The organism is Roseibium sp. SCP15 (assembly GCF_040329435.1).
Classification (GTDB): domain Bacteria; phylum Pseudomonadota; class Alphaproteobacteria; order Rhizobiales; family Stappiaceae; genus Roseibium.
Genome location: NZ_JBDZYI010000003.1, coordinates 284,248 through 511,487 on the forward strand (window position 1 = coordinate 284,248; position 227,240 = coordinate 511,487).

The window sequence follows — 227,240 nt, forward strand, 5'->3', positions numbered from 1 at the left end:
CCTTCTGGCAGCACGTGAGGAAATCGCCACCTGTGCCATCTCCGGCGCAGTCGGCACGTTTGCCAATATCGACCCGCGTGTGGAAGAACATGTCGCCAAGGCCATGGGACTTCAGGCAGAACCTGTCTCGACGCAGGTGATCCCGCGTGACCGCCATGCCATGTATTTTGCAACACTCGGCGTCATTGCGTCATCGATCGAGCGCGTCGCGACCGAAGTCCGTCACCTGCAGCGCACCGAAGTTCTTGAAGCCGAGGAGTTCTTCTCCAAGGGCCAGAAGGGGTCTTCTGCAATGCCGCACAAGCGCAACCCGGTGCTGACGGAAAATCTGACCGGTCTTGCCCGTATCGTTCGCGGCTATTCCATCCCGGCAATGGAAAACGTCGCCCTGTGGCACGAGCGGGATATCTCCCACTCGTCCGTGGAACGCATGATCGGACCGGACGCCACAGTGACGCTCGACTTTGCGCTTGCGCGTCTTACAAACGTTGTCGACAAGCTGATGGTTTACCCGGAGCGGATGATCGGCAACATGGACCGTCTCGGTGGTCTGGTGCATTCACAGCGCATCCTGCTCGCCCTGACACAGGCAGGTTCCTCCCGCGAAGATGCCTATCGTCTGGTTCAGCGCAACGCCATGAAGGTTTGGGACAGCTATCAGGTTGCCGGCTCAGCCTCCGTCGACTTCCTAACCGAGCTGCTGGGTGATGAAGACGTTCGCAAGTATCTCTCCGAAGAAGAGATCCGCGACCGCTTCGACCTTGGCTACCACACCAAGAATGTCGATGTGATCTTCCAGCGGGTGTTCGGCGAAAGCTGACCCTCGGCACATAGCCTTGCAGAGGATCGGGACATAGACCACACGGTCATTCCCTGTCCCTGCTCGGCGTTAGCACAGATCTGTTGCTCGCGGTCTCCCGGGAGCAATCAACCCGTTTCATTCAGATATGCGTCCCGGCTTTGCGTCCCACTGGGTGTCAGCAGGAACGACACCCCAAGGCCTGAAAACATCGGAGACGATCCGTGAAAATTGCTGTTGTATCCGATATTCACGGAAATCTGCTGGCACTGGAAGCAGTGCTGAAGGATATCAAGCAGGAAGCCCCGGACGTTGTTGTCAATCTGGGCGATTGTGTTTCAGGTCCCCTCTGGCCGGAGGAAACAGCGGCACTCCTGCGGGAAACGAACTGGCCGACCGTCCGCGGCAATCACGACCGCTTTCTGATCGAGGATCCGATTGACAAGATGAGCTGGTCGGATGCCTTCACCGCTCGTTCCCTGTCACCGGAGAGCCACGAATGGCTCAAGACCATGCAGACGGATATCCGGCTGACCGATGAGATTTTCCTGTGCCACGGAACACCGGACAATGACGATCGCTACCTGACCGAAAAGGTGGACGGGCCCAAAGGTCACCTGCCTGACGAGGAAACCCTGATTGCGGAGCTCAAGGGAGAGAAAGCCGCGATCGTCTGCTGCGGACACACACACATTCCGCGTGTCGTGAAACTGAACTCCACAGGACAGACCATTCTCAACCCTGGAAGTGTCGGCTTCCCTTCTTATGACGAAAACCATCCGTTGCGGAATGAGATGGCAGCTGGCAGCCCGCACGCCCGCTATGCGATCATGACCAAGGCAGATGGAAACTGGACATTTGAAGACAAGATCATTGAATATGACTGGAACGCCGCAAGCTGCGAAGCGGAAAAACACGACCGAACAATGTGGGCTACAGGACTGAAACTCGGGTTTTTCGGCCCCCTCTCCTGATTGCGTCAACGAGAAAGTCTAAGGTTCCTTCATGAAGATTTCCGAAACCGATATTCTGCTCATACCAGGTTACGGCCAGATCCTTCCGGGACACTGGCTGTTGCGCTGGCGGGACAAGATGGCGACCGCACGTGTGGTCAAGCAGGCCGAATTGCATGCCCCTTCGAAAAAGGAATGGCTGGAAACACTTGTTGTCGAAATCGAAGCAGCAAAACGTCCCGTTGTCCTAGTGGCACATTCGCTCGGGTGCATCCTGGTTTCGCATGGCGCACACGCCCTCAAGGACAAGGTCAAGGGCGCTTACCTCGTCGCTCCATCAGACTGGGACCGTGAAGGCCTGGTCGAGGAATTTGACGGTGGCGACTTCAAGCCGGTCCCGACGGATCCGCTCCCCTTCCCGACCCACGTTGTGGCCAGCCGGAACGACCCGTACTGCACGTATGAGCGCTCGGAACATCTCGCCAAAGCCTGGGGAGCCACCTTCCAGGATGCAGGTGAAGCCGGACACATCAACCTGGAAAGCGGACACGGCCCCTGGCCGGAAGGCCTGATGTCCTTCGCTCACTTCATGAAGCGGTTGGGATAACCCGGAAACCGCCTACCACTAGTGTTGGGCAGACGGGTTCGGCCCCATCAAGGCTCCGATCTTGGTCGCGATGTAATAGCTTACCGGCAAGGCAACCAAGGCACCGGCAGCGGCACAGCCGACCAGCAGGAGCGCATCGATATCACCTGCTCCAAACATGGTGAGCGGCACGAGAGCGCCTATTCCGGCAAGCGTCGGTCCGACGATAATGAACAGGATAGTCGCCAATTTCCACATAAGGTCCCCCATCAGGAAGCGGCGGCCTTCCGTCCGGATACCGAGTTGCCTTCTCGGCTCCAAAACCGTCGCAATTGCAATGGGTTGTTAGTTGCAACTTTTTGAAACTTGGTGCATTGACCAAAGTCAACATTTTGCGATTTCAGCAAGGAAGTTGCGTGATGGTCTCTGATCGCACGCTTCCAGCTACCGGCCAATCGTTGAAGAGCTATTCAGCGCTGCTGCGATGCTCGCTTCTCTTGTTGGCAAGTGCCATGCCTGCAAATAGCAGGATAATGGAAATGACAAACAGTCCGCTTATTTTTTCGCCAAAAAACAATGCGCCAGCCCCTACTCCTGACAGTGTCGCGAAGTAGCCGACCTGGCTGAAACCGACGCCGTCAGTATGACGGTATAGCTCGAACGTCAGAATGTAGCTGAGTGCGGTGATCATCATCAGCGCAACGAGATAGGGACCCAGCGAGAATATCGTACTGAGGTCCAGCTCAAATGCACCTGCGGCATAGGCAATCGGGATCAACAGGACGGCTTGAGACGCCAATGTGCCCGCGGCAAGTACCATGGGTTGCCCTCCTGCCGGATAGGCCTTGTCCCTGAACACATTCGTGATCGCAAGGAACACCGGGACGCTCATGGCCAGCCCCCATGCCGACCAGGAGAACGACGTACTATTGAAACCCTGCAATGTGGCAAGAAGCACTCCTGCGAGCCCGGCGCACAATCCGATCACACGACGGCGCGGCAACAATCGGCGCTCATAGGCTGAGGCGGCAAAAAACGTCATCAAGGGAGACAGCGTCACGACCATGGTGAACAACCCGGCGGGCATTTCTCTCAAGGCAAAGTAGCCGAGAGATTGCGGCACACTGATACCCAGAAGCCCGCCGATCACGTAATAGCGCCCATGAGCTGCGGAGAACTGCCTGGAAAGCTGGGTGCCGGACCGGAAAAACACAAGCGCGGACAAAAGAACGGCAGCACCGGCAATCTGCCAGTAGAAAGTAACAAAGGGGGGAACTCCCTCCAGAACAAGGAACTTCGCCAAAGCGAAATTGCCACCGACCATTGCCCCGATACCAACCGTGAGCACCCCTGCCCGGACAACATGATTACCGCGGCCGGTCTGGCCAAATTCTCGTGTGGGATTCTGCATCTGAGGCTCCTGATGGCTGTCAGAACGATTGCCTGAACCCTCAGATATGCCTATTCATTCAGCGCAACAATTATGCAATTATGCAATTTTTTGTTGCAGGATTATCAACAATATGGTTTCACCTTCTGCTGCCGAAGTGTTCGCGATCGTTGCTGAAACAGGTAGTTTTTCAAAAGCTGCCGAGCGCCTGGGCCTTTCCAAATCTGCAGTCAGCAGACGGGTCAGCGCACTTGAGCACCAACTGTCGGTGCGTCTTCTGGAGCGCACGACCCGGCACCTGCGGGTAACCGATGCCGGCGAGCGTTATCTGGTCCATGCCATGCTGGCGCTGGAACACATGAAGGAAGCGGAAGCATCCGCACGCCTGCACAGTGACCAGGTCATCGGAAAGCTGAAGGTGCTGGCGCCGATGTCGTTCGGAAAGCTGCATGTCACACCACATGTGTCAGGGTTTCTGGCAGCCTATCCTGGACTGTCGGTAGACCTGCATCTGGACGACCGCAAACTGAACCCGCATGATTTGGGTTGCGATCTGGCGTTTCAAGTCGGAGACCTGCCGGAATCAAGCCTCATCTGCCGGAAGCTGGCGCAACTCAACAGTGTTGTTTGTGCCGCCCCTGCCTATCTGGATCAGGCACCACCAATAACCGTCCCCGCTGATCTGATCGACCACAATTGCATCCTGTTCTCCTATTCGGACAACAAAGACGATTGGGTATTCAAATCAGAATTCGGTCAGGAGACGGTTGCTGTTGCCGGCAACTTCCAGGTCAACAACAGCGAGGCACTTTGCGATGCCGCCCTTCACGGTCTTGGGGTGGTTCGCCTTCCATCCTTTGTCGCCGGCCGCTACATCGCCGTTGGCAAACTGCAGCAGCTACTTTCACAGCATGAGATGCCGTCCAAGACACTCTATGCGGTGCATGGCGCACGAAAACTGGTTCCAAGGAAGGTTAGGGTCTTTATCGATCATTTTGCGACCCTGTACGATCCTCAGCCGCCATACTGGGAACAGCCGGGAGAACCGAACAACGAACGAGACACTTGATGAAAGGTCAGTATCCCGCCTTGGACCCTGTTTCAGACGGCGCGACTGCTTCGACTTCCTTCAAAGCCGCGCGGGCCGCATGGTCGAGGAAGATCGTGTCGATACCGTGGGACATCAGCTGGTATCCCTGTTGAACGGCCTCTTCGACTTTCTCGCCGCTCAGGCAGAAAATTCCCGCAAGCTTTCCAGCTGCACGGGCTTTTTCGGCAATTTGAGCACAGACCTCAGCCGTGCCAGCCCCGTTCGGATCAAGGGCACTCCCTTTGGAGAGCGACAATGATAGATCGCTCGGCCCGACAAAAATCCCGTCGAGTTCGGATACGGACAGGATGTCGTCCAGCGCGTCGATTGCCTCTTGTGTTTCAATCATGGCCAGGGACAACGTCTGGGAATTGGCATTCTTCAGATACTGGTCGCTGGTCTGGCCGTTCAGCATCGCGGCCCGGAATGGCGACCAGCTGCGCTCCCCGACCGGCGGGTACTTGATGGCACGCGCAAATTCTTCCGCTTCCCTTTTTGAGTTGATCATCGGCGCGATGATGCACTCGGCCCCCATATCAACCAGTCGACCGGCCAGTGCGTTGTCACCCACCGGGATGCGCGCAATTCGATGAGATCCCGCGAGCGCGATCAGCGCGAAAGTGTTTACCGCGGTGTCAAAATCAATCATGCCGTGCTGAAGGTCCAGCGTGACCGCTTCATAGCCCGCACGTGCAAGCAGTTCGGGCACCATCGGAACCGAAAGCAATGACCATGCTGTAACCACCGGCTTCCCGGAACGAAGTTTGTCGGCAAGAAAGGAATTCTGTGTCACGGGCGTTCTCCTGATTGGACGTCATCAAATCCGCGCCGCCTGACTTCCGCAAGCCTTGATTTCAGAAAAAGTGTTCTGCAACGATTGCTTCAAGGCTTTCTTCCAAAAACAAAAAAACGCCCGCCGTTTCCGGCGGGCGCTCTTCAGCTTTCACGAACTCGGCCGGGATCAGCCTTCGTTCTGCAACTGCTCGATTGCTGTATGCATCAGTTCATCCATGGTGCGGCGAATCTGATGATCGGACTGGTCAACATTGTTGGCGTCGAAGTCTTCACGGATCTTGCGGAAGACGTCTTCGTCACCCGGCTCTTCGAAATCGGCGCGGACAACTTCCTTGGCGTATTCTTCAGCCTTGTCCCCTTCGAAGCCCAGGTGTTCGGCAGCCCAAAGTCCCAGCAATTTGTTGCGCCGTGCGGTTGCCTTGAACCGCAGCTCCTCGTCATGCGCGAATTTGTTTTCAAATCCCTGTTCGCGCTTGTCGAATGTGCTCATACTTATCGTCTCCTGAACTGCGCTAATGCACTTCTCCCCATATGGGGCTTATTTGGTCTCTTGCATATCCCCGCCGGCTCGGCAAATCAACGCAGTACATGCTTCCTTGCTCCAAAAGCATAACAGGTCTGCAAATAACAGAGAAAACATAAGATTGTACTTTTCTCTCTCTTCGGGTAAGTTCCGCGCCGCAAAAGAGGGTTTGCAGCCTGAAGGCGCCCGCCGGTCGATACAACAGTCCCGGTGGAAATCAGACAAGGTGAGCAAGAACCCTCCCGAAGGATTCTCTCAAAAACGACACGGTATAGCCCATGAACCGCCGCCGGCGAATTTATGAAGGTAAAGCAAAGATTCTTTACGAAGGTCCGGAACCGGGAACCCTGGTTCAGCACTTCAAGGATGATGCGACAGCCTTCAACAACAAGAAACACGAGATTGTTGACGGCAAAGGTGTGCTCAACAACCGTATTTCGGAATTCATCTTCAACAACCTGAATGCAATCGGCATCCCGACCCACTTCATTCGTCGCATGAACATGCGCGAACAGCTGATCCGCGAAGTTGAGATCATTCCGCTGGAAATCGTGGTTCGCAACGTCGCCGCTGGCTCCATTGCCAAGCGTTTGGGTCTTGAAGAAGGCACCCAGCTGCCGCGCTCCATCATCGAGTTCTATTACAAGAATGACGAACTCGACGATCCCATGGTCGCTGAAGAACACGTCACCGCTTTCGGTTGGGCAACACCGCAGGAACTGGATGACATGATGGCGCTGGCCATCCGCGTCAACGACTTCCTGTCGGGCCTGTTCCTGGGTGTCGGTATCCGCCTAGTCGATTTCAAGATCGAGTGCGGCCGTCTGTTCGAGGGTGACCTGATGCGCATCGTGGTTGCCGATGAAATCTCCCCGGACAGCTGCCGCCTGTGGGATATCGAGACCAACGACAAGATGGACAAGGACCGCTTCCGCCGCGATATGGGTGGTATGCTGGAAGCCTATCAGGAAGTCGCCAAGCGCCTCGGCATCATGTCCGCCAATGAGCGCCCGGCCGGGACCGGCCCGACACTGGTGCAGTAAAGACACAGGCAGGACGCAATCAACCCCGGCTAACCTCGCGGAATGATTGCAAAGCCATTTCTCTGCCATTAGGACGCCCCCTTATACGACAAGGGGGCGTTTTTTTTATGATTTCACGTAGCTTTGCAAAAACGGTGCTGCTGGTTCTGATCTGCGGACTGTTGGCAGCCTGTCAGACGACCGGCCTTAAACCCGGCAGTGTTGAAACGCGATTTCCAGTTGATGGGTGGATAAAGGCCCAAAAGGGCAATTCGACCATTTATGCGTGCGTAAAATGCAAAACGCCGCAGATCATCTTAACTGGGCCGTCAAAGGTCACCGGCGATGTGGAAAGCGCTATCCGCGCCGATGTTTTGAGCACGGGCCTTTTGTCCGAGATTGACAAGACTGTTACCAAATTGAGCAGCGGTGCGATCAGATCACTGTCCCGTCGCAAAATCACGACCAAGAATTACAGCGGCTTTGAGTTTGTTTACCGTATCCAGGAACCGGGAAAGAAACCGATATACCTGGCTGGCCGGTCAATCGTTCAAAACGACAAGGGCATGCAGATCAGTTCCTATGCCGCTTCCGCAAATGTGGCAAAGGCCAACTTGAGGAAGTACCTTGCGAACACAACCATCCGACGCCTCCCTTAATTCGCGTCTTTTCCCCTCTGACCTCTTTCACTTCCGGGGCTCCTCGTGTATGGGGAGCCCCAAACTGTTTGATGAGGCAGAATCTCCTGCCTTTAGCGGGGACCCTATTATGAAAGCACGCGTGATCGTCACCCTGAAAAACGGCGTTCTCGATCCTCAGGGAAAAGCCATTGAAGGTGCTCTGGACGGCCTTGGCTTCGGTGATGTCGGCTCGGTCCGTCAGGGCAAGGTGTTCGACGTCGAGCTCAATGGTTCCAACCAGGATGCCGCGAAAGCCGAGCTTGAGCAGATGTGCGAAAAACTGCTCGCCAATACGGTTATCGAGAACTACGCGATCGAAATCGTCTAATTCGGATCACCGGCGATGGATGAAGATACCCGCAAAGCCATAACCTTCATGGCGATCAAGGCGGCCATTTTCATTCTGGTGCCAGCTCTTGCGGCAGCAATTGCCGTTTTTACTCTGCTTTGAACCAACGGAACCAGCCCCATGAAAACCGCCGTCATCGTTTTCCCAGGCTCCAATCGCGATCGTGACATGTTCCACGCGTTGGAACAGATAACCGGCGCCCGTCCTCAAAGTGTCTGGCACACGGAAAGCACATTGCCGGACGTGGACCTTGTTGTTGTCCCTGGCGGTTTTTCCTACGGCGACTATTTGCGCGCCGGCGCGATCGCTGCCCGCTCTCCCATTCTCAAGGACCTGGTTGCCAAGGCCGAAAGCGGCGTGTCCGTTCTCGGCGTCTGCAACGGCTTTCAGATCCTGACGGAAGCCGGTCTCCTTCCCGGTGCCCTGATGCGGAATGCGGATCTTCACTTTGTCTGCAAGGAAGTGAAGATGGAAACGGTCAACAACGCGACACGCTTTTCCTCGAAATTCGAAAAAGGACAGGTCTGGCGGTGTCCGGTCGCCCATCACGACGGCAACTACTTCGCCGATGCCGACACACTGAAGCGGATCGAGGACAACGGGCAGGTTGTGTTCCGTTATGCAGACGGCACCAACCCGAACGGCTCGATCAATGACATTGCCGGCATCATGAACGACAAGGGCAATGTCCTCGGCATGATGCCGCATCCTGAGAACCTGGTGGAACCGCTGCACGGCGGTCTGGATGGCCGCCTCCTGTTCGAAAGCGTTGTCGAACAGGCAGCCTGAGACTAGGCTCTCGCCATTTTCAGCAATGCGGCAGTCGGCTCTTCACCGCTGCCGGATTGGATCAAGAGGTTGAAATGGCGGACATTGAACTTTCCCATCAGGACCGTGCAGCGCTTGGACGCCAGGTCCAGAGGTTCGTACAAGACGAGCTGGATCTCGAGATCGGCAACATGGACGCCGAACAACTGGTGGAGTTCCTCGTCAAGACTGCCGGCAATCATTGCTACAATCTGGGCCTTCAGGACGCGCAAATTCTGATTGAGCGCAAGGCCGAGGACATTAGCAGCGAACTCTCCGCCATGGAAAAGCTCGTTTCGGGCGAGTAACCCCACCCGAAACACCTTGTTTTCCTGCAACTTTACGCGCGCTTCCCGACCGACGCCGGAAACGGCTGGGACGACCTACTTGTTTCTCAGAAGCGTTGCCAGGTCCGAAACATCCGAGAGTTTCAAGATGTTCCAGGCCGTTTCGATCAGTCGGTCCTGACCTGACTGATCTATCAGGCCCTCGCAACACGAACGCACCTTGGCTTCAAGTTCCTCATCACTCATCGGGTTTTCCGGGCCGCCACGGTAGCGCTCGTCCGCCCAACCGGCGACTTCGCTACCATCCTTCAGCTGGATGGCAATCCGCGAACGCATGACATCGAAGCCCTGCGCCTCGATCTCCTGGTCAAGTTCCGTACGAATGCGGCGCTGCATCGCCTGCATGGCTTCGCTTTGAACGAACTCATCCGAGAACTCGCGTTTGCCCGCCTTGCGTGCCAGCGCGATCATCGCCAGGGCAGCCGGAAGCGAGAACTTTGCCTGCAGGTGGTTGGTGGCAATCGGATAACGGATCGGCTTGAGAATGTTGGTGCCTGCATGCACCTTGACACTCTCGATCGCGTCCGGAGAAATGTCCGCATCCGTAACCAGACGCAGCATCAGATCGATGGTTGGATGGGTCAGGACGCCACACGGATAAGGCTTGATGGAGACGCCCGGCTCCAGGATCGTCCAGGTCCTTCCAAAACCATCATTCATTTTCTCCGGACTGACGCCACCGCCCTGCACCGCAAAGAACCCCCAGGGACCATCAAGCGCATTCGGGTCCGCTGTGTAGCCACGGCTCGCCAGCAAGGCGGCGGTGATCCCGTTCTCACAGGCACGGCCGACATGAAGCGGCTTGGTCATTGTGCCGAAATTGCAGCGAATACCTGCAGCGAAGCTGGCAGCAATACCGAAACCCCAGCGCAACCGGTCACCTTTCAAACCGAGCAGCTTGGCAGCCGCAGCATAGGCGCCGAACGTTCCAACCGTGCCGCTCGAATGCATGCCACTCATGTAATGTTGCGGCAGCATCCACTCCGAAATTTTGCACTCAACCTCAAACCCGGTGAGAAACGCGAGCATGAACTGTTTGCCGTCAACATTGCCGAGCTTCTGGGCCATGATCAAAGAGGCCGTCAGCGGCGGGATCGTCGGATGGGTAAGAAGTCCGTAGATGTGAGCCGGATCGACGCTGACCTGACTGTCGTCCCAGTCATGGGCATGGCCCGAAGTTCCAAGAACACGTGCGGCCATTGGGGCCGGCACTTGATCCGGCAGGTTCAGCAGCTGCGCATCCGGCCGCCCGCCGATTTCAAGAGCCTCCTCCACGAGTATCTGGACCATTTCGTGGTCCGATCCGGCAACAAACAGCCCGAGCCCGTCCAGTATGCAGCGGGTCCCGATCCGAATGGCTTCCTCAGGCAGATCCTCGTAGCGAACAGCCTCTACAAAACTGGCAGCAGCCGCGGTCGCATCGGATTGCTCAGGCACTTCGGCGTAGATATTTCGGGCGACGGACATGAAAAACATTCCTTCTCTTGTGTCCTTGCGGACGGAATTGGGGATTGACTGCGGCGTGATCTGGTCACTCGTTGCCATGAGCAAGACGATCTGCATCTTTGCGCGGACGGGTTTTGATCAACCGGCCGATCGGCGTCGATAGAATGCTGACCGCTGCAAGTACGAAGAACAGGACGGCGATCGGTCTGGTCAGGAACTTCCAGGCATCCTGATCAAAAAGGATCATCGACTGAACGAGCGAATTTTCCACCAGATGCCCGAGAACCAGCCCCATGATGATCGGTGCTGGCGAGAAGCCGGCTCTGTTCAGAAAGTAACCTGCAAATCCGGCAATAAGCATGATGTAGACATCATTCAGCGATTGCCCGACGCCGTAGGCTCCGACGACGCAGAGACAGAACACGGCAGGCCAAAGGAACTGACGCGGGATCAGCGAAATACGCGAAAAGTAGCGTGCGCCAAACAGTCCGAAACCAAGGAAGACGAAGTTGGCCAGAAGCATGGCGAAGAAGATCGCATAGAGCAGATTCGGCTGGTTTTCGAACAGGTAAGGACCTGGGCGCAAGCCATGGATCTGCAGGCCACCGAGAATGACGGCTGCGGTTGCCGAACCGGGGATGCCAAGTGCGAGTGTCGGGACCATGGCACCACCAGTGGCGGCGTTGTTTGCGGCCTCGGGACCGGCGACGCCCTCAATTTCACCTTTGCCGAAATTGTCCTTGTTCTTGGACCAGCGCTTGGCTTCGTTATAGCCGATCATCGCAGCCACCGTGCTGCCTTCAGCCGGCAGAATGCCGACAAAGGTGCCGATGCCAGAGGATCTCAGGATGGTCTTCCAGACACGCCGGAAGTCATCCAACGTCGGCAGTTTGAGCGCCGACATGGCAAAACGTTCCAGCGGCCGATCCTTCTGACCTGCCTGATCGAGCAGCTCCGCCATCGCGAACAGGCCGATCAAAACCGGAATGAAACTGATGCCTTCATAGAGTTCCGGTACTCCGAAGGTGAAACGCTCTACCCCTGTTGTCAGATCGACACCGACCGTTGCCAACAGCACACCGAAAGCGCCACCGATGAGGTTCTTGACCGCCGATTTGCCGCTGATCGATGCAAGCATCGAAAGTCCGAACACGGTCAGGGCGAAATACTCCGGTGGCCCGAACTTGTAAGCGATAGTCGCCAGGAAAGGGGCAGCAAAGATCAGGACGAACAGACTGAAGATACCGCCGGCAACGCTAGCTGCCGCTGCCATGCCGAGCGCGCGTCCCGCCTGACCGTTTTTTGCCAGCGGATAGCCATCAAATGCTGTTGCCGCGGCCGGTGGTGCACCCGGAGCGTTGATCAGAATGGCTGTGATGGACCCACCAAAGGTCCCGGCGCAGTAAAGGGCCGCCAACATGGCGATTGCCGGAATGGGATCGAGGTAGATCGTGAATGGCAGCAGCAGAGCGACAGCCATTGAGCTTGAAAGACCAGGCAGCGCACCGACCAGAACACCGACAAGAGTACCGGCGCAGATTAACAGCAAGGTTTGTGGTTGCAGGATTTCAAACAGGCCACCGATAAGAACTTCCATGTTCGGCCTCCATCAGCTCAGGACTGTCAGCGGTCCAAGCGGCAGGCGCAGACCGAGCAGGACTTGAAACACGACGTAAATCGCAAAGGGAACAGCGATGGCGAACGGGAGGACGATCTTCACCTCCCGCGCGCCCCACAGCAGCGGCAACGCAATGCAAACGGCAAAGAACGCGAGTGGGACGCCAATGATGGGAAACGAAATCGCGGTCAGCGCAAGCAATCCGGCTGTGCCCCACATCCGCCATGGCGGGTTCTCGTGAGCACTCCTTTCCCCCGAACGAACCCCTTGCGCGATCATGATGAGCGTAAGCATTGCGATCACGGTCAGCACCAAACGTGGCATGTGGGTCGCCGGCATTCCTTGTGCGGCCCCAAGGGGATCGCTGTCGAATGTTGTGGTAACGAAAAACAGTATCGCGCACAGGATCAGAATAACGCTGCCTGGCACAAGATCTTTGGGTAACCTCATGACGGCTCCTCCTTGTGAGGAAGGCGCAAATTTGGAAATGTGCGCCATTCCAAAGATTGTGTGATTATTCGCGCAGACCCAACTCTCCGAGCGTGTCGTAGATGCTGGCGTACATTGAGCGGATTTGAGCGTCCCACTCCTCGGCATTGCCGATCGAAGTTGCATCGAGACCGATACCTTCCAGGTAGGCCTGGTAGGTTCCATGCTCCATGGCCTTCAGCAGCTTGCCTTCGAGCGCGGCGACGCGCTCAGCATCCGTGTCTGCCATGACGACAATGCCGCGAACCGTCGAGAAGTTGACACCCTCGACGCCAAGTTCTGCCAGTGTCGGCGTATCAGGCAGGGCGTTCAGACGCTTGTCAGCCATGACCGCTAGTGGAAGAAAGTCTCCGGAATCAATGCCGTCGACTGCCTCACCATAGTTCAGTCCGGCCGCCTGAATGTTTCCCCCCATCAGGTTGGTGACCATGGCGCCTCCCCCGTCGAATGGGACATACGCCACTTTCACGCCGGAGTTCTTGGAGAAAGTTATGGCAGCGATGTGATCAATACCGCCGGCCTGGGTTCCGCCCCATTTGATCGGAGCCAGCTCGGCCGCTCCCTTGAGATCTTCGAACGAATTGATACCCGCGCTCTTGGCGACAACCAGAATGATGGGGTCGTCGGTTGAGCGCACCACACCCTTGATGTCGTTAATGGTGATCGGCGCTCGGCCACGCGCCATGGTAATCAGGTGAGTTGGAGTGATTGCCATCACTGTGTGGCCATCAGCCGGTTTACCGGCAACATAGGACATGGCGACAGTGCCTCCGCCTCCTTTCTTGATCTGAACGAAAGCATCAACACCCAATTCGCGACGAGCCCGGATCAGCATGGTGCGTGCGGTCGTATCCGTGCCTCCGCCTGCGGAAGCGTGCGTTACGACCTCAACAGGCTGCGAGGGAAAGTCGCTTGCGAAGGCCAGGTTGGCCGAGAGCGTGAGCGCTGTTGCAGCAATCGCTGCCGTCTTCAGAAATGTCATTTGGTCCTCCCATTAACTCCCGAACGACAAGATCGTCGTCGTGTTAATGAGCCCAAACGGTAAATTGCCGACTGTAAACTGTCAACAGTTTTCATTTTGAGAAAACGCGAACACGTGCTTTCGCCGGACCTACGTAGGTCCGGTCTAACCTTGCATCAATGCTTGCAGGAGATCAGGAAGGTGCAGACAAACGAGCCCAGCCACCGGCGACATGCCGGCGCATGGCATCGTCAGCCGCCTGGGTGTCGCGCGCCAGCAATGCGTCTGTTATTGCGCGGTGTTCCTGGTTGGAAACAACAAGGTTTCCTTTTTGAACAAGTCCTCGCCGGCGAAACAAATGAAGTTGGTTTACGATCCAACGATAACTTTGCTGCAGGGCAGGATTCTCCGCAGCCTCGACCAACAATCCGTGAAAATCGAGGTTGAGCGCATAATAACGTGACAGGTTCTCTTCTCCCGCCGCAACGTCCATTTTCTCGACCAAATCAGCCAGTTTTCCGAGAGTTTCGTCGCTTGCCCGTTCAACGATGAGGCGGCCCGTAAGACCCGCCAGAGCTCCGCGAACCTCATACAGATCACGGGCTTCGTCCAATGTCATTTCCCGCACGTACATGCCGTGATTGGTCGCACTGACCAAGAGCCCGGCCTGCTCCAGCGATCTGCAGGCTTCCCTGATCGGTCCCCTGCTCACTCCGAGACGAGCCGCAAGCGCGCTTTCGTTTATTCTGTCTCCAGCCTCGAGTTCACCGGAAATGATCATTTCCTCGATCGCTTCACAAACAATCGTGCTCAGTGTCTTCGACCGGCGCTGACTAATCTGCTCAAGTGCAGAGTTTTTCGATGTTTCCTTGGACATAACCCGAAAATAACCTGCCCTTGAAAACTGTCAACAATATTGGCAACACGAAAGCCCCGGCAAACCGGACCAGGACCTCAACCCCAGGACTTGATTTTGCCAGGACCGGTCTTCCCGAGCCGAGGTGTTTCATTTGCGCAGCCCTTCGACAACAAAACCCGCTTGAATGTCTGCAAGCGTGGTTAGCGATACAAACAATGGTTGCACAAGGTTCGTATCCAGCCCTGTTTCGACGGCTTGACCGCAAGTCCCTGCCCGAGGCAGATTGCTTCTTCTCTGCGACGGGTGCGCCATTCGGCAAATGTGAACACCAAGTCACGGCAACACTCATGAATATGACGGTATTTCTGCCTTCAATAAATTCATACAATAATTCATATGTTTTAATCTGTTCTTCATACCTCCTGTCAAAAATTACCATAATTGACCCGGCTTGTTCCAAACGATGGGGGTAGTTATGGACAAGGTGAAGGTACTCGATCGCACGCCGCTAAAGCTCAGGGTTGTTGTCCTGGCTCTGGGCGCCGTTGCCGGTCTTTCCTTTGTCGGCATCGCAAACCTTGTTTCGGACAAGATGATCGAAGCAGCGACGGCGAAGTACCAGACGATCAACGAAACTTACGCCGATCTTGCCGGTTTCCAGCGCCAGATGCTGGCGTTGCGCGTTGCCGAGCAAACCATGCGGGCCGATCGTGAAGCAGACACCCTCCCCCCCTTGGACAAAAGACTGTCGATGACGGAGACAAGCTTCTCCGATGCCGATGTTGCCCCTCCGGTGGCACTTGCTTTCGATCACTATCTCAAGGCCATCGAGGGCTATCGCAGCGCGCTGAAGGAAATCGGTTACCGGGATCGGCTGTCGGTTGAAGTCGGCGAAGAAGGTCAGGCTGGCATCGACAGTCCCACCGGTCACCTCGTTGACGTGAGCAATGCCATTACCAGAACGTCATCGCGAATTTCCGAGGAACTTGAGTTTGACGACCAGCCGGCTGTGTTCCAGGCAGCTCTCGCCTTTGAGGCTGCGCGGCGGGATATTCAGAAACTTCTTTCGCTTTCCGACACGTCCTACCTGCCTGCAATCAACAGCGGCCTCTCGCAGCTCACCGGGCTTCTAGAGGACCCGGACCTCGATCCGGATTTCGCCGAAGCTCTGACCGGCCTTCTGCAGGATTTGAACGGCGGGATCGGCACGCTGGCGGGATCAGAAACGACGTTGACGGGATTTGAGGATGCGGTGAATGCCAGTTACACCCAGCTGGACACCGCCCTGACAACACAATTGCAAGCGACCACGGAGCAGGCCGACATTGTCAGGACCGAATTGGCAAGCACCAAATCTCTGATTTCCGGCCTCATCCTCGCGGCCATTCTGGTCACTTTTCTCGTCCTCGCAATTGCCAGCTTCGTGATCACTCGCAGCATTTCCCGCAATCTGGGAGCCATAACCAGCGCGACCAACGACCTTGCTCGCGGCGAAATTGATCATGAGATCCCTCTGACCGATGTGAAGACAGAAGTGGGTGAACTGGCGCGCGCCCTTCTGATTTTCCAGGACAATGCGCGAGCGCGTCGTCAACTTGAAACGGAAATCGAAACGGAAAACACGGTCAAGGCAGAGCGTCAGGAACATATTGAACAAACCATTGCGGCCTTCCGCCAGGATATTGTCGGTCTTCTGGACACCGCGGACGGAACAATTACCCGGGCCCGGGGCACAGCTGAAAAGCTGCAGGACGTCAACAGCCGCAACACGGAACAGGCCGTTTCTGCTGACGACGCCTCCAGGCTGTCCTCCGAGAACGTTCAGACCGTCGCTTCCGCGACCCAGCAACTGAGCAGCTCGATCAATGAGATTTCCGAACAGGTGAACATGACCTCCGACCAGATCAGTCTGGTCAATGAAAGCGCACGCACGACCAATGAAGATGTTGATCAGCTGGCGAAAGCGAGCGCAAAGATCGACGAAATCATCGCCCTCATCCAGGCGATTGCGGAACAGACCAACCTGCTCGCCCTGAACGCGACCATCGAAGCGGCTCGCGCAGGTGAACACGGCCGCGGTTTCTCGGTCGTTGCCAGCGAGGTGAAATCACTCGCCAACCAGACTGCGACAGCCACAGAAGAAATTTCCGCGCAGATCAAGGCGATTCAGTCTTCCAGCCGTGCAACTGTGGATGCCATGGCCAATATCTCCCGGATCATTACCGATGTTCAAACCAGTACATCCATGATTGCCGGAGCCGTGGAGGAACAGACCGCGGCAACCAATGAAATCAGCCACAACATCAACGAGGCGGCCAACCGCACCCAACAGATGGCAGAAAACGTTTCCGAACTGCTGTCCACCGCTTCGGAAGCCCGCCGCTCGGCTGAAGACATTCATGAAGCCTCGGATGAAATCAACGATATCAATGCAAGGATGAACCAGCGCATTGACGATTTCCTCCAGGAAGTCTCCGCAGCATAAGGCCTCAAAAGAGTGTTTGCCGGGAGTGCATGAAGGTCACCCGGCAGACGCGCGGCAGCGGCACCCCGCGTTGACCGAGTACCCCCGATCAAACAACGAGCTCATAGTGTGCTAGGATTTGCCGAGCTACTCCAAAGAGAGAGGCAAACCGATGCAACCTATTCCCTACATCTTCTTCAACGGCAATTGTGCGCAGGCCATGGCCAGATATGCCGAGATATTCGGCGGCACGCCTGAGATGATGCCCGCCTCCCAGATGCCGCCGGAATTTCCGGTTCCCGAAGACCGCAAGACCTGGATAATGCACAGCTCGCTGAAGATCGGCGACGGATTGCTGATGGCTTCGGACAACATCATGGGTGACGCAGTCGCTATGTCCGGTTGCGCCGTCACGCTCAGTCTTCCAGCTCTGGAAGATGCCCGTTCGGTATTTGAGAAGCTCGCCGAGGGCGGCGAGATAACAATGGCCTTCGCGCCGACATTCTGGAGTACCGGTTTCGGGACGCTGACCGATCGTTTCGGCATTCACTGGATGGTGGGATGCGACGAGCAGCCTGCTGGGAGCTGACAGTCCGTTCAAAAGCAGCCTGGATTGGCATATCCAATCTCTTGTCCGGCCACAAAGACACCTAACAGCCGGGCAAGTGGTTCAACTTGCGCCATATTTCTTACTGTTGTGTCGAATACCTGCAACCGAGGCAAGATAACCCGCCCTGATCATTCCATCAGGTTACGCCGAAACTCACTTTACGGTAGAATTCTCCCGTTCACACACAGGATGTCGGGGGCTTGCTGCATTTATGAGGTGAGAACAAATGGCCAGTTTTCTTTCAAACTCAGCGGTTGCCATTACTCTTGCGCTTCCGATCACGCTTGTTTCGATTGACCAGACCCGCGCCAGCGGCCTGATGACGGCCTGCTCAACCGATATCGCGTCGCTTTGCAATGGTGTTCGCGAAGGACGTGGCCGCATTTCCGCCTGCTTGTTTGCCCACGACAACAAGATATCGACCTCGTGCAGACCCGAACTGACAAAAGTTACAACCAGCCGGATGTTCGAAAAGATGATCCCGCCTGATGTCCTCAAGATGAGAAACACACCTGGCGAAGCCAAGCTCAGGCAGGTCTGCGCGGCCGATATCAATTCCCGCTGCAAAGGCGTTCCACCGGGCAAGGGCCGCCTGCTGGCCTGCCTCTATGCCTGGTCGAACAAAGTCAGCCAACCGTGTCACGCTGAAGCCAAATCCGTTCTGGAGCACCTGAAATAGCCCAGGCTAAGTCTGTAAGGACTTGCCTTTCATTTCCGGCATCTTCCACGTGGCGATCAAGGCGATCAACGCAATCGCCATGACGTAATAGACCGGCGCGTAGTCATCAGAAGTTCGCGCGATCAGGTAAGTTGCGACCCAAGGCGTTGTCCCTCCAAAGAAACCCAGACAGATGTTGTAGCTTATGCCCGCACCACTGCAACGCACCCGCGCAGGCAGAAGTTCAACCATCAAGGGGACAGTCATTGCCCACCCGATGCCGTTGATAAGCGCAAAACTCAACTGGGCAAAGAGGATCCAGGCCAATGCTGGCTGATGCAATGCAAACCAGAGCGGCCAAGTCAGGCACAGGCTCGCAATGGAAACGAAGAACATCACCGGGCGGCGTCCGTACCTGTCAGCCAAAAGGCCGACAACAGGTGTGACGGCGACCAGAACAACCAGCGCAAGTGTGGTTATGTCCAGCGCCTTGGCAGTCGAAAAATGCATCTGGTCCGTGAGGTAGGAAACGGCATAAACAAACACCAGGAAATAGGTCACTCCGGTCGGCAGTATCAGGCAGATGATGCGCAGGATCGTTCGCCAATGGTCCTTCAATACCTCAAGAACCGGCATTCTCGGCAAAATGGCATCACTCCCCATGGCTGGAGACTCGGACATGTTTCGGCGAAGCAACAGCGCGTAGGCCGCTATGGCAGCACCAAGAAGGAAGGGTATGCGCCATCCCCAGGCCAACATGGCAGCATCGCCGATCAGATTGCTGACAAGAGCGGCAACAGCGGAGCCCATCAGAAAACCGAGATTGCAGCCCATGACCACCCAACTTGCCACCAGCCCCCTCCTCTCGGCAGGAGCCTGCTCGACCAGCAACGTTGCGGAACTTGCATATTCTCCGGCAACGGACAGGCCCTGCACAGTGCGCAGAACGATCAGGAGAACACTGGCAGCAACCCCGATTTCCGCATGGCCGGGCAGAAGGCCGATCGCCAATGTGGCACAGCCCATGACGGCGACAGAGAGCATCAGCGCCGGTTTGCGTCCGTACCGGTCACCGATATGACCAAAGATGACACTTCCAATCGGCCGGGAGGCATAGCCGACCGCCAATGCTCCATAGGCCGCCAGCAAAGATGCCAGGTGATCTTCGGAAGGAAAAAAGACCTTGCCGATAATGGGAGCCAGAAAGCCGTAGATCGCAAAATCATACCATTCAAGCGTGTTGCCGACAGCACCGGCAAGGATCTGTTTGCGCTTCAAACGGGCGGTCATCTGGCTTGTCGCATCACCTTGGTTTCTTCGCTCGACAAAGGCAGGCGGGCCTTCGGCCTGCAGAATTCGTCGGTTCATTTTGAAGTGTATATTATGTTCCGGATGCGGGCGAATTGCTCCAATTTGCAACCGCAGTTGACCTGATCTCCCGAACCCGTCTTCCGGCGCTCGCTGAAGGGAAGATCCGCTGTTGCAAGCAAATGTCTCTGGTTTGCACCCGAGCAGACAATCTCAGCGGAAATCTGCCTCGCATTCTCGGATTTTGGAGGTCGCAAACTCCAGAAACGCATGGACCTTGGCGTTCCGGCGCATATCGGGATGCGCAAGCAGCCAGAGTTCCGAGTTGAACCGAGACGGCGCGTCACGGACGCGGACCAGGTCGGCGCATGAAGCACAGACATAGCAGGGCATCACCGCCAGCCCGAGACCGGACCTGACAAGGTTGAACACACTCATCATCGTGTTTGTGGTGGTGACAGCGGCTTCCTTGGCTCTGTGAAGCTCCATGATCTGTCCCATGGACGTCCGATTGAGCTTGTCGCTCAATACCACCCAGCGCTGGTCTTCTGCGGGTTTCTCGCCAACCGCATGCCAATAATCTTTATGAGCATATGTGGCAAAGGCGATTGGCAGCAGGTTACGCCCCAGCCAGTGTTCGGGTGGATGGCTGGTCGGCCTGAGAGCAACATCGGCGTCTCGCTGCATCAGATCGAATGGCCGGGTATCACAGATCAGATCCAGCTCGATTTCGGGATATTTCTGCTGAAACTCAACAACGACAGCCGACAATCGGTAGATCAGGGAGTCGGTCGTGGTGACTCTCAGCGGACCTTCCAAGCGCAGATCCCGGCCGCCCAGTTCGCGTTGAATGGCGTTCATACCGTCCCGGAGTTGAAGAGCGTTGCGGTAAAAGTGCTCTCCCGCAGCCGTCATGACGTAGCCTTGACTGAGCCGCTCGAACAGCTTCACGCCAACTCTTGCTTCAACTGCCTCAATGCGCCGAAACACCGTTGAATGGTTGACGCCAAGCTTGCGTGCAGCACCTGAAAGGCTTCCCTGTTCGCAAACGGCCAGAACAAAGGGTATGTCAGCCCACTCCAACGCCTGTGCATTCATGCAAGCACCTTTTGCGAAAATAGAGAATTACCTTGCGCAAGCTATCACCCTATCTGTGAACCGACAATCGGATCGGCTGCAGGCAACATCGCGAACTCTTTCGCAAGATCGCACGCAACGCAGGAGCAGGCAGCCCGAGAAGGTGTCCTTCGAACACATCGAGACACAGAAAGTTGGAGACCCCCATGAAAATTCTCATCGTTGGCGCAACCGGCACCATAGGCAAGGCTGTCGCAACCGCACTTTCATCACAGCATGAGGTCATTAGCGCCGGGTTTAGCGATGGTGACGTCAAGGTCGATCTGGGCTCAAAGGCTTCAATCGAAGCCATGTTCAAGTCTGTCGGACAGGTTGATGCGGTCATCAGCACCGCCGGCCTTGCCGGTTTTGCCCCATTCAATGAGCTGGATGATGCGGCCTATGACCTGGCGCTGAGCAACAAGCTGATGGGACAGGTCAATCTGGTACGACTGGGACGGAACCATGTGAGCGACGGTGGTTCGTTCACGCTGACCGCAGGCATCCTGTCCCGAAACCCAATGCCGGGCTCCGTGGTCATCAGCATGGCCAACGGTGCGCTTGAGTCCTTTGCGCGGTCTGCTGCGCTTGAACTGGATCGCGGTCACCGCGTGAATACGGTCAGTCCGGTTTTCGTCAAAGAGACCATGGAAATGATGGGAATGGACTCATCAACCGGTCTCTCGGCTGCGGACACTGCCAAAGCCTACATCGCCGCAGTTGAGGGAGGCATGACAGGCCAGACACTGGACGCGCCAGACTACGCCTAAGGCGCTCGGAAGGCATCTACCTCAAGGTCTTACCGAGAAGGCCTAAAATTCCCGATATTGCGGTCACGCGTGATCGCAATATCCGGCCGGCACACACCAAAGTGCTACAATTCGGAGCGGACGGGTTCCGCCCTCGCCTCCCTCGGCGAAGCGCCGAACCGTTTGGAGAACGCCCTTGAAAACGCCGCGGGGCTTGAGAACCCGCACAAAGTCGCAACCGACTTGACCTGCCTGCCCGCTTCCAGCTCCGCTCGTGCGATGTCCAGCCGCCAGTTGGACAGGTACCCCATGGGCGTCGCACCGACGAGTTCCTTGAAAGTCACGGCAAACTGCGTGCGAGACATACCTGCCGTATCGGCCAGCTTTTCCAGCGTCCAGACTTCACCGGGAGCTTCGTGAATAGCCACGAGCGCAGCGGCGATGCGTGGATGTGCCAGGCCATTCAAAAGGCCGGTATCAGCCTTGCCCTGTTCCATCGCATGGCGCAGCAGTCGGATGACCACCACTTCGCAAAGTCGCTGGAAAGCCGCTTGCCCACCACAACGCGGCAACGTCACTTCCTCAATCAGGGGCATGACAACGGCAGTAAGATAAGGCTCTTCGGCCAGCTGAACCGAGATGCATTCCGGCAGAGCGTTGATCAGCTGCTTTCCGACGCCCGAGATCGTAATGCGCGCCGCAACGAGCGCGGTTTCGTCGCTACGCGGCTGAAGTTCTCTATTGGCATCTATCAGATTGGCATCGAGTGGGCAGAAGACCAGGCGCATTGCACCGGATGTGTCGGTCAGCACCTGCAGGTTCGCCATGTCCGGGTCGGTGTCTTTGGAACGTGCATTTTCGACTTGAACCCGCAACCGGTCGATCAGGGAAGACAGGCGGTCCAGTTTTCCGTTGAAGGACACGCGATAAGGAACAGACACTTCCGTACTCCTGATCATCTTTTTAGTACATTTCCTCTTTGAACGTTCACTATCTTAAGGTCACATGCAAGGAAATATGTACCCTTGCGCCTAGTGAATGAGGAAAACGATGCTTGTCCCACGTCAATCTGTCCCCGGTCTGACTGTAGAAACCCTGTCTACCGGAACGTTCGACCTTGCCAAGGATGGTGCGGAATTCGCGACGCTAGTCGTCTTCTATCGTGGCCTCCACTGCCCGATTTGCGCCACCTACCTCAAGGAGCTTGGCCGCCTGACCGCCGATTTCGCTGAAAAAGGCGTCAAGACCATTGCCATTTCCTCCGATGACCAGGACCGCGCGCAGCAAATGGCTGACAAGGTAGGTCATGAAGGTCTGCGCTTCGGTTATGGTCTGCCGCTTTCCGTTGCGAAGGAATGGGGCCTCTACATTTCCACGAGCCGTGGAACCACGTCCATTGGCATCGAGGAACCGGCTCTCTTCTCCGAGCCGGGTGTATTCCTGGTCCGTCCGGACGGCACACTCTACTTCGCTTCCGTGCAGACCATGCCGTTCGTTCGCCCGCATTTCCAGGAAATGATCGGTGCGCTCGATTTCGTTCAAAAGAACGACTATCCCGCACGCGGCGAATATACCGGCGCAGTCTGAGGACCAGCGCCCTGAACAGGTTTTGACCCGGACACCACCCCTTCGGCGTCCCGAGGTCAAAAGGAGATGCCGGACACGGGCTGCATTGTGTCCGGCATCTCGAAAAGGGTACGGAACCTGAAGCCCGGAACTTTGATATTGGGCGAGGTCCCCGGACCTCAGGCCGTACCCGTCTCGTCATGAGGTTTGCCTAACCACCAAGGTTGCCGCTTTTCACGGCTCAGGTGAACGATCGAAACCTCAGATCCAGCTACGATGCGTCAGCTTGGTATCCCAAAACGGCCTGCGCGCTTCTTCCCGCGCAGCTTCACGCGTCAGATTCAGGTCTTCCAACTCCGCATCCGTCAGGTCGCGCAATTGTCTGCGCGTCTGTGACACCTGCCACCAGGACATCGTTTGTTGCCAAAGCCGCTTCGCGAAGAAGCGTGGTCCCCGCAATTGCGGTACGGAATGCTGGAGGATTGTCTCCATTGTGCTCATATTCGCACCTCCAAAGGGTTACAATTTCAAGATTGGACGCATTGTTGCGCTACAATCATATGAATTGACTCCTTCAAGGATGCAATATAGAAAATTGTCACCATGACAAATTGGCACCCTGAAATTCCTGAAGGACAAGGTCCTCTCTACATTCGCCTGGCTGACAAGATCGCGGAGGACATCGCAACCGGAGCCCTTGCGGCCGGTGCGAAACTGCCTCCCCAGCGTGATCTTGCCTACGATCTCGGCGTGACAGTCGGCACCATCGGACGGGCTTATGCGGTTGTGAGACAACGAGGCCTGGTCAGCGGAGAGGTCGGTCGTGGCACCTATGTGCTCGGCAGCCCGGTAGCTCCTGCCCTGCTCGAAGACACAATGCCCCATCTCGATCAGGCCTCGGCGGCAGGCAATGGTGCGAGACAGCCAGCACAGCAAGTGACATCCTGGGTTCAGGGAGCCATGGCAACGCCGAAGGACATTGCTTTCTCGGGGACAAGGATCACGGTTCCGGCCCCTGAATCCATCCGGTTCGACAGCACCTCGGCCCCGGAAATCGGCCAGGCTGAAGCGATCCGTGACCTGACGGCGCAGATTACCCGTGACGCCCCTTACGAGATTGCCAGCTACACCCGTTCGGTTCCGGAAAGTTGGCGTGAAGCCGGTAAAATCTGGCTATCCAGAAAGAACTGGGAACCATCTGCGGGCAGTATTGTTCCGACGACAGGTGCGCAGGCAGCCATCATGGCGGCAATTGCCGCCACCACTGCCCCGGGAGACCAGATTGCCTTCGAGGATTTGACCTACAGCTCGATTGCGCGTGGCGCGTCTCTGTCGGGTCGCCGTCCCGTTCAGGTCGCAAGCGACGATCAGGGCCCTCTTCCGGAGGACCTCGCCCGCATTTGCGCACAGAAGCACCCGAAGGTTCTGTTTCTGATGCCGACCATGCACAACCCGACCACCGGGACCATGGGTGCCAACCGGCGTGAGCAAATTGTCACCATTGCACGCCAATACAATCTCTGGATCATCGAGGACGAAGTCTACGGGTCGCTTCGCAGCACCGATGTGCTGCCTTTTGCAGCACTGGCACCGGAAAGAACATTTCACGTAGGGTCGCTTTCCAAGGCAGTCACTGCCGGCGTTCGCGGGGGCTGGGTTTCCAGCCCGGTTTCACATGCCCAGCGCATTTACACCGCTCACAAGATGCTGACGGGCGGTATTTCCTTTCTGCTGTCCGAGCTTTCCGCCCGCCTTGTTCTCTCAGGGGCTGCGGATACCTTCCGCGAAAATGTTCTGGCTGAAATCGCCGCCCGCCACGAACTGGTGCAACAATATCTCGGAAACTTTGATCTGGTTTCAGCACCGGATGCACCATTCCTGTGGCTGAAAGTTCCTGAGCCCTGGCTCTCCGGCACTTTCAAGGCGGCGGCCGCAACCTCCAACGTCCTCATCGATGATGAAGACGAGTTCAAGTCCGGTCGTTCCGGCAAGGTTTATCATCGTGTGCGCATCGGCATCACCAATCCCCACACACACGATGAAACCGCCAAGGGTTTGATGATATTGCGCAATCTGCTCGATGACAGCGGAGCAGGTTACGACAGTTTTGAATGAACCTGACGCCGCTTCAGCCAGAAGCGGAGTTGAACCGGAACGAAAGAGTGACGAGCAGTCCAGATGGACTGACAGCTCGAAAGACCGTTTTTCAGCAGCGGCCAGTTGATTGCTTATCACGCATTATGTGAATGCGTAGACCTTCCCTCCTGAAAATTACAAATGAGAAAGATCACGGCTAGTTAATTCAAACAATTGCCCAACATTACTTTTGCTCTAAAAATAATTCTTCCGGTACATCAGTGATATCCATCACACAATTTAAGCGGGTTGCAACCCATATAAGTTGGGCGGAAAGCCGGAGGAAAGTCCTATGTTTGGAACTTATTATTCCATCGCGGCCCTGCCGATCATCCTATTGGTGATTATTGTCATACTTGTGGCTCTCGTTTTCTGATTGAAAGCAAAGAATTTCAGGCACTTATTAGCCTTTTTTTTCCGAAGCAATCGACAGAAAAAATCTCCCAAGTGATTGGGTCCGCACCTACAAAAAGACTTGGATCAGGTACCGGAAACCTGGCGATCGGCTCTTTGATTTGGGCCTACAACCTGAATCGCTACAACCGGAAAAAGGACTGAGGTGTCGGGGGGCACCTCCCTTTTTCATCTCCGTAAATATCATTGTTTAATCTGGATTTGGAGAAAGTCGTCTTTTTTTTTGAAAGGCGCCCCTATCTGCCTGGCTAATTTTACTTTCAACGGTTCAAAATTTACTTTTGACTACGAAATAAATCTTCCCTCATTTTTGTGATCTCCATCACGCGCAATTTACAAATTGTTCACCACATTTTTTACGTCGAAACCCGAAAGGATAGACCTATGTTGGGAACAATATATTCAATCGCAGCCCTTCCCGCGGTGACATTGGCGATCATGACCATTGCCGCCGCTGCTGCCTGATTTGAGTGTTTAAGCTGGGCCACGGCAGCCTCGGCCACTGAAGCGAAAAAGCGCAGTTCTCCAAACATACAGACATGCAATGGAAGGTCGGACAATCGAACACGATGAGGTCGATCAACGAATTGACCAAAAGGTCCGGCCAACACCCCCTCTTTGAGGAAAATGACCTGCTCGACTCAACCGGGCCGCACAGGATCAACGGCCCCGTTACAGTGAAACTGACAGGCGACGAACCGTCGCCCCTTCACAAAATTTCTATCTCGCAGCCAAAGCGCAAAACGCAGGCATTTTCCCGAACTTTTTCTCGTACACATCCACGTCACGAAACTCTGCTCGGCAAAGGTCCTCGGCAAACTGACCAATCCAGCGACGCCCCTCCTCTGCTGTCGCACATTGGCCGCGCGGCTGATAGGTCGTTGCAAACACCCCAGCAACCTTCAAATGTTCCGAGACAAGCGCCAGTGCATTTGGCCGGTCATTAACAAACTGCATAACGTTGCAGCTGAAGATCGCGTCAAACAGATGGCCTTTTTCCAGATTTTGCAGCTCGGTTTTCAGCAGCTGCAAGCAACCTGATTCTATCGCTGCCGCATGACGTCTTGCCGCCATCGCAATCATCTGTTCAGAGTGGTCCAGAGCTGTGATCCGCGTGGATCTGGCTGCCTGCAAAACCGCTTCAATGCCAATCCCGGGACCGCACCCTATTTCAAGGACCTCTGCCCCTTCAGGCAGAGAGAGCAAGCTAACGGTCCAATGATTGCGCGCAACGTTGGAACTCCGATTGGCCATGATCCAACCGGCAACCGTTCCCAAAACACCGGTCGGTTTTCTGAACTGATCGACAATTCGGGACCTTACGTCGAAGCCGGCATCACCTGGACCTGTCGATTGCATAGCTCGATCATCAGGCATGACAACGCTGCCTTGAAGATTCCCTCGCGTCTAAAGGTGACGTTGACCACCGCAAGCGCACCGGCAGATGATCAGGGCTGGGTGTCAATGTCTGTTTCATTTTCATCTCTCCCCAAACGGCTCAACTGACGACGAAATTCCTTGAGTGTTTGACTTGCAAGCTCAGCGTCCCCTCCCGCCCATCTCGCGGCAACCTGCTCCAGCAACAGCGTTTCTTCGGTGCGAATCGACCGAAATTCCGCTGCTCCCTTTTCAGTCAGAGCAATGAGGACAGACCTCTTGTGAGCGGGATTGGGAGCGGTTTCGACCAATCCCATCACCAGCAACCTGTCTACGAAAGCCTGAATGGATTGCCTTTTCATGGACTTGGCGGCAGCCATCTGCGGCACCGTGCTCGGGCCGTTGTCAGCGATGAATTCCAGTATGGCCCGCAAGGATGCCGTCAGCCCACGGCCTTCGAGCATCGTATCGGAAATCCCGGCAAGGAGCCGGAAGGTTTTGCGAACCTCCCTCATCAACTCCACCAGGTCCTCGGATTTCATTCCTGCTCCGTGTTTCATCTTGAAGCTCCAATTGACAGCTCACCTGTCATACTAGTTTTGACAGTCAAACTGTCAAGATCAAAGTCAATCCACAAAGTTTTGTCAGAACTCTCCCCATTTCGAAGACAATCTGTTAAACGGCGGCATCATTGCCTGCCCGCGCCTGCGCGGCCCAGCCACAGCGGCCCTAAAATACTGGAACGTCATGATCCCGAACGACATCAAGATCACGCCCGACCTGATTGCTTCTCACGGCCTGAAACCGGATGAGTATGAGCGCATTCTGGAACTGATCGGCCGGGAGCCGACCTTCACCGAGCTCGGCATCTTCTCCGCCATGTGGAACGAGCACTGCTCGTACAAGTCTTCCAAAAAGTGGCTGAAGACCTTGCCGACCAAGGGGCCGCGTGTTCTGCAGGGCCCTGGCGAGAACGCCGGTGTCGTGGACATTGGCGACGGCCAGGCTGTTGTCTTCAAGATGGAAAGCCACAACCACCCGTCCTACATCGAGCCTTACCAGGGTGCGGCAACAGGTGTCGGCGGTATCTTGCGCGACGTTTTCACCATGGGTGCACGCCCGGTCGCTGCAATGAATGCCCTGCGTTTCGGTGAACCGGATCATCCACGCACAAAGCACCTCGTTTCCGGAGTGGTTTCCGGTGTCGGCGGATACGGCAACTCCTTCGGTGTTCCGACCGTTGGCGGCGAAGTCGAGTTCCACGCACGTTACAACGGCAATTGCCTGGTCAACGCCTTTGCTGCCGGCCTTGCAAAGTCCGATGCGATTTTCCTGTCTGAAGCAAAAGGTGTCGGCCTTCCGGTCGTCTACCTCGGAGCCAAGACCGGACGTGACGGTGTCGGCGGAGCGACCATGGCATCCGCAGAATTCGACGATACGATCGAAGAGAAGCGGCCCACTGTTCAGGTCGGTGACCCCTTCACCGAAAAATGCCTACTCGAAGCCTGCCTGGAATTGATGGAAACCGGAGCGGTTATCGCCATTCAGGACATGGGTGCTGCAGGTCTGACTTGTTCGGCAGTCGAAATGGGCGCCAAAGGCGACCTCGGCATCGAACTCGACCTCGACAAGGTGCCGGTGCGCGAAGAGATGATGAGCGCGTACGAGATGATGCTTTCCGAGAGCCAGGAACGCATGCTGATGGTGCTGCGTCCGGAGAAGGAACACGAAGCGGAAGCCATCTTCAAGAAGTGGGGGCTGGATTTCGCAATCGTCGGAGTAACCACCGACACGCTGCGCTTTGTGGTCAAGCATCAGGGCGACGTGGTTGCCGATCTGCCGATCAAGAAACTTGGCGATGAGGCACCCGAATATGACCGCCCCTGGGTCGAGCCGAAGAAACTTGACCTTCTGCTGGCGGCAGACATCGAGGAGCCGGCAGATTACGCCGAAGCTCTGAAGACGCTCGTCGGCAATGCCAACGGGTCTTCCCGCCGCTGGGTTTATGAGCAGTACGACACTCTGATTCAGGGCAATTCGGCAGCAACACCGGGCGGCGATGCTGGTGTCATCCGCGTGGAAGGCACGCGCAAGGGCCTGGCGTTCTCGGTCGACGTGACGCCACGCTACTGCGAAGCTGATCCGTTCGAGGGCGGCAAGCAGGCTGTCGCGGAAGTCTGGCGCAATCTGAGCGCGGTCGGGTCAGAGCCGTTGGCAGCAACCGACAACCTCAATTTCGGCAACCCGGAAAAGCCGGAAATCATGGGGCAGTTCGTCGGCTGCATCAAGGGAATCGGTGAAGCCTGCCGTGAACTGGAATTCCCGATCGTGTCGGGCAACGTGTCTCTCTACAACGAAACCCACGGAGAGGCCATTCTGCCGACCCCGGCGATTGGCGGCGTCGGTCTGCTGCCCGACGTGACGGTCCGTGCCGGAGCTGCCTTTGTGCAGGAAGGCGATGCGATTCTCCTCATTGGTGGATACGGCACCCATCTGGGCGCTTCCCAATACCTTGCTGACATTCTCGGCCGTGAGGAAGGTGCGCCTCCCTCCGTCGACCTTGCTGCTGAAAAACGGCGTGGCAACATCGTTCGCCAGATGATCGGGGCCGCACGGGTGACCGGCGTCCATGACGTATCGTCCGGTGGACTGGGTGTTGCGCTTGCGGAAATGGCCATTTCAGGAGGCATTGGCGCGACGGTGAAGGTGAACGGCCCGGCCCATGCTGCGCTCTTCGGCGAAGACCAGGGCCGCTACGTTCTCACTGTTGCCGCGGATCGCGTGGAAGCTGTCCTGGAAGACATTCTGGACGCAGGAATCGACGTTCAACAAATCGGCACCACGGGTGGCGAAGATTTGACTGTTGAAGGCATCCTCACCATATCCGTTGCAAACTTGAAAAAAGCACACGAAGATTGGTTCCCGAACTACATGGCAACCGCTTAAGACGGTTTGCTCTCAGGAACTTAAGAACGAAGGACTGACGTACCATGCCGATGAACGCAAACGAGATCGAAACCCTGATCAAAGAGGCTCTGCCCGATGCTCAGGTCGAGATCCGGGATTTGGCTGGCGACGGCGACCACTACGCGGCAAATGTTGTTTCCGAATCCTTTCGGGGCAAGAGCCGCGTGCAGCAGCATCAGATGGTTTACGAGGCTCTGAAGGGGAACATGGGCGGCGAACTTCACGCTCTCGCCCTTCAGACCAAGGCTCCGGACTGAGGACCGCACAGGTTTGACAGATTGCCGCGCAGGACGCGCGAGCACTTGATTCCTCCGCCAGTCTTCGCCAGATAGGCGGCACGAGACAAAGGACACAACAACATGAGCATCCAGGACTGGATTAAGAACGAAGTCGACAGCAACGATGTGGTGCTGTTCATGAAGGGCACCCCGAATTTTCCGCAATGCGGCTTTTCCGGGCAGGTCGTGCAGATTCTCGACTATGTCGGCGCCCCGTACAAAGGGATCAATGTTCTGGAAGACGATGACCTGCGTCAGGGCATCAAGGAGTTCACCAACTGGCCGACCATTCCTCAGCTCTATGTGAAGGGCGAGTTTGTCGGCGGTTGCGACATCATCCGCGAAATGTTCCAGAATCAGGAGCTACAGGGTCTTCTTTCCGACAAAGGCATCGAGACCGCTCAGCAGTCAGCCTGAGCGTGACTCAATTTCTGAAGTTTCAGCACTAAGGGGCGGAAATTCCGCCCCTTTTTGATTTTCATCGTGTGCCGCGCCATGCCGCAGCCATCAGTTGCTGATTAATCGACAGACGGTCGACCATCTGCCAGTGTCCGCACGAAGAACTTTCCCGAAAATAGTACAGCGTCATGCTGCTCATCGTCGGTCTTTGCCCAGTCGCCTTGAAGCAGCTGAAGCCTTGTTGGTGATGCGATGTTGTGGCACGCGGCCAACGTTCTGAATTCCAGACCTTGTCCAGAAACTCCCTAAGCCGCCTCTTCCGTTCCTCTATCAAATGACGAAGGTGATCTGCATCCAGCCGTTGAGACGCATTGATGTCCTGATTTGACATGAAACGTCCACTGTCATGCCGGATCGATGACAGGTCCCCCGTCGCCGCCTTCCAGCAATGCCAGAGACGAAAAAAGATGTGCAGAATTCACCTGGCAATGCCACTTGCGGGAAGCTGGTATCTGCTGACCGAAGATTGGACCACAAGGAGACATGGTTGCGGTCAACCCGCCGTTTTTGTGGCAAAACCTCAATCCGGAGACACAACCGCGGCACACCCAAAAGATGTCAAGACCCACAACACACCCCTGCCCCAATTGAGCCTCAATTCGATTAAATGCGCCGAATCAACTAAACTGAACGCAAGGTGAATGCGGATTTCAGAGTGAGTACAGGTGCGTTCCGCCATTCTCCGACCATATCGCAAGGCCTCGACAAGCAATGGGCCTGGAAATGGGACCGGGGACTATGAACAAGTATGCAGTCGTTACCACCTCTGTTTTCGCACTGGCAATCGCCGGGCTCGGGATGTCCTTGTCCGGCAGCCCGACCACGGATCGCGAACTGCGCCGTGTCGATTGCGAAGCCATCACCATGTTCACCCCGGCACACAGCAAGAGCGCTGAAGAACTATGCGCCAACTATGGCGGCGTCGCTCATCAGGATGCTGAACCCAGCAAGAACGGGCTCGTAATCCTTGTAAGAAACCAGCCTGTTGGCGGCTTTGCCGGTGAAAACACGTTGCGATGACCGCTCACGCGTCTCCGGACGAGATTGCGTTTGCCTCGACCGGATTTGCAACATTGTGGAGTTCGACCTTTCCCAGCTGAAGATAGGGATAGCCCGCCGCTTGCGTGACATCGGCGGAAGCAACGATCGCGTGCCCCTTCACCTTTCCATGGTCGCCGAGCCGGGCGGCGATGTTCGCGGCGCTGCCGATCACCGTGAAGTCCAGTCGTTCCTTTGAGCCGACATTGCCGTAAGTCACGTCGCCGTAGGCGATACCGATGGCACAATCCATCGCCATGCCAGCTTCCTCGTCTTCTGGTTCTGCCAGCGCTCGCACGATTTCCGCAGCACTTGCGACCGCCTGGCGGCAGGCATGGTCATGGCCGGCGCTGGCCGGAAAAATGGCCAGAATGGCATCGCCGATGAACTTCAACACTTCGCCGTCCCTGGCATTGACGATATCTGTTGTCGTCTCGAAAAACCGGTTCAACAGCCCGACATAGGCCTCCCGGCCCAACTCGGTTTCCAGCCGTGTGGAATGCCTGAGGTCGCAAAAAAGGATGGCAGCATCAATCACGTCACCGTCACCACGACGGATTTCGCCACCGAGCACACGCGCACCAGTTCGCTTGCCAAGATAGGTTTCAAGCAGAGACGTGGCATTGGAAGTGAGCGCAAAGACCTCGAACAACCGGCTGATCAACGCCGAACACTCGAAAATCAAACCCAGATTCGCCGTTGTGAAGCCCTTGGGATGGTCCGACGCCAGTGTCATGACATTGATCCGCCCATCCGAGAACGGCAACGGCATCGCGACGTAGTCGGTCACGCCCTGCTGCTTCAAATCCTCCATGATCGGAAAATTGAACTCATCCGGATTGGTATCAAGCTTTTGACGCACACCACCCAGGCCGTCGGCAACATGCTGCAAGGGGCTTTGCCGGAAAGCCGGACTCTCCAGATTTTCATAAGACGGGGCATAGCTTTTTACCTCGTCGTCGTCCCGCGTCCAGATATAGTTGCGCCCGGCGATCATCGGATGCAGCGACCAGATCAGGATGCTGATACGACTGACAGCGACACCATCTTCAACAAGCTTTCGGCCAAGAGCAGCGGTCAGCTCTTCCGGCGTCCTGGAGAGCCAGGCTTCCCGCAAAAGCCAGTTGACCGTTGGTCCGGTTATATTGCCGATAGGCGGCCTTTCGATTTCAGCTCCTTCATGTTCGATACGCGTGACCGCATCGGGCATGAAGGCCACATGACCGTCCACCGCCTGCCCCTCGGGCAAGGCATTCAGGTAACTCCAGGCGCCGTTCTGAATGGTCTCGTCGCCGGTCCGCACATGATGATACGTCGCGGTGCCCTTGAAAGGACAAAAGGTGTTGTAGCCGGGAGCGGTCTCCAACTCGGCCAGAATGTCCGTTTTCGGGAAATAGACAACCGGAGGCAAGCGGGTCTCATACATGACACGGGCATTGGTCGATCGCGCCACAAGGAGCTCCCCCCGCCATGCCGTCACTTCGCCGGAGAGCGGTTCGACCACGATCCCGTAGTCATTCGATGTCTGCTGCACACGTACGGTCATGGAAAACACATAGGATCGGCCATGGAATGTGTCCAGCCATCTCGGCAATCAAGTGAACATCGATACCGAAATCTCACTCGTCCTTAATTCCAAGTTGGCGCAGGAACACGGCAAGGCGTTCCATCGCTTCGTCCGAAAAGACCATTGCCTGCTTGAATTGAGAGATCGTGAAATCCGGATACTCAGCAAAAAGGATCTTGGCGGATGCCTCCGCCTCTGACTTGCGGCCGGCAGCCAGAAGGACCGGCGCCAGGTTTCTATGGATCCAGTAGGCCGTGGGACGTTCAGTCACGGCCTTGCTGTAAAGGTCGGCTGCACGGTCATATCTTTCCAGAACCTGGTTGGCACTTCCCATACCGACATAATTGTTGAAGTTCATTGGGTCCATCGGGCTCAGCCTGATAGCGCGTTCGAAATAGGGGATCGCCTGTTCCGGTCGGTCAGAATAGACCTCCAGCCAGCCTAACCTGCTATGTGCCCAGGCTGCATTCTCATCCAGCGAGATCGCCCGCTCCAACAGGACACGCGCAGCGCCGAAGTTACGGGCGAAAGTATGAGCAGCGCCCAGGACAGCGAGGATAAGCGGATCGTCTGAAGACAGACTGGCTGCGCGCTCCGCGTAGCCAAGCGAGCGAACCTTGGCTTCTGCGATATCGTCCACCCAGTTGTAAACCGAGCGCTGCGCCCAGCACCAGGCAACCAGAGCCAGCGCCAGCGGATAGTCGCCATCAATGTCAATCGCCTTGTTCAACAGCTCGATTGCACGCCCGGTTTCTTCCTTGTCCAGTTTCCAAACATGGCGCATGGCCCGCATGGTGTAGTCATAGGCTCCAAGGTCCTCCGGACGCTTGCGGCTGATCCGCTCGATTTCCGCTTTCTGGATTGACGGGTGGATCGCTCCGGCCACTTGCTCGGTGATCCTGTCCTGAAGGTCAAATATGTCATCATCGCTGCCATCGTAACGCTCCGCCCACAGATGAGCGCCCGTGTGCGTTTCGATCAGCTGAACGGTGATGCGCAACTTGCCCGGCGCCCGCTGGACCGAGCCCTCAATCAGATACGCAACGCCGAGTTCACGTCCGATCTGACCGACATTCTTGGGTGTGCCCTTGTATTCAAAGGCTGAGTTGCGCGCGATCACGAAGAACGAACGAATACGAGACAGTGCAGCGGTCAGGGCTTCGACGACGCCATCTGCAAAATATGCCTGTTCTGGATCCTTCGACATGTTGTCAAAGGGTAGAACGGCAATCGACGGTTTGTCGGGCAGGCTTGGAAAGCCCGAAGAAACTGCGTTCGCGTCCATTCCAGCCTGCGTTTCCGAAGGCCACTGATAGATATGGACCGGCTGCGCGATGTTCTTCAGTTCGCGCAACCCTTCGTCCGAAAAGGCCTTGCCGATCTTGCCCCTCACCTGCTCATAGGCACTGGCGCTCAGGACGATACCTCCCGGCCGGCAGATTTCCTGCAGACGTGCCGTGATGTTGACCCCGTCGCCGTAAATGTCCGTGCCTTCCCGGATGACATCGCAAAGGTTCAGCCCGATCCGAAGACGCATTGGCTGGTCAGCGTCCCCGCTTTCAAACCGATCCATGGCTTCCTGGATGCAAACCGCCGCGTTGACGGCATCGACAACGCTGGAAAACAGGATGATGGCGCCATCGCCCATCAACTTGACAATTCGGCCACGGTAAGCGGCCAGCTGCGGACCGACAATGTTGCGACGCAATCGCTTGAGTACATCCAGCGTGTGCTCTTCATTGTCGCCCATGAGGCGGGAGTACCCGACAACGTCGACGACCATGATGGCGACGAGTTGCCTGTCAGCTTTTCCATCAGTCATGGTGACCTCCTCAGGTCACAAGCCCTTGGCTTCAGCCAGGTCTGCCCAGACGGATTCTATCACGTCGGCAACAGGATCGGCATCTGCCTGTTGGGTCGCGTTGCAAGTAACGGACAAACGCATGATCCATTCGCCCCGCCAGCGTCCGCCGGAAACAAACATCGTTCCGCTTTCCTGAAGTCTTTCAATGACTTCCACCGTCATTTCTTGGCGGATATCCGCTGGTAACCCCGGATTTCCGAAAGCAACAACGACCTGATTGAGAACCACATCGTTGAGAATTCGGATACCCTTTACCCGCTGAAGACGGTTGGCGATCTGCCGCGCGACACTGCAGTGACGACCGACCAGCTCGCGCACGCCATCGCGTCCCAGGTGCTTGAGCATTGCCCATGTCGGAATTCCGCGCGCTCGGCGTGAAAGTTCAGGCACAAGGAATGCCGGAATCCGGTCTCCTTCGTTGCGAGGAGGCAGATAACTGGCGTCTATTCCCATGGCCGTTTCGAGAGCCGTGCCGTCCCGCACGATCGAATAGCCGCTGTCAAACGGTGTCTGCAGCCACTTATGGCCATCCACGGACCATGAATCGGCGTTTTCCACGCCCTCGGTCAGATGACGATAGGCCGGATGCGCTCGCGACCACATTCCGAACGCCCCATCGACATGCACCCAGGCGCCAGCACTGCGCGCCACTTTGATCAGTTGATCGAACGGATCGAATGCTCCGGTGTTGATTTGACCGGCTTGTGCGATGACGATCTTGGGACCGCTTGAAGCTGAGATCTTTCTCTGAAGATCTTCCGCATTCATTCGTCCCTGCAGGTCCGTTGCGATCCGGCAAACCCGTTCACGGCCAAACCCCAGATAACCAAGCACGGAAAAAACCGACGTGTGCGCGTCATCGCCAACAAATATCCGGACAGGCGGTGCGCCGAACAATCCATCCCGATCCGAATTCCAGCCGTGCTTTTTCAGGACCGCGCTTCTGGCCGCCGCCAGAGCGGTGAAATTGCCGACCGTTCCGCCCGTTACAAACCCGACCGCCGCCTCTCGTGGCAGATCAAGAATGTCGAGAAGCCATTCACCCGCGATTTCCTCAACGGCGGCAGCCGTGGGTGACGAAGCGTGAAAAGCGGCATTTTGCCCCCAGGCGCTGACCAGCCAGTCAGCCGCTACGCCGACCGGAGCCGAGCCGCCGAGCACCCAGCCGAAGAACCGCGGATGCGTCATGCCGGTCAAACCGTCGGCACCCTTTTGTGCAAGACCCCGGATCACCTCTGTCCCCTCACATCCGGTTTCAGGCAAGGGTTCACGGAAAAGCTCTCGCATTTCCCGATAGGTGCGATCCGGGGCGCAATCGCGCCCCGACTGATCGAGCCTGTAGGAAAGGGCTTCGAAATACGCACGTTCCAGTTCGGGGAGTTGGTCAGCCATGTCAGCCCATGTGGTATCCGGGCGTCGACATTGAGATGGTGATTTCCTCATCGGTCATCTCCTCCGGAATGTCTTCGAACATTGGCGTCGACAGGTATCGTTCGCCGGTGTCTGGCAGCATGCACAGGATCGTTGACCCGGGAGCCGCATTTTCAGCGACCTGCATCGCAATCGCAAAGCTGGCACCACCGGAAATACCGGTCAGGATTCCTTCCTTGCTCGCCAGTTTCTGCGCCCATTTGACCCCAACGGGACCGGGTACGGGAATAAGCTCGTCGTAGTAGCTGTTGTCGACCGCCTCCTGCAGCACCGCCGGAATGAAATCCGGAGTCCAGCCCTGAATGGGATGTGGTTCAAATGCCGGATGACTGGCTGCAGGCGCACCGTCAGCCATACGCTCCTGGACATGACCACTGCCCAGCAGTTGTGCGTTGGCCGGTTCCGACAGAACAATCCGCGTTTCCGGCCTTTCCTTGCGCAGAACCCGGCCGACACCGGTCAGCGTCCCGCCGGTTCCGTAACCGGTCACGAAATAGTCCAGCCGCCGGCCTGCAAAATCGTTGATGATTTCGCGCGCCGTGGTCGCTTCGTGGATCTCCGCATTGGCTTCCGTTTCAAACTGCCGCGCCAGCAGCCAGCCATGCGCTTCGGCAAGTTCGACAGCCTTGCGGTACATGCCGAACCCCTTTTCCGCGCGCGGTGTCAGCACGACCTTGGCCCCAAGCATCCGCATCAGCTTGCGTCTTTCGACCGAAAAACTGTCGGCCATTGTCACCACAAGCGGATAGCCTTTTTGGGCGCAGACCATAGCGAGCCCGATCCCCGTATTGCCGCTCGTCGCTTCGACGACCGTCTGCCCGGGCTTGAGGGCTCCACTTCGCTCGGCTGCTTCAATGATGTTCACCGCAAGCCGATCCTTCACAGATCCGGCCGGGTTGGCAGCTTCGAACTTCACAAACATGTCGACGTTATCTGGACCCAGGTTGTTCACCCGGATTGCCGGCGTATTGCCAATCGTATCCAGAACGCTGTCATAGAGACGCCCGTTGCCTTCGGTTGTCCGTAGTGTCGTACCGCTCATGTCATTGCTCCTTCGCCATTGACGAACGGGTCACCCGATTGCACCGGTTTTCGGTTTCAGGCAGCCGTTCACGCCAGACCACATTGCCCCGCCTGCAACAGGGAGTCTTGAGCAGGGTCTGGGGAAACTATGAGGATTTCTGATCAGATGAGGGTTTCAGGAACGGTCAGGAAAAGCCTTGTCGGCTCAGGGCACCGGAAAACCGTGCCCGAACGCTTTCGTCCGCAAATGGAAACGAACGGAAGAAGTGCTCCTGGGAGATGTCCCTTCGATGTTGCCAGACCCTTTGCGCCCAGTTGGTGGCTGTTTCACGATTTCCCGCGAGGTCATTTGCGATCGCGGCGATCAGCCAGATCAGGACATGGGCACCTGGAGCATTTGCAGCGCGATCCGCCCACACCGCCGCCTCCTCGTTCCGGTCCTCCATCATCAGACACAGGGCACGAGTTCCGAGCATCCCATAAAGCAATGGATCAAGGGGGCTGAGGTTCCTTGCCTGATCGGAGAGCTTCCGCCCAGTTTCGCTGCAACAGGAGACCATCTCGGTCCAGGCTCGGGCGTAGAGCCCTTGCGCAAAACTCGGACTGAGCGACGTTGAACGCTTCAACCATCCTTGAGCCCCGTTCAGGTCGCCAGTCAGCCAGAGCGACCGGCCCATGCTGAAATTGGCGAAGGGATCCATTGGATCAAGTTCGATCGCCCTCTCCGCTGCAAGCCGTGCCGTCGTCACCGCTGTTTCGCGATCGGCGGAATAGTTCATGAATGCGGTCTTGAAATGAGCGAAGGATCGAGCAGCATGCGCCCGGGCAAAACCGGGTTCAAGGGCGATGGCCTTGTCGAACATCGCAATTGCCCTGTCATTTTCATTCTTGTCGAAATGATAGAGGGACTGCAGTCCCAGGTGATACGCCGCCCAAACATCGATATTGTCCGGGGACCGCAAGCGCGCCTTTGCAGCTTCACTTAGCGGTATCTGAACCTCGATTGCAAAGATCACCTGCGCCACGATTGTCTCGCGCACCTCGTGTACGCGTTCAATCGGAGCTTTGTAGAAATCTGCCCAGATCACATCACCGTCTGCGGTTTCCGACAGCTCCACGCTGATGTTGGCCTGCTGACCTGCCATCTCGACACATCCCGTCAGGCAATAACGCGTCCCGAGTTTCTCGCGTATTTCCGCAAGGTTTGCCTGCGCCGAGCTGAACCGGAACGTCGAACCGCGCGCAATAACCGCAATCCAGCGCAATCGCGATATTTCCGCGATCAACTCATGGGGAATGGCCTGCGCCAGCGTGGCAGCTGCCGGGTCGTTTCCCAGGATATCAAACGGCAAAATGGCAACTGTCGGTCGACGGGAAGCTTCGATCCATCTTCCATCCTTCTCGTCAAGGTCGTCGAGAATGGTGTGTGAGGCTTCGGCCCGAGCTCCGTCTGCCCGAACCGGCGCCGCCCAACGGAAACCCTTGCCATGCACGGTTTTGATGACGGTTTGCCTGCTCCCGGTGTCATCAACGGCACGGCGCGCCGATTTGATGCAGGTGGAAAGCGCCGATTCCGATACGACCCGGTCATTCCAGACCTCTTCGAAAATCTCGTCCTTGGTGACAAGTCTGGATCGATTTTCTATCAGCAGCTTCAGGAGACTGAGGGCAAGTGGTTCGACATCAACCGGCTCCGTCTCGCGGAAGAGCTCTTCGCGCGAGGTATCCAGCCTGAACTCGCCAAAATAATAAATCATCGAAGCATGGCGCCAACCGCCTGATTTTCCGACAGGTATTTGTTAAAACAAACTGTGCAGTGAAACTGATTTCGATGGACAAAAGCCATTCAAACAAAAAGTTTACCTTACGTAATATACGTGAAAAGGGACGCGAGTTCTACGACATGTTTGTCGTCAGTCTCGATATGGAGCGGATCAAGCGCCAAACAGCCTAACCGCATACCAGGTACTCGGGATTTTTGGCTTCTGTCAGGAGAAAGCCAACATGCTTGAACACGGACAGGATTGTTGATGGTCAAACCAGTCGTTTTTCGAAATAAACCCGGTTAAAACCATCTTCCGACCTGCGCTCCGTTTCCACAAAACCGAGATGCGGATAGATGGCGAGATTCTCGATCATCTTTTCGTTGGTATAAAGCCTGACGCTTCCAAGCCCCTCGCGTCGCGCAGTTTCTTCGCAATATCTGATCAGCGCTTTCCCGACACCGGCACCTGCAGCTGACGGATCGACGGCAACATTTTCCAGAAACATGTGATTGTCTTTTGGCAAGAAAACGATGAACCCGAGCAGCAACCCGTTCGCGTCGAATGCCGCATGGATCAGTCCGGCTTCGATCTGCGTTTCGAAGTCTGCGACCATGGGGGCCGGTTTCCGGCCAATTGCAGCGATGTAGCGCTCATAAGCTCTTTCAGCGCAACGCCTGACCGCCGGTTCGTCCGATTTGTTCGCTGTTCTGATGATTGCTCCACCTCCGGAATGCCCAGAACAGGAAACCATATTGCCCGCTGCAGGTGAAGGTCCGGTGCGTATCTTATGGTCTATCCCCTACGAGCTGAGCGCATACCTGAAACTGTATCGAACAGGAGCGCGCACAAGACCGTTGCCCCTCCCACGAGCGTCAACAATCCCACATGTTCACCGAACACCAGCCAGACCCAGATCGGCGCCAATATGATCTCGACCAATCCAAGCAGTGCAATTTCAGCAGCCGGCACTGACGTTGACCCGGCGGTGATCAACAAAAGGGCACACCCGAGTTGAAAAGCTCCCATGGCCAGACTGATGACAAGATCCTGCACGGAGACTGAAAACCCGGCGCCGCTCACGGCTGTCGCTGTTGCGGCAACAACAAATGTCAGCCCTCCTCCCGCAAGCGCCAATACCAGCAAATCAGTTGAGCGGCTCCAGCGGAGTGACACGGCAAACAAAGCCAGCCCGAACGCCGCGATCAAACCTGCAACGTTGCCCCAAATGTCACCGCGGGACAGTCCGTCGCCTACCATGATCGTCACGCCTATGAGGCCAAGCCCAATGGCTCCCCAGGCCTCCAGCCGAACCTTTTCGGCAAGAAACGCAGCTCCCATCAGCGCGGCAAACAAGGGTGCTGTCGCAACCAGGAAAAAAGCGTTGGCGACTGTGGTGTGGTGGAACGCAATGATCACGCCACAGGACGCAAGCATCAGTCCCGTTCCTCCCACGATGGCCGGTAACCGGAATTGCCTGATCGAAGCCGAAAACTCGGCTGCATTCTTGAAAATCAAGACGGCAGCAATGAAACCGACTGTTCCGAGAGAACGATACATCAGGATCTGCCAGGGAGTTGCTTGATCGATTGACCGGACGCCAAGACCGATTGTTGACGACACGGCCATTCCAAGCGCCACCAGCACAACGCCGCGTGCATAGCTTTTGGTGGGTTGAACCGACTTCCGAAATGCTGGCACCACCGGTCTCCCATGCTGCTGAGGGAAATCTTCGCCAATCAATGAAAACAGAGCAAAGCAACGCCTGACTGTCTGAACTGCAACCCCGGTATTGTGCTCCCTTTTTGGGTGTTGCACAGCCCTCACGCGGAGTTCTGCTTCACAAGGAATTTCTTCGGCAGGCTACAAGAGGCTGGAAGCCAGCGTTTCAAGTCTGCTTTATTTGATGAAGTGCAAATGCACGACTCGGTTGCGTGCCTGAAACGGGAGTCCTCATGCGTGATTTGCGAATTTGCTTCGTCGGCGACAGCTACATCAACGGATCAGGCGATGAACGCTGCCTCGGTTGGATCGGGCGTCTGTGCGAAAAGAGGTTCTCCAGAGATTTCAGATTGACGTTCTATGACCTCGGTATTCGCGGAGCGACAACAGACGAAATCAAGGAAAGATGGCACCAGGAGTGCCGCACGCGCTTTCCGGACGGCGCAGACAACCGCATCGTTTTTCAATTCGGCATCAATGACGTGGCAGAGATCAAGGGGGAGGGTCGCCGGGTGGAAGAAAAGGCCTCGGTCCGCAACGCGGTTCAGATGATAAGCGAGGCCGCGCAATCCTTTCCTGTTCTGTGGGTAGGTGTTCCGCCCGCAAATGTTGCCTGTTCACCGATGCGCCCGAGCGAAGGACTGGAGATCGAATTTCAGCAAGAGACGGCCATTTCCCTCAATCAGCGCTATGCCGAGGCGGCCTCGTCCCTCGGCGTCCCATATCTCGACATCCAGTCGCCTCTCCTATCCAGTCAGGACTACATGCACAGTCTGACGCGCGGCGACCAAATGCATTGCGACGGGCACGGTTACGCGATGATCGCAGATCTCGTTGATTCATGGACCGCCTGGTCAGACTGGTTCGGTCGGTGACCAGCCTGGAAACCTGGGATCGCACTTATCCGGTGATCGACTTCAGCTCCAGAAAGTCCTCCAGGCCGAATTCGCCGTATTCGCGGCCATTGCCTGACTGCTTGTAGCCGCCGAAGGGCACGTCCCAGTCCGGACCTGCGCCATTGATATAGACGCTGCCGGCACGCAGTCTTCTGGAAACACGTTTGGCGCGTTCAGAATCACCGGTCTGGATGTAGGCAGCAAGGCCGTAGGGTGTGTCGTTGGCGATCTCGACCGCTTCTTCCTCTGTGTCAAACGGAATGATCGCCAGAACCGGTCCAAAGATCTCGTTGCGTGCAACATGCATTTCGTTGGTGACATCGGAAAAAATCGTCGGCTTGACGAAATAGCCCGTTTCCAGACCTTCAGGCTTTCCGGTACCGCCAATGACCAGTCGGGCACCATCGGCAATGCCGCGCTCGATATGCCCCTGGATGCGCTCATATTGCAGCTTGCTGATCACCGGGCCGATATGGTCGCCCTCTTCCCTTGGGTCACCGGCTCTGACCTCGGCTGCAATCCTGCCCGCCAACTCGACCACCTCATCATAGACGCCTCGTTCAACCAGCAGGCGCGTCGGCGCGTCACAGGACTGACCCGAGTTGGAAAAGCAGCTTTCCACGGAAAAACGAACCGCCGTATCCAGGTCGGCATCGGCAAATAGCAGGTTCGGTGACTTGCCGCCCAGCTCCAACGCAACCCTTTTGACTGTTTCAGCCGCGTTCCGGCTGACCGATACCCCGGCACGAGTGGAACCGGTGAACGACATCATGTCGATACCCGGATGCTGCGACATCGCCTCCCCGACGCCCGGGCCGTCGCCGTTTACAAGATTGAAAACACCGGCAGGGCAACCGGCTTCATCAAGAATTTCAGCAAAGAGAAGAGCAGAAAGCGGCGCGATTTCACTCGGTTTCAACACCATGGTGCAACCGGCAGCCAACGCGGGAGCCACCTTGGCCGCGATCTGGTTGATCGGCCAGTTCCAGGGGGTGATGAGACCACACACTCCGATCGGCTCATCGCGCAGCAGGCTGCCGCCACGAGGGCTCGGCCGTTCGAATTCATGCGCCTTCAGCGCTTCAAGCGTCGCCTGCAGGTGACCGGTTCCCGATGGCGTCTGCTCTTCCCGAGCGAACTTGATCGGCGCCCCCATTTCCATACTGATGACTTCGTCCATTTCACCGGACCGGCGTTCATAAATGCTGATGATCCGCTCAAGCAGCGCAACGCGCTCCTCGATGGTCGTCTGCGACCATATCGCAAAAGCTTTTGTCGCAGAGAGGACCGCACGTTCCACGTCGGCGGGACCGCCAAGTGATATCACTGCAACAGTTTTTTCAGTTGCCGGATTGATGACGGCAAGATCCTTGGCTTCTGCCGGTTCGACCCATTCACCACCGATATAGAACGCGCGCTTTTCAATCATCAGCCTGTCACCTTCACTCAGCAGCCGCTTCGAAACGCTGTTTCGGCACAACTTCATATCCGGGCTCTTCTGGCTCATCGTCGAGCATCTCGGGCGGAAATCCGGGAGCGCGAATGTCCAGCCCGGTCGCTTCTTCAAGCCGTTTGATAATGTTGGGCGAGAGTTCGCGCGGACCGTAGCGTCCAACAGCGTCCTCAAAAATCCGGTTGAGCAACGGCGACAGTTCGAGTGGCACCTCGTGTGCCTCCGCAATACTCTGGAACAGCCCGATGTCCTTTGCAACAAGATCCATGGTGAAGGATATGTCTCGTGACCCGTTCAGGATCACCTGGCTTTCCGTTTCGTGAACAAAGGAATTGCCCGAGGAAATGCGGATCGCTTCGTAGGAGGTGTTCAGGTCTATTCCGGCTGCCTTGCAGGTCACCAAAGCCTCGGCCAGCGAAACCAGATTGGCAGTTGCCAGGTAATTGGTCACCACTTTCAGCACTGCGGCAGAACCGATATCCCCGGTGTGCAGAACCCTTCGACCCAGCACTGTCAGGAACGGCAGTGCTCTTTCGAATGTTTCCCGGGTACAGCCGGCGAAAATCGAGATGTTGCCGGTCGCGGCCCGGTGACACCCACCGGAAACCGGGCATTCAATCGCCTCTGCCCCCTTGGCAAGAACCAAGTCTGCCAGACGCCGGGTCTCGCCGGCATCGGTTGTCGACATTTCCGCCCAGATCTTGCCTGGCCCGATGCCTTCCAGAACACCGCCTGGTCCTTCAACGACTGCGGCACACGCGGCCGGACTCGGCAGGCAGGTGATGACGACATCACAGGTTTCTGCAAGCTGCTTCGGGCTTTCGCCACGCGCCGCGCCCTTTGCAACGAAGCTGTCCACAAGACCCTGATCCAGATCGTGAACTGATAGCTCATAGCCATTTCGCAAAATGCTGCCGGCGAGTTTGCCGCCGACATTTCCCAGCCCGATAAATCCGACACGCATGGTGAACGCCTCCCTGAAGCGGATTGCAATCTCCCTTCACTGTGCGCCTGAAAAAAACGAAAGAGAAACGATATAATCTATGGACATTACCTCATTTTTTTTATGAATTGGATGCCATGAAATCGCTCCCAAATCTTCTTTGGCTCAGAAGCTTTGAAGCCGCGAGCCGCCTCGGCAGTTTCACCGCAGCCGGAGCCGAGCTCGGCCTGACTCAGGCGGCAGTCAGCAATCACATCAGCGCGCTGGAGACCCGGCTTGGCCATGTTCTTTTCGAACGCACCACCCGCAAGGTGGGGCTGACAGAAAGCGGCCGGGCCTACCTGCAACCGGTCCGCAAGGCGTTGCAGGATCTTGCGGTATCGACGGAGGGCCTGTTCGGCAGCAGAAGCTCGGGAACAGTCACCATTCGAGCTCCGATTTCAGAAGCCGTTCTGATCATCGCACCCGCCTTGGCAGAATTTCAGAAGGTTCAGCCCGATCTGGACATCCGGCTGTTGTCAGCGATCTGGGCGGACACGGTACTTGAGACGGGTATCGACATAGAAATTCGCTTGGGCGCAGGAACCTGGCCCGGGTGCCAGGCCGAACCGTTCGGGACTGAGTTTATCGTACCGGTCTGTCATCCAGAACTTGCAAAATCCCTGAATTCCCCGAATGAACTGTCCGAACTGCCTCTCATTCACATTCTTGGATTTGATGATCACTGGCCGCATTTCTTTGAGGCCCTGGAACAGGAAAGACCGGACAACACCAAGGGTGTAACCGTTGATACCACCCTGGCAGCTGTTGAGTGGGCGGCAGCAAAAGGGGGTGTCGCCTTGGTGTTGGAACGCATTGCGTTGCGGCTTGCAGAGGCAGGACGATTGGAAATCCCGTTCGGGACACGAATACCGTCCGGTCAAAACCACTACCTCATCCATCGCGACAGAACCCCTTCGCGAAGCCCGGCAGTGCAAACCGTCGAGAATTGGCTGAGAGGACTATTCGGCGGCAACTGAATGCGATGACCAATCTCGCATTTCCGCTTGTTGGCCCTCTGCCCGGATCCGGATTGACTACTCCGCCACAAACAGCTTCGCCGTCATCGCGAGGCTTGCACCGCAAGGCTCCTCGGCTTCGCCACCTTCGGAGTTCCCTGCCCCATCCGCAGGCCGCAGATTGACAAAGTCGTAGAGCGAGCGGTCAAGCAGATGCGACGGCCGGGCGTGGCCCAGCGCGCGAGCCATGACACCAAGGCGTCCGGGCGCTTCCCGTTCCCAGCCCTGCAGCATGCGTTTGACTTCTTCACGCTGAAGACCATCCTGCGATCCGCACAGATTGCAGGGAATGATCGGGAATTGCATGCCGGTCGAGAATTTTTCGATATCGCTCTCCGACGAATAGGCCAGAGGCCTCAGCACCAGAAGGTCGCCCTCATCGTTGATCAGCTTTGGCGGCATGGAGGCAAGACGGCCGCCATGGAAGAGGTTCATGAAAAAGGTTTCCAGGATATCGTCCCGGTGGTGCCCCAGCACAATCGCCTCGCAGCCCTGCTCCCGCGCAACCCGGTACAGAATGCCCCGGCGCAGGCGTGAGCACAGTGAACAGTAGGTACGATTTTCAGGAATCTTGTCAGTGACGATCGAATAGGTGTCCTCACGGATAATGAGGTGTTCGATGCCGTTTTCTTCAAAGAACTTTGGCAGCACATCCGTCGGGAAACCCGGCTGCGCCTGATCCAGGTTGCAGGCGACCAGGTCGACGGGCAAAAGCCCACGCCATTTCAGTTCGATCAGCACAGCCAGCAAAGTATAGCTGTCTTTTCCGCCGGAAAGGCAGACCAGCCATTTCGGTCTGTTTTCCTGTGATGCCCCTTCCGGCAACATCCCGAAGTCGCTTATTGCCTCACGCGCTTGCCTCAGCAGCCGCTTGCGCAGCTTCTTGAACTCGACGCTCGACGGCGCGTTGCGCAAAAGCGCCGGAACGTCGATGTCGTTACTGTCGGCAATGTCATTCATGCAGCAGGCCTCGGAACTTTCCTGGGAGATGCGATCTTGGCGCTGACATAGCGGATTGTCAGGTAGAGGCCAAGAAGAAAGGCTGGAAGTCCAGATATTCTGCGCGTTTTACGAAGAATGGATTTTTTTTGCCGTTCCGCGTAGGGGCCGGTCATCGGCATCGTTAAAGATGTGTCCCGGTCAGCTTCGGGACGAATGAAAATTCTACAGAAAGACCCATAACAATGCTCCGTCTCCCACTTCTGGCCGCCACTGTCCTGTCACTTGCGCTTCCCGCTTCGGCGTTCGCCGACAGCTCCTATTACCGCTATGGCCCTCACGGCGGATACGTGCAAGGAAGCACCCATGCATCACCCGGTCACGCTTCGCGCTCGTTTGGTGCACAAGGGGTATATGGCGGCAGCGCGACGCTGAACGGCAGCTGCACTCAAGGCGCCGGATGTTCCCGGGACTGGAGCCGCACACTGCGCAATGGCGCAACCGCTTCCGGCACCATAACCGCACAGCGCGGACAGGGTGTCAGCCGTAGCGGAACCGGTTTCCGCGGACGCACCTGGTAACCGCCGACCGGCTGTCTATTCCCATAGCCTGCCCCAGCAATCGCAATAAATCATCTACACAGTCCCCTCAGCACTACTTTGAAGGCAATTCCAGATGAAACAGACATTCGGCATCGCAGCTCTCGCCCTCACGCTCGTTTTCACAGCTGTTCCCTCAGTTTCCGCCCAGCAGTTCGATCAGGCGCAGTTGCAGGAAACCGTCGCTCGCCTCAACCTGACCGAAGCACAGAAACAGGCCGTACGCCCTGTCATAGAAGCAGGTGTTCGCGAACGCCTGCAGATACTGAAGGACGCCGGATTTGAGCGGGGCAAAAAACCAACGCTCTCGCAACTGATGAAGGTCCGTGGTCCGATAAATGAATCTCGCGCCAGAACCGAAGCTCAGCTGAGCACCATTCTGGATCCTGCGCAGTTGGCTGAGTACAGGAAGATTACCGATGAACATCGACAGCAGCTGCGCGCGCAGTTTCAGTGATGCGGGAGCCGCGGTAAGCTTCTCGCAATGGCCCGGATCGACCCTGAAGATGACGATGCCTTGCTCAAGGCGGCCGGAGAAGGCAGTCAGTCTGCCTTCAACCGTCTGGTGCAGCGCCATGCGCCGCGTCTTCATGCCGTCGCGCAGCGGTATGGTTGCACCAGCGCCGATGCGGACGAAATCGTTCAAGACGTTTTCTGGCGTGTCTGGAAACACGCCTCGAGGTGGCAACCGGGCGCGGCAAAAGCTTCCACATGGCTTTATCGCCTGGCGGTCAATCGCACCATCGACAATAGGCGGGTCACCGGGCGCCGCCCGGAAGAACCGATCGAAGAAGGTCAGGACTTTCAGGACAACACCGCGACGGTGGAACAGGTCCTCGACGACCGGCAACAGCTTCAGGTCCTGCGCTCGGCCATCTCCCGTCTACCCGACAGGCAGCGCATGGCAATCATCCTGTCCACCCAGCAGGAAAAATCCAACCTCGAGATTGCTGACATCCTCGGCATCTCGGAAGGCGCAGTCGAGCAGCTCATGGTACGGGCCCGCAGAACCCTGCGCGAAAATTACAGGAGCCTCACATGACGCTTCAGGAATTCGATGAAGGGCTTCTGACATGGGGAGCAAACCTCGACCGATGGCCAGAAGACACCCGCAGCGCCGCAAGGCAACTGCTTGAAAGTGATCCGGAAGCCCGCTCGCTGTGGCAGGAGGCCACTCATTTCGAAGCCCTCCTTGGAACCGCCAGTGCGGTCCAGATGAGCGAAGGTGCCGTGGCAGCGAAAGTCCAAACCAACCTGCAGTCCCGCCGTGAAAGCTCCGGTCTCTGGCAACTGCTGCCGATCAGGCAGCTGATCGGTTTTGGTACGCTTGCCGGTGCCGGCGGAGTGGTCGCCGCATTTCTGGTGCCTGCCGGTGCAAATACCGGCGCCTTGCTGTCTCTAGCCTTGGGAGGAGGTTTGCAATGACCTCGCAACCTCTGCGTCTTGCCATTTTGCTATTGAGCGTATCACTGGTCCTGAATTTCGCTCTCGGGGCCTTTGTTTTCACAAGTTATGTTCGCGATCGCGTTTTCGACCGGATCACCCAGTTGAGCGATACGGAACCATCCCCTGCGTTAAAAGCTGCATTCAGACAGACACTGAGAGAAGACCGGCGCGCCATATTGCAGTCTGCCCGCCAATTGCGTCAGGCACGCGAGCACCAGCACGAAGTTCTGACTGCTCCAGACCTGGACCTTTCTGCCCTTGATGAGGCGCAGGCCGAAGTTCGCGAGGCTGCTGCTGCACTCATTTCAGTTCTGCAAAAGGCTTTACGGCAGACAGCTGAAAATCTCCCCGAGAGCGAACGCCGGAACATCCCCAAGATCGGCTTTGGCTCCTTGGAACCACTCCTGAGAAAAGAGACAGAACCCGGCAACTGATGCTTGCTCTCCTCGAAAGGTGCCAGGCGTGCGGGCGCGCAAGTCATACCCTGGATTAAGGCTGGGGATCGAGGCTACCGTTTCAGAGCCTGCCTGAGCGCCGATACAACTTCCTTCACCTGGCGCGGAGGCGTCGTCCCGTGTTGATGCACGGCATAGATCGGGGAGATGGACACCGGTGCAATACGCACCAGTTTATCGCTCTTCTCCGCCAGCAGGTCGGGAAGCAACCCGACACCGGCACCAGCGTCCAGAAAATCGCGCACGCCCAAGACGGTGTTACTCCGCACACGGGGTGACACACGCAGCTGCGGACCGGCATCCGTCCTGTAAGTAATGGGATCGCCTTGCCAGTCATTGGCGACATGCGGCCAATGCTTAAGATCATCGAGCTTTGCAGGCAGGCCGCCCCTCTCCTCGATCAGCCTTCGGCTGGCAAATATGCTCTCATGAAGTGAACCAATTTTGGAAATACGGGCTGACTGCGATGCCGTGCCTCCCACTCGGATTGCCAGATCAATCTGATGTTCAACAAGATTGATCGGCACGTCTTCAGCCACCAGCCTTACGCACCCTCTGCCCTCCTCGAGAAACCTTGATAGAACCGGCACCAGCAAGGACTGGCAAAGCGCATGAGGAGCTGTCACGGTAAGTGTGCGCTGCAAATCTCTCCCCGATTGAGTCAGCGCCTCCTGCAGGTCCTGCTGCACCTGGCGCAAGGAATTGCAGTGCGGCAGCAAACGCGCTCCGGTATCGGTCAGGGACATTGAACGGGTTGTCCTAAATAGAACCTTTGCTCCGACAGCATCTTCAATACGTTTCAGCGCCTGGCTGACTGCGGATTTGGTCAATCCGCTCTGCCGGGCTGCTGCCGTGATACTGCGCGCCTCGACAACACACAGAAAAATCAGAAGGTCATTCGTATTTGGCGTCATTGTGTAGGAACACTAAACAGTATTTCGAAACAATCAACCTTGTTCTAAATGCTGTTTTCTCAAAAAATGTATTTATCGAAAACGCACTGAACGAGTTGAACATGACATCGAAGATCGAAACCGCAGCTCTTGAAAAACTGGCGCAATGGAAGGCCGCGTTCAATGCAGGCGATGCCGCCGGGTGCGCTGCCTGTTACGAAGAAAATGCGCTTATGGTTGCAACACCTTTCGGCGAATTCCGAGGCCGTGATGCCATTCAAGCCTTCTGGGCCAACCTTATTGATCAAGGTTTTACCGACGTGGCTTATCGCGACGCCAAAGTTGACAAGCTGAATGAAAATGAGGTGGTTGTTTCCGCGTCCTGGAGCATGAACAAGGCCCATGGCATCATCACCAAGGAACATTGGGTTCTTCAAGAAGACGGCTCGGCCCTTTTGCGCGAAGACCGGTTTGAAGCTCAAGGATAACCGGCATGACAAAAGCACGCCTGACTGCTCTGTCCCTGAAGGTCCGCGACCCGGAGAAACTTGCTGATTTCTACTGCAACATTCTGGGAATGCACCGGATCGAGTTTGATGGCGCAACAGCAGTCGGGTTCGGCGATCCTGGTGCCTGCCTTGTTCTGGAGCCGTCCAATAAAGCCGGCGTCTACCATCACAGGCAAAACGACCGTTATTGGAAGATCGCACTCACCGTTCCGGATCTGGATATCGCTTACACCCAACTCTCCGATTTGGGGCTGTCGGTAACTACACCGAATCAGTTTCGTGACATTGCCTATATGAGCCATCTGGCGGACCCGGAAGGCCATGTAATTGAGCTGATTCAACACAGCTTCCAGGGAAAGCCACTGACACGCGCTGGCGACCCGAAGCTCCCACTTGGCGGCGGCGCGCGGATCGGCCTGATCACGCTTAGAACCGACGATATCGAAATGGAGCTGAAACGCTGCCGCGAGGAACTCGGCATGCGCTACCTGTCCCGGCAGGCTGTTTCCGATCGCGGCTTTGATCTCTATTTCTTCGGTCTAACCGATGATGAATTGCCAGAGGCCAACGTCAACTCGGTCGAAAACCGGGAATGGCTCTGGCAACGGCCCTTTACAGTGCTTGAATTTCAGCACCTTTTGAACGGACCTGTTGCGACCTGTTCCGACGATGCTCCTGGGGCCGCTTGTGTGCTTGTACAGCAGGAAGACGGCACGATGACCGTTTTCGGGTGACGGCGCACAGGCGCTCACAACTCGCAGAAGCCCAATTTCATTCATGAGTGTCTCAATATTTGAAACTTCTCCTCATTAATTGAAACAGATCTTGCGCTGGTCCTGTACCATGACTAGTCATAGCAGGTGTTCGCACTTCCAAAGCTTTCTTCGCGTTTTGCGATTTCCAAGAACCTGTTTCCTGTCTGGAGCAGCAATCGTTATTGCCTGCCTTTGCACCTTCTCGGCAACGCTGAACTTGTCTGCAAGAGCTAGCGCGTCAGAGGTTTGAGAGGTCTTTGGCTGCGGTGCGAATTTTGGTTGTCTTTCCGCTTGAGTGAAACGGAAAGCGCCTGTCACCAGGACGAGGTGAAACTCCCCCGTTCCTGGCGCCTTCACTGCAAACATCGGACCCAGTCACATGAAGATCACCAAATTGACCACCTACATCGTTCCGCCACGCTGGTGCTTTTTGAAAATTGAAACCGATGAAGGAATTACAGGTTGGGGCGAACCGGTTCTTGAGGGCAAGGCACTCGCGGTTGAGGCTATGGTTCACGAACTGAGCGACTATCTGATCGGCAAGGATCCGCGACTGATCGAAGATCATTGGAATGTCATGTATCGCGGCGGGTTTTACCGTGGCGGCGGCGTCCATATGTCGGCGATCTCCGGCATTGACCAGGCTCTTTGGGACATCAAGGGCAAAGCAGCTAGTTTGCCGGTTCATGCGCTGCTTGGTGGCAAGTGCCGTGACAAGATAAAAGTCTACTCCTGGATCGGAGGTGATCGCCCTTCTGATGTTGCCGACAATGCCAGGGATGTCATGAAGCGCGGCTTCAAGGCCATCAAGCTGAATGGCTGCGAGGAAATGCAGATCGTCGACAGCAACGCAAAGATTGATGCGGCCGTCGCCACGATTGCGACCATTCGCGAAGCCGTCGGTTACGAACTCGGCATTGGTGTTGATTTTCACGGCCGCGTTCAAAAGCCAATGGCAAAGGTTCTGGCCAAGGAACTCGAGCAATACCGGCTAATGTTCATCGAAGAACCGGTTCTGTCGGAGAACAAGGAAGCGCTAAGGGATATTGTCAATCACACTGCAACACCGATTGCCCTTGGTGAGCGCCTGTACTCCCGTTGGGATTTCAAGTCCGTGCTGCAGGACGGCTACGTCGACATCATCCAGCCTGACCTTTCCCACGCCGGTGGCATCACCGAGTGCCGCAAGATTGCGACCATGGCTGAAGCTTATGACGTGGCCCTTGCCCCCCACTGCCCTCTCGGCCCGATCGCCCTTGCTGCCTGCCTTCAGGTCGACGCTGTGTCACACAACGCCTTCATTCAGGAGCAGTCCCTGGGCATTCACTACAATTCTTCCAACGACATTCTCGACTACATCTCGAACAAGGATGTTTTCGGTTACGAGGACGGCTTTGTCAGCATTCCAGACGGCCCGGGTCTCGGGGTCGAGATCGACGAAGAATACATGAAAGAGCGGGCAAAGACCGGCCACCGCTGGCGCAATCCGGTCTGGCGCCACGAGGACGGCTCGGTCGCCGAGTGGTAAAACTGAATGACTGCGGGATCGATTTTGTCTGAAGCCTTTTGATCCCGCTGGCTTCGACGTTTTGACAAAAAGAAAAGGCCCGCCAAAAGGCGGGCCCTTCCGAGAACTGTATTCGGCGGAAAATTACCGCGAATAGAACTCGACCACCAGGTTCGGTTCCATCTGTACCGGGTACGGTACGTCGGAGAAGCCCGGAATGCGGGAGTAAGTTGCGGTCATTTTTCCGTGGTCGACATCGACGTAGTCCGGCACTTCACGCTCGGCGGACTGGACAGCTTCCAGAACCAGAGCGAGCTGCTTGGACTTTTCACGAACTTCGATGACATCGCCCGGGCGCAGCTGATAGCTCGGGATGTTCACGCGCTTGCCGTTGACCTTGATGTGGCCGTGGTTGATGAACTGACGAGCAGCAAACACGGTCGGGACAAATTTGGCGCGGTAGATGATCGCGTCGAGGCGGCGCTCCAGCAGGCCGATCAGGTTTTCAGAAGTATCGCCTTTCAGACGAGAAGCTTCTGCATAGACCTTGCGGAACTGCTTTTCGGAAATGTTACCGTAGTAGCCTTTCAGCTTCTGCTTAGCGCGGAGCTGAATGCCGAAGTCGGACAGTTTGCCTTTACGGCGCTGACCGTGCTGGCCAGGACCGTATTCACGCTTGTTGGCCGGGCTCTTCGGACGACCCCAGATGTTTTCGCCCATCCGGCGGTCGATTTTATACTTAACGCTATGGCGCTTTGACATCGCGGTTTCCTTTGAATTCGCGTTGTTTTTCTAAAAAGGAAACGCGCCCTCCTTTATCGTCACCGTTCGACTAAGCGAACAGATCGGATCGACAGGGACCCAGCTAGACGGCGCCGGCTGAATGCCCACGGGTGCGTACATCCGGAAGACGAAATGCCCGCCGGACCGCGCGGACATACCGTTTGCCTCCTCAAAAGTCAACGCCGGACGTAGCTGAAACGCCGGAAACCCGCATTTGCCAATGGTATATCAACCGTACAGCCTGCAAGTTGCCGGGCGAGACGGTCCGCAAGGAAGTGTCCCCCCACCCCGGGTTGGAGTTACATCCGCAGTTGCCGATGCTCAAAGACCTCGTGATTCGTCATTTTTGTTCAAAAGTCGCTTCCTTTTTCCTCCATCGGGATAATCAAATGAGTCTCTACGGCAACTTCAAGGAGAACCAAAGGAAACAAGCAGCTTATTGTTTAACTTTGGAGCCGATTGCATAAAACGATAAAGTACACACCAAAAAAACAAGGAAAAACACTGCATCGCAAAACATTGTTGAAGGAATGCACTGACTGACTACGAATTATTTAGTCGGAATTTGCATTGAGACAACAGCAGTTTTGGGTAAGGGGAAATACCTACATCTCAGGGTTTCTCTTGCCTATTCTTTCGTTCTCCTTACACAAATCGCCGCACAAGATGACCTTGCGTTCACAAAGCGCGGAAAATAATGCATACATTTAGAAATTTTTAATTGCAGGTTTTCACTATGCAATCGCCGTTACAACCATAGCGAAAAATAGCAGTGACGGCTGTGACCATGAGACCCCATCACAAACCAGACGTTCGGAAGCCGCAAGCGGTGAATAGGATCAGGCATGTCAGCAAATTGTACTGCAGCTTTGGGGAGTGACGTGGACGCCACCGACATACGATGGCACTCGCCTGATCATATTCTTGAATTGCTCGACTACGCTCTCCAGCCAATCGTGGATATTGGAACGGGTGTTGTCTATGGCTATGAGGCCACGATCCGCACCACTGAAACGGTCGCCGAATACTCGCCGGAAAGATTGGTGGATGCCGCGTATGAAAAGGGATTTCTGCCGGAACTTGAATGCAGTCTTCTGCGCAAGGCACTTCATAGGTTCAACGACCTGAGGATTGCCCAGGGCACCAAGCTCTACTTCAAGCTGGATGGCAGGGACCTTGGCCAGGAAAACGATCCACGCATGGGACTGAGTGCCCTGGTTCTAGAAACCGGATTGCAGGTCAATCAGATTTGCCTGGAGTTTTCCGAGCGCCACCGGCAAACCTTCACTGACGTCACTCATCATGCAATCAACGACCTCAGGCAATTCGGTTTTCTTGTCGCTTTGGATGATTTTGGCCGAGGCTCATCCGAACTGAAACTTCTGCACGATGTCTCTCCGGACTACGTCAAGATCGACCGGTTTTTCCTCAACGGGGTCGACTGCGACCCCAGACGCAAACTGTTCGTGACCACGGTTGCGAACCTCGCGCACGTTCTTGGCGCACGGGTCGTTGCCGAAGGCGTGGAAACCGAGCGAGAATTCAAGGCGTGCCGGGAAGCAGGCTGTGACCTTATCCAGGGATTCTTCATTGCGCAGCCGTTCCAGAAAGCGACCAGTGCCAAACTCTTTTACGATCATGTCCGAGCACCTGGAACCGGTCGGAAGCGACGCGAGGAACAGGATCGTATCCGCAACGAACTCGTGGATCTGCCGACCATTCGTTTCGACGCGTCCATGAACGAACTGCTGGACATGGTCGTGCACAATCAGGACGGCAATGTCATCCCGGTTCTGGACGCCAATCGCGAGCCGCGCGGCCTGATCCACGAGCGCGACCTGAAGGCTTATCTCTACGCTGGCGGCTCGGACGAAGCCGACGCAAAAGCGGCCCTTGATTTCCCCCTGCGGTCCTTCGTACGCGCGTGTCCGATCGCCGACATCGATTCCAACGCCGACATGTTGCTGGTGACTTTCGCTTCGTCGATCAATTCCGACGGCATCATCATCACAGAGAATTTCCGCTATGCCGGCTTCCTGTCCGCAACTTCTCTTTTGAAGATCATTCACGAGAAAAGACTGCAGGAAGCACAGGACCAGAACCCGCTCACCCGATTACCCGGCAACGGTGCGATAACACGCTTTATCTCCGACATGGCGAAGAAGAGCTCGCAGGACCGCCACCTGTGTTACCTGGATTTCGATAACTTCAAGCCCTTCAACGATACCTATGGTTTCCGTCAGGGTGACCGCGCGATCATTCTATTCAGCGAACTGCTGCAGCGGCACATTTCCGGCACCGGCACGTTTTTCGGCCATATCGGCGGCGATGACTTCTTCGCCGGTTTCCACAACACGGACCAGACGGACGCTGCCGCCCGAATGCTGGCACTGAAACGGGCGTTCCGGCTGGATGTGGAGAGCTTCTACGAACCGGAGCACCGGGAGCGCGGCTATATCGAGGCCCAGGACCGTTTCGGCACGACAAGACAATTTCCGCTTTTGCAGTGCTCCATATCCATTCTGAGCCTGCCCAAGGGAATGACAATTCATCCTGACACACTCAATGACGAGATCATGCAGCTGAAACTTGCTGCCAAGAGATCGGATGATGGTCTGGTGGTGAAAAGCCTGGCCGCCTAGCGCTTGATCAAGTGCAAGCCGAACCCGGCGAGAAGCCTTTCCAGCCCGCGGTCTTGCGGATTGGACGTAAACAGCGCGTCATCCCGGGTTTCCGTCGGAGCCCCTGCCTCCTTGTTTTCCAGGACCCGCACCAGCTGACGGGCAATCGCCTCGGCCGGATCCAGCCAGTCGACCGGCCAGGGAGCGATCTTGCGGAAGCGATTGGCCAGAAACGGATAATGTGTGCAGGCGAGCACAACTATGTCCGTACGCCTGCCATCCTGTTCCAGAAAGCATCCTGCGATTTCCTGACCCAACTCCTCGTCGGAAACCATTTCTCCCCGAAGGTGTTTTTCGGCAAGCTCGGCCAGTGCATCGGACCCAACAAGTCGCACATGGCATTGGCTGGCAAAACTGTCGATGAGGCTGCGGGTATAGGTTCGTCGGACGGTTCCAGGTGTCGCCAGCACCGAAATCAAACCGGAAGACGTCTGCTCCGCAGCCGGTTTGATGGCCGGAACGGTGCCGACGAACGGCACATCCGGATGAGCGGCACGCAATGCTTCGCCGGCCAGGGTAAAGGCGGTGTTGCAGGCAATCACAACCGCCTTCGGCTGATAGGCTCCGATCAGCTCCTCAAAGAGTGTCAGCAGGCGGGATCTAAGTTCACCTTCCTGCCAACGGCCGATTGGAAATGCTGCGTCATCCGCAACATAGAGCAACGGCTCATAAGGCAGCAGATAGCGGGCCTCGCGCAGAACCGTCAGCCCACCCAGACCAGAATCGAAAATCAGAACCGGTCTTGATGGGCTCATCATGTCACCTCATTCCTGATTGTCAGGTGCACCACGCTCCTTGCGTGGGCGGGTTTCACGTTTTTCCAGTGATGCAACGACACCTCGCAGCGCCCGCACTTCCTGCTCGGTAAGCTCCGCCTTCTGAAAAATATTGCGAAGCGTCCGGACCATATGCGGCCGCCGCTCCGGTGGCCGGAAAAATGTTGCCTTGTCCAGCGCATTTTCAAGATGCTCGAAGAAACGCAACAGGTCATCTTTTTGCGCAGGCGGGTGCTCTTCCTCTGACAAGATGAACGGCAAAGCCCCTGATGACGCAGTCTTGCGCCATTCGTAGGAGCAGACAAGCACTGCCTGTGCGATATTGAGCGATGCAAAATCGGGATCAACAGGCAAAGTCACGATCTCGTCGGCAAGCGCGACTTCCTCGTTGTTGAGCCCCCAGCGTTCCCGCCCGAAGAGATAGCCGGTCGCGCTTCCCTTCTCCCCAAGTTCAACAGCTTTCCTGGCAGCTTCATCCGGCCCTCGAACCGGCTTCGGCACTTCGCGGGAGCGCGCCGTGGTCGCATAGACGAATTGCAGGTCTGCGATTGCGTCTTCAACGCTCTCGAATACCTGTACCTTGTCGATAACGTGATCGGCCCGGCTGGCAGCTGCACGCGCCTTCTCGCTTGGCCAGCCATCGCGCGGATTGACGATCCTGAGATCCACCAGACCGAAATTGGCCATGGCCCGGGCCGCGGTGCCGATATTCTCGCCAAGCTGAGGCTCGCACAGGATCACCGCAGGCGGCTTTGCCGTGATAGCGCGGGCTTCTTCTCTGATTTTTGCATTCTTGCTCATGAAGCCGGGGTGTAGCTGTTTCTAACGGGATTGAAAAGTTGCTTGGAGCGGATTTCCTTGTTCACCGCACCCTCCGATCAGGCCTTTGGCATTTCCCGCACGGGAATGATGGCCTGGGTTCGGTCAAACCCCTTGAGTTCAAACAGTGTTCCCTTGTCTCTGGAAACTCCAACAAGATCGGCGACCTTTTCGGACACGACGGTTTGGCCATTGACCAGCACCGCGGAGGACAGCAGCCTGGCCGCCAGATTGACCGTCGGCCCAATTGCGGTGAAGTCCAGTCGATCGGATGCCCCGATGTTCCCATATTGCAGCGGCCCGATATGGACAGCCGCGCGGAACGGCGGCGAACTATCGGAAAAGACCGGTTTATCCACCCCTCCGGAAGCTTTCGCCAAGGCACTTAGTGCATGGTCGCAAGCAGCCTTCTCGCCATTCTCTTCGGTGATCGGGAAGATGGCGAGAAGTCCGTCTCCCATGAACTTCAGTATCTCACCGCCTTCTTCAACAATGGGAGGCACAAGACTGTCATAGAACCTGTTGAGACGCGCAAGAACCTGTTCGGCAGTCGCCGAGTTGGAAAAGCGCGTGAACGCGACCAGGTCCGCAAAAACAACGCAGGCGGAAATTTCCTCAATATCGCCACGGTGAACCCGTCCGGACAGAATGCGATAACCGCTGTCGCGACCGACATAGGCGGACAGCAGATTGGCTGCATTCAGCCGCAACATATAAGTTTCGGTCAGTCGGGCGAGTGGCAACCGGATACGCTCCAGCGCAGACATCATCTCATCATCAAAACCTCCATCCGCCCTGGTGGCCCAGCTGACGAGATGGGTTTCTCCGGTAGTAAAGAAGAGCGGTTGGACCAAATAATCTGTGACGCCCTCCTCCCGAAACTGCTTGAGAATGAGGAAATCGTCTGGACAGTCAGGGTCACACAACCTGCGCCGCAGATCCTGCCGGTTTTCAGAACCGTCGGCAGCGGATTGTCGTGGTATTCGGCACCGTCAAATGCAGCCATATCCGCGTCCGACATGTCGACGCCCTCACCTGCCAACCAGCGTATCCGCCGGCCCTGCAGGTTGGGATGGAGCGTATAGATGAAAAGCGCAAACCTCTCGACCGGCACGCCGGCAGCTTCAAGCCGGTCGCAGATCCCTGTCACAATCTCCCGCGCATCCGCACTCGGCCGCGCCCCGTCGAGCATCCACCAGAACAGGTCGTCCAGTTTTTGGGTGTCGATCAAGTCAGGTCTCCGTGCCTGGCAAGCAGAGGGTTTCACACCCATTCTAGCCAGTCTTGCAATCCGAGTGAAATCAGGCTTGGAACAATCGGAACATCTGAGACCCGGTCCGATGGGTAGCCGATTGCTGGATCCCGGATCTCCGCTTCGCTGCGTCCGGGATGACAATCTATGTGAACACCAACACCACTTGAACTTTTCAATCAGAATCTCGGTCTCGCAATATCAACGAAATGATGCCCAATACTTCTGCCTTGCCATCCCTGCGCAGGCAGGGATCCAGTAGTCACTGAACACAGAAGCCTGGTTCGAAACTCAACCGCATACTGGATCCCGGACCTTCGCTTCGCTGCGTCCGGGATGACAATTCAAGCTAAGTAAGCTTTGAATAGAGATCGTCCCAATCGGGATTGCGCTTTTCGATCAGGCTGACCTTCCAGGCTCGTTTCCAACGCTTGTCCTCCCCGTCCCCAATTGCCTTTTCCCCCGCGTTTGCTAAAACGCCCTCAACTTCCTGCCGATACGTCCTTTGAAGGGCTGGCAATTGATTGCGTACAATTGTATACGCATCACGAAATCCCGTCCGGGGGCACCTCCCTGCCCTCACCGACCACACTTCGAACGCTAGGAAATGTGAGAGTTATGGCCGATATCATCTACACCAAGGTCGACGAAGCACCGGAACTGGCAAGCGCCTCGTTCCTGCCGATCATCCGCTCCTTCACCAAGGCAGCCGGGCTGACCATCGGAACAAGGGACATTTCTCTCGCAGGCCGCATTCTGGCGAATTTCCCGGAATACCTGACCGACGAGCAGAAACAGTCCGACGACCTGGCCGAACTCGGTCAGATGGTGAAGCAGCCGGACGCAAACGTCATCAAGCTGCCGAACATTTCCGCATCCCAGCCGCAGCTGAACGCGGCCATCAAGGAACTGCAATCCCAGGGCTACAAGCTTCCCGACTATCCGGCAGAGCCGAAGACGGATGAAGAAAAGACCGTCAAAGCGAAATACGACGCCATCAAGGGGTCTGCGGTGAACCCGGTTCTGCGTGAGGGCAACTCCGACCGCCGCGCGCCGAAAGCCGTCAAGGAATACGCCAAGAAGAACCCGCACCGCATGGGTGAATGGGTGTCTTCCTCAAAGACCCATGTTGCCACCATGGGCGAGAACGACTTCCGCTCCAACGAGAAGTCACTGACCGTTCCGGCTGAATCCACCGGAACCGCCAAGATTGAATTCGACGCCAAAGGCGGCGACCTAACCGTCCTCAAGTCTGACTGGCCGCTGGAAGAAGGCGACGTCATCGACGCCACCTACATGAGCGCGAAGGCCCTTTCCGCGTTCCTGGAAAAGGAAATCCAGGACGCCAAGGATCAAGGCATCCTGTTTTCGCTGCATATGAAGGCGACCATGATGAAGGTCTCCGACCCGATCATCTTCGGTCACTGCGTCAGGGTATTCCTGAAGGATGTCTTCGAAAAGCATGCAGCCACGTTTGCGGAGCTGGGTGTCAATCCGGATCTCGGCATCGGTGATCTGGAAGCGAAAGTCGCAACCCTGCCCGCCGGCAAGAAAGAAGAAGTCGAAGCCGACATCAAGGCAGCGCTGGACAATGGCCCGGCCATGTACATGGTGAACTCCGACAAGGGCATCACCAACCTGCATGTCTCTTCCGACGTCATCATTGACGCCTCCATGCCTGCGCTGATCCGTGCCGGCGGCAAGGGCTGGGGCCCGGACGGCAAGGAAGCCGACGCAAAATGCGTCATTCCGGACAGTTCCTATGCTGGTGTGTACTCCGCCGTCATCGACTTCTGCCGCGAAAATGGCGCTCTCGATCCGGCAAAGATGGGCACCGTGCCGAATGTCGGCCTGATGGCTCAAAAGGCCGAGGAATACGGCTCGCATCCGCAGACCTTCAAGGCACCTGCCGACGGCACAATCCGCATCGTTGATGAGGCCGGCAACACTCTGCTTGAGCACGAAGTGGAAGAAGGCGACATCTGGCGTGCATGCCGCACCAAGGACGCACCGATCCGCGACTGGGTCAAGCTCGGCGTCACCCGTTCGCGCCTGTCAGGCATGCCGGGCGTCTTCTGGCTCAACGAAGACCGTGCGCATGACGCGGAACTCATCAAGAAGGTCAAGGCTTACCTACCGGAGCACGACACATCCGGTCTCGATCTGCAGATCATGGCTCCTACAGATGCTGCCAAATACTCCACCGAGCGCATCGCACGTGGCGAAGACACAATCTCCATCACCGGTAACGTTCTGCGTGACTACCTGACTGACCTCTATCCGATCCTGGAAGTCGGCACGTCTGCGAAGATGCTTTCCATCGTGCCGCTGATGAACGGTGGCGGTCTGTTCGAAACAGGTGCCGGCGGTTCTGCGCCGAAGCACGTGCAGCAGCTGCAGGAAGAAAACTACCTGCGTTGGGACTCGCTCGGCGAGTTCTGCGCCCTCGGCGCATCGCTGGAGCATCTTGCCAACGTCAAGGGCAACAAGAAGGCACAGGTACTTGCCGACGCACTCGACAAGGCCATCGAAGGTCTGCTCGACAATGACAAGTCCCCGGCCCGCAAGGTCGGCGGCCTGGATAACCGCGGCAGCCACTTCTATATCGCCCTTTACTGGGCACAGGCGCTGGCGGCACAGGATGATGACGCGGATCTGAAAGCCCAGTTCGCACCAATCGCCGAAGCCCTGTCCTCCAACGAAGACAAAATCGTCGGCGAACTCAACGGTGTTCAAGGCTCCCCGGCCGATACTGGTGGCTACTATCACGCCCCGCAGGCCAAGGTCGATGCCGTCATGCGCCCAAGTGATACGCTGAACGGCATCATCGGATAAGACTGACGAACATACGATCTGAAAAGGGCGGCATTGGCCGCCCTTTTTTGTGCAACAACGAACGCAGTAAGAGAGTGTCGAGCATCGGCACGCACTCAGCGAAGCTCGACAGACACCAAATCTGACTGGACAAATTGCGTCACTGTTCAGCCGGTAAACCTGCTCCGGTACGTCTCAACTGCCCGGGTGTCAGATTGAACTGACGCTTGAACGCCCGGTTGAAGGCGGCTTCCGAGTTGTAGCCGATGTTCTCGGCGATATCGATCAGCGGCAGATCCGTATCCCTGATTTCCCTCCGCGCCTGTTCCATTCGCCAATGGGTGACGTAGGCAAGTGGTGTCATGCCGACGAGATCCGTGAAACGTTCGGCAAAGACCGTGCGGGACATGCCTGCCTCACGCGCGAGCGTTTCAACAGTCCAGGGTTTTTCCGGCGCCAGGTGGATCTGGGACATGCTGCGTCCCAGCTTCGGATTGAGGACCGCTGCCAGACATCCGGCCTTGTCGCCTTCCTGATCCACGAACGTGCGCACCACCTGAATGAAGATGATCTCTGTCAGCCGGTGAATGATCGCATCGGATCCCGGCATGGTCGCGCGTACCTCGCTGGCCACAAAGCGCATCACCGCCTCCAGCCAGAACGCATTCATGGTCTGGGTGTTCGGAACATGAATGACGTTTGGCAAAGCCTTGAGGATTGGATGCACGGATCCGTCTTCAAACTCGAAATGGCCACAGAACAACTTGCAACTCTGTTCCTCTTCCGGACCTCCGAAAAAGAGAGCGCCTTCGCCGTTGTAACCGGTCTGCTGCAACACCTGGTCCACGGAGGTCGCCTCGCGCCCAAGTTCGTCACACAGAACATGCGCAGCGCCATGCGGAATGACGACCAAATCACCTGTGGCGAGGTAGATGGGTTTCGCATGTCCCTCAACCGCCAACCAGCAGGAACCGCGCATGGCCATGTGAAATCGGGCCACGTTCCCGAAGGCCGGCACCTGTACAGCCCAGGGCGGCGAGAAGTTGGTGTGAAAATAGATCGATCCGCGCAGTTTCAGCGCATCCAGGATCTGACTCAGTGCGTCGTGTTTCATGCTGTTCCATCAATACCAAGGCGGATAGCAGAGTTTTGTAGGTGAAATCCCCAACACGCAAGCCTCCCGGACGATCAGTCAATTTTCGGGGACTTTCGTGCATAGATCAAACGGAGTGATCGGAACATCTTTCTCCTCGAGAGGCAACGGCCTCCTGTTACTCAAACCCGAGGAGTTAAGAAATGAACATCCGCTTCGTCACCAAAACCATTCATGCCTATTTGGACTACCCCGTCGCCCTGGGCCTGATTGCACTTCCCATGCTGCTTAATCTTGGTCAGTCGAACTCTCTGGCCTTCTGGCTGTCGGTCACCACCGGGATCGCAGCCTTGATCCTGACCGTGTTGACCGATCATGAAACAGGTCTCATTCGCGTAGTGCCTTATTCGTTCCATCTGATTGTCGACTTCGCAGTCGGTGTCGTTTTCCTGGCAGCTCCCTTTGTTCTCGGTTTTTCGGGAATTGATTTTGCCTACTACATCGTGAATGCCCTCGCGGTCCTGACCGTGGTTTCGCTTCACAAACCGGAAATGGCTGAAGCACAGGCAGCCTGATTCAACTTCAGCCAGTCGCATCGCCGTAGATCATCTGCGAGCACTCAAAAAAACACCGGTCATTGGCCGGTGTTTTTCTTTGCGCACCCATCCGGACGATCTGCAAAGTCTGGAGGGGTTTCGCGCATGGAGAAAACGGATGTTCGGACGCAAAGTGTCTGCAGCTGGTCAGCAGGCCAGCAGCTTTCACCAAGTCCCGAACAAGGAGAATTTCAATGCCCCTGACCAAAACCCTCGTAGCTGCCGCTCTCTTGAGCATGGCGAGCATGTCCAGCCCGGCTTTCTCTGCAGACGAGTACAACACCTCAAGCGGCCTCACCGCTGCCGGTGCCCCGCTCGGCCTGCATGGGGTTGATCCCGTTGCCTTTGTCAATTTGGGCAACCGCATCGATGGCACGGCCCGTCACACGGCCGTTCACGATGGTGTCGCCTATTACTTTGCCTCCAAGGAAACGATGGACAAGTTCTCTGCCAATCCGGCGGCCTATCTGCCGCAAAATGGCGGCTTCTGCACATTCGGAGTTTCCGTCGGCAAGAAATTTGACGGCGACCCGCAATACGCAGCGATCGTTGATGACAAGCTGTACCTCTTTCTGAACGAAGAGATCTTCCGTGAATTCCAGAAGGATGAAGCCGGGACCATCGCAAAGGCAGCAGAGAACTGGAAGCAGATCCGCACCACCGCCGCCAAGGATCTATAAGGCTTCCGGTCAGAGGTCAGTCTCGCTTTCAATCCGCCCCCCATGAAACCGAGCTGATCCGGACTTGCTGCACCGGGCGCGCACGAGTTGCGCGCCCGTCTTAGCTTGAAAGAGCCGAAGCCTCTGCCCCTTCGTCTTGCTGTCTCGCTCTTCCCCTCTAGGTACTTGTTTCTGGACAGGTCTTGTCCACCCGAGGTCGGCACATGTCACAGGGAGGAATGATTTATGAAATCCGCAGAATTGCACATCACGAATTCATTTCCGGTCATCTTCTGGGCGAAAAACGAAGACGGCGTTTACATATTTGGCAACAACACAATCAACGAATTTGCCGGAGGCTCCGTTGTCGGCAAGAAAGACAGTGAACTCCCCTGGGCCGACACCGCTGAAGTGCTTGTGGCACACGACAACAAGGTGCTCGCCTCGGGCAAGCCAGGATACATGCACGAACTGGTTCACAAGTCCTCCAAGGGCGAAGCCACTTTGAATGTCACCAAATGGCCGGGCGAACTTGATGGCGTGAAATGCACATTCGGCATTTCGTTTGTCATTGAGGAATAAGAGCCCAGCGCTTCTATAGAGCCGTTGCCGAGCAGCAACACTTTCCAGCAACCACAGTCTGGTTGCCTGGTTAAGCTTGCGAATGTGGCTGAAACACCCTACTTGGCTGGCAGTTGCTCCAGAAGCAGCAAACAATTTTTTGAAAACGGGATCCCGGACATGACGATCATGCACCGCACGCCCCAAGAGGCGGCACCCCTTCGCTAACCCGCATGTGCGGTGCGGCTGAGGAAAACCAGGGCAAGTCTGGCTTGCACCTGATGCCTTACCCGTTTTCAAAAAGGTACCCAACATGGGCACTTCCAGTTTGGAAGGCGACGCGCTGCCGAGCGGCACCGCGCCTATCCGAAAATTCTACTCCGACCGCTCCTGGATCGAAGGAGCAGCAGAAGATCAGCTTGAATTTGCAGCAGCATTAAACGGTGTTATCAGCATCGCTGCTTTCCCTGATCTGCATCCGGGAAAATACGGTCCTGTCGGCAGCGCTGTCCTGGCCGATCGCATCTATCCGCAGCTTATCGGCAACGATATCGGCTGCGGCATGTCGCTATTTGCTCTGAGCCTAAAGTCCCGAAAATTAAGACTGGACAAGGCAGCAAGGAGATTGCGCGCGCTCGAGGGGCCATGGGACGGCGATCCTCAAGCGAGGTTGCGCAACGCTGGACTTCCGGACAACCTGCATCCGCAGGCATTGGGGTCCATCGGCGGCGGAAATCACTTCTGCGAACTGCAAACTGTTGAGACGATCACGGATGCAGAGGCCCTGTCCAAGGCTGATCTTTCGCCTGGAGATCTGGTCCTGCTAGTGCACTCCGGCTCCCGTTCCCTCGGCATGTCGGTGTTTTCGTCGGTTCAGGATCACTTTTCCGGACTGAGCGATAAGAGTGACATTGGCCTGACCTATCTCGAAGCTCACAATCTGGCTGTTCGATGGGCATGTCTCAACCGGGTGCTCATTGCTGAGCGTGCGGCAGAGCAACTGCGTTGTGAGGTCCGTCTGATATCAGACGCTCCACACAACCTGATCGAACGCGTTTCCGGCGCATATCTGCACAGGAAAGGCGCGGCGAAGGCTGACCTTCCACTCGTCCCCCTCGCAGGTTCCCGCGCTGCCTTGAGCTCTCTCTTGAAACCCGCCAGGGACAAACCGGAAGCCCTTGCCTCCCTTGCCCATGGCAGCGGACGAAAATACGATCGCCGATCCATGACCGGGCGCGTTGGTGTTACGAAGTCCGAACGGGAAAATCTCACCCGCACCTCCTTTGGCGGCATGGTGATCTGCGAGGACCGTCAGCTTCTGATCGAAGAAGCTCCCGGTGCCTACAAGGACCCTGCAACCGTGCTGAAAGAGCTGCAAATCGCGGGTCTGGCGACACCGGTCGCAAGCCTGAAACCACTGTTGACCTTCAAGAAGGCAGTTCCAGACGATCTTGAAAATGCCCGGCAGAACAAGCGTCGCCGGTTGGCTGACCGGAGGGCAATGCGATGAGCCAGAATGAGAGATCTCGTCTGTTGGTGACAAGCGGTGACGGACCTCGCGAATGCAGGCGTGCCGTTGCGCTTGTTTTGCAGCGTCTGGAGCGAGAAGCCCTCGAATCCGGATTGCGGTTTACCGTCACCTTTCCCGAAAACGAGTGCGGGAAAGAGCCCGCTTCAGCACTTGTAATCCTGATGGGAAACTGCGCGGAGCAGTTCGCCAGACGCTGGATGGGAACTGTTCAATGGATCTGCGCCAGCCCCTTCCGGCCGAACCACAAAAGACAGAACTGGTTTATCGGCGTTTATGCGGTCGCCACAGTGGAGGCGCCTGAAGAAAATCTGCAAAGGAGCGATCTCAGGATCGAGACCTTTCGATCCGGCGGCCCCGGTGGGCAACATCAGAACACGACGGATAGCGGTGTCCGGATAACCCATCTTCCATCCGGGATTTCAGCAGTGTCCACCGACGAACGCTCGCAGCACCGAAACCGCCAGGTGGCCATGGAACGTCTCAATGCCAGATTTCTCCTCAAGAAGCAGGAGACACAGGCCAGAGATAAGGCTGCCCGGAACATGATGCACAAGCAGCTTGAACGCGGAAATCCGGTACGTGTCTTCAAAGGTCCCAGATTCACTGAACGGGCCAAATGAGGAATTTCCTCGAGGGAGAACGCATCGCGTGCTGGCCGTGCAAACACATCTTCAAACTGAAAGGGCGGCATCGGACCGCCCTTTCTGCTGCCACAACGGCATGAACCAATCGCTCCGGGCCTTCCGACACGCATAGCGCGTGGTCCAGATTGCATCGCACTGCCCGAAATTTCACAAAGGTGCGATTGATCAACAAGCAAATCCGGGAAATGTTAACGCATCTCAAGTGTAATTCTAACGAAATATCAATCACTCATCGAAAATTGCAATGAAACCGACTTTTATTAAAGTTTTCGATATTTAGGGTATTCAGATTAAACTCTTGCACAACTTAAACTACTGAGTAATCATCAAATAATATCGAAACACTTCGAGAGACTTCGCAATGCCATATACGAAATTGGGAACGTTAATCGCCGGAATTGTATTTGCTCTGGGCTGTATTCAAATCGCACTCGGATTTGGTGTTTCTACCGGCTTCGTAACGGAGCCCAGACCCGGACTGTTTCTGGGTACTTCAACAAGTGCCGAGGCAATTGACAGCGGTATTTTGAAAGTTCTGGCGGCAGTTGCCTTCGGAATTATTACGGAAATCAGCCAATCGGTTGCCAAGTAGGAACTGGAAGTCCCCCATTCCAAAAGGATTTGCCCCGCGGTACCGTCCGCCCGGCAGCAACCTTTGCCCCGCGGTCTTCTCGCTCCTGGAGCCGCGGGTGCCATCTTCCGCTCTGACTCAAGGTGCACTCCTGCCGGGATTTTCATGCAGACATTCCGTGTGCTGCCAGTCGAACAGGTCGCTGCGAGGCGCAGCGCCAGGTCACACACCCCATGAAATTCAAAAACAAGTTTTTCTGACAGTTCCCGATTGAAACGCGGAAAACGCTGCGACTTGACCAGAGGCAAGTTTCAGGCCGGTTTTCTCTGATACCAGTCCCATACTGAACTGACATTTTTCTGAAGCAATCAAGCGCTTCATTCTTGGCCCTACTCAATCTGTTTCCAAAACCCGGGCGATAAATTGACTGCAATTGGTTCCAACTTTGCCTCGCGCCTCGTTCTGGCTGCCATATTTGGCCTATCGCTTCTGTTTCATCAGAGCAAGATCGCTCTTGCCGGGCCCGATCAGCTAATCATTACCGGTTTTGAAGCCCCACCCTACTTTTACTCCGACGAAACCGGGAACCCGACCGGACTGCTGGTGGAACTGGTCAGGGATGCCTCCAGAAAGTCTGGCGTACCGGTCAATTTTGTGGTCACGAACTGGCCCCGCGCTCAGCTGGAAGCGAAGAATGGCCGCGCCGACCTGATTTTCCCGGTCGTCCACACTCCTGAACGTGAGGCATGGCTGGAGTATCCTCATGCTCCCATCACCCGGTTCGAGATGATGGTGTTCGCAAACCGGAACCCGGAGTTTTCGTTTTCCGGAAATGTCAGTGATCTGAAAGGATTGCGCATTGGAAAGATCGCAAAGGGGCGCATGCACCCGAAGTTTCGCCTACTGGAGGAAGGCGGTCAGGCCTACGTGGAACCGCGAGACAATGTCAGGCAGCTCATTAACGCCGTTCATCACGGACGTCTTGACGCCTTTGTTGCTCCCAGGCTGATGACGCTTTGGACGGCCGACATGATTGGGATCGAAGGTGTTGAACCATTCGAGACACCGATGGGCATGTCGAACATTTACCTGGCCTTCTCCAGAAAGAGCCCCAAACGCGCCGCATGGCAGCGGCTTCGCCAGGCGCTGCCAAGCCTTGAGATCAGGAAATCGCTGTTTCTGGCGTCGTTGGCTGACAAGTAATGCCCACTTTCGGTCGTTGAGCCGAAGCGGATCTGGCTATTCATAGACTTCGGGAAAAGCAGTTCTTGCTTGGTTGCAACAAATTGTATACAAGCGCACACAATTGATTTCCGGTAAAACTGAAACCCGTGAAATTCTCTCGCTGCTCCCAGCTCTTTAAATTCGCAAGGCAGATCGCACCATGGCAAAGATCAAAGTCGACAATCCGGTAGTTGAACTCGATGGCGATGAAATGACTCGCATCATCTGGCAGTTCATCAAGGACAAGCTGATCCACCCGTATCTCGATATCGACCTCCTTTATTACGACCTTTCAATTCAGAAACGTGACGAAACCGACGATCAGATCACCGTCGATGCGGCCAACGCAATCAAGGAACATGGCGTCGGCATCAAATGCGCGACCATCACCCCGGATGAAGCCCGCGTCGAGGAATTCGGCCTGAAGCGCATGTATCGCTCGCCCAACGGCACCATCCGGAACATCCTCGGAGGCGTCATCTTCCGTGAACCGATTATCATGCAGAACGTGCCTCGCCTGGTACCGGGCTGGACCCAACCGATCATCGTCGGCCGTCACGCATTTGGTGACCAGTATCGCGCGACCGATTTCACCTTCCCCGGAAAAGGCAAACTGACCATCAAGTTCGTGGGTGACGATGGCACCGTCATCGAACGCGATGTCTACGATGCGCCTTCTGCGGGCGTTGCGATGGCAATGTACAATCTTGATGACTCCATTCGCGACTTTGCCCGCGCTTCCTTGAATTACGCCTTGCAGCGCAAGGTGCCTTGCTATCTGTCGACCAAGAACACGATCCTGAAGGCCTATGACGGCCGCTTCAAGGATCTGTTCCAGGAGATCTATGACGCCGAATTCAAGGAGAAATTCGCGGATGCCGGCATCTGGTACGAGCACCGTCTGATCGATGACATGGTAGCTTCTGCTCTCAAATGGTCCGGTGGCTATGTTTGGGCATGCAAGAACTATGACGGCGATGTCCAGTCCGACACGGTGGCGCAAGGATTCGGATCCCTTGGCCTGATGACCTCTGTTCTGATGACGCCTGACGGCAAGACCGTGGAAGCCGAAGCCGCACACGGAACAGTCACTCGCCACTACCGCCAGCACGAAAAGGGTGAAAGCACTTCGACCAACTCCATCGCCTCCATTTTTGCCTGGACCCGTGGTCTGGCGCACCGGGCAAAGCTCGATGGAAACGACAAGCTCGCCCGTTTTGCCAAAACGCTGGAAAGCGTCTGCATCAAGACCGTTGAGTCGGGCTACATGACCAAGGATCTTGCCTTGCTCGTTGGACCGGACCAGGGCTGGATGACCACCACCGGCTTCCTCGACAAGATCGACGAGAACCTGCAGAAGGCGATGGCGGATCTCTAAGTCCGGGCTCAGAGCAAATTGTACAAGCGCTACGAAGGTTTGCATCGGAGCGCATTCTTTTACGTGAAAGATCCGGCGCTAGAGCTTTTCCAGACGCTTGCCCGTTTTTGATCGACTGCACTACTGTTCGAATCGTCAGGGACAAGGAGTTTGCCGGTGTTGACGATCGAACAGCTGAAGACACCGCTCATCGGCCCGATCGATTTGACCCTTGAAAGCGGGTCCTGCAAGACGATCTCTGGTCCCTCCGGTGCGGGAAAATCCCTTTTTTTGCGCGCAATCACCGATCTTGACGAAAGCGAAGGCAGAGTTTCACTGAACGGCAAGACAAGGGAAACCTTTCAGGCCCCTGAATGGCGCCGAAAAGTGTCCTACGTCCCGGCAGAAAGCGGTTGGTGGTCTGAGCGTGTGAACGACCATTTCATTGCCTCGCCAAACCTTCAGACCTTGCTGGCGGCGGTGGGCCTGCAAGATGCGCTATCCTGGGAGGTTTCCAGGCTTTCAACCGGTGAACGCCAACGCCTTGCTCTCGTCAGAGCCTTGCAGCTTGACCCGGATGTCTTGTTGCTGGACGAACCGACCTCTGCACTCGATCCGGCGTCAGTCACACTTGTGGAAACGCTTCTGAAGTCCCGGCTGACCGAAAGATGCGCAATGCTGCTTGTGACACACGATCCTGCGCAGCCGGAACGGCTCGGCGCCCAGCGATTTCGCATGGAAGCAGGCAGACTTTCCGCAGACAAGGCGCAGGGGGCGGCCCAGTGACCGGATATCAGGTACTTACCTATTGGGATCTGGTTGCCGCTTCGGTCTTCCTGCTTCTGAATGCCATCTTTTCCATTGCGCTCAATCTCGGACTGGCGCGAACATTGATTGTTTCAGCTTTGCGCATGACGGTGCAGCTGCTTCTTGTTGGCTTGATCCTCAAAGCGATTTTCTTCGCCGGGTCCCTTTTGTGGACACTGCTAGCAGCAGCTGTGATGCTGGCCTTTGCAGGGCGGGAAATCTGGGCACGGCAAGACAGACGGTTGAAAGGTCTGTGGGGACCTGGGCTGGGCACAGGCGCCATGCTGGTCGCCGGTGGTCTGATCACCGTATACGGTCTGGCCGGGCCGATCCGTCCGGATCCGGTTTGGTCGCCGCAATACGCCCTGCCTCTCTTCGGCATGGTTCTCGGCAACACCATGACGGGCGTCAGTCTGGGGCTCGACACGCTTCACACAACCCTGGCCAAAGGCAAGCGGGATGTTGAGGCTCAACTGTTGCTCGGGCGAACCCGCTGGGAGGCAACCCGGCCCGCCGCGCGCCTGTCCCTGCGTTCCGGTTTCACTCCCATCATCAACTCCATGGCGGCGACCGGTGTCGTTTCCCTGCCAGGAATGATGACCGGCCAGATCCTGTCAGGCGTCGACCCTCAGGAGGCGGTGAAATACCAGCTGCTGGTGATGTTCCTGCTGGGCGGTTCGACCGGCCTGGGTGTTATTGGCGCAACATTTTGCAGTCTGTGGCGGCTGACAGACAGAAGACACAGGTTGCGCCTTGATCGCTTGAGCGGAGGAACATCATGATCGAACTCTTTGGTGCTGACTATTCGGTTTACGTGCGCTCCGCCAGATTGGCGATTGAGGAAAAGGGCGTTCCCTACACTCTGATACCTGTCGATGTGTTTGCCGCCGAAGGGCCACCGGAGGAACATCTCAAACGACAGCCTTTCGGCAAGATACCGGCGCTGCAACACGATGATTTTTCACTCTTTGAGACAGCTGCAATCCTGCGCTATGTGGACGAAGCTTTTGACGGTCCGCTCCTGCAACCGGAAGATCCGAGGTCCCGCGCGAGGATGATGCAGTTCCTGTCGATCCTCGACACTTACGCCTACCGGACGCTTGTATGGGACATCTTCGTTGAGCGAGTCGCGAAAACACGTGACGGCTCTGAGGCGGACGAAGCCAGGATTGCTTCGGCTCTGGGACCGGCACGAACAATTATCCAGGCATTGGAGGACCTGAAGCAGAAAGGTGATTTCCTATTGGGCCATCAACTGACGCTTGCCGACTGCCATGCGGCACCGATGCTCAACCTGTTTCAGCAGTCGCCGGAAGGTGCAAGAATGATGGAAAGCGCACCCGGGCTACAGAACTGGTTGCAGACCTTCAAAAAGCGGGAAAGCTTCCAGGCAACACAACCCGGCGAAAAAGACTAGCCGACAAGCCTGGGTCAATCATCGCGTTGCTTGCGCTCATCAACGAGCTTTGGCAACGGCCTCCCGTTCGATTGGGAGCAGCGTTTGCCGCAGGCCGGGCAATCCCGTGAATTTCGTGCTAGCGTTCCAATCATTGTTTTAAGACAACCCGCGATGGAGGTTGCCGTGCTTGAATCATTTTCTGAAGCAGAAAAAATTACGACAAGAATTCAAAAGCTTATTATATTTTCCTTGAGTGCAGCGTTACTTGCTTGCCTGGTTTCAGTCGCCAGCGCCCAATCTGTTTATGAACCGGCCCGTGGATCAGCGGAACGCAAAGCCATACTGGATACTATTCGTCCGCTGGTGGAAGTCCGCGTTGGCCCGCCTGTTGAATTCGTCGTCGGCTGGATGCGGTCAGGCAATGGCTGGGCGTTCGCTCGGGTCGACCCGCAACGCCCTGGAGGCGGTGCAATAGACTTGCGTTTCACTTCTTATGCCAATCAGGCGGAATTCATGGACGACCTGACCACATATGCCTTGCTGGTGTACCGCTACAACCGCTGGAATCTGGTCGATTTCGTCGTCGGTCCAACCGATGTCTTCTGGGTGGGAGATCCGCTCTATGCACAGCTGCCACCGGGACTGACACCCTACTGAACCGCGCCTCTTTCCAAGGTCTTGCGGAAGCACAGTATCAGCAAGGCCCTGCCCGAACTGGAGGATCTCGATGAGTGACACTACAGAGCCCCACTCCCCCGATGCCGGATATTGGCACCTTTGGAGTGACGCCGACGGCATCACTCACCAGACTCATTGCCGGTTCGAGCACCTTGAACTCAAAACCTTTGCACCTCCGGCCAAGGACCTGTGGGTAAAACGGCTCGCAGCAAACCCGGAAGACATCACGATCCTTGTGCTTCAACCGGGAACACTCAATTGGCACCGCAATCCGCAGCCCCAATGGATCGTTCCCTTGTCCGGAACCTGGTTCGTCGAGAGCATGGATGGCACCCGCGTCGAGATGGGTCCCGGCCAACTTTCCTTCGGAGAAGACCAGTTGGCAAAACCTGATGCGAGCGGCCGGGAGGGACACCTGTCGGGTGTCGTTGGAAACGAACCCTGCGTCCTGATGGTCATTCAAATCAGAGATGCACCGAGAGTGGGCGCAGCCTGCAAGATCGATTGAGGGAAGAACGGGTCAGCCAGGCTGCTTGTAGGCAAAGCTCGCGTTCCTTGCCTAAGCCCCTGCTCCAGTAGTTATTTCGCCGGATCCTTGTCCGGAGACAGTTCTTCCTGGAACGACAGTTCAGGCTCTTCCCTGGCATCCTCGGCGGAGGCATAGACACCGGCTTGCTGCAGTTCTTCTTCAGCCAATTCACCCAGAACTTTTTTCCCGGCAGCAACCCTTTCACGCGCCTCGGCCATGATTTTCTTGGCCAGTGCTTCGTCCCGGTCCATGAGTTGCTGAAGCGCGTCCGCCTCCAGAACCAGGAGCTGGCAATCCCGATAGGCAACCACATTCGCGGTCCGGCGGGTCTGGTTGATCAGCGCGAGTTCGCCAAAAAAATTACCTTCGCCAAGATAGATCGTGTCGTGCTGAAGCTTGATCTCCACTTCCCCATCGGAGATGAAATACATGCGATCAGCCACATCGCCCTTTTCGGCAATCGTCCCGCCCTTTTTCACGCTTTGCGCCTGTAGAAGTTTTGCCACTTCCGCGATTTCCGTCGCCTTGAGGTCTTCAAACAAAGGGACGCGCGCCACCATCGACCACGTCACCACAAAATCCCTGCTGTGGATCTCTCTTGCAAAGGCAGAGGCTATGATGCCCACCGGCAAGGCAATCAGGCCGTAGCCCATCAGCATGACGACGCTGCCAACCACCTTGCCCAGATTGCTGACCGGTACAACGTCCCCGTAACCGACAGTCGTAACCGTGGTGATGGCCCAGTAGATGCCGTGCAGAATGCTGCGGAATTTCTCCGGCTGCACACTGTGTTCGATCAGGTACATCAGCGTCGCCGCCATAAGGATCACGCCGAGAATGATCATGCTGGAGCCGATCAGCGCCTTCCGCTCGGCCACAACTGCCGAAATGAGCGAACGCAGGGCCGGCGAATACCTTGCAAGTTTCAGAAACCGCAGCAAACGCAGGATGACGACAACAGTTACCGCCTGATTGGGCAGGAACAGGACGAAGAGCAGCGGCAATGCGCCGATGAGATCAACGATGGCATCCGGATGAACGGCGTAGCGCAGGCGCGACCAGACCGGGCCATATCGGCGCAATGGCGGATGCATGTCGGCCACATAGAGGCGCAGAATATATTCGATCAGGAAGATAAAGCCGCTTCCGAGTTGCAGGAAGCGCAGATGGTGACCGAAAGTCGCCCGGATCGCAGGAACCGTTTCCAAAACCGCCAGAACGATGTTGGCGAGAATGAGAAACACAAGGACATGTCGCAGCGTACGCGCCGCCACCCTCCTTTTTCCCGTGTCTTCGAGCACTTCATAGAGCACTCGCTTGAAGTCCTGGCCGTGCACGCTGCACTCCGTTGTTCGAAACAGGCCCCTTACCCGGGCCGTATCTTCTTGAATAACCTTACAATAGTTAAATTCAAATCCAACTGCCGCTGCGTTTCACGTCCTGCGCGCGAAGCCGTGAGGTTACGTTGCCGGATCGTGATTGGGCAAAATTGTCGCAGGGCCCATCTCTAGAAGGGTAACCACCGCTCTTTGAGGAGGGAAAAATGACTTTTGAAACAGACAAAGTTCGCGCTGCGGAAACGACCCCCCATCATATCGTTCTGAAAATGTTGATTACGTCGACCTTTCTTGCAGCCGCTGCCTTGGCAATAACTGCGATCGCTCACTAAGAATTCCGCGACCCCTAATGAAAAAAGCGTGCCTCACGGGCGCGCTTTTTCATTTTGCCTCGAACACCGCTCGACCATCAGGCCGACAGGCGAACTTCCGCACTTTCCCGATTCTGCGGCGTTGCCCTGTGTTGGCTCGATTTCACATAGCGGCATGCCTGGTTCCGTCCGCGCCGTTTGGCCTTATAGAGCGCCTTGTCCGCGTGGTCGTAAAGCCGTTCGAACACTTTGCCCGACACTTTCGTGTCCGTGAGTCCGGCACTTGTTGTAAAGGCAATGTCCGCCTCATCGGGATCAATCTTGAGAATGGAAGCCCCCAGACAGACCTTTTGCGCCAGGAGATCCAGTTCCTCTCCAACGCGCCCGTTGATAAAGACTGCGAATTCCTCACCGCCGATCCGCCCCAGGATTGCGTTCTTGCCGGCAAACGACTTCAGAAATTCGGCGAACCCGACCAGTACCTTGTCGCCTCCCTGGTGACCATGGCGATCATTGATCCGCTTGAAATGATCCAGATCGAGAAGCAGCAGCGTCCCTTTCCCTTCCTCAGGATCCTTCAGCTGCGCATCTACACGCCTGATGAAGGCCCTGCGATTGTTCAACCCGGTCAGAACATCCGTATCCGCCATTGCCTGCACCTTGGCTTCTGCCCGCTCCTTTGCCAGCAACAGGCAAACGAAAACGGCAGCAACAGTGTGAAGCAAGGACAGGACGATCAGAACAAACAGCCAGCTGGAGACCGGTAGCTTGTCCGTGAACCCAATCGGCATCCAGACGGGAAACGGTAGAACGACAAGGTGCAATACAGCAAAGCTGGTAAAGACGAGAACACCCGCCTTGCGCCCCGGCAGCACTTCTCCCGCCTTGCCGCGAAAAATCTCAATGGCAGCCAACGCATAAAAAAGCGCGGCGGCCGAAAATATGTAGAGCTGGCGATTGAGCGCCATGGTTTCGATGGACTGGTCGTAAACAAATCCAACCGGAACCAGACCGAAAACAACCGCGAAGGCGAACAACCATGGCGGCCTTCTGCCGAAGAATGATCGAACTCCAAGCCACGCACATGACAGCCCGACCAGGAACAGCATGCAGCCGGCATATTCGCTCATCCACTCGGGACCGAAAGGCCGCAGGACGATCAAGACGCCGCCGACCGCAGGGGCCCAGAAAGTGAATGCCCAGAACCTGAGGTAGGTCGACCGGAAATTGGACCTGAGCGCAGCGCTGACAACAACAAGAAAGAAAACGTAGACGGTGGAAAGGCACAGCAACACGGCAGGCACTGACAATATCAGCTCCACGTGTTCACTCCTTTCAGCCTGCCCATCCAATACTGGCAGGACCATGAGCCGACTCGCGTTTCAAGACAACACTCCTTTGACGCAAACGTGACCCTTGGCAACAGTTGAATTTGACCAAGCGGAATTTCCGCGCGCGCGGCACTGCGATTGGACTGAAGAGTTCAGCATGGCCAGAGGAGTGTAGGAGGCACAAATCGCAACTATTCCTTCAATGGGCCACGGCGCAGCCACAGTTCCCACTCAGGCTTGAGACGTTTTCACACTGGAAAATCTGTCTAGCTCAGCGATGAAACGACTGCTTCTTTTCTTTCTGGCAATGACGCTGGTTCTTTACCTCGTCAACGCTTCCTGGCTCGCCCCGTCAATGCATGACGGTGAGATGAAGGTCATCTCCCACAGGGGTGTTCATCAGACATACGATCGCAAGGGTCTCGATCGCGACACCTGCACAGCGACGCGAATCCATCCTCCCGAACATGCATTTCTGGAAAACACCCTTCCCTCGATGGCAGCTGCCTTTTCGGCAGGCGCCGATATTGTCGAGCTCGATGTCCATCCCACCACAGACGGGAAGTTCGCCGTATTCCACGACTGGACCCTTGATTGCAGAACGAATGCAAGCGGTGTCACCCGCGACCACAGCCTCAGCGAGCTGAAATCCATCAATATCGGCTACGGATACACAGCCGATGGCGGCAAGAGCTTCCCGTTTCGAGGCAAATCGTACGGCGGCATTCCCTCCCTTGCGGAAGTCCTGGATGCATTTCCCGATGGGCAGTTTCTGATCAATTTCAAAAGCAAGGACGCAAGGGAGGCTCAACAACTTGAAAAGCTTCTAGCTGCTCATCCCGGTTGGAGACCGCGTGTCTGGGGCGTCTATGGCGGCGAAGAACCAACCCGGCAGATGGGAAAATTGGTTCCGGGTATGCGCAATTTCACGAAAGCCGACACCAAAACCTGTCTCAAGGAATACATAGCCGTAGGTTGGTCAGGCTACGTTCCGCAGCCCTGCCGGGGCCGCCAGATCCTGGTTCCATCGAACTACGCGCCCTGGCTTTGGGGATGGCCCAACAGGTTCCTGAAAAGAATGAACGACCACGACACCGAGATCGTTCTGGCGGGGCCGCCCAACGGATCAGGCGGCATTGACAGCCTTGATCAGCTTCAATCGGTTCCCGACAATTTCCCAGGCTATGTGTGGACCAACAAGATTGAAGTCATCGGTCCGAGCTTGGCAGCCAAGCCGTCCAAAAAATAAGGGCGGGATGCCTTTGCCCCGCCCTTTTCGAAAATCCAGTTTGGATTGCGATCCAGCCTTACAAGCTGGTCAGATGGGTCTGAATAGCTTCAATTGCCGTGTCCGCCTTGGAGCCGTCGGGACCACCGGCCTGAGCCATGTCAGGACGGCCGCCACCGCCCCGTCCGCCCAGAGCCTCCGATCCGATGCGAACCAGATCGACGGCGTTGACCTTTTCGGTCAGGTCCTGCGTAACCGCAGTCACAATTGCGGCCTTGCCGTCGTCGGCAACATTGATCAGCACAATCACGCCTGAGCCGAGTTGGGCCTTGGCCTCGTCGGCCATGCCTTTCAGGTCTTTCGGATTGATGCCTTCAACAGTGCGCGCCATCAGCTTGAAAGCGCCAGCGTCCTTGACGGGAGCTCCGCCATTGCCACCACCACCCATGGCGAGTTTCTTCTTGGCATCCGCCAGTTCTTTTTCGAGCTTGCGGCGTTCTTCAACGAGCTGTGCGACACGTGCCGGCACATCATCGGCGCCGATCTTGAGGATACCTGCAATCTCACGCATGCGCTTGTCTTGCGCGTCGAGGTAGGACCGTGCCTCGGCACCGGTTAGCGCCTCAATACGGCGAACCCCGGCCGCAACAGCACCTTCAGACACCAAAGTCACCAGACCGATATCACCAGTGCGCCGAACATGGGTACCACCGCACAGTTCCGCCGAATAGGGTTTGCCTTCTTTCGGGCCGTGCAATGCGGTTCCCATGGAAACCACGCGGACTTCATCACCGTACTTCTCGCCGAAGAGTGCCATGGCACCGGCTTCGATCGCATCATCAACGGCCATCAACCTGGTTTCGACCGGAGCATTCTGCAGGACGATTTCGTTGGCGTATGTTTCAACGACAGCCAGCTCGTCATCACTCATCGGCTTGGGATGGGAAAAATCGAAGCGCAGACGATCAGGCGACACCAGAGATCCCTTCTGTGCCACATGCGTTCCGAGCACTTCACGCAGAGCTTCGTGGACAAGGTGCGTCGCTGAGTGGTTGGAGCGGACGGCACTACGACGGTCATGGTCGACCTGCAGCTCAAGTGCCAGTCCCGGCACCAATTCACCTTCCTCGACCGTGACGCTGTGCACGAAGAGGCCGTCTGCCTTCTTCTGGGTGTTGGTGACCTTAATCTTCAGGTCAGTTCCCGACATGAAACCGGTATCGCCAACCTGACCACCGCTTTCACCATAGAACGGTGTTTGGTTGAGAATGACATATCCGCTTTCGCCTGCCGACAGCTTGTCGATTTCCTTGTCGTCCGAGGCAAGGGCGACAACTTCACCTTCCGCAACCTCGGTCTCATAGCCAAGGAAGTCGGTGGCACCGTGCTTTTCCTTCAAGGCAAACCAGACAGCTTCGGTCGCAGCTCCCCCGGAACCGGACCAGGCAGCACGCGCTTCTGCCTTCTGCCGCTCCATTGCCGTATCGAAACCATCAGTGTCGACAGAGATGTCCCGGGCGCGAAGGGCGTCCTGGGTCAGGTCGAGCGGGAAACCGTAAGTGTCGTAAAGCTTGAAGGCAGTCTCGCCATCCAGCTGTCCGCCCGCTGTCAGGTCTTCAGTTGCACTGTCAAGCAGACCAAGACCACGCTCGAGGGTCTTGCGGAAACGGGTTTCTTCCAGCTTCAGGGTTTCAGTGATCAGGTCTTCGGCCCGAACCAGTTCAGGATAGGCACGTCCCATCTCACGCACCAGTGCGGGAACGAGCTTGTGCATCAGCGGTTCGCTGGCGCCAAGAAGATGCGCATGCCGCATGCCGCGACGCATGATGCGGCGCAGGACATAGCCTCTGCCCTCATTGGACGGCAGAACCCCATCGGCAATCAGAAAGCTGGTGGAACGCAGATGGTCTGCAATTACGCGGTGACTGCCAAGAGCAGCTCCTTCCGCCTCTACGCCTGTCGCATGCTCGGACGCCGAAATCAGAGCCTTGAAGAGATCGATCTCGTAGTTGTTGTGCACGCCCTGCATCACGGCAGCGATGCGCTCGATGCCCATGCCGGTGTCGATGGACGGCCGCGGCAGGTTGAGACGTTCATCGGCAGTCTGCTCATACTGCATGAAGACGAGATTCCAGATCTCGATGAAACGGTCGCCGTCTTCTTCTGCAGAGCCTGGAGGGCCACCCCAGATGTGATCGCCATGATCGTAGAAGATTTCAGAACACGGACCGCAAGGACCGGTATCACCCATGGACCAGAAATTGTCCGAGGTCGGAATGCGTATGATCTTGTCTTCGCTCAGTCCGCCGATTTTCTTCCAAAGGTCGAATGCCTGATCATCCTCGGAATAGACGGTCACAAGCAACTTGTCCTTTGGAAGGCCAAATTCCTTGGTGATCAGGTTCCAGGCAAGTTCGATCGCCCGGTCCTTGAAATAGTCGCCAAAGGAAAAGTTCCCGAGCATTTCGAAGAACGTGTGGTGCCGGGCGGTATAGCCGACATTGTCCAGGTCGTTGTGCTTGCCGCCGGCGCGAACGCATTTCTGCGATGTCACCGCGCGAGAGTAGTCGCGCGTTTCCAGTCCGGTGAAGACATTCTTGAACTGGTTCATGCCCGCGTTTGCAAACATCAGCGTTGGATCGTTGCGTGGCACCAGTGGTCCGGACTCAACGACCTCGTGGTCGTTCTTGTCAAAATAGTCCAGAAACGCGGAGCGGATTTCATTTACGCCGGTCATTCGGGTCTCGCATCGGTCCGGGCCCGGAAAACGGGGCCTGTTGAAATTCTGTAAGGGCTTCGGATCGTTCAACGGATCCGTGCCGGAACAGCCTTTTAACTTTGAGCTCAGACCCTGTCCAGCGGTTGCACACCTGCACCGCCGAGGAAACCTGCAGAATTTCTGCAAGATCCGTCACGTATGCTCGCCGGCACCAAAAAGAAAAGCCTTCCCCTGCAAATCAGGGGAAGGCCTTGGAAGGCCGGACATGCGTCCGGAGCTTGTTGGAGGCGGTAAGGTTCGCGACGCTTAGTCCGCGTCCTCTGCCCCGCCTTCCGGATCGATAATTGCTTCTGCAATCAGACCGGCATTCTGACGGATCGCCAATTCGATCTCATCGGCGATTTCCGGATTGTCCTTCAGGAACTGCTTGGAGTTCTCACGCCCCTGACCGAGGCGCTGGCTGTTATAGGAGAACCAGGCACCGGATTTTTCAACAATGTTGCCCTTGACGCCAAGGTCGATCAGTTCACCGGTCTTGGAGACGCCTTCACCATAGACAATATCAAACTCAACCTGACGGAAAGGAGGCGCGAGCTTGTTCTTGACCACCTTGACGCGGGTCTGGTTGCCAACCACTTCGTCCTTGTCCTTGATCGCACCGATACGGCGGATATCGAGGCGAACGGATGCGTAGAACTTCAACGCGTTACCACCTGTCGTGGTTTCAGGAGAGCCGAACATCACACCGATCTTCATGCGGATCTGGTTGATGAAGATCACCATGCAGTTCGACTTGGAAATGGAGGCCGTCAGTTTGCGCAGCGCCTGACTCATCAGACGAGCCTGCATTCCCGGCAGGCTGTCGCCCATCTCGCCTTCAAGTTCGGCTTTCGGCGTCAGAGCGGCGACCGAGTCGATAACGAGCACGTCGATCGCCCCGGACCGGACCAGCGTATCAGCGATCTCGAGCGCCTGTTCACCGGCGTCTGGCTGGGAAATCAGCAAGTTGTCGATATCGACACCCAGCTTGCGTGCATAAATCGGATCGAGGGCGTGCTCAGCATCGACAAAGGCGCAGATGCCCCCACTCTTTTGCGCTTCGGCAACAGTATGAAGTGCGAGCGTGGTCTTACCCGAAGATTCAGGACCGTAGATTTCAACGATCCGGCCTTTTGGCAGGCCGCCAATTCCAAGCGCAATATCCAGACCGAGCGATCCGGTGGAAACGGCTTGCACCTCAACGGCCTGGCCTTGTCCCATCTTCATGATGGAGCCTTTACCGAAGGCGCGTTCAATCTGGCTGAGCGCCGCGTCCAGCGCTTTTGTCTTATCCATCTGGCTGCTTTCTACGAGTCGAAGTGTACTTTGTGACATGCTCACGCTCCTTATTCCACGACGGACGCGTTGTTTCAATGAAAGCGTTTGTACACATTTTGTTCTCATTTGACAAGTCGGCAAAACCGATTGGTATTAAAATGAAAATGCGCTTTTGTTTCCAATATGTTCCGCTTGGGGCGCGACAAGTTGCCGCTACGTCAGCGAAAAAGGAGAACAACTCGTGATTCTACGTACAGACAGAATCATTCAGCTTTCAGCCACACCGGTTGCCGCGAGCTTCACGATCTGCTAGCCCGCCTCTTCACAATTCTTCAGTGCCGGTTTCCGGCCTGACTACGGGAAAGTATTTGAAAAGTGTCTGCCTCTGTCGAAAGCCGCGTTATTTCCATTGGAGCGCTTCACTTCGATACGATTGCGCATGCGTCCTTGCCGATTCGTCCCGAGACGTCCACACCTGCCCGTCACAGTTCCAAACCCGGCGGTGTCGCAACCAACATTGCCCGCGCGCTCGTCAAGCTGGGAATAGAGACCGGCCTGGTTGGCGCTCTTGGTGAGGATGGCCCGGCCCATACTCTGCTCTCTCAGTTGACGGCTGAAGGGATCAAGCTGTCGCATCAGGTCAGGAAGGGTTTTTCAACCGGACAGTACCTGGCATTGCACGATCCCGACGGCGAATTGGCCGCAGCCTGCGTCGACGACAAAATTCTTTCCGAAGCACCTCCTGGCCTGTTCGACAGGATTATTGCGGAATTGAAGTCCAGCCTGCCTCACGGAACGATCTGGTTTCTGGATGCAAATCTGCCCGAGGCCATGCTTCATCGGATCATTGAAACGATCGGCAAAGGCAGGCTTATTGCTAATGCTGTTTCAAACGCCAAGGCCCCCCGACTGAAAGCCGTGCTGGGCAAGCTGGATTGTCTCATGCTCAACCGAGGTGAAGCCATAGCGCTAACGGGACTGGCAGAGGAATCGACCGCCGAAAGGCTCGTCGACGCCTTGCACAACATGGGTTTGAAGAACCTGGTGCTAACGAGCGGAAGCAGTGATGTGCTTCTTTTGGAGAGTGGTTCCCTCACCCGTTTTTCCCCGCCTCCTGTTGACGTTGTCGATGTAACGGGAGCCGGAGATGCGTTGACCGCCGGTACGATTGCCGCACTCGCAAATGGAAAAGCCCTGAAAGAAGCAGTCCCTTACGGATTGTCCGCTGCGGCCATGACGCTGCAGAACACCGGTGCCCTGGCACAAGGTTTGTCCTGGGATGCCATCGAAAATTTTTGACCTAATGGACAAATATGCACCTTGGCGCGTCCGTCCCGGACACCTATAACAACGCGAAATCCAGTCCGGGCATTCAGCTACAGGACAGCCTCAAGAGAAAGGCTCACACGTGAACACATCTGCCAACACTTCCGCGATGAAGGACCTGATCGTTTACAACGACGAAGTCCGCCAGGCGCTCGCTGAAGGCAAACCCGTCGTTGCGCTTGAATCCACCATCATCACGCATGGCATGCCTTTTCCACGCAATGTCGAAACCGCTCGGCAGGTTGAGGCCGACATTCGTGCCGAAGGTGCTGTTCCTGCAACGATTGCGCTGATGGACGGCAAGATCATGGTGGGCCTTTCAGATGCCGACCTTGACCGGCTTGCCCGGGCGGAAGATGTGATGAAGTGCTCCCGCGCAGACCTGACCTTCGCTCTTGCAACCGGAAGCTATGGCGCAACCACGGTTGCGGCCACCATGATGGCTGCAGACCTTGCCGGAATTCAGGTGTTCGCGACGGGCGGTATCGGCGGCGTTCACAAGGGCGCAGAAGAAACGTTCGATGTTTCTGCCGATCTCGACGAACTCGGCCGTACGCCGGTTTGCGTTGTTTCGGCTGGTGCGAAGGCACTTCTCGACATTCCGAAGACACTGGAAGTTCTCGAGACGAAAGGCGTACCGGTTATCGCCTTCGGAACACAGGAACTGCCTGCATTCTGGTCCCGTGAAAGTGGCCTGGCGGCTCCCTACTCTCTGAATTCGGCAGAGGAAATTGGATCTCTTTTGAAGATGCGGCGGAATTTCCCCGGTCACGGCGGCGTTCTGATCGCCAATCCGGTTCCGGAAGCCGATCAGATCCCACGTGACGAAATGACCGGCTATATCGACGCAGCCATTCGCAAAGCGGACGCCGAAGGCATCAAGGGCAAGGAAGTCACTCCGTTCGTCCTGGGAGCTATTCTTGATCTGACCGAAGGACGTAGCCTCAACACGAACATTGCTCTTGTGCGCAACAATGCACGACTGGCCGCCAGGATCGCTGCCGAGCTCGTCTGATCAATTCTGACAAACACAAGCCGGACAGGTTTGCTCCGGCTTGTGTCTTCCGATCCATCTATTACGTAACGCTCGACAGCTCTGCATCCGGACTTCTCCATTCGGCATCTCGCCCCGAAAGACCTCGGCGCCCAGCTTTCCGCACCACCGCTGTCAACTCCTTCCGGCGATACATATCTGTCGCAATCTGCGCTTATGGCTTGTACAGCGGCAGCACACGCTCCAACTCTCGTTTCAGGCGTTGTCGCGAAGGTGCGCTAACCCATTGACATCGCGGCGTACGCCTGCCCTAACTGACGAAACAATGCAAGCAAGTCCAGGCAGCGGTTCTCAAGTCGATTGCTGCCAGAAATTCAGGAGGAAGTCAGATATGACAGACGCGGCAGCACCTGAAACGCAGGAAAACGCATCGAAACCGGCGGGCGGCTTCTCACCGCTTCAATATCTTGATCGCGCCCTGACGACGCTCCGCGACATCGGCATTACACCGGAAACGGAAACCGATGCCCCAATCAACGCTCTGCTGGAGCAGATTTCGGATCTGTCTCCCGACAAGGTTCTGATCATCACGCGCACACTTGGACAGGCTTCGAATTTCAACGAGGTTGTCCGTTCCCAGGTCCAGCAGATGGACATTGGCCAGCGGTATGAGGAAATAACCGACGCGTTCAACTCCATTCGCGACGATGCCAAGACGCTGGTTGACCAGCTGGCCGACGGGAAGATTTCCTTCACCGAAAACCTTGCCAACAAGTGGCGCGACATGCGCCGTGGCACGATTTCCGACCGTTTCAAGGACATTCGGGACACCTACAAGGACGTTGCCCGTGCCACCAAGGATCAGATCGAGCGCGAACAGACCATATTGGAGGCATACCGGGACTTCCGCGGCGCCCTGAAACAGGCTGAAGTAACAGCTCTCGAAATCCTGAATATCGCGACGGAAAAACTGTCCGGAGCCAAGAAGGCACTCGAAACCGCTTCAAACGAGGTGGAAACCTATTCCGGTGACGACCCTGCCCAGAAAGCTCGCCTTGAGCTCGCGCGCGATGAAAAGCTGCGGGCGATGCAGGACGAGGAGAAACGCTATCAGATTGCCAAGGATCTCTCCGACAACCTGACTGTCGGTTACAACACTTCTGAAGTCATCATGGCGCGTCTGGTTCAGACTACAAACGCCAAGGAAAGGGTTTACGCCCAGTCCGTCAGCTTCTTTTCCACCAACGAGTCCGTTCTGACAGCCTTGAACGCGTCCTTCACCGGTTTGCAGGGCTTGCACGAGTCCACCGAAACGCTGAACGCCATGAAGGAAGGCATCAACAAGAGCCTGGAAACGCTGGCTGAAATTGGCGATGCCGTCCAGAAAGAAGCTCTCAAGGCTGGCTACGGCCCGACTGTCGCCGCAGCATCAGTTAAAAAGCTTGTTGATTCTGTCGTGAATTTCCAGGTCCAGTCCCGTGAGATCATCACCGAAATGCGGGATATGTCGACCAAGAATTCCGAAGAGATACGCAACGCCGTGGAAGACGGAAAGCGCCGGCTCGCAAAGTTGACTGCACAAGGCCAGGGGCTTTAATCGGCTAAGGACTATCGGGCCGGCTGAATGACCCGGCCCGTCCAATTCAAGAAGACGGCATAGATGGCAAGCAAATCCGACGCCCCCCTGGACGACCTCATGATGGCCATGGACGTGGTCGACACGCTGCGGCACGAAGAAGGCCAGGTTGCACGGGAACTGAAGGCAGACGAGCGCGACGCCGCGATGGTCAAGCGTCTGCGTGAGGTCTATGCCGCCCAGGGCATCGAGGTGCCAGACCACATTCTGAAAGCGGGCGTTGAGGATCTCAAACGCGACCGGTTTGTCTATTCCCCGCCGTCTGCCGGTTTCCAGCGCACGCTGGCGATGGTCTACATTTCGCGCAGCACATGGTCGAAATGGCTCGCAGGAGCGGTAGCCGTATTGGTGATCGCCGTAGCGGCCTGGTATTTTCTGGTCTCTCTCCCCAGGCAACAGGCGGAAGAACAGCTGCTCGCCCGCTTGCAGGCCTTGCCGGCAACCTACACCGAGCTGGTGGACCGGATCGGCGACCTGACCGAAATTGAGGATATCGAGGTGAAGGCGCAAAGCCTTGCCGATGATGGCAATCTTGCCCTCAAAGACAGCAACAATGATGCCGCCTTCAAGGCAGAAGCAGACCTGCGTGAACTTGCTTCAGGACTTCAGGAAGTCTTCGAGGTGAAGATCATCTCCCGCGAGGGCGTGCCAACAGGGATCACCAGAATTCCCGAAGCCAACGCTGATACCGAGAATTATTATATTGTTGTCGAGGCGATCGACCCGGATGGAAACGTTTTGAGGCGCAGCATCGTATCTGAGGAGAACAGCACCGCCGAAGTCGTCGACAAGTGGGGCCAGCGTGTGAGCGAAAACATCTACAACGCGGTTCGCCGGGACAAGATGGAAGATGGCATCGTGCAGAAAGGCACTCTCGGGCAAAAGCGCCGGGGAGAATTGGATATCAAGTGGCGCAGCGGTGTTCAGGATGGAGCAATCACGAAATGGTAGGAATGATGCACCCGTCCTTTCCATCGGAGGCTAGCGCATGCTGACAGGCCGCCAGACCCTTGGAACCATCGAGCAGTCGCTCGCGGACCTGCGCCGCGAGGAAGCGGACCTGGGCAAACGCATAGAACGCGCGACCCGGTCCCTGACCGACCTGCAGGAACGGCAGAGCGAAGCCTATCGCGATCTTGCGCGGTTTCGGCTTGATACCGACGCTGCCGGCACATTGAACACCCGTCTGGACAGCGCGGCCAGGGAGGCACGGCGTCTGCTGGACAAGCGCAGCGACGACTACAAGGTTCTGACCGACCAGCTTCGGGAATGCGAAAGCGAGCGAAATCAGCTGCAGAAAAAGCGCCTGGATCTGGATACGGCCCGCGACGCCGCTGAAAACCAGATGGATGAACTGATGGAAGCCGTGGACGGCCGGTTGGAAAATGACAGCTCCTACCTTGCTCAGCGTGAGGCGGCCGAAACAGCTCTGGCAACGGCTGAGGCTGCTGCCAGCAAGGCCCGGACCTCAGAAGAGGACAGGCAACAAAAGGGGAAGGCCTACGAAGCAGATCCCCTGTTCCTGTACCTCTGGCAACGCGGTTTCGGAACACCGGACTATGGTTTCCGCGGTCTCGTCCGCTCACTCGACACCTGGGTTGCCCGTCTGATCAGGTTTCAGGACGCACGGGCGAACTATGCCATGCTCACCGGAATACCGGAGCGGATGGCAAAACATGCAGAGCGATGTGAAGAACTGGCCCGGCAAGAGCAGGCAAAACTCGCCGAATTCAGCCGCAATGCCATGACGGATGCCGCTGGCACCGACCTTGTCGGCACGATCGAAACCTTGAGCGAGGAAATCGATCAGATTGATGCCAAGCTGGACGGTCTGGATCGGCGAATAGAGACATTGTCCGGTGCCCTGACCGAGTTCTCCAGCGGTGAGGATGCGGATTTTCAAAAGGCCGAGGAACACCTGTCCGTATCGCTGCAGGCGGACGACCTGAATGATCTTTGGCGGGCAGCACTGGACACCCCCTCGCCCGAAGATGAAAAGATCATTCAAAGGATCGAGGATTTCAGAGACCGGGTTGAACAGGTCGCCAGGGAGATCCGGCAGGATCGCGAACTCCAGCGCGACATCAGTCGACGCCGCGCAGAACTTGCCGATGTCATCAAGCGTTTCCGCTCGAAAGGCTATGGCAGCTGGGACTCGACCTTTTCCGACGACAAGCTCACCACGGTGCTGCTCGGCGAGCTGATCAAGGGGGCGATCACGGGGGCGGACTATTGGGCTCGCGCGGAAAGAGCCCACAAGCGACGCAAGCCGCGTGGCCGCAAGGTCGCCTTTCCCAATGGTACCGGCCTGCCCAAGTCGATGGGCGGCTTTGGCGGTTTCGGAGGGTCCGGTCGCGGCAAGGATGGCTTTGGCGGCGGCGGGTTCAAGAGCGGTGGCAGTTTCGGTGGCGGCGGCTTCAAAACAGGCGATCAGTTTTAAGGTCTGCCTGGCTCTGTACTGCCTGCCAATGTGACGCCACAAGGCTTCGTTAGGACATGATGTGTCAGTATTCTGGCACTTGTGCGGCTTAAGGCATGGCGGTCACGAGCAGTTTTGTTGTACTACACAGGAACCTGTTTTAGACCGATTCATAATATGACCATTTCAAACTCGGGACTTCCGATGCGACGTATCGTTTTGACCAGCTTATGCGCTCTTACACTTGCTGCCTGTCAGTCCGGCTCGCAGACGACTTCGCTGCCCAACCAGCCGCAACTGAATGTCCCGGCGGGCGCACAGAGCGTCAACATCGCGGCGGACCCGATGACGGTGCGTGCCGCATTGGTCTCAAGCGCACAGGAACGTGGAACGGTGATCTTGCAGGACCAGCCCAACATGGTTGTTCTGGAACGCCCGATGAGCGGCGAAAACCCCGCGCTTGACGCAGAATTCGGCCCTTCCGACAACGGTCAAAGGGTCATTCGCATACGCGTCCGTTTCACCGGCACGCCTTGTCAGACCCTGGCCGTTCAGGACCTCGCCGTCATCAACAATGTGCGTACGGCGCTGGAGCAGAGCTTCGTGCTTCCAGGCAACCCGAACACGATGCAAAGCCTGCAGGGTCTGAAATCCCGGGCTGAGCAGAACAGCTCCTGCCCAGCGGTCGCCTCCTAAGGCCTGCCCGCGCACAACCTAGACGCCAAACGGCCGATCTGCGACAATCCTTCGTTTCGCCAATTGATTGCGCGCGCAAAGGGGAAGTTCATGCTGGCCCGAATTGCATTGTTGCTGGTCGTCATTGTCGATCTTATGGGGCAAGGGTTGATCTTTCCGATCATCAATACCTTGCTCATTGATCCCACCTCGACATTCCTGCCGAAGGAGACGCATTCCTCAACCCGAGAGTTCTATTACGGATTGGTGAGTGCGGTCTTTTACCTCTTCTGGTTCTTCGGTGCCGCCTACATATCAAAGCTTTCCGACCATATCGGCCGCAAGGTCGGAATTGTAATCTGTCTCGGCGGTGCGATTATCGGTTATGGACTGACCATTCTCGCCATCGAATTTTCCAGTCTCTGGATGCTGGTGCTCGGACGCGCCGTCTCCGGATTTACCGCAGGCAACCAACCCATCGCGCAGGCCGCCCTGATCGATGCCAGCGGGAGCGAGCAGGAAAAGAGCGCAAATCTCGGCTACATCGTGGGCGCATCGGCAATCGGCATGATGATTGGTCCACTGCTCGCGGGCGTTTTGAGCGACCCCACCTTCCTGGGATCCTACGCGTCTGTCGAACTTCCATTCTATACAGCGATCGTTCTGGTGGGCCTGACACTCATTCTCATCATGACGTCCTTTTACGACGTCCGGCTGGAACGCAAGCCCATTGATTTCGGCCTGTCAGAGGTCTTTCTGACACTCTACCGCATCAAGGACTTCCCGGTCGTCCAGAAGCTTTCCTTCGGCTACTTCTTTTTCCTGATGGGCCTCAACGCCTATTACATCTATCTTGCCGACTACCTGATCGAGCGGTTCAAGTTCACAACGTTTCAGAACAGCATGATGCTGGTCATTCTCGGCCTGGCGCTGATGCTGGGCGGCACCGTCCTGGTGCCCTATGTCAGCAAGCGCTATCGCAAGATCCCGACAATCGTCGCAAGCGCGATTGTCATGTCGGTCTTCATCATCCTCTTCATGATCAATCCAATACCGGATCTCAGCTATGTGCTGATCGTTCCGATCCTGCTCGCCTTCGGCCTTGGCTACCCGACTCTCCTGGCCTTGTTTTCCGCAAGCGTCGATGAAAGCCGCCAGGGGTGGGTCATGGGGGTGACCATTGCCTGGTTTACAGTGGGGTCGGGCTCGATTTCGCTTATCGGTGGGCCGCTGATGTCCGTCAGCATCTACATGCCCTTCAGCATTGGGGTCGCCAGCTTCTGTGTCTCCATGCTGTTCATCTTCACGCTATGGCGCAGCCCGGAAGTTCAAGCGCTTGATCCTGAGATCAAAAGGGAACCGGGCGAGGCGCCGGCCTAGAGCATTGAAGGGGGTGAGCCTGCAAAGGCCCTTCCCCCCTTCAGCTGCACGGACCTTTTGACCGTTCATATGACGGGACAACGACACCGCACGCCGTTAAGTACGGAACTCGGCCACCGACGGCTAACGCACGGCGCGGTTCATACCGCCGTCCGACAGGATGCTCTGACCGTTGATGTAGCGCGCCTCTTCTGAGGCAAGGAAAACGCATGCCTTGCCGATCTCGGCGAAAGTTGCCGGACGCTGAGCCGGAATGGACCGTCTGGCGAATTCGGAAAGGTTCACGTTCTCGCAGAAGCCTGGCATCAGATTGTTCATATTGATGTTGTGGCGTGCATATCGGTCTCCGAACAGCTTTGAAAAACTGTGCAAAGCTCCCCTCAACATGCTCATTGGATATGGGGCGCGTGGCTCGACCGTGTTCATGGACGAGATGTTCACGAACGAACCGGTGCCTTGTTCGATCATGATCGGAGTTACGATCCGCGCCAGTTTGACAACATTGAGCACATACATGTCGAGACTTTCGTGCCAGAGGGTATCGGGCAATTCCAGCAGCGGCCCCTCGAAGTCGGGATCAAAGCCGACCGACTTGATGGCCTCCGGTACTCCGCCACCATGGCCCATATTGCTGACGACGGCATCGATACGTCCGTATTTCTCCATCGTCGTGTCGACCATTGCCTGCAAGTCAGCATTATCGAGAACCGAGCCCTGGCAACCAATTCCGCCCAACTCCTCGGCCAGTTCCTTGGAGCGCATAGAAGGCGACATCAGCGAAACTTTGTAACCCGCCTTCGCCATCTCGATCGCGCAACCTTTGCCGATACCCTGTCCGGTTCCAGTCATCAGGGCGACTTTCAAATCAGACATGTGATTGCCTCGCTGTGAAAAAATTGCTCTCTCGCAGCGAAGATAAGGAAACTTGCGTTTGGTTTGTAACGACTTTACGGTACCTCGATGTGAGGTTATCTCACAGCTATGACAAATGTTAGACATCTTCGAGCTTTGCAAGCGTTCGACGCGGCAGCGACGCGGTCGAACCTGAGCAAGGCCGCTGAGGATCTCGGCGTGACGCACGGTGCAGTCAGCCGACAGATCAAGCAACTGGAACAATATCTGGATGTCTCTCTGCTGCGACGGCTGCCCGGCGGTGTCGAGCTCACGGATGCGGGCGCGCGCCTGCACCTGGCGACACAGCAAGCATTTGCAGTATTGGAGCAAGGGATCGGGGCAACCAAACGACCCCGCAAGCGACGTTCCATCAAAATATCGCTGTCGTCCTCGTTGGCGATCAAATGGCTGGTACCGAAGCTCCAGGATTTCCGCGAAAGACATCCGGGTATCTCTGTATACCTGGACACGGACGATCAACTCATAGACTTTGCGGACAGTGATGTTGATGTCGCGTTGCGGTACGGCAGCAATAAAGAAAGTGAGTTATTCTCCGAGCGGCTGGTGAGTGAACGCTTGCTTGTGGTTGCTGCCCCCTCCCTGGTGCCAGAAGGGCTTATGGCGCCTGCATCCATAACAAAGCTTCCTCTGCTGCACGACCAGTTCCATCCGCACTGGGACACATGGGCGAAAGCCGCCGGGCTGCTCGAGCCGGATGTTCAATCAAGAAGTTCAGCCTTCCCCGACTCCGCCGTACTGATTGCAGCTGCCATCGATGGACAGGGTGCAATCCTGGTACGCAACATACTCGTCGCAGATGATATCGAAGCGGGGCGTCTGGTGTGCCTGAGTGATATTTGCATTGAGCAAGAGAGATCCCTGCATTTTGTTTGCCGGGAAGGCGATCAACAATCCCCACCCATTAGTGTTCTCCGCTCATGGCTTACCGAAACCTGTTCGCAGCTATAACCGAAAAGGACGCTTCTCGGATCTGCCTGCCCATTGCAGCATCTCATCATGTGGGCTCGGCGCCATCATCCGCCTTCAGGCATTTTGAAGTGGAGTAGAGACAGAAACGTTCGTGAGTTCACGCGGCGGTTGAGCACAAATCCTGCCTCTACTGTAGTCGAAGTCTGGTCGAAAGGTTCTTCAACCGCATCAAACACTGTTGATGCATGGCGACACGTTATGAGAAACGTGCCGCCAAACTCCTACCATTTGTGAGCTCGTGGCAACGCGCCGATGGCTAAGAGGTTTCAGGCTCCTGGCCTGGTCTCCTTATGCCGGTAAAGCCTCGGGCGAAAACTGCTCTAGAAACTCCGGGCTCGGTGGGATTGGCTTGATGATGTCGATCAGAACCCCATTGGGATCCTTCGTTATGAAGTGTCTCTGTCCGAAAGGTTCGTCCTTTAGAGCAAGCAGGATTGGCAGGCCGTTCTCCTGTGCTTGGTGGTACAGCGCGTCAACGTCCTCCACCTCAAAATTGAGCAGCATTCCCCCTGCCCCGTTGCCGCGCCCCTCCGCAGGGATCGTTTCGTGGGATTTGTCCAGGATCGCCAGGTTCACTTTCTCGTCCTCTTCAGACTGAAGGTGAATATACCAGTCGGCCTCAAACACTGCCTGGAACTTGAAATTTTCCGTGTAGAAACGAGCTGTCTCAGACACCTTGTCCGTCATGAGAACGGGGTAATACTGCGTGCATTTCATGAGATTTCTCCTGATGACCGGTTTTGGTTGGAAGTGAAACTCCGTGTTGTCAGGGCTTTTCAAGCCTACAAAAACGACATACAGTCTGTATGTATTTTTTAACTAACATACAGGCTGCATGTATGCAAGAGGTAAAATCCCGAAGAACGCAAGCTGAAAGACGCGCAGAGACAAAACGCGCGCTGCTTGAAGCTGCCAGGGCTCTCATCGTCGAAAAGGGCTATGCGGAAACCGCAACGCCCGAAATCGTCAAGGCCGCCGATGTCACGCGCGGTGCGCTGTATCATCATTTCAGCGACAAGGCCGATCTGATGCGTGCGTTGGTGCACCAGGAAGCCAATGCAATCGCCACCGAAATCAATGCGCAGACCAGCACGGACCAGACGCCCCTCGATGCTTTCATGGCAGGTGCAAAGGCATACTTTTCAGCCATGTCCGCTCCCGGCCGGGCGAAGATTCTGCTTCTGGAAGGTCCTGCTGTTCTCGGACTGGACGAAATGGCTCAGATTGATCGGGAAACAGGTGGTGCCACATTGCTGGAAGGGCTGCAGCATGCTGCCCGGCATGGTGCCTTGAAAGACATTCCCCTGGAGCCTCTGGCTGCCCTGCTGTCTTCCGCGTTTGACCGGGCGGCGCTGGCAATTGCCAGCGGCGAGGACCGCAGCAGTTACGAGGCTGCAACCAGAAAACTTCTGGCTGGCGTCCTGGGTTAAGGGCTGTTGCAACGACGTTTCAGATAATCCGGTAATTGGCGATACCAATTACCCCGTCGAACCGACTGTAAACAAACCTTCGGTTCGGCGAAAAGTCAGCCAGAAGCCAGCTCAAGTCCCTCTCTCTTCCATTTATCTGGAGCCCGTGGGATCAACCGTGATCGCAGCGACACCACTTGTCGTGCCGGAAAACAAGTTTTCAAGATTTCCCGCTGCGTCCTTCAGAGGTACCTTCTGTCGGATTTCATCATCGGTCTGCGCGTTGGCAGCAAGCTTCCGGGCTTCAGAAACGATCGATAATTTCCTTGTCAGGGTTTGTGCCGAAAGCCAACCGGCAATCTCAAACCCTTCCAGCGCCTGTCGCCGTCCCGTGATCTGCCGCAAGACGTCAAGTTCCACCGTTTCACCCGAAAGATTGCCGACATTGGTCACCTTCGAATGTTCAGGCATCGCGTCTAGCAGGATGCCGGTCATCTGTCCGCCGACACTGTCGATTGCCAATGTGGCACTTAGCCGATGGCACAAGTCCCTCAGCTGGTCTTCGTAACCAACGTCACGCTGATCCAGGATGTGACCGACTTTCATCGCGACCAGGGCATCAATTTGCTCATCGGAACGAACAATATTTAAGACCGGCAGGTTTCGCATCCTCGCAGCGGTATTTACAAGTCGCCCCAGCGAGCTCGCCGCGGCGTTCATCACAATCGCCTTTGCGTTGCTATGTCGCACGTGCCTGAGAAGAGATACGGCTGTCAAAGCGTTGCCGACCTGAAGTGCCTTTGCCAGCGGCAAGTCGCCGACAGGAATGCAAAACTCAGCAGCAGCCACGGATTTCTCGGACCAGGAACCACCACGATCCGGCTGCGTTCCGAAGAAGACACGCTTGCCGGTCAGCAGCCACCCCATCACCCCACCGCCACTGGCAACAACCCGGCCGACCCCTAACCTGCCGGCGGAAAACGGCAAGGTAGGCTCGATGATGTAACTGTTCGACAGCAGCAAGTCGTCCGCCGGAAATGCGCCGCCTGCCTCAACCTCGATCAGCACTTCCCCCGGTTTAGGTTCAGGATCTGGCACTTGTTGCAATTCAACACCGCCATAGTCTTGGGAAAAGGATGTCACTCTCAGGCTCAGCATCTGATTTGTCCGCTCGTATCGATCAATGTTGCGACACCAGATGGGTTGGTGCAGAAAGGTCTACAATCATGCTTTTTCGACCAAACCGGTGCACCAATGAACCAATCAAACACTTCTCAAAAGACGTCGGGCCTGCGTGACTGGAACGATTTGAATGTGCTTTTGACAATTGTCCGGTCGGGAACGATGCGCGCTGCTGCCGATACGCTAGGGATCAGCCATTCCACTATCTCGCGGCGCATGTTTCTCCTTGAAGCCGAACTCGGCACGAAATTGCTGGATCGTCGCGGCCGTCGGCTCTGCCTGACCGAGGAGGGACAGGCCGTATTCGAAACGGCAACGCGGTTGGAAACGCAGATTGCCGATATGCTGCGCGACGCCAGCAGCCGCGATCAGAAGCTGTCCGGCCGCATCCGTGTAACGCTGCCCAATGAACAAATCTTCGAAATGCTTGCTTCGGATCTCGTTCGATTTCGCGAAAGCTATCCTGATATCGATCTGGAGGTTTCGACAACAGCGAGAAAGATAGACCTGAACAGTCAAAGCGCCGATCTGGCCGTACGCATCGTTCCCCACGGAGATCTGCCGGATCCGGACTTGATTGGCAGCATGGCCACGGAAATTCACTTCTGTATTTACGCAACCCCTGGCTATCTTGAGCGGCATGCGCTTCACGACCATCAGAAGACAGAGTTACCGCCTGCACGATGGCTCGGATGGGGCGGAGACCAAACGCAGCCCGATTGGGTGCTTCAGTCACCCTTCCCGCATCTGACAACATATGGTTCGTTAAACAGTCCCCAACTTCAGCTTTCTGCCGCCAAAGCCGGAATGGGCCTGGCTATTCTTGCTTGCGGTCTTGGTGACATTACCCCCGAGCTGACACGTGTTCCCGGGACTGCGCCCTACCCGGCTCGCGATGTCTGGGTGGTTCATCATGGGGCACTAAAGGGAATGAAACGCATCAAGATCCTGAGAGAGTTTCTGACTCGGGCGATTGCAGAAAAGTCGAAGCTGCTCACCGGAAAATCGGTCAAGTGAACTGAAATGCGATGTCCGGCTGAAGCCGGAAATCCTCCCGCCCTTCACACAACTCGAAAGCGTGTTACTGTTTGAACAGTAATTCAGAATTGTTGGTTGAACTCATTGTCCAAAGCATAATTCGGAAGCAGCGGTAGATTGTTGGGGGGACGATCATGAACCTGGCGAAATTCAGCTTGATGCTCGTCGTACTTGTTGATGTCATGGGTCAGGGCCTGGCATTCCCGATCTTCAACACCCTGATGATGCAAGCGGATCTTGGCTTCCTGCCTACCTCAACCACGCAGGCGGAACGCAGTTTCGATTATGGCCTGGTCATTGGCGTTTTCTTCACGACATGGTTTCTGGGAGCGGTCTATATCAGCCGGATTTCCGACAGTATCGGCCGCAAGAAAGGCATCTTTCTGTGTCTGGCGGGATCATTCGCCGGATACCTGCTGACCGTTGCTGCGATTGCGATCAGCAGTTTCTGGCTGTTGCTTTTCAGCAGGGCGATAACCGGTTTTACAGCCGGCACGCAGTCCATTGCCCAGGCAGCAATGGCAGACCTCAGCACCGACGATGCCGACAAGGGCCGTAACATGGGACTGATCGTTGCCGGAGCGGGAATCGGCCTGGTCGCCGGTCCGGTCATTGGCGGCGTTTTTTCGGACCCGACATTGCTCGGCAGCGACGCCTCCCTGTCTCTGCCCTTCTATATCGGTGGAGTGTTGAATCTGGTCGCGGCCGCCATGATTTTGATGTTTTTTCGCGACGTGAATCCGAACCGCCTGCCTCTTCGCATCAATCCACTCGATGTCGTGCGCCTGATCCTCGATATCGGCAAGCACCCCACAGTCTGTCGCGTCACCATTCTCTGGTTCTTCTATATGGCGATGCTGATCACCGCCTACATCTTCCTGACCAACTATCTGTCAAGCCGCTTCGGCATGGACACCGCCGGCACCAGCATCGGCGTTCTGATCTTTGGGGCAAGCTTCGGTGTGACCAGCACCTTCCTGGTGGGTCCGTTTCAGGAGAGGATGTCCCGCAAGACGATGATTGTCTTTTCAGCCGTCACCATGATCGCATCAATCGCGCTGCTGATCTCGGCCTCGACCTCGCTGATCGCATATCTCGCTTTCGTCCCATTCGGTATCGCCCACGGCATCGGCGCACCCGCCTTGTTTGCAATGTATTCGGCAAGTGTCGACGAAACGCTTCAGGGTTGGGTCATGGGTGTATCCGTCGCCATCTGGACCTTGGCCGCCGGCATGAACTCCTTTGTCGGCGGCGAGCTGCTCACATTCGGCATTCGCAATCCATTCCTTCTGTCGATCGGATACGGGCTCCTGCTCCTGGTTGCCGTGGTCATCATTGGCCGTTCAAGTGACATTCGCAGGATCTCTGGCCGCGTAACCGCAAGTGCCTAGGACCGTCGCGAAGAAAGGTGCTCCACAGCCGAAGGACTGCGGGTATGGCCTTTCTATCTGCCCTATCCGTAGTGGTCGGCAAATGCTCTGCTCAATCGCTCCAGAAACAGGGAAACGGCTCGAGGCCTCAGTCTTCTCGAGGGAGATAGCGCAAAGATCCCGATCTCCGGGAAACGGTCGGAAAGCGCAAGTCGCACAAGACGCCCGTCGGCAACGAAAGGCGCAGCAAAGATATCAGGGGTAAGTCCGAGCCCCATCCCTCTTTCGATCGCTTCAAGATAGGCCTGCGTCTGCGAAAGCGTCAGCTTCCACGGAAGATGCAGTTTGCGAACCTTGCCATTTTCCAGCAACGGCCAACTGTCCCCGTAACGAGACGCTCCGAAATTGAGACAGGCGTGCCCCCAAAGTTCTTCGACGGTGGCTGGCTCTCCTGCAGATGCCAGATATCCGGGAGATGCAAAAACAGACAGCCGCGTCGTTGCCAACCGCATTGCAACAAAGCTGGAATCTTCAAGCGAGATAGCAAAACGGATCGCCACATCGATCTGATTTGCAATCGTATCCGTCGACGTGTTTTCAAGCACGAGATCTACCAGCACCCCGGGGTGGTCCTGCTGAATGGTCTCAACAAGATCCAGGAGAAACGGCGTCCCGAGTCCTTCCGGCGCTGCCACCCGGACCAGACCACTGACTTCCCTGCCCGGCTGAGACTTTACCCCTTCTTCCAGGCCGGAAATCTGCTCCAGGGCTGCCTTGCATCCCTCATAGTAATCCCGCCCAACAGTCGTCACGTCCATGCTGCGCGTGGTGCGATTGATCAACCGGATGCGGAGGAAGTCCTCAAGTTCGGCAACGTGGCGGCCGATGATAGCCGGGGTGACGCCCTTCTCCCGCGCAACCCGGGTAAAGCTTCCAAGCTCCACCACGCGGCAGAAGATCTCCATGTTTCTAAGCCTGTCCATATTCGATACTTATAGTATCTTATTTTGTTATTTGAGTGACATTTATGATCACAATACCCTGAATTATCTTCGGCTTACTCCATAAGCGCCAGACGCCAGTGATGAAGGAGAGGCCCTTGTCCAGAAAAACAGAACACACATCGAAGCAGACCATCATCCGAACCTGGGAAGACAGCAAGAAATTCTGGATGTCTTCGAACGAGTATACCGGTGTCGTTGTCGGCAAGGAGGCGACCGGCTCCGAGTACGTGATCAGTGACGGAGTGATCGGCCCCGGAGGTTTTATTCCCGATCATTTTCACAAGTGGGAGGACCAGACATTTCATGTGCTTCAAGGACAACTTGAAGCCAGAATCGGAGAGAAAACCTGCGTCATCGGCCCTGGTGATACCGTGCATTGTCCACGCGGTGTCTCCCATCACATGAAGAACATCGGTGATGGTGAAGCACGGCTCATCAGCTACATCTTCCCCGGTGATTGGGCCGAAGATTTCATGGCCGAGACATCCAGACAGAACAACGCAGGCCTCCACGACCAGCAACTGATCGAAGACCGCTTTGGAGTTGTCTATCTCTGATGCAGAGACACCGGGACGCGCGCGTTCAGCGCCGGTTTCATCAATCCAGGGACACTGAATTATGAAAAAGCTCTTGGCACTCTCGCTTGCCACGACCCTGACGGTTGCAAGCAGCCACGCACAGGACCACGATCACAACGAGGCAGCAGGTCGGTTTGACCCTAGCAAGCCCGTCATGACCGAGGTTGCCGACGGGGTCTACCAGTACTTCCACTTCTACTACACCAGCCTGGTTGTCGTAACAGATGAAGGAGTTCTGGTGACGGACCCTTCAGGAGAACCTCGAGCAGCTGCAATGCGCGAGGAGATCCGCAAGATCACCGATCAGCCGGTTACGAAAGTAATCTATTCGCATGATCACTTCGACCATTCCCGAGGTGGTCAGATTTTCAAGGATGAAGGCGCCGAATTCACCTCCCATGAAAACTGCACGGAACTGCTCAGCCGGGACCTGGAAAACAAGGTCGTGCAACCCGACACGACCTACCAGGACTCATTGCGTGTCAAAGTCGGCGACAAGAGCGTCGATCTGCATTACTTCGGCCCAAATGACGGCACCTGCATGAGTGTCATTCACATGCCGGAGGAAAAACTTCTGCTCGCCGTCGACTGGCACTTGCAGGGCTATGTCAACGAACCACACAGGCTGGTGGCCCACAATTATATCGGTGTTCTCAATACGATGAAGCGCGTGCGTGAAGAACTGGAATTCGACATCGTTCTGTCAGGGCACATGCCCAGCTCCTCCCCGGAACAGTTCGAGGAAGACTACCGGTTTAACCAGGCCCTGTTTGATGCAGTCTGGACGGGAATGCGCGCTGGCAAATCGGTCGAAGAACTGAAGAAGAGCATCAAACTGCCCGACTTCAGTCACTGGCGTGGCTACGAAGAAAACTTGCCGGCGCATGTCGAACGCATGGCGTACGGCATCTGGCACGGTAACTGATTGAAACCTGGTCAGGCGTGTGTCACCTGGCCAGGGCCTTGTTGTGTTAAGGCAAAAATTGAAGTTCTCTGCCCCATCGAGCGCTAGCAAGCGTTCAGCACGAAAAATTAGAGCCTAAGCAGTTCGCCTCTATTGCCAAGATGGCCTTTACCTGCCTCACACCGGTTCTCTGGATGCAGGGAAGTCACACCTCAATCCCGCAAGATGCAGCCACTTGTTCTGTCCGTGACGATGGGGTTCGTGACCACGATCAACCACCGGGTGGGCTTAAGTCATTGCAAGTCGCCTGACTGCGGAGGAAGACTTGCCTTGCTGTTGCGGTCGTCCGTACCCGCACTGTCGCAACTCTATCCAGCAGAAACATCATCCCTGGTTGGGAAACGGCAACTCCTTGCTCACCTCGTAGACCTTTGCGTCCATGCCTTTTGCCTTGAGCGAACTCAGAGCCGCCTGGAATTCTGCCATATGAGGCGTTGCAAAATGGGGTTTCAAGGCATCCATTGACTCCCACATTTCGTAAATTCTCAGTATGTTCGGGTTTGTGGCGTCGAAGGAGGATTTATAGGCAAGGCATCCTGGCTCCTTGGCCGTTGCCTCGTCCATTGCCTGAATCGCGCTACGTTTTTCGTGAATCTGATTGTCTTCAAATTCGACTTCGACAGTTACGATAATCATTCGATTTCCTTCCTTGTCAGTTTCCGAACTGGCCATTGCTTCTTCAATCAGCTCGAACCCGGTCAGAAGTCCCAGACCAAGTACTTGAACCAGCGTTCGTCTATTCATCGATTTTCCCTCATTTCCGTCTCCCGCAGTTTCCGCCGCAAACTGGAGATCATCCTTCGCAGACATTCGCATTACAAAATTACAGTTTTTGTAATTTTGAGTTTATTGACAATATTTCGATTTTTGTCAATCTGTAAGAATGACGGAGATTAGACAGAGAATCCTGGAAGCCGCTGTACGGGTGTTCATGCGCTACGGTGTCGGCAAGACTCGGATGAATGACATTGCTCAGGAAACCGGCATCGCAAGACCAACCCTTTACGCGTCCTTCAAGAACAAGGACGAAATCCTCAGTGCGTCCATTCTGCATTATTCGGATTTGTCTCTCGCAGGAATTCGGCACGAATGGGATCACCTGGACAAGCTGAGCGAAAAACTGAACGTGTTTTACGAAAGAGCAATCATCGCGTCCTACCAGATCATCTCCGCCTCTCCGGATGCCCGAGACATGATTGGCGGGCACAATGCTGTAGGGAAGGCAGCCACCAAGACAGCACAGCTGGACAAGATCTCCGCGTGGGCCGAGCTTCTCGATCAACACTTGCCGAAAGACAAGCTCTCTTCTGTCACCAGTGAACAGTTGGCGGAGTACATTGTGCTTTCATCACTCGGCCTGAGAGACCATGCCGAAAGCGAAACCCAGCTCCGTCAACTGCTGGAAGTACAAAAGCAGGGGATTCTGGCGCTTCTGAATTGCGATTGAATTGGCACAGCTCGTTGCGGAGAGAACCTGCCTCCAGAGACAGACATACGATCAGTGAAGTTGGATTTAGTCTTGCGAACCATGAGGAACTTTATATCTGAGAGCGTGCGGAGGGCGTCGATTTCAGAGTTTCAACCGAATTGGCAAGGGTCAATCCCGTAGAACTCGCATGGAGGTTCAAAGTGAAAGGTTGAACGCACTCCACGATGGGTTGGTTAAACTTTGTTCAACGCTTTCTTGGGTTTATCTATTCTTAATATCTTATTAAACCAACTAATCTACTCTAAGTAGAAATCCCGATTTATTTTATTTTAGGGACTTTGCCAAAATGTTTCCGGCGGCACGGATATCACTTGAAGATATGCGGACCTTCCCTCGCAAGAGGTGCAAGTGGAAGGGCATTCTGAAATTTCAGGATACCCATCGCCCTTGCGTTGTAGAGGACATTTCCGTCGGCGGTTGCCGGGTTGCCGTAAACACCAAAGACTTGAAGCAGCGCGAGAAAGTCACCATCGAAATTGAAAGCCGCAAGCTCCGGTTTCACGGTGAAGTTCGCTGGGCCCGCCTGGACGAAGCAGGCATCGAGTTCCTGTACATGGACTGAACGGCGTCCGTTTGTCACCTTCACACGAGTTTCAAGGACTGCTCCAAGTCGATCTCTTTGTTGCTGCAAGCACACTAAGATCCCGGCATTTCCGCACTGCCAAGATCACATGCCTCTCCGGTTTTAGGCGCGCTCTTCTGGTATTTCAGGCCCGCCAGCAAAACCTGGCTGGAAACCAGGATCGTTGCAGACAGTCCGGCCAAGAGCAGGAAGAGACCGTCAAAACCCCAGGCCTCGTGAACAAGTGCTATCAATGGCAGCGCGGCTGACATTGCCAGGAAGGATACGAGGTAACGAAGACCGAACGCTCTTGAACGGTTGCGACCGCGCGTGGTGGTCCCGATGAGAAAGTCGTTTACAGGGATCTGGCCGAACACACCCAGCATGAACCCGAGCGCAACCAGGTACCCGGCAGCTCCTGTCAACCCCGGCATCAGCAGGAAGAAGACCGTCTGGATGGCAGCGACCAGCGCGAGTGTCGGACGTCCGCCGACCCGATCCAGCAAGTAGCCGGTCAGGAGCTGCGCCATTGAGGCAGCGGCAAATACCGAAAAGGCAAGAGCCCCGAGTACAGACGCCGTATGCAGTTGCAGAATGCCGATGGCACTGGTCGCAATCCTGTCGGCCAAACCGGTCAGGCGTTCCTCGAAAATCTCGGGCAAGGCGACCGTGGTCGACTGAAAAATCGCACTCCCCAGCGCCGCAGTCAGAAACACGCAGATCAGGATTCTCCAGGCCGATCCATGATCCCGATCCGGTTCCTTTGCACCGCCGCCTTTGGGGTTGATTTCCAGCACTCTGATGTCACGTGACACCCGGTAGTAGGGCCATGTCAGGCAGATCGAAATCAGACCGGGCACGAAGAAAGCGGCACGCCAGCCTGCCGTGTCGATCAGGATTCCGGTGAACAGCGCAGCCGCACCGACGCCGAGGTTTCCCCAGACACCGTTCACGGCCAGCCGCATGCCGGTTTTCTTCCAGCGGGCAGTGACGATCGCAAGACCGACAGGGTGATAAATCGCCGCAAAGATGCCGATCAGAAACAGGCCAACGGCAATTTGCCCCGGCGATTGCGCAAATCCGGTCAGGATAGAGGTCACACCGAGGCCGAAGAAGAACACACACATCATGCCGTCCCTGCTCCAGCGATCAGCCAGCCAGCCTGCAGGCAGAGAGAATATGGCAAAGGCCGCAAATCCCGGCGTGCCCAGCAACAGTAGATCGGAATAACTCATCTGCCAGCCGGTACTCAGCGCCAATGCCACAACAGTTGCAAAGATCAGCATGACGTAGTGGTCCAGAAAATGCCCGGCATTCAGCAGCAGAAAATAGTGTGTGTCGCGTGCGTTCATTTCGGCCTCTTGATTGACCTGCCCATTGTGAACTTGACCGCCTGGCGATGTCTGGACAATAACTATCGAGAAATGGACACAACAGGAAAACAGCATCAGTCACGCAGCACGAATGCCGACGACTACCAGGACCTTCCCCAATCGATGGCCGTCCTGCCAAAGGTGTTTGAGGATGGCCATGTAATTGCACCGCATAGTCACAAGCGCGATCAGCTGCTTTATGCCATTTCCGGCGTCATGCGTGTCACTGCGGCTGACACGAGCTGGATCGTACCACCAGACAGGGCGCTCCTGATGCCTGCCAGACAGGAACACGGTGTCGAGATGCACGGTAAAGTCCAGATGCGAACGCTCTACATCGCTTCTGTCAGACAGGCTGAAATGAAAGTACTGAGCGTCCCTTCCCTGTTGCGAGAGCTGGTTGTCGCCCTCGCGCAGGAACCGATGGACTATTCGAACAATAATCGGGCCGAACGTATCGCTGAACTGATTGCGATAGAACTGGAACGCTGCGAAACATTGCCTTTGAGCATTCCCCTGCCGGCGGATCCCCGATTGCAAAAACTGTGTTTGCAGATCATGGAAGATCCCTCTCTGAGCGCTTCTTTCGATCATTTGGCAGCAGAAACCGGCGCCTCTGCAAAAACACTGGCACGTCTATGCAACAAGCAATTGGGCATGAGTCTTGGCGAATGGCGTCGGAGAGTGCGGTTTGCCGCGGCCATGGAATTGCTAGCCAAGGGAACACCGATCAAGATCGCGGCTTCCGCATGCGGTTATTCCAGCGCAGCTGCATTTTCTCATGCGTTCAGGAAAGAATTCAAATTGCGACCGTCGGAACTGCAATCGAAGCGATAAGCATGGCCAGCATTTGACCTCACAGCGTCAGACCGACATGCTCTCGGAAAACGCTCCATCCACCGTGTCCACCGGTGGCCCGCATACTTCTCTTAGCCGATCCGCATTCGAAATCAGGTCCTGCAGCGTGACGTTTTGAAGTTCCTGGAAAAAAGCCCCTAGCGCAGATTTCAAGGCCGGCCTGAGCAGACACACGTCCTTGATGACGCAATCGCAGTTGCCGGCGCTGGCGAAACACTGGGCGAGTTGAAAGTCGTTTTCCATCAACTGAACGACTTCGGAAACGGTGATGTCTTCCGGTTCAGCGTCCAGCCAGATACCCCCGTTCCGCCCTGCGGATGAAGCAATATATCCAGCCTTACGCAGTATTTGTACGGCCGCCACAACTTGTGAGCGATGTGAATTGCACTGTTCAACGACAACATCAATGGAACATCTCTGATCGGAATGAACAGCGAGATACATTAAAATGCGCAATGCTGCGTCTGTGCGTTCGGTCAAACGCATATTAAATCGAGCTCTTGTTAAAACTTCTAATGGATCGAATGCAGTTTACGTAGCACCGCAAAATCTGCACCGCATCCTTTATCTCAGATATAATATTTTTATTTTATGATATTTATCATTGAAATAATTTGCTAGCGCTTACCGCAAGGATAGAAGATTCTTGCGAGGAGGGGCGCAGGTATGGATATGTTTGGGACGGAAGTCCTGGGCGATTATGTCGAGCACATGGAGGTCCGGGAACAGGACCTGGTGAATGTGCGTGAGGTCTGGCGCATCCTGTCGCCGAACATGCGGAGCATTCTGGGTGAATTCTACAAGACCCAGTATCTGGTTCAGGCGCACAGCCAGTTCCGGAACTTCAATGTCGAACGACTGATCGAGAAACAGTTCGCTTATTGGAACAACCTGTTTTCCGGAGCGATTGATTCCGCCTATCGTGATCAGGTCCGCAACATCGGCATGACGCATCGGAAGTACAATATCTCGATGGGCCAATACATTCTGGCCTATGGCTGGCTTCTCAACCGCTTTGAAGAATCGGTCCGGAAATACACCAGATGCGCTGAACGAACCCTCGATCTGATGTCATCGGTCAGACGCCTTGTTTTCATCGACATGGCACTGGCGGCTGACGCGTATTATGTGGTTTTCGTTGACTGATCGTGATCTGCTCAGAAGGCGTGAGCTTCAAGTGTCACGCCGGATCTGGGTCAGTTTCGAGCGCAGGTAGAGCAGGATCGGCATGAGCCTGATCCTCACTCGAACACCTTCGAAGCTCTCAGGACGCGTGGATGTCAGACAGATTTCGATCCGTTCCAGACAGATCAGCACCATGTCGATATCTTCGCTCTGCTCTTCCCTCTTGGCCAGTGCTCTGGCCTTGAGTTGGAGGCGCCTGATTTCACGCTCGAATTCTTCATCGGCCAGGGAGACATAGCGTAGTTCCTCTTCCTTGACGCCGAATTCCCCCAGATCGTTTGGGAGGGGCTTGTCCTGACTGCCCGGCATGACGCTACATCCCCGCTATCTTGACCAGAAATTCTGCGGAAACCTCCTTTAGATGCCTGGCCTGCGTGGACAGATCTTCCGTCCCACTGTCCACTCGTCTTGCATCCTCCAGCGTTCGTTTTGCGCTTGTACTGATTCCGGATATCGCCGTTGAGGCATCCCCTGCTCCGCCGGCAGCCAGCTGGATGTTGCTACTGATTTCCTGGGTTGCCGATTCCTGCTGCTCCACTGCGGCCGCGATCACGGCAGCGATTTCATTGAGACGCTCGATCGTCCCGTGAACATTCTCGATCGCTGATGCAGAGGACGCTGTAACCGATTGAATTTCCTCAACTTGCGAAGAAATCTCCGCCGTGGCCAGCGCGGTCTGTTCGGCAAGCGTCTTGACTTCGGAAGCGACGACCGCGAACCCCTTTCCTGCGGATCCTGCTCGCGCTGCCTCTATCGTTGCGTTCAAGGCAAGAAGGTTTGTCTTTGCTGCGATGTCGTTGATGAGCCCGATGATCTCGCCGACCCTGCTTGCGGCAATCGTCAGGGAATTCATGGTTTCAATGGCAACCGAACTGTTTGAAGCCGCCTCTTCTGAAATCTCGTAGGACTGGGAAACCTGGCGACCAATCTCCGACACCGAACTCGCCAACTCCTCCGACGCCGCCGCCACGGTGTTCACGTTGGAAGCTACCTGCGATGCGTTCTGGTCGGCCGAGGTGGCATTGGCGTCCGTCTCGGTAAAGGCCGTCATCAACTCCCCAGCGGTATTCTTCAACCGACCGGCGACAGTATCCAGCTTTACCGATACGCTTCCGACGGACTGCTCAAAGACGTCAGCCAGCTCAGCCAGGGTATTTCGCCGGTCGCGCTGGCCCGCTTCGATATAGACAGAGATTGCATAATCCATATCGAGCAGCGCAGCCTTGGTGATGGCGTCGATCACCGTGGCACGTTGTTTCAGCCATTTCGGGGAAATGCGCAGTCGAGACTGCGGCTCAAGCAGTTTCCTGGTGAGCCCTGAGAGAATGAAATTGTAGCCGCCGATATACCATCTGGGTTCGATTCCGAGCCGGTTATGGACTTCGCCGATACGGGTCACGGACTCGACATATTCATCATCGAATGTCGCATTGGTGATGATGTCCCAATGGCGTATCTGCATCGATTTCGCGTGTTCGATATGCTGCGAGGTCTGAAAAAAACGCATGACATCAGGTTCTCCACGCACCTGCGCATAAAACCCATCCAGCACTTCTGGTAGAGCTTCGAGAATAAAGCCCTTGCTTTCCAATAAAGCGTCAACGAGTTCTCGATCGAACCCAACAAATTCCATTTTCTGTGAAGTTTTACCCGTCACGTCAAAAGCCCTCCCGAATTTAACGCTACGGAATATTGAGAGCACTCACTTAACAATAATTTTATCTAGTTTATTTATAATATTTAGCACCTAACGACAGGCAACTCCTCCTCAACGTCACAAATTTGATTTTTCTTTCCAACTCGCTGTTTCTCGCATGCATTTTGCTGCTGGACGGGGCAGTCCCGTCCAGACGTAGAAATCGTTTTGCCTGAAGACGTCCGGTATTCACTTCCCGCAGGCGGCAGCGATCAGAGCGGCAGTGTCGTAAAACTCATGGAAGGCGACGATCTTGCCGTCCTTGAACCTGACATAGTCAAGCTTGGGAGACTCTGCACGCGCGCCCGTCGATTTGTTGATCCACGCCGTCGATCCGATGGCACAAATCCGGTCACCGTCAACGACATAGTCGTCAATTGTGTAATACTCCATGGACCAGCCATCGAGCAGCTCCTGCAGATAACCGCGCACTTCTTCCTTGTTGGTCCTGGGTGCGGTGAACCTTACTTCCGGGTTCTGTGCCATCGCCAAAGAACGGAAGTCCACTTGATCATCCATCAGATCAAGCCACTCTTCGGTGCTCGCGCCCTTTGTTTCATGCCATCGACCATAGCAGCGCTTCAACGCTTCCAAATTGTCTTTGTCTGTCATAACCGTCCTCCTCAAAAACCCCTTAAATCACGCGACTAAGTGTAAATTTCAGAAGCTTACAACCAGATCCTGGAGAGTTCCAAATTGATCGGCCTCACACTGGTGGTTCAGGCGACCCGGGAGATCGATCACTTTGCCATATTGCCGACGTAGTGTGCTCCTAAGCCATTGCGTGCAAACAAGGTTTGGGAGGATTGATGAAAAGGCGCGATTTCCTGATCGGAGCAGGCCTTTTTGGGCTGTCATCCGCTTCTTTCGGCCCGACGAGTCAGGGTCAGACGGCTCGCCCACCCTCGCCATGGGCGCAAAAGCTGGTTGCCGCCGCCGAGGGTCAGATCGGTGAGACGACCATTTACGATCCTGCCTATGTCGGTCTCAGTTTTCCCAATGGCGACATTCCGCGGGAACGCGGCGTCTGTACGGATGTCATCATCCGCGCTTACAGGGATGCGTTCGGCTTCGATCTGCAGCTCGAAGTGAACAAGGACATGAAGGCGCACTTCAGGGACTATCCGAAGATCTGGGGCCTCAAACGCCCGGATAGAAACATCGATCATCGCAGGGTCCCGAACCTGCAGACCTACTTCAAGCGCCAGGGAGCATCGCTCCCGATCAGCGACCAATCCGCGGACTACGTTCCTGGTGATCTTGTCTCGCAGATGCTTCCTGGAAACCTGCCGCACATCGCCATCGTGACCCACCACAAGTCCCCAGATGGCAAACGTCCAATGCTTGTGCACAATATCGGCGCCGGAACCCGGCTGGAGGATAGACTGTTCGACTTCAAGATCACCGGTCGATATCGTTTCCGGCCAGAGGCCGCGTAAATGCTTGCTGAGGAAACGCTTTCGGTTCGCCTCGGAAAGTCAGCCATAGACCGCTTCGTGGTGTGAATTGGCAACCTGCTGGGCCACCCTTGCCGCGCGCGCGATCAGCTCGTTGCGTGGTTCGCCAATGTAAGTCGCGGTGAACCTCAGCGGCGTCGGCTGCCAGCCGGGATCAAAATTGGCAATCCTGTTTTCCTCGATGAACTTGCCCCCAAGCACATGCGGCAGAATGCCGACGCCGATCCCGGCGGCCACCATTTCAAATCCGGTGGACAGGGAATTTGTCGGAAAAATCTGAGCAGTACTGCCATATCGGTCCCGAAGTTCCTGTGTCAGCTCCCGGTGCGGACGCGAATTGCGGTTATAGGTGATGACCGGGGTGACGCTGAGATCCGGTTCCTCCAGACCGACCGGCCGATACCAGTCCAGCTGAAACGGCGGCAGTTCGAGATTGTCTGTGCTGTAGTCGGAAATCGGCCCCATCAAAATGGTCAGGTCCAGCGACCTGTCGAGCAGCATCTCTCGCAGGTTCAGCGATATATCGACTGACACTTCGATGTTCAGCTTCGGAAAATTGCGATGAAGTTCCGTGAGAAAATCCGGCAACCACGTCTGAGCAACGGTCTCCGCCACCCCTAGCCTCAGCAAACTGCTGATACTGTCCTCGGCCATCACATCTCCCTTGATGCGTTCCGTGATCGCCATGATCTGTTCCGCGTGATCCCGCAGGAGAACACCTTTTCTTGTCAGCACAACACCGGTGGACACCCGGCTGAAGAGTTCCGTCCCCAGATAGGATTCCAGGCTTGCAACACGGGCGGAAACAGCCGGCTGAGAAATGTTCAGCTGCTCTGCTGCCTTGCGGACACCTCCCATTCTGGCAACGGCCAGAAAGGTCCTCAATTGCTCGAAAGTCATGTCAGCTTCCTCATGAAGTGATCACAAAAGCTGATCACTTTGGACAAAAAATGACGATTTGACTTGATCATAGATCCACCGCAGCATTTTGCCAGTAACTTTCGAGGTGGAAATGACGAGCGAACCAGGCGTGTTTTCCGATCTGTCCGACATGGATATCTTTTCGCAACGGGAAGCCATCCGATCCGGTAGCTATTGCGGACATACGGCCGGTCTGGCCAAAGGCAAACTTCAGTGCAATCTGGCGATCCTGCCCGGCGAATTCGCGGATGATTTCCTTACGTTTTGCCGCCTGAACCCGAAATCCTGCCCGTTGGCAGGCGTATCGGAAGCCGGTAGCCCCTTCATCAGGCGGCTGGGCGAAAATGTCGACATCCGAACAGATGCCGCGCTTTACAACGTCTACCGCTATGGAGCGCTGGACAGTCAGGTTCAGGACCTGAAATCCCTCTGGCGGGAGGATCTCGTCGCGTTTGCGATCGGGTGCTCGTTCACCTTCGAGAACGCGCTGCGCCGCGCCGGTATTGCCATGCGCCACATCGACTGCAACGTCACTGTTCCGATGTATCGAACGTCCATCGAGACAGCAGCAAGCGGTCCCTTCGGCGGTGGAACAGTCGTCTCCATGCGACCGATCCCGGTGGAACGCGTCGACGAAGTTCATGCCATCTGCCGCAACTATCCGCTCGCGCATGGCGCACCTGTTCACGTCGGCGACCCGTACGCAATCGGGATTACCGACATCAACCTTCCCGATTGGGGCGAAGCGGTATCGGTACGTGAAGATGAAGTTCCCGTGTTCTGGGCTTGTGGGGTAACTCCTCAGGCCGCAATCATGCGGGCCAAGTTGCCTCTATCGATCACGCATGCTCCGGGAGCGATGTTGATAGCCGATGTCGATGAACTTACCCCACCACTTTACGTTTACAACGATAACTAACTGAAAATTCTAGATAAACAGAGGATGGACAAACGATGAAAAAGATCATGACGCTTTCGGCGATCTCGATGATTGCCCTTTCCGCAGGTTCCGCTGTGCAAGCCGAAGAGCTTGCTGTTGTCGGCAGCTGGAGCGGCTTGCCGTTGCACAAGCAGTACGAGGCCCCCTTCTGGGGCGAGAAGCTCCCGGAAATCTCTGGTGGTGACCTGACCGCTGCACTGACGACACACGACCAGATGGGTATCTCTGGCGGTGATGTCTTCCGTCTGCTTTCGCAAGGTGTGTTCGACGTGGGTATGACGGTCGCCGATTATGCCGTTTCAGACAGTGTGGCACTTGAAAGTCTGGACGTGCCGCTGATCGCAACGGACGCAGCAACCGCGCAAAAGGCGGTAGAAGCGGCAAGACCGATGGTCGACGACATTTACCGTGACGTCTTCAATGCCAAGGTGCTCGGCATCGCCCCCTACCCGCCGCAGGTCGTCTTCTGCAACGGCGAGATCGGCTCGCTCGATGATCTGAAAGGCAAGAAGATCCGTGCCTCTGGCCGGATGACCGCCAAGTTTCTGGAAGCTCTCGGCGCGGAAGGCGTCAATGTCAGCTTCGGCGAAGTTCCAGGCGCATTGCAGCGCGGCGTTGTCGATTGCGCGATCACCGGCGCGGGTTCCGGCTACAATGCCGGTTGGTGGGAAGTCTCCACTCACCTGATGCCGATCCCTCTCGGCGGCTGGGACCCGGTTGTCACCGCCATCAATCTCGACAAGTGGAACGCTCTCTCAGATGAACAGAAGGCGACGCTGGAAAACGGCGTGAAGGAACATCTGGAAGCGCCAGCCTGGAAGACCGCACAGAACGCACTTGAAAATGACATTGCCTGCCTGACCGGCAGCGGCGAGTGCCCCTATGGCGATGCCAGAAGCTTGATCCTTGTGGAAGCAAGTGAAGCTGATCAGGCCAAGGCGAAGGAAGTGCTGATCACCGAGGTTCTGCCGGACTGGGCCGAGCGGGCTGGCGGCGACTGGGCAAAACGCTGGAGTGACAGCGTTGGTCAGGTTACCGGTGTGCAACTGGAAACGAACTAAGGCCACGATCTCATGACTTCCCTGGTGTCCCTCATTCGGCGGATCAATGACCGCCTGGCAATTGGCGTTGGGCTGATCTTGCTCGCCTGCGTCGCCTTCACGCTCCTGGAGATCGTGACACGCCGATTGGGCGGTTCACTGGGGGGAGTCGATGAGATTTCCGGATATGTCATGGCTGTCACCACCAGTTGGGGGATCAGCTATGCCCTGACGGAGCAGGCTCATGTTCGTATTGACTTGCTTCGCCAGCGGCTGGTTCCCTTCGGTAGGGCAGTCTTCGACATAATTTCCCTGCTCTGCCTGGCCGGAACGGCAATTGTGGTTGCCTGGCGGGGCTGGAGCGTACTTGAAAAAACGCTCTCAACGGGTGCACGGGCCAATACCCCTCTGGAAACTCCTTTGTGGATCCCGCAATCCTTGTGGTGGGCAGGCTGGGTCTGGTTCGCAGTCTCGGCCAGCATTCTTCTGGTTTCCGTGCTCGTGAAATTCCTGTCTTCCGATTATCAGTCCGTCGATGACATCGCCGGCGCCAGGGGGGAAGCATGATCGCCTTCACTTCCGTCGGCCTTCTGGGGCTTCTGACGCTTTCCATTCCGGTCGGCATCGTGCTGTTTCTATTGGCCTTTGGCATCGACACGTTCTTCAGCCCGTTTCCACTGATGCGTGGCCTGGGACAGGTTGTCTGGTCATCCTCCAACAGTGCCACTCTGATCGCTATCCCGCTCTTTGTGCTTCTGGGTGAAATTCTCGTTCGCAGCGGCGTGGCAAGACGCACTTATGCAGCACTGGAAAAATGGGTGGCATGGATGCCCGGTGGGTTGATCCACGCCAATATCGCAACATCAACGATGTTTTCGGCAACAAGCGGCTCCTCAGTCGCGACAGCAGCGACAGTTGCAACCGTCGCCATGCCGCAGGCCAAAACGCTCGGTTACAATCAGAAGCTCTTCTCCGGAGCGATTGCCGCGGGCGGGACGCTCGGTATCATGATCCCGCCTTCGATCAACCTGATCGTCTACGGCTTCCTGACCGAAAGCTCGATCCCTCAGCTGTTCCTGGCCGGTCTGGTCCCGGGACTGTTCCTTGCCGCGCTTTTCATGCTGATCACCGTCATCATCTGTGTCTTCAAGCCCTCGCTTGGAGGTCCACGTCAGTCAAGCTCCCTTGGTGAAAAGCTGGAAGGCTTGACGGATCTGCTGCCAATTCTAGGTCTTTTTGGCGCAATCGTGGGCTCCATATACGCGGGGTGGGCAACTCCGACCGAAGCAGCAACGGTCGGAGTTGCCATTTCCTTGCTGATCGCCGCACACCAGAAAGCGCTAAACTGGGAGATGCTCTCAAAGGCGCTGCGGGGGTCGGTCAAGACCTCCTCCATGATCATGCTGGTCGTGATCGGCGCGTATGTCCTGAACTTCGCCCTGACCGCGGCAGGGGTAAGCCGTGCGTTACAGAATGTTCTGAACGGCCTCGGTCTTGGTCCGCTGGAAACCCTGTTGGTCATCATCCTGATCTACATCATTCTGGGCTTTTTCATCGAGACCTTGTCGCTGATGGTGGCAACCATCCCGATCGTTGTGCCGATCATTGTCCAGCTCGGCTATGACAAGATCTGGTTCGGCATCCTGATGATCATCCTGGTCGAGATGGCATTGATCACACCGCCGGTGGGCCTCAACCTTTATGTCGTTCAGGCAGCGCGCAAGTCAGGAAGTTTCAGCGATGTCATGCTGGGCTGCATTCCCTATGCGTTGGCAATGCTTGCCATGGTTGGCCTGCTGATCCTTCTGCCGCAGTTGGCCCTGTTCCTTCCCTCAACCTTGTAAGAGGCTTTTTCACATGAAGTTTCAAACGGAATCCGGAGTGCTGACCTGCACTCCGACCCGGCTTGTCGTGGCCGGCTGGACCGGACGGGACCGCGCTGCGGTGGATCACCACATCGAGGAACTGGCCGCCATCGGCGTGCCTGCGCCTTCCGCAGTTCCCCTTTACTATCAGTGCTCGCCGTCGCTGCTCACACAGGAGACCCGCTTTCAGGTTCTTGGTTCCGACACTTCCGGCGAGGCGGAACCTTTTCTTCTACAACACGAAGGAACGACCTGGATCGGGCTTGCCTCAGATCATACGGACCGTGCCCTGGAAGCCCACTCCGTGGCCGCCTCCAAGCAGGTCTGCGCCAAGCCGGTTGCCGACTCGCTTTGGCGGTTTGATGAGGTCAGCGACCGGCTCGACAGCCTCAAGCTTCAGTCGTGGATCCGCGAGAACGGGGACTGGGTGCCCTATCAGTCAGGGGCGCTGGCATCGATCCTGCCATTGCAGGATCTGATATCGGGTGCTGGTCTGACAAACGGAACCGCCATGCTTTGCGGCACCTTGCCGGCAATTGGCGGGGTGCGCCCGGCAACTGAATTCAAGATGGCTCTCACGGATCCGCAAAGTGACCGGTCGATAGAATGGGCCTACAAGACCTCTTACCTTGAAGTTGTTTCGTGATATCCATCCGTTGTGTCATTTAAAAAAGGACCAGAACGCAATGAGCACCCCGTTTCCCTGGAGCAACAAAAACACCGAGAGCAGGCTTGAAACGGCTCTTGAAAGAGCTTCCGGGGAAGCAGCCGCCTCTTCTGTCTTTACCAAGCTGCTGAGTGACCGGGCCCGCCGGCAGGCATCTGCCGCAGCTGATGGTGACTCACCGCTTGCAGGTGCACTCATCAGCGTAAAGGCATTGTTTGATGTGACCGGCGAGGTAACGACTTCTGCAACGAAGGTTCTGATAAACGACCCTCCGGCCCAACAGGACGCGCCAGCAATTGCCCGCCTCGACGCTGCAGGTGGTGTTTTTGTGGGCTTGACCAACATGTCGGAGTTCGCCTATTCCGGCCTCGGTCTCAATCCGCACTATGGCACGCCGCAGAACCCGGCCTACCCAGGCTGTGCTCCAGGTGGATCGACCAGTGGCGGCGCGGTCTCCGTTGCGCTCGGAATTTGCGACATCGCCATTGGCAGTGACACTGGCGGGTCCTTGCGAATTCCGGCGGCATTCACCGGCATCACGGGTTTCAAGCCGACACAGGCGTCTGTCGCGATGGAAGGTGGCAAGCCTCTTTCCGACAGCCTCGACAGTTTCGGCCCCATGGCAAGAACTGTTGCCGAATGTGAACTTGCCTGGCAGGTCATGTCCGGCAGGCCTCTTGCCCCGTCCTTTCCCGCAAAGGCACGCCTTGCAGTGCCGGTGAACTTCGGTTTCACGGAAATGGATGAGCAGGTCGCCGATGGCTTCAAGGCCGTTGTTCAAAATCTGCGGAACGCCGGACTTGAGGTGATCGAAAAGGAACTCGACTGCATCGAGCTCTACGATCAGGTTCCGCCCTGGCACATGACATCCGTGGAATCGCGCGCGCATTACGAAGACCATTTCCAGGCTTCACCTGATCAATTCGACTCACGCGTTCATTCGCGCATGGCAAGGGCTGAGGAAATCACTGCAGTCGAGTATCGACAGACGCTGAACCGGCGCGCCAAGCTTATTGCAGCCTTCAAGGAAGAACTCGGACAGGACATCCTGCTTTTGCCGACGACCCCCAAACTGCCCCCAAAGATCGAAGACCTTGCCGACGACGAAACCTTCAATCGTCTGAACCTCTTGGCCCTACGCAATCCGTCTCTCGGCAACGTCGCCGACGCGTGCGGCATCGCCCTTCCTTACCAGCATGGCGGCAACGTCTTGAGCGCTATGTTGATCGCCAGCGGTGGTCGCGACGACGCACTCCTGGCATGTGCGAAAGTGGTGGAGCGTACGCTGGCAGACCCGATCTAAGCCAGCGACCTAGTCTGCCAACGACATAGCTGTGGCATCGCCCGCTTTTCTCCATGGATTGATGCGTAAGCCTTATGTGCTCGAGCCAACACTCAGATCCTCGACAACTTTCTTCACGCAGTCGATAAACGCCCGCTGCTTGAGAGTTGCGCCACGGCGGCTGGGATAGATCGCCGACAGGGTTGCCTCAGCAGCAGCCCAGTTCGGCAAGACCGGCTGCAGCGCCCCGGACCTGCATTCGGAAGTCACCGCATAGGCCGGAAGCAAGGCGACACCTCCATCCGCGACCGCAAGATTTCTGAGTGTGGGAAAATCGTTGACTATCACGGCACCGGTCACATTCAGATCCTGATGTTCATCTTCCTGCGTCAACGTCCAGTGCACCGTCCTGTCCCCGCTCGCCATAACCAGACACCGATGGGACAAGAGATCTGCGGGTGATCGAAGCGGAGGCGACCTGGTGAGATAGCCGGGACTGGCATAGAGGTTTTGAGGCAAGACGCCTATCGCCTGCACCATCATCGACGAATCCTGATTTTCACCGATACGAAATGCCAGATCGAAACCGTCGTCGATCAGGTTCGTGCGCACGTTCGTCAACTCCAGGACGACCTGAACGTTCCGGCACAACTCGGTGTAAGCCGCAATGGCCGGCGCGATGATCTGTTGCCCGACCAAGACGGACGCTGAAATCCGCAACTCTCCGGCAGGTTTAGCCAGGCTTTTCTCGACGACAGCATCCGCGGCATTCGCCTCTTCCACCATCAGACGGCAATAGTCTGCATAACAGATCCCGATCGGTGTCAGCCGACTGCTGCGCGTGTTCCGCTCGATCAGCTGAACTCCCAACCTCTCCTCAAGCCGGGCGAGACGGCGGCTGACATTCGACTTCGGTAGCTTCATTCTATCCGCAGCACCCGTGATGCTGCCAGCTTGCGCAATAGCCGCAAAGATCGCCAGATCGTTCAAATCTCTTTGTTCCAATTTTAGAACTCTCTTTTGAAATTTCGCATAATTGATCCAAATATGGATCAGCCTCATATTCCGATCAAGCAAGACGACGCGATCGACCGAACATCTCCGGAAACGAGATTTCTCCTCACCCGCAAGTCCTGCCTGAAGACGCTTTCGTTCTGCATCACGGCAAACTGGCGTGTTCTCGCAACTCACTGCCCACGTGGCATTTTTACGATGCCCTGGGGCCGACAACTCGTTGAAAGGGGACGACAATGTCCAACAAGTTCGCTGAATTTCTAACGCCCGACAACGCGGTCCTGGCCATGATCGATCACCAGACCGGCCTGCTCGCCAGTGTGCGTGATATTCAACCTGAAACCCTTCGCAAGAACATCAATGGCCTGACGAACATGGCCAAAACCGCAGGAATTCCATCTGTCGTGACCGCTTCCATGCCGGAAGGTCCGAATGGCCCTGTCTCTTCGGAAATCACCAATGTGCTGGGTTCCGAAGTGATCAACCGCGCCGGTGAAATCAACGCCTGGGACTCTCCGGAATTCAAGGCGGCGATCGAGGCAACCGGCCGCAAGAAAATCATCATGGCCGGTATCGTCACCGATGTCTGTCTCATGTTTCCGGCTCTGTCCGCAGTCGCCGAAGGCTACGACGTCTACGCGGTCGTCGATGCGTCGGGCACCTGGGACGAAGTCACCCGCGACGCTGCCATGCTTCGCATGAGCCAGGCGGGCGTCAAGGTCACCACCTGGGCTTCGGTTCTCGCAGAGGTCATGAACGACTGGCGCTCTGAACACGGCTACCCGCTTGGCGGTGTTCTCGGCGGCCACACCGCCTATGGGCTGGTTTACGAGAGCTACCTCGCGCAGCAACCCCAACAACAGGCAGCGGAATAACGCAAGCAGATTGCCCTGGCGCGATGGCGCCGGGGCACAGCCGGGAGTAACCAGCATGGCAGGCAGATTGATTGACGGCACATGGACCCGCGAAGGCGCCAGCATGGCGTCAAAAGACGGACGCTATCATCGTCAGGAAACCGATTTTCGCAACTGGATTTCACATAAGCCCGGCGCACAATTTGCCCCGGAAGCGGGTCGCTATCATTTGTATGTCAGCTACGCCTGCCCCTGGGCCCATCGCACCTTGATCATGCGCAGCCTGAAAGGGCTGGAAAACACGATCTCCGTCTCTGCGGTCGCCCCGGTCGTCGACCAGGATGGCTGGGAGTTTTCCGACGCAGGCGGCAGGTATTCCGATCCGCTGTTCGGCAAGCGCTTTCTCCACGAAATCTATACGCAGGCGGATCCTTCTTACACTGGCCGGGTCAGCGTTCCAGTGCTCTGGGACAAGGAACTGAATACGATCGTCAGCAATGAATCCGCGGAAATCATCCGCATGCTGAATTCGGAATTTTCCGATTTCAGTTCCAATGACAGGGATTTTGCACCGGCCGATCTGCTTGAGGAGATCGATGCGGTGAACGAGCTCGTCTACCGGAAGATCAACAACGGTGTCTACCGCTGCGGTTTCGCAGCAACGCAGGACGCCTATGAGGAAGCGGTCACCGAACTTTTCGATGCCCTGAACACGGTTGAGGAGCGTCTGGAAAAGACAGGATATCTCGTCGGTAACTGCTCAACGGAAGCTGACTGGCGTCTGTTCACGACCCTGATCCGGTTCGATCTGGTCTATGTGTCATTGTTCAAGTGCAATCTCAGGCGGATTGCCGACTACCCGAACCTCTCCAACCTGTGCCGCAGGCTCCTGCACACCGGCAAAGTCGCGGAAACGGTGAAATTCGATCAGATCAAATCCCACTATTGGGCGAGCCTACGCGCCCTGAATCCAAGCGGCATTGTTCCCATCGGCCCGGAGGTTTCGTCATGACGATGCCGATCACGATTGCGGTTACCGACCATGTCCCGCTCGCACAAAAGAATCGCTATGAAGCGCTGGTCGGAGAACTTCATCGGCTCTTCGCGGCTCAGGAGGGTTTCCAGTCGGTCGACACGGTTCGCCATCAGCGGCCCGACGGTGTTGAATACACAGTGCTGCTGCGCTGGGCTAACCAAGATACGGCGGACAACTGGCGCGAGAACGCCGAAATCTCAAGGAAACTGTCCCAAATCGAAGAGATAACGGGAGGGGCAACGCAGTATGTGGAAGCCGCCGGTCTCGGCCTCTGGTTCGATCATCCCGACAACGCCGCCCCCTTGCTGCCCCCGTTCTGGAAGCGCGTTACGTTGAGCGTTCTGGCGGTCTATCCGATGCTGATGTTGCTGCTCGCGTTGAGCGCTCCCTTGATCGGCAACCTGCCGCAACCTGTCCAGGTCCTAACCGTCGTCATAGTCTTATCCGCATTGCTGACCTGGCCGATCATGCCGTGGCTGAGCAAGCTTCTACAGCCCTGGCTGGCGCCCAAGTCCAAGTGAAGGCAAGACCCATGCTCCCGGACTACCACCTCAAGGAAAATCACGTCAGTAAACGGAGCGGCTTGCCTGCCGACATCCGGCAAACCCTTCTGGAAAGCACACGCTCAGAGTGGCAGAACCATCCCAGATACGGCGGCAAGGCCGGCTTTTTCATGATGATCCATCGGGATCTGATCGACGGCGCAGCGAAACTGAACAATGCCCTCGAACGACTGCTGGATATTCCGAAGAGCGATGCCGGCGCCGCGTTCAATCAGATGAATGTGCTGCCCTTTAGCAGACGCCTCATCGGATTTGCACACCATCATCATGAAATCGAGGACCACGCCTACTTTCCGCAATTTGTCCACCTCCATCCGGAAATGAACCGAGGGCTCGCGTTGCTGGATGGGGATCACAAGGTGCTGGACGTAGCGTTGGCAGACACCCAAAAGGCACTGGATAATCTCGCGTCCTCTGAAATCACCCGGGACCAGTTGTCCGCGCTTTACGCTGGCGCTCAGTCGCTCCAGGCAATTCTCGAGCGTCATATCTGGGACGAAGAGGAAATCATCATCCCGATACTTCTGCAGCATGCTTAACTAGCAGCTCCTTTGACGGCGAGGAGTTCCTCTGACGATCCCTCGCATCACATCTAAACCACGGGCGGCGGTAACGAGACCCTGTAGGCGCGTGCGAAAGTAGTTGAAAGGAGTTTGAGGTATTGAAAGCTCTCTACGAATTAATAGTCAAACGCATCGAACAAAGATGCGACATCGATAGAAGACTCATATCCTGGAGCTTGCACTCCCTCTAAGCCAAAGGTGAAAAAATACTTTCTCGCGGCTCTCCAGCCTCTAACCAAACTAGGAAACACAACCTCTAGATCGTCTTGACTTTGCTGACCATCGAGCTCGCGCCAAGCGCCTGCAGCTAGCCAATTGCCACGAGCTAATTCGCTGCTAGAAGGTGTCGGTGAAGAATAGCCATACCTAGTTTGAAGTATACGATTTCTTAATACACAAGCTCGTCGAACTATATTCAACGTCCATCCATCCAGAGCTTTCAGCTGATCAGAATTTTCTATAAGACAATAGAAACCCATTAGACCACGCATTTTTCTTAGCTGCCCACCATCGTATAAGAAGCCTTTTATTTCCTGCTCCTTTAGACCACCATAGAAGCCTCTTCTCATTTCGTAGATCAGGCCCAACAAGTCCCAGTCATACTTCCCAGAGCTACTCGCTCTTGATGAATCATATCCATACTTAAGCGCATTTATTAGATATATATTGATCAGTCTGGATACTTTTATTTTAAGCTTTTCCGCTGTCTTCCCAGGCAAAGAAAGTCCATTTTCTGTAAATTCATAGCCCAAATATGTAAAACTATTAATAGTTCTTATTTCATGGGATTTGCTTGCTAAAACAGCAATTCCAGGTGACTTACCTCTATTTATTATTAAGCCACTTTCTTCACAATGATAGTCGAAGCATCTTTCTAGTCTCTGAGCCTCTTCATATCGGCCACAAATCGCGACAACATCGTCGGCAAACCGCACGAACTTCCCGGACTCGGCAGCTAGTTTTCGGTCCAAATCATGATTCGCCAAATTTGCAAGTAACAGCGATGCTGATGACCCCTGAGGCGTTCCGTTAATTCGCCGTTTGAAATTTTTGCTACGATGATCGGACCGGTCACCATACCTATGATGCAAGAACGACCGAAACACATACCGTTCATGCGGCGTTAGACCCAGCACCGACTTGTCTGAGATCTTTTTTTTCAAATAACTTGAAGGAATGTTATCAAAATACTTCTCAAAATCTATCTGAACAGCAAATAATTTACCCCTCCTATCAAAATCTTTAAGCGCCAGAATTGCATCAAATACATTTTTGTCCGGATGATATGCATAAGAGTGAGGGGAAAGTCGTTTTTTGTTTCTTTGTAGAGTGCGTCTTAGCAAAACATTTGCTAACGCTGCATCCGGAATTCCAAACGCCATGATTCCACGTTTAGAACCGTCGTGTTTTGGAATCTCAAAGAAATATGCAGGTGCAGGATCGTAGTCCTCACGCAAAATACTGTGCCAGATCGCAGTCGCAATGCCGTTGGCATTTCTTTTACAGTATTTAGGGTCAAAATGACGATGCGGGAAGCTTGATGTGCGCATCTTAGGAAGACCTGGCTTTATGCCAGTTCTACGATGAAATTTTTCACGATATTTTTCTTCTGCTTCAGACGCAAGTCTCTGCTTATCAAACGCTTTTTTGCAGAGTTTTTTTATCTCTGCTCGGATTTCATTTCGCATTCTTACGCCTTGTAGAGGCGGTGAGGCGCATAGAGTAAGGGATTCCGATAGCTATTACACCACCGTCACCAGCCCAGTTTCCCAGAAAGGTGTCATTAGCACTATTAGTACTAGGTAAGTCGCGCCCCACCTAGGCTAAACGCCATGTCTCGAACTTGTTTGAAGTGATGGTGGAGGTCAACCACAAATTGAACTATCAAGAAAACAAATCAACAGTATAGTTGCTCCAATTGCTCAGCCACTTGCGAGCGAAGCAGCCCATACACCGGACTTAAGCAGGTCCTCGATAACTTCGCGCACCAGGTTACGGACGGCTTCCTGGGCGTGTGTAACCGGCTGTCCGGAAGGATAGAGCAGATAGGCCTCGCGCCGTAAACCCGGCGCAGCAATCCGGCTGACAGTCAACTCCCCAGTCTCGACTTCTTGCAAGGCGGCGTGCAAGGGCAAGATGGATGCACCGAAACCGGCGGCGACCAGACGTTTGATGTTGGAGAAGGAATCGATCTCGACGGCCACATTCGGCTCGATCCCGAGCGTCTGCAGCTTTCTGTCAACCAGAAGGCGCAAGCCGTGCGGAGCGCTTGGCAGAACCAGTGGCACCCTGTCCAATCCCGAGAGCTTGATCTCCTCAGGCGCATTGGTACCGCCCTGCCACAAAATCACCAGCTCTTCCTCCAACAAGCGCTCTGAAACGATATTGCAGCCCCTGTACCGATTGTAGAGCAACGCGATGTCGACCCTGCCCTCAGACAACCAATCGGCAATAAAGCCACTCATGGCTTCTGCAATATTGATGGTAATCCGCGGATACCGCTCCCGGGCTGCCATGATCAGAGGAAGTGCAATCATGCCGCTGAGCGTACCTGGAATGCCAACGCGAACGGTTCCCATCGGATCGCTTTCCAGATTGCGGATGTCGTCCTCTGTGCGCGCAAGATCGTTCAGGATCGCCCGCGCGCGCAGCACGAGTAACTTGCCGGCTTCAGTCGGCGTCACTCCCGCGCGGCTTCGGTTGAGGAGTCGCGCACCAAGTCGCTCTTCCATGTTTTTCAGGTGCAACGACAAGGCAGGTTGCGCGACGTTCAGGTGCTCAGACGCCCGCGTCAAAGACCCTTGTTCCACAATTTCCAGGAAATAGCGTAGCTGTCTTATGTCCATGAGGGTTCGGCCTGCAGATCCTTTTCATATATATTTTATATGAAAGTCATCCAAAACATATATTTGTTTAATGCTTGATCCTGCGCATAATTTGGCAAGCACATGAATTCAGTAAATCTGGTTTGCCGATGAACGTTCTTGAAGACAGTTACCGCGACATACGCGATGGCGTACGCGCATTGTGCGCGCAATTTCCTGCCGAGTACCATCGCAAGGTCGATGCGGAACGCGGCTATCCGGAAGAGTTCGTCGCCGCCCTCACCCGTGAAGGCTGGTTGGCGGCGCTGATACCGGAAGACTATGGCGGCTCGGGTCTCGGGCTGACCGAAGCATCTGTAATCATGGAGGAGATCAACCGGGCGGGCGGGAATTCCGGAGCCTGTCACGGGCAGATGTACAACATGACGACGCTGGTGCGTCACGGTTCGGAAGACCAGCGCCGAAAATACCTACCAAGGATCGCCGCCGGAGAGCTGCGACTTCAATCCATGGGCGTGACTGAACCGACGACAGGAACTGATACGACTAAGATCAAGACGACCGCGGTCAAAAAAGGAGACCGGTACGTCGTCAACGGCCAGAAGGTATGGATCAGCCGAGTCCGGCATTCGGATCTGATGATCCTTCTCGCCCGCACAACACCACTTTCTGACGTTGCAAAGAAGTCCGAGGGCATGTCCATTTTCCTGGTCGATATCAAGGAAGCCTTGAAATCGGGCATGGAAATGCGTCCGATCCCGAACATGGTCAATCACGAGACCAACGAACTGTTCTTCGACAATCTTGAGATCCCCGAAGAGAACCTGATTGGCGAAGAGGGAAAGGGCTTCAAGTACATTCTGACGGGTCTCAACGCGGAAAGAACGTTGATCGCCGCCGAATGCATCGGCGACGGGTATTGGTTCACCGACAAGGCGGTCGCATACACCGGTGAACGTGAGGTCTTTGGCCGGCCGATTGGCCAGAACCAGGGCGTCCAGTTTCCAATCGCAGAAGCCTTTATCGAAATCGAGGCCGCCAACCTGATGCGTTACAAGGCCTGCACTCTCTATGATGCCGGAGCCTCTTGCGGAGCGGAGGCCAATATGGCGAAGTATCTCGCTGCAAAGGCAAGTTGGGAGGCTGCCAACGCCTGCATCCAGTGCCACGGCGGTTTCGGTTTTGCCTGTGAATACGATGTTGAACGCAAATTCCGGGAAACGCGGCTCTACCAGGTGGCACCGATCTCCACAAATCTCATTCTTTCCTACGTAGCAGAACACGTACTTGGCATGCCGAGGTCATTTTGATGGAACTTCCACTTGAAGGACTTGAAGTCATCGCGATCGAACAGGCTGTTGCCGCCCCTTTCGCATCTTCAAGGCTTGCTGATGCCGGCGCACATGTCATCAAGGTCGAAAGGCCGGAAGGTGATTTTGCCCGTGGCTACGATGACGTGGCCAGGGGGCAGTCCAGCTACTTCGTCTGGCTAAACCGGGGCAAGGACACGGTAACGCTCGATCTGAGATCAGATTCCGACAAGAGACAGCTAGGGGAGCTCATCGCGAAAGCGGATGTCCTGATCCAGAATCTCAAACCTGGAGCCCTCGCGCGTCTCGGTTTCGATCTCGGGCAACTCCGGCAGGAACATCCGCGTCTCATCACATGCTCGATCAGTGGCTATGGCGAAAGCGGTCCCATGGCCAACCGCAAGGCCTATGATCTCCTGATCCAGGCGGAATCCGGCCTTTGCTCGATTACCGGCAGCCCGTCCGAGCCTTCGCGGGTCGGCATCTCGGTCGTCGATATTGCAACCGGTGCGACCGCCTATTCCGCTATTCTGGAAGCCATTATCCGGCGTGGCGCCACGGGCAAAGGCGCGCAGATTTCCATCTCGATGTTCGATGTCATGGCGGACTGGTTGACGGTTCCGCTTCTGAACCACGAAGGCGGCCACACTCCAAAACGCATCGGCCTCGCCCATCCTTCCATCGCACCTTATGGTGTCTTCTATCCCAAGGAAGGTCCTCCGATCCTGATTTCGATCCAGAGCGACCGCGAATGGGTCAAGCTTTGTTCCGACTTTATCGGAAGAGCCGAACTCGGAACCGATCCGAGATTCGCCACCAATGTCGAGCGGGTTGAACACCGGACGGAAACAGACGGTATCGTCGCCGCGGCCTTTGCCGAGAAGACAGCAGAGGAAGCCGTCGCGTTGCTGACCAAAGCCAACATTGCTCTGGCATCCGTGCACGACATGGAAGGCCTGTCGACCCATCCGCATTTGCGCAGAATTACCGTCGGCAGTCCGAATGGTTCCCTCTCCTATCCCGCGCCTGCACCGATTTTTGAAGGCGAACCGCGCGAATATGGCCCTGTCCCCGCCCTCAAACCGGAGGACAAGTGACAGTGGAATTGGATATCGACCATCTGCGCAGTTGGATTGGCCGCGAAGACAGTGCCTCGCAGGTTCTGAGCGAAACGCTTGTCTGTCAGTTCAATGCAACATTCGACAGGGATTTCAAGGCTGAACCAGGTGCGGTTGCACCTCTTCTCATTCATTTTTGCCTTGCCCAACCAACCGTGTCCACCGAAGAGCTTGGGCCGGATGGGCACGCCGCTCGCGGCAGCTTTCTTCCTCCGGTTCCGCTCCCGCGGCGCATGTGGGCCGGAGGAGAGTTTTCGTTCCATGGTGACATTCGCGTGGGAGATCCGGTTAAACGAGTTTCCACGGTCAAGGATGTTGTGATGAAGCAGGGGCGCACCGGCCAGCTCTGTTTCGTGACCGTAGAACATGAGATCTTGTCCGCTGGACGGCTGGCGTTGACCGAGCGGCAGGACATCGTCTATCGGGAAGCCCAAACCGCTTCCTCCCCGGTCAGAAGACCCGCGACTGCCCCCGCACTGATCGTGGAACATTCGCACCGCATTACGCCATCAGCTGCCTATCTCTTCCGGTATTCTGCAATGACGTTCAATGCGCATCGCATTCACTATGACCGGGACTATGTGCGTGACGTGGAAAACTATCCAGGCCTGATCGTGCATGGGCCCTTGCAGGCAACCCTGCTCTGTCAACTCGCGGCCGATATCAGCGGCAAAACACCGGCGGTTTTTCGCTTTCGCAGCGCGTCCGCACTTTTCGACACCGACGATTTCATGATCAACGCTGCCAACACCCCAGACGGTCTGACGCTCTGGACTGCGCGTCCTGATGGCCCGATTGCCATGGAGGCCCACGCCCAATGGTAGACCTGATCCAGGCTCCGCTGTTTGTTCCCGCTAATCGGCCGGACAGATTTTCAAAGGCCGCTGCCTCCCAAGCCGACGCCATCATCCTCGACCTAGAGGACGCCGTTTCCGCACAAGACAAAGATACCGCACGCGCAGCGCTGACCTGCGGTTTCACGGACAAGGCCGTCATCGTGCGGATCAATGGCATCGGCACACCCTGGCATTCGCAGGATGTTGAGGCGATCGGGAACCTTCCAGTCTCAGCCGTCATGCTGCCGAAATCTGAGGACGCACATGCGATTTCTGCGCTTTACGCCTCACTCGGACACCGCGTCCCCGTGATCGCCTTGATCGAAACGGCAAAGGGCCTCGCGAATGTTCGCCTCATTGCCGAACTTGACGGAGTTGTCCGCCTGGCCTTCGGCTCGATCGACTACTGCGCGGACCTTGGTTGCGCCCACCAAAGAGAGGTTCTGCTTCCCGTCCGTTCCGAGCTGGTGCTTGCCTCCAGGCTGGCAGAAATCGCTGCTCCGATCGACGGAGTGACAGCACAGCTACATGATGCTGAAACACTCAGGGAAGACACGAAGCACGCACGCAGCCTGGGCATGACCGCTAAACTCTGCATTCATCCAACCCAAGTGCTCGAAGTCAGGCAGGCCTTTGCTCCAACGAAAGAAGAACTCTCATGGGCCCAGCGCGTTCTGGGTTCAGGCGATGGTGCAGTTTCGGTTGATGGCCAAATGATAGACGAGCCGGTTCGCATACGGGCCCGGTCAATTCTTGCGTCTGCGTCGGAACCGGTGCCATCGAACCTCTCACGCGATACTGATCTGAGCTGATCTCCGCGCGCCACTTTTGCTTCGGCGTGTTGGAGCATTCAGCTCACTGATTGTTCAAGGAAACGGCGATTTTGTTCGTAGTCTCCACACCTTGAACCGCCTCCGACATTGGCGCATGTTTTTTCGCATTTCCTATTCAAATTGCATCGAGATTATTATGAGAAAATCTGCATTTACCCGCCTCAGGCAAATGATGACCCTCGGTCTTGCGGCTTTCCTTGCAAGTACTTCCTTGAACGCTGTTGAGGCTTGCACCGGAATTCGACTGATCGCCGAAGACGGCGGGGTGGTTTATGGGCGAAGCATGGAATGGGGAGCTTTCGACCTCAATTCCCGCGTCGCGATTATTCCTCGCGGATATACGTTTACCGGCACCACCCCCGACGGTGTGAACGGGAAGCGTTGGGCGGCCAAGTACGGCGTTGTCGGGCTGGACATGCTTGAGAAGGATTTCCTTGCCGACGGCATGAACGAGGCGGGCCTCGCCGGTGGCATGTTCTATCATCCGGGCTTCGCGGCCTATCCGGAATATGATGCTGCAATGGCCGAAGAAACCATTACGGCTGTCGACCTTCTGGCCTATGTGCTCACCCAGTTTTCCACCATTGAAGAGGTAAGAAACGGCCTTGAGGATGTTCGGGTGGTCGCCGTCGTGGAAGAGGCAATCGGCATTCCGGTTCAGGCTCACTGGATGGTCGTTGAGCCCTCGGGCAAGTCTCTGGTGATTGAATATGAAAACGGGGACTTGCGCCTGTTCGACAACCCGCTTGGTGTGATCACGAATGCACCTGGCTTCGATTGGCACATCACCAATCTGCGGAACTATCTGAACCTGTCCGCGGTCGCACTTCCGGACAAGAATCTGGAGGATATGAATTTCTCACCGCTTGGTGGCGGCAGCGGCATGACCGGATTGCCGGGTGACTTCACACCGCCATCGCGCTTTGTCAGGGCCGTTGCCTGGACGCAAACAGCGCGGCCAACGGAAAGTGCCGGAGAAGCAACCTACGAGCTCTTGCGAATTCTTGATAACTTCAACGTTCCCCTGGGGGCTGCGGAAGGCTCTAATCAGGCGGCCGAAAATCTCAAAGGCATGCGCAGTTCCACAATCTGGACCACCGCATGGGACCAGGAAAATCGTGACCTCTACTTCCACACGCAACACAATCGCCGGCTTCGGAAAGTATCGCTGAATGAGCTGGACTTTTCAGGCGACGAGATCATCCGCATTCCGCTGGAAATGGAAAAGACGCAAGACGTACTCGACCTGACGCCGGTCAACTGACCGCAAAGGAAAACTGCCGGGATTATCCCCGGCAGCTCATAATCAGCCATACAACTGCTGCTCAGATAATCTCCTCATTCATCAAGCGGTCTTCAGAGGCTGCGATGCCTTCTTGCCGAACACCAGATTTCGAATGTCTGCAGAAATCGCCAGCAGCACCGGTATCAGGATCAGGGTGATCAGCGTTGCGAATATCTCCCCATAGGCCAGGGAAACCGCCGCCGGTATCAGATAGCGGGCCTGCTCCGATGTCTCGCTCATGAGCGGCATCAGACCGACAACCGTCGTTGCCGTGGTCAGAAAGATCGCCTGGAACCGGTCAATGCCACATCGAAGCGTTGCTTCCTCGTGAGCCATACCCTCTTCTCGCGACTGAACGTAGAACGTCATCATCACGAGCGAGTCGTTTACGACCACACCGATGAGGGCCAGAACCCCGAAGAAGGACAGCAGAGAAAACGGCAGGTCCATGATGCCGTGGCCGATCACGGCACCGACGAAGCCGAATGGAACGACCGACATGATGATCACCGGTTTCCAGTATGATTTGAGCGGCACCGCCATCAGAATATAGATGAGCAGACAGGCGACGATGAAGGCTCGCAGGAGCCCACCTCTTGTTTCGCCGATCTGTTCCAGCTCTCCCCCCTGATCGACGGTCAGGCCCGGGTATCTGTCTTCAAGCTCCTGAGTGAAACCGTCGAACAGTGCCTGCACAATTTCCTCCGGCGCAACGATCTCGCGGTTCACATCCGCGCGAACCGTGACGATAAGGTTTCCGTTCCGGCGCTGAATCTGCTCCGACACGTAACGCGGGACGATTTCGGCAACGGAGGACAGCGCGATCCAGTCTCCGTTTTCGCTCTTGAGGCGCAGCGCCATCAGGTCCTCAATCCGGTTCCGGGCTTCAAGCACGTTGCGCACCACAACACGGACTTCAGACGAACCTCGCTGGATACGCTGCGCTTCCCCGCCACCGAATGCATAACCGATCTGGCTTGCAAGACGCTCGGATGTGAAACCGAGAGAGCGCGCTTCCGGCTTCAGTTTGAGACGCAGCTCGGGCTGACCGGTCAGGAATGTATCGCGCACGTTGGAGACACCTTCGAAGGTTGCCAGCCTCTCACGAACCTCAAGGCTGGCCTGCTCAAGCAGCTCCCGGTTTGACCCAATCAGACGGATCTGAAATCCACCTCCAAACTCCTCGAACGCGGAGAATGTCAGGTCGGAAACCCCTTCCAGTGGCCCTACCCGCTGTTTCCACGCCTCGAGAATGGCATTTGTGGTCAGTCCGGGCCGCTCCGCGGATGGGGTAAGCTCCATGTAGAGCTCGGCCGTCGTCGTTCCGCTCACAAAGGCAAACAGGTGCTCGACCGGTCCCTTGCCCTCTGCATTCATCAAGGTTGGGTCGTCCTTCAGCTCAAGACCGGCCTTCTCGATGATTTCGACGTTTTCCCTTGTGAGATGTGCCGGAGCCCGCTGATCCATCTTCAGGGAAACGGAAATCACTTGGCCGGGCACGTTCGGAAAGAAGGTCGACTTGATCTGACCGTTTGCCATCAGGCCGAAGACCAGCGTCGCAACCGCGAAAAACAGAATGAGGACTGCGTATCGGTTGCGCAGCGACCATCTCAGCGCCGGCGCATAGATCCGGTCTCTGAAACTCAGCAACCCACCTTGCGCCACTGATTGGACCTTGCCCCAACCGCGCGCCAGCATGCCTCGGCTTGACGTATCGCCCATCGAGATATGCGCCAGGTGAGCTGGCAGGATGAGCTTGCTTTCAAGAAGTGAAAACAGCAGCGCGAGGATGACGACGCCCGCAAAACTCGCCAGAACCTTGCCGAGAGGATTGTCGATCAGCAGCATGGGGAAAAAGGCCGCAACGGTGGTCAGCACGCCGAACACCGTCGCCATGGAAACACGCTCAACGCCGACTTCGGTCCCCTTCAGCGGGTCGGCGAATTTCTTGCGTTGCTCATGAACGCTCTCTCCGACAACGACGGCGTCGTCCACCAGAATGCCAAGCACAATGATGAAGCCGAACGTGGTGATGTCATTAAGGGAATAATCAATCCAGCCGATTGTTGAAACGGCAAGAGCACCTGCAATGGAAATCGGAATACCCATCGCCACCCAGAACGCCAGTTTCACGTTCAGGAAGATCGCAAGCATCAAGGCAACCAGCAGCAAACCCTGCAAGGCTGAGCTGCTCAAAAGCTGGAGACGGTCCGAAATATAGTCCCGGGAGTTGCCCCAGATGGCAATTTCCACACCATCTGGAAGCCCGTTTCGGGCCTCTTCAACGATCGCTTCGGCAGCGTCCGAAACACGAAGAAGATTGTCTTTCCTGCCGATCAGAACTTCCATTCCGACCGAAGGCATCCGGTTGAACCGGGTCTCGATATCGACTTCCTCAAAACCATCGGTAATGAGTGCAATGTCTCCAAGAAGCGTGGTGGTACCGTCCGGCCATTGAACAATCGGAATGTCCTGATAGTCCCTGAGCGAATAGGCCTGACTGTCCGCCCTCAGCGTAATGTATCCCCCTTCAGTGCGCAGCGTACCGCCTTGAAAATAAAGCGATGCTTCCTGAATGCGGGTCATGACATCGGCAATGGTCAGATCAAGCCGTTCCAGTGTTCCCGGCAGAAACTCAATCGCAATTTCCTGGTCCTGAAGCCCCCAGTTGTTGACCCTGGAAATCTCCGGGCTTGCCAGAAGGTCGGCACGCAGTTCCCGCGCAATGCGTTGCAGCGTTTTCAGGTCCGTTTGTCCGAAAACCTGAACATAGAGCGCCGGAACGTCGAAGTTGTTTGCCTCGATGACCGGGCGGCGCGCATCCTTCGGCAGGTCCCAGATACCGTCGATTTTCAGTCGGACATTGTCGAGCAGCTTTTGCAACGCATAGCCATTGGTCTTCTGGATTGAGACCATGGAAATTCCAGGCTCCGAACTGGAACGGATCGCCTTTACTCCCTCAAGTCCTTCGACGGCCTTTTCAACCTTGCGCGTAATCTGCTCATCAACCTGGGCCGTGTAGGCATTCGGAAGCGACGTCGTCACCGTCACGGTGTCGGCCGGGATCTTCGGAAACCCTTCGATCCGGATCGTCATGAGAGACGTCACACCAACCACCAGAATGAAGACCATCAGCAGGTTGGCAGCGACGGGATTGCGGATGAACCAATTGGTGAGCCAGGTCATGTGCCTGCTCCCGCTTCAACCGGCGCAATCTGCTGCCCCGGCAGATACGCACTCATTGGCAGGGGAACGATCCGAAACGCGTCTTGCAGATCACTTTTGTCCGGAGCTTCAACGATGACTTCGCCATTGTTTCTGAAGAGCGCCGTTGCTTCGAAACGTTGCAGCCGGTCGTTGTCATCCACATACCAGACGAAACCGTTTTGCGTGAGAGCACTTTCCGGGATCTGCAGGGTGGAACCGATGGATCGGCCAGGCAGGGCAACGCGCACAAATTGTCCCGGCAGAACTGACGCGCTGTCTGAATCTTCCACTTCCAGGAACAGCTGGTACCGGCGGGACTTCGGTTCCAGAAACCCGCCACCACGCTTTACCTGAGCCTCTCCGATAGGCTCGCCACCTTCGCTGAACAGGAGTGCCTGAGCTTCATCCCAATCACTCGCAAGCAGTCGCCATTGCTTGGCTGAAAGGGAAACTCTGATGTCCAGTTGGCTGTCGTCAAGCAAGGAGAACAGAACATCTCCGACATTGACGGATTGTCCCGGACTGACGGATCTCTTGGTGATGATTGCGTCAAACGGTGCCCTGATGGTTGTTGATCGCAGATCGAATTCCGCCGCCCCGACACGCGCTTTCGCAGCTGCAACCCTTTGTTCGGCGACACGGACTTCCGGCAAATGAATGGCCATTTCGGGCGGCTCGACGTTCGGATTGACCGCTCGCCAGTCCTTTAGCGCAATATCGCGCTTCTTTTCCCTTTGAAGAAGTTCGAACTCGGCGGTCTTCAGCGAAGAGCGGGCCTCTTCCAGATTTGCAAGGTAAGGCGCGTCCTCAAGGGTCAGAAGAACCGTGTCCTTTGCCACACGGAATCCTCCGAGTGCAGTCGGTGCGACCTGATCCGCAACACCGGAAACCCGTGAACGGAGTTCCACCTGCCAACGCGGAGTAACTTCAGCAAAGACCGAGACAACCCCAGCATGATCTCCAACTATGGCAGACACGTAACTCACAGGGCGCAAGGTTGTTGCCGAGGTATCTTGATTGGCCTCGACCGGGTCTTCCAATGTGCTCACGTATAGGGCGACACCGGCAAGTGTCACCAGTGCCAGCGCGATCCACAGCGCTTTTCTCATATTCAATTCTCCAGGTGACCGGTGGCTGCCTTGCTTCCGGACTTGATCGGGGTCGCCAGGTGGGAAGCGTCTTACCAGCAGGCTTCCTTGAAGGTCGTGATCTTCTGCCAGGTCATGCTCTCACCCGGCTTTCCGTTTTCGCCGATAGTCTGCAAAGACAATTGGGATCCCTTGATCGACGCCCGCAAGTCGTAGACCTTTTCGGTTTCAGGGTCGAGGATCTTGCCTCGCTCCCAGCTCTTGTCTTCACGTGCCCATTCCAGGTTCCAGAGGACCGGCAATCCGCACAACTGCGATTTGTATCGCGCGAGATCCTCATCACTCGAAGCTCCCGGAAGCCCTGCGATGATGCCGCACAGTTTCGAACTTCCCTTTTCGCACGCACCGAGCGCCACAACGATTGTCTTGTCGGAGGTCAGCCAGAATCCTTCTGGCGGCGACTTTGCACTTGCTGGCAATGATGAGAGCACGCTGATCGCAGTAAATGTGAAAACAGCAGCACCAAGCCCCTTGTCGACGAGGTTAAGCATCCAGAACTCCGCTTTGACGAGAATTGATTCTTGTTGTGATTTCGCTCAACCGCGACCAGCTCTGAAGCGCGATTGGCAGCAGCAGTGCAGCTTCCACATATTCCCAGGAATAGCTCGCGATCGAGAAGATTTGCCCGGCAGTTACGCCTTCAATGCCGGCACCCTGAAACAGATTGAACGCAATGAAGCCGATCTGCAGAAGAAAGATCCCTCCATAGAGCACAGCTTCGGTGTCCGAGATCGCAACTTCGTGACGCCGCAAGGCGCGCAAATGGCGGAACACACCAAGGCGCCTTCCGGAGGACAACAAGTCGACCTGCTGTTCGCGCTGCTCGTTGAGCCGCGCATTGAAGGTGTAAAACCGGCTGTGAAAACACGCGTAAACCAGGATCATGCCGATAACGACAATCGCAGACGAGATCCCAAGCCTGATATCGAAATAGATCAGGATGCCGAAACTGACGACGATCTGAATAACCGCTGTGATCAGCGCCGGCGTGTCATGCTCCAGAAAGTCCACCAGTTCCCGGGACATGTCGATCCGGGCACTTCGTTTTGAAACTGGAAGATCTGACGTTCTTCTTTGGAGTTCGGAACCAAGATGCAGCCGAATGGTGCCATAGGCCCGCGTGTCGTATACCCTGCGACCAACTGCAACGAGCCCGAGACTCGCGAGAATGCCGACCATCCAGAAGAGTTCAGACACTCTGCCCGCCAGAAGGCCGTCAATGGTCATGCCGATCAACAGCGGAATAAAGGCGATCAGAGTGTTTTCAACCAGTACGATGCCCCAGGTCAGCGCAATCCGCTGCCGGAACGTGCGCAAAATATAGGGAAGGTCGATTTTGAACTGCATCTTCTACACGTCTCGAAAAGTGGTTTCTGGTATCGGTGATACCTGGATCTGATAGCGTCGAAGCCGCGTGTCATTTGTCGTTGCAACATCAGGGTCGAATGACCGGAATTTAATTTGAGCGAACGATCGTTCACCGCATATAGGTGAAAAATACAAAATTGCCAATGGGCAAGGTGAGAAATCTGAATGAATGAGAAACTTTCACGTGCGGAAACCGCAGACGCCCGCCGGAAACACATCGTGGAAACCGCCGCAATCTGCTTTATCGAGCAGGGATTTCATCAAACCGGAATTCGTGACATCGCCAAACGCGCAGGCGTCTCGCTTGGAAATATCTACAATCACTTCAACGGCAAGACGGAGCTGATCGCCGCAATTGCGACGCTTGAAGCCGACGAGCTGGCGGAGCTTCAGGAGCAATTGACCCAGACGGTGGATCCGCTTGCCGCCCTGGAAATCTTCGTCACGAACTATCTGGCGCTATGCAGTCAGCCGGAATATGCGGCACTGACCATCGAAATCATCGCTGAAGCCGTTCGCAATCCGAAAATCGTGGGTGGATTTCTGGAAAACCGGGAAAGCCTCGTGGCAACCCTCGCCGGACGGATTGTGGCGTCACGAAAAGGCGCGAAGACGGAAAAGGCAATTTCAGAACGTGACTGCGCTGAATTCATACTCGACCTCATCGAGGGACTGGCCATGCGAGCAGTCTTTGCAGGCCGTAAGCCGAGCAAGAAGGAACTATCATCCCTGAAGCAGGCGGTGAAACAGCTGCTTTAAGCAAGTGTTTCCTTTCACTCGATTTTCTGCGGATCAATCCCTACATCGATGAGGCAATTTCTTTTTGTTGAATGTATGTTTCCAAGGGATTTCCGGAACCTTTCAGTCAATGCCTACCATTTATCAGCTCAAATCCAGATTTCAGGATCTGCTTCGCCCCATCTGCAAGAAGCTTGCAGCCGGTGGTATCACAGCCAATCAGGTGACCCTGACGGCGCTGGTTCTGTCCCTGGCGGAAGGCCTTGCCCTTTGGCTGGCTCCAGGCGCAGCACTCCCCCTGTTGCTCCTGCCGCTGGTCCTGTTCATTCGCATGGGTCTGAATGCCATTGACGGAATGCTGGCACGCGAACACGATCAGAAATCCAACCTTGGCGCAATCCTGAACGAACTCGGAGACGTGCTGTCTGACGCTGCACTCTATCTGCCTTTCGCCGCCCTGCCTTTCGTGTCTGGTGAACTGGTGGTCGGCCTCGTGGTTCTTGCGATCATTGGCGAGATGACCGGAGTGATCGGAGTGCAGATTGGAGCCAGCCGCCGCTATGACGGCCCTTTTGGCAAAAGCGACCGCGCAGCTCTCTTCGGCCTCTGCGGCTTTTTCATGGGTTTCGGTCTCACCAACGCCCTGCTTTACCAGATCCTGTTTGCGGTCGGGTTGATACTTTCAGGCGTGACGATTTTCAACCGCGCCCGCAACGCCCTGAAGGAGCTTGAGACACAATGACGTTGCATGCCATCCACTGGGCACTGATCGGTATCTGGACACTTCTGGCGGTCGCTAGCGTAATCGTTTATGCGCTTTCAAAACGTTCAAAAAAGCCGATGACAGAACTGGTGCAGCGTACCCAGAGCTGGTGGGTGATGGTCGCGATTTTCACCATTGCCTTTCTCGTCAGTCACACGATCTCGATCATCGTTTTCGCGCTCATCAGTTTTCTGGCGCTGAAGGAATATTTCTCGATGATCCCGACCCGCCGCGCGGATCGACGTGTGCTTTTCTGGGCCTACCTTTCGATCCCTGTCCAGTATTTCTGGGTCTATGACAGCTACTACGGCATGTTTGCGGTGTTCATCCCGGTTTACATGTTCCTCTTCCTGCCCTTCGCCAGCCTGCTGTCACAACAGACAGACGGATTTCTGCGCTCCGTCGGCACGCTGAACTGGGGCTTGATGCTGTGCGTCTTTTCCATCAGCCATGCCGCATTCCTGCTCATTCTGCCACCAACACCGGGCAACGAAGCTGGCGGCGCGGGACTGCTGTTGTTCCTGATTTTCCTGACACAGTTCAATGATGTCGCCCAATACACATGGGGCAAACTTTTCGGTCGCCGCAAGATCATTCCGGGCGTCAGTCCAAACAAGACCTGGGAAGGTTTTCTGGGCGGGGTTGCCACCACGTTCGTTCTCGCCGTGCTGATCGCTCCGCTAGTTACACCGCTCGATCTGCCTCGTGCTGCGGCTGCCGGCCTTCTCATCGCCGTTGCCGGGTTTGTTGGTGACGTAACCGTGTCAGCACTGAAGCGGGATCTCGGCGTCAAGGACACTGGCAGTCTCATCCCGGGGCATGGCGGAATTCTGGATCGAATCGACAGCCTGACATTCACCGCGCCGCTGTTCTTTCATTTCACGCGTTACTTCTACTATTGAGGTGAACCGACATGCGAGAACACATTACGCCTGCATACTTCGGCTCTTTCTTCAGCAAGGGATATGCACCCTGCCCCGTCAGCCCGGGAACATTGACAGAAACAAGTCTCCTGCCGTCTTCAGGTGTACTGACCGCTCACGTGGTGAAAGCGAGCTGACCGATGCTACAAAAGATGTTCTACATCTTCGTCAAGATCGCTGTGCTGTTCCTGCTGGGTCTGAATGTGCGGCGAAAGGATCTTCTGCCATCGGATGGGCCGGCAATCATCGTTGCCAATCACAACAGCCATCTGGACACAATGGTGCTGATGGCTCTGATGCCGCTTTCAAAACTCAAGGACATCAAGCCGGTCGCAGCTGCCGACTACTTCTTTTCCTCGCCCAAAAAGGCATGGCTGTCGGAGCATGTACTGGGCATCATTCCGGTGGAACGCGGTGGCGCCGGCAGGTCCGAAGATCCTTTGCAGGGATGTTACAAGGCTTTGGAAGACGGCAAGGTCCTGATCCTGTTTCCGGAGGGGTCTCGTGGTGAACCGGAACAGATGACCGACCTGAAGAAGGGCATATCCTACCTCGCAGAGCGGTTTCCGAGTGCGCCAGTCGTACCGGTCTTCACACACGGACTTGGCAAGGCTCTGCCGAAAGGCTCGTTTCTGCTTGTCCCGTTCTTCTGCGACATTTTCATCGGAGAACCAATCACTTGGAAGGGGAACCGGATTCAATTCATGAACAGTCTGAGGGAGCGTTTCGCCCAGCTATCAACGGAAAAGAACTTTGCGCCCTGGGAGTAAAACCCTGGCCGCACTCTGGGGCTTTGCAGAAGCAACACTGTTCTTCATCGTTCCTGATGTTTTTTTGACGAGTGTTGCCTGTCGCTCGTTGAGAAAAGCCCTACTGGCCTGCTTCATCGCCTCTCTTGCCGCCGCTTTGGGCGGCACCTTGATGTGGCATTGCGCCGTCTGGTTTCCGAACCAGGCACATCAGCTGCTGTTACATGTTCCTGGTATCTCAGATGACACATTCGCCCGAGTAGAGCAGCTGCTGCAGGAAGGGCTCTACACCGGCATGCTGCAAGGCGCCTTTTCCGGAGTTCCCTACAAGACCTTCGCCTATTCCGCAGGACAATCAGGCGTCAATCCGGCTGTGCTTTTCCTGCTGACACCATTGGTCCGGTTGCCGCGGTTTCTGTTGCTGACCTGTCTAGCTGGTGGACTGTCGGCATTCATCGGAAACAGACTGTCTTTAGCTGCCAAGCTGGCAATCAGCCTTGCCCTCTGGGCAGTGTTCTACACGTTCTATTTCTCCGCCGTCGGATGGTGACGGTGGCCTGTTTGGCGAGGACATCACCTTGCCGGTATGCATGGACAGCAAAGAACCAGTCCGCCATCCACGCATCATCTCAATTTTTCGAGCCTATTCGGCAGCAGTTTCTTCTGCTTCCGGTCCGGCTTCATCGTCCTTGGCCTCATCTGCAGCCTGCTCGGCCGCCGGCTTCTGAACGTCGAACTTCACTCCAAACGATCCTTCCGGCCAGTCAGCCGTCACTGTGTCCCCGGTCCCGATATCTCCCTTGAGGATCTCCTCCGACAACCTGGCTTCCACCAGGGTCCGGATTTGTCTGCGCAACTCGCGCGCACCGAATTCGGGCAGATACCCCTCCGCGGCGACGTGATCGACCAGACTTTCAGAAAAGCCGAGCGTGATGCCCTGCCCGCGAGCGGCCTGCGCGACCCCTTCCAACCGCAGCCTGACGATCTCCCGAATGTTGTCCTTTGACAGGGAATGGAAAACGATGATCTCGTCCAGCCGGTTCAGGAGTTCGGGACGGAAATAGTGGCGGAGCTTGTCCATGACACCATGTTTCAGGTCGTCGTATTTGGTCGCCGGGTTCGCTGCCAGTTTTTCCTGGATGACTTCCGCTCCGACATTTGAGGTCGCAATGATGATCGTGTTGGAAAAATCGATCATCCGTCCCTTGCCGTCCGTCAGCCGGCCATCGTCGAAGACCTGCAGCATGACATTGTGAACTTCCGGATGGGCCTTCTCGATCTCATCCAACAACACAACGGAATACGGACGCCGGCGCACTCTCTCCGTCAGCTGACCGCCTTCGTCATATCCGACATAACCGGGAGGAGCGCCGATGAGACGCGCCACTGTGTGCCGCTCCATATATTCCGACATGTCAAGCCGTATCATGGCGTTCTCGTCACCATAGACGATTGCCGCGAGCGCCTTGGCCAGCTCGGTCTTGCCGACGCCGGTCGGCCCAAGGAAAAGCATGGTCGCGACCGGGCGGCCACTGGCCTGAAGGCCGGAGCGCGCCAGTCGGACAGCCAGGCTGACGGCCTTCACCGCCTCGTCCTGACCGATCACCCGTTCATGCAGAAGGTCTTCCAGCTTCAGCAGTTTGTCGCGCTCTTCCTCAGTCAGCTCCGACACAGGAATGCCGGTCAGGGAGGCGACCACTTCGGCGACATGAGCCAACTGCACGACGGGAGTCTCACCACCGATCGAGGTTCTCCAGGTGTCCTCCTGTTCGGAAATCTCTTCGCGCAGGGCATCAATCTGTTCATCCAGTTCCTGCGCACGGTCATAATCCTTGTTGGCCTTGGCAGACTCGTGTTCGCGCTCGAGTTTCAGAAGTTCTTCGTCCCTTTCAAGAAGATCCTGGGGCCGCGCTGTGGCACCGATACGAACGCGTGCGGCTGCCGTATCCATAAGATCGATGGCCTTGTCCGGCAGGAAGCGGCTGGTGATATAGCGGCTCGACAGGTCGACAGCCGCCGAGATCGCCTCGTCCGTGATGGTCACCTGGTGATGCGCTTCATATTTGTCCCGCAGCCCCTGCAGGATCATCACCGTTTGCTCGGTGGTCGGCTCCGGCACCAGAACCGGCTGGAAGCGTCGTTCAAGCGCGGCATCCTTTTCGATATGCTTCTGATATTCGTTGAGAGTGGTCGCGCCGATCAGATTGAGGTCCCCGCGCGCCATTGGCGGCTTGATGACGTTGGCAACATCCAGACCACCTTCACCGCCGCCCTGCCCGGCGCCCATGATGGTGTGCAATTCATCGATGAAGACGATAACGCTGTCCTTGTTGGCAGTGACTTCGTCGATGACTTCCTTGAGACGCTCTTCGAACTCACCCCGGTATTTGGATCCGGCCACCATGGAATTGATGTTGAGTTCAACAAGCCGTTTTCCACGCAACTGCTCCGGAACGTCATCATTGACGATACGCTGCGCGAGCCCTTCGATAATCGCGGTCTTGCCCACACCCGGCTCACCGATCAGAACCGGATTGTTCTTGGTACGCCGCGCAAGCACTTCGATGGCCGACCCGATTTCCTTCGATCTGCCGATCACCGGATCCAGATCTCCCCGATTGGCCGCTTCGGTCAGATCCCGTGAGAACTCGTCCAGCTTCGGTGTTTCTGACTGGGGCTTGGAACCGCCTTCCGGTCCCGTACCGACAACCTTCGCTGCTTTCTGGCGCAGGGCCTCTGGTGTCAGTCCATAGGTCTTGAGAACCTGGTTCGCCCGCCCTTCGTCGATATCCATGAGCCCGAGGAACATATGCACCGGGCCGATATAAGTGTTGCCGAACTCGCGGGAAATGCGAAACGCCGACTGCAAGGCCGCCTTGACGCGCGGCGAAACAGTGACCGACTTTTCGCCGTCTTCGTCCTCCGCCTTCTTTTCGTTTTCCTTGAAGAAGTTGTGCTCGATATGCTGTTTCAAGTCCGATGCATTCAGCTTGAAACGTCGGAGAATGTCCTTGACCGAAGGCGTGTTTGCCAGAACGTAGAGCAAGTGCTCCGTATCAATGACGGTGCCGCCCTGCTCATCGACGATCTGGGCAGCGGCCTGAAGCGCTTCGCGCGCCTCGTCGGTCAGGTAGCTTTCAAGATCGACCGCTTCACGATCACCGAAGCCGACATCGTCGCTTCCGCCTGCCTCCCGTGCTGCCATGGCACGCGCGAGGTCCGATAGGCCGCCGGGATCCGACCCGAACATCTGGTCGCCGAAGAGGAGATCCATTGGCGAGGTTGACTGACGGCGCATCGCGAGTTGCTCGTAATGCTCCTGGCACAGTTCAACAACACTCCGGCGTCCGCCCCGGCGCACCTGCGCCCGGTATTCCGCACGTTTGCCGCACACATCGCAATATCCCTGTGCCATGCCACTCTCCTTAAATCCCTGATCCTGTTGGGGATCCTCAACAGCACTCGAAACGTTTCCGATTGGAGCGCCCTCTCATTCAATGAAGAGAGGTTAGGAAAAATGATTGGCAAAGGGAAGGCAGTATCGACGACCAATGCGCGCATCATCCTCCAGTCTCTCAACTCAGAAGAGAGTTGCCGGCAGGATTCGATTTGCTCACGAGCACTGCATTCGTCAGCAGGTGACGTTTTCGACATTTGGCTTTAGCGACATCCCGTGATTGGGCACGCCAAAACAGCGGACAATCAAGGCGCAGAGTGGCTCAGGCCTTGATCGGATACCGGTCAGCTTCCTCAAAGACATCAATCGCCTTGGTTCCAGCCTTGATGATCGCACCGTGCTCGACACCACTTGGGATATCGTAGATCGCGCCCGGACCAAGCGTCCGGGTTTCGCCACCGATGGTGAATTCGATCTCACCATCCAGGACGGTTCCCCATTGGGCCAGATGAGAATGCGGCGGTAGCACCATGTCTTTCTGAAAATCAAAAAAGACAACAAGCCCGGCGTCGGAACGAATAGCATAGCTCTTCACGACATCTTCGGGAAACGGAATATCGAGAGCTGGAAAATTTCGAATAAATTCAGGCAATTGCATAGTATTTCCTTTAGGTGAAAAACCCTGGACGGAAATCACTATACCCTGCCGGATCTAACTTCCCAGAACTTCCTTCACCGTGGTCGCCAACTGTTTCAGCGTGAACGGTTTCGGCAGGAAGTAGAACTGCTCGCCTTCGGGGAGATTTTCCTCAAATGCGTCTTCCGCGTATCCGGAGACGAAGATGATTTTCAGATCAGGACGGGTTTTTCGCAATTCGACCAGCAGTGTCGGGCCATCCATTTCCGGCATCACCACATCGGAAACCACGAGGTCGACCTCACCATCGGTTTCCTCCATCACTTCCAGCGCCTCGTTCCCGGATCCGGCTTCGTAGACCGTATACCCACGTGATGCGAGCGCCCGCGCGCCGAAGGCCCGAACGGCTTCCTCATCCTCGACAAGCAGGATCGATGCGGACCCGGTGAGATCGGCGACCTTTTCCGGCTCAGCCTCTTTGGCCTCCGGCTTCACCTCTTCGACAAATGCCGGGATATGCCGCGGCAGGAACAGCCGGAACGTCGTACCCGCATCCACTTCCGAGGTACAGAAGATGAAGCCTCCGGTCTGTTTGACGATACCGTAAACCGTCGAAAGACCAAGTCCGGTCCCCTTGCCGACTTCCTTGGTGGAGAAGAACGGATCGAAGATTTTCTCCATCACGTCGGGCGGCATTCCGTGACCGGTGTCCTCCACCTCCACCAACGTGTACTCACCCGGAGGCATTCCCCTGGTGTTTTCGAACTGGGTGGATTCAGCTTCCTGCACATTCTTGGTGCGGATTGTCAGGCGCCCGCCGTCAGCCATGGCATCACCGGCATTCACGGCAAGGTTGACGATCACCTGTTCGAGCTGATTGAGATCGGCCATCACCGGCCACAGATCCCGACCATGGATCACCTTCAATTCCACCTTCTCACCAAGCAGGCGGTCCAGAAGGATTGAAAGATCAGCCAACACATCGTTCAGTTCAAGCTGTTGAGGCCGCAGGGTCTGGCGGCGCGAGAACGCCAGCAGCTGCCGCACCAGACCGGCAGCGCGGTTGGCATTCTGCTTGATGTTCATGATGTCCTGGAAGGACGGATCGGTCGGACGATGGCTGGCAAGCAGCAAATCGGAGAAACCGATGATCGCAGTCAGGACATTGTTGAAATCGTGAGCAACACCGCCGGCAAGCTGCCCGATTGCCTGCATCTTCTGGCTCTGGGCGAACTGCGCTTCGAGCGCGCGCTGCTGGGTCGTTTCCAGCGCATAGACAATCGCCGTTTCGCCGTCGCCCTCACCGTCCTGCACAGCGGACACATAGAAAGTCGCCGAACGCGGGTCGTTGCCCTCCACAAGCGGAATATCGATCGGCGCAATCTCTCCGATCCCCTTGGCGGCGGCAGACAGCGCCTTTGACAGTTCTTCCCGTCCGCTATCAGCCACATAGGCTTCCAGTTTCGGGGACTCATCATCGGTATCAATTGCACCGAAGAGCTTGAGGAATGGCGCATTGGTCCGCAGGACCCGGCCTTCCTTGTCCAGCGAGGCGATGGAAATCGGAGTGTTGTTGAAGAAGCGTGCGAAACGGACTTCCGACGCGCGCAATGCCTCCGACGCCTCTTCGCCACGGGAGCGGTTAAGCACCAGCGTGCGGCTGTCTCCGGGCTGCCCGTTTTCGCCAAACGGCACTCGGTGCAGCAACCGAACCGGCAGGCCGCGACCATTCCGGGTCACAAAGTCAAGGTCGAAGGTCTCGCTCTTGACCTCTCCGGCCTGACCTTTCACAGAACGGATCAGCTCCGTTCCATCTCCGCGAACGATCCCGGAGAGATCCAGATCACCTGCATCGAACTGGGCAAGATCATAGCCGAGCCAATCTGCAAGGGTGGCGTTCAGGTATACAATGCGGCCCTCGGCATCACAGGAAAAGAAGCCCGCCGGTGCGTGATCGAGGAAATTGATGACGCGCTGTAGCTCCTGGAAAGAATTCTCCTGTTCGGCCCGGTCGCGCGTGATGTCTGCCAGTTGCCAGACCGCCATCGGCTTGCCGACGCCACGCTCTTTCGAAACCTGAAGCGGACGGACGGACACCCGGTACCAGCGCGCCGTACCTTCCGCCCGGCCAAGAGGAACCGGCATGCGGATCTCTTCCTGGGCACGCCGGCCGTCGCGCATTGCCTGGGAGAGACGGAAAATGGCATCTGCAGCGTCAGGATCTGAGGAAAAGACACGTTCAACAACACGAATGTCGGCGGCACTTTCCGCACCCGTCAAGTCGGCATAGGCTTTGTTGGCATAAACGAGCCGCCCTTCCTTGTCGGTAATGAGCGCTCCGTCTTCCAGCGTATCGACAAAAGCCGAAGCAAGCGGATTGGCTTCGCCCGGGCGCGCAGAAAGACGCAGAAAGCCGATGGCTCCGGCAAACAGGCAGAACACACCGATAACAGCCAGGATTCCGAGCAGCGCAAGTATGAACGGCTGCGCCACTTCGCGATCCATCACCGCAAAGGCAGCAGCCGCACCGACGAGCAGTAGCGCCAGGCCTATAAGCAGGCCAATATTCCCGGACCGCTCCGGCCGGCTGATCATCGGCCCGCTCGGCGCTCCGTCCATGTCACTCATCCGTCCTGTCTCCCCGGCCCGATTCGCTTTACCCAAGGCCGTACTCAAGCATTCTGTGCTTATTACCTAATTTCAACTGATATGAGGCCATGTCCTGTTGAAATTCACCCCTTTACCCAAGGTTCGGACGAACAAGAACCTTTCAACGTCTTATTTGGCCCTCCATGCGGCCCGCTTGCGCATGCGGAAGACGAAGCCGATAACTTCCGCGACAGCTTTGTAATGCTCTTCCGGAACTTCCTGATCTATTTCGACCGTTGCAAACAGCGCCCTTGCAAGCGGTGGATTTTCGACCACGGGCACTTCATTTTCCTTGGCAATCTCACGGATCTTAAGAGCAACCGCATCCGTTCCCTTGGCAAGACAAAGCGGCGCCCCCATGCCTTGCTCATATTTGAGAGCAACCGCGTAGTGGGTCGGGTTGGTAACCACAACGGTTGCCTGCGGCACCGCAGACATCATCCGCTTGCGTGACCGCTCCATGCGCAACTGCCGGATCTTGCCCTTGACCTGAGGGTCGCCTTCCGTCTGCTTGTATTCCTCTTTCACTTCGCGCAGCGACATCTTCTGCTTGTTGAACCATTTGTGGCGCTGGTAGACGAAATCCGCGCCCGCGACCACGGTCATCACCGCCAGAATGGCCGCCAACAGCTGCAGGATCAGCACTCTGGCTTCTGGCAGAATGACGCCGACTTCCGCAAAGATCATGATGTCGGCCTCATCCCGGTGCGGCCACATCACCGCCACCATGATCGCGCCGACAATAGAAATCTTCGCCATGCCCTTGGCGAAATTCACCAGGCTTTCAGACGAAAACAGACGCTTGAAGCCGGAGGCAGGAGAAACCTTCGACAGCTTCGGTTTGATGGTCTCGGCGGTGAGCAACGGCTGATGTTGCACCAGGTTGCCGGCAACCGCCATGATGACCAGCACGATCAACGGCACGCCCACAATCAGCGCGACGGACTGCCCGGTGTCCCGCCACAAAGCCCTCAGCGCGTAACCATCAACCGGAATTTGATGCGCGTGTTCGATGTACCCCTTCATCAGGTCGCCCAGCGAAGCAGCCGTCCCCGGAGCAAAAATTGCAATCATCAGGGTCGCGCCAGCCAGGGTGAACCAGGTGCTCACTTCCTGCGATTTGGGAACGTCCCCCTTGTCGTGCGCTTCTTTCAAGCGCTTTTGCGTGGGGTCCTCTGTCTTTTCCGAGTCGTCGGTATCGTCAGCCATTCTGCAGCGCTACCCTACGATGAACTTGCCGAGCGATTCCTGAAAATGCTCCAGATAGAACATCATCAGGGTCACGATCAGCGCCATGAGCAAAAACAGCCCGACCGCGATGTTCACGGGCATGGCGATGAAGAAGATCTGCATCTGCGGCATCAGCTTGTTCAAAAGCCCGAGGCCAAAATAGAAGACCAGACCAACGACCAGAAACGGCGCACTCATGCGCACCGCGATTGAAAACACATGTGCGACGGTCTCCGTCGCGTTCTGAGAAAAGTCTCCCACCGGCGGTGCAAAGCCAGGCGGAAAGATCGAAAAGCTGTCGTAAAGCGCCGCGATGATCAGGTAGTGAGTGTCGGTCACGAACACCAACGTGATGCCGAGAATAGAAAGAAAATTGCCGTAAAGCGCGCCCTGCTGCCCTTCATTCGCAATGTCGGTCCCAAGAGCAAAGGCGAGACCGGACTGGTTTGCCATGATGACGCCTGCGATTTGCAGGGCAGACGTGATCATGCGCGCGCAAAGACCGATACCGAAACCGATCACAAGCTCCCCTGCCAGCAGGACTAGAAGCTGTGCCAGATTGTCTGTCAGGTTCGCCGGGTACTGCGGTGCCCCGACGGGATAAAGCACCAATGTGACCGCCAGCGCTATCGTCAGGCGAAACCGCATCGGGATGGAGCTTTCTCCCAAGGCCGGCAACAGCATGATCATCGTGCCGAGGCGCGCAAACATCAGCATGAATGCAGCGGCAACATCGGGCAGAAAATCAAGCTGAATGGTCATGTAGTGCTGTGACCTATCCTGTTGTCAGGATCATCTCCGTCACCCGTCCCATGAAAGCTTCAAGCAGCTGGCTCATGAAAGGCAAGGAAATCAGAATCGTAACGAAGATGGCCAGGATTTTAGGAACGAAAACGAGCGTCATTTCCTGGATCTGGGTGAGCGCCTGGAACAGCGCGATAACGACACCGACAAGCAGGCCGACAATCATTGTCGGCCCGGCAACCAGGATCATGGTCCACACGGCTTCGCGTGCAAGATCAAGTACTTCGCCGCCAGTCATTCAGCGCCCCCAAACTGCCGGTTAGATCGGCATCCGCATGATTTCTTCGTAGGCGGAAATAACCCTGTCACGGACAGTCACCATCGTCTCCAGGGCAACCTCGGTTTCTGCGACGGCGGTCACCACATCGACGACGCCGGTCTTGCCTTCGATCATCCCGATGGCCTTGTTGTCAGCCGCCTTCCCCTTGTCGACCACGGTTTCAACCGCTTCCTGGACCATCTGTCCGAAATCGACGCCTTCGCGCTGCGCGCCGACATCTTCAACCGCACGTGCCTGCTGCTGAAGCTTTGCCGCCATCTGGTAGGCATTGTTTGCAATCGATGTTGTAGACATTTCGACCGCCCCCTTCCTTTAAGAACAACTGGGGCTCACGCCCGCAGGATGTCGATTGTCCGCTGCAGCATCCGCCGCGTGCTTTCAATGACGTTCAGGTTTGCCTCATAGGACCGCTGCGCCTCGCGCATGTCGGTCGTTTCGATCAACGTGTTCACGTTGGGAAGCATCACATAGCCATTCTCGTCGGCGGCCGGGTGTCCGGGCATATAGGTCGTTTCGAACGGCGATTTGTCTTCGGCAATTTTGCCGAGCTCCACGACGTCGGCCCCAATTTCCTTGTCGAAATGGTTTTCGAAGGTCGGAATTTTCCGCCTGTAAGGCTCTTCATCAGGGGTACGGCCGGTGGAATTTGCGTTCGCGATGTTCTCAGCGATGACGCGCATACGTCCGTTTTGCGCTTTCAACCCGCTGGCGGAAACGAACAGTGACTTAATCAGGTCCATCTACCTGCCTCCAAATCTGTTTGCGGCGCTCTAAGCATTTTTCGACAGGGCGGTCCGGATCAAGCCGAGCCCTTTCGTGTAGAGGCTCGTTGCCGCCTGGAAGTCCATCTGGTTCTGCGTGATTTTCATCATCTGCTCTTCCAGATTGACCGAGTTGCCGCTGGGTGTGACTTCAAAGGAATCCCGCCTTTCCGTCTTGACGCTACTGGAGCTGGAAATACTGCCGGAAATATGACCTGCCTTGGTGACGTTCGTCGTCACACCAAAGCCCTCGCGCGCAATATGGTCCTCGAACGAATAGGTCTTCACGTCGCGGGACTGGTATCCCGGCGTATCGGAATTGGCGATGTTTTCAGCCAAAACGCCCTGGCGCGTCTGATGCCATTGCATCTTTGATCTGAGCGCCTGAAAAATCGGCAAATCTGTGAAAGCCATTCAGTTCACCATTCGTTAACCCACTAGGCAATGATTGCCGACCAAATGGTTAATGAATGGTTAACGCTTACGTAGCGCCATATCGCAAACCCTTCAAAAACCAGTGGAAGAGCGCAACAATCTTTTGCATTTCGCAAAATGAACACCTTCCGCGACAGGCAAATTTTTCCGCCCTCTGTTAACTTAAAGGCCTAGTGAGATTCGAAGCGAAACAGCAAGCAGCAGCAGCCAGCCTGACAAACGCCATTCGGATACAAGCGGCGGTGAAATGCGGAAGAACTAGGGATTTTTGGGCAAACATTCGGAACCATGACTTCCCCCGATTTACTGGGGATAAGCGCGGAACTCCTCATTTGAGGCCCAAATTCCAAGTAACCGGCAAGCGCAATGACACTGCAGGCAGAGGCGGCACGAGGAAAAGATGTACGATTGGATTGAAACAACTTTCAACGTGAGCGGGGGAGTGACTCAGGCGATCGCTGTGATATTGGCGCTCGGGGCTGTTTTACTTCTGTTCAGTCTGTTCATTTTCATCCTCAAGCGCCTGACGGGCGGAAATGTCTCACACAGCAGAAGCAGACAGCCCCGCATTGCAGTAATGGACAGCGCGACCGTCGATACACGTCGCCGCCTCGTTCTTGTTCGGCGGGACAATGTGGAACACCTGATCCTGATCGGTGGCCCGAGCGACGTGGTTGTTGAACAAAACATAGTCCGCAACGCTCCACTGCCGACACACCGATCCATTCCCGTTGCCGCGCAGACCGGCAGCGCCTCGATCAAGGCCCCGCTGGCTCCCGGTCCCGACATTCCTCTCCGGCCAGGCGAAGGCATGGCTGATGCAGAACCGGTCACACCGCCGGCACCGGTCGCAACACCCGTCGAACCATCAGCTCCAGAAGCCACGCCCGCTCCCGCGCCCAAGATCGAAGAATTGCCTACTTCTGCGGAAAAGGAACCTGCGGCGCCAAGCGCAGCATCCCTGCCCAGGAGCAGAAGCTCCTTCGAGAAACGAGAACCGTCCTTGAGCCTCGGCGCAGATAAAACCGAGAAAAAGGATGAAAGTTCCGGCGGAAATGGTCGCGCCGCGGAACTTCTGCGAGCCGCGATGCAAAACGGGTTCAACCGCGCGACGACCAAATCCGCAGAAGGCGAAGCGGCAACCGACAAAAAGATCGATGAAGCAGAACCAGCAGAGGAAAGATCTACAGCCCCGGATGTGAAACCAGCGCTTGCTTCCACGTCTTCAGCTGTTGATGTCATCGTGAAGCCCGAGACCAAACCTTCGACACCGGCCAAACCGATTGCCCGCCCCTTTTCTCCAAAGGACCGGCCTTCCTACGGTGGTCACTCCATTTCACCGCCTGCTTCAGGCCCGGCAGCCCGGGCGAAGACAGCATTGTTCAAGACGGCCTCGTCGAGCGCCTCCGAAAACAAGATCGAGCCTCTCGTCGATGAACCGACCAGCGCAGCGTCCCAAGGTCCGGAAGGAGACGACATCTCCGCGGCACCTTCGTCAGATTTCTCAGTGAAAGCGCCGGACATTAAATCCCCTGCGCCGAATGAGCCTACTCCGGAGCCGGAGACGTCAGAGGCGGCACAAAACGCTGAAGACACGCCGGCAACCAATAGCGGCAGTGCGGCAAGACCAGCAGCACCTTCTACTGGTGACACGGCTCAAGCGCTTCAACAGGACAAGTCGGTCGACCCGAAGACAGAAAGCATTTCCAAGTCACCTGAGACTTCTGCTCCGGAAGTCAAATTGGATCTGGGCCTTGGGGACCTGATCGAGGAGACCGACGAAACGACGCAGAAAACAGCTTCAGATGAGGACAAAGGTTCCAGGACTGAAGACAAGGAAGCCGAAGCATCCCAGTCCCAGAAGCAACAGCAACAACAGACCAAGGCCGCAGCTCCGGCGGCAAAGAGCCTGAGTGAAAAGAACCCCATTGAAGACGAAATGGCAAAACTGCTGGATGAACTGGGCGGGCAGCCAAACTGATGACATGTGAGGTTCGCTCGCCGCGTTGGTCTCAGCTGGCCTTATTGCTGTTCGCGCTCTCGGCGCTTCTGGTCTTCGTGGCAGGCCCAGCCGCCGCTCAGGAAATCTCGGTTGGATTCGGTGACGATGCCAGCCTGACCGAACGCGCCGTCCAACTCGTCATTCTATTGACGATCCTGTCGCTCGCCCCGTCGATCCTTGTCATGGTGACGAGTTTCACCCGGATCGTGGTTGTGCTTTCCTTGCTCCGATCGGCGATTGGCCTTCAGACGGCACCACCCAACATGGTCATGGTCAGTCTGGCCTTGTTCCTGTCGGCATTCATCATGATGCCGACGCTGCAATCGGCTTATGACGCCGGTGTTCAGCCCCTTATCGACGGCGACATTGAATTCAACCAGGCCTATGAGCGGGCATCCGAGCCATTCCGCAGCTTCATGCTGTCACAGGTCCGCGAGAAAGACCTCGCGCTCTTTCAGGAACTTTCCGGACAGGACGCTCCGGAAGGACCTGATGATCTCTCCATGGCGACACTTGTCCCGGCTTTCATGATCTCGGAGTTGCGACGGGCATTTGAAATTGGCTTCCTGCTCTATCTGCCGTTTCTCATTATCGATCTGGTCATCGCGTCCGTTCTGATGTCCATGGGTATGATGATGTTGCCGCCGGTTGTCATTTCCCTGCCCTTCAAACTGATCTTCTTTGTCCTCGTAGACGGGTGGAACCTTGTGGCAGGCTCCCTGGTCAAGAGTTTCGGCGGCGGATAGCCTCTTCTTTCATGCGCGTCGCACACACTTTGGCGCTTCGCTTCAAAATTTTCGACCAGAAGCAGAGGGCCCTTAGAGTTCACCTGCGCCACAGAGCGACGTGATCGCTTGAACTTGCCTGGACTTTTTTGCGAATCCACTGGAATCCCCTGCGTCCGCGGTCGCCAAAAGTAGAAGAATATTAAGATAGCGATGGCACAATTGGCCTTTGATTTAGGAGGCTGAAACGCCTCAAAACTTATAGTGGTAAAGTGTGATAAGAGACCAACTTGAAAAACTCGCCAGGCTCAAGGAACCAGAGGCGAGATCCAAGCTTATCCGTACGCTCGTCGGGGAGTATGCGCGGTCGGAAGACCATGACCCGACGGAGTTGGAACGGGAGCTCTTTTCAAAGATTGTGCTCTCCGTCTTTGATCAACTGGATCGGGCGGCTCGGTATGAACTCGTCGTGCGTCTGGCCAAGACTGACCGTATCATTTCCGAACTTGCCGACCGCTTGGCTGAAGAAGACTACGATCTGTCCGAACCTGTGATCGAATGCTCGCCTATGATGAGCCAAAAGGCTCTGATGCGCATTGCCAAATCCGGTGGCAACAACAAACGTCTGTCGGTTGCCCGACGCTCGGACCTCAACGAAGAAATCACCGACACGCTGATTGCCCGAAGCAGCAGGGATGTTGTCCATGCCCTGCTGGACAATCTGGATGCCCCTTTCTCGGTAAAGGGCACGCTTGCTCTCCTGATTTTTGCAAACACAGAGGTCGAAGTCCTCTCCGGAATTGCCAAACGTGCAATGAAGGACGAAGACTTCCTCGAGACCCAGATGTATGTGCTGGAAACGAACTGTCCGCTCATTCCGCCGCCTCTGGAAAAAGCTCTGCGGTCCGGTGACCTGAGCCGCTTGGCCCAGGCGATTGACGACCTGGAGCGGGACGGCGACATCGAACTCGATGGCGTCTTCTATTCCCGTCATGAGGCCAGCATTCAAATTGCCAATGGCGAACTGTCTTTTGATGCCATCTTGAGAACCCTCTTTGAAGAAGAGCGCCTGGATGCCGCAATCTGGCTGATCAGCCGCAAGATCAATCTTGCTGATGACGTTGTTGCCGATACGCTGAAGTCCGACGCGGATGGAGCCATCATGCGCCTGATGTTGCAGACGGGCATCCACGAGAAGACCTACCGGGACTTCCTGAAGGCGCGTTGCGAATGGCTGGACCGCAGTACCAGAACCATTCCGGAGCTGGTGATGCGTTACAAGGCTGAACTGAAAAAGCCCAAACAGTCCAGAGCTTCTCAACCTGCCCTGAAATCTGCCACAGGTTAACTGACGGCGTTTAACCGGCCGCGTCGTCGGCGCCGTTCCCCACCGCTGCCTGGTCGGGTGAGCGCCCTGGTGACATGTATTGTCGGCGGTATTCTTTCAGGAAGGTCTCAAGAGAGTCGACATCGGCCAGGCGATTGGCGACCTGAAGAAATTCCACGCCCTGCGCGTCGACCGGACGGGTGACAACTTCAAAGGCGAAAGCTTCCGGGCTGTCGGCCATCTTGCTCGTGTATTTCGTCTGCAGGCGTTCAAGACTCAGCTGATCACCAGCAAGAGAATAGGCAATACCGGCACGCAGGATATCCCGGCGCTCCAGATCATCCAGCGGGATGTTGTCGGACCAGCGCGATCCGTGCATGGCTTCCAGCTGCTCGCCTGCATCGCGCCAGCTCTCAGCAGCCCAGAACGTATCTGCTCGCAAACGATCGACATCGGTACCGCGCATGTTACGGACCAGTTCCAGAGCAAGGTCCGGCCGGCCGTTTTCGGTAAGTGCCCGTGCTTCGACAATGTTGCGCTGGCGCTCAAGCGTTGATGGCAGGCTTGCCTGGCGGGTCCGGTTCAGAACCCTCAGCGCTTCGTCCGGTTTGCGATCCATCAGATAGATTGCTGCCAGGTCCGATGCGATCTGTGCCCGCGCTGCTCCCTTCAGACGATTGTCCACCTGGTGGCGTAGCAATTCGGTCGCCTGATCGAGCAGGTCAACTTCAACCAGGCGCTTTGCAAGCAGGCGAACCATTTCATCACCCTGGCGACCAATCGGTGTCAGCTCCCGGAAATCGTAGTAAAGCGCGAGAGCCTTGACGGGCTGAATCTCGTCCGCCTTCCCATCAAGGAACAGAGCATTAAAGAGGCCGTTCATCTCCTCCTGCAACAGGCGCGTCGTATCTGAGTCAGCATCCGCCTGCACCGCGGACTTCATGGCCTCGAATGCTTCTCTGTATTGGCCACGCTCTGCATAAAGCTGTGACAGAAAACGAAGGGTCTTCAGCTCGATTTCGTCTCCGCGCCAGGATGTCGCCAGGCTCGCCAGCCGGTCGATGGTCTCATCAACGCTCAATTCGCCATCCCGATAACGAATACGCAGGGCTCTGTATTCTGCTTCGGCAGAGCGCGGGCGATCATCCGAACGCGTTACGAGATCAAACACGGTCAGCGCTTCCTGCGACCGTCCGGAGGCATCGGCAACCCGGCCGCGCAGAATGTCATAGCGTGCTGCCTGCGCCCGCGTGACTTCACTCGGCTCAATCTCGGCGAGCATGCCGTTCGCGATGCCGAAGTCATTCACTTCCACCATCGCCTGTGCCGCCGCCAGCTTGAACTCGGTCTGGATCGCCGTTGGATAGTTACCGACCACCGCCCGTCCGCGCGGCATGACGATTCGCGCCTGTGTCCAGTTGCCCAGCTTCACATCCACAATGGTCTGCCAGATAGCCGCATCAGGGCTGTTCTTGAGATCCGGACGATTCAGATGGTCATAGGCTTCTTCCGGGCGACCCGCCATTGTCTGGGCGGCACCCATCATCAGGTTGAAGGAACTGTCTTCAGCAAGAGCGGGCTCTTCCTCCAGCGCCAAGGTCATCAGACCCAGGGCTTCCTGCGCAAACTGGTGTGCAAGGTAAAACCGAGACAGGGCGATCAGCGGCTTGCGTCGTTTGCCCTCCGGTGCTTTCGACAATCGGTCCTGTAATTCCATCAGACGGGACCTGTATCCTCCGGGCCCCTCCGTGCTCAGCGACACAAACTCGATGAAATTGGATTCTTCTGGATCGACAATCGTGTTGAACGCGCCAGTGCCGCCGCGCAAATGCCGGTTCGAAAGAGCAAGCCCGCCTTCTCTTTCAATCAGGACGTCGTCTCCCAGAATTTTCATCTGAACACCGTCAGACTTCGCCGCGACTGCAATACCCTGAGCTGAACTCAGTGCATCCAGATCAACAAACTTCTGAGGCTTCAACAATCCGCGTGGTGGCCCGAAGCCGGTGATCAGAGAAATCTTGTCACCCACGAACGGGTCGGTAATCTCTCGAATGTTCTGCGGATCCTGATAGAGAACGCGCAACACGGATTCACCGTCTCCGCGAACGGTGCGCTCCAGCTGCAAGGGAATGGACGGCTCCAGGATCAGGTCACCGATCACCAGCGACCAGGCGTTTCCGTCGACACCAACCGTCGCCAGAACCGGGTCATTCAGGTCCAGCCGGAGAATCTGATAATCGTCAAACTGTTGAACATCGATCGTATCTGCGGTTTCGGCCAGCGCAGAGATCATGCCACGGGTATCGATCGTTGCATCCGTGTCAAACACCAGCCAGATACTGTCGTTGCGCCGGAACACTGCCGAGGAGACCGGTTCCGAGAACGGGAAGACCACCCGAACGGTGTTCCCGATCCGTCGGGCTTCGGCAGAAACGAAATTCCGAACTTCTGCGGCAAAACTCTCAGGTGGCTGCTCGGGTGATGGCGGCAACTGATCCAGCTCCTGTCCACCGTTTGCGCGCCAGATCTCCGGCTCAGCGTCTGGTCTGTTTGGCAACTGAATACCCGCCGGTACCTCGCTGCTGCCGAAGGATGGATTGTTCTCGATCCGGACAGGGGCCGCCTGAAGCGGCGCGGTTTCATCACTGCCCTTGGCCGGGTCCTGTGCAGGCTGCAAGGTTGGAATGCCGTTGCTTGCCTCTGTACCGTTGGAGGACTGATCTTGAGAGGACCCGACTTGCTGTTTTGAAAGATCGAGCATTGGAGCGCGCCGGACAATCTCCCCTTCATCGGGACCGACATCAGTCAGCGGCAGTGCACCAGGACCGGCCTGTGCAACAACGATGCTCTCCTGCGTGTCCGCACCAGCTGCAGCCTCCTCGGCACCTGAAGCGGCAATCGCGGATGTGATGAGGTCGTCGGCGTTGTCACCGGCGGTCGCGACAAGAAGCTCCGGCGCAGGAAGCGTTTCGACCGCCGGAGCGGTCGTGATGGCATTTTCCTGCGTTACGACAATCTCTGCCCCTGGTGGAGCTTGTGCAAGACCATCCGGTTTGGTTCGCGGCACCATTGCGACGTCGCGCCCGCTGGACAAGTCCTCGCCGTTTGTCTCGTCATCAAGCACTTCACCTGCGGCTACCGCAACCTGAGCGCCCTCCGCCTCGGGATTGACGACAGAGGAAGACCTTGCTTCTTCGTCGTTTTTCGCCCCACCGAGCGGCACCACAGTATAAGCAGGAGCTTCGTCCGCACGGCTTTCCTTCAGAACGCCACCACCTGCGGAAACTGTCTTGCTGTCGGCCGGCAATCCGCGTGGGTCTTTGACCTCGCGCGTATCACGCAATCCCGGAGCCGTGATCATGTCCTTGCGGTTCTCATTGTCCGCGACAGACAGCTCCTTGTTGATCAATGCATTGGCCGGATCATTCGGCTGCATGTTCTCTGGCGTCACATCGATCACATAGGTCTGCTCTTCCCGGAACGCGCGGATGTCAACCGAAGGCTCGACGCGCATCAGGAACTTCAGCTTCCCTTTGTCCAAAAACGAAGTCGCGTCGATCACGCCTTGTGGCAGATGAGCCCTGAGATGCGAGATATCCAACTGAGCCGGATGATTAAAAGTCAGTTTGACGATGTCGTTTTCGCGCACAAATGCAGTATCGAACTTGATCGACCAATCGAACACCAACCGCGTGAAGGTCGGGTGTTCACCCACATGAAGGGTTACTTCCGGACCTTCCTGGGCTTTGAGGCGAGCCTGTTCGAGCGCCCGGACCTTGCGCATGGCAGCTTCCGCACGCTTGGCCAGTTCACGCACCACATCGTCCGGCAGTCCGGGAGGCAGGCCCTGCCAATCCATCGGCAGGATGTCGACGAACAGCTTCTCGCCGGCTTCAAGAGTATTGATCTGGAACTGATTTTTCAGCGCAAAGCGAATGGCGCTGCCGTCAGGGTCACGGCGCGCAATGGTGACGTATTTGCCGAGGTCGAGCGGGACATCATCGACATTGATGTCGACCGGCTCCTCAAATGAAATTCGCAGGACGCCTCCAGTAATGACAGCGTCGTAGATCGGCAGGAGCGTGCGATCCTTGAAGGTCAGAACGATACGCCCGTAACCTTCCTCTGGAATGACGTCCAGGTCCACCGGCTCAAGCGTTTGTGCCTGAACTGAAACCTGCGACAGCGCCACAAGACAGACGGCGCACACCCAGAAGGCCGCAATCAAACGCGCCAATGGTCTCCCTCTGCCTTTGACGGCAGATCCGCAACTTTTCCAGATGGTCAGGAGTGGTCCCGGCAAGTCGTTCAGTCCTCGGATGGCGACAACACGCTATTGTTAGTTGGGTGTCGTTAACGTGCCCTTACGCGTTCCTTAAAAATCCGCACTATTCCCTCAATTTGACGGGATCTTCGGCAGCATGTCCGGAGCCGAGGCTTGCATGGGTTGGGCCGGGTCGGCTGGAGCCGAAGAATTGCTGGCAATCGCCACTGTCAGTCGTTCAGCTGCTTCCGGAGACATCTTCGCCAGAACATCGGCCATTTTCCGCGGTTTCATTTGCCTCACCACCTTCAGAAGGATCGGCAGGCTCAGACGGTCAAAGATGCGGGCGGCGTCCTTGGGCTTCATGCTTTCATACATGGTAACCAGTCCGGCAATTTCGTTTTCTTCCTGCCTTTTCTTCTCTTCAACCGCCGCTTCAATGCGCTCTTCCAGCTTCTTCAGCTCATCGACACGTTTTTGAATGCGCTCCTCGGTGGCCTGCAACAATTTTTCGCGCAGGTCCAGCTGCCCTTCCTGTGCCTGAAGAGACTCTCTTCGTTTGCCCAGGCTTTCCAGCACTGCGCGCTCGGCAGCAGATCCGCCAATTTCGAGACTGTCAGGCAAAACAGGTTGCTCCGGCAGATCGCCTCCACCAGGAGGAGGAGGCCCACCGTCTGCGGCCATTTCCACCGGGGCTTCGCCATCGGCAGGTGTTTCTTGAGCAACTGCGCCATTGATGGGAAGCTTGCCGCTGTCTGGCCCCAGCGTGAGGCCAAGCAACTTCAAGGCGAGCAGAGCGCTCGCCGAAATTCCCAGCAATGGCAGCAGTCTCAAATTCATGCGGCGGCACCGTTTCGTCTGCGGAACTGCTCAAGACGCGCCGTCGCTTCGGCCGCTGCGCTACGGATATCCGATGCACGGCTCGACCGTTTCCGCTCTGGTTCCACCTGCGGCTGCTGTGCCGGATAAGCTCCTGCTGGGGCATAACTTGCCGGCTGCTGGGCATAGGCCGGCGCCTCGCTTTGAGATTGCGCTGAATATGCTTCGTTCTGGCTGGCAGCTTCGCGATGGGTTGCTGCGGAACGTGCCGCCTCGGCGATCTGCGTGATCCGGGTGAAGATTTTCTCTCCTTCGCCCACCTGCTCTGCAAGGGTCTGGGACATGGTCTCCGCCTGCTTGAGACGTGAACCCAGTGTCTTGTCCGCCTCGGCGGCAGTCGTTTTCAATCCCAGGATTGCACGCTCGGCAATTTCCGTTGCCGTCATCAGTTCCGAAATCGTTGCCCGCAAAACCTGTTCGTCGGCACGCAGACGCTGCAACCGCTTGTTCAGCATCCAGCAGTAACCGATTGTAATCAGCAACAGAACCGCGACCAGCCCTTCAATGATCATTCCGAGTGGCAAAGTGCTCATGGTTGCTCCATTTCGTTTTGCATGGCGCGCTCGAAAGCAGCCAGGGTCATTTTGGGCTTGCGCAAATTCTTTGCGACACGGATGGCGATGGAATCCTCGACCTTGCCGAGCGTTCCTTCGGTCAGCGGAACGTTGCCGCATTTGATTGTCACGGGATCGGCAGGATCGACGTCGAACACCAGCGTTTGCCCTATGTCGAGGCTGAGAACCCGGCCCAGCGGCAGATAGGTTTCGTGCAATACCGCATCGACTTCGATTTCGGCGGCATGAATCTCGGTTGCCAGGTGCCCTTCCCAGATCGGATCGCGGCCGAATTTCTCACCCATGAACATCTGGAGCAGCAGATCGCGGATCGGCTCCAGAGTTGCATACGGCATCATGATCTCGACCGAGCCGCCCCGATCTTCCATGTCGATGCGCAGCTCGACAAGAATGGCCGCGTTCGCCGGGCGGGAAATCGCCGCAAAACGCGGGTTGGTCTCAAGACGTTCGAGATTGAAGTGAACCGGAGACAGAGGCGCGAATGCCTGTTCTGCGTCCTGCAGAATCAAGGACACCATCTGTTGCACGAGACCGGTTTCGATCGTTGTATAAGGTCGCCCTTCAACACGTACGGCCGAGGTACCGCGCCCTCCACCGAGCAAAACGTCAATGATCGAATAGATCAGGCTCGATTCCACGGTTATCAGACCGAAGCCATCCCATTCCTCAGCCTTGAAGACACCAAGAATGGCAGGCAAGGGAATGGAGTTCAGATAATCGCCGAAACGCACCGAACTGATGGAATCCAGAGACACTTCAACGTTGTCGGACGTGAAATTGCGAAGCGATGTCGTCGTCAAGCGAACAAGACGGTCAAACACGATTTCGAGCATCGGCAGACGCTCGTAGGAAACCATCGCCGAGTTGATGAGCGCTCGGATACCACTTTGGTCGCCAGCAATCGTGTCCTCGATATTAAAGCCAAGGAGGTTGTCGATTTCCTCCTGGTTCAGGACACGGTCTGCGCCGCGGGTCGCATTCTCCAGATCGGGCTCGCTGTCGTCGATCATCGCAGCCCATTGAGCCGCCATGTCGTCGGAACTTCCGGCACCCTGCTCTTCAAGAGCCGCACCCCAGGCGGCGGCTAGATCTTCATCGTCATCGCCGCCGGCTCCTTGCTCGGCAAGAGCAGCGCCCCAGGCGTCGGCCATGTCCTCTTCGGACAGATCATCATCGTCGTCGACGTTAGCCATTCATTCCATCACTGTACAAGGATCTCCTTGAACAGGACCCCCTCAACCTTCGCCGGATAAACCGACAAATTGATCCGCCTGAGCAATTCTTCCTTCAAACGGAACAGACCGGCAGACCCTTCCAGGTCCGCGGGGCGTAGTTCGCGCAAGTAGATCTGGAACGCATCCAGAATACGCGGCAGAAACGGTTGGATCTGATCGATCATCGCCCGGTTCTCGACTTCCAGCGCAATCCTGACCTTGAGATAGGTCGTGCGCCCGTCCGTCGCCAAATTCACCGTCATTTCCGGCAGATCGTAAAACACGACCGGCTTTTGAACCTCGACAGGAGCATCACCGCCATCCGGAGAAGGCATCGGCGCATCTGAACCCATCAGAAAGTAATAAGCCGCTCCACCTGCAACAAGCAGAACCACCAGACCGATACCACCGAACAGAAACAGCTTCTTCTTGCCACCAGCAGACGCTTCGGCCCCTTCTTCGGCCTCATCACCAGCTGCGGCGTTTTCGTCAGCCATTCCGCACCCCGCTTCAGTTAGCGCACGCGCGCTAATTATTACTAAAGAGTTAATGGTTAACGAATGGTTACCAGCCCATTAACGCGAGTCACCCGGCAAAAATTGCCAAGTGGTTAACTTCTGCCGGAATCTCTTGCCGCACGCACCCTCCCGTTTTGATTTTTACCCAGATTTCCCAAGGATTTAAAAACTGGCACGCCGTGTGCATTAACCTTAACGAGCTCGCAGGTCTGGGGAGACTGGCCAGCTCATCGGGGAGCAAAGGGAACCGTTCGTATGGAGAACGCTCAGCTAGTCGCCTTATCCAGGCAATCGATCTTGCGGAATCATCTCGACGTGATCGCCAACAACATGGCGAACATCAACACGAGTGGTTTCAAGTCACAGGACATGTCCTTCGTCGAGTACATCATGCCGTTTGCCGATGGCACCGCATTTGAGCCGGCGGATCGCGAAATTTCCTATGTGGACATGTTCACCACTCGGACCAATTTCGAGCCCGGGACGATCAATCTAACAGAAAACGAATTCGATCTGGCGTTGAACAGCGAAGGCTTCTTCGTTGTGCAGATGGACGATGGCACCGAAGCCTATACTAGAAGCGGAGCCTTCCAGCTCGATGCCACTGGTCAGCTTATCACTTCAAACGGACGCCCTGTCTTGACCGATGCCGGCCCCATTACCTTTACCCGCGAAGACGGACTGATTGAAATCGCCGCAGACGGTACGATCGCAACCGAACTTGGCATTCGCGGAAAAATCCGTGTTGTGAATTTCGACGATACCCGCACGCTGGAGAAAATCGGCGACACGATGTTCAAGGGTGAAAACCCCTTACAGGTCGCAGATGCCCGCATCATCCAGGGTGCGGTTGAAGGCTCGAACGTCTCAGGCGTTTCTGAAGTCACCCGGCTCATCGAAGTTACCCGTGCCTATGACGCCACTTCGAAATTGGTGAAAGACCTGGACGAACTTCGTCAGCAGGCGATTTCGACACTCGGCCGTATTCAAGCCTAACCGGTTAAGGACTTAAGACGATGAAAGCACTCCATATCGCCGCGACCGGCATGAAGGCTCAGGAACTGAACGTCGAGGTCATCTCGAACAACGTAGCCAACATGCGCACGACCGGTTTCAAGAAGCAGCGCGCGGATTTCCAGGACCTGCTCTACCAGAACCTGCGCCGCATGGGCACGGAGACATCCGACACCGGTACGATCGTTCCGACAGGCATTCAGATCGGCTCCGGCGTCAAGATTGCCTCGACTGCTCGCATCATGTCCCAGGGTTCCCTCGAACAGACCGGCAAGGAACTGGACGTCGCGGTCCGCGGTGAAGGCTTCTTCCAGATCGATCTGCCGGACGGCACCACCGGCTATACCCGGGACGGATCGTTCGAGCGCGACGCAAACGGGCAGCTGGTGACGGTTGACGGTTACGCGGTCAATCCAGGCATCACCATTCCGGAGACGACGCAGGACATCACCATTTCCAACACAGGCGAAGTCCAGGGCGTCGACCAGGCCGGCAATACCGTTCAACTCGGCCAGGTCCAGCTCGCGCGCTTTGTGAACAAGGCAGGCCTTGAAGCAATCGGTGACAACCTGTTCCTGGAAACCGATGCCAGTGGCGCGCCGGAAACCGGCAATCCAAGCGACAATGGCTTCGGTAGCCTCCAGCAGTACTTCCTGGAAATGGCCAACGTGGATGCGGTGACGGAAATTGCCGACCTGATCTCGGCCCAGCGCGCCTATGAGATGAATTCCCAGATCATCCAGGCCGCAGACGAAATGTACTCCACCACCACAAACCTCCGCTAACACAGGGAGGCTGACAAAATGAGACATCTGTTCAAAACAATCGTCACCCTGGCTCTGATGGGATTTGCAACCACCTTTGCAGTGGCTGACGAGCGCCCCGTGCTTCGCTCCCAGGTCATGACGCTTTCAGACGTCGTAACGGTCGGCGACTTTTATTCCAACGCAGGCCTCCTGGCATCCAAGCCCCTTTTCCGTTCACCGGACATGGGAACTTCGGGCAATGTTCCGGCGAACCTCGTGGCAGAGCGCGCCCGTGCCGCCGGACTGGATCTGGCGGGAACCGATGGCCTGAGAACCGTGGTTGTTCACCGGGGCGCGACAAAGATCGAACGGGACGAGCTGGAAGGTCTTGTTCGTGCTGCACTTGCACAAAGAAACGCCGGCATTGATCCGGAATTGCTCGACGTCAAGCTGCTGCAGGCTCCCGACCGCGTCCTTGCCGATCCGAAAGTTCAGGACCCGATCCGGGTTGACAGTGTTGACTGGTCCAAGTCAACGGGACGTTTCACAGTCTTTGCTTCCGTTGCAGCCGAACATGGCACCAAAACCCTGACCTTCTCCGGTGTTGCTATCGAAATGGTCCAGGTAGTCGCCTTGGCTCAACCGCTTCGGCGCGGCGACATTCTCAAGGAAGACGATCTGATCACCGTCCGCCTGACACGCAAGAACGTGCCCTCCGGTGCTGTTACGGATCCTGCAGGTATCGTCGGCAAACAGGCACGGACGAACATGCGCGCCAACGCCCCCCTCGCCCGCAAGGACTTCCAGCACCCGGTGCTGATTGAACGTGGCGAAAAAATCACCGTCACCTTCCTGATGCCCGGCATGAAGCTCACGTCCAGGGCCCAGGCTTTGGACGAAGGTGCCAAGGGCGATGTGATTGACGTCATGAACCTTCAGTCCCGGCGGATCGTGCCGGCCACCATCATCTCCCGCGGCCATGTGCGTGTTCACACTGCCAATCCAATTGTCGCAAGCCTGAACAGCGAGACCAACTAATGCCGACTTCCTTTCCAAAGCACCTTCTGGCTAGCATTGCACTGGCCGCTCTCGCTGCGGGATGCGGCACTCCTGAAAGACTTGCGAATGTCGGACAGCAGCCTGCATTGAACGCCATACAGGATCCGACCACTACGCCCGGATACAGGCCGGTCCAGATGCCGATGCCCGAACCGCAACAGGCACACTACAACCCCAACTCCCTCTGGCAGTCGGGAAGCAGAGCCTTTTTCAAGGATCAACGCGCAAGCCGCGTGGGTGACATCCTGACCGTCGTCGTGACGATCGATGACAAGGCAGAGATCGAAAACAACACCGATCGCAGCCGGACCGAGACCAATGGTTCGGGTGTCGGCGGTGCGCTCGGCACTGCCATCGATACGGTATTCCTTCCTGCCGGTATGGCGGCAAGCGACCTCGCAAACGTCAACAGCAACTCCAGTTTCGCAGGAGCCGGCAAGGTTGACCGGGAAGAAACTCTTCAGACCAACATTGCAGCTGTCGTCACCCAGGTTCTGCCAAACGGCAATATGGTCATCGAAGGTCGACAGGAGGTTCGCGTGAATTATGAAGTCCGCGAACTGATTGTTGCCGGTATCGTCAGACCTGAAGACATCACAGCCAACAACCGGATTGCCAGCGAACAGATTGCCGAAGCCCGCATCGGTTACGGCGGCCGTGGTCAGATCACGGATGTTCAGCAACCTCGCGTTGGCAATCAGGTCCTGGATATCCTCCTCCCCTTCTGATCCAGACAGGGTTTACAGTCCCCCGGCCAGCAGCAGGCAGAGTGTTCTAGAAGCTCAACCTGCTGCGGCTGACGACGGGTACGGTGTCTCGCTCCCCGAGTGCCGTACCCGTTCTCATTTCCAAATCACTGATGACGTTGCGTCAATTTTAGATACAATGAGGTATTGGTTTCTCAATCCGGCAGGTCGCCATGCGCATTTTGATTTTGGTTTTCCTTGGACAGTTTCTGATAACATCAGCCGTATCCGCAGCCAGTTGTGGCAATGGCCCGGCAGGTTTCACCGCCTGGCGAGATGCCTTCATTGCCAATGCCGGAAGATATGGCCTGAATCCCAGAGTTGTCCAATCGGCGCTTCAAAACGTGAAGTACAGCAAGAAGGTGGTCAGGCTGGACCGCAACCAGAAGTCCTTCAAGCTCAGTTTCAAGCAGTTTTACGCCAAGCGCGTAAACAACGCGATGATCCGCCGGGGTCAGAAGCTTGGCCAGAACTACGCGCGCCTGTTCAACAGTATCGAACGAAAATACGGCGTCCCGGCTCCCGTGATTCTTGCGATTTGGGGTCTCGAAACCAACTATGGCGGTTATCTCGGAAACATGCCGGTGCTTCAGTCGCTTGCCACACTTGCCTACGACTGCCGCCGCTCGGCGTTCTTCACCAATGAACTGGTCAGCGCGCTCATAATCGTGCAACGCCGAGACATGTCACCGGCGGAGATGCGCGGCGCATGGGCCGGAGAGATCGGCCAGACGCAGTTTCTGGCTTCCTCCTATGTGCGCTATGCGGTTGATTACGACCGCGATGGCCGCCGCGATCTGATCCGGTCGGTTCCCGACGTCCTGGCATCAACCGCAAACTATCTGGCGAAAAAAGGCTGGCGCCGCGGTCAGGCTTGGGGGCCGGGCACTGCCAACTACCGGGTCCTGAGAGAGTGGAACAAGGCAAGCGTCTATGTTCAGACCATCTCCATCATGGCCTCAAAGATAAGCGGACAGGGATAAACAAAGAAGTCTCGATACAGATCGGAACTCCTGGAATTCTCGACAACCGACAAACCTGTCAGGGCTCGGGATTAGGAAAGGCTGTGTGACCGAATTTTGCTACTGCACCGTTGCTCCGATTGCACTACGATACCCTCTTCATCTGAAGCGGCAGTGCTCTTCTCCCAACGGTTCCAGGGGCGCGCCGGTCCCTCCAATGTTCCAGTATGCAGGAGCTCAGCATGTCCAGCTTCAAGAATCTTTCCATCTCTCGTCGCACTCTTCTGAAGGGTGTCGCGGCAACAGGCTTCACAGCCGCACTGCACCCTTATTCTGCCCTGGCAAAAGAAGGCTCAGCACACTTGCGCCTGATGGAAACCACGGACCTGCACGTCCACGTCTTTCCATATGACTACTACGGCGACAAGCCGGTCGATACGGCAGGCCTTGCCCGGACGGCATCACTGATCCGGCAAATCCGCGATGAAGCAACCAACTCGGTGCTCGTCGACAACGGCGATTTTCTGCAAGGAAATCCCATGGGTGATTTCATCGCCTATGAACGCGGAATGCGGGAGGGAGATGTTCACCCGGTCATCAAGGGCATGAACGTCCTTGATTTTGACGCGGCCACTCTCGGCAACCACGAATTCAACTACGGTCTGGATTTCATGATGAAAGTCCTGTCCGGAGCCAATTTTCCGGTTGTCTGTGCAAATCTGGTCAAGGGCACCAATCTTGCGGCAAACGCGCGTCAGGACGAATTGTTCCTCAAGCCTTATGTGATCGTCGAAAAGCAGGTTCAGGACGGCGCCGGAAACTCCTATCCGATCAAGATCGGTTTCATCGGTTTCGTACCGCCCCAGATCATGAATTGGGACCGGCGCCACCTTGAGGGCAGTGCCAATGCGCGTGACATAGTCGATGCCGCGAAAGCCTTTGTGCCTGAGATGCGGGAACAGGGCTGTGATTTGGTGATTGCCCTGTCCCACTCGGGTATTGATGCAAATGACTATTCAGAGGGAATGGAAAACGCGTCACTGCACCTGTCGGCAATAGACGGCATCGATGCCGTCTTCACCGGTCACCATCACCTGGTGTTCCCCGGCCCTGCCTACGAAGGGCTTCCTGGTGTCGACAGCCAGAAGGGGACGCTGTTCGGAAAGCCTGCTGCAATGGGAGGTTTCTGGGGATCGCATCTCGGCGTCATCGATCTGATGATTGAACGGGATGGCAACGGCTGGCGCGTAGCGAATTTCATGACCGAAGCTCGCCCGATCTACGAAAAGGAAGGGCGAAAGGTAACTCCTCTTGTGGAAAGTCAGCAGGATGTCCTGGATGCCGTCAAGGAAGACCATGAGGCTACCCTGGCATATGTGCGACGTCCAGTCGGCAAGACGTCCGCACCTCTGCATTCCTATTTCGCACTTGTGGCTGATGATCCAAGCGTCCAGATCGTTTCCAAGGCTCAGACCTGGTACATTGAACAGATGTTGAAGGGCACCGAGTGGGAAGGATTGCCGATCCTGTCCGCAGCCGCACCTTTCAAGGCAGGCGGCCGTGGCGGCCCGGACTACTACACGGACGTTCCGGTCGGCGATGTTGCCATCAAGAACGTGGCGGACCTTTATCTTTATCCCAATACTGTGCGCGCCGTGGCCATAAAGGGCAGCACCGTCAAGGACTGGCTGGAACGTTCCGCCGGCATTTTCCAGCAGATCGAACCTGGACAGACGGACCAGCCGCTGATCAATCCTGAGTTCCCGAGCTACAACTTTGATGTCATTGACGGCGTAACCTACGAGATTGACCTCAGTCAGCCATCAAAATTCGGCCCCAAGGGCGAAGCGCTCAACCCGGACGCCAATCGAATCGTAAATCTGAAGTTCAACGGTGAACCGATTGACCCCGAAGCAACTTTTGTTGTGGCCACGAACAACTATCGTGCCAGTGGCGGCGGGAACTTCCCCGGCATCAACGACGATGCTGTCGTCTTTGTCGGCCCGGATACCAACCGGGACGTTCTTGTCCGCTACATCGTTGAACAAGGCACCATCAACCCATCGGCTGATGCAAACTGGACGTTCGTGCCCATGCCGGAAACGACGGTCCTGTTCGAAACCGGCCCAGGTGGCACCGATCATGCAGCCACAGTGGAAGGTGTGAAGATCGAGCCGGCCGGCGATGGTGCCGATGGGTTTGCACGCTACCGGATTACCCTTTGAGGAGACGCCGGCAGTCATACGGCAATAAAAAACCTTCCCCGGTTTCGGGGAAGGTTTGAAAGTGTTCTCGGAATCGCCGTCTACGCGGGAAACCGGCCGTTTTATTGGAAATCAGTCGTCGCGATAAACCTTTTCCCTGCGTTCGTGCGCCTCTTGGGCTTCGATCGACAAGGTTGCGATCGGACGGGCTTCGAGACGCCGCAAGGCGATCGGTTCACCTGTCTCCTCACAATAACCGTAACTGCCATCGGCAATGCGTTCCAAAGCGTCATCGATCTTTGAAATCAGCTTCCGTTGACGGTCCCTCGCGCGCAGCTCAATTGAGCGGTCTGTTTCAGACGACGCACGGTCGGCAAAGTCGGGGTGGTTCTGGCTTTCTTCCTGAAGGTTCGTGAGTGTTTCTGCACTCTCTTTCAGGATCTCTTCTTTCCATGCAAGCAGCTTGTTTCGAAAGTATTCACGCTGCCTGTCGTTCATGAACGGCTCGTCTTCCGAGGGTCGATATTCAGACTCAATTTCAACCGTCATCGATAGCTCCGGATTACCGTTAGGCCGGGCGCAATATATAGCCGGTTTCTCCAGCCGACAACGGTTCATTTACGAAAAATACCATTAAAGAAAGTTAATAACTTTCAAACTGTTGCGGGAATTTCCAGCACTTTCGCCGGAATTAACCATCACCTGAACATGTCACTGGTCAGAGAATCGGCCGAGCTTTGCGAGCTCAACTTTTACTCGCAATTCGATTTCCTCAAGCACCGAGTCGATTTTCGAATCACCACTGGGCGGACGGTTGGTCACCTGGCGTGCAAGCATCTCCAGTCGATCCTCCGACACCTGTCCGGTGAGAAGATCCGCGCGAATGGACTCCAGAGAGTCGAGCAATGTATGGCCGTAACGCGCGGCCTTGGAACGACGCTCTGCTCTTTCATCAACTTCCTGAAGGGCAAGCAGCGCGTCCATGCCCTGAATGGCTGCTCCGCCTGCTGTCTGGGACGACTGGACAACCTCACCTCCAAGGTCAGGTGCAAATTGCTCCGTGCCGGATGGCGCGTTCTTTTTGCCGCCCTTGCCCTGAACTCCATTGATCGGTTTGTTGCCAGTGATACGCATGATTGCTTTCCAGTTCGACTGACGCCCCTATCCAGGCGTTTGCATTGAGCGCAAACGCAGTGAGTGTCAGATTCTGCCGGGAAGGGTAATTGAATCCGGGTGCAGGAGGCAATATTTGCCCGGTCGCAAACACGGTTCATTAACTCTATTCCACAGACATACCTGCCTCCGCCTCCTGAATCTCGCCTTTCATTCGCAGAAATCAGCCAATCTTCCAATATGTCTCCTCGCCTCTCCAGAGTTGGCACGGCTCTCGCATTACGCAATTCGATCAATCGTGAACGGCACATCCGCCGGCACCAATAAACGGACGAAAAACCGCGATGCGAAATTTGGGTGGCAAAATTTCCGAACGACTTGCGAAGCTGACATTGGTTGCAGCTGCATTCGTCGTGCTAGCGGGCAATGCACTGACCTCGGCAGATGCAGCATCGCGCATCAAGGACATTGCCGATTTCGAGGGCATCCGCGAAAACCAGCTGATCGGGTACGGGCTTGTTGTTGGCCTGAACGGCACAGGCGACTCGCTCAACAACTCGCCATTCACCCAGCAAAGTCTCCAGGCAATGCTGGAACGCTTGGGCGTTAACACGCGAAACATCGCTCTGAACACAAACACGGTTGCCGCGGTCATGGTCACCGCCAACCTGCCGCCTTTCTCTACCCAGGGAACACGCATCGACGTAAACGTCAGCGCCCTCGGCGATGCCGACTCTCTTCAAGGCGGAACATTGCTTGTCACACCATTGGTCGGTGCTGATGGCGAAGTTTACGCGATTGCTCAAGGCTCCGTTGCCATCGGCGGCTTTTCCGCTCAGGCAGATGCAGCCTCTGTTGTTCGGGGCGTTCCGACTGCAGGCAGGATAGCCAATGGCGGGCTCGTTGAACGTGAGCTTGAATTCCAGCTGGCTTCGCTGACCACGCTTCGCCTCGCGCTGCGCAACCCTGACCTTACGACGGCAAGGCGCGTTGCTCTTTCCATCAACGAACTGATCGGAATGCCGACTGCGGAGCCGCTTGACCCCGCCACGGTTCGCCTGGATCTGCCGCGTCAGTATGACGGTAATATCGTTGATCTTCTCACTGACATCGAACAGTTGATCGTTGAGCCGGACCTTGCCGCTCGCATCGTCATCGACGAAAACTCCGGCATCATTGTCATGGGCCAGGATGTGAAGGTTTCCATGGTGGCGGTCGCACAAGGCAATCTGACGGTCACAATTGCAGAGTCTCCTCAGGTATCGCAGCCCCTCCCCTTCGCAAACGGACAAACCGCCGTTGTGCCGCGCTCGGAAGTCGCGGTCGATGAAGATGGAACAAAGCTGGCGATCGTTCCTGAAACGGTAACGCTCAAGCAGCTTGTCGACGGACTGAACGCTCTCGGCATCGGTCCGCGGGACATGATTTCGATCCTTCAGGCAATCAAGGCAGCCGGTGCGCTGCAAGCAGATATCGAGGTCCTGTGATGCTACAGCCAATCGCACCAGCTTCGAGCCAGCCTAATCCTCTAGATACGATCCGTGGCATCCACGGAAGCAACAAGACGGCTGCAAAGGAAGCGGCAAAGGAATTTGAAGCGGTATTTTTGAACACCATGCTCCAGAACATGTTCACCGGCCTTGAAAACGGTGGCACCTGGGGCAGCGGTCATGGAGCCGATGCCTGGCAAAGCCTCCTGATCGATGAGTTTGCGCGTTCCATTTCCGAAGCTGGAGGCATCGGCCTTGCGGACAGCGTGGAACGTGAATTGCTTGCATTGCAGGAGGGGGCTCGATGACTGCACAACCCAATACAAATACCTTTCCTTTCTCTCTGGAGCGGCCGACAAGTCAACAGGAAGCCGACAGCTTTTGCGCGGCCCTGTCAGGCACAATGGAAGCTCTTCTGTCGGTGATCGAGATGGAAACGGATCTGGTCCGTGCGGGAAAACTCAGGGAAGCTGGAGAGCTACAGGCTGACAAGGCCAGATTGATCCACGAATACACCCGCGGCATGATGACCGCGAAGGAACATGCTGTTGCCCTCGGCAACCTCTCTCCTGCGGCAACGCAAAACCTGCGTCGTCAACATGGCGAGTTTCAGCCTGTCCTGAGGATAAATCTGGCGGTTCTGGCAACAGCCCGCGACGTTGCCAACAATATCGTATCAACGGTCGCCAAGGTGGCAGGCGCAAAGAACGCGGCGGCTCCAACAACATACGGCCGCACCGGATCAGCGCCGACCGGACCGCAATCTGCGCGTGGGATAGCCGTCAATCAATCCCTCTGATCGGCAATTTGTTCACAAACAGCGCACGTTTATTGGGCTCCCGACCATGGGAGCCTTTTTTTCAATTTAGCGAGATTAATCATTCAGTTAGAAATCGAATCAAATTCGACTCAAATTGAAATGCCGCATCCACGCCAATTCTAATCAATCCGTTAACAAAAGATTCATTCCACAGCATTATATTCAGCGAGGTACGGGTATCAGTTTTCAGTAACCCGGAGGAAAAGATGTTGGATACGGGATTGGCCCGGCCGTCATCGCCGACGTACACGGCGATCACGCCGGCAGCGCGGGCTCCGGAAAAGAACCAGCCCGCAACGAATACGGACTTGCCTGCTGAAGAAACCGTAAGGCCTTCAACAGAAGCAAGCGACGGACGTCGCGCTGCCGACAATCAGCGCAACGAGCAATCGTTGTTCGAGACGGTCTCACCAAAACTCGAACGCCGCAACACCGTCGACCCAGAAAGCAATAGCGTCATCTATACCGCCACGAATACTGACACGGGCGAAGTCGTCCGCCAGGTTCCGAGCGAAACACTGCGGCGCTTGCGGGCATATACTCAGACGATTGAGACACAAAACTCGCCGACCAGCTCTCAGAGCATCCAAAGGACCGCCTGACTCAAGCAGTCAGGCCGTCTTTTGCAGCCTCACTCAACAATTGCCTCCCCCCCATTTGCTTGAAACCGTTACAGCTTCAAGCGAAATGCACACCTGCGCCCGAAGCAAATTCCCCAAATAGATCAATTACAAAACCAGGGTTAAATTGGAGAGTCAATCTTGATTAACCCCAACAATTAACCAGTTAACCAAATAAATTAATAATAAAAGTTTACATACACTTTAGGTTAAATTGCACTAACCAAATAACTTAGGAAACAATACAAGAATAACCGACAGAGTTACTGCGTCATTCAGAAAGAATGGCGTTGAAAACAGAAGGAACTCTGTAATGGCAGATATCACACTTTCTAGCGCAGTACGCACGAACCTCAGTTCACTTCAGGCGACTTCAAGCCTGATGAGTACCGTGCAAGAGAGGCTTTCGACAGGCAAGAAAGTAAACTCGGCACTCGACAATCCGAATTCTTTCTTCACTGCGAAGGGTCTGGAAAACCGCGCCGGTGACCTTTCCACCCTGCTCGACGACATGGGACAGTCGGTCCAGACACTAAAAGCAGCCGACAAAGGTATTGAGGCAATCTCCGATCTGGTCGATGCCGCAAAAGCCAAGGCCAACCAGGCTCAGCAGACATCAAGCCAATCCGAGCGCAATCAATATGCCAAGGAATACAACGAACTGCTCACGCAGGTCGAAGACCTCGCGAAAGATGCGGGCTACAAGGGCAAGAACCTGCTCGGCGGAACCGGTAACGATCTTTCGGTGACGTTCAACGAAGACGGAACGTCTTCGCTGTCCATCTCCTCGGTTGATTACACCGACACCACCCTTTCCACTGGGTTGAACCTGTCAGATCTGACTGAAGCGACCTCAGGCACATCAGCGATCACGCTCACCAATGGCACAACGACCGCTGCCCTCACCGGCGGCAGCCTGCTCACAGCCGACGATGAGTTCACCGCAGGTGACACTCTGACATTCACCGATGCCAATGGCACCGAGATCAGCACGCTTGAAGTGACCGCAACAACGACTGTCGATGATCTTGAAGCTGCCATTGATGCCATCGATGGCGCCAGCGCTTCGTTGTCAGGTAACACCTTGACCACGACTTCCGAGTTTAAACTGTCGATTTCATCCAGCAACAGTGGCTTCAACTCGAATGCAACGCTGACAACAAACGGCACCGACTCAAGCTTCGCTACCGACAGCTCGATCGACAGCACGATTTCGGCCCTGAAAAGCGCTCAGGACTCTTTGAGGTCACAGGCGTCAACCTTTGGTACCAATCTGTCGATTGTTGAAAACAGGCAGGACTTCACGAAGGCTCTGATCAACACCTTGGAAGAAGGCGCCGGCAAGCTGACACTTGCAGATACAAACGAAGAAGGTGCCAATCTTCTGGCATTGCAGACGCAGCAGACGCTCGCCTCAACTTCGTTGTCTCTAGCTGCTCAGGCTGATCAAAACGTGCTTCGGCTATTCTAAAAACTGCATCACATCAGATGTGACAACCAACAAGGGAGACGGAGATATCCGCCTCCCTCTTCTGGTTACGAAGCATTAAGGTTAAATCACGCTAACCATATATTTTTACAACTTGTTTCCGTCTTGAGCTGCTTGATGAGCCTCGAACCCAGGAAGGGTTCTCGTAACTCGTATTCCTAGAAGGGAAACAAAATGGCTGATATTACTATTTCGAGCGCGGTGCGCTCGAACCTCAATGCGCTCCAGTCCACTTCGCAACTGATGAGCTCCGTGCAGGAGAAGCTTGCAACGGGCAAGAAAGTAAACTCGGCACTCGACAATCCGAATTCTTTCTTCACTGCGAAAGGTCTGGAAAACCGTGCTGGTGACCTTTCCAATCTGCTTGATGACATGGGCCAGTCGGTTCAGACCCTGAAAGCAGCCGATAAAGGTATTGAGGCAATTTCCGATCTGGTCGATGCCGCAAAAGCCAAGGCCAATCAGGCACAGCAGACATCAAGCCAGTCTGAGCGCAATAAATACGCCAAGGAATACAACGAGCTGCTTACGCAGATCGAAGACTTGGCAAAGGACTCCGGCTACAAGGGCAAGAACCTGCTCGGCGGCACCGGTAACGATCTTTCGGTGACGTTCAACGAAGACGGAACGTCTTCGCTGTCCATCTCTTCGGTCGATTACACGGACACCACCCTGTCCACGGGCCTGAACCTGTCGGATCTGACTGAAGCTTCTTCGGGCACATCAGCGATCACGCTCACCAATGGCACAACGACTGCTGCCCTTACCGGCGGCAGCCTGCTCACCGCCGACGATGAGTTCACCGCGGGTGACACACTGACTTTCACCGATTCAAACGGCACCGAGATCAGCACGCTTGAAGTGACCGCAACAACGACTGTCGATGACCTTGAAGCTGCTATTGACGCCGTCGATGGCGCCAGCGCTTCGTTGTCAGGCAACACCTTGACCACGACTTCAGATTTCAAACTGTCAATTTCGTCAAGCAACAGCGGTTTCAACTCAAATGCTGCATTGACAACAAACGGCACCGATTCGGGTTTCGCGACGGATTCAGCAATTGAATCTTCGCTCAGCTCGCTGAAGTCAGCGCAAGACACTTTAAGGTCTCAGGCCTCGACCTTTGGTACCAATCTCTCGATTGTTGAAAACAGGCAGGACTTCACCACAGCCTTGATCAACACTCTGGAAGAAGGTGCCGGCAAGCTGACACTCGCAGATACAAACGAAGAAGGTGCGAATCTTCTGGCTCTGCAGACACAGCAGTCTCTTGCCTCAACCTCTCTGTCTTTGGCCGCCCAGGCCGATCAGAACGTACTTCGACTGTTCTAAGTCGAAAGAAACAGTCAAAAAGACAAGGAAAGGCGGGCTCTGGCCCGCCTTTTTTTTTGCGCCTGCAACGCCCACCTCGTTTCGGCTTACCCCTTTCTTTTTTCAGTTAAATTCTCTCCAAGACTCAGGACGTTAATACCTCGTTAACCCTAAAATGCGATGGATTAACTAATGATTAGGGTTAACAGAAGATGATCCTAATCAACCTGCTCAGGAAGAGCAGAAGTATTTGTGACCCAGGAAAGGGATATTCAGATGCAGGACATCACCCTGTCAGCTGCCGTACGGCAGAACCTCCTCACTCTTCAATCCACAGCAGACATGATGTCCGGCGTTCAGAACAAACTGGCGACCGGTCTGAAGGTGAACTCGGCGCTCGACAATCCGAATTCATTCTTCACAGCCTCCGGATTGAACTCTCGTGCAAGTGATCTGGGTAACCTTCTCGACGATATGGGTCAGTCTCTGCAGACAATCAAAGCTGCCGACAAAGGTATCGAGACGGTTACGGATCTGGTTGAAGCCGCAAAAGCAAAAGCCAACCAAGCCCTGCAAACACAGAGCCAATACGAGCGCAAAATATTTGCCGAGCAGTACAACGACCTTCTGGAACAGATTGAAGATGTCGCGAAAGACAGTTCCTACAAAGGAAAGAACCTGCTTGCGGGCGACGGCAACGACCTGACCACGATCTTTAATGAAGATGCGACATCCAAACTGACAATCGAAGCCGTGGACTACACTGACACTTCCTTATCAAACGGCTTGAACCTTTCCGACCTTGCAGAAGGTCAAGGTGGCGCGACGTCATTCCAGCTTCAGGGTGGAAAAACAACGATCACTCTGCAAGAATCTACAGGCGGGCCAACCCTGAACTCCAGTTCCAGCCTAGCGTCCTCCAACATCATCGCCGGTACAAACACGATCAACCTCTACAACACCACCGCAACCGCCAGCGTCATTGATGGCGGCACTCTCGCGGCCTCCGGCGCTACGGTACAGGATCTGATCGACAATCTTAACGGCATTGCAGGTGTTCGTGCGGAATTCGACGAAACCAATGGTGAATTGACCATCTATTCAGATGAAGATCTCGCCGTCAGCACCGCTTCAGCGGGTGCAGCGTTTGGTTCAGTAAACGCAACCGCATTTGCTCAAGACACGCAAGTGCTTGCAGATTCTGGCTCCTTTGCCGTCGGCGATACTCTTACTCTCACAGACGGGAATGGCTATGAACTCGGTTCTTTGGAAGTTGAAGCCGATACAACCGTCGATGACCTTGAAAACTTTGTAAACGACTTCAATGGTGTCAGTGCTTCCTTTGACACTGGCTCCGGCTTACTTTCAATTCAAAGTGACACAGACCTATCTCTAAAGAGCGACAACACCGACTTTGCTTCTTCCGGATTTACCGCAAACTCGACGGGCGTGTCTGTGGCAGCTCTTTCGGACAGTGGCTTTGCAACAGATAGTGACATCAACCGTGTCGTTGACAGGCTGAACAATGCTTTGGGCAATCTAAGATCCCAGGCGTCCGAGTTCGGTACTAACCTTTCAACTGTTGAGATCCGTCAAGATTACACCAAGACGATGATCAATACTCTACAGGAAGGTGCGGGCCTGTTGACCTTGGCAGATACCAACGAAGAAGGTGCAAACCTGCTGGCCCTTCAGACCCGTCAGCAGCTGGCATCCACATCACTGTCCTTCGCGTCGCAGGCGGACCAGACAGTGCTATCCCTCTTCTAATTCAGCTAGAATCAGTCAGACGCACGACTCACAAGCTGACAATCAGATACGGCGGGCCATTGGTCCGCCGTTTTTGGTTTTGGTCAATTTGACATTGAAATTGCTTGAAATTTTCCCGTTAAGTTTCAAGAGCTTAAAAGAAAGCTTTTGGTAACTTTTATTTACAGCACGTTAATTAGTGCATCACCGATTAACTTTCCATTTAGATTTACGGCAAAGGTGTGTGCTCTTCTTGCAGCGCATGAGAGCAACCTATGTCGAGTGATGAATAGGAAAAGCGGTGAAGTCTGATGCCTGATATTGTTCTTTCCAGCGCGGTCCGGGACAATCTCCTGTCGCTCAAGCAAACAGCCGACCTGCAATCGGTCACTCAGACCCGTCTGGCAACCGGCCTGAAGGTGAACACGGCTCTCGACAACCCGAATTCATTCTTTACGGCTCAATCGCTGAACGACAGGGCAAGCGACCTTTCAAATCTCCTGGACAATATGGGACAGGCGGTTCAGACAATCCGCGCGGCCGACAAGGGTATCACATCAATCACCAAGCTGGTTGAGTCTGCAAAAGCAATTGCCAACCAGGCACTGCAGACATCAAGCGAATATGAACGCAAACAGTTCACCAGCCAATACAATGATATCCTTGAGCAAATTGAGGATATGGCACGAGATTCCAGCTACAAGGGTAAGAACCTACTGGCGGGTGCAGGCAACGAGCTGGAGGTTATCTTCAACGAAGACAGCACATCCAATCTGACCGTCGAGCCAGTCGATTTCACGGACACAACATTGGATGATGGGCTCAATCTGGATGATTTGAATACAGGTGGAACCGGAACTTCGTCGTTTAATCTATTCGGCGGAACAACAACACTTTCCCTCACCGGGTTGCAGGCCTCATCCAACTTGACTGACTTGGGTGCTTGGGAAACTGGCGACGTTGTTTCGGTCACAGATAGCTCCGGCACAACCAATTTGACCGTTGGCACAGACATCACGACGGTTCAGGACTACGTCGACGCACTGAACAATTTGAACGGTGTTCACGCTAACTTTGATGAGTCTTCCGACTCGATCACGATCACTTCCGGTCTCGACAACACCCTTTCAATCTCCAAGAACACGGCTGGCGGGGGATCAAGCGCGCAAACAAATGGTGGCGCCTCAGCAACAGGCACGACAACTCTTTCCGTCTCCGCACTGACCGCTTCATCAACTCTTGTTTCTTCAGGTGGTTTCCAGGCAGGTGATACCATCACCGTCACGGACGGAAACGGATTTGAACCAGCCTCCATTGAAATTGACTCCGAAACGACGGTCAGCGATCTGGTGTCTTTCATCAACAATGTCAAAGGCCTGGATGCCACCTTCTCTGGTGGCAGCATCAGTATGATTGGTGAAGTTTCGTTCGATATCACCAGCAGCAATGCTGATTTCAATCGCATGACACTTGGCAGTACCAGCGGGACCGTAGGACTTTCAGCAGCAGCTTCGGAGTTCAAGACCGATACGGACATTGACCGAACGCTTCAGGCGATCAATGCAGCCTTGGATGAGCTGCGCTCCGCAGCCCGATCCATGGGCACTTCCCTGTCGACCGTTGAAGTCAGGACGGATTTCACTCAGGAGCTGATCAATACGCTTGAAATCGGTGCCGGCGAACTCACCATCGCCGACATGAACGAAGAAGGCGCAAACATGCTCGCCCTGCAAACCAGGCAGCAGCTGTCATCAACGGCCTTGTCGCTGGCGAACCAGGCGGATCAGAGCGTCCTCAGCCTGTTTGGTTAACACCAAGGGCGAAAAACATTAAAGTATCGGGGACAAGCGTTAACCATTTCGTTAATGTTTGGTGGCGATACTCAAGCGTGGAGGTCACGGAATGGCGCTCAAGGTTGAGCTGAAACCGGGCGAACGGATTATCATCGGTGACAGCGTCATAACCAATGATAATCAGCGGACTCGCCTTTTTATCGAAGGCCAGGCGCCCATTCTTCGAGAAAAGGATATTCTCACTCCGGCCACCGCGGATACGCCAGCAAAACGGGTCTATCTGGCCGTGCAGCTGATGTATCTATCAACGGATTTGGAGAGAATTCAGGAGAATTACTTCACCCTCGTCAACGACATAGTGAAGGCCGCGCCGAGTACGATCCCGTATGTTACCAGGATTAGTAACGCCATCATAACCGGCGCCTTCTATAAAGCACTTAAAGAAGCACGAAAGCTCATCGAGTATGAAGGGACGCTGATCGGTCATGTACAAACAGGCAGCGCAGGCTTACCAGAAAACAAGCCAGGTGGCGGTATCCCCGAGGGAACTGGAAGCGAATCTGCTGATGAAAGCCGCAGCACGGCTTCAATTGATCAAGGATGAGTGGGAAGAGTCTTCGCTCGCGGAAAAAGATGATGCCCTAGTCTACAACCGTAAACTCTGGAGCATTCTGGTAACCTCAGCAACCAGCGAAGAAAGCGAATTGCCCCAGGACATCAAGAACAACATTGCGTCTCTTGGTGTTTTCATTTTCAAGCAGACAATGTCGGTCATCACATCAGACGACGCCAACAAGCTGAACTCGATCATAAGCATCAATCGAGCAATTGCAGAAGGCCTGAGAGCCCGTCAGGAGTAACCTGACAAACACATTCATACAAAAAAAAGCCGGCGCGATAGCAGCCGGCTTTTTCATTGTGAACTTCCTTGTGGAATCGGGGGCTCCCCCCTCCTGCCTACGTGATTGCTGGTCTAGAGATAGTCGGACAGGCTCAGGTTAAACACAATGGAAGATGCCCGGTAAGACACTTCGATGTTGTTTTGAAGCTGCAGAATTTCGGCAGCAAGCTGATCCTTGTCGACACCTTCGATCTCGGCGATCGTGCCTTCATAGGTGCTTTTCATCTGCACATGTCGATCGCTGGTCAACGAAACTGTCCGATGGGTGATCGCAACATCCGTCGCAATATCGACAATGCCGGATTGATCCACTCCAGGAGGCTGCAGAATGGTTCTCAGGTTTGCTGAGAGGGCATTGTAGTATTCCTCATCCGTCTGTGTACCGCCGGAAAAGTCGGCAGCAACAAAAGTTGCCAGCGACTGCACCAGCTCAGCAAGTGGGGTCTCGTTGGCCCTGACCCCGTAGTTGACGGTCAGATTGGAATCCACAACGGCGTTCTTGTCGGTGCGTGGATCATCCGTAGTCGTGTTTCGTCCGGTGTACCATGCAACAGTTGTTGAACCGCCGCCAGTGAGCGCCGTAGCAGTGTTGAAGGGAGGTCCATCAACACGCTGAGGTTCTTCACCATTAAAGGTACTGAAAAACTCATCAGACGCCCATTCATCAGAGACCGCTTGCAAAGTGGTCTGTGCCTGCTTTTCGATCTCGGCAGCCAGCGCATCACGAAGGTTTTGCGCCGTCTCTTCCAGGTCGGCTCCGATAGCAAAGGTCCCTTCTGCCTCATTTGACGAAGCAGCGGTCAGTTCAATGGTGATGGTGTCGCTGTGGTCTGGCGGCAGGCTCAGTTCCACAGCGATCTTCTCTCCCAAGGCGGGCTGTCCGGTAAATTGCACATCTACGCTGTCCGGATCGGAAGCGGCGGGCCCGGTGATCGCGACATTGCTCAGCGTCGATGTAACGCTTGCAATATCAAACCCGAAATCATGAGCGCCATCCTCGGCAAGAGTGAAGGTTGAATCGGTCGGCACCGGACCCGCGTAATTTGTAGTCAATGCAGAAGTCGTGATCCGGCCCGTATTGGAAGCTCCAAGATTGGCTTCGGCATATTCCGCCATGATGGTTTTCAATCCGTCGAGTCCACCCGATCCGTTCAGGATTGCATCAAGTGTTGCAACCGGATCGTTGACGGCATCTGTACCACCGAAAGCGTAAAATCCGGCAACTTCCGTATTCAGGATGTTGAGCGTCTCGTTCAGGAGCAGCTCCGCACGCGATTGCGTCTGCGTTTGCCCATCGTCCTGCAGAACGAAGTCATTCGTATCGAGTGCCGACTTTGCATCGCGGCGGATGTCTTCCAAACGTTCCAGAGACATATTCAAGGTCTCCAGATGCAGGTTGGAGACCGTGATGGTCTGCTGGTAGGTTTCGATCATGCTGACTTTTTGTGTCAGCTGGATATCCAGCAGTCGCCTGTCCCCGACATCACCGTAGGTCGATCCGACTTTGCCACGCGCGAGCTGGGTTGTTTTTTCGGCGAGCTGACTGTTGAGCTCACTGAGTTGCTGCGTGAGATAGGTCCGGGATGTTGTGATCGAAGAGATTGCCATTACGCACCTTAAACTATTCTCAGAAGCTCATCGAAGAGTTCGTTGATCGTCTGCATGACACGGGCATTGGCCGCATAGGCGTTTTCCAACTGAACCATGAAAGCCAATTCGGCATCGAGATCCACGGCATAGCTTTCCTCGTACCGGATGGCGAGGTTCGAAGTCAGCGCTTCCTTGGATTTCGAGTAAGTCGCCGCGTCTTCGGCCTGATTGCCCTGAAACGCGACGGTCTGGTTTACAAAATCAACCACCGATCCTTTGAACGGAGTTGAGGAACTGCCAATTCCTGATGTCGGATCGTAATAATTTGCGCCGTTGTTGAGCGCATTTGCGAGGTATTGCGCACGAGCCGGGTCGTTCGTTGTATTTGCCGTCGGAGTGGTCTGGTAGTTCACCAGCAGCGCACTGTCTGCCAGAAGATCCGGATTGATTGCGATACCACTTGCATATCCAAGGCGCTGTCCGCCATCTTCGAGCGAGTCGGTAAAAAGCTCCGGAGTGTCGCGCTTGTCGACGAAAATCGCCAAACCGAGTCCCTGGTCAGAGTTCGCTGTTACCGTGACATTGGCGGAAAGGCTTTGGACGCTTGTGGGTGCTCCAGCATCACCCAGAACCCGCAGATTATCCGAACCGTCATTGCTGACCTGAAGACCTGTGGCACCGAGCGCGGCTACGATATTTGTAATGTAGGTTGCCGGCGTCCCGCTGGAAATATCAATGCCGAACACAGTGTCGTTCGGGTTCGCGGTCGCTCCATTGTCCAGTGGCAACAAGGACGGATCATCGACCGCAACGAGTGTAACGGTCTGGCTCTGCCCGAGTGTGTCGGTATATTCCAAGGTGACTGTGTTGCCTGGCTGAAGAGCAGAAACATCGAGGTCGAAACCAGTGTCAGGTCCCACCGTTGCAGCCGAGCTTTCGATGGTGACGTTTGAAAAAGCCAGAGACATTTCCGCTGCGATGGTATCGAGCTGCTTCTGTGCTTCGACCAGAATGTCGTCTCGCAGTTCAGCGGTCGCCACCATCGCGCCGGATTTAGATCCGGCAATCAGATCATATGTCGTCCCGCCAGGTGTCGTGACCATGACCGAGTTGCCTGCCTGCCCCGGTTGGAGCAAGTGCGTCGCGGAAAAACTCAGCGTCGAAGCCTGATTGTCCGCGTAAAGCTGCTGACCATCGGCTGTCTGGATGAAAAGCGTTTCGTTTGCACCCTTGGTGACGGTTACGTCCAGATATCCGGAAAGCTGCTCGACAAGCCTGTCTCGCTGGTCTTCCATTTCCGCGGTCGTGACACCGGCCTGGGCGGCATCGCGAATGGCGGAGTCGATGTCTTCGATGCCGGAAAGCAATTCATTGACCGCATCCGTCTGGCGCGAAAGCGAGTCGTCCGCTTCCTGCCGCAGATCTGCGATTTGCTCATAAGAAGAATTCAGTTCACGCGCAAAAGCATCAGCCGCTGCCACGACTTCCTGTTGAGCCGCATAGTTGCCTGGATCGTTGACGAGTGTCTGCAATGAAGATGACAACTGACCTGCAAGCGCTGAAAGGCTGCTCTTGTCATCGATCGTGCCGAAAATATCATCAAGACGGTCGGTATAGTCGGCAATTTGCTTGGCGTAATTGGTGTCGGCGAGTGAGTTGAAATAGTCCGACTGGATCTGCTCATTCACCACCCGCCGGACTTCGGTTGCAGAGATACCTGCAACATTCCCCTGGCCGTCGAAATAGGCATTTGCCGATACGGTCTTCTTTGAATAGCCCGCCGTGTCGGCATTCGCGATGTTGGCTGCAGTTACATCCAACTGCCGCTGATTGTAGGTAATTCCGAAGACCGCGGTGTTGAGGGCGCTTGTCAGACCCATTGCGGATTCTCCTTCGCTCGACGCCAGACGACCGGGGAAACCGGCAGGTCAGTACCCGCCGGTTTACTGGTCAGTGTTACCGGATCATGTTCAGGGCGCTGTCCAGCATCTCATCCGCGGAGGTCACAATCCGGGAGTTTGCCGAATAGGCCTGCTGCGTGATGATGAGTTTGGAAAACTCGTCGGCGATATCCGCGTTGGACAGCTCCAGCTTCTTGGCGAGGATCTGTCCTCCACCTGTAAGATCCGCCTCTCCGGAAGACGTGGTTGCTGCAAATCCGGCACCGTCAACCCGGCGCAGATTCTGCTCCGCCTCGAATGTTGCCAGCGGAATTTCATAGACCGCGCGCTGCTGGTTGTTGGAATAGCTGGCGATCACTCGCCCGGATTCATCAACCGCAACACCTGTCAATTCACCGGCCGCATAGCCATCCTGGTCGAGTGAAACTGAACTCGCAACCCCATCAGGATCCGAGTATTGCGTCAGCGAACCGTTTGCGAACGAGACTTCAACATTCGAAGCAGTCACACCGCCGATATCGAGCGATGTAATCGTCAACCCTGTGTTCGCGGCATTTGCAGTACCGATGACACCATCAGCCACGTCGATCAAGGCGCCGGCTCCGTCGAATTCCATTGAGGCAACGTCATACCAGGAGTTTGTCGCGTCTCCGCCGGTGCCGACATACATTGTCCAAACATCATTCACAACCGCAGGTGTCGTGGCTGCGTTCTGCGTTTTCGCATAACGAACCTCGACGTTCATCGCAGTACCATTCTGGTTGTAGATGGTGATGGAACCGCCGGAAATCGATGTGTCAAGAAAGTCCTGATTGTTGGCAACGGCCACATTGCCGGCACCAACTGAAGCAGCCAAGAGTGCAGTAGCCTCATCTGAGCCATCATAATCGGTGGTGTTTGGCACACGCGGCAGGTTTGCCTGATACTCGACCGTTGTCGTTGCCGAAGCAGCCAACGGCTGATTATCGATCTGAATAACGGTCGGATTATCGCCAATCGCGTTGCCTGTGTCCGGATCAAGCGGAAAGCCTTGCAGATAGTAACCTGAGCTGTTGATCAGGTAACCTTCCTGGTTCCGTTCAAAGTCGCCGGCACGGGTGTAGAAGGTTTCGTCTGCAAACGTCGTTGATCCATCAACAACGTCCGCGGCCTGTGTCACGACGAAATAACCTTCGCCGTTGATGGCCATGTAGGTGTCCACTTCAACCGAGGAGATATCGCCCTGAACCGTATTGGTTGCGCGCGACGTTGCGAACGTCGTCCCCGAGACCTGCGTGGCCTGGGTATCGCCACCACCGGACACAAGATCGGAAAATGTCGTATCCAGCCTCTTGTAACCTGTCGTCTGCGAGTTGGCGACGTTACCGGAAATATTCTCCAGCGCCGTAGCCTGCGCAGTCAGACCGGAAACCGCCGAGTTGATAGCCCCATAAATACCCATGTTTCATCCTCTTGATCGATCGGGCACTGCATGTGCGGGCTTGCGCCCATAATCGCAGCCATACCCGCAAAGGGCGTGCCAACTCTTCCACGAACAAAATTATCTATTATATTTCAGCGCCTTAAAAACAGACACCTACATCTCACCCCACAAATGCACCCGGCAACCTGCTCCCGATCAGGCAAAAAATTCCCTGCCGGACCGGCAAGACTCTCCATGTGGGCAGCCTGGAACCCCTTTGACCTTTTTGAGACTTGCGATCCGGCTCGCAGCCTGCCACTTTCGCCCGACTGTAGACAGACGGACAAAACGATGCGCTTTGAAGGAACCGAGAATTATATCGCCACGGAAGATCTGCGGGTTGCCGTGAATGCGGCTGTTGCTCTGGAGCGGCCCTTGCTTGTCAAAGGCGAACCGGGCACAGGCAAAACAGTCCTGGCGGAACAGGTTGCCGAGGCTCTTGGCGCACCGCTCATCGAGTGGCATGTAAAATCCACCACCAAGGCCCAACAGGGGCTTTATGAGTATGATGCGGTCTCGCGCCTGCGTGACAGCCAGCTTGGCGATGAGCGGGTCAAGGACATCAACAACTACATCCGCAAGGGCAAACTCTGGGAAGCCTTCGACGCGCCGGTCAAGCCGGTTCTGCTGATCGACGAGATCGACAAGGCAGACATCGAGTTTCCGAATGATCTTCTGCTTGAACTGGATCGCATGGAGTTTCACGTCTACGAAACAGGCGAGACCGTAAAGGCCAGGCAGCGCCCCGTGGTGATCATCACCTCAAACAACGAAAAAGACCTGCCGGACGCCTTTCTGCGCCGATGCTTCTTCCATTTCATCAAGTTCCCTGATGCAGAAACGATGACCGAAATCGTGGAAGTGCACTTCCCGGGAATCAAGAAACGGCTTCTGTCAGAGGCGCTGCGTCTTTTCTTCGATGTTCGCGATGTCCCCGGCCTGAAAAAGAAGCCCTCCACCTCCGAGCTGATCGACTGGATCAAACTGCTGCTCAACGAAGACGTCGATCCGGAAACGCTTCGTCAACAAGATGGTTCCAAACTGATCCCGCCGCTTCACGGTGCGCTGTTGAAAAACGAACAGGACGTTCATCTGTTCGAGCGGTTGGCGTTCATGGCCCGCCGGGAACGGACCTGACCAACGGGAGACCGAATTGCTGAGAGCTGCTGCAGTCCTGGTATTGCTCGCCGCTATGGGCTGGCCACGGCCGGGCCTGGTCATGTCCACAGCGAACGCCCAGGTGCCTCCGGAAAAGGATGCGGGTTGGCAAAGCGATGTCGGCGGCCTCCGGCACTTTACCGGTCTGCGTTGCCCTGATGTAGTCGGCGCCTATTTCCGCATCAAGGCCATGGAAGGCGATGCGGACAGTCTAGCCGGCTGCATCTACACCGGCCGGGATGGCATCACGGCTGTCCTGCGCAAGCATCTTCAGTCCGGAGGACGCCGACAGGCCCTGAAATTTTCCAGAAACTACAAGGCTGCCGGTTTCGAGCCAATCACTTTGACCGGCGCAGCAGCTTCGGGAATTTCCTTCCGGACGCGCAACTGGACCCCAACCAGCCTGTGTGAAACGCTTTGGTACTTCTCGGGCACCGATGCGGACTATACGCTATGGCTCGCCTATACTTTGCCAACTCAGGATATAGAGGTGGGACCGGCACTGGACTCCTTCACCAACGTTCTGGCAAAGCAGAATTAGACGGGCTGGAAGCCATTACGCCATCCCCGACAGACGACTTGCGGAAGAGTGACTGGAACAAGACATGCGGCTCCTGCTTTTGAGACATGCAAAGTCTGATTGGGGTGACCCGAGCCTTGCCGACATCGACAGGCCCCTGAACCGGCGCGGCAAGTCCGCAGCGGGTGAAATCGCAAGATACATGAAATCTGAGCGATTGGTGCCAAACCGCATCTTGTGTTCAACATCCCAACGCACGCGCGAGACCTTGGCGAAGGTGTTGCCATATCTTCAGCAAGAGGCACAAATTCTGCTTCTCTCGGACCTCTATCTGCAAAGCGAGGACGACTACACCGGCTTGATCCGCAAGCACGGTGGCAGAGCCCAGAACCTCATGATCATCGGGCACAATCCGGCAACGGAGGAAACAGCACTTTCCCTCGCAGGCACAGGAAAGACGGAGGCAATGGATGACCTTCGCATCAAGTATCCCACCGCAGCGCTGGCCGTAATCGATTTCGATATTAATGACTGGTCCGAGCTAAAAGCCAAAACCGGCCACCTGGAAAGATTTGTAAAACCCAGAGATCTCTAGGCGCCCCTGCCACGCAGCAGGTTACCGGCTCAAAGCAGATTGCACATCCCGTCAACCACCCTTACATGAACGCCCTGGAGGCGCTCGTGAACCCATTGACGACATTGACAGAAGAAACCCGGCTGACACTGGCCAACCTAGCCGACGCTGCCAGCGATTTGGCTGTGCCCAGCTTGAGGCTTGGTGTCACCGGGCTTGCGAGGGCCGGCAAGACAGTCTTTCTGACTGCCATGGTGCATAACCTGGTTCATGGTGGGCGGCTTCCGGTTTTCAGCGCGGCCGCGGGACACCGCATGACAGGCGCCAAGTTGCAGCCGCAACCGGACGATGCCGTGCCTCGTTTCGACTACGAGGCACACGTCAGGGCTTTGGTGAATGAGCGCATCTGGCCGGAATCGACACGCCAGGTCTCCGAGCTACGGTTGACGATCGACTACGAAAGCGCTTCGTATTTTTATCGCAAGCTGGGCCCAGGCCGGTTGCATGTGGATCTGATCGACTATCCTGGCGAATGGCTGCTGGATCTTCCGCTCCTCAACAAGGACTATGCCACCTTCTCGGCAGAAGCCCTGTCTCGGGCACGTGCGAAAAACCGGGCGCAGATTGCGGAACCGTTCTTGCAATCTCTGGCCAAAGTGTCTCCCGACACCGAAGAAAATGAGCTGTCGGCGCAAGAACTCTCCGCAAGTTTCAAAGCCTATCTGGCCGCTTGCAGAAACGATACGCTTGCACTTTCTATGTTGCCTCCCGGCAGGTTCCTGATGCCAGGTGACCTGGACGGGTCTCCTGCCCTGACATTTGCCCCTCTGGATATTCCTCCAGACACAGGTCCTGCACGAACGGGAACGTTCCGTGCGATGATGGAACGGCGCTATGAGGCCTACAAGACTCATGTGGTTCGCCCCTTCTTCCGCAATCACTTTGCCCGGCTCGACCGGCAGATCGTGCTCGTTGACGTTCTGCACGCGTTGAACGCAGGACCGCATGCGATGGCGGATCTCGAAGTTGCCCTGAGTGAAGTGCTCGGAGCATTCCGGCCTGGCAGACGCAGCTGGTTATCCTCTATCCTGACCAGACGAATTGACAGGATTCTGTTTGCGGCAACGAAAGCAGATCATTTGCACAGGACCGATCATGACCGACTGGAGGCGATCCTGAAACGTCTTGTCACCAGAGCGGAAGAACGTGCCCGCTTCAAGGGAGCCGAGGTGGATGTACTGGCCATGGCTGCGGTCCGTGCGACGCGCGAAGCGACCGTCAAGCATCGTTCCGAAGAGCTCCCCGCCATTCTAGGAACACCGCTGCCGGGAGAGCGCCTGAACGGCGACACCTTTGACGGCAAGACTGAAATAGCCATGTTTCCCGGAGACTTACCGCAAAATCCTGAATCACTTTTCGACAAAGATGAATCGGATTGTGAGGAAGCGCGGCCAAGTTTTCAATCAGCCCAGGCCGATCTCAAGTTCCTGCGCTTCCGCCCGCCGGAGCTCGACAGAACCGCGGAGGGACTGACGCTGTCCCTGCCACATATCCGGCTGGACCGTGCCCTTGAATTTCTGATTGGAGATCGTCTGGCATGACCGGTACCAACGCCCCTTCCGGCCGCAAGCCAACCGCATTTCGCCTGGATGACAACAAAGTGCGCATGACGGATGACGAGAACAAGGTTCCCGTCGCAGGCGAAGCACTGGTGACGCAAACCTTCTACGAAGAAGACGAACCTCGCCTGCCACGTGCCGCCAGCACCCCGAAGACCGGGGTCAGTTTTGGCAAGTGGCTTATGATCGGCCTTTCCGGTCTGGTGTCACTTGCAATTGGTCTTGCGGTCGACAGCCTGATCCGAGATCTGTTCACCCGTACCGACTGGCTCGGTTGGATGGGAGTTGCCCTGGCTGCTCTCGCGGCTCTGGGCTTGCTTGGTCTCGCCGGAAGAGAAATTGCCGGTCTCTTGCGCCTCAATCGGATCGATCACCTCAGGGATCAGCTCCAGACAGCAGCCGATGAAGACGATTCAAGGGCAGCAACAACCGGATTGAAGGAGCTGCTCGCGCTTTACCGTGATCGTCCGGAAACGGCCCAGGGCCGCAAGGTTCTTGCCGGGCATATGCAGGAAGTTATCGACGGCCGCGACCTCGTCAAACTCGCCGAACGGGATCTGCTGGCTCCCCTCGACCTGGAAGCGCGCCGAATTGTCATGAACAGCGCCAAAAGGGTTTCAATCGTCACCGCAGTCAGCCCAAGAGCACTGGTGGACCTGCTGGCGGTTCTGTTCGAAAACCTGCGCACCATACGCCGCCTTTCCGCTCTTTATGGCGGTCGTCCGGGCACCCTAGGTTTCCTGCGCCTTGCGAAACATGTTGCAACACATCTGGCGGTAACCGGCGGCATGGCCGCTGGCGACAGCCTGGCTTCTCAGGTCCTCGGACATGGCCTTGCTGCCCGTTTGTCGGCGCGACTGGGTGAAGGCGTCGTCAACGGCCTTCTGACCGCCCGCATCGGCATCGCCGCCATCTCCGTCTGCCGCCCCGCTCCCTTTATCAGCGACAACGGCCCAACCATTTCTGACTTTATGGGAGAACTTATCTCGACAACCGAACAGAATCCAAACGGCCAATCGGAAAAGGCCTGAGATTCCAGTCAGCCAGCACCAAATCGACGTGAGCAACTTGAGCGTGAAGGCTCGCGCGGCGCCTTCCAGAAGCATGCGTGAAAACACTCAGAAACAATCGCTTGCGATTTAAAAAATTAAAGTTTATTCAGACGTTTACCAACCAAATTAAACTTAGAATTTCAGTTCCTCCCCATACTCGCGCTCTAGTCTGACAATGCAAAAGAAACAATTCTCCGCTTGGAAAGCCAAGATCCAAAAAGCTGCAAAATTAAACGGGGACAGCGGGTCGTTCGCGGCATTTTTCACACTTGTTGCATTCACGTCGGCAATTTCAGACGAGGTTGCAGCGGCTGATTTCACGATAACATCCGGAACCACCATAACAGCCAGTCAGAGCTTAACCGACGTTGGTGACAAAGGAGTCATCGAAGAGGAAGGACAGTTAATTCTATTTGCTCCATACGCAGTGAGCATGAGCAACCATGATCAGGTCCTGATAAATAACGGCAACATCCTAACCAGTTACAATACTATTTTCCAATCAGCCACCAGTATAGTTTCGAGCGGAGATAATGCAGTTATAATCAATAATGGACTGATTGAAACTTTTGCCTACGGCAATCATGAAGCAGCTGCAATAGAAACCAGTGGCGACAACTCCGAAATTAGCAATACTGGAATAATTACTTTGGTAGAATCGGATTCGCGAGGAATACTATCCCATGGCGATAACGCAAGCATAGTAAATACTGGCACAATCTTGCTAGAGGGGTCGCGATCTGAAGGGGTCGAAATTGGCGGGACTGATAGCCTGTTTCGAAATGACGGCAACATTACCTCCTCCGCCTCCTCGAACGTCGGCATAAGAAACTATGGCGTAAACACAGTTGCGATCAACAACGGCACGATTTCATTGTCAGGTTACGGCAGCGACGGAGTTTATTTTCAGTCCGACGGTGGTTACTTCATCAATTCCGGTCTCATCTCTACTACTGGTGAGTCCGGGCACGGATTTGAAGGAAGAGGATTTTTGGGCGGAGGGAACAACCTGTCCGTCACAAACAGTGGAACAATTTTAACCAGCGGACCAACGGCAAACGGTATTGTTTTTTACGACAGTGACAATGCAAGCGTCACAAATAGCGGCATCGTGTCGGTAAGTGGTTCGGGTTCGAACGCAATTGAAGTTCTTGGAAACAACGCTTCGATAACAAACAACGGCAGCTTAATTAGCAAAAACGGATACGCGATTCTGATAAACGGGTCCGATGCCACTGTTACGCTCAGTCGAGCTAGCAACATTCAGGGTTTGATCAGTTTCTCTTCACCCGGTACAGCGACATTAAACTTAGAGCAAGAGCGATCTTCAGTGCTCTCATTTGAGAGCCTTCCAGCAACAGTCAACGCAAATGGCCTACTGACTTCGATCTCTGGCAACACAATAACCACTATCGACACGAATGACTTTGGTCTGAACACAACTGGCGCATCCTTCAACACCATGACCCGCGAAGTGGTTGGCGCCGTAGCAGATCAACTGTCAAGCAGTCGGGCGCAGCAAACGACTTTTGTGGCTGCAAATGGCGTGGTCCCTGCTAGCGCGATACCCCGGACATCCGTTTGGGCTTCCCCGTTCGGTGGCATTTTGAACCGCGATGGTAGCAACGGCTACAAACATTCATTCGGTGGTTTCATGGCCGGCGCAGACAGGGCATTTTCGGTTGATCTGCGCGCAGGTTTGACCAGCGGATTTTCCCTGGGGCGCACAGACAGTGACGATGACATTCACTCCGCAGACGTCTACAGCATTATCGGCGGCGGTTACCTGACAAAGTCATGGCAAGAGACATTCGCTGATATCGTTTTGTTGGGTGGTTACCTTAAGAGCGACGACGAGATCCGCATATTGAACAACATGGTCGCTGGAGGAATTCAAAATCTGACAGTTAATTACGACTATGTTTACTTGAGCCCCTCCATTCAGCTGGGCCGTGACATTTCTGTCGGTGGTGCAACTCTAACGCCCAGCATCCGTACCCGCTATTCCGGCCTCTGGCAGATTGGCGACGCAAATGCTAATAACCTTGACTTTTCAATTAGCGATCGCTCCCTGCACGTTCTCGAGCTTCGTGGTCAGACCAGCTATGCCTTCGCCCCGATCACACACGATAACGGTTCGCTGCACTTAGGTGTGAAGGCGGGCATAGACGGTATTTTTACGCTTGAAGACAATGCAAACGGAAGTCTATCCGGCACTACCTTAAACTTGTCAATTGATGATGATGACGCGGTAGTCCGAGGCTTTGCGACAGCTGATGCAGTTTGGGAGACCAATGGCGGTGCCAAACTCTTTGCGTCACTGGGAGGCGGTTATGACAGCGCCGAGACAGTGTCGACCAACCTCCGCTTTGGTGCCAGAATTCCGTTCTGACAAAAGATACGCTCCTTCGCAATTTTCTGCTGGCGAAAGGCCGGAAATAGAATCGGGCAGGCAGCACACCCGGGAGGCCCAACATTCCTGCCTGCGTTCGGCGAGGCGCCTCCGATTGCCCACATTCGTCCCATGACCGAGGGCCGCTTCCAACCTCGACAGCTTGGCTTCGCCACGCTAGTTTCAAACCATGTTCATTACGTTTTTCACAGAACTGAAATCCGCTGGAGTTCCTGTCTCTCTGCGAGAATACCTGACGCTGATGGAAGCTCTGGACAAGGATCTTGCGGAGCGAAGCGTCGAGGATTTCTACTATCTTGCCCGCCTTTCCCTGGTGAAGGACGAAGGAAACCTGGATAAGTTTGATCGGGTTTTCTCTCATGTCTTCAAGGGGCTCGACCTGATGAGCGATGTCCCCACTACGGACATCCCGGAGGAATGGCTCCGCAAGCTTGCTGAAAAGCATCTGAGCGAGGAGGAAAAGGCTCAGATCGAAGCTCTCGGCGGGTTTGAGAAGCTGATGGAGACCCTTCGAGAACGTTTGAAGGAGCAGCAAAAACGTCACCAGGGCGGCAACAAGTGGATCGGTACGGCCGGCACCTCTCCCTTCGGGGCCTACGGCTACAACCCCGAAGGTGTGCGCATAGGACAGCACGAAAGCCGCCATCGCCGCGCTGTCAAGGTCTGGGACAAGCGAGAATTCAAGGACCTGGACGATACGCAACTGCTGGGCACCCGCAACATTCAGGTCGCCTTGAAACGGCTGCGAAACTTTGCCCGGACAGGTGCCGCCGAAGAGCTGGATCTCGACAACACCATACGCTCGACGGCGCACAAGGGTCTGCTTGATATCAAGATGCGCGCCGAGCGACACAACGCGGTCAAAGTATTGCTGTTCTTCGACATTGGCGGCTCGATGGATGACCACATCCGTGTGTGCGAAGAGCTCTTTTCCGCCGCCCGCTCCGAGTTCAAGGTGATGGAGCATTTCTACTTCCACAATTGTCTTTATGAATACGTCTGGAAGGAAAACCACCGTCGGCATACCGAGCGTATTCCGACCATGGATGTGCTGCACAAATATCCGGCAGACTACAAGATCATCTTTGTCGGCGACGCATCCATGAGCCCTTACGAAATTGCCTATCGTGGCGGCTCGGTTGAGCACTGGAACGAAGAGGCAGGTGAAACCTGGATGAAACGGATCACAGTGCTTTACAAGAGTGCAATCTGGCTGAATCCGGTCCGCGAAGAACATTGGCGCTACACGCACTCCATCAATATGCTCAATGAACTGATGGATGGCCGGATGTTCCCCATGACCGTGGAAGGCCTCACCGATGCCATGAAGGAACTGGCAAGGTGATCCCTCATGTCTGATCACTCAGCCACCGAGATCATTCCTTATTCGCCTGATCACAAAGAAGCCCTCATCACTTTGTCGCTCAGAGCCTGGGCCCCTGTTTTCGAGAAGATGAAAAGAGAGCTTCCCGTCTTTATCTACGATTCATTTTATCCAGATGGTTGGAAGGAACGTCAGTCGAAGGACGTTGCCGCCTTTCTGGTCGCAGAGGGTGCATGGACATTCGTCGCGGTGACTTCCGGTGAGGTATCGGGATTCGTCGGACTTCGCCTGCATCCGGATGACCAGATGGGAGAAGTCTACATTCTGGCGACCGATCCCGGACACCAGAGACAAGGCATCGCCAGTGCTTTGATAAGCCATGTTGAAGACCGGATGCGGCAGCAGGGCATGAAGATCTCCATGGTGGAAACTTCCGGAGACAGCGGCCACCTGCCGGCGCGCCAAACCTACGAAGCGGCTGGTTACGGTACCTTGCCGGTCGCCCGTTTTTTCAAGCAACTGTAGCCGGGACAAGGAGCTCTGTTTTCGCCAATGAGTGATCGTCCGACATCCAATCAGCAATCGACAATCCCGAGTGCCCACAGCTCAACCACCGGCATGATCGGTGGCGGCTTTTACGATGCCAACTCTGCCACCCAGTGGAACGCCATCGACACCGTGTTGCCCATGCTGGACGAAGCCGTTGCGAACCTGCCGCTTGAAGGGGCCGGACCAGTGACGCTGGCAGATTTCGGATGCGCTGAGGGCCGTAACTCGATCGCGGTCATGACGAGGGCTCTTGAAACCTTGCGTCCGCTGAACACCCGGCCTGTTCAAACTGTCCATTCGGACCTGCCTACCAACGATTTTTCCCAACTGCTTGCGCATTTGCGTCCCGACGGACACTCTGTTTTCGGTGGTGATAGTACCTTTTCCGCAGTCGTCGGCGGCTCCATGTATGACCAGCTTCTGCCGGATCGGAGTGTCCACCTCGCCACCACGTTCAACGCGATTGGATTTCTGTCCCGTCGCCCGCTTGCTGAGCTTCCCGGCTACATTTTTCCCAACGGCCCGAGCACACAAAGGGCAAACGGCTTTGTTACCGAGGAAGAGCGGCAGGCTTTTGCCCGGCAAGCCAACCAGGACGCTGTTCAATATCTCAAGGTCAGGGCGCGGGAACTGGTGCCTGGAGGAAAACTGTTGCTTCAGGTTTTTGGAGCCTCCCCGGAGGCACGCACCTGTGACGGGATCTACGACCTTCTCAACGACGCCGTCCTCGCTTTCGTCCAAACTGGTGACATTTCGAAAAAGACCTATGACCGCTACTATCAGCCGGTCTACCTGCGCCAGCTGGAGGAAATGACAGCCCCTGTCCTCGATCCCGCAGACAGCGTGTCTCAGCTCTACACCTTGAATGGATCGAAGTCCTACGAGATCACGGTCCCGTTCAACGAACAGTATCGGAAGGATGGTGATCTTGATCGCTATGCAAAGGATTACGTGAATTTCTTTCGCGCGTTCACCGAGACCGTCCTGCGCAACTCCCTGCCCGAAACGCCGGATCGGAATGATCTTGTAAACAGGGTCTATCAGCGTGCAGAAGAAATCCTGAAATCCGACCCAACCTCTTATCCGTTCCGCTATATCGCGATTGCGATGTTGCTGACACGAACCGGCTAAGCAGCGTTTTCCTGCTCGTCGTTCAAGCTCGTCTGACTCACTCCGGTAGTCACGTCTGCTGTGGCATCTTCGAGCATCGCATCGACGTCCGTCTGACCTTCCGCCGAATGCCCGCTTGCGACTGTCACCCGGTTGCGCCCGTCATCCTTCGACTTGTAGAGCGCATCATCCGCTGACTTCATCAGGTCCTGAGGCAAACGCCCGTGGCTTGGATATCCGGCAACTCCGCAGGAAATGGTGATCTTGGGAAGGTTCTTTTCGCCATAACGAACAACAATCTTCTCGATCGCTTCACGCAACTTCTCGGCAACGATGGCAGCAGCGTCCGTTGAACTGCTCGGGAGCAGAACCATGAACTCTTCACCACCCAAACGGCACGGAACCTGATCGCTCTCGCATGCTTCCTCAAGCATGGATCCGACGGCACGCAGCACCATGTCACCGGCATCGTGACCGTGATTGTCGTTGAACTTCTTGAAATGGTCGACGTCGATCGAAACCAGCGAGACCGGCTGTCCGCTGTGCTGGGACCGCTCCAGACTGGTCCTGAGAAGATCGATGAAATGGCGGCGGTTAAAGAGACCGGTCAGCGGATCGCGAATGGATTGATTGTGCAATTCGTCACGCATGCGCGTGTTGGCGATCGCAAGACTGACCTGTTCAGCCGCCATCTGCGCAAGCTTGCGCTGCTCCAGAAATTCTTCCTTGCTGGCCTGCGCAGACGGCGTCAGATGCATCAAACCGACTGTTTCCCCGTGAGCCAGGATCGGCAGGCAGAGATAAACCTCATCATCTTCGCCCGGCGTGACGTGTTCGCAGGCAAAGCTGACCTCACCATCGCCAAAGACATAAGGCCTTCCGCGGCGCAGTCCCCAGCAAGAGGTTGGCCTGATATGAGCTTCCAGCTTGCCGCCGTTCCAGGAGCAGGCCCCGTCCAGCACATCGCGTGAATTCGAGTAGACGTAAACCGCTCCCGCGCTGCTCGGCAGCAGCTTTGTCATGAAACGGCTAACCATCCCGAACAGTTCATCGAGGGAACTGCTCGATTGCAGCCACTCGTTCAGCTCAGAAAGCAGGCGGATTTCGCGGGTCAGTGCGGTCTGGCGCTGCTGCTCCACACGTTCCTGTTCCTGAACATTGATAAGATGGCGCTTGAAAGCGCGGAAGGCTCGGCCGATATCACCAATCTCGTCATTTCGGCCGACAGGCAATTCCGCGTCGAAATCGTTTCTGGAAAGACGGCGCAAGGCGTTCACCACATCCAGCAATGGCAGCGCGATGGTCCGTCGTCCAAGCCACATGGCCAGGAGAACCGAGAAACCGGCGGCTCCCAGTGAAATAAGTACAGTGAACCGAATTGCGTTGTGTTCATGAACTGCCGCTGCCCTGGCGGCGGATTCCGCAAGCGATTGAACCCGGAACAACAGCTGTTCCAGTTCCATATTGAATGCCAGGTGTTTGTCGCTGAGCACCTGAAGCTGTTCTTCAGCCTTCAGGGCGTCCCCAAACTTGGACTGGGACAGCACCTTGTTGATGGCAGTTGAATATCCGGTGTGCTCGTTGCTGATCCGATTGATGATTTCGAGAACGTCCGTGAACTCCGAAACCTGAGCCTCGGATTGCGCCATGGCAATTCCCTGTTCGGCTATCTCGGCCGCCTCGACAAATTCGTCGGAAATTTTGCCGGCCAGGTAGAGGAAACGTCCCTCTGTTTCTGCCTGCATTTCGCTACTCGCGAAGGAGTGCCCAAGACTGCGCGACAGGTTCAAACGCATCAGGCGTTCGATCAGAACGTTTTGTTCCAGCCTGTGGGTCGTCACATGGCCGATCGCTTCCGTTAACGGAACCTCCGCCTCTGCGATGAACTCGATCTCCTGACCGATCTTCCGGATCTGGTAGATCCCAACACCGGACGCGGCGACGACAAACGCAACGCAAATCGCCACGATGGTCAGAAGTTTTCCGGTGATTGTGTATCGAACCGCAGAACGCTTACGCATTGAATACTCCATACAACGTACCGTCGAGAGTCCGCTCAATGCGTTAAAATTGCATTATTTCAAAGAATCAACTTCTAAAGAGGAGTAGGCAAACAATTGAAATAACTAAGATTTCCAAAACTGCTCCGTCGAGGTTTGCGGTAAATTTACGTTCATTCCGGGTCGAAACCTGCAAGTCCGTCGCCGTAAAACACTTCAAGCGCAAATACGAAACAAGCCCGGAAACCTAAGTTTCCAGGCTGCCTTTGCGTTTCTCAATATCCTGATGTCAGCCTCTCCAAAAGCAGTCCCGCCAGACTATCGCTTCCGCTTTTGAGGGCTGGCGACGTGCCTCAGTTGCCGCGCAGAACCATCACGGAACACGGGGCGTGGCGCACGATGTGAGCTGCGTTGGAACCGATAAAATAAGTGGAAAGTCCGGGCTTGTGAGAGGTCATCAACACAAGGTCGCAACCTGACTTTTCCGCTTCCTCGATCACTTCGTGGTAAACCGCGCCCATTCTGACGTAGCAGTCCACTATGCCTTCTGGCACATCAAGTTCTGCTCCGATCTTGTCGAGGATGACTGTGGTTTCGTCGATCTCGCGCTTTTGCCAGCCGTCCGGCAACTGGCTGGCGACGAAACTTTGAACTTCCGGGCAAACCGCCATGAGGTGGATCTTGGCGCCATAGTCCCGTGCCAGCTGAGACGCCTTGTCGAGTGCGTCCTTGGCAAATCCCGGTTCAGCCGGGTCGACAGGGACAAGTATTTTCTTGAACATGGCTCATACCTCCAAGAGATGGTGTTGCCCACACATGGCGCCCAAAAAGAGGTGTCTGCCATGAGGCAGATCAATCCAGCTCCTCTCCGGCAAAATAGCGCCCGGGTGTTACGCCGAAGGCTTTCCTGAACGTCGCCACGAAAGCGCTCGGACCTTCGTAGCCAAGTTTGTGCGAGACGTCCGATACGCTACGGCCTGCCGCGAGCAGCTCCAGCGCACGAAACAATTTCACCTGCCTGCACCATGTTCTGTAACTCAGGCCGGTTTCGGCCTTGATCCGCCGCTCGAATGAACGAACGGATGTGGCACAGCGATCGGCGGCCTCGCTTAAGGAAGGGATATGTGCGGGACAGCGCACCACTCCCTCGCACAGGTCCCTGAGTCTGGCATCCTGAGGCATCGGCAACTGCAACGGGGCTGCCGGCAGCATTTTCAATTGATCCAGTATGACCGCGGCTATCCGCGCTGCAGGCCCGTCCTCCGTTTCCGATCGCGGATAGGACATGAACTCCAATATCAATGCACGCAGCAGGGTCGTCACCTGTATGACTTGCGGTGTCTGCGGCAAGTCCTGCGCATAGTCATATGGCACATAGATATAGCGAAGCTCTGTTTCCGTCAGATAACGGGTCTGATGACTTACTCTGGGAGGAAGCCAGAACGCACGTTCAGGGGGCGCGAAAAAGGTACCCAGCTCAGTGTCGATCGCTATCGATCCCTTGATGACGTGAAACAACTGAGCGGCGTCATGCGCGTGCCAGCCGTTGATGCCGATCCCGGAAGGCACACTTTTGGCATAGCCGATCAGTGGACTGTTCAGTTCCTCACTCGGGAACTCCGCTAGTTCTGGGTGTATGCTCATTTTCGCAACAGGTCCGGTTCGTTAGGCCCTCGCCTAATGTAACTCCTCGCCTCTCACCGGCAATACCGGCAAGTGAGGCGAAACTACTGATCGTCGGGAATGAACAGCTGCTCAATCGGCAATTCGAACTCCCTTGATATCCGGAAAGCCAAGGGCAGGCTCGGATCGTACCTGCCCCGTTCCAGCGCGATCACTGTCTGCCGGGTCACATCGAGCCTTTCTGCCAATTCAGCCTGAGACCACCCCCGCTCCTTTCTCAGTTGCTTCAAGTGGTTTCGCATCAGCTCTTCCAGCGAACCACGACTGTGGTGAAAGACCAAAGGACAAGCAAAAACGAAGCATACAGATTGAGATCGACGGAGAGCAAAGTATCCAGTTTTGCCAGAAACAGTGCGACGAACACCCCCACAAGCAGTGTGATTGCCCCGGCAATCGCCATGATATGCCGCTCTCGTTCATCGACATTGCGGAAGTAGCGCACTAGCGCCCAGAGCACCAGGAGCATGGGTACGGTCGCAAGAAAAGAAACCAGGAGATTAATTGTCAGACCCGATTTGTCTTCCAGATATCTGTGCGCAACGAAACTCGTCACCACGAACAGGGCCGTGGCTGCCAGGGTCTCGGCAACATACCGCCAGGATAGGCGATCAAATCTATTCATCGTCGTCTCCCCACATTCCATCAATGTAAAGCTAACTTTACATTTCCACACAGCAAGACTTTTGTAAAGCTCACTTTACATATTTCTTGAAATCCGCACTCTGCTGTCCGATTGCCTGTGACCTCCTCGGATCGGAACACACAAAATGGCAGCTCAGAAACATTCCATGACAAAACAGCGCTAACACGCAACCTACATTTGGGACTAGAAGCTTCTTTCAGATAATATGGATGTGACCTTTTCCGGTTTTGGAATGACTTACTTCACACAAAACGCATACCCGAACGAACGAAGCGGTTGGCGCTCGCCCGCAGTTCTTCTCATGATCATGGCTGGTGCCATGCAGCTGTCTTTCGCTGCCTGGTGGAACCTGATGAACAACTTCGCGGTTCAGGAGCTCGACTTCACTGGCCGCGAGATCGGCATTCAGCAGTCGATCCGGGAAATTCCCGGCTTCCTGAGCTTTCTGGCGGTCTATCTGTTGCTTGTCATGCGGGAGCAGACCCTTGCCTATGTTTCCCTGCTGCTGCTCGGCCTGGGTGTCGCCGTCACCGGATACTTCCCGACGGCGATGGGCTTCTACATAACCACGTTGGTCATGTCGATCGGCTTTCATTATTATGAAACCATGGCCCAGTCGCTATCGCTCCAATGGCTCCCCAAAGCCACAGCGGCTGCCAGCATGGGCAAGATCATATCGGTCGGAGCCTTTGCGCAATTGATTGCCTACGGCGTGATTTTTATCGCCTGGGAAATGTTCGACCTGTCTTTCACTGTGGTGTTCGCGATTGCCGGTGGCCTGACCCTGGTCGTTCTTGTTTTCCTCGTCCTCGCCTATCCGCATTTCAAGGAAGGCGTACCGCAGCACAAGAAGCTGATCCTGCGCAAGCGGTACTGGCTCTACTATGCCCTCACCTTCATGGCAGGCGCCCGGCGGCAGATCTTCACCGTTTTCGCCGGCTTCCTCATGGTCGAGCGGTTCGGCTACGACGTTCACGAAGTTGCGGGACTGTTTCTGCTCAACGGTGCTTTCAACATGGTGCTCGCTCCGAAGATCGGCAAACTGATCGTCCGCTTCGGCGAACGCAAGGCTCTCATCCTGGAATATATCGGCCTCTTCGGTGTGTTTGTCTGCTACGCCTTTGTGACAAACGCGACCCTGGCCGCTAGCCTCTACGTGATCGATCACGCGTTCTTCGCCATTGCCATCGCGATCAAGACCTATTTCCAGAAGATCGCCGACCCGGCAGATATTGCTCCGACGGCGGGTGTTGCTTTCACGATCAATCACATCGCGGCGGTGTTCATTCCGGTTCTGTTTGGCTTCATCTGGCTGATTTCGCCTGCGGCAGTGTTCCTGGCGGGCGCGGCCATGGCTTTGGTGAGCTTGTTCCTCGCCACGCTGATCCCAAGCAATCCCGACGATGGCCGGGAAGTCGATTTCTGGTTCCGCAAACAGGTTGCCCAGCCAGCGGAGTAGAAGCTTCCTAGCGATGAAAGTGCAACTCTAAATAAGGAACCCGCCGTCAGATGCCGGCGGGTTCCTTTGCCATTCGATTTGAAGAAGTCGGCGAATTAGGCCTGCCGTTCCGGGATATGAACAACCAGCCCGTCCAGCTCGCTGCTGACCTTGATCTGACATGAGAGGCGCGAGGTCGGCTTCACGTCGTAAGCAAAGTCCAGCATGTCTTCTTCCATCGGCTCCGCAGAACCGATCTTGTCGGACCATGCATCGTCAACATAGACGTGGCATGTGGCGCAGGCGCAGGCGCCGCCGCATTCCGCTTCAATACCCTGGACCATATTCTTGATGGCATTTTCCATCACCGTGGAGCCTTCAGCGGCCTCTACTTCGGTTTGGTTTCCATCAGCGGTGACAAAAGTGATTTTCGGCATAAGTCGCGTCCAAGCCTTGAATTGCGGGTTTCAGCTGAACCGAAATAAAGCTTCCAACAAAAAGGTCAAGGACTGTGCCGTTTCACAATCGCATTCTGCCGGATTTGTGGTGCGCAATTAGCCTGCAAGCAGATCGGAGATGTAACTATTAGCTTCATTGACAACCAGCTCGAGACCCTCGGTTGCAGCGTCGCCGGAAATCTTCATCTTCCCTTCCAGGATCTCGCAGACATTGGCGACCCGTTCCGCACCAATCGCCCTCGCCGACCCTTTCAGCGTGTGCACCAGATCGAGTTTGACCTGCATGTCGGTTTCGCTGGCAAGGCGATCCAGCGTGGAGGAAGATTGCGACTGAAAGAGATGCAGAACTTGAACTTCCAGATCCCTGTTCCCAAGCGTATTCGTAGCCAGTTGCACCAGATCAATCGGTGCCTCGGGGCCTGCGCGGCCGGAAACGCGGGCCATGGATGACGGGGCCATGAGGGTGCTCCAACTACTCTTTACATGCCTGACGGCACCCCGCCGCAAGCTTGTCTTCCCTCCATAGTGATCGGAAAGCTTCAAACACCCGGTTAAGCAGCCTGCCAAATCGCGGCTGCAACGGCGGTGTCCCCAAAAAATTGAATTCTTGGTTAACGCGCATTAATCAGTGATTACCAAGAACTTTCAAAAAGTCCTTGCATTTCTGCCATTTTCTTAAATGCATAAAATTTTAATGAAGTGATTCGCCGTTAACTTTTTTTGCGTTTTTGACTTGCGGACAGCGCCTCAATAGCTGCAGGCGTCAGCTTGCAGACCAGCCAATCGGGCTTGATTGGGTTGGAAAACCAAGGCTCTGCCCAACCTCCCTCAATGCAGGCCCGAATGGTGCGAGCCGGAATCTCCCGTCCCTGATCATCGAACAACGGGAGTTTCCCACCCGGCTGACCGAGCCCTCTTTTCAACCAACGCTTCTGCGGCGCTGATAAACTTCCCGCTTTAAGAGCAGCAGGTTGTCCACCTTCGCCCACACATCCCGCTACGTCATTTTTCTTCGATTCAGGCATCTAAACCGCCCCCTAAGTGATTCAGGCCATTGCTGTTTCTTGTTCGTTAGGAGAGATTGTGCCATTACAGTTACTGATGCGGCAAGATGGGGAGTATTCCGTCGATCGGAATGACGACGGTGGGTCAGCGGCGGCCCTCCCACAAAACAGGTTTTGCGGTGCTGTCCCGTGACCAGCACCGACAAGAATGACGCATCCGGTAGATACTGTATAAAGTTGCGCATGCAGCTGGCTGAGATACCGGTGTGTAACGAGTACGGATGTGAGGCGACCCTAGATGGCAAACCCGACAAAGGCGAAAGATCCGGCAGAAGCGGCTCTGTCCGCGGTTGAAGAGGCTCTGAAACTCGATTTCGGTGGCCCGGAAACCGCGGAGACCAGTTCTGCTCCCGAAGCAAGTGCTGCGGCCGAAGCTGGCCCTGCACGCAAAGCTCCGGCAGACAAGGACAACGGACCAACCCGCGATGAGCAGCGCCAGTCGCGCCGCCGCGGCCGTGGTGGCCGTCCACCGGCAGCAAATGACGATCGCCGGAACATCGGCAATCTGATCTACGCTCTGCAGCGTCGTCCGTCTTCTGCTCCGTTCTGGGGTGCCCTCGCCCTGAGCGCTGTCTGGGCTGCCCTTGGCACCAGCCTTTTCATGACGGCGTTCTCCGACAAGGTCTCGTCGCTTGATACGCAGGCCCTGATTAGCTCACCAGAAATGATCCTGGCGGCCGTCGGGATTGTCGTGCCGATCATCTTCTTCTTCATCATGGCAATGATGATCTGGCGTGCTCAGGAAATGCGCATCGTTGCGCGTGGCATGACCGAAGTTGCCCTTCGCCTGGCAGAGCCGGAAGACATGGCGAAGGAATCCATTCTCAGCGTCGGTCAGGCCATCCGTCGTGAAGTCGCCGCAATGGGAGATGGCATTGAGCGCGCGATCGCCCGCGCCAGTGAGCTGGAAGTCCTGGTTCACAACGAAGTGTCGTCACTCGAACGCTCCTACAATGACAACGAACTCAAGATCCGCGCCTTGATCGAAGAGCTGGTCAGCCAGCGTGAGTCCATCGTCATGAATGCGGAGCGTGTGCGTGAAACCATCGCCGGCGCCCACGAGAAATTCTCTTCCCAGCTGTCCGACACCTCCGGAGAACTCGGCACCACGGTTGACCATGCGACCCAGCGCATGATCGACGCCGTCAACAGCCGTGTCGAGGAACTGACTTCAACCGTCGACTCCAGAATTGAATCCCTCGGCGCCACGCTGAACGCCTCCGGCAACGAATTGGTTGATTCCCTCACCGTTCGCGCCGAAGATTATGTGTCCCGCCTGTCAACCACCGGCAGCGATCTGGTCGAAAATCTCGCCGAAACCGGTTCTTCCATGTGGGAGACGCTGTCGGCTCGCGGCAACGAGGTCAACGAGCGCTTTGCCGAAACGGCCAACAATTTTGTTGAAACGCTCGCAAGCCGCAGCACCGAGATCAACGAAACCCTCACCACTTCCAGCACATCGGTTGTCGAAACTCTCAGCACCAAAGCCGACGAGTTCCGCTCGACGCTGGAAAACACCGGTGCAAGTGTAGGCGAAGTCATCACTCAGCGCGGCGAAGAGATCAACGCGAACCTGTCGCTGACATCCGGCCGCCTGATCGACACCATCACCTCCCGCACCGAAGAGCTTGTTTCCACGGTTGATAGCCGCGTGAACAACCTCGACGAGTCGCTTGCAGAAACAGGCTCTCGGGTTGTCGAAAGCATCTCCGAGCGCGGTCAGACCGTCACCGATACGATCTCCATTCGCGGTGCTGAAATCGTCGAGACCCTGTCCAACCGCTCCACGGAAGTTGCTGAAATTCTTCGTGGCACCGGTGAAAGCATTGTCGTTGACCTTTCCCTGCGCGGCGGCGAAATCGCTGCCAAGCTGGACGAAACCGCAGGCACCCTTACAGAGACGATCTCCGTACGTGGTGGTGAACTGGCTGAGAAATTCGATTCGATCTCCGAACGCATCTACAACGCCATTTCCATCAACGGTACCGAACTCGACGAACGTCTGGCGGCCCGTAGCAACGAGATGGCAACCATTCTCGAACAGCAGACCGTCGACTTCCGCGACACGCTCGAAGGAGTATCCAGCCAGTTTGCCGCCGGTCTTGGCGAGCAAACGGGTGCACTCACGCTCAAGCTGGCCGAAACCGGTACACAGCTTGCCGAACTCATCGGCAGCCGCGGTGATCGTGTCACTGGCGACATCAACGAAATCAGCGGTAAGATTGCCGAGACGCTGGAAGTTCGCGGTCAGGCCCTCCAGGACGGTCTGTCGACCCGCCTCACCGAACTGGAGACAATTGTCACCGACCGCGGCGGTCAGCTGATCGACGCATTCGACACCAAGACGCTTCTCCTGTCCGAGGCGCTCGACTCACGCTTGTCCACGCTCGACACGACCTTCGCGGCACGGATCGACGCTATGGATGCTTCGCTTGGCGACCGCATCACCAGCATGGACACGTCCCTGGACCAGAAATATGCCGCCATCGATGCGACCCTCAACGATCGCATCGGCACCATGGATGCTTCGCTGGAAAACAGGTTCTCGGCAATCGATGCCACAATGAGCGACCGCATCGCCACGATGGACACCTCCCTGGAGAGCCGCCTGGTTTCCATGGATACCTCGCTCGAAAGCAGGCTGTCCTCAATGGACGCCACCTTGAGCGAACGCATCGCGACCATGGACAGTTCGCTGGAAAACCGGTTCTCCACGGTCGACGCGACCCTCACCGATCGCATCGCCACCATGGACACCACGCTGGAAAGCCGCCTCGCCTCTGTCGACACGACCCTGAGCGAGCGCGTATCCACACTGGACACCACTCTTGAAAGCCGCTTTGCGGCCATGGATGCCACGCTTGAAGGCAGGGTTGCCTCGATGGACGCATCCATGGGCGAGCGCATTTCCACCATGGATGCTTCGCTCGGAAGCCACATCAACACGCTTGATCTGACACTCGACCAGCGCACCGCCTCCTTCGAGGCAACGCTCGAGGCGCGCACCCAGATCCTTGCCGATGCCATCGAGAACCGCACAACCGGCATCAGTGAAGCTCTGGAAGAAAAAACCCGCAACATCACGGATGTTCTTGCCGATCGGTCCGACTCGATCACGTTGCAGCTCGGTCAGCGCATCGAAGCAGCCGGCAACACACTTGCCGATCGCGCGGAAGAGATTGGCCAGACACTCTCGACCCGTGTCGATGGTGCAGCCACTTCCATGGCGGAGAAAGCGGAGCTCCTCTCCGCGTCGATGACCAGCGGCACCGACCGTATCGACGAGACCCTCGATGCACGTGCCCGCCAGATCTCCGAAACGCTGATTACCAGAACCAAAGAAATCGCAAAGGCGTTTGTGGAAGGTCAGGACGAGATGACCGCCGCTCTCGACAATCGTCTTGCCGAAGCCGGCAACGTTCTCGGCAAGCAGAGCGAGCAGCTGACCGACTCCCTGTCCGAACGCATTGCCGAGATCAACGTTTCACTTGGCGCCAAGGTGTTCGAAGTTGCCGAAACGCTCGACAGCCGTGCAACTCAGCTTGAAACCCTGCTCAATGAGCGCCTGGAGAGCATTTCCGGCACGCTGACGGGTGAAAGTGAACGCGCTCGTGATATCCTGACGGCCGTCATTTCCGAGGCTGGTGCTACGCTCTCCGGCGAAAGCACGCGTCTGCGGGACGTTGTTCAGGAAGCGGTCACTGCAGCCGTTCAGACCTTGTCTGACGAACGCACCAGAACCGTGGAAATCGTCGATGTCGCGCTCAGCCAGGCCACGGAGAAACTCTCCGGTGAAGGCGACCGTATGCGCCAGATCGTTCTCGGCTCCGTTGGCGAGGCGCGCGGCGTCCTGGTCGGCGAAAGCCAGAAGGCGGCAGAAGCTGTCAGCTCCGCCATGCAGCAGGCAACCGGCACACTCAACGACGAAAGCGGCAAGATCCGTGATCTCGTTCTGTCCGCGGTCGGCGACGCAGCGCGTGCCATGGCCGCCGAGAGTGAAAATGCCCGCGCGCTCTATGCTGGCACACTTGCAGAATTCACCGGCTCCTTGACCGGTGAAAGCGAGAAGGTCCGCAACGACCTCTCCGGCCTGATTGCCGAGATTTCCGGCAACCTGTCCGCAGAAAGCGAGCAGGCCCGCATGACGCTTGCCAAGACCCTGGAAGAAATCCGCGGTCAGATGTCAAGCGAAGCGGGAATGGTTCGTGCACGTGTCAACAGCGCGGTGACGGAAGCAGCCGACCTCCTGGTTGGCCGTGGCAATGAAGTCGCCAACGAACTGTTGTCGAAGGCAACTTCGCTCAACGAAGCATTCGGCGCCCGCTCCGGCGAACTTGCAAAGCTTGTTGGAACGGACGGCAACGAACTGATCAGCGCAATCGAAATGCGCGCGAACGATCTGACCGGTCGTCTTTCCGAAGTCCACGGAGCAATTCTGGAGGCAATCACGGTCAAGGGCCGCGATGTCACCGAGACATTCGCTCATACCGGCCTCGATGCGACACGCTCGCTTGTTGAGGCAGGGGACCGGATCGTTGCAAGCATCAACGAACGCAGCGACCAGGCAACGACCCTGCTCAGCGACACCAAGCGTCGTCTTGAAGCAGACGTTACCGAGATCCTCAACAAGATCGAGGCTTCCAACGCCAACCTTCAGGGCATCGTTTCTACAGCTGGCGAAAACCTCACCGAGGTTGAAGGTAACCTGGCCCGGCGTGCTGGCGAGTTCCGCTCTGCGGTCGACCGCGCAGTTACCGAAACCAACGCAACCACGACGCTGATCACGGAGCAGGTCGGAAACCTGCGGGATGTCACCTCGACAACTCTCGCGGACGTTCAGAACCTGACGGGCCGTTTCAACGACCAGTCAGAGGAACTGACCAGAGCCGCCCGGCACCTGGAAGACACCAACCGTACCGTCGAAAGCCGGGTCACCGAACGCCGTTCGGCGATCGAGGAAGTTGCCGATACGCTTCTGGCGAAAACGGAAGCTGTCGACACGCTCATGCGTTCCTTCACGCAAACCCTGTCCGAAACGCTGGAGACAGCAGACGACAAGGCCCGCGATGCAGCAACCATGTTGAGCGCCGCAGCAGAAGCGGCTTCCAAGCAGGTGTCCGAGCAATTTGAATCCATGCGCCTGACAGCAGGTATGGAAGGCCAGAAGGCGCGTGACGCCATCCGGTCGGCTCAGGACGACATCATTGCTGAAATGAGCCGCACGGTCACCGATGCGTCCGACCGCTTCAATGATGCGGCAACCCGCATGCGCGACGTTGCACGCGATGTTCACCGCGAGCTGGAAGCAACGCGCAACGAACTGAAGCAAGGCGTTCTCAACCTGCCGGACGAAGCGGAGGAATCTTCCGCAGCACTGCGCAAGGTGGTGAATGAGCAGATCCGGGCACTATCGGAACTGTCGGACATCGTTGCCAAGCAGTCCAATTCTCTGGACATCTCACGGCCGCAGGCGCAGGCAGCTACCGCCAGCGTTGCCCCGGCTCCGCAGCCGCAACCGGCACCGGCAGCAAGTTTTGCGCCTTCTGCCCCTGCTCGCCAGCAGGCGCCAGCCGCTGAACCTCGTCCGGCCGTCACCCGTCCGGTGGAACCCCGCCGCGCCCAGCCTCAACAGGCGGACAATGGCGGATCCAGAGGCAAGGGCTGGGTAGCAGACCTGCTGCGCCGTGCCTCCAGTGATGACGACGCAAGCAGCGATACGGAACCGGCACGGACACCGCTTCAGACGGTCGAAAGCCTGAACTCTCTGTCTGTCGACATCGCTCGTGCGATCGACCATGAGACCTTCATCGACCTGTGGAACCGGTACCGGAACGGCGAACGCCACGTGTTCACCCGTCGTCTCTACACCTTGCAGGGACAACAGACTTTTGACGAGATCCGTCAGAAATATGCACGTGATCCTGAGTTCCGCACGGCTGTCGAGCGCTATGTCGCAGACTTCGAGCAGCTTCTGGCTCAGGTCTCCCGTAACGACCGCGACAACATGCTGGGTCAGACCTATCTCACCTCCGACACCGGCAAGGTCTACACGATGCTAGCTCATGCCAGCGGACGACTGGATTAAAGGTCACAACAGTCAAACGAAAGGCGGCCTCAGGGTCGCCTTTTTTGTTTCTGGAACGCCAACTAAATTCCCTTCTGACTGCCTTAAGATTTGGATCAACCTGGATGTCACGCTTTTCTCAAAGGCTTCCATCTCACGAAAGCAGTTGGGCGAATTTCCTCGACATCACCCCACACTCTGCATGAAGCTCTTCGCCAGCTGGCCTGGAAGCAGCCCGCTCTAATGGCCGTCTTCTTCCGAGGAAGTGGCAAGGTTGTTCCGAATTCTCTGCGCCACCGCCAGGAAGTCCGAAATCTCTTCTTCACCAAGGCCTTGAAGCATCTTGCGCTCGACAGCGAGCAGCTTTGGCGCCAAGTCTTCGTAGACCGCCCTGCCCTCGTCAGAAAGTTGCAACAGGAAACTCCGCCCGTCAGCACTGTTCGCCTCGCGCATGAGGAAACCACGTTCCTCCATCCGCTTGACGGCGCGGCTCACAACGACCTTGTCCATACTGGACCGGGCAACGATCTCCGTTGCCTGCAATCCGCCGGACGCCGCCCCCAGAATGGCCATGGTCCGCCACTCGGCGGGCATCATGCCATAGTCGCGTTGATAGACTTCTGACAAGGCGTTGGTAACGTCCGTGTAGAACACGCGCACCCGATACGGAAAGAACTTCTCAAGCACAAAATCTGTCCTCTGGCGATCCCCATTCTCCTGCGGCTGATCCCCACTGGCAGCGACATCGTTGTCCTGTGTGTTCGGCTTACTCATGAAATCTCAGCTTGCTTCTTTTGGGTTACATCGTGATTTTAAGATTGACTTAGTTTCATATGCAACTATTTTCGTAAAAATATTCAAAGAACCGGATGAAACAGGCGTCGATCTGCGTTCAGACGGTGAACGGGAGGAGTAAACTGTGAAATCCTTGAAGCGTCTTTCCATCTTCGCGGGGCTGACGGCAACTGCCCTGACCACCATGATTGCAAGTGCGACCGCTGATGAGCTGGTGCTGTCATCCTGGCTGCCGCCGAAGCATCCGATCGTGACAGGCGTCATGCAGCCGTGGGCCGAACAGGTTGCAGAGGCAACCGAAGGCCGCGTCACCGTGCGCATTCTGCCGAAACCACTCGGACCGCCTCCGGCACATTACGATCTGGCCGCAGACGGTGTTGCCGACATCACTTATGGCCTCCATTCCTTCACCAAGGATGATCGCTTCCTGCGGTCTCGCATCGGCCAGTTCTCCTTCATCGCCGACAATGCCACGGATGGCTCCAAGGCCTACTGGGATGTGTATGGCGGAAAGCTGGACGCACAGGGCGAACACCAGGGCACCAAGCTTCTCGGCCTGTGGATCCACGGGCCGGGCATGTTCCATAACAACCAGCGCAAGATCGAAAACCCGGAAGACTTTTCAGGTCTGAAGATCCGCACACCCGGCGGTTACATTGCCGATCTTTCTCAGGATCTCGGCATTACCACCCAGTTCATGGGACCGGGCGAAGTGTATGAGAAGCTTTCCCGCGGCGTGATCGACGGTGTCACCTTCCCGATGGAAGCCCTCCAGGCCTTCAAACTGACGGACTACATCAAGTCCTCCATGGAAGTTCCGGGCGGCATCTACAACACCTCCTGGTTCATGGTCATGAACGAAGACATCTGGGACGGCCTTTCAGCTGAAGACCAGGCTGCGATTGAAAAAGTGTCAGGCGCGGCCCTGGCCGAGCTGGCAGGCAGTGTCTGGGATGCGTCCGACGCCCGTGGAGCGGAATACATCTCCGACAAGGAAATCGAGGTCTACGACGCCCCAGCGCCTGTTCTGGAGAAGATCAAGGAACTTGCGGCCAAGCATGAAGGCACCTGGGCCGACGCCGTCAAGGAGACCGGCTTCGACGGTGCGGCAGCCCTTGCCGACATGCGCGCACAGACCGGCGTCAAGCACTGACCATGACGCCTGGCGCTCAAACACCAGCTCCGGGCCGGATCGCCAAGATCCGGCGCGGAGCCACCTTCCTGCTCGGTCTCGCCTGTCTTCTGGTGCTGGCTGCAATGATCGGGCTCACCTGTGTGGATGTCGTTGCCCGCTACGTCTTCAACAGCCCGGTGAGTGGCGCCTACGAATTGACGCAGCTCCTGCTGGCATCCCTGATCTTTCTGGCACTGCCACTGACAACCGCAGCCGGGGAACATATTGAAGTCGAGTTGCTCGACGGACTGAAAAGCGTCCTGTTGAAAAGGCTCGGCACCATTGCTGCCGGTGTTACCACCATCGCTGTGTTCGCCATCGTCTCCATGGAGCTGATGGAGCACGCCGAGAAGCTGCAACGCCGTGAGCAGGTAACCGATTCCCTGTCGATCCCGCTCTATCTGATCGGCTGGCTTGGCGCTGCCTCCTTCGCTATTTCGGCTGTAACGGCCATTTTCTGGTCCCTCAAACGTTTCCAAAAAAAGGCCTGACGCGTGCTGGAAGCTCTGATTGGATTTGTCGCGCTCTTTGCGCTTGTGCTGCTGCGTGTCCCGATCGCAATAGCAATGATCATCGTCGGCACCGTTGGCTTTGCGGCTTTGCGCAACTGGAACGCTGCTCTGAACCTTCTTGGAAACGCCGCTTTTGACACCGGCCTGTCCTATACGCTGTCGGTCATTCCGCTGTTCATCCTCATGGGCAACCTGTTGACGATTTCGGGTGTCAGCCAGTCCCTGTTTTCAACCGCACATCGGATGCTGCACCGGATGCGCGGCGGACTTGCCATGGCATCGATCGTCGCTTGTGGCGGGTTTTCCGCGGTTTGCGGCTCCTCCCTTGCGACCGCTGCAACCATGTCCAAGGTCGCAATGCCCTCCATGCGAAAGGCAGGCTACGCGGACAGCCTCGCCACCGGTTCGATTGCCGCCGGCGGCACGCTTGGCATTCTGATCCCGCCAAGCGTCATTCTGATCATCTACGGCCTTCTGACTGAAGCCGATATCGGCAAGCTGTTCATCGCCGGCATCATTCCCGGTCTCCTTGGCGTCCTGTTCTACCTTGCCGCAGTTTACGTCACAGTGCTGCTCAGACCCGGTCTTGCCCCCTCGGAACACGAAGACATTCCGCTGGAAAAGAAAGACCTTTGGGGCGTTCTGGCTGTTGTCGGTCTGTTTGCCATCATCATGATCGGTATCTACGGCGGTTTCTTCACCCCGACCGAAGCCGCGGCAATCGGAGCAGCAACGGCGCTTGTGATCGCGTTTGCGTCCGGTGGCCTGTCCTGGGAAAAGCTCTTTACTGCCGGTCTCAACTGCGCCCGGACAACCGCGATGATCTTCGCGATCATCATCGGCGCGGAAGTCTTTTCCAACTTCATCAGCTATGCGGGTGTGCCTGATGCTTTGCTGACCTTCGTTCAGTCCCTGGACGTCAACGCCTATGTGGTGATGCTGGTTCTCGTGCTGATCTACATCGTGCTGGGCGCCGTTCTGGAAAGCCTTTCGATGATCCTGCTCACCGTGCCGGTGTTCTTCCCTCTGGTAACGTCACTGGACTTCGGTACGGGCATCCTGAGCGATCCCGAGATGGTGCTGATCTGGTTCGGGATCGTTGTGGTGGTGGTCACGGAAATCAGCCTGATTTCTCCGCCCATCGGCCTGAATGTCTTTGTGCTGCGCTCGGTTCTGACCGACGTGCCTCTCAGAACCATGTTCGCAGGCATCGTACCCTTCTGGATCGCCGACATCTTCCGTCTGGCCCTGCTGATCGCAGTTCCCGCGCTGTCTCTGATACTGATCTAGAAAAGAAAACTTAGACGTTCTGGATCGTCCAGGTCGCCATTTCCGCAAACACTCTGTCGGCTGAGGCGTTCATCGCCTCAACCGCCTTGTCCACGGAAGCGCCTCCGGCAGGCGTCGCGGCCCGGAAGACTTTCGTCGCAACAGTTCGTCCGTTGCGGTCATTGACGATCCGCGCGGAGATTTCGACCACACCACGACTGGCTCCACCCACCTGCAATTCAAATGCGCGGATTTCCGTCTGCAGCTGATAATCGATCAACAGCCCGTCGCCAGGCAGGCCGACACCGCGCAACCGGCCGGTGTTCTGCAGGGTTTCCTGAAGCTTGGCCTGAACCACATTCGGCAATGTGTCTGCCCATGCCGATTTCGGGAAATAAGTGTAGACGGGTCCCTGATCGACAACGGCGATGTAGCTCGTGTCGAGGGCTTTCAGCGCACGCGGCGGTGCCACCAGGACCTGCACCCTGCTGGAGCGCCCGGCGGCACCGGACAGATCAGCGGCCGTCAGGCTGTAATAGGCTGAGGGCGTGTTGCTTGCACAACCTGCGACAAGCGCACCGAGCCCGAGAGCGCTCAGGACGCTCCTGCGGGTCATGCTTGTGGTTGCCTTTTTCATACGCCCCTGCCCCTGAAACTCATTTATATCACCGCCGCCGACCGCCGGAATAGGTCGGCACATCCTCACCGCCGAAGATCACCCGATTCGGGCTGCGCTCAAAACTTTCCACTGCCCGTTGAACCGAAATAAGCGTGCGGTTGAACTGGGAAAGCGCGGCTGCCAAGTCTGCCGAGCCTTGCGTCGCGAATTTTGAAAGGCCACCGGCGATGGAATCCGCCCGGCTTTCGAAGGCGACCGCCACCTTGCGGATTGCCTGCGCCGCGAGCGTTGCCTCCTTGATCAAGCCTTCGCCATCACCATCCACCATGGTCGAGACTTTCTCGATCAGGCTCTCAACCCGGACGGACGTCGCATTGAGCGTCGCCGTCATCTGCTTGGCATCGGTAATGATCTGGTCAACATCCGGCGTACGCTTGGAGAGGTTCTCCGTCATCTGCTGAACGTTGTCGGCCGCCTTGCGGGCGCTTTGCAGAATGGCCGGAATACCGTCCTGCTGGTTGGCCAGACCGGAAGCTGCCGTCTCGACCGACCCAACGATGTTGGCGACCTTTTCCGGATCCACGGCTTTCAGGAGACTATCCGCAGTCTGCAATGTCTCTGCGAACCTTTCGGCAGCGGCCTGAACGTCCGTGATCAGAGCCGCAATCCGGTCATCCTGGCCACGCACCGTTGCCGACACAGCCTCGAAATTCTGAACGGTCGATTTCGTAGACGCGATGATTTCGTTGATCTGGGTCTGCTGATTGTTGAGATTGTTGATAATGCTCGCAACATTGTCGACGGCACCGCCGACGGTTTGCGGGTCAACGCTTGCCAGGAACTCGTCCACACGCAGCAGCGAGACGTTCAGGCCTTGCGTAAATGCATTGACCGATGCAACCACCTGTTCGATCTGGATCGGATCGATTGCAGCGGCTATTTCCACGCCGCGGCTCATGATGGCATCTACCTTGAGGACGACGTCGCGTCCGCCTTCGAGAATATCGGAAATCGCGCCTTCCCGTGCCTGCACAGCTTCAACAATGTTGTTGACGTTCTGCATCGTCTCGCTGGTCGCGGTGATCAGCTTGTTGATGTCGTCGCTGCGCTTCTGCAGAACATCCCCCAGAGCCGCAGCGCCCTTCATCACTTCCTGAACTTCTTCCGGCTTCACCGCCTGAACGATGTTCTGGACGTGACCCAGTCCATCATTCAGCTTCTTGGTGAATTTTTCGAGTTCCTGGGCAGCATTCTGGGCATCAGACATCAAGAGGTCGATGTCCTTGCTGGCATCACCGAGGCTGGCGGAAAACTTCTGCAGATCATCGACAATCGCAGTGACCTTGTCCGACGGCACGGCAGCCAGCAGCCGCTCTCCCTGGTCCACCAGTTTCTCAAGACGTCCGGACAGGCTGGAAAACGCTTCGGACGCTTTGCCGATGCTTGCCATGAAGTCCTTCACGCCATCGGAATTGGCGGCCAGCGCAGCGGAGAAGGTCTCTACATTGCTGATGGTTTTGGTGATGACCGGCCCATTGTCCTTCAAAAGCTCATCGATGGTTTTCATCGTCGAATCCGCACGCTTCAGGACGTCGCGCGCACCGTCGACAATGTCGTCGAAGAACGACCGTTCCGCATAAATGACCGGGATTTTGCCATCAGCGTCCTGTGTCAGAAGCAGCGGCGAGGACGATGTACCACCGGAAAGGTCGACATATGCGATACCTGTCAGACCGGTAAAATTCAGCGTGGCCTTAGTGTCTTCGCGAATAGGCGTTGTCGGTTTGATGCCAACCGTCGCAACAACCTTGGTCGGGTCATCCTTGGCAAAATCAAGGGACTTCACATCCCCTACCTTGATCCCGTTAAAAAGGACCTGCCCACCCACCGGCAGTCCCGTAACCGGGCCTGGATAAATGATCCTGAGCGGAACATTCTGCCGGGATTCAGCCGTTGCCGCTTTCCAGTAGACGAACCCGAACGCAGCAGCCAGGACGGCAACCATGAAGGAACCGATCAGAATGTAATTCGCGCGGGTTTCCATTCAGTCCAACCTATACTCGGCGCAACGCTCGTTTACCTCTGAAGTATTCTTTAATCCAGGGGTCATCATTTTTCATCATATCGTCCAGTGTCCCGATAGCTTGAACGCGTTTATGCCCAAGAACTGCAATGCGATCACAGATCGAATGCAGACTATCGAGATCATGCGTGACCATATAGACGGTCAATCCGAGCGTTGAGCTCAAATTTTCGATCAGCGAATCGAAGGCTGCCGCCCCAATCGGATCCAATCCGGAGGTAGGCTCATCCAGAAACACCAGATCCGGGTCCAGTGCAAGAGCGCGCGCCAGGCTGGCACGTTTGACCATGCCACCCGACAGTTCTGACGGCAACTTGTCCGCCGCATCCTGAGGCAGCCCAACAAGCTCAAGCTTCAGCGTCGCCAGCTCGTCCATCAGCTGAGGGGACAACTTCAAGTGCTCGCGCATCGGCACCTGGATGTTTTGCTTCACCGTGAGCGATGAAAACAACGCGCCCTGCTGAAAGAGAACGCCCCAGCGGCGTTCAATGGCGGTTCGCTCCATGGGTGTCGCAGTCGACAGGTCGTGCCCGAATACCGAAATGGTACCAGCTCGCTTCGGTGTCAGTCCCAGGATCGTTCTCATCAGAACCGACTTCCCCATGCCGGAACCGCCGACGAAGCCAAGAACCTCACCTCGGCGAACATCCAAATCGAGATCCTGCAGGACAATCTTGTTTCCGAACCCGACCGTGACACCTCGAACGGAAAGAACATTCTCCGCTCCTTCCGCGGTCGACACCAGCTCTGTCGGTAGTTCTGCGGCATCCGTCAGCGTCATGAACTCGATTAAATCCCGATGGCTGCAAAGAAAACGGCAAAGAATCCGTCAACGACAATAACAAGGAAAATCGCTTTTACGACAGACATTGTGGTGTGTCGGCCGAGCGACTCCGAAGACCCACCAACTTTCAAACCTTCCACACATGCAATCAGGCCAACGATCAAGGCCATGAAAGGCGCCTTTACGATGCCCACGGCAAGCGTTCCATTGGTGATTGCAAGTTGAAGCTGGGTGAGAAAGGCGGTCGGCGGAATATCGAGATAAATCCAGGTGACAAGGCCTGAGCCGAACAAAGCCGACATATCCGCGATGAAGGTCAGAATTGGAAGGGCAATCATCAGCGCGAGAATACGCGGCAGAACCAGAACTTCGGTAACACTCAGGCCGATTACATGGAGCGCATCCACCTCTTCCTGCATGCGCATGGCCCCCAATTCGGCAGTGAAAGCCGATCCGGATCGGCCGGCCACCATGATTGCCGTCAATATGACACCAATCTCGCGAAGGATGAGAATCCCGGCCAGATCGACCACATAAATATCAACCCCGAACTGTTTGAGATAAAATCCGCCCTGCTGGGAAATGATCGCACCGATCAGAAAGCTCATTAGAGCGACGATTGGTACCGCGCCGATACAACTGCGGTCGAACTGGACGGCAATCGAAATGCTGCGGAGCCGTGCTGGCTTGAACAGCACCGTCGCAAGAACAAGCCCGAGCGAGCCGAGAATATGCAGCATCGCCAGACCGTCTTTGTAGACGTCCACCATCTGACGGCCTGTCGCTTCCAGGAACCCGACAATGGAGAATCCGCTGCGCTCAGGCTTCCACCTTGGAGGGTGGTGTTTTTCGATTTCGTCAAACAATGTCTGGCGAACCGGCGACACGCCCGAAAGACCCACCTTGCGTCCTTCGAATTCCAACCGCCCGCGGGTGCGGTGAATTAACCAGGCTCCGCTGGTGTCCAGATGCTCGATCTTGGACACGTCAATGCATGTCAGCCCCTCCTTGGAGAGATTCAGTTCGGCGATCCCGTTTTCCGCGTCGCCGATCGTGCTGACCGTCCAGTCTCCCGAGAGGGCGAGGAACTGATGATTGGAACCATCGGTCTCCAGTTGCATCTCCGGTGCAATGTTTTTTTCCAAGAATGCCATTCCGGATGGCTGCCCTCTTGCCGCTTGTTCTACAACCCTCGTATACCTGAAGGAGAAGATTAACGTCCAGCAGCCACTTGAAAGCTTTGTCCATGGAAATAGCCCGTCCTTATCTTTTGTTCCTCGGTGACGTTCCCGATGCCCTTGCTGCCAAAACTGCAATCGGCATAGTCGATTGGCGCAAGGACTGGTGTATCGGCCAGGTTCGCCTTCCCGGTTGCGTGGCCGACACCGGCTTGACCGACATGACAATTTCAGAAGGGGCAACGGCCGGTGCAAAGACACTGATCATCGGTTCCGTGAATGCGGGTGGCCGATTGCCCGATCACTGGATTGCCTCAATCGTTGAGGCGCTTGAAGCCGGCCTCGATGTTGCCTCCGGACTGCATGTCCGCCTCTCGGATTTTCCGGAGATCCGGGAAGCTGCTGAAAGAAACGGCCGACAGCTCCACGACGTTCGCCACAACACGATGACCTTCGCCACCGGCAAAGGCACCAAGCGCAGCGGCAAACGTATTCTGGCGGTCGGCACAGATTGCTCTGTTGGCAAGAAATACACCGCTCTTGCCATGGATAAGTCCATGAATGAGCGCGGATACAAGAGTTCCTTCTGTGCAACCGGTCAGACCGGCGTTTTCATTTCCGGCCGCGGCGTTGCCCTTGATGCGGTGATTGCCGATTTCATTTCCGGAGCAGCCGAATGGCTGTCGCCTGAAACGGACGAGGATCACTGGCAGATAATTGAAGGTCAGGGCTCGCTGTTTCACCCCTCATTCGCAGGGGTTACTTTGGGACTTCTTCACGGTTCTCAGCCGGATGGTTTCATTGTCTGCCACGAACCGACCCGAACAGCCATGCGCGGTGTCGACACCCCCTTGCCGACAATACAGCAGGTCATCGACATGACCATTGAATGCGGCAAGCTTACCAACCCGGAAATCCGCTGCGTCGGCATCGCTGTTAACACGGCTGCGCTCGATGATGACGAAGCGCTCGCATATTTGGCTAAGGTGGGTGAAAAACACGGTTTGCCGGCAACCGATCCTGTTCGCTACGGGATGGATGTAATTGTTGATAAAGTCTCTGCGGAGTTCGGCGCACCATGACACTCACGGTCGACATTACCTCCGAGCGATTCGAAATCGCAGGTGGATTTACAATTTCCCGCGGTTCCAGAACCCACGCGCAAGTCGTCGTTGTTTCCCTGGCAGACGGTACGCATCAGGGCAGAGGCGAGTGCGTCCCGTACCCGCGTTATGGCGAAACACTGGAGAGCGTGCAGACCCAGATCGAGGAAATCACTCCTCTGTTGAAAGAGGGGCTGTCCCGGCAAGCGCTGCTGGAAGCCATGCCGGCAGGTGCCGCTCGCAATGCTGTGGATTGTGCGCTGTGGGACCTGGAAGCAAAGCAATCGGGAAAACGGGCAGCTGAAATTGCAGGACTTGGCGCGCTCAAACCCGTTACAACAGCCTTCACCATCAGTGTCGGAACGCCGGAAGTCATGGCGGAGAAGACACGCGCGGCAGCGCACCGGCCTTTGCTCAAGGTCAAGCTGGCAGGCCCTGGCGATGACGAACGGATAGCTGCCGTAAGACAATCAGCACCCGACAGCACTCTGATCGTCGACGCCAACGAAGCTTGGGATGAAAGCTGCTTTGAAAGGAACATGGCAGCCTGCAAGGCAGCGGGCGTTGAACTGATCGAACAACCCCTGCCTTCCAGCGCCGACGGCCTTTTGGCAGAGATCAGGCGTCCGGTGACCATCTGCGCGGATGAAAGCCTTCATCCCGGCAAAAGTCTTGACGGGCTCGGTGAGAAATACGACGCGGTCAACATCAAGCTGGACAAGGCCGGAGGCCTCACGGAAGCGCTGAAACTGTTCAACGAGGCGCGCACTGCAGACTTCAAGGTCATGGTCGGCTGCATGCTTGGGACTTCGCTTGCAATGGCGCCGGCCGTCCTGATCGCTCAACAGGCCGATTATGTCGATCTCGATGGTCCGCTGCTCCTGGCCGAAGACCGATCGCCCGGTCTGAAGTTCGAAGGCAGCCTTTTATATCCGCCGGAACCAGCACTCTGGGGATAGGTAGAAGGCTTCGCTATCAGTGAACATTGCCTAGGCAACGGCATTCATGCGCTGACGAACAAGGGGCGTCAGCGCAATCATCGCGACGACACCCACAACAGATGCCACCGCCATAAGGTAGAACGGCGCATTCGGGTCAGCCTCGAAAAGCGCACCTGAAATGCTCAGACCGATCGCCATCTGAATGCCGATCGAGGTGGCGAGCAGCCCCTGCCCGGTTCCCGCCCAACGGCTTGGTACAACCTTGGCCAATATGGCAACAGCTCCCAAATGAGAGGCACCGAATGTCAGGCCGTGCAACAACTGAAGCGCAGCCATGGAAACAAACGTGTCGGCGAATGGAAACAGCCCCCATCGGACGATGGCCGCGAGACCTGCAACAATCAGGAATATGGGTGGATCGAAGCGCAGCGCCAACTTGCCCGCGATCGTGAAAAGCGCAATCTCAGCGACGACACCTGTCGCCCACAACACCCCGATGGTAAAGTCCGGAACCTCCATCGCCTGCCAGTAGATCGTGCCGAAACCATAAAATGCAGCATGGGTTGCCTGAAAAAGGCCGAGAACGGCCAGCACAGGCCAGAACCAGACGCTCTTGAACGGCACGTCCGCTTCCCCGGCAGCTGACTGCTCCTGCGGGTCATCTCTTTTCTGGCGCGGCAAAGACATGGCCACGGCACCGGTCGCAAGGGCCGCTACCGCTATAAGCACAAGAATGATCCAGGAGGACGTGGCAGCCGCAAGCGTGCCGCCGATCAGATTGGCTGCCACGAAGCCGGCAGATCCCCAAAGCCGCATGCGGGCGTAATCCGCACCGGTATTCCGGTTCACGTCCAGCGCGTAGGCATCACTGAGCGGCAGGACAGGTGCCTTGATGACCATGTATCCGATCACGGATATCGAGACCACCATGAGGCCGCCCGGTAGCGAGAACAATGCAATGAAGGCAGCGCCTATCAGCGAATAGACAAGGATGCACAATCGGCGCTGGCCGGTTCGGTCGGCAATGTTTGAAAAGATCGGGCTGGCTGCGATCCGCGCAATTGTCCCCGCCCCGAGGATGAACCCTATTTCGGCAGCGCTCAGCCCGCGGGTCTCCAGAACCACCGGAAAAAACGGCAGAAAGAGGCCAAAGCCGAAAAAGTGGCAGGCGAAGAGCGCTGCAACTCGGAAACTGAGATTGGAAGACAATTTTGTCATTGGATCTTTGGCAAGGCATTGGCCTCAAGGAATGTTAACGATTTTGATCTTACCCTTGAGGAGAAGTTGTTCGTGTTACGGCAACTAACGACCCTTAGGCAAGTTGAGATTTGCGTCCATATGAAAGCGGAAGCAGTACAGGAAGAGCCAGGACTGATCGGCGAAGTCGAATATCAGACGCTCGAACAGACCCTGATGGAATCCGACCGCGGGCGTCGGTTTCTGAAGGAATTCCTCAATCGCCACAAGACTCCGGAAACAACGGAGATTCTTACAGCGATTCATCGGTTGGAAAAAGTCGTCACACGGCAACGCAAGGTGCCGGACCTCGACAAGATCCGCCTCGACATAGCCGAAATGCACGAGGCGATTGAGCGCACCAAGGCCGAGATTGCGAACATCAAGGCTGAAGGCGATGAAAGCAACCGGTTCATGGATGCATCGCACGAGCTCGATGCAATCGTCACCCAGACCGAAGGCGCCACGCAGTCGATTCTCGAAGCGGCAGAACAGATCCAGGAAAAAGCCTGGGTCCTTCGGGAAAACGGTGCGGACGATGCGGCGTGTGACGATATCGATGCCAAGGCCACGGAAATCTTCATGGCCTGCTCCTTCCAGGACCTTACAGGTCAGCGCACCAACAAGGTTGTTCAGGTGCTGCGCTATCTGGAAAGCCGCATCAACCTGATGATCAACATCTGGGGAATTGAAGAACTGGAAGCCGATGATACGGCTGGTCCGGTCGACAGCCGACCGGATGCTCATCTCCTCAACGGACCTCAGCTAGAGGGCAGCGGTGTTTGCCAAAACAGTGTCGACGAGCTGATGTCCGTCAGCAACAAAGTGTTCGATGCTGCGATGGAAGATACCGGCGGCGATACCTCATTCGATTCGATCGCCCAGGCTGAACCGGAAGCACAGGCAAGTGAAGTCGATGTCGACGCCATTATGGCCGGCGAGGCAGACGTCGACGCCATCATGGCGAGCGACGCCGATGTTGATGCGATCATGGCCGGTGGTGATGAACCGATGGACGCGGCCGCAATTGATGACATGTTCGCATCCGCTCCGTCGAATGAAGTCGAAGAAACAGCTTCTGTGGATGAACCGGTCCAGGACGACGACTTCGCGGCAGCGGACCTCGATGCAACCCTGGATGAGGCCGCCATTGAAAAGCTGTTCGACAATGAAGTCGATACGGTAGCAGAAGAAGCTGATGCCGATGCAGCGTGGGAAATGACCGAGGAAACCGCGGTTGAAGAAGGCGCGGATCCGCTTGAGCAGTTGTCGGAAGCCGAGCGTCAGGCACTCTTCAACTGATCCAACTTCGACAACCACAAGAATGACAAGGGGCGTTGCCTACCGGCAGCGCCCTTTTTGTATCGCGGATTTGCCCCACGGATTCGACAGACGCCCGCTGAACTCTTCCAATAAGAAAAGCGCGCCGCAAAGAGCGCGCCTCATCATATCCGAGTTGCCGGTTTATACGCTTGGTTTCAGGCAGCGTGGATTTTGCGGAAGAACCGGTTCGCTTCATCGCCAAGCCTTTCGGCCTGATCTTTCAATGAGCTGGACATGTCCTGAATTGAACCGACAGTGCCTTCCACGCTTTCCACCGATCCACGAACGGCAGTGATCTCATCTGTGAAGGCCTGGGTTCCCTGCGCCGCGATCTGAACGTTCGAGGAAATCTCCGCTGTGGCCGAAGACTGCTGTTCGACGGCGGAAGCGATGCTCGTCGCGATTTCCGACAATGCATTGATCGTCGAGGTTATGCCCTCGATATCCTGCACCGATTCCCGGGTTGCCTGCTGAATGCTGGCGATCTGGTCGGTGATTTCTTCGGTCGCCTTGGTTGTCTGGCTCGCCAGTTCCTTGACCTCTGCCGCGACAACAGCAAAGCCCTTGCCCATCTCGCCTGCACGCGCGGCTTCGATTGTAGCGTTGAGGGCCAGCAGGTTGGTCTGTTCTGCAATGTCCGAAATCAATCCGATCACCGAACCGACCTGATCGGCAAACCCGGCCAGCTTGGTCACGGATTCGTTGGTGCTTTGAGCGCCCTCCACGGCCTTTTGAGCCATTTCACGAGACTGCCCGGCCTGACGACCGATTTCAGTGATGGAGGCCGACATTTCTTCCGTAGCAGTTGCACTCGACTGAACACCGCTGGCCGTTTCGGCAGAAGAAGCGTCCATCTTGTACATCCGCTCACCGATGGCCACAGTTTCCTGCTTCAGGCTTGTCGACGACGTTTCGAGGTTTTCAGAAGCCGTGCCCAGAGCACCGACCGCACTTCCGAGCGCACCCTCGAAGTTGGCAATCGCCTCTTTCAGTTGCTCTTCCCGCTCGACGGCATCGGCCACCATTTTTTCGTGGTAGGTGGAGATCGCGAGATCCATGTCCAGCATTACGAGCTTGGTCATGACGTTGACGGCATTTGCGCGCTTGCCCGAGGTCATGAAACGCTTCTTCAAAAGCACTTGCGTGAGATGCGTCATGGCAAAGGAATACCCGCCAATGTACCAGCTGGGATCCAGGCCGATCCTCACGTGGGCGAGACCGATCCGCTCCGATCGCTCGAGGTAGTTTTCGCTCGGACCTTCGAAGAACAGAGTTCTCCAGTGCGCCAATTGGGCTGAGATCAGGCGAGACTGCTGTTCGCCAACAAGCGCCGCCAAATGCGGAACCGTGTTCACATGAACATAAAATGCCTTGAGGATCTCCGGCAGCTCTTTCTCGATCGCCGGCCACAGAGACCGGGCCAAAGCACGGTCTTCATCTGAGAGACGTAAGAATTTCAGTCGCTCGTTCAAATTGTTCTTTTGCATTTCAGCCCATAACTCCAATGAAATGCACATCAATTGAAGAACAACAAGCACACAACCTGCATCAACATTTTATTGTTTCTAGACGCATGCACATATACCTGCCATCCGCACTATACTTGCCGCCCAGGAGCAATCTGACGCAACGTCCTGTTAAAAATACGACTGTCGACAAGGACAATCATTCAAGTATTTCGAACCAAGACAGCTTCAACTTACTCTTCAAGTACAAAGACAGGAAACTTCACCCTGTTTGGATGAAAGTGACTTCCAAAGGGAAGTTTCATATCTTGATCACCGCAGTAATCGCAGTGGTGCTAATGGTCAGTTAACGGCCGAGCGCCTTTAGCAACATCTGTGGATCGATATTGCCCCCAGTCAGCACCAGGCCGATGGTCTTGTTCTTCACGGGCAACTTTCCCGAAAGCACGGCCGCAAGCGCGGCAGCGCCGCCGGGCTCCACGACAAGCTTCAATTCGGTGAAGGCAAACGCGACTGCGTTCAACACCTCTTCATCCGAAACGGTCACACCTTCAGCGGCGAGTTGACGCAGGATGGAAAAGCCGATCTCGCCAGGAGTTTCTGACAACAACGCGTCGCAGATCGATCCGGACTTGGCAGCATTGGACAGCAATGCACCGGCTTCCAGGGAACGCTTGTAATCGTCGAACAACTCCGGCTCGACGGTGTGAAAGCGTGTGGAGGGTGATTTGAACGCGAGAGCCAGCGCGATCCCGCTCGACAGGCCACCACCTCCGGTACAGGCCAGGACATCGTCAAACAGCACTCCAAGCTCTTGAGCCTGACGTGCCATTTCAAGGCCAACGGTCCCCTGCCCCGCGATGACTGCCGGGTCATTGAAAGGGTGCACAAATGTGGCGCCGGTTTCCGCGCAAAGCCGCGCTGCAATCGCCTCCCTGTCTTCATTCTCCCGATCATAGGTAACGACTTCGGCACCAAAGGCGCGTGTTCGTTCCAGCTTGATGACCGGCGCATCCGCGGGCATCACGATCGCGGCAGGCATTCCGAGGAGCTGCGCACTTGCTGCCACGCCCTGGGCATGATTGCCGGACGAACAAGCCACGACCCCATTTGCCCGCACGGATTTGTCAATCTGGCTCAGACAGTTGAAAGCACCACGGAACTTGAAGGAACCGCTGCGCTGGAGACATTCCGGCTTGATAAAGACCTGCGCGCCGGCGCGCTCATCCAGTGCGGGATGACGAAGTAGTGGTGTGACGACGGCTTCGCCTTGAATGCGGCTTGCCGCGGCCTCGATATCTTCGATGGAAACCACTTTGCCCGAATAGGCTTTTGCTTCGTTCTGATCCGGCCGGATCTCGACACCTGTCATCGACACACACCTTGAGAATTGATTTGAGCATTGATGACTAAAGAGAAACGGTGCTCAACTCAATGTTCCTTGCACGCAAACATTCTGACGGTGTCAATTGTTATTCGGCAGCCCTGGCGCCGATATCTTCGGCGTTGTGAAGGTCTCTCGCGGCAATACAATTGTCCAGGAACTGCTGCGCACTCGCGGCCCAGGTGTAGTTCATCGCGATCTTCCGGCAATGATCTCGCGGGATATCAAGGGCAGCCTCGGCAGCTTCCCGAAGATCCTCCGACAAGACCCCTGCACCGGTATCTCCAATGACATCAACGGGGCCCATGACCGGGAATGCGGCAACCGGAACACCGCAAGCCAGCGCTTCCAGAAGCACATTTCCGAACGTGTCCGTCAGCGAAGGAAACACGAAGACGTCCGCGTCCGAATAGTGCCGCGCAAGGTCGTCGCCGACTTTGGCTCCGGTGAAGTGAGTATCAGTATATTCCCGGCGCAAGGTTTCCAGCTGAGGGCCTCCGCCAACGACAACCTTGGTGCCCGGAAGCCGCAGATCGAGAAAGGCCTTGATGTTCTTTTCCACCGCAACCCTGCCGACATACATGAAAATGGGCCTGGGCAAATCCTCAGGCAGCACGCTGCCTTCGTAGGGTTTGAACAGCTCTTCATCAACGCCCCGCGACCAGCGCATCAGACTGTTGAAACCCCGTTCACGCAGATCCTTCTCCAGCGAACGCGTTGCCACCATGCAGCCGTTACCCGAATTGTGGAACCTGCGCAGCCAACCATAGGACCAGGAAAGGGGAATTGGGAGGCGTGCGGAGACATATTCCGGGAACCGCGTGTGGTAGCTGGTCGTGAACGGTTGCCCTGCCTTGCGTGCCGCACTTGCTGCCAGCAATCCGAGCGGCCCTTCCGTGGCAATGTGAAGATGCTCACAACCGAACTCTTCGATTTTCCGGCGCACAATGCCTCTATGTGTCAACGACAATCGGATTTCGGGATAAGTCGGGCACGGCAGTGTCTTGAATATTCGGGGTGTCAGGAACTCGACCCGTATTCCCATGGCCTCGAGTTCTTCGGCTGTCCGTTCCAGGGAACGCACGACGCCGTTGATCTGTGGATGCCAGGCATCCGTGACAATCAATATCGAACTCATGCTGCGACCGGCGTTTCCTTGGGCTTGGCCGGTACGGTCCCCTCTTGGGTCTGGTCCACCCATTTGATCACCTCGAACGTGCCATCATGATGCTCCGCAACGGCGGTGCAACTCTCCACCCAATCGCCGGTGTTGATGTAATGTATGCCATTCATGTCACGATTTGCAGCGTGGTGAATATGGCCGCAGATGACACCGTCGACACCCTGCCGGCGAGCCTCGTCAGAGAGGGCGTCTTCGAACCGGCCGATGAAACTCACGGCGTTTTTCACTTTTAGCTTGGCCCATGCGGACAAGGACCAGTAGGTCAGCCCCAGACGACGGCGGAGAACGTTCAGCCAGGTGTTGACGGCAAGCGCGGTCACGTAGGCCTTGTCACCGAAAAAAGCCAACCATTTGGCGTGACGAATAACGACATCAAACTGGTCACCATGGATCACGAGATAGCGTTTGCCATTGGCGGCCTCATGAATGATGCTGTCCGTTACTTCGACGCCGCCGAAATGTGTCCCCAGAAAGTTCCGCAGAAACTCGTCGTGGTTGCCCGGGATGTAGATAATGCGAGCTCCCTTGCGCCCTTTTCTCAGGATCTTCTGCACAACGTCATTGTGCAGCTGAGGCCAGTACCAGGAGCGTTTCAACCGCCAGCCATCGGCAATATCACCGACCAGATAAATGGTCTCGGCGTCGTTGTCCTTCAGAAAATCGAGCAGCATCTCGGCCTGGCACCCACGCGTCCCAAGATGAACATCTGAAATAAACAAGGCTCGGTAATGTCGCGATGCCTCTGCGGTAGACATAGCATTTCTCCAAATTCCTGTTGGAGCGCTATAGACGCGATTCAGGTATCATTATTATGACAGATCACGCTCAATCCTGTACTGGATCTATTTACCCGCCACTTGGTTAACGTCAGCAAGTCTGACGGAAGGACATGAAAAGTGCTTGTTTTCAAATCACTTTACTCTTGTCCTTCTGCTACGTGATACATACTTCCAATCACGTCATTCCAAAATTCAAGCGTTCTGGTGCCAGCATCTCGGCCCCAGCCTTTTAGGGAGAAAGAACATGGACTTGGGACTCCAGGGAAAGAAGGCGATCATCTGCGCCTCAAGCCGTGGACTGGGAAAGGGCTGCGCCGAAGCTTTGGCGGAAGCCGGTTGCGACATTGTTCTGAATGGCCGGAACGAGGCTGTTCTGGCTGCCACCAAGGCAGCGCTGCAGGAGGCTCATGGGGTCAACGTCACCAGCATCGCCGCGGACGTTTCCACGAAGGAAGGTCAGGCATCCTTGCTCGCTGCATGTCCTGACCCGGACATTCTCGTCAACAACAACGGTGGTCCTCCGCGGCGCGATTATTCCGAACTTGATCGTGATGCCCTGCTGGAAGGGGCCGTGCAGAACTTTGTCACGCCGATTGAGCTCATTCAGGCCGTCGTTCCTGGCATGAAGGAGCGCGGTTTCGGCCGGATCGTCAACATAACCTCTCTCTCTGTCAAGATGCCCATAGAAGGGCTGGATCTTTCCAGTGGCGCGCGTGCCGGTCTCACCGCTTTTCTGGCTGGTGTGTGCCGTCAGCTTGCTCCGCACGGCATCACCATCAACAATCTGCTTCCGGGCAAAATGGACACCGATCGCTTGAAGGGCGGATTTGAACGCTCCGCACAGCAATCCGGAAAGAGCGTCGAGGCTGTCCGCGCGGCGCAAGCCGCCGAGATTCCGGCCCAGCGTTTCGGCAACGCCGAAGAATTTGGCCAGACCTGTGCATTTCTTTGCTCGCGGCATGCCGGATATATCACCGGTCAGAACCTGCTCATGGATGGCGGCCTCTACCCCGCAGCATTCTGATTTCATCACCTATCTGAAAATGCAAAAAGGCCGGGGCAACGCCCCGGCCTTTTTTTAACCCTCTGAAATGTAATCAGAACTTGTAGCGAAGTGACGCGGAGAAAATGTTCACATTGCTGTCGACGTCCGCTTTGTAGGTGCCAAGAGACGCATTGTAGTCCTGATGTCCCGGACCAATATCAATCTTGGTGGATTCCGGAATGAGATGAGAATACCCGATATCGAATGCCAGGTGGTCATTGAGCGCGTAGCTTGCGCCAGCTGAAAGCCACCAGCGATTGTTGTCCGGGAGGCGGGTTGAACGGATGTCCTCATCAATCGGCGAGATTTCGTAAGCAAGACCGGCGCGAAGGGTCAGCTGTTCATTGAAATCATATTCGCCGCCAAGCGAGAAAAACCAACCATCTTCATAGTTGAAGTGAAGCGTTGTTATCGTCGCTCCATTTGAATCCAGCTCTGCCCGAGGAGACTTAAGCCGGCTCCAATTGGTCCACTCGACCGTACCCAACACACGAATCTTGTCCGTGATGCTTTGCTTTGCCGAGATATTCACCATATCCGGCGTCATCATTCCAAGGCCGATAGCGTAGGTTCCAGCAGCTATGCCACTGGTTGGAACACCGCTTGGCAGGATCAGGTCTCCGTCAAGGTTGTGTCCTATCGCAGACCGGTAACCAACACCGATTTCAGTGCCTTTCCAGGGTTTGATGGTAATGCCTGCAGTCGCACCGAACGAAATATCGTCGCCCTTGATTTCGTTTGTTCTCGCCCCTCCGGAAAACGGATCAGCGGTTTTCAGGCTGACATCAATATACTGACCTTGAACGCCTGCCGCGATGGCGATCATATCATTGACTTGATAGGTTACGGTTGGATTCACATTCAAAGAAAAGACTTTTGAAGTGCGTGAATAGTATTGCCCTGCCCAGCTAAAGTCCGGCTTGGTTGTCAATCCAAATGGAGCGTTGATACCCAAACCGAACACAAGCTGGTCATTCAACCGATACGCCGCATAGGAAGCCGGTATCCAGGCATCACTGGCAATATCGCCACTTCCCGCGGTCGAACCGGGTATCGTGAATCCATTGCCTGAGAATGTTCCGTCGATGTCGGAGTAAGGCAGGATTATCGAATTGTGCGCTTCCACCGTCAGGCCTTCTCCTGCGCCCATCAGAGAAGCCGGGTTCCAGAACATCGAGGAAATTGAGTCGCTCGTTGTCCCGTATCCCGCGAAAGACATTCCTTGATAGTAGGCGCTTTGCTCACGAAGCGCGAAGCCGCCTGCATGCGCAGCACTCGCAACCATGGATAGCGCGATTGCCGAAGTCGTTATTAGAAGTGTTTTATTCTTGGCCCAGACCATGCGTTTTCTCCCGTCCCCCTCCCACCGGAGGAATCATGAACTCTGGCAACAGGATTTCCGAAGAACGCCTCCTATTTCAACTCTCTCAAAAACTAAAACTGCTTGATCAATTCATATGCTGCAACGCAAAATATTATGTAAAACTCACGGCTCTTCAGAATTCATCTCGCCAAAACCCAAAAAAACCTCGCGTTCCAGTGCTGTTTGCCACCAACTCGACTCACTCCGACTCATTTGCCCAAAAAATAGGCAGTCGACTCGTGAGTTTCCGTTTACGTAATTAATTCCTGCAACGTTGCGGCTTTGCCACACGTTTCCTAAGGGAATGTGGACATATTGTGAGACAAATCCGGGCGATTCATAGGCATTTCAGACAATCCCGAGAATAAGGCTGTCACTGGATCCAAGGCGCTATATCAATGCTTTAAATTATACTTAAAGACGATTGACCTGCCCAGGCACTGATCTTCCGGAGCTTTGGGTGCCGCTTCGCGGCACCGTCTGCGTACTTGTTGGCAGCGTTTCGGGATTTACGTCAGCGGCGGCTTGTCAGAGACTTGAATAGACCAATCGCGTTGAGCGGATGCCGCGGCGGTCTACACCGCGGCAGGCAAAGTCAGCTGCTGCCGTCACGGGCAGCCATGAAGCGTCGCATGGCAACGTCGCTCCATGGCGCCAAGCGCCGTCTGGCTGCCATGTGGCTTTCATAAATCCGTTTGCTGAGCTGATCGCGCTCGCCCGTTTCGGCCAGTACGATAGCTGCTGTTTCGCGCAACGCACTCAGCACTTCGTCCGGATAAGGTTTGACGGTCACACCATCTTCTTCCTGAAGAAGCTGGAGGCTGCCGGCATTTTGCCAATCGCTCTCCGCCAGGGCTCGTCCGTTTTCTGCCCTGCAGGCTTCCAGCACAATCGCCCGCAGCTCTTCCGGCAAGCTATCAAGCGCAACCTGATTGAAAATCGCTTCGCCGGTCCCGTTCGGTTCGTGGAAACCAGGTGAATAGTAAGATTTGGCAACCTTGTGGAAGCCCATCGCGCGGTCCGACCACGGCCCCAGAAATTCCGTCGCGTCCAGAACACCACTTTGAAGTGCCTGGAACAATTCGCCGGGTGGCAGGCTGACAGGAGTTGCCCCAAGCCGCCGCATGACCTCACCGCCAAGTCCCGGCATACGGATCTTCAGGCCCTTCAGGTCATCAAGGCCATTGATGTCCTTCTTGTACCACCCGCCCATCTGAACGCCGGTGTTCCCCGCCATTACGGGCTTCAGGCCAAAAGGGGCGTAGAGCTCATCCCAGAGAGCCTGGCCGCCCCCCTGTTCGATCCAGGCGATGTGTTCATGCGGCAACAAGCCGAAAGGAATGGCGGTGAAATAGACCGATGCTGGAATTTTGCCCTGCCAGAAAAAGGACGCAGTGTGCGCCATCTGAGCCGTGCCGGCCGCGACCGCGTCGAATACACCGAGTGCAGGCACCAGTTCTCCAGCCGAATAAAGCCGTATCCGGAAACGGCCAGCGGTCATTCTGGCCACCTGATCGACAATCCGCTGTGCTGTGACACCCGGTCCAGGCAGGTTCTTGGGCCAAGATGTCACCATTTTCCACTCGACTGTCGCCTTTTCCTCCGCGATCGCCGGAGCAGCCAGTGCGGCGCCCCCCGCTGCGACTGAGCCCCCAAGTAACGCCCGACGGGTGACGGGATTTTTTGACAGGCAAGACTTGTCTGACATGTCACATGCTCCAGAAGCGGTAAAAATGATGAACAGGGCCGTGGCCGGCACCAATCTCGAGCTGGTCAGCCGCCGAAATGGCAGCATGGATATAGGCCTTGGCCGCTCTCATTGCGCTTTCCAGATCGCTGCCTTTGGCGAGTTCGGCTGCGATTGCCGACGAAAGCGTACATCCGGTACCATGGGTGTTGTTTGTCTGGATGCGCTCTGCATGCAACCAGATGGCATTGCCGGCCGCATCGAAAAACAGATCCGCACTCTCTTCACCGGTTCCATGCCCTCCCTTGAGCAGAACCGACTTGCAACCGAGCCTCAGAAGATCCTCTGCTTGTGAGAGCATCTCCGTTTCATTGGCCGCAACCTCCGTTTCGAGCATCCTGGCGGCTTCATGCAGGTTTGGCGTTATGACATCGGCGAGCGGCACGAGAACGGAAATCAGGCTGGACACGGCACTGTCGGCCAGCAACGGATCACCGGACGCTGCCACCATCACCGGATCCAGCACCACCGGGCCAGTTGTGTGTGCCTCCAGTCCGCCTGCAACCGCCTCGATTATCTCGACGCTGGAGAGCATACCGATCTTGGTGGCATTGACGTTCAGGTCCGAATAGACCGCATCCATCTGGGCACGTACGAAAGCGGGCGGGACATCTTGAATGGCACTCACACCAAGAGTGTTTTGCGCCGTGAGAGCGGTCAGCACACTGGCACCGTAAACACCATTTGCCGAAAACGACTTGAGATCAGCCTGTATTCCGGCCCCGCCGCCGGAATCGGATCCTGCTATGGTCACCGCGATGGCGGTCATGTGTCTCTCCATTTTTGAATGAGAAAAGGAACTCAGGCCGTTTTCAGCCGCATTTCGATATCGTTCGCCGTGATGGAATAAAGGGCATCGAGCAGTTCCGGCACCAGACTTCCCGGCCCTCCGGCACGAC

General features: G+C 56.0%; 218 protein-coding genes (2 of these 218 only partly in view). 122 read left to right on the forward strand and 96 right to left on the reverse strand.

Annotation, left to right across the window (positions count from 1 at the left end; genetic code table 11):
• The 3 genes from purB to ABLO27_RS15150 form a co-directional block, all read left to right on the forward strand.
• A protein-coding gene (gene purB, locus ABLO27_RS15140; RefSeq protein WP_353035037.1) for an adenylosuccinate lyase crosses the window boundary here: on the forward strand, nt 1–820 show its 3' portion. The gene continues 509 nt to the left of window position 1, outside the view; the window shows 820 of its 1,329 coding nt (coding positions 510–1,329); the start codon falls outside the window, past its left edge; it ends in the stop codon at nt 818–820.
• Between the two features lie 203 nt (nt 821–1,023).
• Nucleotides 1,024–1,773 (forward strand): metallophosphoesterase family protein, encoded by a 750-nt coding sequence (locus ABLO27_RS15145; RefSeq protein ID WP_353033775.1) that lies wholly within the window; start codon nt 1,024–1,026, stop codon nt 1,771–1,773.
• Nucleotides 1,774–1,804: 31 nt separating this feature from the next.
• Nucleotides 1,805–2,359, forward strand: a complete 555-nt coding sequence (locus tag ABLO27_RS15150) for an RBBP9/YdeN family alpha/beta hydrolase (RefSeq protein ID WP_353033776.1) — start codon at nt 1,805–1,807, stop codon at nt 2,357–2,359.
• 18 nt (nt 2,360–2,377) lie between these two features.
• Here ABLO27_RS15150 and ABLO27_RS15155 read toward each other — a convergent pair whose 3' ends face one another.
• Both ABLO27_RS15155 and ABLO27_RS15160 read right to left on the reverse strand, forming a co-directional pair.
• A complete protein-coding gene (locus ABLO27_RS15155; RefSeq protein WP_353033777.1) occupies nt 2,378–2,596 on the reverse strand; it encodes a hypothetical protein in 219 nt (72 codons plus the stop codon).
• A 208-nt stretch (nt 2,597–2,804) separates the two neighbouring features.
• The gene (locus tag ABLO27_RS15160) at nt 2,805–3,749 is read right to left on the reverse strand and encodes a DMT family transporter (RefSeq protein WP_353033778.1); all 945 of its coding nucleotides are present in this window, start codon (nt 3,747–3,749) and stop codon (nt 2,805–2,807) included.
• 112 nt (nt 3,750–3,861) lie between these two features.
• Between ABLO27_RS15160 and ABLO27_RS15165 the strand changes: the two genes are divergently transcribed.
• A complete protein-coding gene (locus ABLO27_RS15165) occupies nt 3,862–4,797 on the forward strand; it encodes a LysR family transcriptional regulator (protein WP_353033779.1) in 936 nt (311 codons plus the stop codon).
• Nucleotides 4,798–4,804: 7 nt separating this feature from the next.
• Here the strand turns inward: ABLO27_RS15165 and ABLO27_RS15170 are convergent, their stop codons facing one another.
• Nucleotides 4,805–5,611 carry an HpcH/HpaI aldolase family protein gene (locus ABLO27_RS15170; protein WP_353033780.1) on the reverse strand — a complete coding sequence of 269 codons (807 nt, stop codon included), beginning with the start codon at nt 5,609–5,611 and terminating at the stop codon, nt 4,805–4,807.
• Nucleotides 5,612–5,779: 168 nt separating this feature from the next.
• On the reverse strand, nt 5,780–6,103 hold the full coding sequence (locus ABLO27_RS15175; protein WP_352945216.1) for a DUF1476 domain-containing protein: 324 nt from the start codon (nt 6,101–6,103) through the stop codon (nt 5,780–5,782).
• A gap of 311 nt (nt 6,104–6,414) precedes the next feature.
• Here ABLO27_RS15175 and purC point away from each other — a divergent pair, with 311 nt between their 5' ends.
• From purC to ABLO27_RS15205, 6 genes are all read left to right on the forward strand, one after another.
• The gene (purC, locus tag ABLO27_RS15180; RefSeq protein WP_353033781.1) at nt 6,415–7,179 is read left to right on the forward strand and encodes a phosphoribosylaminoimidazolesuccinocarboxamide synthase; all 765 of its coding nucleotides are present in this window, start codon (nt 6,415–6,417) and stop codon (nt 7,177–7,179) included.
• Nucleotides 7,180–7,286: 107 nt separating this feature from the next.
• Nucleotides 7,287–7,817, forward strand: a complete 531-nt coding sequence (locus ABLO27_RS15185) for a hypothetical protein (protein WP_353033782.1) — start codon at nt 7,287–7,289, stop codon at nt 7,815–7,817.
• A 106-nt stretch (nt 7,818–7,923) separates the two neighbouring features.
• Entirely contained in the window at nt 7,924–8,166 is a 243-nt protein-coding gene (purS, locus tag ABLO27_RS15190) for a phosphoribosylformylglycinamidine synthase subunit PurS (RefSeq protein ID WP_353035038.1), read from the forward strand.
• Between the two features lie 15 nt (nt 8,167–8,181).
• The gene (locus ABLO27_RS15195) at nt 8,182–8,289 is read left to right on the forward strand and encodes a phosphoribosylformylglycinamidine synthase-associated small membrane protein (protein ID WP_353033783.1); all 108 of its coding nucleotides are present in this window, start codon (nt 8,182–8,184) and stop codon (nt 8,287–8,289) included.
• An 18-nt stretch (nt 8,290–8,307) separates the two neighbouring features.
• The gene (gene purQ / locus ABLO27_RS15200; RefSeq protein WP_353033784.1) at nt 8,308–8,976 is read left to right on the forward strand and encodes a phosphoribosylformylglycinamidine synthase subunit PurQ; all 669 of its coding nucleotides are present in this window, start codon (nt 8,308–8,310) and stop codon (nt 8,974–8,976) included.
• Nucleotides 8,977–9,050: 74 nt separating this feature from the next.
• Nucleotides 9,051–9,302 (forward strand): DUF2164 domain-containing protein, encoded by a 252-nt coding sequence (locus ABLO27_RS15205; protein WP_353033785.1) that lies wholly within the window; start codon nt 9,051–9,053, stop codon nt 9,300–9,302.
• A 75-nt stretch (nt 9,303–9,377) separates the two neighbouring features.
• Here ABLO27_RS15205 and ABLO27_RS15210 read toward each other — a convergent pair whose 3' ends face one another.
• The 5 genes from ABLO27_RS15210 to ABLO27_RS15230 form a co-directional block, all read right to left on the reverse strand.
• On the reverse strand, nt 9,378–10,808 hold the full coding sequence (locus ABLO27_RS15210; protein WP_353033786.1) for an MmgE/PrpD family protein: 1,431 nt from the start codon (nt 10,806–10,808) through the stop codon (nt 9,378–9,380).
• A gap of 64 nt (nt 10,809–10,872) precedes the next feature.
• Complete coding sequence (locus ABLO27_RS15215) at nt 10,873–12,384, reverse strand: tripartite tricarboxylate transporter permease (protein WP_353033787.1); 1,512 nt, start codon at nt 12,382–12,384, stop codon at nt 10,873–10,875.
• 12 nt (nt 12,385–12,396) lie between these two features.
• Nucleotides 12,397–12,855, reverse strand: coding sequence for a tripartite tricarboxylate transporter TctB family protein (locus ABLO27_RS15220; protein ID WP_353033788.1), 459 nt, complete (start codon nt 12,853–12,855; stop codon nt 12,397–12,399).
• A gap of 64 nt (nt 12,856–12,919) precedes the next feature.
• Nucleotides 12,920–13,876: a Bug family tripartite tricarboxylate transporter substrate binding protein gene (locus tag ABLO27_RS15225; RefSeq protein WP_353033789.1), complete on the reverse strand. Its 957-nt coding sequence runs from the start codon at nt 13,874–13,876 to the stop codon at nt 12,920–12,922.
• Between the two features lie 172 nt (nt 13,877–14,048).
• Nucleotides 14,049–14,732, reverse strand: a complete 684-nt coding sequence (locus ABLO27_RS15230) for a GntR family transcriptional regulator (protein ID WP_353033790.1) — start codon at nt 14,730–14,732, stop codon at nt 14,049–14,051.
• 457 nt (nt 14,733–15,189) lie between these two features.
• On the opposite strand from ABLO27_RS15230, the gene ABLO27_RS15235 reads away from it, so the two are divergent.
• The 3 genes from ABLO27_RS15235 (at nt 15,190) to ABLO27_RS15245 (ending at nt 18,467) form a co-directional block, all read left to right on the forward strand.
• Nucleotides 15,190–17,199: a methyl-accepting chemotaxis protein gene (locus tag ABLO27_RS15235; protein ID WP_353033791.1), complete on the forward strand. Its 2,010-nt coding sequence runs from the start codon at nt 15,190–15,192 to the stop codon at nt 17,197–17,199.
• A 151-nt stretch (nt 17,200–17,350) separates the two neighbouring features.
• Nucleotides 17,351–17,767, forward strand: coding sequence for a VOC family protein (locus ABLO27_RS15240; protein WP_353033792.1), 417 nt, complete (start codon nt 17,351–17,353; stop codon nt 17,765–17,767).
• 247 nt (nt 17,768–18,014) lie between these two features.
• Entirely contained in the window at nt 18,015–18,467 is a 453-nt protein-coding gene (locus ABLO27_RS15245) for a hypothetical protein (protein WP_353033793.1), read from the forward strand.
• Nucleotides 18,468–18,473: 6 nt separating this feature from the next.
• On the opposite strand, the gene ABLO27_RS15250 is transcribed toward ABLO27_RS15245, so the two are convergent.
• Together ABLO27_RS15250 and ABLO27_RS15255 are read right to left on the reverse strand one after the other, a co-directional pair.
• Nucleotides 18,474–19,814, reverse strand: coding sequence for an MFS transporter (locus ABLO27_RS15250; protein WP_353033794.1), 1,341 nt, complete (start codon nt 19,812–19,814; stop codon nt 18,474–18,476).
• 153 nt (nt 19,815–19,967) lie between these two features.
• A complete protein-coding gene (locus ABLO27_RS15255) occupies nt 19,968–20,852 on the reverse strand; it encodes a LysR family transcriptional regulator (protein ID WP_353033795.1) in 885 nt (294 codons plus the stop codon).
• Between the two features lie 185 nt (nt 20,853–21,037).
• Here ABLO27_RS15255 and ABLO27_RS15260 point away from each other — a divergent pair, with 185 nt between their 5' ends.
• On the forward strand, nt 21,038–21,640 hold the full coding sequence (locus ABLO27_RS15260) for a short chain dehydrogenase (RefSeq protein WP_353033796.1): 603 nt from the start codon (nt 21,038–21,040) through the stop codon (nt 21,638–21,640).
• A 104-nt stretch (nt 21,641–21,744) separates the two neighbouring features.
• Here ABLO27_RS15260 and ABLO27_RS15265 read toward each other — a convergent pair whose 3' ends face one another.
• On the reverse strand, nt 21,745–22,560 hold the full coding sequence (locus ABLO27_RS15265; RefSeq protein ID WP_353033797.1) for an AraC family transcriptional regulator: 816 nt from the start codon (nt 22,558–22,560) through the stop codon (nt 21,745–21,747).
• 109 nt (nt 22,561–22,669) lie between these two features.
• Between ABLO27_RS15265 and ABLO27_RS15270 the strand changes: the two genes are divergently transcribed.
• On the forward strand, nt 22,670–23,206 hold the full coding sequence (locus ABLO27_RS15270; RefSeq protein ID WP_353033798.1) for a peroxiredoxin-like family protein: 537 nt from the start codon (nt 22,670–22,672) through the stop codon (nt 23,204–23,206).
• 240 nt (nt 23,207–23,446) lie between these two features.
• Here ABLO27_RS15270 and ABLO27_RS15275 read toward each other — a convergent pair whose 3' ends face one another.
• Nucleotides 23,447–23,686, reverse strand: a complete 240-nt coding sequence (locus tag ABLO27_RS15275) for a DUF1127 domain-containing protein (protein WP_353033799.1) — start codon at nt 23,684–23,686, stop codon at nt 23,447–23,449.
• Nucleotides 23,687–23,788: 102 nt separating this feature from the next.
• On the opposite strand from ABLO27_RS15275, the gene ABLO27_RS15280 reads away from it, so the two are divergent.
• Entirely contained in the window at nt 23,789–25,300 is a 1,512-nt protein-coding gene (locus tag ABLO27_RS15280; protein WP_353033800.1) for a PLP-dependent aminotransferase family protein, read from the forward strand.
• Between the two features lie 1,155 nt (nt 25,301–26,455).
• On the opposite strand, the gene ABLO27_RS15285 is transcribed toward ABLO27_RS15280, so the two are convergent.
• Both ABLO27_RS15285 and ABLO27_RS15290 read right to left on the reverse strand, forming a co-directional pair.
• Nucleotides 26,456–27,112, reverse strand: a complete 657-nt coding sequence (locus ABLO27_RS15285) for a class I SAM-dependent methyltransferase (RefSeq protein ID WP_353033801.1) — start codon at nt 27,110–27,112, stop codon at nt 26,456–26,458.
• 71 nt (nt 27,113–27,183) lie between these two features.
• Nucleotides 27,184–27,672 carry a MarR family winged helix-turn-helix transcriptional regulator gene (locus ABLO27_RS15290; protein WP_353033802.1) on the reverse strand — a complete coding sequence of 163 codons (489 nt, stop codon included), beginning with the start codon at nt 27,670–27,672 and terminating at the stop codon, nt 27,184–27,186.
• A gap of 187 nt (nt 27,673–27,859) precedes the next feature.
• Between ABLO27_RS15290 and purL the strand changes: the two genes are divergently transcribed.
• From purL to grxD, 3 genes are all read left to right on the forward strand, one after another.
• A complete protein-coding gene (gene purL, locus ABLO27_RS15295; protein ID WP_353033803.1) occupies nt 27,860–30,058 on the forward strand; it encodes a phosphoribosylformylglycinamidine synthase subunit PurL in 2,199 nt (732 codons plus the stop codon).
• A gap of 44 nt (nt 30,059–30,102) precedes the next feature.
• Entirely contained in the window at nt 30,103–30,336 is a 234-nt protein-coding gene (locus tag ABLO27_RS15300) for a BolA family protein (RefSeq protein WP_352945184.1), read from the forward strand.
• Between the two features lie 102 nt (nt 30,337–30,438).
• A complete protein-coding gene (gene grxD / locus ABLO27_RS15305) occupies nt 30,439–30,774 on the forward strand; it encodes a Grx4 family monothiol glutaredoxin (protein WP_353033804.1) in 336 nt (111 codons plus the stop codon).
• Nucleotides 30,775–30,835: 61 nt separating this feature from the next.
• Here the strand turns inward: grxD and ABLO27_RS15310 are convergent, their stop codons facing one another.
• Nucleotides 30,836–31,147, reverse strand: a complete 312-nt coding sequence (locus ABLO27_RS15310; protein ID WP_353033805.1) for a hypothetical protein — start codon at nt 31,145–31,147, stop codon at nt 30,836–30,838.
• Nucleotides 31,148–31,554: 407 nt separating this feature from the next.
• Here ABLO27_RS15310 and ABLO27_RS15315 point away from each other — a divergent pair, with 407 nt between their 5' ends.
• A complete protein-coding gene (locus tag ABLO27_RS15315) occupies nt 31,555–31,836 on the forward strand; it encodes an antitermination protein (RefSeq protein WP_353033806.1) in 282 nt (93 codons plus the stop codon).
• A 4-nt stretch (nt 31,837–31,840) separates the two neighbouring features.
• On the opposite strand, the gene ABLO27_RS15320 is transcribed toward ABLO27_RS15315, so the two are convergent.
• The 7 genes from ABLO27_RS15320 to ABLO27_RS15350 form a co-directional block, all read right to left on the reverse strand.
• Entirely contained in the window at nt 31,841–33,400 is a 1,560-nt protein-coding gene (locus tag ABLO27_RS15320; RefSeq protein ID WP_353033807.1) for a DUF427 domain-containing protein, read from the reverse strand.
• Between the two features lie 73 nt (nt 33,401–33,473).
• Nucleotides 33,474–35,243, reverse strand: a complete 1,770-nt coding sequence (locus tag ABLO27_RS15325) for an adenylate/guanylate cyclase domain-containing protein (RefSeq protein WP_353033808.1) — start codon at nt 35,241–35,243, stop codon at nt 33,474–33,476.
• A 15-nt stretch (nt 35,244–35,258) separates the two neighbouring features.
• A complete protein-coding gene (locus ABLO27_RS15330) occupies nt 35,259–36,677 on the reverse strand; it encodes a pyridoxal phosphate-dependent decarboxylase family protein (protein ID WP_353033809.1) in 1,419 nt (472 codons plus the stop codon).
• A gap of 1 nt (nt 36,678) precedes the next feature.
• Nucleotides 36,679–37,758: a PLP-dependent cysteine synthase family protein gene (locus tag ABLO27_RS15335; RefSeq protein ID WP_353033810.1), complete on the reverse strand. Its 1,080-nt coding sequence runs from the start codon at nt 37,756–37,758 to the stop codon at nt 36,679–36,681.
• Nucleotides 37,759–37,924: 166 nt separating this feature from the next.
• Entirely contained in the window at nt 37,925–39,496 is a 1,572-nt protein-coding gene (locus ABLO27_RS15340; protein ID WP_353033811.1) for a winged helix-turn-helix domain-containing tetratricopeptide repeat protein, read from the reverse strand.
• A 277-nt stretch (nt 39,497–39,773) separates the two neighbouring features.
• A complete protein-coding gene (locus ABLO27_RS15345) occupies nt 39,774–40,256 on the reverse strand; it encodes a GNAT family N-acetyltransferase (RefSeq protein WP_353033812.1) in 483 nt (160 codons plus the stop codon).
• 41 nt (nt 40,257–40,297) lie between these two features.
• Complete coding sequence (locus tag ABLO27_RS15350; protein ID WP_353033813.1) at nt 40,298–41,203, reverse strand: DMT family transporter; 906 nt, start codon at nt 41,201–41,203, stop codon at nt 40,298–40,300.
• A gap of 254 nt (nt 41,204–41,457) precedes the next feature.
• Here ABLO27_RS15350 and ABLO27_RS15355 point away from each other — a divergent pair, with 254 nt between their 5' ends.
• On the forward strand, nt 41,458–42,099 hold the full coding sequence (locus ABLO27_RS15355; RefSeq protein ID WP_353033814.1) for a GDSL-type esterase/lipase family protein: 642 nt from the start codon (nt 41,458–41,460) through the stop codon (nt 42,097–42,099).
• A gap of 25 nt (nt 42,100–42,124) precedes the next feature.
• Here ABLO27_RS15355 and ABLO27_RS15360 read toward each other — a convergent pair whose 3' ends face one another.
• Entirely contained in the window at nt 42,125–43,549 is a 1,425-nt protein-coding gene (locus tag ABLO27_RS15360) for an aldehyde dehydrogenase family protein (protein WP_353035040.1), read from the reverse strand.
• A gap of 13 nt (nt 43,550–43,562) precedes the next feature.
• Nucleotides 43,563–44,537, reverse strand: a complete 975-nt coding sequence (locus tag ABLO27_RS15365) for an NAD(P)-dependent oxidoreductase (RefSeq protein WP_353033815.1) — start codon at nt 44,535–44,537, stop codon at nt 43,563–43,565.
• Nucleotides 44,538–44,653: 116 nt separating this feature from the next.
• On the opposite strand from ABLO27_RS15365, the gene ABLO27_RS15370 reads away from it, so the two are divergent.
• A complete protein-coding gene (locus ABLO27_RS15370) occupies nt 44,654–45,535 on the forward strand; it encodes a LysR substrate-binding domain-containing protein (protein ID WP_353033816.1) in 882 nt (293 codons plus the stop codon).
• A gap of 57 nt (nt 45,536–45,592) precedes the next feature.
• On the opposite strand, the gene ttcA is transcribed toward ABLO27_RS15370, so the two are convergent.
• Complete coding sequence (ttcA, locus tag ABLO27_RS15375) at nt 45,593–46,534, reverse strand: tRNA 2-thiocytidine(32) synthetase TtcA (RefSeq protein ID WP_353033817.1); 942 nt, start codon at nt 46,532–46,534, stop codon at nt 45,593–45,595.
• A 224-nt stretch (nt 46,535–46,758) separates the two neighbouring features.
• On the opposite strand from ttcA, the gene ABLO27_RS15380 reads away from it, so the two are divergent.
• The 5 genes from ABLO27_RS15380 to ABLO27_RS15400 all read left to right on the forward strand — a co-directional run bounded on the left by ABLO27_RS15380 (nt 46,759) and on the right by ABLO27_RS15400 (nt 48,992).
• Nucleotides 46,759–47,094, forward strand: coding sequence for a hypothetical protein (locus ABLO27_RS15380; protein WP_353033818.1), 336 nt, complete (start codon nt 46,759–46,761; stop codon nt 47,092–47,094).
• Between the two features lie 94 nt (nt 47,095–47,188).
• Nucleotides 47,189–47,569: a hypothetical protein gene (locus ABLO27_RS15385; RefSeq protein ID WP_353033819.1), complete on the forward strand. Its 381-nt coding sequence runs from the start codon at nt 47,189–47,191 to the stop codon at nt 47,567–47,569.
• A gap of 27 nt (nt 47,570–47,596) precedes the next feature.
• Nucleotides 47,597–48,154: an RNA polymerase sigma factor gene (locus tag ABLO27_RS15390; RefSeq protein WP_353033820.1), complete on the forward strand. Its 558-nt coding sequence runs from the start codon at nt 47,597–47,599 to the stop codon at nt 48,152–48,154.
• The gene (locus tag ABLO27_RS15395) at nt 48,151–48,537 is read left to right on the forward strand and encodes a hypothetical protein (protein ID WP_353033821.1); all 387 of its coding nucleotides are present in this window, start codon (nt 48,151–48,153) and stop codon (nt 48,535–48,537) included. The genes ABLO27_RS15390 and ABLO27_RS15395 overlap by 4 nt, the downstream gene beginning before the upstream one ends.
• Complete coding sequence (locus tag ABLO27_RS15400; RefSeq protein ID WP_353033822.1) at nt 48,534–48,992, forward strand: periplasmic heavy metal sensor; 459 nt, start codon at nt 48,534–48,536, stop codon at nt 48,990–48,992. Before ABLO27_RS15395 ends, ABLO27_RS15400 begins: the two co-directional genes overlap by 4 nt.
• Before the next feature lie 74 nt (nt 48,993–49,066).
• Here ABLO27_RS15400 and ABLO27_RS15405 read toward each other — a convergent pair whose 3' ends face one another.
• The gene (locus tag ABLO27_RS15405) at nt 49,067–49,927 is read right to left on the reverse strand and encodes a LysR family transcriptional regulator (RefSeq protein WP_353033823.1); all 861 of its coding nucleotides are present in this window, start codon (nt 49,925–49,927) and stop codon (nt 49,067–49,069) included.
• Nucleotides 49,928–50,028: 101 nt separating this feature from the next.
• Here ABLO27_RS15405 and ABLO27_RS15410 point away from each other — a divergent pair, with 101 nt between their 5' ends.
• From ABLO27_RS15410 to dgoD, 3 genes are all read left to right on the forward strand, one after another.
• Nucleotides 50,029–50,394, forward strand: coding sequence for a nuclear transport factor 2 family protein (locus tag ABLO27_RS15410; protein ID WP_353033824.1), 366 nt, complete (start codon nt 50,029–50,031; stop codon nt 50,392–50,394).
• Between the two features lie 5 nt (nt 50,395–50,399).
• A complete protein-coding gene (locus ABLO27_RS15415; RefSeq protein WP_353033825.1) occupies nt 50,400–51,149 on the forward strand; it encodes a VOC family protein in 750 nt (249 codons plus the stop codon).
• Between the two features lie 400 nt (nt 51,150–51,549).
• Entirely contained in the window at nt 51,550–52,698 is a 1,149-nt protein-coding gene (gene dgoD, locus ABLO27_RS15420; protein WP_353033826.1) for a galactonate dehydratase, read from the forward strand.
• Between the two features lie 123 nt (nt 52,699–52,821).
• Here dgoD and rpsD read toward each other — a convergent pair whose 3' ends face one another.
• Complete coding sequence (rpsD, locus tag ABLO27_RS15425; RefSeq protein ID WP_353033827.1) at nt 52,822–53,439, reverse strand: 30S ribosomal protein S4; 618 nt, start codon at nt 53,437–53,439, stop codon at nt 52,822–52,824.
• Nucleotides 53,440–54,305: 866 nt separating this feature from the next.
• Here rpsD and ABLO27_RS15430 point away from each other — a divergent pair.
• A complete protein-coding gene (locus tag ABLO27_RS15430) occupies nt 54,306–56,102 on the forward strand; it encodes an EAL domain-containing protein (protein WP_353033828.1) in 1,797 nt (598 codons plus the stop codon).
• Here ABLO27_RS15430 and murI read toward each other — a convergent pair.
• The 4 genes from murI to ABLO27_RS15450 form a co-directional block, all read right to left on the reverse strand.
• Complete coding sequence (murI, locus tag ABLO27_RS15435; protein ID WP_353035042.1) at nt 56,099–56,896, reverse strand: glutamate racemase; 798 nt, start codon at nt 56,894–56,896, stop codon at nt 56,099–56,101. The two genes, ABLO27_RS15430 and murI, sit on opposite strands and share 4 nt — an antisense overlap.
• A 9-nt stretch (nt 56,897–56,905) precedes the next feature.
• A complete protein-coding gene (locus ABLO27_RS15440; protein WP_353033829.1) occupies nt 56,906–57,718 on the reverse strand; it encodes an RNA methyltransferase in 813 nt (270 codons plus the stop codon).
• 77 nt (nt 57,719–57,795) lie between these two features.
• Complete coding sequence (locus ABLO27_RS15445) at nt 57,796–58,506, reverse strand: adenylate/guanylate cyclase domain-containing protein (RefSeq protein WP_353033830.1); 711 nt, start codon at nt 58,504–58,506, stop codon at nt 57,796–57,798.
• Nucleotides 58,503–58,967, reverse strand: a complete 465-nt coding sequence (locus ABLO27_RS15450; RefSeq protein WP_353033831.1) for a hypothetical protein — start codon at nt 58,965–58,967, stop codon at nt 58,503–58,505. Before ABLO27_RS15450 ends, ABLO27_RS15445 begins: the two co-directional genes overlap by 4 nt.
• 639 nt (nt 58,968–59,606) lie before the next feature.
• On the opposite strand from ABLO27_RS15450, the gene ABLO27_RS15455 reads away from it, so the two are divergent.
• Nucleotides 59,607–61,823 carry an NADP-dependent isocitrate dehydrogenase gene (locus tag ABLO27_RS15455; RefSeq protein WP_425328922.1) on the forward strand — a complete coding sequence of 739 codons (2,217 nt, stop codon included), beginning with the start codon at nt 59,607–59,609 and terminating at the stop codon, nt 61,821–61,823.
• Nucleotides 61,824–61,962: 139 nt separating this feature from the next.
• On the opposite strand, the gene ABLO27_RS15460 is transcribed toward ABLO27_RS15455, so the two are convergent.
• A complete protein-coding gene (locus tag ABLO27_RS15460) occupies nt 61,963–62,916 on the reverse strand; it encodes an AraC family transcriptional regulator (protein WP_353033833.1) in 954 nt (317 codons plus the stop codon).
• Between the two features lie 182 nt (nt 62,917–63,098).
• Here ABLO27_RS15460 and ABLO27_RS15465 point away from each other — a divergent pair, with 182 nt between their 5' ends.
• The 13 genes from ABLO27_RS15465 (at nt 63,099) to ABLO27_RS15525 (ending at nt 73,430) form a co-directional block, all read left to right on the forward strand.
• On the forward strand, nt 63,099–63,470 hold the full coding sequence (locus ABLO27_RS15465; protein ID WP_353033834.1) for a hypothetical protein: 372 nt from the start codon (nt 63,099–63,101) through the stop codon (nt 63,468–63,470).
• A 215-nt stretch (nt 63,471–63,685) separates the two neighbouring features.
• Complete coding sequence (locus ABLO27_RS15470; protein ID WP_353033835.1) at nt 63,686–64,171, forward strand: YHS domain-containing (seleno)protein; 486 nt, start codon at nt 63,686–63,688, stop codon at nt 64,169–64,171.
• Nucleotides 64,172–64,396: 225 nt separating this feature from the next.
• On the forward strand, nt 64,397–64,732 hold the full coding sequence (locus tag ABLO27_RS15475) for a PAS domain-containing protein (protein ID WP_353033836.1): 336 nt from the start codon (nt 64,397–64,399) through the stop codon (nt 64,730–64,732).
• A 292-nt stretch (nt 64,733–65,024) separates the two neighbouring features.
• Nucleotides 65,025–66,221, forward strand: a complete 1,197-nt coding sequence (locus tag ABLO27_RS15480; protein WP_353033837.1) for an RNA ligase RtcB family protein — start codon at nt 65,025–65,027, stop codon at nt 66,219–66,221.
• Nucleotides 66,218–66,862 carry a peptide chain release factor H gene (gene prfH / locus ABLO27_RS15485; RefSeq protein ID WP_353033838.1) on the forward strand — a complete coding sequence of 215 codons (645 nt, stop codon included), beginning with the start codon at nt 66,218–66,220 and terminating at the stop codon, nt 66,860–66,862. The genes ABLO27_RS15480 and prfH overlap by 4 nt, the downstream gene beginning before the upstream one ends.
• A 385-nt stretch (nt 66,863–67,247) precedes the next feature.
• Nucleotides 67,248–67,478, forward strand: coding sequence for a hypothetical protein (locus ABLO27_RS15490; RefSeq protein WP_353033839.1), 231 nt, complete (start codon nt 67,248–67,250; stop codon nt 67,476–67,478).
• Nucleotides 67,479–67,880: 402 nt separating this feature from the next.
• Nucleotides 67,881–68,660, forward strand: coding sequence for a substrate-binding periplasmic protein (locus tag ABLO27_RS15495; protein WP_353033840.1), 780 nt, complete (start codon nt 67,881–67,883; stop codon nt 68,658–68,660).
• Between the two features lie 181 nt (nt 68,661–68,841).
• Nucleotides 68,842–70,059, forward strand: coding sequence for an NADP-dependent isocitrate dehydrogenase (locus ABLO27_RS15500; protein WP_353033841.1), 1,218 nt, complete (start codon nt 68,842–68,844; stop codon nt 70,057–70,059).
• Between the two features lie 156 nt (nt 70,060–70,215).
• On the forward strand, nt 70,216–70,824 hold the full coding sequence (locus ABLO27_RS15505; protein ID WP_353033842.1) for an ABC transporter ATP-binding protein: 609 nt from the start codon (nt 70,216–70,218) through the stop codon (nt 70,822–70,824).
• On the forward strand, nt 70,821–71,627 hold the full coding sequence (locus tag ABLO27_RS15510; protein WP_353033843.1) for an ABC transporter permease: 807 nt from the start codon (nt 70,821–70,823) through the stop codon (nt 71,625–71,627). The genes ABLO27_RS15505 and ABLO27_RS15510 overlap by 4 nt, the downstream gene beginning before the upstream one ends.
• On the forward strand, nt 71,624–72,262 hold the full coding sequence (locus tag ABLO27_RS15515; RefSeq protein WP_353033844.1) for a glutathione S-transferase family protein: 639 nt from the start codon (nt 71,624–71,626) through the stop codon (nt 72,260–72,262). The genes ABLO27_RS15510 and ABLO27_RS15515 overlap by 4 nt, the downstream gene beginning before the upstream one ends.
• A gap of 165 nt (nt 72,263–72,427) precedes the next feature.
• On the forward strand, nt 72,428–72,901 hold the full coding sequence (locus ABLO27_RS15520) for a hypothetical protein (RefSeq protein WP_353033845.1): 474 nt from the start codon (nt 72,428–72,430) through the stop codon (nt 72,899–72,901).
• 70 nt (nt 72,902–72,971) lie between these two features.
• The gene (locus ABLO27_RS15525) at nt 72,972–73,430 is read left to right on the forward strand and encodes a cupin domain-containing protein (RefSeq protein ID WP_353033846.1); all 459 of its coding nucleotides are present in this window, start codon (nt 72,972–72,974) and stop codon (nt 73,428–73,430) included.
• A gap of 71 nt (nt 73,431–73,501) precedes the next feature.
• On the opposite strand, the gene ABLO27_RS15530 is transcribed toward ABLO27_RS15525, so the two are convergent.
• Complete coding sequence (locus tag ABLO27_RS15530; RefSeq protein ID WP_353033847.1) at nt 73,502–74,788, reverse strand: cyclic nucleotide-gated ion channel; 1,287 nt, start codon at nt 74,786–74,788, stop codon at nt 73,502–73,504.
• 206 nt (nt 74,789–74,994) lie between these two features.
• On the opposite strand from ABLO27_RS15530, the gene ABLO27_RS15535 reads away from it, so the two are divergent.
• Nucleotides 74,995–75,120, forward strand: coding sequence for a hypothetical protein (locus ABLO27_RS15535; protein ID WP_353033848.1), 126 nt, complete (start codon nt 74,995–74,997; stop codon nt 75,118–75,120).
• 77 nt (nt 75,121–75,197) lie between these two features.
• Here ABLO27_RS15535 and ABLO27_RS15540 read toward each other — a convergent pair whose 3' ends face one another.
• Nucleotides 75,198–76,421, reverse strand: coding sequence for a GGDEF domain-containing protein (locus tag ABLO27_RS15540; RefSeq protein ID WP_353033849.1), 1,224 nt, complete (start codon nt 76,419–76,421; stop codon nt 75,198–75,200).
• Between the two features lie 286 nt (nt 76,422–76,707).
• Here ABLO27_RS15540 and ABLO27_RS15545 point away from each other — a divergent pair, with 286 nt between their 5' ends.
• Nucleotides 76,708–77,679, forward strand: coding sequence for a glycerophosphodiester phosphodiesterase family protein (locus tag ABLO27_RS15545; RefSeq protein ID WP_353033850.1), 972 nt, complete (start codon nt 76,708–76,710; stop codon nt 77,677–77,679).
• Between the two features lie 58 nt (nt 77,680–77,737).
• Here the strand turns inward: ABLO27_RS15545 and alaS are convergent, their stop codons facing one another.
• Nucleotides 77,738–80,395 (reverse strand): alanine--tRNA ligase, encoded by a 2,658-nt coding sequence (gene alaS, locus ABLO27_RS15550; protein WP_353033851.1) that lies wholly within the window; start codon nt 80,393–80,395, stop codon nt 77,738–77,740.
• A gap of 288 nt (nt 80,396–80,683) precedes the next feature.
• On the reverse strand, nt 80,684–81,751 hold the full coding sequence (gene recA / locus ABLO27_RS15555) for a recombinase RecA (RefSeq protein WP_353033852.1): 1,068 nt from the start codon (nt 81,749–81,751) through the stop codon (nt 80,684–80,686).
• Between the two features lie 318 nt (nt 81,752–82,069).
• Between recA and ABLO27_RS15560 the strand changes: the two genes are divergently transcribed.
• The 7 genes from ABLO27_RS15560 (at nt 82,070) to ABLO27_RS15590 (ending at nt 90,124) form a co-directional block, all read left to right on the forward strand.
• Nucleotides 82,070–82,993: a carbohydrate kinase family protein gene (locus tag ABLO27_RS15560; RefSeq protein ID WP_353033853.1), complete on the forward strand. Its 924-nt coding sequence runs from the start codon at nt 82,070–82,072 to the stop codon at nt 82,991–82,993.
• Nucleotides 82,994–83,129: 136 nt separating this feature from the next.
• Nucleotides 83,130–84,035: a pseudouridine-5'-phosphate glycosidase gene (locus ABLO27_RS15565; RefSeq protein ID WP_353035044.1), complete on the forward strand. Its 906-nt coding sequence runs from the start codon at nt 83,130–83,132 to the stop codon at nt 84,033–84,035.
• A 370-nt stretch (nt 84,036–84,405) separates the two neighbouring features.
• Nucleotides 84,406–85,611, forward strand: a complete 1,206-nt coding sequence (locus ABLO27_RS15570; protein WP_353033854.1) for a cell surface protein — start codon at nt 84,406–84,408, stop codon at nt 85,609–85,611.
• Nucleotides 85,612–85,674: 63 nt separating this feature from the next.
• Nucleotides 85,675–86,601, forward strand: coding sequence for a DUF6384 family protein (locus tag ABLO27_RS15575; RefSeq protein WP_353033855.1), 927 nt, complete (start codon nt 85,675–85,677; stop codon nt 86,599–86,601).
• A gap of 37 nt (nt 86,602–86,638) precedes the next feature.
• On the forward strand, nt 86,639–88,090 hold the full coding sequence (locus ABLO27_RS15580; protein WP_353033856.1) for a hypothetical protein: 1,452 nt from the start codon (nt 86,639–86,641) through the stop codon (nt 88,088–88,090).
• A gap of 183 nt (nt 88,091–88,273) precedes the next feature.
• Nucleotides 88,274–88,765, forward strand: a complete 492-nt coding sequence (locus tag ABLO27_RS15585) for a hypothetical protein (protein WP_353033857.1) — start codon at nt 88,274–88,276, stop codon at nt 88,763–88,765.
• A gap of 90 nt (nt 88,766–88,855) precedes the next feature.
• A complete protein-coding gene (locus ABLO27_RS15590) occupies nt 88,856–90,124 on the forward strand; it encodes an MFS transporter (protein WP_353033858.1) in 1,269 nt (422 codons plus the stop codon).
• A 123-nt stretch (nt 90,125–90,247) separates the two neighbouring features.
• Here the strand turns inward: ABLO27_RS15590 and ABLO27_RS15595 are convergent, their stop codons facing one another.
• Nucleotides 90,248–90,997, reverse strand: a complete 750-nt coding sequence (locus ABLO27_RS15595) for an SDR family oxidoreductase (protein ID WP_353033859.1) — start codon at nt 90,995–90,997, stop codon at nt 90,248–90,250.
• A 108-nt stretch (nt 90,998–91,105) separates the two neighbouring features.
• On the opposite strand from ABLO27_RS15595, the gene ABLO27_RS15600 reads away from it, so the two are divergent.
• The gene (locus tag ABLO27_RS15600) at nt 91,106–91,987 is read left to right on the forward strand and encodes a LysR substrate-binding domain-containing protein (protein WP_353033860.1); all 882 of its coding nucleotides are present in this window, start codon (nt 91,106–91,108) and stop codon (nt 91,985–91,987) included.
• Between the two features lie 309 nt (nt 91,988–92,296).
• On the opposite strand, the gene ABLO27_RS15605 is transcribed toward ABLO27_RS15600, so the two are convergent.
• Nucleotides 92,297–92,725 carry a VOC family protein gene (locus ABLO27_RS15605; protein ID WP_353033861.1) on the reverse strand — a complete coding sequence of 143 codons (429 nt, stop codon included), beginning with the start codon at nt 92,723–92,725 and terminating at the stop codon, nt 92,297–92,299.
• Between the two features lie 122 nt (nt 92,726–92,847).
• On the opposite strand from ABLO27_RS15605, the gene ABLO27_RS15610 reads away from it, so the two are divergent.
• Entirely contained in the window at nt 92,848–93,438 is a 591-nt protein-coding gene (locus ABLO27_RS15610) for a TetR/AcrR family transcriptional regulator (RefSeq protein ID WP_353033862.1), read from the forward strand.
• 132 nt (nt 93,439–93,570) lie between these two features.
• On the opposite strand, the gene ABLO27_RS15615 is transcribed toward ABLO27_RS15610, so the two are convergent.
• Nucleotides 93,571–94,575: an alcohol dehydrogenase catalytic domain-containing protein gene (locus ABLO27_RS15615; RefSeq protein WP_353033863.1), complete on the reverse strand. Its 1,005-nt coding sequence runs from the start codon at nt 94,573–94,575 to the stop codon at nt 93,571–93,573.
• 96 nt (nt 94,576–94,671) lie between these two features.
• Between ABLO27_RS15615 and ABLO27_RS15620 the strand changes: the two genes are divergently transcribed.
• Nucleotides 94,672–95,616: a LysR family transcriptional regulator gene (locus tag ABLO27_RS15620; RefSeq protein ID WP_353033864.1), complete on the forward strand. Its 945-nt coding sequence runs from the start codon at nt 94,672–94,674 to the stop codon at nt 95,614–95,616.
• A 155-nt stretch (nt 95,617–95,771) separates the two neighbouring features.
• Nucleotides 95,772–97,028 (forward strand): MFS transporter, encoded by a 1,257-nt coding sequence (locus ABLO27_RS15625; protein WP_353033865.1) that lies wholly within the window; start codon nt 95,772–95,774, stop codon nt 97,026–97,028.
• A 62-nt stretch (nt 97,029–97,090) separates the two neighbouring features.
• On the opposite strand, the gene ABLO27_RS15630 is transcribed toward ABLO27_RS15625, so the two are convergent.
• A complete protein-coding gene (locus ABLO27_RS15630; RefSeq protein ID WP_353033866.1) occupies nt 97,091–97,990 on the reverse strand; it encodes a LysR family transcriptional regulator in 900 nt (299 codons plus the stop codon).
• 116 nt (nt 97,991–98,106) lie between these two features.
• Here ABLO27_RS15630 and ABLO27_RS15635 point away from each other — a divergent pair, with 116 nt between their 5' ends.
• Entirely contained in the window at nt 98,107–98,568 is a 462-nt protein-coding gene (locus ABLO27_RS15635) for a cupin domain-containing protein (RefSeq protein ID WP_353033867.1), read from the forward strand.
• A gap of 61 nt (nt 98,569–98,629) precedes the next feature.
• Complete coding sequence (locus tag ABLO27_RS15640; protein ID WP_353033868.1) at nt 98,630–99,514, forward strand: MBL fold metallo-hydrolase; 885 nt, start codon at nt 98,630–98,632, stop codon at nt 99,512–99,514.
• A 363-nt stretch (nt 99,515–99,877) separates the two neighbouring features.
• On the opposite strand, the gene ABLO27_RS15645 is transcribed toward ABLO27_RS15640, so the two are convergent.
• The gene (locus tag ABLO27_RS15645; RefSeq protein WP_353033869.1) at nt 99,878–100,297 is read right to left on the reverse strand and encodes a putative quinol monooxygenase; all 420 of its coding nucleotides are present in this window, start codon (nt 100,295–100,297) and stop codon (nt 99,878–99,880) included.
• 139 nt (nt 100,298–100,436) lie between these two features.
• On the opposite strand from ABLO27_RS15645, the gene ABLO27_RS15650 reads away from it, so the two are divergent.
• Both ABLO27_RS15650 and ABLO27_RS15655 read left to right on the forward strand, forming a co-directional pair.
• Entirely contained in the window at nt 100,437–101,000 is a 564-nt protein-coding gene (locus ABLO27_RS15650) for a TetR/AcrR family transcriptional regulator (protein ID WP_353033870.1), read from the forward strand.
• A 361-nt stretch (nt 101,001–101,361) separates the two neighbouring features.
• Nucleotides 101,362–101,604: a PilZ domain-containing protein gene (locus ABLO27_RS15655; RefSeq protein WP_353033871.1), complete on the forward strand. Its 243-nt coding sequence runs from the start codon at nt 101,362–101,364 to the stop codon at nt 101,602–101,604.
• 74 nt (nt 101,605–101,678) lie between these two features.
• Here the strand turns inward: ABLO27_RS15655 and ABLO27_RS15660 are convergent, their stop codons facing one another.
• Entirely contained in the window at nt 101,679–102,956 is a 1,278-nt protein-coding gene (locus ABLO27_RS15660; protein WP_353033872.1) for an MFS transporter, read from the reverse strand.
• 72 nt (nt 102,957–103,028) lie between these two features.
• Between ABLO27_RS15660 and ABLO27_RS15665 the strand changes: the two genes are divergently transcribed.
• Nucleotides 103,029–103,814, forward strand: a complete 786-nt coding sequence (locus ABLO27_RS15665; RefSeq protein ID WP_353033873.1) for an AraC family transcriptional regulator — start codon at nt 103,029–103,031, stop codon at nt 103,812–103,814.
• A gap of 27 nt (nt 103,815–103,841) precedes the next feature.
• Here ABLO27_RS15665 and ABLO27_RS15670 read toward each other — a convergent pair whose 3' ends face one another.
• Nucleotides 103,842–104,321, reverse strand: coding sequence for an RrF2 family transcriptional regulator (locus ABLO27_RS15670; RefSeq protein WP_353033874.1), 480 nt, complete (start codon nt 104,319–104,321; stop codon nt 103,842–103,844).
• A gap of 180 nt (nt 104,322–104,501) precedes the next feature.
• Here ABLO27_RS15670 and ABLO27_RS15675 point away from each other — a divergent pair, with 180 nt between their 5' ends.
• Nucleotides 104,502–104,981: a protoglobin domain-containing protein gene (locus ABLO27_RS15675; RefSeq protein ID WP_353033875.1), complete on the forward strand. Its 480-nt coding sequence runs from the start codon at nt 104,502–104,504 to the stop codon at nt 104,979–104,981.
• 27 nt (nt 104,982–105,008) lie between these two features.
• Here ABLO27_RS15675 and ABLO27_RS15680 read toward each other — a convergent pair whose 3' ends face one another.
• The 3 genes from ABLO27_RS15680 to ABLO27_RS15690 all read right to left on the reverse strand — a co-directional run bounded on the left by ABLO27_RS15680 (nt 105,009) and on the right by ABLO27_RS15690 (nt 107,328).
• The gene (locus ABLO27_RS15680; protein WP_353033876.1) at nt 105,009–105,329 is read right to left on the reverse strand and encodes a hypothetical protein; all 321 of its coding nucleotides are present in this window, start codon (nt 105,327–105,329) and stop codon (nt 105,009–105,011) included.
• A 4-nt stretch (nt 105,330–105,333) separates the two neighbouring features.
• A complete protein-coding gene (locus ABLO27_RS15685) occupies nt 105,334–106,677 on the reverse strand; it encodes a globin-coupled sensor protein (RefSeq protein WP_353033877.1) in 1,344 nt (447 codons plus the stop codon).
• A gap of 228 nt (nt 106,678–106,905) precedes the next feature.
• Entirely contained in the window at nt 106,906–107,328 is a 423-nt protein-coding gene (locus ABLO27_RS15690) for a nuclear transport factor 2 family protein (RefSeq protein ID WP_353033878.1), read from the reverse strand.
• 197 nt (nt 107,329–107,525) lie between these two features.
• Here ABLO27_RS15690 and ABLO27_RS15695 point away from each other — a divergent pair, with 197 nt between their 5' ends.
• Nucleotides 107,526–108,155: a DUF1287 domain-containing protein gene (locus ABLO27_RS15695; RefSeq protein WP_353033879.1), complete on the forward strand. Its 630-nt coding sequence runs from the start codon at nt 107,526–107,528 to the stop codon at nt 108,153–108,155.
• 39 nt (nt 108,156–108,194) lie between these two features.
• Here the strand turns inward: ABLO27_RS15695 and ABLO27_RS15700 are convergent, their stop codons facing one another.
• A complete protein-coding gene (locus ABLO27_RS15700; RefSeq protein WP_353033880.1) occupies nt 108,195–109,073 on the reverse strand; it encodes a LysR family transcriptional regulator in 879 nt (292 codons plus the stop codon).
• 112 nt (nt 109,074–109,185) lie between these two features.
• On the opposite strand from ABLO27_RS15700, the gene ABLO27_RS15705 reads away from it, so the two are divergent.
• From ABLO27_RS15705 to ABLO27_RS15730, 6 genes are read left to right on the forward strand one after another with little or no spacing between them, the layout of a single operon-like run.
• Nucleotides 109,186–110,013, forward strand: a complete 828-nt coding sequence (locus ABLO27_RS15705) for a putative hydro-lyase (RefSeq protein ID WP_417714799.1) — start codon at nt 109,186–109,188, stop codon at nt 110,011–110,013.
• A 35-nt stretch (nt 110,014–110,048) separates the two neighbouring features.
• Nucleotides 110,049–111,095 carry a TRAP transporter substrate-binding protein gene (locus ABLO27_RS15710; RefSeq protein ID WP_353033881.1) on the forward strand — a complete coding sequence of 349 codons (1,047 nt, stop codon included), beginning with the start codon at nt 110,049–110,051 and terminating at the stop codon, nt 111,093–111,095.
• A gap of 12 nt (nt 111,096–111,107) precedes the next feature.
• Nucleotides 111,108–111,641 (forward strand): TRAP transporter small permease subunit, encoded by a 534-nt coding sequence (locus tag ABLO27_RS15715; protein WP_353033882.1) that lies wholly within the window; start codon nt 111,108–111,110, stop codon nt 111,639–111,641.
• Nucleotides 111,638–112,918 carry a TRAP transporter large permease gene (locus ABLO27_RS15720; protein WP_353033883.1) on the forward strand — a complete coding sequence of 427 codons (1,281 nt, stop codon included), beginning with the start codon at nt 111,638–111,640 and terminating at the stop codon, nt 112,916–112,918. Before ABLO27_RS15715 ends, ABLO27_RS15720 begins: the two co-directional genes overlap by 4 nt.
• Before the next feature lie 13 nt (nt 112,919–112,931).
• A complete protein-coding gene (locus tag ABLO27_RS15725; protein ID WP_353033884.1) occupies nt 112,932–113,585 on the forward strand; it encodes a DUF2848 domain-containing protein in 654 nt (217 codons plus the stop codon).
• A gap of 40 nt (nt 113,586–113,625) precedes the next feature.
• Complete coding sequence (locus tag ABLO27_RS15730; protein ID WP_353033885.1) at nt 113,626–114,909, forward strand: amidase family protein; 1,284 nt, start codon at nt 113,626–113,628, stop codon at nt 114,907–114,909.
• Between the two features lie 72 nt (nt 114,910–114,981).
• Here the strand turns inward: ABLO27_RS15730 and ABLO27_RS15735 are convergent, their stop codons facing one another.
• Nucleotides 114,982–115,893 (reverse strand): LysR family transcriptional regulator, encoded by a 912-nt coding sequence (locus ABLO27_RS15735; protein WP_353033886.1) that lies wholly within the window; start codon nt 115,891–115,893, stop codon nt 114,982–114,984.
• Between the two features lie 245 nt (nt 115,894–116,138).
• Between ABLO27_RS15735 and ABLO27_RS15740 the strand changes: the two genes are divergently transcribed.
• From ABLO27_RS15740 to ABLO27_RS15755, 4 genes are read left to right on the forward strand one after another with little or no spacing between them, the layout of a single operon-like run.
• On the forward strand, nt 116,139–116,777 hold the full coding sequence (locus ABLO27_RS15740; RefSeq protein WP_353033887.1) for an isochorismatase family protein: 639 nt from the start codon (nt 116,139–116,141) through the stop codon (nt 116,775–116,777).
• A 55-nt stretch (nt 116,778–116,832) separates the two neighbouring features.
• The gene (locus ABLO27_RS15745; RefSeq protein WP_417714800.1) at nt 116,833–117,768 is read left to right on the forward strand and encodes a glutathione S-transferase family protein; all 936 of its coding nucleotides are present in this window, start codon (nt 116,833–116,835) and stop codon (nt 117,766–117,768) included.
• Nucleotides 117,765–118,313 (forward strand): antibiotic biosynthesis monooxygenase, encoded by a 549-nt coding sequence (locus ABLO27_RS15750; RefSeq protein WP_353033888.1) that lies wholly within the window; start codon nt 117,765–117,767, stop codon nt 118,311–118,313. The genes ABLO27_RS15745 and ABLO27_RS15750 overlap by 4 nt, the downstream gene beginning before the upstream one ends.
• Nucleotides 118,314–118,324: 11 nt before the next feature.
• The gene (locus ABLO27_RS15755) at nt 118,325–118,894 is read left to right on the forward strand and encodes a hemerythrin domain-containing protein (protein WP_353033889.1); all 570 of its coding nucleotides are present in this window, start codon (nt 118,325–118,327) and stop codon (nt 118,892–118,894) included.
• A gap of 140 nt (nt 118,895–119,034) precedes the next feature.
• Here ABLO27_RS15755 and ABLO27_RS15760 read toward each other — a convergent pair whose 3' ends face one another.
• Nucleotides 119,035–120,606, reverse strand: a complete 1,572-nt coding sequence (locus ABLO27_RS15760; protein ID WP_353033890.1) for a reverse transcriptase domain-containing protein — start codon at nt 120,604–120,606, stop codon at nt 119,035–119,037.
• Between the two features lie 234 nt (nt 120,607–120,840).
• Entirely contained in the window at nt 120,841–121,764 is a 924-nt protein-coding gene (locus ABLO27_RS15765; protein ID WP_353033891.1) for a LysR family transcriptional regulator, read from the reverse strand.
• Between the two features lie 128 nt (nt 121,765–121,892).
• On the opposite strand from ABLO27_RS15765, the gene ABLO27_RS15770 reads away from it, so the two are divergent.
• The 5 genes from ABLO27_RS15770 (at nt 121,893) to ABLO27_RS15790 (ending at nt 127,104) form a co-directional block, all read left to right on the forward strand.
• Nucleotides 121,893–123,053, forward strand: coding sequence for an acyl-CoA dehydrogenase family protein (locus ABLO27_RS15770; protein WP_353033892.1), 1,161 nt, complete (start codon nt 121,893–121,895; stop codon nt 123,051–123,053).
• Nucleotides 123,053–124,150 carry a CaiB/BaiF CoA transferase family protein gene (locus ABLO27_RS15775; RefSeq protein ID WP_353033893.1) on the forward strand — a complete coding sequence of 366 codons (1,098 nt, stop codon included), beginning with the start codon at nt 123,053–123,055 and terminating at the stop codon, nt 124,148–124,150. Before ABLO27_RS15770 ends, ABLO27_RS15775 begins: the two co-directional genes overlap by 1 nt.
• Nucleotides 124,151–124,152: 2 nt before the next feature.
• The gene (locus ABLO27_RS15780; RefSeq protein WP_353035049.1) at nt 124,153–124,995 is read left to right on the forward strand and encodes an FAS1-like dehydratase domain-containing protein; all 843 of its coding nucleotides are present in this window, start codon (nt 124,153–124,155) and stop codon (nt 124,993–124,995) included.
• Nucleotides 124,989–125,819, forward strand: coding sequence for an HpcH/HpaI aldolase/citrate lyase family protein (locus ABLO27_RS15785; protein WP_353033894.1), 831 nt, complete (start codon nt 124,989–124,991; stop codon nt 125,817–125,819). Before ABLO27_RS15780 ends, ABLO27_RS15785 begins: the two co-directional genes overlap by 7 nt.
• Nucleotides 125,820–125,976: 157 nt before the next feature.
• Nucleotides 125,977–127,104: a choloylglycine hydrolase family protein gene (locus ABLO27_RS15790; protein ID WP_353033895.1), complete on the forward strand. Its 1,128-nt coding sequence runs from the start codon at nt 125,977–125,979 to the stop codon at nt 127,102–127,104.
• 81 nt (nt 127,105–127,185) lie between these two features.
• Here ABLO27_RS15790 and ABLO27_RS15795 read toward each other — a convergent pair whose 3' ends face one another.
• From ABLO27_RS15795 to ABLO27_RS15810, 4 genes are all read right to left on the reverse strand, one after another.
• Nucleotides 127,186–130,311 (reverse strand): efflux RND transporter permease subunit, encoded by a 3,126-nt coding sequence (locus tag ABLO27_RS15795; RefSeq protein ID WP_353033896.1) that lies wholly within the window; start codon nt 130,309–130,311, stop codon nt 127,186–127,188.
• Nucleotides 130,308–131,441, reverse strand: a complete 1,134-nt coding sequence (locus ABLO27_RS15800) for an efflux RND transporter periplasmic adaptor subunit (protein WP_353033897.1) — start codon at nt 131,439–131,441, stop codon at nt 130,308–130,310. Before ABLO27_RS15800 ends, ABLO27_RS15795 begins: the two co-directional genes overlap by 4 nt.
• A 71-nt stretch (nt 131,442–131,512) precedes the next feature.
• On the reverse strand, nt 131,513–131,971 hold the full coding sequence (locus ABLO27_RS15805; protein WP_353033898.1) for a DUF2147 domain-containing protein: 459 nt from the start codon (nt 131,969–131,971) through the stop codon (nt 131,513–131,515).
• Nucleotides 131,964–132,827, reverse strand: coding sequence for an ABC transporter six-transmembrane domain-containing protein (locus ABLO27_RS15810; protein WP_353033899.1), 864 nt, complete (start codon nt 132,825–132,827; stop codon nt 131,964–131,966). Before ABLO27_RS15810 ends, ABLO27_RS15805 begins: the two co-directional genes overlap by 8 nt.
• A gap of 186 nt (nt 132,828–133,013) precedes the next feature.
• On the opposite strand from ABLO27_RS15810, the gene ABLO27_RS15815 reads away from it, so the two are divergent.
• The 5 genes from ABLO27_RS15815 (at nt 133,014) to ABLO27_RS15835 (ending at nt 136,571) form a co-directional block, all read left to right on the forward strand.
• Nucleotides 133,014–133,607, forward strand: a complete 594-nt coding sequence (locus ABLO27_RS15815) for a TetR/AcrR family transcriptional regulator (protein ID WP_353033900.1) — start codon at nt 133,014–133,016, stop codon at nt 133,605–133,607.
• A gap of 109 nt (nt 133,608–133,716) precedes the next feature.
• The gene (locus tag ABLO27_RS15820; protein WP_353033901.1) at nt 133,717–134,328 is read left to right on the forward strand and encodes a CDP-alcohol phosphatidyltransferase family protein; all 612 of its coding nucleotides are present in this window, start codon (nt 133,717–133,719) and stop codon (nt 134,326–134,328) included.
• A complete protein-coding gene (locus ABLO27_RS15825) occupies nt 134,325–135,251 on the forward strand; it encodes a phosphatidate cytidylyltransferase (RefSeq protein ID WP_353033902.1) in 927 nt (308 codons plus the stop codon). Before ABLO27_RS15820 ends, ABLO27_RS15825 begins: the two co-directional genes overlap by 4 nt.
• Before the next feature lie 161 nt (nt 135,252–135,412).
• Nucleotides 135,413–136,042 (forward strand): lysophospholipid acyltransferase family protein, encoded by a 630-nt coding sequence (locus tag ABLO27_RS15830; protein ID WP_353033903.1) that lies wholly within the window; start codon nt 135,413–135,415, stop codon nt 136,040–136,042.
• Nucleotides 136,026–136,571 carry a hypothetical protein gene (locus ABLO27_RS15835; protein ID WP_353033904.1) on the forward strand — a complete coding sequence of 182 codons (546 nt, stop codon included), beginning with the start codon at nt 136,026–136,028 and terminating at the stop codon, nt 136,569–136,571. The genes ABLO27_RS15830 and ABLO27_RS15835 overlap by 17 nt, the downstream gene beginning before the upstream one ends.
• Nucleotides 136,572–136,664: 93 nt before the next feature.
• Here the strand turns inward: ABLO27_RS15835 and ABLO27_RS15840 are convergent, their stop codons facing one another.
• The 9 genes from ABLO27_RS15840 to flgB all read right to left on the reverse strand — a co-directional run bounded on the left by ABLO27_RS15840 (nt 136,665) and on the right by flgB (nt 146,193).
• Nucleotides 136,665–139,436, reverse strand: coding sequence for an ATP-dependent Clp protease ATP-binding subunit (locus ABLO27_RS15840; RefSeq protein ID WP_353033905.1), 2,772 nt, complete (start codon nt 139,434–139,436; stop codon nt 136,665–136,667).
• A gap of 304 nt (nt 139,437–139,740) precedes the next feature.
• A complete protein-coding gene (locus tag ABLO27_RS15845) occupies nt 139,741–140,076 on the reverse strand; it encodes a cupin domain-containing protein (RefSeq protein ID WP_353033906.1) in 336 nt (111 codons plus the stop codon).
• Between the two features lie 54 nt (nt 140,077–140,130).
• Nucleotides 140,131–142,683 (reverse strand): cell cycle histidine kinase CckA, encoded by a 2,553-nt coding sequence (gene cckA, locus ABLO27_RS15850; RefSeq protein ID WP_353033907.1) that lies wholly within the window; start codon nt 142,681–142,683, stop codon nt 140,131–140,133.
• A gap of 150 nt (nt 142,684–142,833) precedes the next feature.
• On the reverse strand, nt 142,834–143,913 hold the full coding sequence (flhB, locus tag ABLO27_RS15855; RefSeq protein ID WP_353033908.1) for a flagellar biosynthesis protein FlhB: 1,080 nt from the start codon (nt 143,911–143,913) through the stop codon (nt 142,834–142,836).
• Nucleotides 143,914–143,922: 9 nt separating this feature from the next.
• Nucleotides 143,923–144,696, reverse strand: a complete 774-nt coding sequence (gene fliR, locus ABLO27_RS15860; RefSeq protein ID WP_353033909.1) for a flagellar biosynthetic protein FliR — start codon at nt 144,694–144,696, stop codon at nt 143,923–143,925.
• A 13-nt stretch (nt 144,697–144,709) separates the two neighbouring features.
• Entirely contained in the window at nt 144,710–144,976 is a 267-nt protein-coding gene (gene fliQ, locus ABLO27_RS15865; protein WP_297580833.1) for a flagellar biosynthesis protein FliQ, read from the reverse strand.
• A 21-nt stretch (nt 144,977–144,997) separates the two neighbouring features.
• On the reverse strand, nt 144,998–145,312 hold the full coding sequence (locus tag ABLO27_RS15870; RefSeq protein WP_353033910.1) for a flagellar hook-basal body complex protein FliE: 315 nt from the start codon (nt 145,310–145,312) through the stop codon (nt 144,998–145,000).
• A gap of 35 nt (nt 145,313–145,347) precedes the next feature.
• Nucleotides 145,348–145,758 carry a flagellar basal body rod protein FlgC gene (gene flgC / locus ABLO27_RS15875; protein WP_353033911.1) on the reverse strand — a complete coding sequence of 137 codons (411 nt, stop codon included), beginning with the start codon at nt 145,756–145,758 and terminating at the stop codon, nt 145,348–145,350.
• A 30-nt stretch (nt 145,759–145,788) separates the two neighbouring features.
• Nucleotides 145,789–146,193 (reverse strand): flagellar basal body rod protein FlgB, encoded by a 405-nt coding sequence (gene flgB / locus ABLO27_RS15880; RefSeq protein WP_353033912.1) that lies wholly within the window; start codon nt 146,191–146,193, stop codon nt 145,789–145,791.
• Nucleotides 146,194–146,614: 421 nt separating this feature from the next.
• On the opposite strand from flgB, the gene ABLO27_RS15885 reads away from it, so the two are divergent.
• From ABLO27_RS15885 to ABLO27_RS15895, 3 genes are all read left to right on the forward strand, one after another.
• Nucleotides 146,615–148,195 carry a flagellar biosynthetic protein FliO gene (locus tag ABLO27_RS15885; protein ID WP_353033913.1) on the forward strand — a complete coding sequence of 527 codons (1,581 nt, stop codon included), beginning with the start codon at nt 146,615–146,617 and terminating at the stop codon, nt 148,193–148,195.
• Nucleotides 148,195–148,962, forward strand: a complete 768-nt coding sequence (gene fliP / locus ABLO27_RS15890) for a flagellar type III secretion system pore protein FliP (RefSeq protein ID WP_353033914.1) — start codon at nt 148,195–148,197, stop codon at nt 148,960–148,962. Before ABLO27_RS15885 ends, fliP begins: the two co-directional genes overlap by 1 nt.
• 253 nt (nt 148,963–149,215) lie before the next feature.
• Nucleotides 149,216–150,289: a DUF2336 domain-containing protein gene (locus ABLO27_RS15895; RefSeq protein ID WP_353033915.1), complete on the forward strand. Its 1,074-nt coding sequence runs from the start codon at nt 149,216–149,218 to the stop codon at nt 150,287–150,289.
• 10 nt (nt 150,290–150,299) lie between these two features.
• Here the strand turns inward: ABLO27_RS15895 and ABLO27_RS15900 are convergent, their stop codons facing one another.
• The 5 genes from ABLO27_RS15900 to ABLO27_RS15920 all read right to left on the reverse strand — a co-directional run bounded on the left by ABLO27_RS15900 (nt 150,300) and on the right by ABLO27_RS15920 (nt 157,697).
• On the reverse strand, nt 150,300–154,505 hold the full coding sequence (locus ABLO27_RS15900) for a tetratricopeptide repeat protein (RefSeq protein ID WP_353033916.1): 4,206 nt from the start codon (nt 154,503–154,505) through the stop codon (nt 150,300–150,302).
• A 159-nt stretch (nt 154,506–154,664) separates the two neighbouring features.
• Nucleotides 154,665–155,372 (reverse strand): MotE family protein, encoded by a 708-nt coding sequence (locus ABLO27_RS15905; protein WP_353033917.1) that lies wholly within the window; start codon nt 155,370–155,372, stop codon nt 154,665–154,667.
• Nucleotides 155,369–155,944 carry a DUF6468 domain-containing protein gene (locus tag ABLO27_RS15910; RefSeq protein WP_353033918.1) on the reverse strand — a complete coding sequence of 192 codons (576 nt, stop codon included), beginning with the start codon at nt 155,942–155,944 and terminating at the stop codon, nt 155,369–155,371. The genes ABLO27_RS15905 and ABLO27_RS15910 overlap by 4 nt, the downstream gene beginning before the upstream one ends.
• Nucleotides 155,941–157,137, reverse strand: a complete 1,197-nt coding sequence (fliM, locus tag ABLO27_RS15915) for a flagellar motor switch protein FliM (RefSeq protein ID WP_352945585.1) — start codon at nt 157,135–157,137, stop codon at nt 155,941–155,943. Before fliM ends, ABLO27_RS15910 begins: the two co-directional genes overlap by 4 nt.
• Before the next feature lie 50 nt (nt 157,138–157,187).
• Nucleotides 157,188–157,697: a flagellar basal body-associated FliL family protein gene (locus ABLO27_RS15920; RefSeq protein ID WP_353033919.1), complete on the reverse strand. Its 510-nt coding sequence runs from the start codon at nt 157,695–157,697 to the stop codon at nt 157,188–157,190.
• Between the two features lie 276 nt (nt 157,698–157,973).
• Between ABLO27_RS15920 and flgF the strand changes: the two genes are divergently transcribed.
• The 6 genes from flgF (at nt 157,974) to ABLO27_RS15950 (ending at nt 164,470) form a co-directional block, all read left to right on the forward strand.
• Entirely contained in the window at nt 157,974–158,714 is a 741-nt protein-coding gene (gene flgF, locus ABLO27_RS15925; protein ID WP_353033920.1) for a flagellar basal-body rod protein FlgF, read from the forward strand.
• Between the two features lie 20 nt (nt 158,715–158,734).
• Nucleotides 158,735–159,517: a flagellar basal-body rod protein FlgG gene (gene flgG, locus ABLO27_RS15930; protein WP_353033921.1), complete on the forward strand. Its 783-nt coding sequence runs from the start codon at nt 158,735–158,737 to the stop codon at nt 159,515–159,517.
• Between the two features lie 18 nt (nt 159,518–159,535).
• On the forward strand, nt 159,536–160,516 hold the full coding sequence (flgA, locus tag ABLO27_RS15935) for a flagellar basal body P-ring formation chaperone FlgA (protein ID WP_353033922.1): 981 nt from the start codon (nt 159,536–159,538) through the stop codon (nt 160,514–160,516).
• The gene (gene flgH / locus ABLO27_RS15940; protein ID WP_353033923.1) at nt 160,516–161,265 is read left to right on the forward strand and encodes a flagellar basal body L-ring protein FlgH; all 750 of its coding nucleotides are present in this window, start codon (nt 160,516–160,518) and stop codon (nt 161,263–161,265) included. The genes flgA and flgH overlap by 1 nt, the downstream gene beginning before the upstream one ends.
• A gap of 191 nt (nt 161,266–161,456) precedes the next feature.
• Nucleotides 161,457–162,266, forward strand: coding sequence for a lytic murein transglycosylase (locus tag ABLO27_RS15945; RefSeq protein WP_353033924.1), 810 nt, complete (start codon nt 161,457–161,459; stop codon nt 162,264–162,266).
• A 221-nt stretch (nt 162,267–162,487) separates the two neighbouring features.
• Nucleotides 162,488–164,470: a bifunctional 2',3'-cyclic-nucleotide 2'-phosphodiesterase/3'-nucleotidase gene (locus ABLO27_RS15950; RefSeq protein ID WP_353033925.1), complete on the forward strand. Its 1,983-nt coding sequence runs from the start codon at nt 162,488–162,490 to the stop codon at nt 164,468–164,470.
• Nucleotides 164,471–164,581: 111 nt separating this feature from the next.
• On the opposite strand, the gene dksA is transcribed toward ABLO27_RS15950, so the two are convergent.
• Complete coding sequence (gene dksA / locus ABLO27_RS15955; protein WP_352944962.1) at nt 164,582–164,998, reverse strand: RNA polymerase-binding protein DksA; 417 nt, start codon at nt 164,996–164,998, stop codon at nt 164,582–164,584.
• A 162-nt stretch (nt 164,999–165,160) separates the two neighbouring features.
• Complete coding sequence (locus ABLO27_RS15960; protein ID WP_353033926.1) at nt 165,161–165,583, reverse strand: flagellar assembly protein FliX; 423 nt, start codon at nt 165,581–165,583, stop codon at nt 165,161–165,163.
• Between the two features lie 323 nt (nt 165,584–165,906).
• Here ABLO27_RS15960 and ABLO27_RS15965 point away from each other — a divergent pair, with 323 nt between their 5' ends.
• From ABLO27_RS15965 to flaF, 10 genes are all read left to right on the forward strand, one after another.
• Nucleotides 165,907–167,049 (forward strand): flagellar basal body P-ring protein FlgI, encoded by a 1,143-nt coding sequence (locus ABLO27_RS15965; RefSeq protein WP_417714801.1) that lies wholly within the window; start codon nt 165,907–165,909, stop codon nt 167,047–167,049.
• A complete protein-coding gene (locus ABLO27_RS15970) occupies nt 167,049–167,360 on the forward strand; it encodes a rod-binding protein (RefSeq protein WP_353033927.1) in 312 nt (103 codons plus the stop codon). The genes ABLO27_RS15965 and ABLO27_RS15970 overlap by 1 nt, the downstream gene beginning before the upstream one ends.
• A complete protein-coding gene (locus ABLO27_RS15975; protein WP_353033928.1) occupies nt 167,357–167,851 on the forward strand; it encodes a flagellar protein FlgN in 495 nt (164 codons plus the stop codon). The genes ABLO27_RS15970 and ABLO27_RS15975 overlap by 4 nt, the downstream gene beginning before the upstream one ends.
• Before the next feature lie 227 nt (nt 167,852–168,078).
• Entirely contained in the window at nt 168,079–168,474 is a 396-nt protein-coding gene (locus ABLO27_RS15980) for a flagellar protein FlaG (protein WP_353033929.1), read from the forward strand.
• Between the two features lie 331 nt (nt 168,475–168,805).
• Complete coding sequence (locus tag ABLO27_RS15985; protein ID WP_353033930.1) at nt 168,806–169,963, forward strand: flagellin; 1,158 nt, start codon at nt 168,806–168,808, stop codon at nt 169,961–169,963.
• Between the two features lie 192 nt (nt 169,964–170,155).
• Nucleotides 170,156–171,313 (forward strand): flagellin, encoded by a 1,158-nt coding sequence (locus ABLO27_RS15990; RefSeq protein WP_353033931.1) that lies wholly within the window; start codon nt 170,156–170,158, stop codon nt 171,311–171,313.
• Nucleotides 171,314–171,568: 255 nt separating this feature from the next.
• Nucleotides 171,569–173,062, forward strand: coding sequence for a flagellin (locus tag ABLO27_RS15995; RefSeq protein WP_353033932.1), 1,494 nt, complete (start codon nt 171,569–171,571; stop codon nt 173,060–173,062).
• A gap of 290 nt (nt 173,063–173,352) precedes the next feature.
• Nucleotides 173,353–174,852 (forward strand): flagellin, encoded by a 1,500-nt coding sequence (locus tag ABLO27_RS16000; protein ID WP_353033933.1) that lies wholly within the window; start codon nt 173,353–173,355, stop codon nt 174,850–174,852.
• Between the two features lie 91 nt (nt 174,853–174,943).
• Nucleotides 174,944–175,438, forward strand: coding sequence for a flagellar biosynthesis repressor FlbT (gene flbT, locus ABLO27_RS16005; RefSeq protein WP_352944945.1), 495 nt, complete (start codon nt 174,944–174,946; stop codon nt 175,436–175,438).
• Nucleotides 175,320–175,694 carry a flagellar biosynthesis regulator FlaF gene (gene flaF, locus ABLO27_RS16010; RefSeq protein ID WP_353033934.1) on the forward strand — a complete coding sequence of 125 codons (375 nt, stop codon included), beginning with the start codon at nt 175,320–175,322 and terminating at the stop codon, nt 175,692–175,694. Before flbT ends, flaF begins: the two co-directional genes overlap by 119 nt.
• A 113-nt stretch (nt 175,695–175,807) precedes the next feature.
• On the opposite strand, the gene ABLO27_RS16015 is transcribed toward flaF, so the two are convergent.
• From ABLO27_RS16015 to ABLO27_RS16025, 3 genes are all read right to left on the reverse strand, one after another.
• Nucleotides 175,808–177,343 carry a flagellar protein gene (locus tag ABLO27_RS16015; protein WP_353033935.1) on the reverse strand — a complete coding sequence of 512 codons (1,536 nt, stop codon included), beginning with the start codon at nt 177,341–177,343 and terminating at the stop codon, nt 175,808–175,810.
• An 8-nt stretch (nt 177,344–177,351) separates the two neighbouring features.
• Nucleotides 177,352–179,205: a flagellar hook-associated protein FlgK gene (gene flgK / locus ABLO27_RS16020; protein ID WP_353033936.1), complete on the reverse strand. Its 1,854-nt coding sequence runs from the start codon at nt 179,203–179,205 to the stop codon at nt 177,352–177,354.
• A gap of 76 nt (nt 179,206–179,281) precedes the next feature.
• Nucleotides 179,282–180,667: a flagellar hook protein FlgE gene (locus ABLO27_RS16025; RefSeq protein ID WP_353033937.1), complete on the reverse strand. Its 1,386-nt coding sequence runs from the start codon at nt 180,665–180,667 to the stop codon at nt 179,282–179,284.
• A 312-nt stretch (nt 180,668–180,979) separates the two neighbouring features.
• Here ABLO27_RS16025 and ABLO27_RS16030 point away from each other — a divergent pair, with 312 nt between their 5' ends.
• The 9 genes from ABLO27_RS16030 to ABLO27_RS16070 all read left to right on the forward strand — a co-directional run bounded on the left by ABLO27_RS16030 (nt 180,980) and on the right by ABLO27_RS16070 (nt 191,028).
• Nucleotides 180,980–181,825 (forward strand): AAA family ATPase, encoded by an 846-nt coding sequence (locus tag ABLO27_RS16030; RefSeq protein ID WP_353033938.1) that lies wholly within the window; start codon nt 180,980–180,982, stop codon nt 181,823–181,825.
• Nucleotides 181,826–181,841: 16 nt separating this feature from the next.
• Nucleotides 181,842–182,387: a hypothetical protein gene (locus tag ABLO27_RS16035; RefSeq protein WP_353033939.1), complete on the forward strand. Its 546-nt coding sequence runs from the start codon at nt 181,842–181,844 to the stop codon at nt 182,385–182,387.
• Between the two features lie 64 nt (nt 182,388–182,451).
• Nucleotides 182,452–182,961 carry a SixA phosphatase family protein gene (locus ABLO27_RS16040; protein ID WP_353033940.1) on the forward strand — a complete coding sequence of 170 codons (510 nt, stop codon included), beginning with the start codon at nt 182,452–182,454 and terminating at the stop codon, nt 182,959–182,961.
• An 86-nt stretch (nt 182,962–183,047) separates the two neighbouring features.
• On the forward strand, nt 183,048–184,541 hold the full coding sequence (locus tag ABLO27_RS16045; RefSeq protein ID WP_353033941.1) for a YcjX family protein: 1,494 nt from the start codon (nt 183,048–183,050) through the stop codon (nt 184,539–184,541).
• On the forward strand, nt 184,538–185,590 hold the full coding sequence (locus tag ABLO27_RS16050; RefSeq protein WP_353033942.1) for a YcjF family protein: 1,053 nt from the start codon (nt 184,538–184,540) through the stop codon (nt 185,588–185,590). The genes ABLO27_RS16045 and ABLO27_RS16050 overlap by 4 nt, the downstream gene beginning before the upstream one ends.
• A gap of 196 nt (nt 185,591–185,786) precedes the next feature.
• Nucleotides 185,787–188,003, forward strand: coding sequence for an autotransporter domain-containing protein (locus ABLO27_RS16055; protein WP_353033943.1), 2,217 nt, complete (start codon nt 185,787–185,789; stop codon nt 188,001–188,003).
• Between the two features lie 190 nt (nt 188,004–188,193).
• Complete coding sequence (locus ABLO27_RS16060) at nt 188,194–189,369, forward strand: vWA domain-containing protein (RefSeq protein WP_353033944.1); 1,176 nt, start codon at nt 188,194–188,196, stop codon at nt 189,367–189,369.
• Between the two features lie 6 nt (nt 189,370–189,375).
• Nucleotides 189,376–189,873, forward strand: a complete 498-nt coding sequence (locus ABLO27_RS16065) for a GNAT family N-acetyltransferase (RefSeq protein ID WP_353033945.1) — start codon at nt 189,376–189,378, stop codon at nt 189,871–189,873.
• A 27-nt stretch (nt 189,874–189,900) separates the two neighbouring features.
• Entirely contained in the window at nt 189,901–191,028 is a 1,128-nt protein-coding gene (locus tag ABLO27_RS16070) for a hypothetical protein (RefSeq protein WP_353033946.1), read from the forward strand.
• On the opposite strand, the gene ABLO27_RS16075 is transcribed toward ABLO27_RS16070, so the two are convergent.
• From ABLO27_RS16075 to ABLO27_RS16095, 5 genes are all read right to left on the reverse strand, one after another.
• Nucleotides 191,025–193,028: a sensor domain-containing diguanylate cyclase gene (locus ABLO27_RS16075; RefSeq protein ID WP_353033947.1), complete on the reverse strand. Its 2,004-nt coding sequence runs from the start codon at nt 193,026–193,028 to the stop codon at nt 191,025–191,027. The genes ABLO27_RS16070 and ABLO27_RS16075 overlap by 4 nt on opposite strands.
• A 332-nt stretch (nt 193,029–193,360) precedes the next feature.
• Nucleotides 193,361–193,789, reverse strand: a complete 429-nt coding sequence (locus tag ABLO27_RS16080) for a universal stress protein (RefSeq protein ID WP_353033948.1) — start codon at nt 193,787–193,789, stop codon at nt 193,361–193,363.
• A gap of 70 nt (nt 193,790–193,859) precedes the next feature.
• A complete protein-coding gene (locus ABLO27_RS16085; RefSeq protein ID WP_353033949.1) occupies nt 193,860–194,651 on the reverse strand; it encodes an AraC family transcriptional regulator in 792 nt (263 codons plus the stop codon).
• Nucleotides 194,652–194,734: 83 nt separating this feature from the next.
• Nucleotides 194,735–194,932: a helix-turn-helix transcriptional regulator gene (locus ABLO27_RS16090; protein WP_353033950.1), complete on the reverse strand. Its 198-nt coding sequence runs from the start codon at nt 194,930–194,932 to the stop codon at nt 194,735–194,737.
• Nucleotides 194,932–195,312 carry a hypothetical protein gene (locus ABLO27_RS16095; RefSeq protein ID WP_353033951.1) on the reverse strand — a complete coding sequence of 127 codons (381 nt, stop codon included), beginning with the start codon at nt 195,310–195,312 and terminating at the stop codon, nt 194,932–194,934. The genes ABLO27_RS16090 and ABLO27_RS16095 overlap by 1 nt, the downstream gene beginning before the upstream one ends.
• Nucleotides 195,313–195,538: 226 nt before the next feature.
• Here ABLO27_RS16095 and ABLO27_RS16100 point away from each other — a divergent pair, with 226 nt between their 5' ends.
• Complete coding sequence (locus ABLO27_RS16100) at nt 195,539–196,792, forward strand: MFS transporter (RefSeq protein ID WP_353033952.1); 1,254 nt, start codon at nt 195,539–195,541, stop codon at nt 196,790–196,792.
• 95 nt (nt 196,793–196,887) lie between these two features.
• On the opposite strand, the gene ABLO27_RS16105 is transcribed toward ABLO27_RS16100, so the two are convergent.
• From ABLO27_RS16105 to ABLO27_RS16115, 3 genes are all read right to left on the reverse strand, one after another.
• On the reverse strand, nt 196,888–197,208 hold the full coding sequence (locus tag ABLO27_RS16105; protein WP_352944909.1) for a 2Fe-2S iron-sulfur cluster-binding protein: 321 nt from the start codon (nt 197,206–197,208) through the stop codon (nt 196,888–196,890).
• Nucleotides 197,209–197,325: 117 nt separating this feature from the next.
• On the reverse strand, nt 197,326–197,688 hold the full coding sequence (locus tag ABLO27_RS16110; protein WP_353033953.1) for an Hpt domain-containing protein: 363 nt from the start codon (nt 197,686–197,688) through the stop codon (nt 197,326–197,328).
• 251 nt (nt 197,689–197,939) lie between these two features.
• On the reverse strand, nt 197,940–198,254 hold the full coding sequence (locus ABLO27_RS16115) for a hypothetical protein (RefSeq protein WP_353033954.1): 315 nt from the start codon (nt 198,252–198,254) through the stop codon (nt 197,940–197,942).
• A gap of 277 nt (nt 198,255–198,531) precedes the next feature.
• On the opposite strand from ABLO27_RS16115, the gene ABLO27_RS16120 reads away from it, so the two are divergent.
• The gene (locus ABLO27_RS16120; RefSeq protein WP_353033955.1) at nt 198,532–204,378 is read left to right on the forward strand and encodes an antitoxin; all 5,847 of its coding nucleotides are present in this window, start codon (nt 198,532–198,534) and stop codon (nt 204,376–204,378) included.
• Nucleotides 204,379–204,597: 219 nt separating this feature from the next.
• On the opposite strand, the gene ABLO27_RS16125 is transcribed toward ABLO27_RS16120, so the two are convergent.
• The gene (locus tag ABLO27_RS16125; protein WP_353033956.1) at nt 204,598–205,131 is read right to left on the reverse strand and encodes a MarR family winged helix-turn-helix transcriptional regulator; all 534 of its coding nucleotides are present in this window, start codon (nt 205,129–205,131) and stop codon (nt 204,598–204,600) included.
• A gap of 145 nt (nt 205,132–205,276) precedes the next feature.
• Here ABLO27_RS16125 and ABLO27_RS16130 point away from each other — a divergent pair, with 145 nt between their 5' ends.
• From ABLO27_RS16130 to ABLO27_RS16140, 3 genes are read left to right on the forward strand one after another with little or no spacing between them, the layout of a single operon-like run.
• Nucleotides 205,277–206,305 (forward strand): TRAP transporter substrate-binding protein, encoded by a 1,029-nt coding sequence (locus tag ABLO27_RS16130; RefSeq protein WP_353033957.1) that lies wholly within the window; start codon nt 205,277–205,279, stop codon nt 206,303–206,305.
• Nucleotides 206,306–206,307: 2 nt separating this feature from the next.
• Nucleotides 206,308–206,817 (forward strand): TRAP transporter small permease, encoded by a 510-nt coding sequence (locus tag ABLO27_RS16135; protein WP_353033958.1) that lies wholly within the window; start codon nt 206,308–206,310, stop codon nt 206,815–206,817.
• 3 nt (nt 206,818–206,820) lie between these two features.
• Nucleotides 206,821–208,128, forward strand: a complete 1,308-nt coding sequence (locus tag ABLO27_RS16140) for a TRAP transporter large permease (protein ID WP_353033959.1) — start codon at nt 206,821–206,823, stop codon at nt 208,126–208,128.
• A 10-nt stretch (nt 208,129–208,138) separates the two neighbouring features.
• Here the strand turns inward: ABLO27_RS16140 and ABLO27_RS16145 are convergent, their stop codons facing one another.
• From ABLO27_RS16145 to ABLO27_RS16160, 4 genes are read right to left on the reverse strand one after another with little or no spacing between them, the layout of a single operon-like run.
• Complete coding sequence (locus tag ABLO27_RS16145) at nt 208,139–208,744, reverse strand: ABC-type transport auxiliary lipoprotein family protein (protein ID WP_353033960.1); 606 nt, start codon at nt 208,742–208,744, stop codon at nt 208,139–208,141.
• Nucleotides 208,745–208,772: 28 nt separating this feature from the next.
• A complete protein-coding gene (locus tag ABLO27_RS16150) occupies nt 208,773–210,770 on the reverse strand; it encodes an MCE family protein (protein ID WP_353033961.1) in 1,998 nt (665 codons plus the stop codon).
• Nucleotides 210,771–210,780: 10 nt separating this feature from the next.
• On the reverse strand, nt 210,781–211,590 hold the full coding sequence (locus tag ABLO27_RS16155) for an ABC transporter ATP-binding protein (RefSeq protein ID WP_353033962.1): 810 nt from the start codon (nt 211,588–211,590) through the stop codon (nt 210,781–210,783).
• Between the two features lie 8 nt (nt 211,591–211,598).
• Nucleotides 211,599–212,747, reverse strand: a complete 1,149-nt coding sequence (locus ABLO27_RS16160; protein ID WP_353033963.1) for an ABC transporter permease — start codon at nt 212,745–212,747, stop codon at nt 211,599–211,601.
• Nucleotides 212,748–212,839: 92 nt separating this feature from the next.
• Here ABLO27_RS16160 and dgcN point away from each other — a divergent pair, with 92 nt between their 5' ends.
• Both dgcN and dgcA read left to right on the forward strand, forming a co-directional pair.
• On the forward strand, nt 212,840–213,853 hold the full coding sequence (gene dgcN, locus ABLO27_RS16165; protein ID WP_353033964.1) for an N-acetyltransferase DgcN: 1,014 nt from the start codon (nt 212,840–212,842) through the stop codon (nt 213,851–213,853).
• Nucleotides 213,850–214,833, forward strand: coding sequence for an N-acetyl-D-Glu racemase DgcA (gene dgcA / locus ABLO27_RS16170; protein WP_353033965.1), 984 nt, complete (start codon nt 213,850–213,852; stop codon nt 214,831–214,833). The genes dgcN and dgcA overlap by 4 nt, the downstream gene beginning before the upstream one ends.
• A gap of 30 nt (nt 214,834–214,863) precedes the next feature.
• Here the strand turns inward: dgcA and ABLO27_RS16175 are convergent, their stop codons facing one another.
• Nucleotides 214,864–216,033 carry an MFS transporter gene (locus ABLO27_RS16175; RefSeq protein ID WP_353033966.1) on the reverse strand — a complete coding sequence of 390 codons (1,170 nt, stop codon included), beginning with the start codon at nt 216,031–216,033 and terminating at the stop codon, nt 214,864–214,866.
• A 120-nt stretch (nt 216,034–216,153) separates the two neighbouring features.
• On the opposite strand from ABLO27_RS16175, the gene ABLO27_RS16180 reads away from it, so the two are divergent.
• A complete protein-coding gene (locus ABLO27_RS16180) occupies nt 216,154–217,353 on the forward strand; it encodes a protein phosphatase CheZ (protein WP_353033967.1) in 1,200 nt (399 codons plus the stop codon).
• A gap of 176 nt (nt 217,354–217,529) precedes the next feature.
• Here the strand turns inward: ABLO27_RS16180 and ABLO27_RS16185 are convergent, their stop codons facing one another.
• The 4 genes from ABLO27_RS16185 to ABLO27_RS16200 all read right to left on the reverse strand — a co-directional run bounded on the left by ABLO27_RS16185 (nt 217,530) and on the right by ABLO27_RS16200 (nt 222,162).
• A complete protein-coding gene (locus ABLO27_RS16185) occupies nt 217,530–218,861 on the reverse strand; it encodes a globin-coupled sensor protein (protein WP_353033968.1) in 1,332 nt (443 codons plus the stop codon).
• Nucleotides 218,862–219,186: 325 nt separating this feature from the next.
• The gene (locus ABLO27_RS16190) at nt 219,187–220,212 is read right to left on the reverse strand and encodes a threonine ammonia-lyase (RefSeq protein ID WP_353033969.1); all 1,026 of its coding nucleotides are present in this window, start codon (nt 220,210–220,212) and stop codon (nt 219,187–219,189) included.
• A 100-nt stretch (nt 220,213–220,312) separates the two neighbouring features.
• On the reverse strand, nt 220,313–221,362 hold the full coding sequence (locus tag ABLO27_RS16195; RefSeq protein ID WP_353033970.1) for a glycosyltransferase family 4 protein: 1,050 nt from the start codon (nt 221,360–221,362) through the stop codon (nt 220,313–220,315).
• The gene (locus ABLO27_RS16200; protein WP_353033971.1) at nt 221,359–222,162 is read right to left on the reverse strand and encodes a UDP-2,3-diacylglucosamine diphosphatase; all 804 of its coding nucleotides are present in this window, start codon (nt 222,160–222,162) and stop codon (nt 221,359–221,361) included. Before ABLO27_RS16200 ends, ABLO27_RS16195 begins: the two co-directional genes overlap by 4 nt.
• Before the next feature lie 268 nt (nt 222,163–222,430).
• On the opposite strand from ABLO27_RS16200, the gene ABLO27_RS16205 reads away from it, so the two are divergent.
• Complete coding sequence (locus ABLO27_RS16205) at nt 222,431–223,210, forward strand: SDR family oxidoreductase (protein WP_353033972.1); 780 nt, start codon at nt 222,431–222,433, stop codon at nt 223,208–223,210.
• A 73-nt stretch (nt 223,211–223,283) separates the two neighbouring features.
• Here the strand turns inward: ABLO27_RS16205 and ABLO27_RS16210 are convergent, their stop codons facing one another.
• The 4 genes from ABLO27_RS16210 to ABLO27_RS16225 all read right to left on the reverse strand — a co-directional run.
• Entirely contained in the window at nt 223,284–224,573 is a 1,290-nt protein-coding gene (locus ABLO27_RS16210) for an OmpP1/FadL family transporter (RefSeq protein ID WP_353033973.1), read from the reverse strand.
• A gap of 616 nt (nt 224,574–225,189) precedes the next feature.
• Complete coding sequence (locus ABLO27_RS16215) at nt 225,190–226,302, reverse strand: TRAP transporter substrate-binding protein (RefSeq protein WP_353033974.1); 1,113 nt, start codon at nt 226,300–226,302, stop codon at nt 225,190–225,192.
• Between the two features lies 1 nt (nt 226,303).
• A complete protein-coding gene (gene thiD / locus ABLO27_RS16220) occupies nt 226,304–227,110 on the reverse strand; it encodes a bifunctional hydroxymethylpyrimidine kinase/phosphomethylpyrimidine kinase (protein ID WP_353033975.1) in 807 nt (268 codons plus the stop codon).
• A 32-nt stretch (nt 227,111–227,142) separates the two neighbouring features.
• Nucleotides 227,143–227,240, reverse strand: the final stretch of a protein-coding gene (locus ABLO27_RS16225) for a hydroxyethylthiazole kinase (protein ID WP_353033976.1). It continues 676 nt past the right edge of the window; only the last 98 of its 774 coding nucleotides appear in the window; its start codon lies off the right edge, out of view — the gene reads right to left on this strand; it ends in the stop codon at nt 227,143–227,145.

Excerpts from the sequence above, each read along its gene's own strand:
- ABLO27_RS15150 (WP_353033776.1), top strand. The coding sequence starts at position 1,805 with ATGAAGATTTCCGAAACCGATATTCTGCTCATACCAGGTTACGGCCAG.
- ABLO27_RS15155 (WP_353033777.1), bottom strand. The coding sequence starts at position 2,596 with ATGTGGAAATTGGCGACTATCCTGTTCATTATCGTCGGACCGACGCTT.
- ABLO27_RS15160 (WP_353033778.1), bottom strand. The coding sequence starts at position 3,749 with ATGCAGAATCCCACACGAGAATTTGGCCAGACCGGCCGCGGTAATCAT.
- ABLO27_RS15165 (WP_353033779.1), top strand. The coding sequence starts at position 3,862 with ATGGTTTCACCTTCTGCTGCCGAAGTGTTCGCGATCGTTGCTGAAACA.
- ABLO27_RS15175 (WP_352945216.1), bottom strand. The coding sequence starts at position 6,103 with ATGAGCACATTCGACAAGCGCGAACAGGGATTTGAAAACAAATTCGCG.
- purC (WP_353033781.1), top strand. The coding sequence starts at position 6,415 with ATGAACCGCCGCCGGCGAATTTATGAAGGTAAAGCAAAGATTCTTTAC.
- ABLO27_RS15185 (WP_353033782.1), top strand. The coding sequence starts at position 7,287 with ATGATTTCACGTAGCTTTGCAAAAACGGTGCTGCTGGTTCTGATCTGC.
- ABLO27_RS15195 (WP_353033783.1), top strand. The coding sequence starts at position 8,182 with ATGGATGAAGATACCCGCAAAGCCATAACCTTCATGGCGATCAAGGCG.
- purQ (WP_353033784.1), top strand. The coding sequence starts at position 8,308 with ATGAAAACCGCCGTCATCGTTTTCCCAGGCTCCAATCGCGATCGTGAC.
- ABLO27_RS15205 (WP_353033785.1), top strand. The coding sequence starts at position 9,051 with ATGGCGGACATTGAACTTTCCCATCAGGACCGTGCAGCGCTTGGACGC.
- ABLO27_RS15210 (WP_353033786.1), bottom strand. The coding sequence starts at position 10,808 with ATGTCCGTCGCCCGAAATATCTACGCCGAAGTGCCTGAGCAATCCGAT.
- ABLO27_RS15215 (WP_353033787.1), bottom strand. The coding sequence starts at position 12,384 with ATGGAAGTTCTTATCGGTGGCCTGTTTGAAATCCTGCAACCACAAACC.
- ABLO27_RS15220 (WP_353033788.1), bottom strand. The coding sequence starts at position 12,855 with ATGAGGTTACCCAAAGATCTTGTGCCAGGCAGCGTTATTCTGATCCTG.
- ABLO27_RS15225 (WP_353033789.1), bottom strand. The coding sequence starts at position 13,876 with ATGACATTTCTGAAGACGGCAGCGATTGCTGCAACAGCGCTCACGCTC.
- ABLO27_RS15230 (WP_353033790.1), bottom strand. The coding sequence starts at position 14,732 with ATGTCCAAGGAAACATCGAAAAACTCTGCACTTGAGCAGATTAGTCAG.
- ABLO27_RS15235 (WP_353033791.1), top strand. The coding sequence starts at position 15,190 with ATGGACAAGGTGAAGGTACTCGATCGCACGCCGCTAAAGCTCAGGGTT.
- ABLO27_RS15240 (WP_353033792.1), top strand. The coding sequence starts at position 17,351 with ATGCAACCTATTCCCTACATCTTCTTCAACGGCAATTGTGCGCAGGCC.
- ABLO27_RS15245 (WP_353033793.1), top strand. The coding sequence starts at position 18,015 with ATGGCCAGTTTTCTTTCAAACTCAGCGGTTGCCATTACTCTTGCGCTT.
- ABLO27_RS15250 (WP_353033794.1), bottom strand. The coding sequence starts at position 19,814 with ATGAACCGACGAATTCTGCAGGCCGAAGGCCCGCCTGCCTTTGTCGAG.
- ABLO27_RS15255 (WP_353033795.1), bottom strand. The coding sequence starts at position 20,852 with ATGAATGCACAGGCGTTGGAGTGGGCTGACATACCCTTTGTTCTGGCC.
- ABLO27_RS15260 (WP_353033796.1), top strand. The coding sequence starts at position 21,038 with ATGAAAATTCTCATCGTTGGCGCAACCGGCACCATAGGCAAGGCTGTC.
- ABLO27_RS15270 (WP_353033798.1), top strand. The coding sequence starts at position 22,670 with ATGCTTGTCCCACGTCAATCTGTCCCCGGTCTGACTGTAGAAACCCTG.
- ABLO27_RS15275 (WP_353033799.1), bottom strand. The coding sequence starts at position 23,686 with ATGAGCACAATGGAGACAATCCTCCAGCATTCCGTACCGCAATTGCGG.
- ABLO27_RS15280 (WP_353033800.1), top strand. The coding sequence starts at position 23,789 with ATGACAAATTGGCACCCTGAAATTCCTGAAGGACAAGGTCCTCTCTAC.
- ABLO27_RS15285 (WP_353033801.1), bottom strand. The coding sequence starts at position 27,112 with ATGCCTGATGATCGAGCTATGCAATCGACAGGTCCAGGTGATGCCGGC.
- ABLO27_RS15290 (WP_353033802.1), bottom strand. The coding sequence starts at position 27,672 with ATGAAACACGGAGCAGGAATGAAATCCGAGGACCTGGTGGAGTTGATG.
- purL (WP_353033803.1), top strand. The coding sequence starts at position 27,860 with ATGATCCCGAACGACATCAAGATCACGCCCGACCTGATTGCTTCTCAC.
- ABLO27_RS15300 (WP_352945184.1), top strand. The coding sequence starts at position 30,103 with ATGCCGATGAACGCAAACGAGATCGAAACCCTGATCAAAGAGGCTCTG.
- grxD (WP_353033804.1), top strand. The coding sequence starts at position 30,439 with ATGAGCATCCAGGACTGGATTAAGAACGAAGTCGACAGCAACGATGTG.
- ABLO27_RS15310 (WP_353033805.1), bottom strand. The coding sequence starts at position 31,147 with ATGTCAAATCAGGACATCAATGCGTCTCAACGGCTGGATGCAGATCAC.
- ABLO27_RS15315 (WP_353033806.1), top strand. The coding sequence starts at position 31,555 with ATGAACAAGTATGCAGTCGTTACCACCTCTGTTTTCGCACTGGCAATC.
- ABLO27_RS15320 (WP_353033807.1), bottom strand. The coding sequence starts at position 33,400 with ATGACCGTACGTGTGCAGCAGACATCGAATGACTACGGGATCGTGGTC.
- ABLO27_RS15325 (WP_353033808.1), bottom strand. The coding sequence starts at position 35,243 with ATGACTGATGGAAAAGCTGACAGGCAACTCGTCGCCATCATGGTCGTC.
- ABLO27_RS15330 (WP_353033809.1), bottom strand. The coding sequence starts at position 36,677 with ATGGCTGACCAACTCCCCGAACTGGAACGTGCGTATTTCGAAGCCCTT.
- ABLO27_RS15335 (WP_353033810.1), bottom strand. The coding sequence starts at position 37,758 with ATGAGCGGTACGACACTACGGACAACCGAAGGCAACGGGCGTCTCTAT.
- ABLO27_RS15340 (WP_353033811.1), bottom strand. The coding sequence starts at position 39,496 with ATGATTTATTATTTTGGCGAGTTCAGGCTGGATACCTCGCGCGAAGAG.
- ABLO27_RS15345 (WP_353033812.1), bottom strand. The coding sequence starts at position 40,256 with ATGGTTTCCTGTTCTGGGCATTCCGGAGGTGGAGCAATCATCAGAACA.
- ABLO27_RS15355 (WP_353033814.1), top strand. The coding sequence starts at position 41,458 with ATGCGTGATTTGCGAATTTGCTTCGTCGGCGACAGCTACATCAACGGA.
- ABLO27_RS15360 (WP_353035040.1), bottom strand. The coding sequence starts at position 43,549 with ATGATTGAAAAGCGCGCGTTCTATATCGGTGGTGAATGGGTCGAACCG.
- ABLO27_RS15365 (WP_353033815.1), bottom strand. The coding sequence starts at position 44,537 with ATGCGTGTCGGATTTATCGGGCTGGGAAATGTCGGCGGCAAACTCGCC.
- ABLO27_RS15370 (WP_353033816.1), top strand. The coding sequence starts at position 44,654 with ATGAAATCGCTCCCAAATCTTCTTTGGCTCAGAAGCTTTGAAGCCGCG.
- ttcA (WP_353033817.1), bottom strand. The coding sequence starts at position 46,534 with ATGAATGACATTGCCGACAGTAACGACATCGACGTTCCGGCGCTTTTG.
- ABLO27_RS15380 (WP_353033818.1), top strand. The coding sequence starts at position 46,759 with ATGCTCCGTCTCCCACTTCTGGCCGCCACTGTCCTGTCACTTGCGCTT.
- ABLO27_RS15385 (WP_353033819.1), top strand. The coding sequence starts at position 47,189 with ATGAAACAGACATTCGGCATCGCAGCTCTCGCCCTCACGCTCGTTTTC.
- ABLO27_RS15390 (WP_353033820.1), top strand. The coding sequence starts at position 47,597 with ATGGCCCGGATCGACCCTGAAGATGACGATGCCTTGCTCAAGGCGGCC.
- ABLO27_RS15395 (WP_353033821.1), top strand. The coding sequence starts at position 48,151 with ATGACGCTTCAGGAATTCGATGAAGGGCTTCTGACATGGGGAGCAAAC.
- ABLO27_RS15400 (WP_353033822.1), top strand. The coding sequence starts at position 48,534 with ATGACCTCGCAACCTCTGCGTCTTGCCATTTTGCTATTGAGCGTATCA.
- ABLO27_RS15405 (WP_353033823.1), bottom strand. The coding sequence starts at position 49,927 with ATGACGCCAAATACGAATGACCTTCTGATTTTTCTGTGTGTTGTCGAG.
- ABLO27_RS15410 (WP_353033824.1), top strand. The coding sequence starts at position 50,029 with ATGACATCGAAGATCGAAACCGCAGCTCTTGAAAAACTGGCGCAATGG.
- ABLO27_RS15415 (WP_353033825.1), top strand. The coding sequence starts at position 50,400 with ATGACAAAAGCACGCCTGACTGCTCTGTCCCTGAAGGTCCGCGACCCG.
- dgoD (WP_353033826.1), top strand. The coding sequence starts at position 51,550 with ATGAAGATCACCAAATTGACCACCTACATCGTTCCGCCACGCTGGTGC.
- rpsD (WP_353033827.1), bottom strand. The coding sequence starts at position 53,439 with ATGTCAAAGCGCCATAGCGTTAAGTATAAAATCGACCGCCGGATGGGC.
- ABLO27_RS15430 (WP_353033828.1), top strand. The coding sequence starts at position 54,306 with ATGTCAGCAAATTGTACTGCAGCTTTGGGGAGTGACGTGGACGCCACC.
- murI (WP_353035042.1), bottom strand. The coding sequence starts at position 56,896 with ATGAGCCCATCAAGACCGGTTCTGATTTTCGATTCTGGTCTGGGTGGG.
- ABLO27_RS15440 (WP_353033829.1), bottom strand. The coding sequence starts at position 57,718 with ATGAGCAAGAATGCAAAAATCAGAGAAGAAGCCCGCGCTATCACGGCA.
- ABLO27_RS15445 (WP_353033830.1), bottom strand. The coding sequence starts at position 58,506 with ATGATGTCTGCGCTGGAGCGTATCCGGTTGCCACTCGCCCGACTGACC.
- ABLO27_RS15455 (WP_425328922.1), top strand. The coding sequence starts at position 59,607 with ATGGCCGATATCATCTACACCAAGGTCGACGAAGCACCGGAACTGGCA.
- ABLO27_RS15460 (WP_353033833.1), bottom strand. The coding sequence starts at position 62,916 with ATGAAACACGACGCACTGAGTCAGATCCTGGATGCGCTGAAACTGCGC.
- ABLO27_RS15465 (WP_353033834.1), top strand. The coding sequence starts at position 63,099 with ATGAACATCCGCTTCGTCACCAAAACCATTCATGCCTATTTGGACTAC.
- ABLO27_RS15470 (WP_353033835.1), top strand. The coding sequence starts at position 63,686 with ATGCCCCTGACCAAAACCCTCGTAGCTGCCGCTCTCTTGAGCATGGCG.
- ABLO27_RS15475 (WP_353033836.1), top strand. The coding sequence starts at position 64,397 with ATGAAATCCGCAGAATTGCACATCACGAATTCATTTCCGGTCATCTTC.
- ABLO27_RS15480 (WP_353033837.1), top strand. The coding sequence starts at position 65,025 with ATGGGCACTTCCAGTTTGGAAGGCGACGCGCTGCCGAGCGGCACCGCG.
- prfH (WP_353033838.1), top strand. The coding sequence starts at position 66,218 with ATGAGCCAGAATGAGAGATCTCGTCTGTTGGTGACAAGCGGTGACGGA.
- ABLO27_RS15490 (WP_353033839.1), top strand. The coding sequence starts at position 67,248 with ATGCCATATACGAAATTGGGAACGTTAATCGCCGGAATTGTATTTGCT.
- ABLO27_RS15500 (WP_353033841.1), top strand. The coding sequence starts at position 68,842 with ATGGCAAAGATCAAAGTCGACAATCCGGTAGTTGAACTCGATGGCGAT.
- ABLO27_RS15515 (WP_353033844.1), top strand. The coding sequence starts at position 71,624 with ATGATCGAACTCTTTGGTGCTGACTATTCGGTTTACGTGCGCTCCGCC.
- ABLO27_RS15525 (WP_353033846.1), top strand. The coding sequence starts at position 72,972 with ATGAGTGACACTACAGAGCCCCACTCCCCCGATGCCGGATATTGGCAC.
- ABLO27_RS15535 (WP_353033848.1), top strand. The coding sequence starts at position 74,995 with ATGACTTTTGAAACAGACAAAGTTCGCGCTGCGGAAACGACCCCCCAT.
- ABLO27_RS15545 (WP_353033850.1), top strand. The coding sequence starts at position 76,708 with ATGAAACGACTGCTTCTTTTCTTTCTGGCAATGACGCTGGTTCTTTAC.
- alaS (WP_353033851.1), bottom strand. The coding sequence starts at position 80,395 with ATGACCGGCGTAAATGAAATCCGCTCCGCGTTTCTGGACTATTTTGAC.
- recA (WP_353033852.1), bottom strand. The coding sequence starts at position 81,751 with ATGTCACAAAGTACACTTCGACTCGTAGAAAGCAGCCAGATGGATAAG.
- ABLO27_RS15565 (WP_353035044.1), top strand. The coding sequence starts at position 83,130 with ATGAAGGACCTGATCGTTTACAACGACGAAGTCCGCCAGGCGCTCGCT.
- ABLO27_RS15570 (WP_353033854.1), top strand. The coding sequence starts at position 84,406 with ATGACAGACGCGGCAGCACCTGAAACGCAGGAAAACGCATCGAAACCG.
- ABLO27_RS15575 (WP_353033855.1), top strand. The coding sequence starts at position 85,675 with ATGGCAAGCAAATCCGACGCCCCCCTGGACGACCTCATGATGGCCATG.
- ABLO27_RS15580 (WP_353033856.1), top strand. The coding sequence starts at position 86,639 with ATGCTGACAGGCCGCCAGACCCTTGGAACCATCGAGCAGTCGCTCGCG.
- ABLO27_RS15585 (WP_353033857.1), top strand. The coding sequence starts at position 88,274 with ATGCGACGTATCGTTTTGACCAGCTTATGCGCTCTTACACTTGCTGCC.
- ABLO27_RS15590 (WP_353033858.1), top strand. The coding sequence starts at position 88,856 with ATGCTGGCCCGAATTGCATTGTTGCTGGTCGTCATTGTCGATCTTATG.
- ABLO27_RS15595 (WP_353033859.1), bottom strand. The coding sequence starts at position 90,997 with ATGTCTGATTTGAAAGTCGCCCTGATGACTGGAACCGGACAGGGTATC.
- ABLO27_RS15600 (WP_353033860.1), top strand. The coding sequence starts at position 91,106 with ATGACAAATGTTAGACATCTTCGAGCTTTGCAAGCGTTCGACGCGGCA.
- ABLO27_RS15605 (WP_353033861.1), bottom strand. The coding sequence starts at position 92,725 with ATGAAATGCACGCAGTATTACCCCGTTCTCATGACGGACAAGGTGTCT.
- ABLO27_RS15610 (WP_353033862.1), top strand. The coding sequence starts at position 92,848 with ATGCAAGAGGTAAAATCCCGAAGAACGCAAGCTGAAAGACGCGCAGAG.
- ABLO27_RS15615 (WP_353033863.1), bottom strand. The coding sequence starts at position 94,575 with ATGCTGAGCCTGAGAGTGACATCCTTTTCCCAAGACTATGGCGGTGTT.
- ABLO27_RS15620 (WP_353033864.1), top strand. The coding sequence starts at position 94,672 with ATGAACCAATCAAACACTTCTCAAAAGACGTCGGGCCTGCGTGACTGG.
- ABLO27_RS15625 (WP_353033865.1), top strand. The coding sequence starts at position 95,772 with ATGAACCTGGCGAAATTCAGCTTGATGCTCGTCGTACTTGTTGATGTC.
- ABLO27_RS15630 (WP_353033866.1), bottom strand. The coding sequence starts at position 97,990 with ATGGACAGGCTTAGAAACATGGAGATCTTCTGCCGCGTGGTGGAGCTT.
- ABLO27_RS15640 (WP_353033868.1), top strand. The coding sequence starts at position 98,630 with ATGAAAAAGCTCTTGGCACTCTCGCTTGCCACGACCCTGACGGTTGCA.
- ABLO27_RS15645 (WP_353033869.1), bottom strand. The coding sequence starts at position 100,297 with ATGAATAGACGAACGCTGGTTCAAGTACTTGGTCTGGGACTTCTGACC.
- ABLO27_RS15650 (WP_353033870.1), top strand. The coding sequence starts at position 100,437 with ATGACGGAGATTAGACAGAGAATCCTGGAAGCCGCTGTACGGGTGTTC.
- ABLO27_RS15655 (WP_353033871.1), top strand. The coding sequence starts at position 101,362 with ATGCGGACCTTCCCTCGCAAGAGGTGCAAGTGGAAGGGCATTCTGAAA.
- ABLO27_RS15660 (WP_353033872.1), bottom strand. The coding sequence starts at position 102,956 with ATGAACGCACGCGACACACACTATTTTCTGCTGCTGAATGCCGGGCAT.
- ABLO27_RS15665 (WP_353033873.1), top strand. The coding sequence starts at position 103,029 with ATGGACACAACAGGAAAACAGCATCAGTCACGCAGCACGAATGCCGAC.
- ABLO27_RS15670 (WP_353033874.1), bottom strand. The coding sequence starts at position 104,321 with ATGCGTTTGACCGAACGCACAGACGCAGCATTGCGCATTTTAATGTAT.
- ABLO27_RS15675 (WP_353033875.1), top strand. The coding sequence starts at position 104,502 with ATGGATATGTTTGGGACGGAAGTCCTGGGCGATTATGTCGAGCACATG.
- ABLO27_RS15680 (WP_353033876.1), bottom strand. The coding sequence starts at position 105,329 with ATGCCGGGCAGTCAGGACAAGCCCCTCCCAAACGATCTGGGGGAATTC.
- ABLO27_RS15690 (WP_353033878.1), bottom strand. The coding sequence starts at position 107,328 with ATGACAGACAAAGACAATTTGGAAGCGTTGAAGCGCTGCTATGGTCGA.
- ABLO27_RS15695 (WP_353033879.1), top strand. The coding sequence starts at position 107,526 with ATGAAAAGGCGCGATTTCCTGATCGGAGCAGGCCTTTTTGGGCTGTCA.
- ABLO27_RS15700 (WP_353033880.1), bottom strand. The coding sequence starts at position 109,073 with ATGACTTTCGAGCAATTGAGGACCTTTCTGGCCGTTGCCAGAATGGGA.
- ABLO27_RS15705 (WP_417714799.1), top strand. The coding sequence starts at position 109,186 with ATGACGAGCGAACCAGGCGTGTTTTCCGATCTGTCCGACATGGATATC.
- ABLO27_RS15710 (WP_353033881.1), top strand. The coding sequence starts at position 110,049 with ATGAAAAAGATCATGACGCTTTCGGCGATCTCGATGATTGCCCTTTCC.
- ABLO27_RS15715 (WP_353033882.1), top strand. The coding sequence starts at position 111,108 with ATGACTTCCCTGGTGTCCCTCATTCGGCGGATCAATGACCGCCTGGCA.
- ABLO27_RS15720 (WP_353033883.1), top strand. The coding sequence starts at position 111,638 with ATGATCGCCTTCACTTCCGTCGGCCTTCTGGGGCTTCTGACGCTTTCC.
- ABLO27_RS15725 (WP_353033884.1), top strand. The coding sequence starts at position 112,932 with ATGAAGTTTCAAACGGAATCCGGAGTGCTGACCTGCACTCCGACCCGG.
- ABLO27_RS15730 (WP_353033885.1), top strand. The coding sequence starts at position 113,626 with ATGAGCACCCCGTTTCCCTGGAGCAACAAAAACACCGAGAGCAGGCTT.
- ABLO27_RS15740 (WP_353033887.1), top strand. The coding sequence starts at position 116,139 with ATGTCCAACAAGTTCGCTGAATTTCTAACGCCCGACAACGCGGTCCTG.
- ABLO27_RS15745 (WP_417714800.1), top strand. The coding sequence starts at position 116,833 with ATGGCAGGCAGATTGATTGACGGCACATGGACCCGCGAAGGCGCCAGC.
- ABLO27_RS15750 (WP_353033888.1), top strand. The coding sequence starts at position 117,765 with ATGACGATGCCGATCACGATTGCGGTTACCGACCATGTCCCGCTCGCA.
- ABLO27_RS15755 (WP_353033889.1), top strand. The coding sequence starts at position 118,325 with ATGCTCCCGGACTACCACCTCAAGGAAAATCACGTCAGTAAACGGAGC.
- ABLO27_RS15760 (WP_353033890.1), bottom strand. The coding sequence starts at position 120,606 with ATGCGAAATGAAATCCGAGCAGAGATAAAAAAACTCTGCAAAAAAGCG.
- ABLO27_RS15765 (WP_353033891.1), bottom strand. The coding sequence starts at position 121,764 with ATGGACATAAGACAGCTACGCTATTTCCTGGAAATTGTGGAACAAGGG.
- ABLO27_RS15770 (WP_353033892.1), top strand. The coding sequence starts at position 121,893 with ATGAACGTTCTTGAAGACAGTTACCGCGACATACGCGATGGCGTACGC.
- ABLO27_RS15775 (WP_353033893.1), top strand. The coding sequence starts at position 123,053 with ATGGAACTTCCACTTGAAGGACTTGAAGTCATCGCGATCGAACAGGCT.
- ABLO27_RS15785 (WP_353033894.1), top strand. The coding sequence starts at position 124,989 with ATGGTAGACCTGATCCAGGCTCCGCTGTTTGTTCCCGCTAATCGGCCG.
- ABLO27_RS15790 (WP_353033895.1), top strand. The coding sequence starts at position 125,977 with ATGAGAAAATCTGCATTTACCCGCCTCAGGCAAATGATGACCCTCGGT.
- ABLO27_RS15795 (WP_353033896.1), bottom strand. The coding sequence starts at position 130,311 with ATGACCTGGCTCACCAATTGGTTCATCCGCAATCCCGTCGCTGCCAAC.
- ABLO27_RS15800 (WP_353033897.1), bottom strand. The coding sequence starts at position 131,441 with ATGAGAAAAGCGCTGTGGATCGCGCTGGCACTGGTGACACTTGCCGGT.
- ABLO27_RS15805 (WP_353033898.1), bottom strand. The coding sequence starts at position 131,971 with ATGCTTAACCTCGTCGACAAGGGGCTTGGTGCTGCTGTTTTCACATTT.
- ABLO27_RS15810 (WP_353033899.1), bottom strand. The coding sequence starts at position 132,827 with ATGCAGTTCAAAATCGACCTTCCCTATATTTTGCGCACGTTCCGGCAG.
- ABLO27_RS15815 (WP_353033900.1), top strand. The coding sequence starts at position 133,014 with ATGAATGAGAAACTTTCACGTGCGGAAACCGCAGACGCCCGCCGGAAA.
- ABLO27_RS15820 (WP_353033901.1), top strand. The coding sequence starts at position 133,717 with ATGCCTACCATTTATCAGCTCAAATCCAGATTTCAGGATCTGCTTCGC.
- ABLO27_RS15825 (WP_353033902.1), top strand. The coding sequence starts at position 134,325 with ATGACGTTGCATGCCATCCACTGGGCACTGATCGGTATCTGGACACTT.
- ABLO27_RS15830 (WP_353033903.1), top strand. The coding sequence starts at position 135,413 with ATGCTACAAAAGATGTTCTACATCTTCGTCAAGATCGCTGTGCTGTTC.
- ABLO27_RS15840 (WP_353033905.1), bottom strand. The coding sequence starts at position 139,436 with ATGGCACAGGGATATTGCGATGTGTGCGGCAAACGTGCGGAATACCGG.
- ABLO27_RS15845 (WP_353033906.1), bottom strand. The coding sequence starts at position 140,076 with ATGCAATTGCCTGAATTTATTCGAAATTTTCCAGCTCTCGATATTCCG.
- cckA (WP_353033907.1), bottom strand. The coding sequence starts at position 142,683 with ATGAGTGACATGGACGGAGCGCCGAGCGGGCCGATGATCAGCCGGCCG.
- flhB (WP_353033908.1), bottom strand. The coding sequence starts at position 143,913 with ATGGCTGACGATACCGACGACTCGGAAAAGACAGAGGACCCCACGCAA.
- fliR (WP_353033909.1), bottom strand. The coding sequence starts at position 144,696 with ATGACCATTCAGCTTGATTTTCTGCCCGATGTTGCCGCTGCATTCATG.
- fliQ (WP_297580833.1), bottom strand. The coding sequence starts at position 144,976 with ATGACTGGCGGCGAAGTACTTGATCTTGCACGCGAAGCCGTGTGGACC.
- ABLO27_RS15870 (WP_353033910.1), bottom strand. The coding sequence starts at position 145,312 with ATGTCTACAACATCGATTGCAAACAATGCCTACCAGATGGCGGCAAAG.
- flgC (WP_353033911.1), bottom strand. The coding sequence starts at position 145,758 with ATGGACCTGATTAAGTCACTGTTCGTTTCCGCCAGCGGGTTGAAAGCG.
- flgB (WP_353033912.1), bottom strand. The coding sequence starts at position 146,193 with ATGGCTTTCACAGATTTGCCGATTTTTCAGGCGCTCAGATCAAAGATG.
- ABLO27_RS15885 (WP_353033913.1), top strand. The coding sequence starts at position 146,615 with ATGTACGATTGGATTGAAACAACTTTCAACGTGAGCGGGGGAGTGACT.
- fliP (WP_353033914.1), top strand. The coding sequence starts at position 148,195 with ATGACATGTGAGGTTCGCTCGCCGCGTTGGTCTCAGCTGGCCTTATTG.
- ABLO27_RS15905 (WP_353033917.1), bottom strand. The coding sequence starts at position 155,372 with ATGAATTTGAGACTGCTGCCATTGCTGGGAATTTCGGCGAGCGCTCTG.
- ABLO27_RS15910 (WP_353033918.1), bottom strand. The coding sequence starts at position 155,944 with ATGAGCACTTTGCCACTCGGAATGATCATTGAAGGGCTGGTCGCGGTT.
- fliM (WP_352945585.1), bottom strand. The coding sequence starts at position 157,137 with ATGGCCGACGCCTGGGGCGCTGCTCTTGCCGAGCAAGGAGCCGGCGGC.
- ABLO27_RS15920 (WP_353033919.1), bottom strand. The coding sequence starts at position 157,697 with ATGGCTGACGAAAACGCCGCAGCTGGTGATGAGGCCGAAGAAGGGGCC.
- flgF (WP_353033920.1), top strand. The coding sequence starts at position 157,974 with ATGGAGAACGCTCAGCTAGTCGCCTTATCCAGGCAATCGATCTTGCGG.
- flgG (WP_353033921.1), top strand. The coding sequence starts at position 158,735 with ATGAAAGCACTCCATATCGCCGCGACCGGCATGAAGGCTCAGGAACTG.
- flgA (WP_353033922.1), top strand. The coding sequence starts at position 159,536 with ATGAGACATCTGTTCAAAACAATCGTCACCCTGGCTCTGATGGGATTT.
- flgH (WP_353033923.1), top strand. The coding sequence starts at position 160,516 with ATGCCGACTTCCTTTCCAAAGCACCTTCTGGCTAGCATTGCACTGGCC.
- ABLO27_RS15945 (WP_353033924.1), top strand. The coding sequence starts at position 161,457 with ATGCGCATTTTGATTTTGGTTTTCCTTGGACAGTTTCTGATAACATCA.
- ABLO27_RS15950 (WP_353033925.1), top strand. The coding sequence starts at position 162,488 with ATGTCCAGCTTCAAGAATCTTTCCATCTCTCGTCGCACTCTTCTGAAG.
- dksA (WP_352944962.1), bottom strand. The coding sequence starts at position 164,998 with ATGACGGTTGAAATTGAGTCTGAATATCGACCCTCGGAAGACGAGCCG.
- ABLO27_RS15960 (WP_353033926.1), bottom strand. The coding sequence starts at position 165,583 with ATGCGTATCACTGGCAACAAACCGATCAATGGAGTTCAGGGCAAGGGC.
- ABLO27_RS15965 (WP_417714801.1), top strand. The coding sequence starts at position 165,907 with ATGCGAAATTTGGGTGGCAAAATTTCCGAACGACTTGCGAAGCTGACA.
- ABLO27_RS15970 (WP_353033927.1), top strand. The coding sequence starts at position 167,049 with ATGCTACAGCCAATCGCACCAGCTTCGAGCCAGCCTAATCCTCTAGAT.
- ABLO27_RS15975 (WP_353033928.1), top strand. The coding sequence starts at position 167,357 with ATGACTGCACAACCCAATACAAATACCTTTCCTTTCTCTCTGGAGCGG.
- ABLO27_RS15980 (WP_353033929.1), top strand. The coding sequence starts at position 168,079 with ATGTTGGATACGGGATTGGCCCGGCCGTCATCGCCGACGTACACGGCG.
- ABLO27_RS15985 (WP_353033930.1), top strand. The coding sequence starts at position 168,806 with ATGGCAGATATCACACTTTCTAGCGCAGTACGCACGAACCTCAGTTCA.
- ABLO27_RS15990 (WP_353033931.1), top strand. The coding sequence starts at position 170,156 with ATGGCTGATATTACTATTTCGAGCGCGGTGCGCTCGAACCTCAATGCG.
- ABLO27_RS15995 (WP_353033932.1), top strand. The coding sequence starts at position 171,569 with ATGCAGGACATCACCCTGTCAGCTGCCGTACGGCAGAACCTCCTCACT.
- ABLO27_RS16000 (WP_353033933.1), top strand. The coding sequence starts at position 173,353 with ATGCCTGATATTGTTCTTTCCAGCGCGGTCCGGGACAATCTCCTGTCG.
- flbT (WP_352944945.1), top strand. The coding sequence starts at position 174,944 with ATGGCGCTCAAGGTTGAGCTGAAACCGGGCGAACGGATTATCATCGGT.
- flaF (WP_353033934.1), top strand. The coding sequence starts at position 175,320 with ATGTACAAACAGGCAGCGCAGGCTTACCAGAAAACAAGCCAGGTGGCG.
- ABLO27_RS16015 (WP_353033935.1), bottom strand. The coding sequence starts at position 177,343 with ATGGCAATCTCTTCGATCACAACATCCCGGACCTATCTCACGCAGCAA.
- flgK (WP_353033936.1), bottom strand. The coding sequence starts at position 179,205 with ATGGGTCTGACAAGCGCCCTCAACACCGCGGTCTTCGGAATTACCTAC.
- ABLO27_RS16025 (WP_353033937.1), bottom strand. The coding sequence starts at position 180,667 with ATGGGTATTTATGGGGCTATCAACTCGGCGGTTTCCGGTCTGACTGCG.
- ABLO27_RS16030 (WP_353033938.1), top strand. The coding sequence starts at position 180,980 with ATGCGCTTTGAAGGAACCGAGAATTATATCGCCACGGAAGATCTGCGG.
- ABLO27_RS16040 (WP_353033940.1), top strand. The coding sequence starts at position 182,452 with ATGCGGCTCCTGCTTTTGAGACATGCAAAGTCTGATTGGGGTGACCCG.
- ABLO27_RS16050 (WP_353033942.1), top strand. The coding sequence starts at position 184,538 with ATGACCGGTACCAACGCCCCTTCCGGCCGCAAGCCAACCGCATTTCGC.
- ABLO27_RS16055 (WP_353033943.1), top strand. The coding sequence starts at position 185,787 with ATGCAAAAGAAACAATTCTCCGCTTGGAAAGCCAAGATCCAAAAAGCT.
- ABLO27_RS16060 (WP_353033944.1), top strand. The coding sequence starts at position 188,194 with ATGTTCATTACGTTTTTCACAGAACTGAAATCCGCTGGAGTTCCTGTC.
- ABLO27_RS16065 (WP_353033945.1), top strand. The coding sequence starts at position 189,376 with ATGTCTGATCACTCAGCCACCGAGATCATTCCTTATTCGCCTGATCAC.
- ABLO27_RS16070 (WP_353033946.1), top strand. The coding sequence starts at position 189,901 with ATGAGTGATCGTCCGACATCCAATCAGCAATCGACAATCCCGAGTGCC.
- ABLO27_RS16075 (WP_353033947.1), bottom strand. The coding sequence starts at position 193,028 with ATGCGTAAGCGTTCTGCGGTTCGATACACAATCACCGGAAAACTTCTG.
- ABLO27_RS16080 (WP_353033948.1), bottom strand. The coding sequence starts at position 193,789 with ATGTTCAAGAAAATACTTGTCCCTGTCGACCCGGCTGAACCGGGATTT.
- ABLO27_RS16085 (WP_353033949.1), bottom strand. The coding sequence starts at position 194,651 with ATGAGCATACACCCAGAACTAGCGGAGTTCCCGAGTGAGGAACTGAAC.
- ABLO27_RS16090 (WP_353033950.1), bottom strand. The coding sequence starts at position 194,932 with ATGCGAAACCACTTGAAGCAACTGAGAAAGGAGCGGGGGTGGTCTCAG.
- ABLO27_RS16095 (WP_353033951.1), bottom strand. The coding sequence starts at position 195,312 with ATGAATAGATTTGATCGCCTATCCTGGCGGTATGTTGCCGAGACCCTG.
- ABLO27_RS16100 (WP_353033952.1), top strand. The coding sequence starts at position 195,539 with ATGGATGTGACCTTTTCCGGTTTTGGAATGACTTACTTCACACAAAAC.
- ABLO27_RS16105 (WP_352944909.1), bottom strand. The coding sequence starts at position 197,208 with ATGCCGAAAATCACTTTTGTCACCGCTGATGGAAACCAAACCGAAGTA.
- ABLO27_RS16110 (WP_353033953.1), bottom strand. The coding sequence starts at position 197,688 with ATGGCCCCGTCATCCATGGCCCGCGTTTCCGGCCGCGCAGGCCCCGAG.
- ABLO27_RS16115 (WP_353033954.1), bottom strand. The coding sequence starts at position 198,254 with ATGCCTGAATCGAAGAAAAATGACGTAGCGGGATGTGTGGGCGAAGGT.
- ABLO27_RS16120 (WP_353033955.1), top strand. The coding sequence starts at position 198,532 with ATGGCAAACCCGACAAAGGCGAAAGATCCGGCAGAAGCGGCTCTGTCC.
- ABLO27_RS16125 (WP_353033956.1), bottom strand. The coding sequence starts at position 205,131 with ATGAGTAAGCCGAACACACAGGACAACGATGTCGCTGCCAGTGGGGAT.
- ABLO27_RS16135 (WP_353033958.1), top strand. The coding sequence starts at position 206,308 with ATGACGCCTGGCGCTCAAACACCAGCTCCGGGCCGGATCGCCAAGATC.
- ABLO27_RS16145 (WP_353033960.1), bottom strand. The coding sequence starts at position 208,744 with ATGAAAAAGGCAACCACAAGCATGACCCGCAGGAGCGTCCTGAGCGCT.
- ABLO27_RS16150 (WP_353033961.1), bottom strand. The coding sequence starts at position 210,770 with ATGGAAACCCGCGCGAATTACATTCTGATCGGTTCCTTCATGGTTGCC.
- ABLO27_RS16155 (WP_353033962.1), bottom strand. The coding sequence starts at position 211,590 with ATGACGCTGACGGATGCCGCAGAACTACCGACAGAGCTGGTGTCGACC.
- ABLO27_RS16160 (WP_353033963.1), bottom strand. The coding sequence starts at position 212,747 with ATGGCATTCTTGGAAAAAAACATTGCACCGGAGATGCAACTGGAGACC.
- dgcN (WP_353033964.1), top strand. The coding sequence starts at position 212,840 with ATGGAAATAGCCCGTCCTTATCTTTTGTTCCTCGGTGACGTTCCCGAT.
- dgcA (WP_353033965.1), top strand. The coding sequence starts at position 213,850 with ATGACACTCACGGTCGACATTACCTCCGAGCGATTCGAAATCGCAGGT.
- ABLO27_RS16175 (WP_353033966.1), bottom strand. The coding sequence starts at position 216,033 with ATGACAAAATTGTCTTCCAATCTCAGTTTCCGAGTTGCAGCGCTCTTC.
- ABLO27_RS16180 (WP_353033967.1), top strand. The coding sequence starts at position 216,154 with ATGAAAGCGGAAGCAGTACAGGAAGAGCCAGGACTGATCGGCGAAGTC.
- ABLO27_RS16185 (WP_353033968.1), bottom strand. The coding sequence starts at position 218,861 with ATGCAAAAGAACAATTTGAACGAGCGACTGAAATTCTTACGTCTCTCA.
- ABLO27_RS16190 (WP_353033969.1), bottom strand. The coding sequence starts at position 220,212 with ATGACAGGTGTCGAGATCCGGCCGGATCAGAACGAAGCAAAAGCCTAT.
- ABLO27_RS16195 (WP_353033970.1), bottom strand. The coding sequence starts at position 221,362 with ATGAGTTCGATATTGATTGTCACGGATGCCTGGCATCCACAGATCAAC.
- ABLO27_RS16200 (WP_353033971.1), bottom strand. The coding sequence starts at position 222,162 with ATGTCTACCGCAGAGGCATCGCGACATTACCGAGCCTTGTTTATTTCA.
- ABLO27_RS16205 (WP_353033972.1), top strand. The coding sequence starts at position 222,431 with ATGGACTTGGGACTCCAGGGAAAGAAGGCGATCATCTGCGCCTCAAGC.
- ABLO27_RS16210 (WP_353033973.1), bottom strand. The coding sequence starts at position 224,573 with ATGGTCTGGGCCAAGAATAAAACACTTCTAATAACGACTTCGGCAATC.
- ABLO27_RS16215 (WP_353033974.1), bottom strand. The coding sequence starts at position 226,302 with ATGTCAGACAAGTCTTGCCTGTCAAAAAATCCCGTCACCCGTCGGGCG.
- thiD (WP_353033975.1), bottom strand. The coding sequence starts at position 227,110 with ATGACCGCCATCGCGGTGACCATAGCAGGATCCGATTCCGGCGGCGGG.